Genomic DNA, 230,686 nt, shown 5'->3' with positions numbered 1-230,686 from the left:
CCGCGTGGCATGCTCGACCCGCGTTCCTCCGCTGGCGGTCGCGAAGCTCGCGTCACAACGGGTCGCTGCTGGCGAACTTCGATGAAGGGAAGCGAGCCGTCGTTTCGCGGGGAGGAAAAGACCGCGGGTGGTTCCGAGTTCGCGATCGTGCTGACTTGGGGTTCCGCACCGATCTGCATCCATGCGGGAATACACGCAGGTGTCCATCCCGGCGAAACCACCGAGACAACCGGAATGAGAAGACAACCGACAAATCCCAGCGTCCACCAGCGATGCTGCGCGGCAGCCGAGCGTTTGCGGAGAACAAGGGATCCCAACCAGACGATCGCCAGGAACAGCGACGCTTTCACAAAGACGTCCAGCAACCACGTCGACAAAATCACGTTCTGGTGCACGACTATTTCCCCTGCTTTCGAGCTCGTTTGATGGCCTGTTCCAACCGGTCCAGATCTTCCTCGTTCAATTTCTTTGCCGAATCATCGATCAATGCAGCCAGCGCATCCCCCGGCGAACGCGGAAAAAAGGTGTCGACGACACTGCGGAGCGCCGTCCGGGCAGCCGACCGTTTCGATTCGACGGGCGAATAGTAGTGCTTGACGTCCGAGCGGTCTCGGCGGACGTGGCCCTTGCGTTCGAGTTGCCCGATCATCGTGCGCACGGCGGAATAGCTGGGCGGATCGGCAAGCTTTTCTCGCACCTCGCTGACGGAGGCTCGTCCCAATTGGAACAGGACATCCATGATCTGCTTTTCGCGAGGCGCAAGTGGAGAGCTGATTGTCTTCCTGGGAACCATGGTCGATCGGCCTTTGTGTCAATTTTTTGGCAGGTGTTAGCGTATTGGCACCTCCGGCCCAAGTCAACCGAAATCTCAGAACCTCATCCATCTCGCCCTGAGAATCGCTCCCAAGAACGCTTCAAGCCTGCGGCTCCACCGCCTCCGCCGCTGCAGAACCACTTCGTTGAACGTTGGCCAACCCGGGCATGCCGGCGTGGTCGAAGCATTGGAATCGGGATCCCTTTCCGTGAGCCGCGTGGCGCCAGCCGCGGGCTTCTTTGCGTCCACCGGCGGCTTGCGCCATGCCGCTGTTCACACGGCACTGCGGCCCCAATTCCCCGCCGGAATCTCAAGCATCGGCAACTCAAGTTGTCGAGCGTGCCGTCGTCGAGACCCGGCACGCGGATACCTGAAGTCGCATCGATCCCCGTGCGTAACAGACAAAGGAGCGAGAACTGCCAAAAAGAAAGGCCCGCCAGTTGGTGCTGACGAGCCTGATTGCGTTGGAGGTCCGCTTTGCCTGACGCGGTGCAGTGGGGACAAAATCAATTCGAGCCGCCGTTTTCCTTCAGTTTCTCGACGATGCCGTCAAGATTAAACGAACCTGGCTTCTGGCTCGGTGGGAACTCAATAAACGTCTCCGCGAATTTCGCCGCCATCTGCTGCATGGGCACGATGACGTAAGGACGATCGAGGGCCCAGTCATTGTAAGTGTTCGAATTATGCTGGGCCTTCTCGAAGGGGTCGCGACGTAGATTGAAAAGCAATGGGAGACGCAACTCGGTGAAGGGCTCTCGCCAGAGTTGAAAGGTTCGGCCTCGGTTCGAAAGAAAGACGGACTTCCAGTCGCTTAAGCGAATGGCAACCACTTTGCCGTCGTCGTTGAAGTACCAGAACTCCTTACGTGGCGAAGCCTGGTAGCTTTCGGTGGGGGACTTGTAAGTGTCGGCGTTGGAAAGGTACTCCGTCATGTCGTAGCCATCGAGATGGTTTTTGTAGGTCCGGCCGATGGCTTCGTACCCGTCGAGCAGATCTTCCTTGATGTCGGTCTTGCCAGCGGCGGAGGCGAAGGTAGGCAGCCAATCCTCGTGGGCGACAATGCCGTTGACGGTCACACCTTTGGGAAAGTGACCGGGCCAACGGACATATGCCGGGACTCGGTAGGCACCCTCCCAGTTGGAGTTTTTCTCGGAACGGAAAGGCGTCGTTCCCGCATCCGGCCAAGCGTTGTAGTGTGGACCATTGTCGGTAGAGTACTGGACAATGGTGTTGTCGGCGATGCCAAGGTCGTCCAGAAGTTCTAGCAGTTCGCCGACATGCATGTCGTGTTCCACCATGCCGTCGGCATATTCGTCGGAGTTGGGTCCGGCAAGATTTTTGTGTTCCTCTTTGACGTGAGTCCGGAAGTGCATTCGCGTTCCGTTCCACCAGCAAAAGAACGGTTCGCCAGCTTCGTGTTGACGCTTGATGAAATCCTTTGCGGCGGCGAGCGTCTCCTCGTCGACGGTCTCCATCCGCTTCTTGGTGAGTGGACCGGTGTCTCGGATGTCCTGGGAACCGTCAGCATTGACCTTGGATTTGATGACACCCCGCGGACCATACTGTTCCAGAAAGGTCTTTCCGTTGGGTAAGACATAGTCGCCTGGGTAGTCGCGATTCTCGGGTTCCTCCGAAGCGTTGAGGTGGTAAAGAGGGCCGAAGAATTCGTCGAAGCCGTGGTTCGTGGGAAGGTGCTCGTCGCGATCACCTTGATGGTTTTTACCGAATTGGCCGGTGGCATATCCGAGTGATTTCATGACCGCGGCGACCGTGATGTCTGACTCTTGCCAGCCCTGTTCAGCGCCAGGCAGGCCGACCTTCGTCATTCCTGACCGCACCGGGACCGAGCCTGAAAGAAACGCAGCGCGACCGGCAGTGCACGATTGCTGGCCATAGTAGTCAGTAAACGAAATCCCCTCCTTGGCGATGCGATCAATGTTGGGCGTCCGATATCCCATCATTCCACGGTTATTGTGGCTGATGTTCCAGGTGCCAATATCGTCTCCCCAAATCACAAGGATGTTGGGTTTTTCCGCGAGCGCCGGTTCAAGCCCGTACAAACTGAAAGTCGCGAGCAAACCGAGTAAAAAAATTCTCATCGATGTGTCTCCGTGGTTTCAAAAAGCCAGTAGCGATCAACATGGTAGCAGAAACTCTTTTGATCATTGATCTTCCCGAAATATTCATATGCAACTTGTTTGCTGGCCCCCCAGAAGATGCTCCGGTTTCATTCTCCGGTAGCAGTGACGAGTGACAAATGAGTCCTGGACCACACATGACTACTACCTCGATGACGGCTACCTGGTGTTTGACTGCACCGGCCGCTTTCACCGCGAGCGAAAACTTCGACGTCGGCGTCGATCTGGGGTCAGTCGTTTCTCGAGATTACTCCGAACACCGACCCTTTCGCTTCAACGGAAAGATCCACCAGGTGCGTGTCGCCCTGAAGTAGTGTCGCTTGTGGACGGGGCGACGCTTGGCTGGATCGATTCTGGCCTAGTCGATCTCGCCGCAGCTTCCTGCGGCTTTCAACACGACCGCCACGCGTCAAAGCGACACTACCGCGTTGCTACTGCCGTCCAATCGCCGCACGGATGGCTTCCTTCGGATCGATCAGGTGATTGTCCGGATCGTCGGCAATCGAGAGCCGCACACCCCGAATTTCACCGTTGAAGGCATTACCAACGGGCCCGTAGTCCGGAGAGACCGGGGCGCCCGAATCTTCGCCCACGTCGCACCCGTCATCGGCGGAAAACACGATGGCGAGCGTCGCGTCGACCTTGCCTTCACCGACTTTCTGGCCGTCCACATAGAGCGTTGACGTGCCGCCCTTGCCCATGCCGCCGCCCGCGTAGTCGAACTCCATCCGCACCTGGTGCTGGCCAGAAGGAAGCCGTTGGGCGGATTCCACGAAGAAGTTTTTGAAACCTCCCCAGTTGTAGCAATACTTGAGCCTGCCGTCCTTCGCGTACAGGCTCCAACCGCCGATGTTCGCGCCCTGAGAGATGATGACGCCCTCGGCTCCCTTGTCCGGCACGACAATCTCCGCCGTCACCGAGTGCGACTTGTTCTTGATGCTCAGCACGTTGTTCTCCAACAGCCGCCCCATCCCACTAAAGAGCAGTTGCTCATCGCCGCTGATCAGGATGGGTCTGCCAGCGGTATCCGGGTTCATCTTCTCGGTCAGGCGGTCGTCAAGGGGAAGGACGTTGTACCGCGTGGCCTCGATCAACCACTGCCGCTGAAGCTCGTACAGTTTCTCCGGCATCTCCTTTGCAAGATCGTTTGCCTGTGTCCAGTCCTTGTCGGAATAGAGCTCCCACTTGTCGTCATCCAATGCGGGCATTTTTGCGTCCTGCGGTGCCCAGGGCGTCCGGTGTTTGGTGACGGCCGTCCAGCCGTTGTGATACAGGCCGCGGTTTCCGAACATTTCGAAGTACTGCGTGGTATGCCGTTCCGGGGCGTCCGCATCGTTGAACGAGTAGAGCATGCTTTTCCCTTCAATGGCCTCCTGCTGGAAACCGTTGACGGATTCAGGATGCGGCAGACGGGCCGCCTCGAGAATGGTCGGTGCGACGTCGATGACGTGGGCAAATTGATGGCGAATCTCTCCCTTCGCTCGGATTCCGTTGGGCCAATGAATCACGGTTCCGTTGCGAGTGCCACCCCAGTGCGAAGCGACTTGCTTGGTCCACTGATAGGGAGTGCACATGGCAAGAGCCCAGCCAACGGCGAAGTGGTTGTACGACTGCGGGCCGCCGAATTTTTCGATCCGGGCAGTCAGATACTCGGGCGTCTCAAGGTCCTGAAGACCATTGAAATAACTCATCTCGTTGTAACAGCCGTTGATGCCCCCCTCGGCCGAAGCGCCGTTGTCACCCACGATGTAATAGACAAGCGTGTCGTCAAGGATTTCAAGATTTTCTAACGCGTCGATCAATCGGCCGACATGATGATCGGTGTACTCCAGGAAACCGGCGTAGACTTCCATTTCGCGCGCGAGTACTGGCTTGAAGTCTTCAGGGACTTCTTCCCACCTTGGAACCTCAGCGTTGGGCGCTGTCAATTTCGCATCCGCTGGAATCACCCCAAGCTGCTTTTGCCGTGCGAATGTCTGTTCGCGGAGCTTGTCGTAACCCTGGTCGAACTGGCCCTTGTACTTATCGGCCCACTCTTTCGGCACATGGTGCGGTGCGTGCGTGGCACCGGGCGCGAAATAGACAAAGAATGGCTTTTCCGGCATGAGTGCCTTCTGCTGACCGATCCACTTGATCGTCTTGTCCGTCATGTCGGGCACGAAGTGGTAGCCTTCTTCGGGCGTTCGTTCGATCTCGACCGGCGTGGTCCCCTCATAAAGCGTTGGATACCACTGGTTCGCCTCACCGCCGATGAAACCATAGAAGTACTCAAATCCGTTCCCGCCGGTTGGCCATGCATCAAACGGACCAGCCGGGCTTGTCTGCCACACCGGAACCTCGTGGCACTTTCCAAAATGTGCCGTGGAATAGCCGTTCAGCTTCAGTGTCATTGCCAGAGGCGCTTTCGAGTTCGGCCGCACCGAACTGTATCCCGGAGCGCCGGTGGCGATCTCGGTGATGCCCCCCATCCCGACGGAATGATGGTTGCGGCCGGTCAGCAATGCCTGACGCGTCGGCGAGCAGAGGGCGGTCGTGTGGAAGCGGGTGTAACGCAATCCGCCTTGGGCAAGCCGCTCCAATGCCGGGGTTTGACAGGGTCCGCCGAAAGTGCTGGAGGCGCCAAAGCCTACGTCGTCGATCAGAATGACAAGAACATTGGGCGCGCCCTTGGGAGGCCGAACTCGAGGGATCGGCGGAAACTTGCTGTCGGGATCCTTTGCGTCGTACGTGATCAGATCCGCGCGAATGGTGTTCGCCATCGGCAGGTGCGCGCGCGAAACAGAACCAGCCGCAGGCAATCCTCCCGTTTGACCGATCGATTGAGCGTTCACGCCGGAGAACGCAACCGCTGCGAAACAAAATGTGACGGCCATCACATGGGGTCGAATCTTCATCGTTGGCTCCAAAGGTGGTCGACCTGACACGCAAGACACTGAAATCTGAAAACGCACAGCCGAGTGCCTCAGGATTCAATAGACCTTTGGTCTCAGCTGGCATCCCGACACATTCTCCCCGACTGTTTTCTCAGCCGCAAGCAAAAGTCGCCAAACTATTGAGGGTTTCGGAGTCTGTGATACACCAACGGAAGCACTTCGCTCGTGGCTTGCAGAGAGCAGAAAGACGGGAGAGCGAAATCAGAGAACTGAGGACAAAATGGTCGTAGGAGCAAATCGGTATCGATCAAAGTTCACTTGGGGCACGCACGTCGTTTGATCCGGCTTCCTGTTTTTGCGACAACAACCATGTCGCATCCGATCGAAGCAAGTCGGTCCGTCGCGGTTGAGTGATCGACTGATCGATCATGACATGGCGTCACGATCCCTCCGCCGGTCCTCAATCAAACCCAATGGCGCAAGCAGGATTGCCACCGGCAAACCAAAGCAGGCACCGTACAAGCCGCCTTTCACCATCCACTCGGTACTGCCGGGTGGCAACACCTCCGCGGTGGCTCCAGCGAAAAAGCAGGCGATCATGGCCCCAATTGCGCTGGCAATGATCGAGGCGGGCCAATTGAACCGGAACGTCAGGAGCCGCGCGAAGCATGCGGCCGTGACCAGCCCGATTCCGATCAGCGTTAGCGCAGCCCCGGGTGGCCACCACAGACGACCAACGATCATCGCACAGGTCAGCCCGACAAGCGCAGAAACCGCGGAGCATCCACCGTATTTCAAAATTAACTTCATCCGTCGCTGTACCTCCGTTTGCTAAAGGGGGCCTGTTCGCTTCACTTCGGTGCGCAAAAACGGGAATTCCTTAGGCATCATCTGCTGCCCCTTCAGTCGTCTTCACCATTCGGCGCTTCCGGCGGCTTGTAGGGGTTCGGGGAATCCCTGTCGATTGGACGTCTTTGGCTGGTAGTCGGACCCGCATCGGTAACGGAACCCGGCCACCGACTCGCAAGCGCCATCCGGAATCCGTCTGAGCAATGCCACAACTCGATGACATCATCCGATTGCCGGATACCGAAGCGAGTTCGCTTCCAGGTTACCCAGGCCAAGACGAGCAACCAAAACGGAAAGAATCCCATCGCGGCGAAGCCGAGAATTGCCAGTCCATCCAACGCGTCGAGCCAACCGAGCAAGACGCCGATGCCGTAAATAGCCGCTGAAGCAAACAGGAGAATCAGACAGATTCGAGCTGGCCACTTCAGCCACTCACCCATGGTCTTTTCATCGGATTTGAAATGGTCGGCGCACAAAGGCAGACGAAGCTCATCTCGTGCCCATGAAGTTGCGATCGAACGCCAGAGCGGGTTCAACAAATACGCAATCGGAACGGCGAGAATGAAAAATCAGCCCTCCCGAATCACGGGTAACCGAATGGAGACGACAGAAAAGATGGCCAGGAAGACCACGCCAAGGACCACGGGACGACAAACCAATAAAATCTTGGGTCGGCCGACCATCGTCGCGCTATCCGATACACGATCGATTGATCACGACTTGACAGACACCAGACAGGAACGGATCGAAAGTCACTTGCCGGCTTGTCGCATTCGGCACAACAACCAAGATCATGGATTGGCTGCTTCGCGGGGATCAGGACGTTCGGCAAACCGTGCTCCCGCAAACGATTGGTACGAAACTCGTAGGGATTGAACGGTGACGACAGCGGGGACTGATCCGAGAACCAACCGATCCCGAAAGACTCAACTTCATCGTTTGATTGTAGCGTTCGTCAGCTCCACTGGAGGAAGTCCGCCGTTGTGCTGGCGCGGGCCAAGATTAGGACTGCACGGTTGCCGTCCGTGAAGTAGGGATCGCCCGTCAGGTTGTGTCTTGGTTCGTCTTCGCTGGCCCCTTCGACACCTGACACATACCCGTATTTCGCCACTCGCTGCGCCGAAAGAAGATTGTCGATCACGTAGTCGCGTGCTTCGTCCACGTCAGGATCGATACGATGGGTCGTCAGATTCCAGGTCTTGGCCGTGAAGCGGACCCCGATATCGCGGCTGACCTGGCCGATCCAAACGGGTTGCTGCTCGAACGCTAGCGGCGTTGGCCACAGTCGCAAATGGATTCGTTCGTTGATACTGGCGCGCGCTTTTTGCAGTGCAAGTGTCTGCATCTTCCCGTCCACGAACAGCGAACTGACTGGCGAATACCGGTATCCCGCATCCAGCAGGAAGGCGCGAGCAGTTTTGATGCAAGTCGACAAGGTGATCGCTTCGGACTCGTCCCACCTGCCGCCAAAACACTGCCGAATCGTGATCCGGTCGCCGATGACGACCAGGTTCAGCGGATCCCCTTCGATGGTTCCCAGCTTGTTGGTCGTGCACCTTGCGAAGGAGGCTAACCACGTTTTCAACTCGTCGCCGCTGACTTCACGAAGTTGGCTCGTTTCGGCAGGCTCGTCCGTATCGCGGACAACCAGTCCGGGAACCTGTAACGAAAAACTGAACTGACAGACTTTCCCTGCGGCGTTGAACTCGAGATCCAAGTTCTTCGTGCCTTCGTCCAAATGCGTGAAAACAAATCCCGCACGTTTGGAACCAGGTGCGATTGGACCGATCCGAAAGCTCTCTTGCTTAAAAAGTCGATTGATACGCTTGTTGGCGGCGTGGGCGCTCGCGAGCTTGAAGGGCAACAGCGGCAAGAGAGGCAAGAACAACCACGCCAGCAACCCAAAGCTAAGCAATCGTTCCCCGAGAGAAAAATGACTCACGTAGGCCGCCTCGAGCGGCGTGTAGTACATCGGATCGACACTATAGAGGTCGAGACGGTAGGGATGTTCGGATTGGTTCACGGACTCGATCCAAACAGCTTGCAAACCGCGGTGGGCTAGTTGCACACCGAAGTAACGTTCGCTTTCGCGGTCGCTCAGGACGGCGACCTTGACCTCCAGGTCATCGTTGGCCTGCCGTTGCACACGGTCCAGGAACGACTTGTCTTCGGGGTGCGGTTCATAACCGACGGTGAGTAGTCGCGGTCGCCTGGAAGTTACTTTTGGCATTGTTTTTCATTCTCGTCGGAGACGCCCCGCCAGCTTTGGGTTGGTTCGTTCAATCGTTGGATCGATGGTCCGGCTCACTCCATCCGTCGTCGACAACTCGGTGGGTGAAGCAACTGAGTGGAATCGCCAAAAAAATAATGCGAGCCGCGTTTAGATTGACAAATGAGAGTGCGATTGCGAGCAGGCTGACAAGCGGCGTGTAGAAGATACGTTTCTGCATACTTGCAATCACTTCCTCCGTCACTTGCTCGCCGATCAATCGATGACCACGCGTTGCGTAAGACCAAATCGCCATCAACGAAAGGCCGCACATTGCTTGAGTCAATGCGTAGAGAATCATCGCCAGTTCGTCGTTCCGATAGGTCACCTGCAGACCGGTCGGGAACGAGACGAATGTCACGCACAGGAGGAAAACGCCATTGAGGGCAATGAAGAACTTGTCAACGCGATTGATGTAGTGAAAGATCGCAAAATGCTGCACCCAATACGTTCCGATCAGGAAGAAACTTGTGACGTACCCGTGGATTGGGAGCAAGGACTCATTGAGAAATGCCAGCAGTTCCTTCTCGGGGACTTTCGTCGAGGAAGGAACTTGGATTCCAAGCACAAGAATTGTGATCGAGACGGCGATGACACCATCGCAAAAAGCGCCAACTCGCTCAGGCTTGAACATGACTTTTGCCTTCTTTGCGAAATGCCTGCGACACGATCCACTCTCTTGCTGGACAGCACCACTTTGGGTGAGCCGCCTGGTGCGAACGACGGGTGCTCTCGCATCGACCGGCGGCTAGCGCCTTGCCGCTTATCGCACTGCGACTCACGGTGTTCGTAATTGAAAATGGCGCTGTCCAGCTGGCCACGCAAGAGGGCAGCCAAGTCAAGCTCCCGCCAATTCAGGCTGCTCGGTCAGACGATAGTTGATCGTATTGCAAGCCATTTTGAAAGGAAAGCTTTAAATGGGGACGCGGGTCAATTCAGGAGCAGCGGCGGAGTGGAGGGCAATCGCACGTTCAAACAGCGTGCAATCAAGAGATTGCGTAAGCCATCGGTTTCAGACAGGGCCTCACCGCCACGGGTCACACTCCCTCCACGATCAGCCCTCGGTAGACGGCGCCCCGAAGCCGGTGCTGAGTGGCTTCCTGATACGCCGGACTGTCATACCAAGCACGGGCCTCCTCCAGACTCGGAAACTCGGCGATCACGACTCCCTCCACCTCTGGCCCTTCGAGCGTCACGTGCCGACCGTAAGCGGCCAGCGGCTTGATGGGATGGTCTTCCATCGCGGCAGGGGCTTTCTGCCAGTACGATTCTAGCTCCGACTGGTCGAGCGTCTTCTCACGGATAAATACGATGTATGCTGACATAAATGGACCTTTGTGGTTGCAAGTGAATTCGTCCGCGGCGACTATCGCAGGCCGCCGGACGCCAGGATGATTTCGCCCGTCAGCCAGCCGGCATCGTCGGACGCAACAAAAGCGACCACCTTTGCAATGTCCGATGGCGTCCCGATGCGGCCGAGCGGCGTCATGGCGACAAGCTGGCGTTCGAACTCGCTGCCGGCGCCATACAACCCAGCCGACTTCGTCCCTTCGCTCAACGTCGCCCCAGGATTGACGGAGTTGACGCGGATGCGACGTGAGGCCAACTCTTTCGCGAGACACCTTGTCACGGTATCGAGCGCGCTCTTGCTGGCGGCGTAGATGCAATAGTCAGGCGGACACATTTGCGAGGCTCCGGAACCGATGTTGATGATGCTGCCACTGGAACCAAAGTAGGCGAGCGACTCGCGGATCACGGTCATCGGCCCCAGGACGTTCGTGTTGAATTCCCGCTGAAACTCTTCCTCAGTGAATGCTTCAATACCCATAGGCTGGTAAACGCCCGCGTTGTTCACCAGCACATCCAGCGTGCCGAAAGTCTCCGCGACTTCCGCCAGCAACCGCCGGACGTCGTCCGCCTTCGAGACATCGCCCCGAGCCGTCACGGCACGACCACCCGAGGCGATAATCTCCTGAACGACTGCTTCTGCACCGCGTTGGTCCTCCCGGTAATTCACGGCGACCGCTGCCCCTGCCGCGGCCAGCTCCCTTGCGATCGCTGCACCGATGCCCTTCGATGCCCCCGTTACCAGTGCCACACGCTCTCTTAATTGCGACATCTCAAGTGTCCTCATTGCCAGAAAGAAACTGCCTCTCAATGGCACAGACCCGCCGCCGTGCCCAGTGTGACAAGCACCCGGGCAAGAATCTCAGTTTAGATCGAGTGTTGCGCGAACTTCCGGCAGATCGAGCAGCCGTCGAATCCACCCGGCCTGCTCCGAGGACTCGAGAAACGGATGATCGCGAAAGATGGCCGCGAAGGTTTGATCGGCCACTTCGTCAATTTCACGAATCGTGTCGGCGGCTGCGTCCCGAATCCGCTGGACGTGAGGAGCGACGAAGAGCAGGTGATGCGGGTCGACGTGCCCGGCGTCAATGAATCCCTTGGTCTTCTTCGGACAGCGGCAAGGATTGCTCGCATTCACCAGCCCGCATTGTCGGTTCATGAAGTGATAGAGATCGCGGCGAGCGCGTGCCAAGCATTGGCGAAAGTTGGCCGCCGTCATTTCCATGACTTCGCCGCCGACGGTATCGCACGCACCGATGATTTCCCCGAGCGTGAAGATCAACCGCTGCCGTCGATCCAGGCAAAGCAGCATGCCCGTCGTGCAAGCGACCTTGGTCTCTTCGACCAAAAGTGGAACGTCCACCGGCACGCTCCTGGGGTCGGGCAGGTCCAGGTCGGGGGTTCCGTTGATGGCATCGGCGTAAGTGGAAAAAGTGTGTGGCACCACTTCGCCGCCGCGGCGTTTCATGTTCAGGACGTGATTCGCCGTGATGCGGTACAGCCAAGTACGGAACTTGCTCTCGCCGCGAAACGTGCTGAGTCGGGTGACTGCCTTGATCAGCACTTCCTGGGTCACCTCCTCAGCATCCTGAGGATCGAAGACCATCCGGACGGCAATGTTGTAGATCCAAGCCTGGTGCCGTAAGACGAGTCTTTCGAGCGATTCACGATTGCCACCCTTCGACTGGCGTACCAGTTCGACGTCGTCAGAATCATCGTCCGCGGCTTCTGCAAAAGGATTGGGCATCGGTGTCCTCATGGGGGCATTCAAAGTTAGGTCGTGGTACCCACAGAGACACCTCCCGGAAGGCACTGTGACAGACATGAGACGATTTTGCCGCAAATGGCCCAATTGGTTGCTGTAGCACTCAGCCATGGGCGGGACGAAGCTTTCGATGGTGACGCGGGCCCTTCAGGAAAGCCACCGCCGTCCCTGCCGTGAAGCAATTTGCAGCGATTGGCCGCCGATCGCGATCCGGTGGCTGACCCCGCCCGCGGCTTCGGCTTCATTGCCGGACGCAGGTTGGCCACACACTCAGGAGACTTGTCCCCGCGCTCGGACCAGAATGTCACCAACCTCGACTTCCGGTGGCTGATTGATCATGCTCACGATGAGCGACGCGACTGCAGCCGGAGGCAACAATGCTTGAGCGTCCCGCAACTGTTGTTCGCGATCCGGATTGCGGCGAAGATAATCACCCAGAATAGGTGTATCGACAAAGCCGGGCGAGAATGCCCCGACGCGGACGCGACGACCTGCGGCACGTAATTCCTTGCGTAGCGCCTCTGTGATAGCGCTCACGGCGAATTTGGTCGGTGCGTAAAATCCGCCCGCACTCGGCACACGGTGACCGCTCTGGCTGGAAACGTTGACTATCAAACCGTCTTCTTCCATCAACGGCAGCGCACACTGGCAACACAAAGCGAGCGCATGAACGTTGATTTCCCACATCCGCTGCCAATCATCCGGGTCGCCGTCGGAAATTCGGGAGGAGAGAGCCAGACCAGCGGAATTGAGCAGGCTGGCGATCGATTCCTGGTCGTCGGCAAGTGATTGAAAGAAGTTCTTGATGGCAGAGACATCGCGCAGGTCCAACTGCGCCGGCTCAACCCCTTCAGGCAGCCTTTCGATCGATCTACCAATGCCAACGACCCGCTTCCCCTGTTCGACAAGCAGTTTTGCCGTTGCCTGACCGATACCGGACGTCGCTCCGGTCACCAGATGGATCGGTGTTGGCATGAGAGTTCTCCCTGAATGAATGATCGGATGTACCAGCAGGAAGTTGTAGCTTAGGCCAAACCTTTCGTGTGACTCGGGCCGGTGGGGATTCCTTCCCGGTCGATGAAACCGGAACGCAGAAGTGAACGAGTTTTTCGCGCGGAGGTGAGTCAAATCGATGTGGATCTGGGCCACACCGAACCCACGTCGGTCGAGATAACTGGGGAGATCGCGATGACCTCATCGAAACCGTGCGTGTGCCGTGCGTTCTCGACGAGAGTCCTCAGCGTCCTTTCCAGGAACGCCTCGACCTTTATCGTCAATGTCTGAAGATGAGTCGCCAGTTTCACCACGAGGTTCATCCGAAAACGGTCGGAGTCATGACAGGTATCTGCGCTGCTCTCTACGACTTGGGCCGGCACGACGAACTTGAACGACAAGCACGCGAAGGAGTGATGCATGCGACGACGCTCGGCTATGGAAACGGCATCTCCACGCTTGAGAATTTCCTGATCTTGTCCTTCCTGCAACGTGGGCTTGCTGCCAAACGCATTGCGGGGCTCGAGAAATATTTGAAATCCGAGACACAGATTGATTCAAATGACCAGAACGAACCGGCCGAAACAGGGCTTCTTCGGTTGAGACTCCAGAGTGACCTGGTGGGTGGGCTAGCCGCCTTCGGCGGGACCAACCGCTAGATCGATTCGGACGCTTGATGTGCAGTAGTCGAGACTTTATCTGACACCACTGTCTGCTAATGAAGAAACGTCTTCGGGTGCAACGCAGTGGAAATGGGCGCAGCGCCCGGCTCAAGTTGAAACACGGTCTACTTCATCAACGCGTGGATTCGACTTGGGAAAGTGATCTCACCCATGTTCAAGCACCCATTGGGCGGCGTATCGATTCAGTTCGGCACTGTTAGCGAGATTGAGCTTGATCTTCAGCTTCTCGCGGTAGGTGTCGATCGTGTGTACGCTCAGGTGCAGAAGCGTCGCGATGGCGCCGGTGGTCTGGCCTTGGCCGATCAGTGTCAAAACTTCCAGTTCACGATTGGACAGACTGTCGATTGGGTTTTTGCCGGATTCGACTATCCCGCCCACCCGACTTTTCAAGATGCGCTCGGTCATCTCCGGGCTCACGTAAGTCTTACCCGCAAGGACCGTACGGATCGCGTCAATCAGTGTCTCGCGCGCGGTTTGCTTGCACAGATACCCCATTGCCCCGGCGTGCAGCGATCGTTCCGCGTAGACCGTTTCGTCGTACGTGGAGTTGACCAGCATTTTGGTCTTTGGGTGTTGCGTTCGGATTCGTTTGATCAAGTCAATGCCGTGCCCGGTCTTCAGCGAAATGTCGACGATCACCAGATCCGGACGCAGATCACGCACTTTCTGCATGGCTTCGGCGACATCCTCTGCTTCCCCGCAAACCGAGAGATCCGTTTCGTCGGAGATTCGTGTCGCCAGACCGTCGCGCATCATGGGATGGTCATCAACGATCAGGATCTTGGCGGGATTCGACTTCCTAGCGGTCATCGTCTTGTACCTCCCCGTCCGCAACGGTGCACGAGACCAGCGTGCCCCCCGTCTCAACGGCTTCCACCGTGAGTCCGGCACCAATCAAGCTGGCACGATATTGCATGGTTTTCAATCCCATTCCATCGCTCCGTCGAGCTAAATCAAAACCCTTTCCATCGTCTGCGACACGAAGCACGATCTGTCCGTCTTCGTACTCCAATGCAACGAGGATGTGTTCCGGGCGGGCGTGTTTCAAAGCGTTGGTCAAAGCTTCTTGGGCGATCCGGTACAGGTGCGTCGCCGTCAAGTCGTCGCCGATCTGGATCGGCCGCTCGCATTTGAATGCACACGTGATGCCCGACAGCTGATCGGTCCGGGACGCGAGTTCACGCAAGGCTTCGACCAGTCCCATCTGATCAAGTCTTCCCGGGACCAGTCCCCGAGAAACCGTTTGTACCTCTCGGTGAGCTCGGTCGATTCCCTCAACAATTCGTTGCGCCAAACTACGTTGTTTCGATCTCGACGCGTCCGGTTGATCGCCAGATTCATTCGTGAGATTGTTCAGGAGCGTCTGTGCCAGCATCCCAAGTCCGGCAAGTTCCTGCTGCGTGCCGTCGTGCAGGTCTTGTCCGATACGGCGTTGTTCGTCCTCCGCGATTCCCACAAGGTCTCGAAGTAACATTTTTCGTTCGCTGCTGTCACGGATGATGCCGGTGAACAAATCCAAATGGTCAACTTCGCTGACAGCCAAATCAATCGGGAAGGTGGATCCGTCCTTACGCTTTCCCGCGACCTCCCGGCCGCTGCCAATGATGCGGGCCTCACCGGTCTCACGGTACCGAGCAAGGTAGTCATCATGTTCGTCACAATAGGGGGAAGGCATCAGGATCTTGATGTTCTGGCCGATAAGCTCTTGTTCCGTGTATCCGAACAGCCTTTCGGTGGCGGGGTTCACATCGGTAATAACGCCGTCCCGGTCGATATTGATGATGGCATCGGCTGCGGTATTGAGCACCGCCTGCAGACGCTCTTCCCGTTCTCGCAACGCTTGCTGATCCTGCAACCGCTCGGTGACGTCCTGACCCGTGCAAAGTAAGCCGTTGAACTCACCATCGGCGCTGGTCAACGGTGCATCGTACCACTCAATTCGGAGCTCCCGTCCGTCCTTGGCGACGATCGAATTCACTTCGCCACGTGTCCGTTCACCGCGGAGCGAACGATCGAACAAGCCTCTCGCGCTCCTTCGTTCGCGCTCGGGAACAAAGACCTCAAACCAGTCACGTCCGCGCACCTCGGCGAGCTGCCAACCGGCCAATTCCTCGAGGTAGGGATTGAAGCGTTTGATTCGCCCTTCGGTGTCCAGCAAGACGATGATGTGCTGCGAGGACGCGATGATCCCTTCACTCAACTCGTGCTCACGACGCAATCCCTCTTCGGATTGTTTCCGCTTGGTAATGTCTCGGTGGATCGCGACGAAATTCGTTCGGCGACCGTCTGAATCGAATAGCGGCGTGATGAAGAGTTCGGCATCATAGGGTGTGCCATCTTTGCGATAATTGGCCAGTTCGAAAAGCACCGAACGTCCGGCAGCTAATTCGGATTTGATTCGTTCCAGCGTATCGCGATCGGTGGCATCTCCCTGAAGAATACGCGGCGACTGGCCAATCAACTCCTCAGAGGTGTAGCCGGTGATACGACAAAGCGCATCATTGACGAAAACGATTTGAGGTCCGGGCCAGTCCAAATCGTCATTGGTGATCAAAATCCCTTCGCCTAAATGGGCGACCGCTTCGGTCAAGAGCCGCACGTGCTCGATGCTTCGATTCAGCATCGTCTCGCTGCCGACCAGCGATTGCCCCAGGTTGATGTTCAGACGCTGAAACGCCTCCTTCGCGATTTCCTGTTCAGCAATGTCGATCATCGCCGAACGGCAGCGATTCACGCTGCCGTCCGCATCGGAACAGGCACGACTCTCCAACCGAATCCTCTGCGGCCGGCCATCGGAAGCGCGCAGCGGAAGCTCGACAACCCTGTTTCGACTGTCGGCGAAGACAGTTCGACGATGCAGGTGCCAAGCCTCCTTCGCCTGATCGGGTAGGAAGTCGGTCAGCTTGCGATTGACCAGGCCGTTGCGTTCGACCCCCAACATGGTGGCGGCAGTCAAATTCGCCTCCAAGATTACGCCGTGTCGATCGAGGGTCAGGTATCCGACCGGTGCGAAATCGTATAAATCCGCGAAACGGTCTCGTGAACAGGCCAGTTCGGTCTGGGCTCGGCGTAGCTCTTCGTTTTGAATTTCGAGTTCCATCTGATGCACTTGAAGCTCGTGAACGAGCTTTTGAATGTCTTCTCGTGACATCCCGGAAACGTCGCTCCTTGACATAGCGAGCATTTCTTCGGCACGCGCACGGAGCGTGTTGCGAGGGGTGGAGCGGAGTTCGGATTTACGTTCTGCCATCGCGGTCGCCTTGGGCTAATTTTCCGAGATGTCTTCCATCGCCAGCAGGATCATGCTGGGCATTGAGGTGTGGTGATCCAGACGGCGGGCGTTGAGCACGAATACTTTGTGGCCGATCTTGGGGAATTCGTGCTCCACTTCGTAGTCATCGAATGTCGAATTCCGTGGCAGAATGTCTTCGAGCAACTCGCGTAATTCCGGGATATCCCAGGCTCCATCGCCCAATTCGCAAAGTGGTTTGCCTTGAACCTGTTTCGGACGCATCCGAAAAGTTTGATAAAAGGAGCGGTTGGCGGAGGTAACGCGGTGCTGTTCATCGAGCACAAGCAACGGCTGCCGCACGGTATCAAAGATTGCCTCAAAAAACGTCCGTTGTTCGCTGCTCTTCTCGGCTTCCTTCATTTCTCGAATGCTGACGAACGTCAGCACCAGTCCGTCGATCACTTTGTCGGTGGTGCGGTAGGGCATGATCCGCATCAGGAACCAGCCGCCGTCGGTTGTTTCCACTTCTCGTTTCTTGAACATCAGCGTATCCAGAACGCTCTTGCAGTCCCGCTTCAGGTCGACCTGTTTCAGGTACGACATCAATTCGCCGATCGGCCTTCCAACGTCGGTCGGACGGATCGCGATAATTTTTTCGGCCTGTTCCGTAAAACGCTTGATGTTCAAGTCGTCATCCAAAAAGATCGTGGCAATGTCCGTGGCATTCAGAAGGTTCTGCATGTCGTCATTGGCCTGCGACAGATCTTCGACTTTGGATTGCAATTCGGCATTGACCGTGGTCAGTTCCTCATTGAGCGACTGCATCTCCTCCTTCGACGTTTCCAGTTCTTCGTTGGTGCTTTGCATCTCCTCGTTGGTGGATTGCAGCTCCTCGTTGGTCGACTTGAGTTCTTCGTTCGAAGTCTCCAATTTCTCCAGGGTTGCCTGATGTGACTGCTTCATGTACTGCAGTTCCCGCTGGAGTACCTCGACGCGATCCGGACTGGCCCTGCTGCGGCGGCTTTGCTGTTTTTCCGACACGGTTGGGGGCGGGACGGGACGAAACGTGACGAGCAACAATCCACGGATCGGTTCGGGTTCCAAAATTTTGGCCACCACCAAATCGACGAACACGGAACCACCATTGGATTTGATGCGGACGTTTTCGCGAATCACCTCATCTTCGGTGGCTGCGGCCTGTCGTATGGCTGACGCCAAGTCGTGCGCCAATCCTTCGCGGGCCATGTCCAAGATGTTGGTCCGCAATTGTCCTTCGGCAAGTTCCAAGAATTCGCCGGTGCGTCCATGAACGTGAATGATGTCGCAGCGATCGTTGATAACGACAAATGGGGGACAGAAGCGAGCCATTGCCGATTTTTCCAGCATCGCTGCGATGCTTGTCTCACGAGTCGACTCGGCAAGCTTCGGGAGAGCATTGATGTTCGTCTCCGCCGGCGTCTGCGAAGCCGGCATTTCGGGCATGGAATGAACACTCGTTGCGGTTCCTCTGCGGCGAAAGATTTTCCACTTCTTGTCCACCGCTTCGAACAGTTCACCGAAGGTGCCGATCGTTTCCGATGGACCCAGCATCAGCAAGCCTCCTGGCTTGAGCGCATAGTGGAAGATCGGCAGCAGGCGTTTTTGCAAATCCGAATTTAAGTAGATCAGCAGGTTGCGGCAAAACAACAGGTCAAGTTTCGTGAAGGGGGGATCTTTGATGACGTTTTGCATCGCAAAAATTGCCATTTCGCGTATCTCTTTGCGAATGCGGTAGCCGTTCTCTTCTTTCAGGAAGTAGCGTTCCAGCCGTTTGGGCGAAACATCGACGCCGATCCCGCTCGGGTATTGGCCGACGCGGGCGGCGTCGACTGCGGCGTTGTCGAGGTCGGTGCCAAAGATCTGAACGTCAAAATGCCGCTTGGTCTTGTCCATGCACTCGCGAAGCACAATGGCCAGACTAAAAACCTCTTCGCCGCTGGCGCATCCCGGTACCCACGCGCGCAGCGTGTAGTTCTCAGGGCGCGACTTGAGTAGCTCGGGCAATGCCCGCTTTGCCAGTGCGTCCCAGGACTGCGGGTCTCGAAAGAAACTGGTGACACTGATCAACAGCTCCTTGAAAAGCATATCGATTTCGTGCGGATTTTTTTGCAAGTAGCGGACATACTGGTTCGCCTTGTCGATTTGGTGCACATTCATCCGCCGTTCGATGCGCCGGCGAATGGTGTTGGATTTGTACGCGGAAAAATCGTGCCCCGTGCGATTGCGGAGGAGCACAAAGATCTTTTGCATCGGCTCTGTCGGAACGATTGGCGGTTCGGCGGCGGTTGTCGCACCGGCGAAATACGGGCCGCGCACGTAGGCAACCAACTGTTTCGGCATTGCGGCGGGGGTCAGTACGTAATCGACCAATCCGGTTCCCTGGGCGCTGGCAGGCATCCCGGCATACTTTGCGGTGAGGGGTTCCTGCACCATCGCCATGCCGGATTCGCCCTTGATCGCCCTCAACCCCAGCGTTCCGTCCGTTCCCGTGCCCGAGAGCACAATGCAAATCGCTCTTTCTTTTTGATCTTCGGATAGCGAGCGAAAGAAGTAGTCGATTGGCAATCGTGGCGATTCTTTCGTCTCAATGTCCATTCGATGGAGCGTTCCATTGAGAATTGCCAGGTGGCTACCCGGCGGGCCGACATAAACGTGGTCACGTTCTAACTTCGTGCCGTCATCCGCTTCGACAACTGGCATCTTCGTCACTTTGCCCAACAACTCAGGCAGCAAACTCTTGTGATCCGGATGCTGGTGTGTGACGATCACGAAAGCCATGCCAGGATCGCGAGGCATGTTTTTGAGCAATTCTTCCAGCGCTTCCAGTCCTCCCGCCGAGGCGCCGACGCCCACGATCGGGAAATCAGACGCCGGCGTCTTGGCCTGGATGGACAATCCGGCAACGGGCGTTCGAGTTTCCGAGCGGTTCTCTTGCCCCGCCGTGGTCTTCGGCTGGCTACCGTCTTCAGTCTTGGCGGCGGGCTGACTGGGTTGGGGATCGACCTTCTGTTTCCCGCTCGACTTTACACGGGTGGCTTTCTTCTTTGCCATTGAATCCTGCTTGATAGTTGGCTGACCGAGGCTCGCTGAACATCCCTGTCGCGATTCTAACTTCGCGCGCTCTCATCGGCACCGTGCGGGTGTCGGCGAAGGCATGCACGTGGCGGCATTCGCCCCTTATCAGTGCCACAACAGCAAACACGGTGGTTCAGTGGCCGTCGGGTTTTACCGCCGCGGATTGCGACGCTGCGAGTCGTGACGATCTTATCCGAATTCTGCCAAATCTCTCCCTTTTCATCCACGACTGCTGTTCGTCAAATTCCACGTCCAGCGTCGACGCGAGCGTGGTCGCGGCCAAAGCTTCAGCGTCGTTCCCGGCGTCTTTCACGCATTGCCCCAAACTGTGATGTTCCGACAGGGATCCGTGGGCGCTGCGGTCACCGCAAACGGCAAGCCCCACCGAGGCGGCCAGCATCCGATGGGGCTCGCTGACTTTTTGACCAGCCAAGATGACAACCAGAACCTGACCCGGCGGAAACCGGAAATGGCTGTGCGCTGATCCGTTCAAGCGACTCGCCGCAAACCGATGTGTTCCCCGACAAAGACCGCACGCGCCCGAATCGATCCGCCCGGGCGAGTGCTTCCAGGACGGGTGAGAGCGGTGTCGAGGAATCGGCCCGCCAGATGGTTGTCGAATCATTTTTCCGTCGCAAACTTCCGGTTCTGGCATGACTCAGTACATGTCGTAATCTCCCCCGCGAGCGGACCCGTTGGATTCCTTCTTCGGTTTCTCCGCAATCAGCGCGTCACTGGTCAGGAGCAGGGTGGCGACGCTGGCGGCGTTCTCCAGTTCGGAGCGAACGACCTTGGTCGGGTCGATCACACCGGTCGCAACCAAGTCTTCGTAGGCATCTGTCATCGCGTTGTAACCTTTGTTGCCGGACATCTCCGCAACTTTTTCGCAGATCAGACTGCCGTCCCTGCCGGCGTTTTCCGCGATGCACTTCAGCGGCCAGCGGCAAGCTTTGCGGACGATGTTGAAACCCACCGTCTCATCATCGTTCAAACCGTCTGGTTGGCAGGCCTGGGCAGCTCGCAGCAGCGCCACGCCTCCTCCCGCCAGAATGCCTTCATCCGCGGCGGCTTTGGCTGCGTTGATTGCGTCTTCGTAGAGGAACTTTTTCTCTTTCAATTCGCTTTCGGTGGCGGCGCCGACATTGATCTTCGCGACGCCATTGGTCAATTTGGCCATGCGTTCCTCCAGCTTCTCTCGATCGTAGCTGCTCTCCGATTTATCCAACTCCAGTTTGATCTGGGCGATCCGCGAATCGATTTCGCCGCGTCCGCCTGCCCCCTGGATGATCGTGGTATTGTCTCGGTCGACGACGACCTTTTCCGCCCGTCCCAGATTGTCCAGGGGAAGTGTTTCCAGCTTGATTCCCAGGCTTTCAAAAATCGCCTTTCCGCCGGTCAGCACCGCAATGTCTTCCATCATCGCCTTCCGCCGATCTCCGTATCCGGGTGCCTTCACGGCACAGCATTGGAACGTTCCCCGTAACCGATTGACGACCAAAGTGGCCAACGCCTCTCCTTCGACATCATCGGCAATGATTAACAAGGGTTTGCCAGACTGAACGACCTTTTCCAAGATCGGCACGATGTCTTTGATATTGCTGATTTTCTTTTCGTGCACCAACACATACGGATCATCCAACACACACTCCATCTTGGTCGCATCGGTCACAAAATAGGGAGACAGATACCCTTTGTCGAATTGCATCCCTTCGACCCACTCCATCTCGGTCGTCGTGGACCTTCCTTCATCGAGCGTGACGACACCGTCTTTGCCAACCCGGTCGAGAGCTTCGGCGACATGTCGGCCGATGCTTGGGTCGTTGTTGGCAGCGATCGACGCGACCTTCACCAGGTCTTCCTTCCCATTGATGGGCACAGAGTTCGAATGGAGAGTTCTGACGATCGATTGGACCGCTTTTTCGATCCCTTGTTTTAACGCGATCGGGTTAACGCCCGCGGTGACCGCACGTAGGCCTTCGTCAAAAATCGCTTTGGCCAGAATTGTGGCCGTCGTCGTGCCGTCGCCGGCAACGTCATTGGTTTTCGACGCGACCTCACGGACCATTCGCGCGCCGATATTCTCGAACGGGTCTTCCAAGTCAATCTCTTTGGCCACCGTGACACCGTCTTTGGTCACCAGGGGTGGTCCGTAGCTCTTCTGCAGCAGCACGTTGCGACCACGCGGGCCCAACGTCGTGGTGACGGCACGTGCCAAGGTGCCGACCCCGCGTTTGATTGCTTCGAGGGCATCGTGGTCATAGGCAATGATCTTCGACATCTTCGATGTTCCGGTTAAGGTTACGTTCACTCCACGACCGCGAGGATGTCACCCTCGCGCATCACCAACAGTTTTCTTTGGCCGATCTCCACTTCGCTTCCGGCGTACTGGGAGAAGATCACCCGGTCGCCCCGTTTGACTTGAAGCGGCGTGCGTGTGCCCGTGTCGCTGAGCTGGCCCGGCCCAACGCGAATGATTCGTCCGCGAGCGGCCTGTTCTCGAGCCGTCTCCGGCAGCACAATTCCGCCGCGCGTTGTCGCTTCCGATTCGTCGCGTTCAACAATCACTCGATTGCCTAGCGGTTGCAGCTTGGTCATTCTTTTTGCAGCGGTCGCGGTTCCCATTGATGGTTCGCCTCCGTTGATGAAGTGAGCATCGACCGACCCAAGCACTCCGGCCCTCGAACAGCTGCGGTTGCAGCTTTCGTACCGAATCGATTTGCCGCTCGATTTGAAGTCTCACGACGCCGATGTTGTGCCAGAGAGCACCAAGTTACGGCTGATGGACGAAGACGCCGATGTGCGGTGCAGGACCTGGTGTGCCTATTCGGTGTGCCTGTGCTGTCACTGCCGTTGATCCAGTGGTGGAAACCACCACTTCAAGACGGTCTCAACATTCGATTGCGATCCCACGAGTCGAACGAGACGTTGTTTCCCGGTCCTGGAACGCAACTTGGAAATCGGAGAAATGTGAAATGTACAAAGTCGAGACGTATTGCTCCCACGTATGCCCCACCTGCGGACGTCGCTTACGAATCCCGACGCACCTGTTTGGAAGTGACCTTTGCTGCCCCCACTGCCGAGCGAACGTTGGAACAAGTGTCGACCCGGGGCTGTTGTGCGATCGGCTTTCCGACCGAGCGGAGGAACTGCTTCGCCTGACGTCATGCGAAGGAGTCTGAGACGCCCGAGGGCCAACACCGAGCAAACGGAACTCCTGGTCCGGGTCGGGGGTGATGCGGCGTCCGGTCCGGAGGATGGCGATGTTCCGTATGGTGGATTCCGCCATCCGGAATTACTGGCAGCCGTGATTCAAGGACTTGCTTCCCAGCGACCACAATTCTGCAAACAGTCTGGGAGAAAATCTGGATGAGCAAATTGGTTGACCGAGCAACGGTGTCCATGGAACAACCCAACGACAATGAGCCGTCTTCTCATGGCGATCAGCCGATCGGGCACCGTCCGACGCGTTACAAATCCGGGGCGACACGCTGCGGCACCATTGGATCCGATAGCGACGTTCGTCTCGCGACGATCGCAAAGATTGCCAATGACGGCATCATCACGACGGACGAGCGGGGACTTGTTGATACTTTCAATGCGGGCGCTGAACGGCTCTTTGGCTACCATGCCCACGACGTTATCGGGAAAAACGTTTCGCTGCTGATGCCATCGCTGGAAGATGGCTGGCACGAGGAATGCCACGCCGGGAACCTGTCCGGCGAGGATCGCTCCTTCGATGGAGGTGGTCGCGAGGTGATGGGGCGACGCAGAGATGGATCGACTTTTCCGGTACGTCTATTAGTCGGTGAGATGCGTCTCGGGGGCACACGATGCTTCACCGGAATCGTTCACGATATCAGCGCGCAACAACAGGCTGAAGAGCGGGCCCTGCGGGCGGAACGACTAGCGGCGATCGGCCAAATGATCAGTGCGGTCACCCACGAAAGCCGCAATGTCTTGCAACGGATGTCAACCAATCTGGAGATGGCGGCGATGGAATCCGCAGGTCGCCCGGAAGTACTGGAGTACATCTCACGTGTCCGGTCGGCGCAGAACGATCTCGCCAGGCTTTTTGAAGAGCTCCGTGATTTTGCAGCTCCCATCAAGCTTGACCTGGAACCTTGTTCGTTAGATGAGCTTATCAAAGAAGTGCTTGACGAGTTTTCCGGACAGTCCAATGAACGTCGGATAGAGTGCCGCTCCATTTTCAAGGGGTCCGATTCACGCTGCGAAGTCGATGTGTTTCGAATTGCCCAAGTATTCAGAAACATGATCGAGAACTCACTGGCCGCCTGCGACGACCCGATCTTCATTGAACTGCGAGCTGTGAACGCCGAGTTGAACGGCCAAGCCGCAATCAAATTGAGCTACCGCGACAATGGCCCAGGTTTGAATGAAGAGCAGCGTCGCAGGGTGTTTGAACCGTTCTTTACGACGAAGCCGAAGGGTAGTGGACTGGGCATGCCGATCTCAAAACGCATCGTCGAAGCTCACGGTGGTCGGATGGCGTTGGGAGCCACGCGGGATTCAGGTGCAGAATTCCTGATCACTCTGCCCCGCAGAACACTCGCGCGGAATTGATGATTGACGGACGTTGGCCAGAGCGATGCCCGCAAAGAGTCAATGCTCATCCCGCAACGTTCGAGAAAGCCGCTGTAAGAAGTGACGCGATCGCCCCGCCCGCGTCAGCGTCGCGGGAATATCCGAACTCCCCGCGATTTCGAGGATGATCGTGCCGTGAAAATGAAGCCGCGAAAGCTGGCTGACGAATGTTGGCCAGGCAATCCCGCCTTCGCCCGGCGGCAGGTGGTCATCACGCTGGCCGTGATTATCGCTGGCGTGAACCATCCAAAGATGGCCGGAAAGTTTGTGCGCGACGGTCTGCAAGTCTCCGGAAAGGTAAGCGTGTCCGGTGTCAAGACAAATTCCCACTTCGGTCGTCTCCAGCGCACCGAGGATCCACAGCACATCACGCGTGCGTCCGAAAAACAGGTGGGGAAGCATGTTTTCGAGCACCAAACGGATGCCAAGCTGCTGACAGCGGCGGGACACCTGATTGAGCGCGTTCGCTGCATGCTCGATACGAGCGATTCGCTGTTGGTCAGGAAGATTCGAATTCTCGGGACCCGGGTGAATCACATAGTACCGAACGCCGAGAGACGCTGCGGCCTCCGCAGCCCTGATCATCTCGTCGAGCGAATGGGACCGAACTTGATCATCCAGTGAGGTGATGTCGATGTGCTCCGCAAAGGGTGCGTGGAAAGAATAAGGATCCAGATCGAGTTCGCGAATCAGCTGGCTCGCACGATCGACCGCATTGGCGTCGTGATAGTCAAGGTGTGCCGGAAAGGAACAGACTTCGATGATCGAAAAACCCGCACTTCGGATGTGCGTAAGGCATTCAAAAATGCTGGTCTTGTAAAAACAGCCTGTTGAAAGGCCGATGGGCCACTGGCTCATGAATCAAGTCCTCATTTTCGACATTGTTTAGTTTGACCAGTCCGATCAATAGGTTGTGGTCTCGACTCGAATCCGCACTCGGTCTCGGTACCTCAACAGATTGTCGCTACATACTTCGACAGGGCAGTACTGTTTCTCTTGACATGAGCGGCAATTGAGGTCGACAAGTCCATCCCGTCCGGTGGCGATCAGTCCGGCAAAGGTTCGAACGTAAAAATCGGCGTGTGTCGCGGCATCGTACCGATACCACCGATCGCCCCAACCATAGTCGCGCTCGTATTTGGACCGGATCAGGCCTGCGATGTGTCGCGGGTGCCAATCAAACCCGAGCAGGATCCGCACCAAATGCTGGATCCCAGCGGGCTTGAGCAATCGATCGTTGGGTTGCTCCAGGATGATTCGGGCGCAGGGCGGAAGTGATTGAAGAGGTAGTCTGTCGTAGGTTTTCGGCCATTGATCGCTGGGGTCATGTTCGGCGGAGTAGAACTGGCGATGCCAGAGAGATGTTTGCGAAGTGGCGTATTCTTCCAGCAACCGTTCGGTGCCGCGCGATTGGTCGGGAATCTGTACTGAACCGCGGCGGGCCAGATCCTGAACCTCGTCCATCGCTCGCATCACCTGAATTCCCTGGTGAACCTCCATCTCATGCAGTGGGATCATGAACAATCCCGGTATCTCGTCCGCGATTGCACCGATCCGCCAGCGTTGCTGCTGCGGCTTCAGATAGGCCGAAAACGGAACACGCACACCGCGCGTGTGCAACGGGTCACCGTACTCCGACAAATCGATGGAAACGACTTCTCGACCGTGAGCGTTGGGGCCGGCTTCGACAGCCGTCAACATCACGGGAAGTTCGCAGTCGCCCGCCGCCACGTCCAGGACACGGTGAGCGACATATTCCATCACCATGCCCAGCCCCGCATGTGCGGTCGCTCGAGGTCCATCATGCCTCTGCCCGATCGATGGAAATGATCCCGGACAGCCGCATTGTGATGCCCCTGCAACGCTTCCGATCGCGGTAAGAGAATCGCAAGCGGTGGACCGAAGGTCGATCCGCCACACGAAGTGATGTCCGCGGCCGCTGAGCAGGTGAAGCGGAGCAATCCCATGATTGATCAGAAACTCTTGAATCGCAGCGACAACGGGACGTTGAAGGTCGATACAGCGATTTGGATGGATCCAGGGTTCGGCCGGGAAATCGAAATTGACGATCTCGATGTCCAGATGAGCGATCAGGGCTTCGTGATCCCACAGCGATCGGCCAATCTCTAGACCATCGTCCAAACAGTTCGGCAGTTCGGAGGGTGGGCGCGGATTGTGACAGACGTCCGCCGACGGGCCGTCCGCGGTGATGTACGCGCAGGTCACATTTTGTGGCGAATCACCGCCGAGAAACTCAAATATTCGTGCCCGGATGTGCGGATCGGCATAATACTCTTCAAGCATTTCCCGATTGTGTGCGGTGCGTTACTGAGGTGGTATCGCGTCCGCACTGATATCGGCATGGTGGAATCCACCAGGAGAAAGTCCGGGGTTCAGATCCTGGCACGCGACGCTGTCGCATCATTGAATCCGGTAAACACTCAAGCATCCGAGATCCGTTCGGACGGCAAACTGGTAATAGTCCGAGATTCGGGAAAGACTGCGTCGAAACGATCTGGCAAAGGCGTGTAGACCGATGCGACCGGCCGCGCGATGGATTCGCTTTTCGTGCTTGCGGTGTGTCGCGTCGGTTGCACCACTCGCGTTAATCAAGGTTTGTCCGCCGTGCCTTCGTTAGTCTCTCCGGGTAAAGCCCACAATCGTAAACCACATCATCACAGCAATGTCATCGGGCCTTCACGAACAATGGGACATTGGGAAAGCATGTCGGATCGGCACGGAAATCGCTTCACAGCGGCCGCCAGTTAGGTATCCCTGGCAATTCGCAAATAGTCTGCTAATCGTTGTGCCAGTAGGCACACGTGTACCGTACGGGCGCACAAGGATTGGCAACGAGTGCAACACACTTCTCAAGTCCATGCCAGCTCAGACTGGAATCGTCTGCCAAATCGCCGCCGCGAAATTTGATTCCTAGCAAGCTTCGGGCACTCCGAAGGCAGACGATTATTTAGGTTTGCAGGAAACCAGGGTGAGACTTTTAAAGCTTTCTTTAACGTTCTCAGACCAAGGTTAAAACCACATGTTCAGAATTTACTCACGTCAAGCGTTGGCCCTGACGGTCCTCTCAGCTCTGTTGAGTTGCGTCACCTTCGTGGCCGACTTGCCAGCCCAAGAGGACGGAAAACAGCCCAACATCGTCTTTATCATGGGCGATGACATCGGCATGTGGAATATCGGCGCTTACCACCGCGGCCTGATGGCCGGGCGGACGCCGAACATCGATCAACTTGCACGACAAGGAGCGATCTTCACAGACTACTACGCGGAAGCGAGCTGCACGGCCGGTCGGGCCAATTTTATCACCGGCGAGCTTCCCATTCGAACCGGGTTGACCACGGTCGGACAGGCCGGCGCAGCTATCGGCATGCCAGCCTCGGCCCCCACGATCGCGACCGCCCTCAAAGAATTGGGCTACGCTACGGGGCAATTTGGCAAGAACCACCTTGGCGACAAAAACGAGTTTCTGCCGACGGTCCACGGCTTCGACGAGTTCTTTGGCTACCTTTATCACCTCGATGCGATGGAGGACCCCTGGCACCCGAACTATCCCAAGGACCTGCTCGATAAGGTTGGCCCACGCAACGTCCTTCATTGCTGGGCGACGGACACCGACGACACCACTGTCGACCCTCGTTGGGGCAAGGTCGGCAAGCAGCGAATTGAGGATCAGGGACCGCTTCCTCCCCATCCCACCGAAGGCGTCGAGCTGAACATGGAAACGGTCGATGACGTGATCCTGGAACACACCGTCGACTTCATGGAGAAGGCGAAGAATGATGAAAAGCCGTTCTTCGTTTGGCTCAACCCCACGCGGATGCATGTGTTCACGCACCTCTCACCGAAGTATCAGAAGATGCAGACGCCCGCGAACGAGTGGACCATGCAAGAAGCCGGGATGGCCCAGTTCGACGACATCATTGGTGGAGTCATGAAGAAACTCGACGCGATGGGCGTTGCGGACAACACGATTGTTGTGGTCACGACCGACAACGGCACCGAGGGCTTCAGTTGGCCCGATGGCGGAACCACCCCGTTCAAAGGCTGGAAAGGCATGGGAACTGAGGGCGGTTTCCGCGCCCCCTGCGTCATCCGCTGGCCCGGCAGGGTGAAGCCCAGTCAGGTCATCAACGGTGTGATGTCCGGGATGGACTGGTTCCCCACATTCGCTGCCGCCGCCGGGTACGAGGGAGATGTCAAGGCAGACCTGCTCGAGGGCAAGAAGCTTGACGGGAAGGAGTACAAGGTCCACCTCGACGGGTACGATCAGACCAAAATGCTCACCGAGGGTGGAGAGTCCGCCCGCAACGAGCTCTGGTACTTTACCGAGTCGGAACTCGCAGCTGCCCGCATCGGCAACTACAAGTATGTGTTTCTGGAACAACCGGATGGCTGGTTCGGCCCGAAGGTCAAAATGGATTGGCCCGGCATTTACAACCTGCGGCTGGATCCATTCGAGAAGATGAATCTTGGTGACTCGCTATTCGCCGCAAACTGGTGGGCTTTCGAGTTCTGGCGTTTCGTGTTCGTGCAGCAGGAGGTTGCGAAGTTAGCACAGACGGCCCTCGACTACCCGCCCATGCAGAAAGGCGCGAGCTTCAACCTAACGGCGGTCAAGGAAAAGATCGAGAAAGCGATGGCCAACCGAGCAGGCAACTGACGTCGCGCTCGTTGTTCACTCTGGACGACAACACCGATTTGCGATTGGCACTCGTCGGTTGAGTGTCAACCGCTTTTTTTCTTCATCAACGAAGTGGAATTGGGGATTGACGTCGCCGGCGCCGTCGGAAACGGCAAGAGCTTCAATTTGAACAACGTAGCGTCGTAGACGCCGAAGGAAGAATCGCAAACACCTGCAATTCCGGCGGATACCAACCGCGTTTCGTCGCCAGAGAGAAACCAGTTCTCGATCAGATCCGCGACTGCGAGATGGAGAACCGAGTTTTCCAAGCGACTCCGGTCAGCACCACCGAATGCCCTTAGCAACCATGCCGACTCGCCGGGGTTGGACCAACCACCTTCACGAATCGATCTCCACTCGACGCACCGGTGTCTCGGGCGACCTGACACCGAAGCGAGTCGCAACACCTTCTTCGCTGCACAGGTCGATGCAACCGAAGCAGGTAGGTGGCCGAAAGCAGACATGGTCAGCGGTTATCCTTGCGCCTTTGATAACGTCCGTCACAGAATCGTTCGGGCTGAAGGCCCAGCCGTTTACCTAGCCCAGTCCAACGGACTGGGTCTCAGAATCCAGTGAAAACCTGAGGGCCAAAGGCCCGGCCATTTGCTACTCAGTCCCAAACGTATCGATTGCCCCGGTGCCGTGAGAATCGACTCTCGATGAACGCGGAAGCACACTGACAAACAAAGGGCCGGGCCGTTGGCCCTAACATTTCATTTCTGTTCATTTCCTTCCCAGCCCGCTGGGCTGGGCTGGGCAAATGACCGGGGCTTCGCCCCTACCGCCGGTACGACGCGCGATGGCTTCGCTCATCACGTCGGGGTGGTCGCCCCTGAATTCCGCGCCTCGCTTTAGCGCGTCGGTGTGGGTGACCGAAGCGAATTAGCCGGACTCGTTTCAACGCTCCGCTGGCCGACACCGGAGCAGTTGTTTTGGCGATACAGAAACAACTGGATGGGCACCGCATGCTTCTATTCGCTAGCTAGATTGCTCCGGCGGCCGACAGCTCGACTAAGTAATTCATCTTATCTCACACAATGCCGGGATGTGCTTTTGACGGATGCGCAAATGGCGGTCTGTTTTTAAGTCCTGGAACGAATGGCACGGGCTCAAGCTTAAGCGGCTGTGGCGTAACGGTTTCGGTTCGGATCCCGGGGCCTCTGCATCAGCTTGACTTCTTCGCTCTACGTTTTAATTCTGGGGCTCCCGCCGTCCCGGTCGGTGCCCGACGGCGGTGATCAGGAAGTTCATCCTTGGCGGAACCTTGATTTGGTATCGACCCTGAGCATCCGTCCGAGGCGTTGAAGAGTGGCGTTCGCCATGCTCTCCGGCGAGCGTTACGGTCGCGTCGGGGACCGGGTTCCCTTGTTGATCCATGACACGTCCGGAGAACGGGATGAGCCTTTCGATTTTCAAAGTTGCGTGAATGCCGCCACCGGCCGGGACGGCATTCGGATCAACGGTGACGCGCCGACGTGTCCATCCGGGCTGCCGGGAATTCCAAAAGGTCATCATTCGCGTCTGCCAGTCCGGAATCCAGTCGAACTGGGCCACTCCATCCTCATCGGTCGTCGATGTGAAATCATGGTGCATCAGGGACAGGTTGATCGCGGAAACTCGTTCGGGCGAGTTTAGCAACCAGCGGTAAATAGCGCAGGGCCTTCGCACGTCGATTTCGTTTCGGTCCAAGGGCCAGCGGGAGTGACCGGGGTCAACCTTCATGTCCGACGTTGAGGCTCAACGCAGTGGCTGAATTGTGGGCCGTCGAAATCTTCGTGATAATTCTCGTGAGGCGCTCCGGTCCACAACATCGCTTATCAACAGGAGCCGCAAAGTTACTGGAGAAAGCCGATCATGCACAACAGTTCCAGCCAAGTCGAATCGCTATTTGCTGCTGCCGCAGAATTGTCCGCGGAATCCCGGAAGGCATTCCTCGATCGGGAATGTGCGGGACAGGAGGCGCTTCGTAGGCAGTTGGACGGCCTGCTTCGGGCTCATGACCGGGTGGATCACCCGCTCGACCGTCCCGTTGCCGGGCACAACGAGCTGGAGGCAACTTGCCTTTCTGATGCCCAGTCGGTCGGTACGCTCATCGCTGGTCGTTACAAATTGCTGGAACAAATTGGTGATGGCGGCATGGGAACCGTCTGGATGGCGGAGCAAAAGGAGCCGGTTAGGCGGCTGGTGGCCGTCAAGCTCATCAAAGCTGGAATGGACTCAAAGGCGGTGCTGGCCCGCTTCGAGGCGGAACGGCAAGCCCTCGCGCTGATGGACCACCCGAACATCGCCAAAGTCCACGACGCCGGCACTGACGACGCAGGCCGACCGTTCTTTGTGATGGAACTGGTGAAAGGGCTGCCGCTCACTGAGTATTGCGATGCTCGCAAGCTATTCGTGAACGAGCGTCTTGACCTGTTCGTGCAGATTTGCTCGGCGGTGCAGCATGCACATCAAAAAGCGATCATCCACCGCGACCTGAAGCCCAGCAACGTGCTGGTCACCGAACACGATGGCAGACCTGTGCCAAAAGTGATCGACTTCGGCTTGGCTAAGGCGATCAACTCCTCGCAGATGCTCACCGATCGCACGCTGCACACCGCCTTCGGTACGGTCGTTGGCACGCCGCTCTACATGGCGCCCGAACAAGTCGGAATCAACGCCCTGGATGTCGACACGCGGACTGACATCTATGCCCTCGGCGTAATCCTTTACGAGTTGCTCACCGGCACCACGCCACTGGAGAAGGCACGATTCAAGGTGGCGGCCTGGGAGGAGGTCAAGCGACTGATTCGCGAAGAAGATCCGCCACGGCCGAGCACTCGGTTATCTTCGGACAAGACGCTGCCAAGTTTGGCGGCGTGCCGGCAAGTTGACGCATCGAAGCTGCCGAGCCTTGTTCGCGGTGACCTCGACTGGATCGTGATGAAGGCCCTCGACAAGGACCGTTCAAGGCGTTACGAGACTGCCAACGGGCTGGCGAAAGACGTGCAGCGATATCTGAAAGGAGATGCAGTAGAAGCCTGCCCACCGACGCTGGCGTACCGATTGCAGAAGGCCTGTCGAAAGCATCGCGTAGCGATACTGACGATTGGGGCTTTCGCAGGTGTTCTGCTCATCTCCACGGTACTCAGCCTAACTTTTGGCATTCGAGCGCACCATGCCGAGATGAAGGCCAGGCAAGAAACAGAGGCCGCCAGTTTTCTGCTCGACACGTTTCTGGGGACGAACGATGAGCACGAAGAACTCACGGTAGGAAATGTTCCATTCACAACCGTCGTCGATCGCGCGGTAAAGCAACTCGATCGCGATACAGAGCGTCTGCCGTTGACGGTTGCTCGCATTCGAGCGCGGATCGGGCGCGCTTACGCCATCCTTGGCAAGTACCCGAAAGCCAGGCAACAAATACAGCCGGCACTGGAAGTTTTGATGGACGAGCTTGGCCCCAACAACTTGGAAACGCTGAATTGTCAGGAGAGTCTGGTTTGGGTGCGTGAGTCGTGGGATGAGAAAACAGAGGCGATCCTTCTCGATGTTCTTGAGCGACGTCGCAAGGTTCAGGGACCTGATCACCCCGACACGATCAGGACACTGAGCGCCGTCGCCTGGATGCGTTTCATGAATAATGACATGGTCAAGGCTGATAGTCTCCTTCGAGACGCCTTGCAACTCGCGGTTGCGGGACATGGCGATGACAGCGTGATTGCGATTCGTTGTAAGATGCGCCTGGCAGCATTCATCGCACGGAAGGGGAAGCATGACGAGTGTATGCGACTCGCACAGGAAGCGATGGCCAGCGGGCAGAAGTTGCCCTCGGACGATCCCTATCGGCTTTTTCTCAAGTATGGGGCAAATAAATATGCAAAGCCAGCAACCGGCACATCGGAAGACAACCGACGAGTGGCCGAGCAGGACGTGGCACTGCTACCAGAATTCAAGGACGTTTTTGGTGAAGACGATCCCCGGACACTCGTTCTTTTGGACGACATCACCCTGCACTACGCCCAGGGAAAATGGTTCGACGAAGCAGAACCCTACAGCAAGACACTGCTGGAGAAGCGAACGCAACTTTTTGAACGTGATGATCGTGGCCGGTTGCGCGCCCTGTGGCTTCGCGGACTCACGTTGCTCGGGCTGAAAAAAATCGCCGAGGCCAAAGAGCTCTTCAATGAAGCGATCCCGCTTGCCAGAAGCAAACGGGAACACATTATCCTGGGAACAACTCTCGTCGGGCTGGGGGAGTGCCTTCTGCTTGAAGAGAATTACGCAGAAGCCGAACCGAAACTGGCCAGCGGTTACGAGATGATTCGAAGTTACTTCAAAAACGAAGGATTCAGCGCCCATCGTTTGAATCACGTGCGAGAGGTGCTCGATGACTTGGTCGCAGTTTCGGAAAAGCTGGGCAAGTCAGAGGCTGCTGAACATTGGCGGAAGGAAAAAGAGCGACTGGAGCAGTTCTAAAAATGACCGACGTTACGCAACTTCTCGAAGCCGCCCACCGCGGCGACCAACAGGCCGCCGCAAAGTTGTTGCCACTCGTCTATGAGGAGTTACGCAACCTCGCAGCCGCCCGAATGTCCTCTGAAAAACCGGGGCAGACGCTACAGGCGACAGCGCTGGTGCACGAAGCATATCTGAAACTGTGCGGCGACCGGAGCTTTAATGACCGCCAGCATTTTTTCCGCGTCGCGGCCGAGGCGATGCGACAGATTCTTATCGACCGGGCCCGACGGCGACAGCGCATCCAACATGGTGGCGATCATCAGCGAGTCGGCTTGTCCGAGGTGGCAAGCATTGCCGAAACGACCCCGGACGACATGCTGGCCCTGGATGAAGCCCTGACGCGATTCACCGAGTTTGATCCGCAGAAGGCGGAACTGGTCAAGCTGCGGTACTTTGCTGGACTCCCCGAGCAGGATGCGGCCGATGCGCTGGGCATTTCTAGAGCCACCGCCAGCCGGTACTGGAAGTTTGCCCGTGCCTGGCTGATTCAAGCGATGGAATCCGGTTCGTGATACGCGGCGCGTGATTCCGTCTCCACCACACTCGCTACATGCTCTCAACTCGTCTCCCCAGCTAAATGGTTCGGGTAGGAGAGTGTCCATGAGATTTGAACCCGTCAACTAGTTGTGTAGCAATAGCTTGCGCACGCGGATGGATGGGAACCTTGACATTCGGATATCCGTTTGAACCAGCTGATAGGCGTGCGACAGCACCGTAACTCTTTGTATCTCCAAGAGAAACAGCTCGCTGCAATTCAATGCAACGAGCCGGTTTGAACTCAAGTCGGGGCGACAGGACGCCAATAGAACTTTTTGCTCGCGGCGTACAATCCTTGCCTTCAATGTTAACGTCTGCTGCCAAAGCACTTACAGCGACATCTGCATAAGTGTCGGTCGGAGGCAATTCGCCGAATGGGCGAAAGCGACCGGGGTCATTTTCGAAATGCTTTCCTTTGCCATGGTGCGTAGCACCATTTATCGCTTCGTAGCCTCAATCAGCATTGATCGCCTAAGTCCAGTTCAACGCGGTCGCGCTACTAAAACATGTCGTGAATCAGGCGGCGGCGGTATTCCCCGGGAGTGAGCCCCGTCATTCGCCGAAAGCTTCGAACAAAATTGTTTGTCCCCGAGTAGCCGAGTTCGATCGAAACTTCGCGTATGGTCATTTGTGGAATAGCCAGCATCTCGCATGCAACATCGAAGCGCAGTCGATCGAGAAGTCCGGTGTAGCTTGTGCCTGCTGCCGTAAGTTGTCGTTTCAGTGTTCGTGGGCTCACGTCAACCATCGAACCAACAACGTCTAACGTCGGCAGTTTCCCATACGAAAACTGTGATGCGAGCAAGCGACATAATTTCTCCACCACCGGTTCGCTGTTCTGCGGACCAAACTCCCAATCATGCGATGGAGTCGAGCCAGACATGGTCTCTGGACCAGGCAACCGCCGGCTGAGGAACTCCGTTGGAAATGCTAGGCCGGTCGAGTCCGAGTGGGCGATGGCTTGGCAGTCTGCGAATAATTCCACTCCGCGATGGCGATTGATAATCGAGTCTTTACTTCGGAATTGCCGGGGCCGCCAATTCGTGTCCGCTGTCGCGCGAATCAGTTGACAGTAAACCGCAAGCGTCATGTCGTTGATAAAAGTCTGTCCCGCCGACATAACTGTGGGCTCCCGATAGCAGAACCACGTCGTCTCTCCCTCAATCGTTAGGAAGTACTCGTTACCCTCGTAGGCCGTGCTGCCGAGCCGGGCTCCCACTTCCAGAGCTTCCTTGACGGTCTTGCACAATCGCATTGCGTCAGCAATCGGGCCCAGGTGGTTCATTTGGAATTTGAGATAGGCAGCGAACACCGCGTCCTGGCAACCCAAACCCTGCACCATTTCATACGTAAAGTCGTAGGCCTGCTTCTTGCCGATCCAGCCGCCTGTTTCCACAACCTCGCGCGGAATTCTCGCGCGATCAAGGAATCGCTGACTGCGACTCCCGGCCTCTTCCAGGAAGAGAACGAGCGGAGCAAGCATGCGGGCATCAAAGAGGTGGATGTCCATGTGAGTTCCGAGCGACCGAGCGTGCGAATTGGCCCGAAATGAGCGCGCGGTATTCATTTTAAGGGCAATCGCACTCTGGTACCATCACTAAGTGACTCCGGCATCGATTGCGTTCTGGTCTTCTCAGAGTGAATTCGACATATACCTTTTCTGCCTCTCCGAAGGGATTTCCATGCAATACGACATCACAATAACACGACTTTGCATTGCGTTGGCTCTCATCATCAGCGTCGCATCGCAATCGGTCGCGCAGCAGCATTCTGTGGATCTTGCTGATGCGACGTTGAAAGGCGATCAACTGATAGAAACACCAATTGGGACGATTGAACTCGTTGACAACTACTTCGACGATGACGCGTCTCAGCGTTTGTTCGATGAGATGGACTACCAGCGGGCATGTCAGCTTTACCTGTGGTCGACCCCGCTGGTCAGCATCACCGCGTGGCGCAACGCCCAGGGCGAAGCCTTCGGTGTCACTAAGGACACGGACTTTGTCGTGCTGCGTTCGCTTAAGGAAAAACGCGGAATCGTCACCGGGAACCTGACCACTCCGTACATCTTCAACTTTTCGAATCTGCAGGATGGTCCGATCCAGATCGACTATCCGGCCGGGCAGACCGCGGGCGGTGTGCTCGATTTCTGGATGCGTTCCGTTTTCGACCTTGGCCTTACCGGGCCGGATCAAGGAAAGGGTGCCACCTACATCGTAGTTGGCCCCGAAGACGATCCAGCGAAATACGGTAAGGAAGGCATCAACGTCTTTCAGAGCCCCACCAACAACATTCTGGTAGGCATCCGCATTATCGATCCTAACCCAGCCTATTACGAAACCTACAAGTCGCAGTACAAGATGGGCAAGGTCGGCGAGACGCTTCGGCCAAGCCGTTTCATCGAGGACAAAAACGTCGAGTGGAGCGCCACGGCGCCACGCGGCATGGACTATTGGAAGTTGCTCGCAGGTGTCTTGAGTCAGGAGCCGGTGCGGACAATCGACAAGCCCTGGATGGCGATGCTTGAACCGCTCGGGATCGTTAAAGGCAAGGACTTCTCACCTGACGAGCGTCAGCGACGAATCCTGAGTAAGAGTGCCGCGATGGGTGAACTCATGACCCGCAACATCCAGGTTAATCCTCGCTACACTCAGCCTTATTGGCCGGGCACGCAGTGGTACAAGAGCTTCGACTTTGAGGTGGCAGAGGAGAACGAAACCATCCAGCAAATCGACCAACGGGCCACCTGGTTCTACGAGGCCGTTGGAGCATCCGAAGGGATGGTCAATCCCTCGCCGGGCAAGGGACAGGTTTACATGACGACCAAGCGTGACGCCAACGGTGACATGCTCCGGGCCGACAAGACCTACAAACTCCATGTGCCCGCCGAGGTGCCGGTCGGTCAGTTCTGGTCGGTCACCCTTTACAGCGAGAACACCCGCCGTCCCTACGACAATGGCGGCACCGAACTCAGCGACGTTAGTCTCGGCAGCCGCACCGAGGGCCTTAAGAAAAACAGCGACGGCTCGGCCGATCTCTACATCGGAGCCGATGCTCCCGAGGGCATGGAGAGCAATTACCTCAAGACTGTCGGCGATGATGGTTGGTTCGTCTATTTCCGACTCTACGCGCCGCTGCAGCCATTTTTCGACAAGTCCTTCAAGCTACCCGATTTTGAGGTCGTCGAATGAACATGCACTTGGTCCCCCCTCTGAAACTTCATCCATGCCGCCAGTCAACCTTAGTTCGGACGAGAGCGCAACGGCTCACCCTCGCCTACAAGAAGGGCGTCGACGGGTACCACGAGGTCGTCGCCGATCAGTGAAACATCCAAATACACAATACAACCGGCTCAGGTAAACGATGAAAACACCTATTCAATTTCGCAGCCGCGTGCTCACCTTGATCGCCCTCGTCCTTGTCGCAACTCCACTCTGGGCGCAAGATATCAGTCATTTCGAGCAGCTTGCCGATCTCCCGCTGGAAAACAACCGGGCCACGCCGGAAACTGCGCAGACGCTCAAGGACGAGTTACTTTTCCAGCGCGCCGGCCAGACATACCTGTGGGCGATGCCCTTGCTTAACACGATGGGCATGCGGGACGGTTTCAAAGAGTCGTTCGGCTCTGGATACAACGTCATGGCAATCTGGGAAAAGCGGCTGGACGCCAAGACGCATATCACAACGCCGAATTCTGACCTCATTTACGGGATGGTATTCGCGGACCTGGCGGAGACCGGCCCGCTGGTCTTCGAGGCGCCGCCCAAGCTGCAAGGCATCCTCCTTGACTTTTGGCAGCGCCCCATCCCCGTCGACGGCGGCAAGTTCTTCGGTGACCTCGGGCTGCCTGGCCCAGACGGCGGTGCGGGCGGGAAGTTCCTGCTTTTACCTCCGGGGTACGATGGTGATGTCCCAGGCGGATATTATGTCTATCGCTCAGGCACCAATAATGTCTTCATCTTCCTTCGGTCCTTTTATCAGTCGCTGGACAACATCCAACCTGCTGTCGACGTGCTGAAGCAGTCGGTCTTCTATCCGCTGGGAAAGAAGGACAGCGCCAAGCCGATGGTTTTTCACGATGCCTCTGGTAAGGCGCATGAGATGCTGCCTCGCAACAACGCGTCGGCCTTCGACCAGCTCAAGTGGCTAGTCGACTCCGAAGGAGAGCACCTCGCAGGACCAGACTGGCTGGGCATGCTCGCGGGACTGGGCATCGTTGAGGGGGAGTCGTTCGAGCCCGACGATCGCACCCGCAAAATCTTGGATCAAGCCGCTCGGACCGCCTACAAGACGTCGCGTGTGATCGGCATGGAACGTAATCTGGGTGGCGCCGATTTCCGAGTCTACAAGGACCGCCAATGGCTCAACCCGATTAACAACCTGACGTCCCGTTGGCCGAATTCGTTTGTGGACCTCAGCTTCACCGATCGCGAGCACGGTCTTCGGAACCTGGACGCTCGAGCGTGGTTTTTCACCGACTACTACTCCATCAGCCCTGGCATGGTATCGATGACACCGGGCAAGGGTGCCTTTTACATGATCGCGTTCAAAGACGCCAAGGGTGAATGGCTCAATGGAGAGAACAACTACACACTGGACCTACCTCCAGACATTCCGGCCGCCCTGTTCTGGTCGGTCACGCTCTACGAGGCCGAGAATGCCTCTGGGCTCGACAATGGTCAGCCATTCCCTTCGCTAGGGAAACTGAACGAGCCAGCAAAGAAAGACGATGGCTCAATCACGCTTTACCTGGGTCCGAGAGCTCCTGAGGGCAAGAATGCCAACTGGCTCGCCACCGTCCCCGGTCGAGGCTACTTCGCCATCCTCCGGCTCTATGCACCCACTGAACCGGCGATCAACATGACATGGAAACCTGGCGACATCCAAAAGGCAAATTGATCATGTATCAAACGCAACTCACATTGAAACACGGCCGAAATGATCGTCGGTAGTCGCATGACAGCTCAGATCGAAGTGCATTTCGGGCGGATAAAGTGAGGGTATCGATTTTGGGGGGAAGCGTGCTGGTCAGTCGATTTCTTTCGAAGCGTCCCCGGTTAGTGACACGTTCGACAGCCGGAACAATGCAAGCCATTTCACGGAAGGGGCTTACGACTCCATCAGTGGAAACCAAAATGACCGCGGTCAGTCGGGGTGACAGGATTTGAAACGAGAGATTGTCATCATTGAGTACTCCGCAGCTTGGCAAACAGAGAAATGAGTAGGGGGGGTTAGCTGCAGTAAACATAGCGAGATTGAGACGATCTTGGACGTTTCGGTTGGACCAACCTCCAGCACGAAGCGATTCAGCTTCGGCCCGGAGGTGATGTAGACCGACGCGAGTTTTGGCATGCCGCCAGCACGCTCCGGTGGCCGACACCGGATTTTCGCCCAGGGTGCAGTCGCCGGGACTTTTTATCGTCCGCAGTTCTTTCATCGCAGATCAAGATTTCGTGACGCCGGCGACGCGTTCGCGCAGGCTTGAGCCGCTACCGTCAAGATTCACTTGATGCTCCTGAGGCGACAAAACCTTGCTCGGATAGCGTCCTTCTATCTCTCAGTGAACTCGGTGCACCCGGTGCACTCGGTGGCTGGGCTTCCCTGGTTCGGACCGATGGCGCGACAGCGGTGCCGAACCGGCCGAACGTATCCGCCAAGAATCAATCCTCTGCTTCCGCCGGCGGATTTCTGGACATCAAACGCAGCAACTCCTCCACTTGCTGGAGTGCTTTCTATGTTTCAGGATCCGACAGCTTCAGCGATTCGTTCGTCGACTCAATCGTTGAGGGCCGCGACACGACGGTCCTGATGAAGTCATTGATGATGTGCTTGGAATCCTGATCATGGCGGGTATCTCCAAAGAGGCTGGTTCACGGCTGATGACCGGAAAGTATAGGCGCGTCGGGAATGCCGCAGAAAGTTGGGTTGTCTCGCATCGTTGACCCATACCTATTCGCCGTTAGGGTTTGCTGGCGAGTCGCCGTTATTGGAGGCTGGGACTCGATCTTTCATGTCCACCCGACCACCGTTTGGCTTCCGCAGGTTCCCCGGCACAATCCCTTTGGCAATTTCCTCGAACAAGTCAAGTCGGGGGGGACGAAAGGTCTTGCCCCGTGGCAACCAGGACGGCTTCGCTTCCGATCGGCCATTGACAGAAGGAGACGGCGCATCCGGACGATCACGCGGAACTGGCTCATTCCAGTGCTGAAATGCCGGATCGGTCAGCCAAGGCGAAATATCAATCCACCCGAGGTCGACGATCGATTCCGCTCGCTTCAACGCCATAGCAGCATTATCCGCTTCAGCCGAACAGTTCTCCAGCATCAAGCGGAACTTCCTCAAATGCAATCGAAGCAGCGATAGTTCGGGTCGATCATTAAGAAGTTGGAGATCGAAATCATTCCAAACATCTGCTAACGGTGAATCACGAATTTGCTCCGCTTGCAGATCTGATTCGGAGTCATCAGGTTCGTCAGATCCAGGTGGGATGGAATCAAAGACCTCAGGAGTCCTTAGGAACGGATCCAACAACTCATCGATCTCGAGGCCGGCGTCTGGGACGTCCAAGCCGACGCCGATGACCCCAAGCGTTATGAACGGGAGATTCGCACGCAGGTGTTCGACGGAAAAATTGGTGCTGAACGAATTGATAAGCAGGAAGTACCCGAGGTCGAGGCGATCATCGGTGACCGCAGGTATCGGGTGCGTGTCGATTCTCGGAAGCCAATTCAGAATCGGGGGCGTTCCGACCGCCAATTCAAAGGACGAAAATTGAACTTGTTCAGTCGGCAAAGGCGTGTTAGAGCCGAACAGCAAGATTGATTCGCCATCACCGGTTGCTCCCAACGTGATGGCGGCGTCCCCGGTGCCCACAACGCGAAACGATATCAAAGCAACGCGAAAGGGAGTTCCATCGGCATCCAAAGAAATCGCGTCCGCTGCATCGTAGTAGCTGCTGATGACACCGAAATTCCTGATCACACCCGGTTCTTGGTCGGAGCGAGGTACGCTGGGACGAAAACCATCGCTGATCGTCACGCCTTGCATGACCGGCCGAACCACGTCCGGATTAAAGAACAAGTCGACTTTGGCTTGAAAGACATTGATCTCCGGGATTTGGTTAAGCGAATCCGTCGCAGACGAACGGATCTGCAACTCAACCGAAAAATCATCACCGACTTTCGGCTCGACTTCTGGAGCGACTAGTTCGATGTCGACGCGATTTCCCACCAGATCGGACGCCGGCGACTCCGATCTCTCGGTCCCTCTATCGCCACCGCGACGGTCCTCCCCGTTAGGGTCGCTGACGTTCACCCATTCCTCGAGAAGTTTCCGGATTTCGGCAAGTTCGCTTGAAGCCGGCTGATCTGATGACTTGAGACGAGAATTCAGTCGATCGGCCAATTCATCGAATCTTATTTCGCCAGGAGGTGATGCGGACACGGAGTTGACCGGATCGACGGAGACGGCGGAAATCGGATCGGAGCCGACTGCCAATAGCGTCCGCATCTCGAGATGCTCGACCGTCAGCTTCCTCGATGAACGGCCACTCAGATGTCGGGAGTTCACATGAAGTTTGGAATTGATCATGGTCTTTCGCCTTGGCGTTGCGCGTCGAGCCTAGCGAGTTCGGCTGTCGTAGCACCGAGGAGTTCGGCCCGCGATTGACGGATCGAAGGATTTGATTCCGAGACCGACTGGGAGTCTGACCGTTGAATCAAGAGTGATCGCTGCAGCGCGTCCTTGGCTTCGGCGTACCGCCCCGATGAGCCGAGCGCTCGCCCGAGATTGAGGAGCGTTCCGGCGAGCGACCAACGATAGTGCTCGGCGGTCGAGTCGACACGGGCAAGCGATTCCAACAGGCTGATTGCTTTGACAAACCTTTTCGCGCCTTGATCGGTTTGACCAATCGAGACTAGCAGGCGGCCATGATCGTTCAGCGTCACGGCCCATTGTGCGGCAAACTGCCGGTCGAACGGTTCGATCTCCGAAATCGATTCCAGCCAATGCTCGGCCTGGCGGTAATTCGCCAAGGCATCGCCGGGTCGATGAACCTGAAGGGTGGCCATGTCAGAATGTGCGTTCGCCAGCATTTGAATAACCTCGACACGTTGCAATTCACCGCCGTCTTGGCGAGTCCTGCGCTCAAGATTCGTCAATCGATTGATCGCTTCATTCAATAGCGACTCGGCGCGCCGGGGGGAATCGTCGCGTGCCAGAAAGGCGAGGTTGCTCAGTACCATCGAGCGAACCAATTCGACTTCGCGACTCTCCTCCGCTGCTTCCAAGTCATCGAGGCTTCGTTCCAATTGCTCTGTGGCCTGACCAAATTGTTCTTCCCGAATCATCAGCATTGCAAAATTGCCACGGGTTCGGGCCAGATCCTCCGCAATCGGCTGGGGGTCGAGCGAGCGTTCATGCCAACGTCGCTGCTGCTCGATTGCCGCGTGGAACATCCAATGGGCTCGCTCGCGGCGGTCGGCTTCGGCATCAAGCACGGCGAGATTGTTCAGGCATAGCCCCAACGTACGCTCGGCGAGCGGAGAACGCCGACGCAGGTTCTTTAACAGCTGCATCGATTCCAAGTAAGCATGGACAGCATCCTGATCCGCTCCCATCTCATCGAGGATCTGGGCCGCCTTGAAATGGGTGATTCCGCTCTGCTGAGAAAAACCGGATTGACTCCCGACGCACTCGGCGTGTTCCTGGTAATACGTCAAGGCCGTGCTGAGCAATTCACGGCGAACGTTCTGGGCACCTTCGACATGCCGCAATTGGTCGGCAGCCAGTAAGCCGAATCGATCGAGAATTTCTTCAGACCTGTGCAGATTCTGCTGCGATTGGTTCAAGGCATCCTGCAGCTGATGGTGAGCAATCGCAAGTCGAGCGGCCACCAGCCATGCAATCCCTGTAGCCAACAAGCAAGTGCCCGCCAGGGTGATCGCCAATGTTCGATGCCGGACGAGCAATAGCGAGATTCGTCGGGCGACCGAAGGCGACGTGGCGGTCACCGGACGACCGTCGCGAAACCGGCGCAAGTCGTCCAGGAAATCCGATACGCTCGGGTACCGATCGACGACGTCCGCCATCGTTGCCTTCGCGACAATCTTGCCCAACTCCCGGGGCAGGCGTTTATCGAATTGCCGAAGGGAAAGCTGCGTCGTTCTTTTGCGAAAGCTGTCGACCTCGTCGATGGTTGCGCCTTCGATCGCGCGACGTCCGGTTAGCATTTCATACAGTGTCAAGCCGAGCGAATAGACGTCCGTTCGTTCGTCCACCGGATCACCGGCCGCCTGTTGAGGGCTCATATAAGCCAAAGTGCCCACGCGATCACCCGTCGCCGTCAGCGTTTCTCGGCAGTCAGTGGCATCCGCACGAAATCGAAGCCTCGCCAGCCCGAAGTCGGTCACCATCACGTTTTGGGCCTCGTCGATCAACAAATTCGACGGTTTAATGTCACGGTGGATCACACCACATTGGTGGGCATGGGCGATTGCTTCGGCAACATCGATCATCCACGCCACCGCCCGCATCGGCTCGGGAACTCCTTGTTCAAGCCGCTTTGCCAACGACTGCCCGTTGACCAACTGCATGGCCATGTATCGAAATGCTCCCCAGGAATCTCCTTCGCCGATCTGATAAACCGGCACGATCCTGGGGTGGTTCAGACGCGCCGCGGCTTGAGCTTCGATGATAAAGCGAGCGTGGGCTTTCGTATCGCTGGCGATAACTCCCGGAAAGACCTTCAGCGCAACACGACGGCCAAGCTTTTCCTCGATCGCCTCATAAACGATTCCGTTGCCACCTTGCCCTAGCTTTCCAACACATCTGAATCCCGTGATGTTTGGAAACGGCGAATCACTTTCCTGTTCATAGCAGGCCAACCTCGCCAAGGCATCGATCTGGACGATGGACTCACGCACCTCGTCAATCAGACCCGGAGAGGCGTCTTCGACTTGACGCAGCCATTCCGACCGGGCGAACGGCTCACCACCTTCGATGAGGTTCGTGTATTGCTCCAATAGCTCCTGCAACCGGATCTCCGCCGGGCTGGCCTGTTCGATCGAATCTGCAACCGGCATCGATTCGTCAATTGCCGGATCATCGACTTTGACCAACCGAAGATTCATTTTGTCGTCTCTCGCAATCGTTCTTTCAATTTCCTGATCGCTCGCAACCAGATCATCCGAACCGCGCCGGAAGTACGATCGATTTGTTCGGCGATCTCTTCGAATGTCATGCCTTCGAAGTGCCGAGCGAGGATGACTTGCTGATGAACCGCCGGCAACTCACCGACTGCTCTGGCGATCAACAACGCATCTTCCTGTTTCGCCATGGTCGATGCGGGCGACGCTTGCAGAAGCTCAACGGCCATCGTTTCCAGCCGGGAACTGGACTGGGTCAGCGTCTTGGTGACCGCGTCCATGGACACCTCTCGGCGAACATCCCGCCGCGCTGCACCGAGATGCTTCTCATGAGCATCGGCAATCCGGCTAGCCAGAATGGTTCGAATCCAGACGATGAACTCGCCACGCGATTGGCCGCGAAACTTGTCGAATGCTTCGAATGCCCGCAAGAACGTTTCTTGAACCACGTCAGAAGCGGTCACGCGAGACTGAAGGTGTCGTGACAGGGCCGTGGTCGCCAACATCTTGAGATAACACTGGTAGTCGGAAAACAGTGTTTCCAGCGCACGAGCATTGCCGTTCCGGGCTTCGGAGAGAAGTGCACTGTGCCGTTGATTCGCGGGAACAACCATGCGGCCATCTTATCTGGCGACGATCCCCGACCCATAGCGGGAAGCGACGGTTTTCCGTTTCCGACCGAACCGAATCCTATTTGTCACGGAGAAACTGGGCAATTTTAGCGACTTTTCATTTCACCGGCCGCTCCCTTTGCAGCCTCGTTCGTTGAACCGCTAATTGCGACAGGCGGTTCACTTTTTTGGCCTGGCTGAATCCGGCACGCACCGGCGGGAAACGGTTCAATGGATAGAAAAAACGAAGACACGGCGTGCGCCCGCAGGAACCTTTCCGTCTTCCATAAGAGAACGCCGATCGGATTCCAATGATCCCGCTCAGACGTTTCCTTCAATGGCAACGACTTCCCTGGACTGGCCGAACATGGAACGGTTCGTTCGGAGAATCGATTCTGCCATCCTCCTCAGAAAAGAACTTCTTGATCGAATGCAAAAACGAATGCGAGCCAAACGACATCTTCGAGTGCAAAGCCTGGAACAACGGCGTCTGCTGGCGGTCATGGTGGTCGATCCGCAGCCGGGCGAAACACCCGCAGCGGTATTCGCCAACGCACTCCAGCAAGCCAACAACACTCCGGAGCCCGATACGATCGAGCTCGCTCCTGCTGTCTACGATCTCGGAACCATCGATCAGCAGTCGCTCGAAGTGACGTCGGAGCTTTCGATCGTCGGACAGTCTCCCGCGGACACCACCATTCTTCCGCATGGAACCGCCACATCGATCATCGTGACCGGCGGGGGAAACTTAAAGCTATCGGGCTTGACGATTTATGCCCCCGTCGCGCGCACAAGCACGGCACTGCAAGTCGACGGTCAGGCCGAACTCTTTCAAGTTGCCATGATCGGACTGTCGGGCAGCATCGAAGACCCTCAAGGCTTTTCGCCTCCGACCTCATTGATTGTGAACCAAGGCTTGGTGTCGATCCGCGATTCAATCCTAACAGACAGCCCTGGAACCGCGATTCAAAATAGTGGCAGCCTGATGATGGAAGGAAGTATTGTCTCGGGCAGTCGGGTTTCGGGAATCAATTCGATCAACGGCGACGCCACGGAGATTCGCGATTCGCTGTTCTTCGAGAACGGAACCGGCATCGTCGGGCGATCCACTCTTCAAATCTCCGGATCGACCGTCGCCCAAAATGGACAGCTCATTGGTGTGGCGGGATTTCCAGGAGGAGGCATTCACTGGATTGGCAGCGAAGACGTGAGCGAGATTCAGATCGATCCTGACAACGTGGTTGTCGACAACCAGATCCAGTTTCCCGAACCGAAACCGCTTGACATCCAGGTGCGATGGCCGTCCGAAATTGAAAACTACTCGCTCGGAACGTCGTCGGAAGCAGTGTCGCGGTTGGAAGAACGGTCCATTGAAACCGTTGACGGTGTACTCCAATCCTCGGATCTGTCTCTCGAAGGAGTCAATGTCTCGGTACGACAAGTCGACGGGCAAACCTTGGTCGAATCGAGGGGACTGGGGGTTTCCAGCGTCTTCTGGAACGGCGTGGAACAGCGATTCATGATCGAATCGGTCCGTCGCAGGGTCGACGAGTTGTTCCCGATCTCGGATGAGCTGGTTGATCTCGATGCCGGGCGAGTGATTGGTTCAGGTTCTGCGATCGAATTCAGTACCCGTGACTTGTTGGGTGATCGAGAGGATCTGACGGTCGCGTCGCAGAACACGTGGAGATACCTGGACGTCACGAACGTCACGAGCACCTCGGGGGCAGAGGTTTCTTCCTGGAACCACGGCGGCTTCCTCAACTGGTTTCGATATCGCGCTCGACCTGGATTCGAAGGGCAAGACACTTTGATCGTTACCGGAACCGATCGCAACGGCGTGGAATTAGAGGGAATCATCATTGTCGATGTGGCATCGCAATCAACCGTGACCCTGAATGTCGCCGCGTCCGAGCTGAATGAGTCGATCGACGTGGCGCTCTCCTCGAGCGGAATGGGTCGCCTGAGTTCCTTTGATTTCTCAGTCACCTTCGATCCTGAGGTCGTCGATCTAGATGAGGTCGAATTCGGTCGAGGCTATCCGTTTTTGCAAAGCATCAATACCGATCGACCGGGCAAGGTCAACATCAGCGCATTGAACGGATTCTCCACTGGAAACGACTTGGTGAAATTGAGTTTTCGTCGGATTGCGCCCGGATCAGCACAGATCCAATTGTCGCGTTCCGGTTTCATTGCTCGCTCGGATGGACAGGATCTTTCCTTCGACGCGTTGCCGATGAAGTACTACCACCTGACGCAACACGATACGAATCGAGACGGTTCCGTAACGCCATCGGATGCCTTGATGGTGATCAACGGCCTGGCGCGGCCAAGTGCGTTGGAAACCGGGGGTTCGGAGGTGAGCTATGATCGGGAGATGGACACCAATGGAGACGCCCTGGTAACACCATCGGACGCGCTGTCGGTCATCAATCGACTGGGACAGGAAGCAGCCGTGGGGGAATCGCTAGCCGAACATCCCATCTTTTCTTCGACTGCCTCGGCGTTTCTCGCCGTCGGAGAAGACATCCCCGATTTTGTCGCCCGCCCCCACCTTCCGATCGACGACGGGACGCCCGCCGAGGGTGTCGACTTGACTCCGCCCACTCCGCAAGCGATTTCGTCGGCGGAGCAATTGGTCGTCGGCGACTCGGGGCGATCGCTACCGGGAACCCTAACCGGAATTCACGATTCGCGGCTTTATGCTGTACCTGCGAACGGTCAACGACTCGGATTCGGCTTGACCAATGATAGCGGACGGCACGATGCCCTGACCCTCACCATCTGGTCACACGACGGCTCGCTAATTGACGCGTACCCGACCAAGGTTTCTCAAGGAATCGCGGGCGGGGCCGTCGAAACATCCGCCGGCGACCAATGGGTGTACTTCCGCATCGGCCTGTCGACCGATGTGACGACGGACTTCAGATTCGATCTGGTTACGCTCTAAGCGTATGTGGAGCATTGGCATTGGAAGCGATCCAAACAGGAATGAGAGGTCGTGATCTCGGCCAAGCCAAATCCCGCTCGACCAGACGGTAGCCCACATTGGTTGGACAAGTCGAACGCTCCGGCTGTCACGTAAATCGGCTTTGGTCATTCTCACCGAAGCGGTTTTGGACAGTCTGACACTCCACTCCGGTGGCCGACACCGGAGCGTCATTTCGTTCGGCGATCGACGAGTTATTCCCCGGCTTCGGATGTGATCCGCCCCCGTTCCTCTCTCCACCGAAAACAATGGATCGGGCCGTTGGCCCTCGCGTTCCTTTCTGTTCCGCTTCCCAGCCCGTTGGGCTGGGCTGGTCAACTGATCGGGGCTTCGCCCCTGGCCGTCCGTTGGACGGACGATGATTCGCTGGTCACGTCGGATGGGCTAGAATCTTTGCCTCCGGATCGCTGCCGAACACGCTCGCTGCAGCCAATTCCGCACTGATAAATGCCGCATTCAAAACGATAGGACCCACGATGATTCACCTCCTTGCCTGGACAAAGGCCGGTTGCCGCCGGTCTTTCCCACGTCATCCGCTGCACCGAATGGTGACGCTGGCACTTGCGGCCTTGGCAGCCCTGGCGGTGCAAGCCGTGCCGTCGACCGTCGTCCAGGCGGAGGCGACCGACCGCCCCAACGTGTTGCTGATCATGACCGACGATCAGGGATGGGGTGACCTCGGATCGCACGGCAACGCCATCGTTCAAACGCCGGTGCTGGATTCCCTGGCGGGTGAAAGCGTGGAACTGGACCGCTTCTACGTTTCTCCGGTTTGCGCCCCCACCCGGGCCGCACTTTTGACGGGCCGCTATCCGGAACGAACCGGCGTCGCCGGGGTGACGGGACGCCGCGAGGTGATGCGGGCCGGGGAAACGACGATGGCCGAAGTATTCCGCGATGCGGGCTACGCGACGGGTTGTTTTGGCAAGTGGCACAACGGTGCCCAACCAGCACTGGATCCGATCGGCCAAGGTTTTGAAACCTTTTTCGGCTTTTGTGGTGGGCACACCAACCTTTACCACGACGCCGTCCTGCAACGTGACCGCACGCCGGTCCAAACCCGAGGATACATCACCGATGTGCTGACCAATCAGGCCATCGACTTCCTGCGTCGCGACCGTGATCAGCCGTTCTTCTGCTACGTGCCTTACAACGCGCCCCACGGACCGTTCCAAGTCCCCCAGGAACTGTTTGATCGCTACAACACCGGCGAAATCTCTGAGAAGACCGCGGCGGTGTACGCGATGGTGGAAAACATCGATCAGAACGTCGGTCGACTGCTGGCCGCCTTGGACCAGCAACAGGTCGCCGACGACACGATCGTGATCTTCCTGACCGACAACGGGCCCAACGGAAAACGGTTTAACGGCGGCATGCGTGGCGCCAAGGGCAGCGTTCACGAAGGAGGTTGCCGCGTCCCCTGCCTGATCCGTTGGCCGGCCAAGTTGACGCCCCGGCACATCGCGCAAATCACCGCCCACATCGATCTGCTGCCGACGCTGGCCGAGTGGTGCGGGCTGTCGGTTGAGTCGAAACAGCCGCTTGACGGCCAAAGCCTGGCTCAGCTGATTGCCGAAGGTTCCGATCCCGCGCTGACCGATCGAACGTTGCTGACCTATCGCCCCGACAAATCCGGACTGGAATCCTTCGGTCGAGCCGCGGCGCGGACCAACCGTTTCCGCTTGACGATCGAAAAGGGGAAAACGGCGTTGTTCGATATGCAAGCCGACCCGGGACAAGACCACGACGTCGCCGAGCAGTATCCGGACGTGGCACAGCAGCTTCGCGGCCAGATCGATCGCTACGTTGAAACGGTCACACCCGTCATCACGGCTCCGAGGCCGGCGCCGATTTCCCCCCGCCTTGCCACCTTTCTGCCCGCGGTCGATGCCCAACTTGACGGCGACGTCCAATTTGCCAACGGCAACGGATGGGCCCACGACTGGATCGACCGCTGGCAATCGCCTCAGGATCGTATCGCCTGGACCATCCGCGTCCCGGCGCCCGGACGCTACCACCTGCGTCTTCACTACGTCAGTCCGCAAGGCGATGCCGAAGTGGTCGCAGCTGTCGGAGAAAGCGAGACCACCACACGATTGAAACGATCGGCACCGGATCGTCGCGTGCGTCCCGATTTGGATTCGGAATCTACCCCGCGGCTGATGCAAAGCTTCGGATCCCAGTCACTGGGCACCGTTGACGTCGGTTCCGGAGTCCACGAATTGACTCTGCGGCGGACCGCCGAAGGTGGCGAACCGCTGGAAGTCGGCGGGATCACGGTCACGCGAGCCGAGATCCCCGCGAAAGACAAGTTCCACCTGTTTGTGCTGGCCGGTCAATCGAACATGGCCGGACGCGCCAACGTGCTTCCGGAAGACGAACTTCCTGACCCCCGGATCCTGATGCTGGACGCATCCGGCCAGTGGATCCCGGCGGTCGATCCGGTGCACTTCGACAAGTCGGTCGCGGGCGTCGGACTTGGCCGCGCCTTTGCGAGACAACTGGCGAAAGCCAATCCCGACGTGACGATCGGTCTGATCCCCTGCGCCGTCGGAGGGTCCCCGATTTCCAGTTGGCAACCCGGCGGATTCCATGATCAGACGCGTTCCCATCCGTACGACGACGCCGTCGAACGAATCAAGCTGGCCCAACAGCAGGGAAGCATCCAAGGCATCCTCTGGCACCAGGGAGAATCCGACTCCAATCCCAATCGAGCCGCCCAGTATCACGCGGCCCTGAAAGAGTTGTTCGTTCGGCTGCGAGATCTGGTCGGCCAGGATACTCCGATCGTGATCGGCCAATTGGCGCAGCCCGACGACGGCCAATGGAGCGATGCCAGGCAACGCGTTGACCAGGCGCACCGAGACGTCGCCAAAGAACTGTCCGCCGCGGCGTTCGTTCCGTCCGACGGGCTGACGCTGCGATCGGACGGCGTCCACTTCGATCGCCGGTCCTTGGTGGAATTCGGAAAACGGTATGCCCGCGCGTTCCAGTCGCTGGGCGAGCAGCCGTGAGGGACGAATCGGGCGAGTTCCTAATGGGCTGGCGAGCGCGGCGCGGTTCGAGACCGGCGCGGTCGCCAGAGCGTGGCAATGGGAATGCTTCCGCCGTCTGGCGACGGCGGCTACAGGAGGCTCGCAAGAAAGAGCGTCACACCGGTAGCTCGGCGGCGACTTCCCATCCGGAGCGGTATTGCTTGCGAATCAACGCGTCGGCTTCCGGACAGTTCGTGGCGCGCAATTGCTTGGCGTCCCAACGCAACGGCTTGCCGGCGCGAAACGCGACATTCCCCAACAGCACCGATTCGGTGAGCGCCCCCGAATAGTCAAAGTTGCACGTGGTCTCACCGCCCTCTTTGCAGGCCTGGATCCACTCGCGGTGGTGCCCGATTGAACGGGGAATGGTGGCCGGGGGAGGCTCGTAGCCCTGGAATTTTTCCTCGGGGTACAGCCGGTAACTGCCGTAGTTGGCGAACATCTCGCCCGCATCCCCGACAAACATCACACCGCTACCGGGCACCTCTTTCCCGTTGACCTGACTTGGAACCAGGTTGCCGTCGTACCACGTCAGCTTGACCGGCGGTGCGTCGCCGCGGGCGGGAAATTGGTAATGGACTTTCAGCCCCAACGGGCAGGTCTCCGGATGCACCTCGGGCCCCTCGGCGCGGACGTGGGTCGGATGGCGAAGATCCAGCGCCCAGAACGGCAGGTCCATGTAGTGGCACCCCATGTCGCCCAGGGTGCCTTGCCCGAAGTCCCACCAGCGACGCCAATTGGCCGGATGATAACGGCCTTCGGCGTACGGCCGCTCGGGAGCCGGACCCAGCCAGAGATCCCAGTCCAAGTGCGGTGGCGGAACGTCACCGTGCTCGGGGCGATCGCCGCCGCCCCATCCCTTGCCGACCCACACGTGAACTTCTTGGACATCTCCGATTGCTTTGGATCGGATGATTTCGACCACCCGACGGTAATTGTCGCCCGCGTGGATCTGCGTTCCCATTTGGGTCACCACACCGGCCTGCTTGGCCGCCTCGGCGATCACCCGCGCTTCATGAACGGTGTGGGTCAGCGGCTTTTCGCAATAACAGTGCAGCCCCGAACCGATGGCACGGATCGCCGCGGGGGCGTGGTTGTGGTCCGCCGTGGCAATGACGATCGCGTCCGCCTTGTCCGCTTCGGCATCGATCATTTCGCGATAGTCTCGATAGGTGGCTGCCGAGGCGTACTTGCTTTTGGCCGCCTCCAGGTACCGTCCATCGACATCGCACAGTGCCACAATGTCTTCCTGGTCCACCCCTTCAATATTGGCTCGGGCGCGATTGGCCGTGCCCACGCACAAGAGTTTCAACTTCTGGTTCGCCGAAAGCGAATCCGCGGCAGGCACCTCGCTCCAGACTCCGGAGGACAAAGTCGCGGTGGTGATAGCGGCGGCGGAGTGTTTAAGAAATCGACGTCTGGTCATCATTCGGCGGTGGGTACGGAGGTGAGAAATTCTTGGCGGGATGCTTCGACCGATTGCGAAGCCGGGGCCATTTTAGCCGACCCGACGGCCACCTGCGCCATCGATCGCCAGCATGCGGCGGCCTGGGGAATCCCCCACGCAACGCGCGCCGTTCGTAACCGAAGTCGGCTGGGGGTGTCGGGCGACAGAGGCCAACGCCTGTCATTCAAGAACGACAGGTCCGCTTTGGCACTGGGATCATTCGCCGGCAGGGCGTGCTGCATTTTTGACTTCTGCCCGCAAAACAGCGGGTTGGATCGCAACTTTCACGGAGTGAAAGGCGACGATCAAAAACCGACACGCGGTTGGGCTTTGCGAACCGAACGTGGTTCGGGGCTAGTCCGCCGAGGCCATCTCCGCGAGCTCTTCGTGGTCTTCCAACTGCTGATCGCAATCGGGCGGCTCGCATTCGCTGCTGCCGAGCAACGTAGCGACCGGCTTGGTCGTCTCAAAACAATCGAACACTAGCCGCATCGCGATGACCAACGGCACGGCAATGAAGACGCCGGGAATGCCCCACATGAATCCCCAGAACGCCACCGAGATCAACACGACCACGGGCCCCAGTTCCAAGTTCTTGCCGAGCACCGACGGCGTCACGAATTGGCCTTCGACCGCGGTGATCAACCAAAACACGACGGCGACCCCCGCCGCGTACGTGAACGAATCGAACTCGCCCACCGCGGCGATGAAAACAACTCCGCTGGCTGCGAGCGGCCCGACGTAGGGCACGAAGTTGAACAAGGTGGCGATCGCGCCCCACAACACCGGCGTGGGCATTCCCAACAGCCACATCGCGACGCTGACCACAATCCCGAGGCCGATGTTGATGACGGTGATGTGCATCAAGTAAGACCCGACGGCGTCGTGAATGTTGCTGGCCAACTCGATTGCTTTGTCACGATCCTCATCGGTGGGCAGGATTCGCAATCCGCGGTTGAGGATCTCGTCGCCGGTCGCCAGAAGAAAGAAGGTCGTGACGGCGATCACCGCAATCAACAGAAGCATGTTGCCCGTCCGGGTCAGCACAACGTCAGAGCTGATCAGCTGGGGCTGATCGACCTGGACTTCCAACTCCGCGTCTTCGGAAGCATCAGAATTCAACTCTTCGGTCGCCTTGTCGATCGTCTCCAGCGGTTGACGAATCTGGCGGATCTTTTCCTGGACCCTTCCCACCGTTGCCGGTGCCGTCGTCAGCCATTGCTGTGCCGGCGAGTACAGCAACACGATCGCGGTCCCGCCGATTGCCACCAAAATGATCATGGTCAGCATCGCCGACAGCGTCCGGGGCACGCCCAGCTTGCACATTCGGACCACCAGGTTGCGCAACGTCAGGTATCCCAACAGGGCGATGGTGATGGGCACCAGGAATTCGCTGGCAAAGTAAAGTGCCAAGCATGCGGCGACCGATGTCATGATCCATTGCGTCACCACGCTGCGGCGATTCATGGCGACCCAAAGGTCGCGCAGGTCGCCTTCGTCCGTTCGTCGTATTTCGGACGGTTCTGATTCTTGATGCCGATCTACATCACGGCGTTCCGTCGGTGTCTCGGTCTGCAAAACCGCCCTCTCAATTCAAACGTTCACAAGCGTTTCCCCGGCACGGACCTGTTCGTCTGCAAATCTCGCTCCAATCAGGGTTGAGTTGTCAGTCCGGCGGCAAGCTGGACGGCATCACTTTCAGTGGACAACGCCGTGATTTGCAGGGCAATGAGCGGCGAGGCGCTAGCCGCCGGTGGAGGTGAGAAAACCCGCGGCTAGCGCCACGCGGCTCAAGCAAAGTGGCGTTATCCAGCGAATGAGGATCGCGGCCGAAAACCGTCGGTTGGTCCAAACGCTGCGGATCAATCGGGCAGGTATTGCCACAGAGACCACCGAGGGCACCGAGACAGGCTGCATTTAGAGGGGAGGAAAAGCTGTCAGCAACCAGCGGGGGAAGCCCCAAGCAATTACGTGAAAGAGCCTCAAAGCGTGGAGAAGCTTTCAATCAAAAAACACCGTGATTTGTGGTGCGATGAGCGGCGAGGCGCTAGCCGCCGGTTGAGGTGAGAAAACCCGCGGCTAGCACAACGCGGCTCACGCAAAGTGGCGTGATCCAGCGAATGAGGATCGCGGCCGAACACCGTCGGTTGGTCCAACCGCTGCGGATCAATGGGGCAGGTATTGCCACAGAGACCACCGAGGGCACCGAGACAGGCTGCATTAGAGGGGAGGAAAAGCTGTCAGCAACCAGCGGGGGAAGCCCCAAGCAATTACGTGAAAGAGCCTCAAAGCGTGGAGAAGCTTTCAATCAAAAAACACCGTGATTTGCGGTGCGATGAGCGGCGAGGCGCTAGCCGCCGGTTGCGGTGAGAATACGCGCGGCTAGCACAACGCGGCTCACGCAAAGTGGCGTGATCCAGCGAATGAGGATCGCGGCCGAACACCGTCGGTTGGTCCAACCGCTGCGGATCAATGGGGCAGGTATTGCCACAGAGGCCACCGAGGGCACCGAGACAGGCTGCATTTAGAGGGAGGAAAAGCTGTCAGCAACCAGCGGGGCGAAGCCCCAAGCAATTACGTGAAAGAGCCTCAAAGCGTGGAGAAGCTTTCAATCAAAAAACACCGTGATTTGCCGTGCGATGAGCGGCGAGGCGCTAGCCGCCGGTTGCGGTGAGAAAACCCGCGGCTAGCGCTACGCGGCTCACCCAAAGTGGCGCTGTCCAACCGATTCTCACTGGCGCGGCGCGAGCGTTTGGACGACCTGCACGGCGCCCCGCTCCGGAGCGACGCCACCCCCGAAATTCTTCGCGTACACAAAGGTTGCTTCGGCGCCCAAAAAGAAAATCATGCTGCTGTAGTAGATCCAGACCAACAAGACCGACAACGAGGCCGCGGCGGAACCAAGTTGTGCGCCTGGATCGACGCGCCCCAAGTACCACTGCAAAGCGATCCGTCCGACCAGAAACAACACGGTGGTCAAGAATGCGCCCAACATCACGTCTTTCCAACGCACGACCGCGTCCGGCATGAACTTGAATATCGCGGCGAAGATCACAAACGTCGCCACCGCCTGGACCGAATGGTTGATCAAGTCGGCCGACGAGGCGTCAATTCCGGCCCAAGCCGTCAGTTTTTCCCCGATCTGGGCCAAAACGGTCGAGACGATCAGGGAGACCAGCAGCAGGAACCCCAAGCCCATGATCATGGCCAACGACAGCAGACGCTTGGTCAGAAAGTGGGCGACGCTGGATGATTCGGGGTCCGGAATCACGGACCAGACTCGATTGAGCGAATCCTGGATGGCGGCCACCACACCGGTGGCTCCGACCACGATCCCGAGAAAACTGAACAGAACCTTGTACCACGTACCGCCTGATTCCTGGTCCCTCATCAAGATCCGCGAAACTTCTTCGCTCGCGGCTTCACTGCCGAGCAACTGCCCCGCCTGTCGTTCCAACATTTGCTTGGCACGCGTCTCCGCGTCACCGGCGTCGTAAGCGACGTACAGACCATAGGTCAGTACCGTCAGCAACAGATACAACAACGGTGCCAGGGCAAAGACCGTGTAGTAGGCCAACGCCGCTGACATGGTCGTGCAATGATCGCTTGAAAACTCAGCAAAGACCTCTTTGACAAACTTCATCGCATTCCACCTGAAAGACCACGGCATTTGTGCCACGGTGGTGCGACTTCGTCGACTCGCGCCCCGACGGAAGATCCGTCAGCCGGACGCAACGGGCGCCTTCAGAGTGGTCGGCACCAACCGATCATCGGTTTCAAGTGTAACGCCTGTGTGGGCCCCCAGGGCTTCGATTGCGAAGCCCCCACTTTCAACGGCAAGCATTCCGGCGCCGTCCAGGGCGCTGCGGCCGGAATGCTTTCGTCCGCGAATTCACCTCGGATCCTGACGGATTCCCACCCATCCCTTCGGTGGCTCGTGATCCGTCCGTCACTTACTCATTCTCATCCGGCAACGTCACGTCCAGGTCCGGCGTTTCGATTTGCTTTTCCTTCATTTCCACATCGACATCTGGAACCTCGACGGTGGTCTCTTCCATCTGCGCGTCGACTTCCGGTCCTTCGACGTCGTACTCAGGCATGTTTCCGGGATCGCCGCTGACGTCGACATCGACGTCCGGCAATTCTCCCTGCTCGGTCTGGTCGACGTCGCAACCGAGCGCGCCTACGAGCAAGACACCGGAAAACAGCAAAGCAAGCGATCGAATCTTCATGGGTACTCTCAATCGGGCAACAGGCAGCTCGGCCGACCCTTTGCCTGTTGCGGTAAGGATTGGATGGTCAGCCGACGGAAGCTGTGAAAGCACGCCACGTACCAATGACCGCAAATCCAAGAAACGGCCAAAAAACGGCTGGTCAGAAACCACGTCGACCGACCAGCGATCGATTTTTGCCACGCAAGCCCGGAAAACGGTCGTTGCGCTATCACGGAACCGGCGTCAACATCCGTGCCCACCGGGACAGCCCCCCCGTTCGACCAACCTCACACCCGCCCCCACCTCACACTCGACCGCCCGCTTCCTCCGGAACGCTCTCGGCAGCGGTTTCCGCAAGCGATCCGGCTGCCGGCGTCTGATCATCACCCGGCTTCTGATCGAGACACAGCGCGTGTGCCTCGCGGACGACGCCCCGCAACATGCCTTTGAAGACGAACTGGTGAAGCGGCCACACGGAATACCAGTAAACCAGCCCAAACAGCCCCACCGGGTCGAACTCCGCCGTCTGATGGATTGTCGCACCGCCGCCGGGCTTTGGATTGACTTCGTACTCCAACCAACCACGGCCGGGAAGTTTCATCTCGGCCCGTAACCGCAATCGATGATCCGGTTCGAACACCTCGACACGCCAAAAGTCGACGGCGTCGCCGACGCGCAGTTTCCGTGAATGTCGACGCCCACGGCGAAGCCCGACGCCGCCGACGACCAAGTCCATCCAACCACGAACCCGCCACAACCAGTCGGCGTAATAGTAGCCCGAATCACCGCCCAAACGCACGATGGGGGCAAACGCACATGCCGGCGGTAAAGCAACGTCGACCTGACGTGCATCCAAAAGACGATTGCCAAACGAAACGCCTCCCCACTTGGCAATCCGACCGGAAGACGACAAGGCGTCGGACCATCGCGTTTCCACCATCTCGCGGTTCTCTTTCTCGATCGCTCGAGCAATGGCCTCGCGGACGCCGCAGGGCTTTACCTTGAAATCCCGGTCGGCCGCATCATCGGACACCACCGTCGGATTGACCAAGCCTTCGACCAACTTTCTTCCGATCCGGGCGTACACCGGAGTGACCAGGCCCAACCACAGGCTGCTGATGCGAGGTGAAAGAAACGGAACCCGGATCGTGAACCGACGCAAGCCGCGTTGTCGGGCATACTCCTCCATGATTCCGCCATAGGACACTGCCTCCGGACCGCCAATCTCGTAGATCTTGCTCGGGCCGTCCGGCAATTCAAGTGCTTCGAGCAGATAGGCAAGGACGTCCCGAATCGCGATGGGTGACGCCTTGGTCGATACCCATTTGGGCCAAATCATGACCGGCAACTTGCGAACCAGGGCGCGAACCAATTCAAACGACAAACTGCCCGAACCGATGATGATGGAGGCGCGGAACTCAATCACCTGTGCTCCGGAGTCCCGCTTCAGGATCTGCCCGACCTCGTGCCGGCTGCGCAGGTGGCTGGACAGATCATCCTCGTCGTTTCCCAGACCGCCCAGATAAACGATCCGCCGAACGCCGGCACGCCACGCCGCGTGTGCAAAGTTCTCCGCGGCCCGGCGATCGTCCGCTTCGAACCCTTCTCCCACACCCATCGAGTGAATTAGGTAGTAGGCTGTGTCGATTCCGTCGAACACTCCCTCCAGCGTTTCCGGCGCCAACACGTCTCCCTGAACGACCTGAGTCTTTCCGTCGACGCGCCCGACCAGATTCTCCGGCCGCCGAGCCATGCAGCGTAGATCAACGCCTCGGGATTCGAGCTCGCGGCGCAATCGACCACCGACGTAGCCGGTCGCTCCGGTCAACAACACCCGCCGACGACGGTCCGAATTGCGACGTGATTCTGGCTGCTCAGCCGACGGGTGTGAATCGGTCAGTTCGCTCGGGCTGCTCATGTCCCATTCTATGCACCGGTACACCCCATCGCGTCCTGAAGGTCGGTCGACCTATCGTTCGAATCCGACTGGAAGCGACTGGCGACGGCAGCCAAACTGGCGACAGCGGGCAAAGTCGGACCGCCCGCATTCTCGCGGGCTCACCGCGGCACGAACGCGTCCGAAGCACCGTGCGGCGGATGAAATCGCACATCGATCATGTTGTGGGGCGTCCTGGAACCCGCTTCGATGGCAAGATCCAACGCCATCTGCCACTGCCGCCACGTGTCAACGGTTCCGGACAGGATGGCGACACCATCGACAACCCGCACCTGGATCCTGTCCGCCTTGTCATAAAACGAGTACTTGAGCTTGCGTTGCAGGTCTTGCTTGATTTGTTCGTCGCTCTTGTCTTTCTGCGGCTTCTCGACGGCCAACACGTTGTTGACGTGCACGACGCTCGGGATGCCCCCGGCGATCCACCCGGCAATTTCCTTCTCCAATTGACTTTCGACGGCACCGTAAAGTGTCACGTGGGCCCGGTTGCAGTGCACGCGGAAATCGCGACGGTACAAATAAGGGCTTAGCTCCAATGCCTTTTGAGTCAGGTCGATGATCTCGGCATCCGAATAGGGCGTCTGGTCGTACTGGACCTCCAGTTCATTGACCACGCGATGCACGCCAACAACATCCATCGCCAGCCGTTCCGCGATCTCCTTGACACGCAGTCTGGAAACGGTGCCCTGCAACGTGACGACGCCATCGTGGACTTCCGGCTGGATCTGATCAACCGCGGAAAACGCGATCGGATGGTTCGACAGGGACCGCCGGATGGCCTGGGAGATTTGCTGGTCGCTGACATCGGCGTAACGACGTTTGCGAACGGTCTGGTCGACCGAGTCGGGTTGGACCTCCACTCCTTCCACGTCGACCTTTTGAACACCCCAGATCTCCGCCACCGCTTCCAAACGCTCTTTCTGCGCCGCGGAATGCACCTTGCCCGCCAAAGTCACCACCGCGTCTTTGACGTTGACGTCGATGTTCAAGTCGTCCAGGTAAACGCTTTGAATGATCAGAGCATTGACTTCCTCACGTAGCTCTTGATCGGAGCGGTCCGGGTCCAAACGCACGGTCAGTTGATTGGCAACCGAAGTGACGCCGCGAACCCCCGCGGCCGCCCTTTCGGCAACGCGTTTTTCGGCCAACGAGTCGACTTTGCCGGTTAACGCCACCTCACCGCCGTTGACCGCCGCGACGATTTCCAGCTTTTCCAGGCTGTCGTTGGTTTTCATCCGCGAAACGACATCTTCGCGGATATCCGCGTCGGACCGCGAAGTGGGCTGGACGATGATTTCATTCAGAACGGCCTGAACGCCACGCACACGTTTGGCGACGTCAGCGGCTCGCCGCTTATCCATCAAGCTCGCCACGGTGCCCGAAAGCGTGACCAAGCCGTCTTCACTGCCGACGGTGATTTCATCGACGCTCAGCGATTCGGCATCGTCGATGTCCGCCCGGATGACCTCCGCAAGGTCGTCCTTCGCGGTGTCGTCCTTCGCGGTGTCGTCCTTCGCGGTGCGCTTCTCACTGGCGGCCACCGTGGTGTCTTCCGCGGTCGCAAAGTTTCCTCCGGCTGCGGGCAGCATTCCGATCGTTGCCAGCGTGAGGACACCGCAACCGATGCTTCGCCGCGCCCTGGAAGTCCCGGACGAACGGGTGGGAAAAATGAAATGGGGAAGGGTTCGATATCGCATGTCGGAACTCTCGATTTTCATTCGTGGGGGAATCGGGTCAATGATGAATGAACCCGGCCGGGCTGCTGGCATGCAAAGCTCTCGATTGCAACGCACTCTCCTGCAATCCTCTCGACTGGCGATCGCAAGGAACCGCAACCACTTTCGACCGGTTCATGACAGGGTGGACATCTCGAATCGTCCGACTGGGATCAGCAGCGAACCAAGACGTCATCACCGGGGAGGTGGGAATCAGGTTTTCAAGTAGGTCTCGCGGTAGCCGCTGGAAGCCAACGGGGCAGCGACCTCGAATCCGCCATCGACGGGCCAACAGGTCCCGGTGACAAATCCGCTTCGAGGGCTGGCCAGGAAATCGATCACCCAGGCGACTTCGTCAGGGTGCCCGGGTCGTCGAACGGGAATGGCTGGCCGGGGTTGATCATCAAAATCCTCCGCCTGCATGTCATTCATTGGCGTTGCAATTTCACCGGGAGCAACGGAGTTGACCGTCACGTTCTTCGGTGACAGGTCCAAAGCCAGACATTTCACCATCCCGCCGAGTGCATGTTTGGTCATCGTGTACAACGTATCGGTGGGGTTGGCGATCGTCTCATGCACACTGGTGACAACGATGATTCGTCCGGCGGTGTCGCGTGGCGGGCCGTCCATGCCTTCCGGCAGCAGATGTTTGATCGCTCGTTGGATCACCATCATGGCACCGAAGGCGTTGACGTTGAAAATCCGATTCGCGGTTTCCAGATCAACCGAGGGCACTTTCTGCGAGACCATCATGCCGGCGTTGCTGACCAATACGTCCAGCCCGCCCAGATCTTTCGCCATCGCATCGACGCAGTCGGACGCCGTGGTTGGTTCGGACAGATCCAAGCGATACACGAAACACTTCGCCCCCGCCTGTTCCACTCGGCGAGCGGTCTCTGATGCTTCATCCTCGCTCGATGCGTAGGTGATCGCGACGTCGTGGCCTGATTTCGCCAAGGCGACCGCTGTTGCACGACCGATACCGGTACTACCGCCTGTGACGATTGCTTTACGATGGGTCATCGGCCTGCTGTACTCCGGGGCTGGAACGGGGTCGAAAGAGAACGATCATTGCTTGGCACGCAGTGCGTCGATCAGTTGTTGCTTGTTCATATCGCTGCGTCCTTCAATCTGCATCTCGCTCGCCAGCGAGTGCAATTCTTCCACCGTTCGGTCTTCGTACGGTGTGTTCGGGTTTCCGGTGCCCTGGGTGGTCTGCTGTGGGGTGCGCCCTTCTTCTCGCCGCTGTTTATTCACGGTCCGGCTGGCGATTTCCTCCGCACGCTCGGTCGACCGACCACGCGATTCCGCACTGGATTTGATGTGCTCGTATTGACGCTTGTCTTTGTCGCTCCACTCTGGCATAGCCAAGTCCTCCACCATCGGGTGATTGATGATTGATCTCTGCGGGCTCCTTCCATCACGGCGGCTGTTTAGCCACCGCCAGATGACCGGCAGAGACAAGAGCACAGATTGACTGCGATCACACGCAGTGATGACAAGAGGTAGCAACAATCACGCCGATTCCACTTGTGCGGTGCAGCAGAGAGAGAATTCCGATCCACGCGGTCTCCAATCGTCAAAGTCGGATCGATTTCCTGAGAAGGCCGGCCGCGGCAGTTCACCGCAATGGCGTGCGAGCGGACGACCTGGGCGAAGAACGACCAAGGCCGACATCAAGCCGATAGGACAAGGAACGATCGCCTGTGGGCGGGGGCACCGGGGAAAACGGGAGCGAACGGCTGTCGCGGCACGGCGTTTGCCAACCTCCGCTGGAACTTTGAGGGTTTCGTGTTCCGAGTCGACCGTAATGGTGCCGCGTCAGCCGGAGGCGAAATGTTTGGTTCATGGCGAAGTCGACGTCGCGACGATCGCCTGAGAGTGGCGGCGCTGCCAATCCCACGTTCCGAAAAGTGCGGCGACTGTGAACAACGTGTTGTCTTTTACAAGCCCAACTGCCATGAAACGAATTTGGAATACCGCCAGCGTCATCCTGATCGCGGTCGTGCTAATCTTGGCGATCGAGCACGTGTTCTCCGAAGCCTTGGCCGAGGCACAGAATCGGCCGCTCGTCGCCGAACCTGTTCATGACGCCGAAGATCGACCGCGGAAGCAAAGCGGCGATGGCGTCGTCGCTCCATCAGCAGTCAGCTCAGCCTCGGTCAGCTCGGCCTCAGTCAACCTGGCTCAGGAGGCCGAGGGTTCACGTCCTTCCGAGGACGCACCGCCCGCGGCGACTGGGAGCGGCGCGTCCGGGTGAACCTGTGACTCTTCACCGGTGATCTGCCACGTCTTGGGTACGATCAGGCGAGCCCCTCGGGCAAACGTCACGTAAGACCAGGCCCAGGAAAAGAAGACGAACATCCGGTTTCGAAAACCGTTCAGGTAGACAATGTGCACGAACAGCCATCCCAACCAGGCCAGCGTGCCCTTCATGGTCATGCCGCCGCTTTGCAGCACCGCCCGGCGGCGGCCGATCGTCGCCATCTGGCCTTTGTCGCGGTACTCAAACGGTTTTTGTGTGTGACTTGAATCACCCGAGGCCTTCTGCCGGATCAGCTTTCCGACATAGCTTCCCTCCTGCATCGCAACCGGCGCCAAACCTGGCAACGGATTGCCCTGCGAATCCTTGGCGGCGGCCAAGTCCCCAATGACGAACACCTCGGGATGGCCGGGGATCGACAAATCACTTTCCACGACCACTCGACCGGCACGATCGGTTTCGGTTCCCAGCGTTTTTCCAATCGGATTCGCCTTGACTCCCGCAGCCCAAATCACCGTGTAGGCTTCGATCCGCTCGTCCCCCAGCCAGACCCCCTGGGCATCGACGTGGGTGACGCGATCGCCCAACCGCACCTCGACGCCCAGACTTTCCAACGCCCCCTTGGCGTACTCGGAGAGAGGTTCGGGGAATTGATTCAGGATGCGGTCTCCGCTCTGCACCACAATCACTCTTGCCAGACTGGCATCGATCGTTTTGAAGTCGCGTTTCAACGTGTTCTTCGCCATTTCCGCGATCGCCCCGGCCAGCTCAACCCCGGTGGGTCCGCCGCCAACGAGCACGAACGTCAACCAACAATCTTGCTGCCGCTTGTCGTTGGTTCGCTCGGCCGATTCGAACGCCATCAAGACACGTCGGCGAATCTCCGTCGCTTGCGGGATGTTCTTCAGCCCGGGCGCGAACGCTTCCCATTCATCGTGACCGAAATAGTGATGCATCGCGCCACAAGCGACGACCAGATAGTCGTAAGGCAGTTCTCCCACGTCGCTGTGCACGATCTGCTTATCGGTGTCGATTCGAGTGACTTCACCGAGTAGGGTGGAGATGTTGCTGTAGCGATTCAACATCGAACGAATTGGCGAGGCGATATCGGACGGATCCAAACCGGCCATCGCGACTTGATACAGCAACGGCTGAAACAGGTGGTGATTGCGGCGGTCGATGATGATCACATCGCAATCGCGCGATTTCCCCAGCTGTTTCGCCGCGTGCATCCCAGCAAACCCCCCACCGACGACGACAACTTTCTTTTTCTGGGTCATGAGTCCACGTCACGAAGGAAAACGGGATGCAGGTGGAAAACGAACGGCGATCGGGCGGCATGGCTGCTTCGCTGGCCCGCGTCGACCGCCCATGCAAGTCAACCCATCGTAGCGACTCAACCCATCGTAGCGACGTTGCCAACACCTGCGAGACGGGGGTGCCGGCCCGGCATCTCAAAGGTCGCGGCAATCCGCCGCGGACGCCCTGCCGCTCCGTGAATCGGACATTCGTGTGTGAAAGGCGGCCGTGTGTGAACGGCAACCGTGCGTGGGCCAGGCGACTGGTCGACGGGAACCACCTCGCCCTGGACGTTCCGAATGGGGTAGCATCCGACTTGAGCGACCGCCGGCGTCGACGTCGCCACTGCCCAGTTGACCAGTCGACCAGTCGACCAGTCGCGCACCGTGATCCCCTCGAAAGACGCCACGGCGGTGTTTTTCCATGGGACAACGGCCGATGGGACAACGGCCGACGTCCCAGTTCCGATGCGATCGGCAAGACCGCCGCACCGACCGATGGGCGGCAAAATACACTGTCACTGAAAGTGAACACCCAAGACGCGGTCGTTCGCTCCCCCGATTCCGAATGCAAGATTGCCACCATGTACACCGAAACCGCCGGATCCCGCAAGACGCTGGGCGACGTCGACGTCATCTATCACGACGGGATCTACCATCTGTTTCACTTGGTCCTCCCCAACCATGACTTCGTCGCTCACGCGGTCAGCAACAACTGCTTCGACTGGCGGCGGGTGGAGAATGCGTTGTTCCTGGGGGATCCCGGCAGTTGGGATGATTCCATGCTGTGGACGGTGCACGTCACACCGCATCCCCATCGCACCGGCGCCTGGCGAATGTTCTACACCGGCCTTTCGCGACGCGACCACGGGCTGAAGCAACGCATCGGGATGGCCGAAAGCGACGACCTGTATCGTTGGCGGAAAGCCCCCGTATCCTGGCAAGATCGCCGCACGACGCTGCCCTACCAACTTCCGGGGCGTCCTCCCCAACCGCCATTCGACTACGATCCGGAAAGCTGTTTCCCGCTCAGTCCGGACCGCAAGTACTACGAAGCCGAAGCGGACGAAGGCCGGCACCTGGTCTCTTGGCGAGACCCGTTCTTCTACAACGAGAACGGGAAAGGGTGGTTGCTCGCCGCGGGGCGCGTCAACACCGGGCCGATCGTTCGAAGGGGATGCGTCGGCGTCATGGAGGAAACCAAGCCGAACCACTTCGAAGTCCGCCCCCCGCTGCACCATCCGGGACTGTATGACGACGTCGAAGTCCCCAACCTGATCAAACTGGATGGTGACTACTACCTGATCGGTAGCATGCGCGAAGACGCAAAGATTCGCTACTGGCATACCGAGACGCTCGAGAAGCCTTGGCGGACCTACGCAGACAATGTGCTGTTGGCCGGCGGCAATTACGCAGGCCGTGTCTGCCAGGATGACCAGGGGTTGCTGTTGTGGAGCTTCTTCACACCGAGCGGACTGGATCGCATGACCCACAATCTGATGCCGCCACCGAAACGGTTGTTCCGATCCGAAGCGGGACAACTGCGAGTCAAATCTTTCGAAGGCTTCGAAGCCCAAATCAAGGGTCCTGCCGATGTGAGCCACTTGTCCTGCCTGAAGGACTTGCTGCCGGGCAACTATCAGCGGATCAACGAAAACGCCATGCATTTGGAGTGCGAATCCGGCTTCCAAGCGTTTGCATTTGACAGCGACTTCGAGTCGTTTCGCATGCGAGCATCCCTGGAAATGCTCAATGAGGGAAAATGCGGGCTGGTGTTCCGCGTCGATCGCGAATCACACGACGGCTACTACGTTTCGCTGGACCTTTTCAAAGGCGTCGCGCAACTCCGTGCCTGGGGCAGCGGCCCCGCCGGAAGCGGTGAAGAGATGATGCAATTTCGAACCCTGCAAGCCGGCTACTGGGAACCGGAATCCCGAGGCAAAGTTGACCTGCAGTTGCTGGTGTATGGCAGCTACATCGAGTTGTCGCTGGGGCATCGCGTGCTGTTGTCGCTGGCCGACCAGACGTTCCACCGGGGCGCACTCGGCTTCTGCGTTGAGAGCGCGCAATTGCGGGTGACCGATCTACGCGTTTGCCATTTCAGCCCGCCGTTGCAGACGGATCAGCATTTGGCTAACGGTTAAAGCCACAATGCGATCGGATCAGGTGGCTCTGCGTGGCATTCCTGGCCTGGAATCCCTGGCCTGGAATACCTGGGCCCGACACTCCGCGTCCGCCTTCGGCTGACACCATGCGGAACTTTGACCGACGGTCTGAATCGTATTGACTGTTGGGTGGACGAAATCAACAGTCAGGCACAGCCTGACCTACTCAATCGACATTTCGAGAGACCCGGATCCCGCGGCTGATGCCGTCGGCTCGAATGCGTGCCCACCGCCGGGTGACGGTGGCTACCCGCGACTCAGCCGCCCTCTTCAAACACCAAGGATTGGGGGTCCGCTCCCAAGTCCGCCAACTGGCGACGCAGTGACTTCACCATGCCGGGCGGACCACACAGGTAGAAGGGCTGAGCAAAGTCGTCAATGCGGTTTCGCAACCACTCCGCGTCGATGCGGCCGTGTTCGTAATCCCGGTGTCGTTCTTGCGTCAGCGTGCACACGACCTGCGTGCCCAACATCCGAAAGAGCTCGCCCTGCAGAATGACATCCTCAGCCCGACGGTTGCTGAAAAAAAGCCGATTGCCGGCCAATTCTTTGCGTTGCTCCAATTGGCGGAGGATGGCGATGAACGGCGTGATGCCGGCGCCACCGGCGATGAAGGTTCCCGGACCGTTGTATTCAATCGCACCCCAGGCATCGCTGAAGATCAATCGATCACCGACGACGATGTCGCGGCCCAGATGTTCGGTGACGCCGTCGTGCTCCGGATTCTCATCGGTCGGATAAGTCTTCACGATGAATTCCAGCCGGGGATTGGACGGCAAACTGGTCAAGGTGAACGGTCGCTTCCGTTCCCGCCAACCCTGTTCGTCGATCGCAAGCTCCACGGCTTGCCCGGGGCGAAAATCAAACCCCTCGGGCTTTTCGACGATGTACAGGTTGACGTGGTGCGCGACCCGTTCGCGATGAAGCACACGACCCCGATGTTCGCCGTAACGCTGCCAGTCGCCGGTTCCGCTGGCCGGCCGCGGGGGGGTTTGGGAAGTGGTCGATCCCATGTTCCAATTTGCTCCGAAAGAAAAGGTGCGAGTGTTGGTATGGCTTGCCGCTTGAATCGCGACGACGATTGCGAAGCTTCGTGACAGACGTTCCAGTTGTGAGCGCGACAGCGTTACTTTCCATGAACTGCGTGACGCCAGCCACTGTCTCAAAACTCGCTAACCGCGTGGCTGCCGTCGCGATCGCGGGGGAAAGCCACGCTCTGGCGAGCGTAGCTACTCGTTTTCAGTCGAAGGCTAGGCGTGGATTTTCTCGCCTCAACCGGCGGCTAACGCCTTGCCGCTCATGGCACTGCAAATCACCGTGTCGATGATTCGGAACGAGCTTGTCGGACCGCCTTGACCAGGTCCGCCTTGAGCAGTTTGCTGCGGCCCTTGATGCCGCGGTGCTTCGCTTCTTCGTACAACTGGTCCCGGGTCATTGACTCCGGATCGTCCTGAAACTTGTCGTGAAGGTTCTCGGCAAGCTGGTCTTTGTTCATCGTAGAGCGATGGTCAAGATCCTCTTCACGAGCGACCTTTTGCAATTCGTCACGATTGAGTCGCTTGAGCTGACCCTCGTTCAAGTGGCTTGCATCGCCGTGTTCCGCGTAAGCACGCGCGCCCTCCGCCGCCGGTGTGTTCTGGACGTACTGATTCCCGTCCCGATCTCCTTCCTGTTTCGTTTCGTTAGCGCGACGTTTCTCTTCGTCGCTCATCAAGTCCCAGGCTTTTTCCGGCAAGTAGCGTTTCATCTGAGACCCCTGGTCGGCTCTTGCGGAACCTTCATTCGTTTGCCAGTCCTGCCGAGTCCAAGACTGCAAGTTTTTGGCGTCTTCGTCTTTCTGATCTTGCTTGTATCCCCCCCCGCGTCTTTCATACTCCTGGACCAGCAGTTGGGACTTCCGAGCGGACCATTCGCCCGAGCGGCCACCTTTGTCACTTCGCATCAGGTCGTTCTTGATCTGGTTTCGCAATTCGGGCTTGGTGTATTTCTGTTGGGCTTCTTCTTGCATGGCGGGACTCCAAATCTCTGGCGGGGCGAAAGCTTCTCCTCTCAATGATTAAGAAATTGATGCAGTCAACATCGCTGCGGACAATCTGCGCATCGGAACATGGCGATGCACGACCGCATTTCTGAATCTCCTGGGCTCGGTCCGCTGGCGACAGGAGCCACTGACGAATTGATCGATGCAACGATCGCCACGGCGGTGAGCCAGTCGTTTGGGTTGCAAGTCCGGGGCCGCGAACGCACGGCAGTCCGCCGAAAACCGTTTTCGTTTCCGCCCCGTGATTCGCCGACTCATGTCGGCCACCAGCCCGAACCAGCCGGCCGAGGGGAACCGCCAGACTGACCGCCGATCGCCCACGCTGGTCGGCGACCAATCAAGCTCTGGGGGGTGTGGCTACCTCAAAGTAGCCAGCGACGGATGCACCGTTAGTTACACATCGCCACTTTGTGTGAGCCGCGTTGCGCTAGCAGCGGGCATTCTCGCATCAACCGGCGGCTAGCGCCTCGCCGCTCATTGCACTGCGAATCACGGTGTTTTTGATTGCGGGCGAAAACGACCTAGTTGACCAGCCGGTCGACGAGTTCTAACAGCTTTCCGGCATCGATCGGCTTGCTGAGGTAGTCGTTGCAGCCGCTATCGATGCATCGATTCGAATCGCCATCCATGGCTTCGGCCGTCAACGCGATGATCGGTCCGTCGAAGCCCATTTCGCGGAGCTTGACCGCGGTGCGATAACCGTCCAGCCGAGGCATCTGCATGTCCAGCAAGATGCCGTCGAAAGGTTCGCCTTGCCGGATCGCCGCTTCCAGTTTTTCGATGGCATCGATCCCATCAACGGCTTGGGTCACCGTAGCACCCGCCTTCTTTAGCAAACGTTCGCTGAGAAAGCGGATATCGCGGCGGTCGTCCACGACCAGCATGTGGCAATCCAGCTTGATCTTGGTCCCGGCGGTCGACGGTGGCTGGATGCTGGAAGGCGGCTTGGGGTCAATCAATGAAACGTCATCCACGTCGCCCGCATCGATCAAACAAATGAACCGACTTCCGTGGCCGCGACGACTTTTGCAACGGATGGTCCCGCCGAGCGCCTTGGCCAATCGCTGGCTGATCGCCAGGCCCAGCCCGGTGCCTCCGAAATCGCGATCGATCCTGGCATCTCCTTGAGAAAAAGGATTGAAAAGCCTTCGCTTCTGATCCTCGCTGATTCCGATTCCGGTATCAATCACGTCGATCTGAATGACCGGACCGGTGCACTTCAGTGCGTTTGGCCCATGATTCGATTCCATCTCGGACAGATCGATGGACTCTCCCTCCGGATGATATTGCACCACGATTTCGACGTGGCCCTCCTTGGTGAACTTGATGGCATTGCCCACCAGGTTGACCAGGATCTGTTTCAATCGCTTCGGATCACTCTCGATGCGTTGAGGCAGTTTTCCGTCGTAGCGGACATTCAGCTGCAGGTCCTTTTCCTGGGCGCGAACGTTCATGATCGACTGCACGTCGGCGACCAGCTTGGTCGGTTCGAAACTTTCCCGTGTGACTTCCAACTTACCCGCTTCGATCTTGGACAGATCGAGAATGTCGTTGATGATATCCAGCAGGAAGGTTCCGTTGCGGCGGATCGTCTGCAAGTTGTCGATGACCTCACGATCGTGCACCTGGTCCAACACCAAGTCGGTGTAGCCCAGGATCGACGTCATCGGGGTCCGAATCTCGTGGCTCATGTTGGCCAGGAAAGCGCTTTTGGAAGCGTTGGCGTTTTCAGCCTGCCGCCGCGCCGTTTCCAATTTCAATTCCGACGTCTTGCGGTCGGTGATGTCCAGTTCCACGCCGATCATCTGGACCGGTGAATCTTCATCTTCGACGCTGACGTGTGCCATTGCCAGAACCCAACGGTACTCGCCCTTCCGCTTGATTCGATATTCGGTGCGATACGGCTTGTGGCTATCCAGGCAGTCACGCAGGCGATGCTCCACGCGGTCCCGGTCATCCGGGTGCACCGCCCGCAAGTAGTCCGCCAGAGAGCCGGCCGATTCCATCGATGTCACGTCATCGGGCAATTCGCCGGACCAATACCAGCGGTCCTCTTGAATGTTCCACTGCCACAACTCCAACGCTGCAGCGCCGAGCGCCAGCCGGAGGCGCGCCTCGCCGGCACGGATTCGGCGTTCCTGCTCTTTGGATTCGGTGATGTCCCAGTTCAATCCCGAGAGCCGGGTTTGGCCGTCGCTGCAAACGCGTTGCCCGCGCCCGCAGATCCACCGAACCTGGCCATCGGGACGGCGGATGCGGAAATCACACCGGTATTCCGTGCCGTTGTCCAGGGTTTCTTCCAACGCCCGTTCAACGGCTGGCAGGTCTTCGGGCAAGATCAGGTCGATCACGCTTTGCCCGGCGATCGAAGGCGAGGACTCATCGGCATCGATCGACGGCAATCCCATCATCCGTAAAAAGTTGCCATCGACCAGCACTTGATCGGTTTCCGGTGTCCATTCGAATGCCGCCATATCCGCTGATGACATCGCCATCTCCAGACGCCGACGATTTTCCTCCAACTCACGCGTGTGGTTTTTTTCGCTGGTGATGTCGCGTGCCGCGATCAACCCGCGGACCGGCATGGCGCCCGAGTTTCCGACCTCAAAGAAGATCTGCTTGCGCACATCCAGCCAACGGACATGCCCATCGGGCAAGACGATCCGGTGGACGCACGCAATGCGATCACCGCGTCGATCGCCTTGCACCAGCGCGTCGATTTCGTCTTCAACGTGATGGCGATCATCAGGGTGAAACCGCTCGTGCACCTGTTCGCGGCTGACGGTGATCTCCTGCTCGCCAAAGCCATACATCCGGGCGGCCGCCGGCGACAGGTGAATCTGGTTCCTCGTGTAGTCAATCCGTCCCAACGCCACGTCGGCGACATCGATCCCCAACTGCAAGCGGGCTTCGGATTCACGAAGTTCCAAACGGGCACGGTGCCGCTCGGTGACGTCGGCCCCGGTCGCCACGATGAATAGCAGCCGTCCATCGTCGTCCAGGCCCGGCGTGTAGATGAAGTCGCAGATCCGCTCGCTGCCGTCGGTTCCCCGGAATGGCAACTCTTCTCGATACTGGCCTCCGGCGAGTACCTGCTGGAAACCGGCTTGCAACCGCTCGGCGACGCCCGGGACCTCCCGCCACCACGGCATGTCCCAAAAAAATTGTCCGACGGTCTGCTCCCGCGCGACGCCAAAGGTTTTCAAGGCGATCTCGTTGACGTCGGTCAACACGCCCTCGAGATCCAGGATGCCTTTCCAGTAGTAGCTCTGGTCAAACAACACCCGCAGGCGGTGTCGTGCCGACTGCACGGCCTCCATCGCTTCGACCAGTTTGCTCCGTTCGGCTTTCAAATCCGCTTCCCGCGCGGCGACCGCATCTTCGGCACGTTTGCGGTCGGTGATGTCGATGAACGTCACCACCAGGCCGTTGGTTTCATCATCGCCGGACTGGTAGGGAAGCACGCGTCGCAGCATCCATTTGCCCGAGTGCAATTGCACCGTGTCCTCCTGCGGGCGCTTCGCGCTGACCGAATTGATGGGTGGAAGCGGCGGCATGGCGTCCGCTTTGGGCACAAAAATGGAAAGCGGTCGTCCGATGTCGGTTGGAATGATGTCGTAGACCTCGGCCGCCGCCGGCGTGAAGCTGCGGATGGTCCAATCGTTGTCGACAAAGATCGTGGCAACCTGCGTGCTGCGCAACAAGTTGACCAGATTGGTATTCGCCTCCGAAAGCGCATCGGTTCCCGAACGAATCTCCTCGTTGGCCGACTGCAGCTCCTCGTTCATCGACAGCAATTCTTCGTTCGATGACTTCAACTCTTCATTGGCTGATTCCATCTCACGCATCGATTGGTTCAGCTCCATCCGGGTCGAAGCCAACTCCAGCTCCAACTTTTCCACCAAATCCTCGGCGTCCAACGAGGTGGAGCCGTCCTGGGAAGTTGTGCCCGATGCGTCCAGCCGCTCTGGGGTGCCGACGTCCTGAAAGACGATCAGGAACAGAGGACTTTCTTCGCCCAGCCGGGGCATCGGTTGAGCGGTGATCATGACTTGCTGGACACCCTCCTGGAGGTGCACACGAAGATTCTCCTGGACCGCGCGTCGCGACGTCCTGGCAGCCTCGCGCAGCGTGCTCCGCAGCCCCGTCCTCAACCCGCGGGGCGCCATCTTGATCACATTGTTTTCGAACGATCCGCTGGCGACGGTCAGGTACTTGTTCATACCGGCCGACGCGCACAGGATCTGCCCCGCTTCATCCACCACTGCCGTCTTGGGGGCAAATTCATCCAGGTTGATCCGCTGCATCACTTCGACCAGGTCGTCATCCTGGCCGCTGATGACTTGCTGGACCGGTTCCGGCAGGGACGCTCCGCCGGACCGCGTCTTCTCCGACCGTATCCCCACCGACCGTCGCTGCGAAATGCGATGCTTGCGGTTGATCGGCCGAAACAGTTCGGGATGTGACGTCAGAGTTTCGCTGGGACCGAGAAACAGAAACCCTTTCGGACGGAGCGCGTAGTGGAAAACGGAGATCAACTTCTTCTGCAGGTGCGGTCCCAAGTAGATCAGCAGGTTCCGACAGGAAATCAAATCCTGACGACACAGCGGTGGGTCGCTGATCAAATTGTGCGGCGAAAACAGAACCTTCTCGCGAATCTCCGGAACGACGTGAAACCGGTTGCCCCGGGCCAAGAAGAATCGATCCAACCTTGCTGGCGAAAGCTGGTCCCGGATGCCAGCGGGATACTGTCCCTGACGGGCGATGCGCAGCGCCTTTTCGTCGATGTCGGTGGCAAAGATCTGGACCTGTGGCGCGGCCGACAGGCCCTCGGTGACCTCACTGCACAACATCGCAATGCTGTAGGCTTCCTCGCCGGTCGCACAGCCCGGGACCCAGATCCGCACGGTCTCCTCAGCCCGCCGTCGAGTGAACAGCGGCTGGAGCACCTCTTTGGCGAGCGCATCGAATGCCTGGGGGTCACGAAAGAACGCCGTCACTCCGATCAACAGGTCCCGGAACAATTGCCCCGCCTCTTCCGGGTCGTCGTAGACCCGACCGACGTAGTCGGAAACCTGTTCGGTTTTGGAAACCTGCATCCGCCGCTGAATCCGGCGTACGAGCGTCCCCGGGTTGTAATGTTCGAACCGGTGTTCCGAATGCTGGGTCAGCGCGTCGGCGATCGCCGGAATCGCATCGCGAATCTGTCGCTGCAAGGACTCGTCGGATTGTTCGTCGTGGAGACGTTCCAGGTAGTCGATGTAGCGGGTCAGTTCGCCGGCAATCTGCTCCGGAGCCAGCACGTGATCGGCCACGCCCAACGTCGCCGCGCTGCGGGGCATGCTGTCGAACCTGGCGGACTCGGAGTCCTGCGCGAACGTCATCCCGCCGGCGTCGCTGATCGCTTTCAGCCCAATCGTGCCGTCGGTGCCTGAGCCGGACAGGATGATCCCGATCGTTTCCAAATCGGTCTGGGCGGCCAACGACTGGAACAAAAAGTCGATCGGCTGAATCGCCAAGCCATCGTCGGGCTCCGCGATGCGAACCGCCGATCCAAAAACTTCCAGACATGTTTCCCGAGGCGCCAAATAGACGTGACCGGCAGCCAGCTTTGTGGTCCCCGAAACGACTTCGACGGGAAGCCGGGTGGATTCCCGCAAACGCTGCACGTCCAATTCGCCGCCTTCCGCTCCGCCGGGTTGGGCGATGATCAAGGCAGCATGCGGGTTGCCGGAAAGTGCCTTCAGCAATCGGCACAGCGATTCCGACCCGTCCCCGCTGGCACCCACGCCGACGATCAAACAGGGGGCAGGATCTTCCCGATCCGGTGAACAGGACGAGTGCTTCGTCATTCGACCGCCGTGATGTGACTTACTGACAACGCGCAACCGGATCGGGCCGCCGCTCGCCTGCCAAACGGTGCCAGTTTCGGCCCCGGGATTTCTCACCACTCAGACTCGGGCGAGTCTCTGGAAATCTGACCTGGCGGATTCCGCAGAGCCGTGGCATGCAGAGCCACGGCCTGCTGGGCAATTGACCGGGCAGCCGAATTCGACAGCCCGGTCGGTGATCCGTTGGTGGCGAGACTCGCAATGCGACGGAACTGGAAACCCGGCCCCCAATTCCAGACGGATCAGGTCCCAGAGGAATTCCGGCCCTGGAGGGATTCAGGTCGCGTTCACCTGGCCCAAGGCCGCGATCTCTTCCAGCAGTGATTCTATCGCAGGAGAAATGTCATTCCAGATGGCCTTTGCTTCCGCCCGGCGGCCCCCCCGACAAGCCTCGATCAGCCGTTGCAGATGCGACGTCGGTTCACCGGCCTCAAACCCGCTGAGCAATCCCTTCAGGGCGTGAGCCGTCTTGGCGGCCTCGACACAGCTCTCCGCTTTCACCTGTTCGTCCAGGCGAGCGAGCATTTCCGGTCCGTCCTCGGAGGCAATCTCTGCCAACATGATCAGCATTTCTTCGTCCCCCGCGACTCGCTGCAGAGCCTCAGAGAAGCGAATTCGTTGTGATTCGTTCAATCGACTTTCCCTCTTCGTCATAGCCAATCCGCGATGGTTGCTAATCGCCCGATCAGTGGTCAGCGATCAACCACAACGGACGATTGTTTCCAACGGGCGTCTGAGAAGCGTCAAAACTTCCCGGCCATTCCCGCCGCTGCCGACGAACGCAAGGTCCGTGCCAAGCGAGATTCGGGATCGATGCTCCGGCTCCGTCCTGACTCAAATCCTCCTGTTCGAGCCCCTCGAATCGCCCCACGTGGCCGGCGATTCTGCCCCAGAGCATAACGAATTTCCCGCCAGCGTGGCGGAGGGTGCCCGGCCGATCTATGGTGTGCGGGGGAAGGATCGACTCTGGCAATCAGCCGCCGTCGCGGCGAAGTCGGTTTCCCGCCCCCAATGCCCCCAAACCGGCGGAGCAGGAATGGCCAACCGGCCACCAAGCACCTTTCGAACCCTTGGTCATTTTGATTACCCCGGCATGCCCGCTGAAGCGGGGCTGCGACGCTGGACGACCAAGCTGATCCAGAGGGTTCGGGGGAAGGAAGAAAACCCCTTCGTCGCCCGCGACAAACTCCGCTTGGCAAGCAGCGACCGCCTGGATCGACTGGTCCCACCGCCCGCTTGCGGACCGCTGCTCCGCGAGATGCAGGAGACGTTCGCCGACTGGATCGAAGAACCCGAACCTTCCAATTGGATGCAATTGGTCGTTCTGCCGCCCTGCGACCGCAACAACCTGGTCCAGCAATGGGCCGAACAGCAACAGTTCGAGGTCGTCGCCGCACCGCAGCGCGATCGGATCCTGACCGCTGGAGACGCTTCTGAATTGCCAGCCGTCGAGTTGCCAGCCGTCGAATCGGCAGCAGCCCAGGGAGAACACGTGCTGGTCATCCCGCGGCTGGAACAGTGGTTCCTTCGGCACCGACGTGGACTGGACCTGGTCCGCTGCCTGCTGGACCGGCTGGCGTTGCTCCGCCGGCACTGCGTGGTCGGTTGCAATAGCTGGGCCTGGGGATTCTTGTCCCGGGCCGTCGGTGCCGACCTGGCGTTGCCCCATCCGGTGACCTTCGAATCATTCACGACCGACCGCCTGCAGGGCTGGTTCGGCGAATTGGCCGAGAACGGCGAAACGGAAGCTCGCACCTTCCGGCGTTCGCTGGACGGCAAAGACATCTTCGCGACCAACGAAGACGGCGCACCGCAATCGGACTACCTGGCCACGCTGGCGGCCCAAAGCTTCGGCATCCCCTGGATCGCCTGGCACCTGTGGCGAAGCAGTCTGCGTCTGGGGCCAAAACCGGAGGACGGCGGTGAAGAGAAGTTCCCCGACGAGCAAACGTTGTGGGTCACCGAGCCCGAGGAGTTTGATCTGCCTGCATCGCACCGGGGTTCCGCCTTGCTGACCCTGCACGCGTTGCTGCTGCATGACACACTGACGGCCGAGCAGGTCCACACCGTGCTTCCCAGCATCGACGAGTCAAATCTGTTGACGGCTTTGATCAACAACGGCTTCGTGGAGCAGGAGAACGATCATTTCCGCTGTCGCGCCGTGGCCTACCCGACCATTCGACGCGCCTTGAACGATGCGGGATTCCCGATGGATCGGCTTTGACGCCGGTTTGCTTCCCCGCCCTCCGACACACGCCTCGACCCGACACACGCCTCGAATTCATGCTTGCCGCCGCCGACAGCCTCGTTCCCGATACCGATCAAGCCGTCAAGCTGATCAATGACTGGAAAGACATCAGCCTGGTGCAGATTGCGGCCATCGCCGGCGGCGCCTGGCTGATCATCACCGTCGTCCGCCACGTCCTGCCGTGGCTGGCCCAGCAGGTCCCCAATCAGCTTCGGCTGTACCTGTTGGGAGCCGTGCCGATCATTCGCCTGGTGGTGATGGTCGCGGCCATCCTGTGGATCTTTCCGATCATCTTCAATGTCACCTTCCAGAATTTCCTGGTCATCGCGGGGGGTGCCAGCGTCGCCATCGGGTTCGCGTTCAAGGATTACGTGAGCAGTCTGATCGCCGGGACCGTCGCCGTTTTTGAACGGCCGTATCGGCCGGGTGACTGGGTGAAGATCGGAGGCAACTACGGAGAAGTTCAGGCGGTCGGCTTGCGGGCATTGACGCTGCGAACCGAGGACGACGATGTGATCACCGTGCCCCACCTGCGAATCTGGCAAGACAACATCTGCAACAGCAACGATGGCGAGCGCAGCCTGATGTGCGTCGCCGATTTCTTCATCGAACCCGATCACGACGCCGCGGAATTGCGGGCCGCCTTTCGCGATGTCGCGCTGACCAGCGCCTACCTGGAGTACGACAAACCGGTGCTGGTCATGCTGAGCGAAAAGCCGTGGGGAACGCAGTACCGCGTCAAAGCGTACCCGTTCGACATGCGCGACCAATTCGCATTCATCAGCGACTTGACCGTTCGCGGCAAACTGGCACTCGCCGAATGCGGTGCCCAGGAAGTCTCTGCCACATTTGCAGGAGAGTTTTCGGGCGAACAGCCACCCAATTCCGCCACGCAGTCTTCAGGAAAAACGGACTCGATCACTTGATCGTCCTCTCCGGTGCAATCCCCAAAGCACCCCAGCGTGCCTGCCGTGAAACTGGCTGCGCCGAAAACGGTGCACGTCGGATTTGAAATCGGGCCGCGCGGCACGAACCTTGCACCGCTTGCAGGCATCACCTTACTTTGCCAAGCAACTTTTTTAGGAATGCTATCATGCGTCAAGTTCACGCCCCCATCGAAACCAATCATGGTGTCTCTTACCCGGTCGTCGGCGTGGGTCGATTCCGGCAAGACCGTTTGGGCAACGCTGACGCGTCCGAACCGCTGATTGAGGATGATGAAGTGCCAATCACCGCGACGACGTCCACCCCGCCCACCCTTACCACCGAATCGAACACTTCTCAAAAGAGCTGACGCCTTCGCTCTTTCGCTCCTCTGTCTTGAAGCTTGGTTCTGCCCCGCCTTCAACCCAAAAACCGCGAAATGCAAAACAATGAGCGGCAAGGCGCCAGCCGCCGGTTGAGGCGAAAAAACCCGCGTCTAGCGCCACGCGGTTCACCCAAGGTGGCGCTGTTCAGCGAACGAACCAGCTGAAATCCAAGCTGAAATCAACGACGCCGGGCGTGATCCGTTGAAATCTTTTCAGCCGCGTTGAAACTTTTTCAACGGCGGCCGAGTTGGCGTCAGGAGCCGCCATCGGCTTGCGCAACTTGGTTCGACCCCTCTCTCATCAGCCGGTCAACCATTTTGACTAACCGCCGCCCATCAACAGGTTTGGCGATGTAGTCGGTGCAGCCGAAATCGATGCACGCTTCTCGTTCGCCGTCCATCGCGTCGGCCGTCAGTGCAATGATCGGGACATCGAAGCCGTCCTGGCGGAGCTTGATCACGGCTTCCTTCCCGGTCATGACGGGCATTTGCATGTCCATCAGGATCAGCTTGAACGGGTGACCCTCTTCGCGGGCGGCACGCGCGGCATCGACCGCTTGCCTTCCATCTTCGGTCACCACCACTTCGGCGCCGCATTTTTCCATGAAGTACTTCACCACCCTCCAGATATCACGACGGTCGTCGGCCAACAGGACTCGAGCGTGAATCTGGGGGAACCGAAACGTCGATTCGCGTTGGGTTCGCTCTGGACGTTCGGGTGAAGGCCGAACCAGCTGAGATAGTTGTTCCGCCGTGACGGGCAACCGCAAGGTGAAGACGCTACCGTTCCCTTTCCGGCTTTCGACTTGGATATCGCCGCCCATGGCATCGACCAGTCGCTTGCTGATGCTCAACCCCAATCCCGTGCCGCCATACTTTCGCTTCGCCCGATGGCTGCCCTGGGTGAAGGGTTGAAACAGATCCTGAAGCTGCTCGTCGGACATTCCGATGCCGGTATCAGCCACGCGGACAACCAGATCGGCCGCCCCGCTGCCGTTCGATTCGGCATCAGAATTTCGCTCCAGCGCGATCGTCACCCGGACCTCGCCCTCGTCGGTGAACTTGAGGGCATTGCCGATCAAGTTGACCAGGATTTGTCGCACCCGAACTCGATCGGCGGTGACCTCGCGGGGCACTTCGGATTGGAATTCGACGATCAGCGGAATGCCTTCCTGACGGGCCCGAACGTGCATCAGGTCGGCCACATCTTCGATGACCTGCGCCACGTTGACAGATTCATTGTCGATATCCAGCTTTCCGGCTTCGATCTTCGACAGATCCAGAATGTCGTTCAACAATGACAGCAGGTACTTGCCGTTGCGGGTGATCGTATCGATCTTCTCGATCGCATTGGAATCGTCCGTCTCGGCGCGAAGCATGTCCGCGAAGCCCAACACCGCGGTCATCGGTGTCCTCAATTCGTGACTCATGTTCGCCAGGAATTCACTTTTCGTTTCACTGGCGGCCAACGCCCGTTGCTGCGACGCGCGGAGTGCCGCTTGTTTGTTTGCCAGCGTTTCGTTGGCACGTTTGAGTTTCTCTTGCGCCTCGCGTTGGGCAGTCACGTCGTGCTGGACGCCGACAAAATGCGTCAGGGTACCGTCACCTTCATGAACCGGCGTCAATTGCAACTCGTTCCAGAAAGGGGACCCATCCTTGCGATAATTCAACAGTGTGACGACGCATCGTTTGCCTTCGTGAATCGATTCGCGAAGTTCGGCAACTTTCTGACGGTCCGTTCGCTCACCTTGCAGGAACCGGCAATTCTTGCCCAACGTTTCTTCGGGGCTGTAACCGGTCATTTCATAGAAACCGGGATTGGCATAGATGATCGGGCAATCATGTTGGCGAACGTCGCAGATCAGAATCCCGTTGACGGCGGATTCAATCGCCTTGTATTGCAAACGCAACTGTTGTTCGTCCCGCCGACGGGCGGTGAGATCCCGCATCGTGGCGAACAGAAACTGTTGGCTCCCGAATGAAACCGAGCTGACCGAGATCTCGACGAAAATCTCCTCGTCGTCCTGGCGTCGCAAACGACTTTCAAACGGCGCGATTCCCGTGGATTCGCACTGGGATAGCATTTGCGAGACACGGGAGTTGTTCATCGACTGGTCGATCACCGCCAGCGACTGCCCGACCAGGTCGTCGCTTTGGTAACCCAGCAAGGTTGTCACAACCGGGTTGACGTACAGCATCTTGCCCCGAGCGTCCGCCAGAACAAACAGGTCCATCGCCGACTCGGCCATGTAGCGAAACTTTTCCAGCTCGCGTCTGGCATCGACCAGGCTTTGAACATCGATCAGCGTTAGCACCACGCCCTCGACTTCGTCACCCGATCGGTAGGGCAACATTCGCAGCAGGAACGCCGTGCCCTGGCGGTCGTAAATATTGACCTCCTTTTCTTCCCGCGATTCGAAAACCTCTTCCAGGTCTTCCAGCAGCCGACCGTAATTCAAGTTGTGGACGAAACCTTTGATCGAGCGTCCGACGTCCTGCGGGACCAGATGGAACACGCGAGCGACTTCCGGGGTGAACCGCCGGATGCAGAATTCCGAATCCAGAAAGATGACGCCGACGCGGGTGGTCGCCAGCAGGTTGTCCATGTCATTGTTGGCCTGCGTCAGCTCCTCCACCCGCCGTTGGTGTTCCGCGTTGACCGTGTACAGCTCCTCGTTGACGCTGTGCAATTCCTCATTGGTGCTTTGCAGTTCTTCGTTGGATGCCGTCAGCTCCTCATTGGTCGCTTGCAACTCCTCGTTGGAAGTTTCCATCTCTTCGATGGTCGCCTGCAGGTTCTCCTGGGCGTAGCGCAGATCCGTCTCCAGGTGGTCGATGCGGTCTTGCGAAAGCTTGCCAACGTCGACGGCCGTCTCGGAGACGGGGTTTTCGTTTCGGGCGGCTACCGCATGGATTTCGACCAGCAGATTGTCGATGCCTTTGGCGGGATTCTGGATCGGCTCGACCGTTAACTGCAGGTTTTCGACACCGGCGTCCGTAGAAATCTGCAGCCCGGTGTAGCGGGCCAACTCCCCTTTGCGTTTGGCGTGCTGCAGTGCTCCTGTCAGCGGCGTTTTGAGCGAGGGCAGAATCGAATCGAGCAAGTTGTTGCTGGGCCGACCGCTGGTGTACTGCAGGTAGCGTTGCGCGCCGCCGAAGACGTGCAGAATCTCGTGGGTCTCATCCACCAGGATGCTCGGCGGCATCTTGCGATCGAGCAGCACATCGTAAGTGGCCAGCAGAGCGCTCTCCACGCCGCCGCGATGCACGGCGACGGCACCGCGCTGCCGCGTGTCGGTGGGCATGTTCATTTTCAGCGATGGCTCCAGCGGCAGCCGCACGTCACGACGTTTGGAGTAAATCCGCCAGCGTTTGTCCAATTCGCCGAACTCGTCCGACAACTCGCCGGTGGTCTCGCTCGGCCCCAGGAACAGCGTCCCCCCGGACTTCAGGGCAAAGTGGAACAGAGACAGCGCCTTTTTCTGGGCCGGAGCCTGAAGGTAGATCAGCAGGTTGCGACACGTCACCAGGTCCATCTGCGTGAACGGCGCATCTTCCAGCAGATTGTGCGGCGCGAAGATCACGTTCCGGCGTAACTCAGACCGAACGTGGTAGCCGTCGCGCTTTTGCAGAAAATAACGCTGCTTGCGATCGGCCGACATCTCGGACATCGAATCCGGCGGGTACACGCCCCTGGCACCAATGCTCAGCGATCCATGATGGGCGTCGGTGGCAAAGATCTTGACCTCCAGGTTCTGCCCCCGTCGCCGCATTTCCTCGTCGATCAAAATGGCGATCGAGTACGCTTCCTCGCCTGAGGCGCACCCGGCCACCCAGACCCGAATCGTGTCCTGCCTGTCTTTTCCTGAAAACAGCTTGGGAATCACTTGGGACTCAAGCGTCTCGAACGCCGCCCGATCACGAAAGAATTTCGTCACGCCAATCAACAGATCCTTGTACAGGTCATTGATCTCCCCGGGATTGTTCTCAATCTGAGCGATGTACTGCTCGATGGACTTGGACCGCGAGAGTTCCAATCGGCGTTGAATCCGCCGCCCAACCGTGCTGGATTTGTAAAAGGAAAAATCCAGACCGTGTTGCTGCTGCAGCAATTCAAAGATCCGGTCGATTCCCTCGGATCGGCCAGCCATCAGTGTGCTGGCGGCAATCCGCTCGGCGTTCCAACCGTCCCGCGTGTAACGCAGCAAGGCCTCCGCGATCGCCGCGGGCTCCGCCACCACGTCGACACACCCGGTCGCCGCCGCACTCAACGGCATCCCGTCAAACCGAGCCGAGTTGGCATCCTGGGCCAAGACGAAACCGCCGGCCTCATGGATGTGCTGGATGCCGCGGGATCCGTCACTGCCGGTTCCGGACAACACCACCCCGATGGCCTTCTTTTGGACATCACTTGCCAGCGATCGGAAAAACTGGTCGATCGGGTGGGAAAGCGAGCCATCGGTCGCTTTCTCCGTTAGCAGCAACTTGCCGCTGGAAATCACCATCTCCTTTCGCGGCGGGATCAGGTACACGGCGTTTGAATCGACCCGCATCCCGTTTTCCACGCGATGCACCGGCATCTTCGTCTTGCGGCCAAGCAATTGCTGCATGTGGCTCTTGAAGTCCGGTGACAGGTGTTGGATGACGACAAACGCCATCCCACTGTCTGTGGGCAATACCGAAAACAACTCCTCCAGCGCTTCCAATCCGCCCGCGGATGCTCCCACGCCAACGACATGAATCCCCGGGCGGTCACGTTCGACGGCCGGTTGTTCTGACTGGTGCCCCTCGGATTGCAGCTTGGAAAGCTGCTGTTCAGCTGATTGCAGCGGTTCGCTCGCCATAGTCTCGTTTCATGATGTCCCTATTCAACCTTCGGTCGCTTGTAATCGATGCCACCGCGAAACGAAAGCTGCCCCACTCTATTCTATGCCGTCGCAGCGATTGCCCAACGGGGAGCGCAAGCCGGCTCCAACCCCGCATCACCATTTTGCGGTGCACGAAAACCGACCAGGCCGAACGGGGATCGCGCAGCTGCGATGAACGATTCGCCACCGTTGGTTGGTCATCGCTCGGCACGGCAGTCCGGTCACGCCGCAACAGCTTTGCCAAATTCTCCGGAAAGGCTTACCGGTCTCCCGGAAACTCGCAGCGAAGGCCTGGCTGTCGACGCATTTCCGCGTGCCCTCGCGGGCAGTTTCCGCCGGTGGCATGCAACTGGCGGACCACCAAGTTCGATCCAGCTTCCGCTGTGACAGTCTGACCGCTGGGAGTGGCTTGAGTCTGGCCCCAGGAAAGAGCCGCCGACGGAGATCTCCCGGGCGCTCCGGCACCATCGCCCGCGGAGGTTTCAACGGAGCAACGGGAACGAAAGACGCGAGGCGGTGGACGTTGCGACACGGCATAGCGATTGCATCGCTGCGCTCGCGATCACGGCGGAAAGCCACGCTCTGGCGAGCGTCGTGACTCGCTTTCAGACAAAGCCGAGCTGAACAGCGTCACCCCCCGGGCCGGCGAAAGAAGAACGTCAGCGAAACAATAGAATCGGTCACGTCATTCGACCGGCAATCAATGAAAATAGCGGATCGGCTGAACGTCGTCCCTATGGGACACGGCAAACGTCGGCGACCTCCGGCGACTCGATTCCAACAACCAACCCCGGCTCCCCCAACGTTCACTGGCCTTTTTCACACTGGCCCTTTCCAGGGAAACCGCCCATGGAACCTCAACGCACCCCCAAAGCCTCCGATGGCCCCGTGGCCGACAAGGTCCACAAACTGGTCCGCGCCAATGTGGATTCCGCCCATGGATTCCGCGAGGCGGCCAAACTGGTCAAAGATTCCGATCTGACGTCGTGGTTCAGCTCTCTGGCCGACCAGCGTTCGGCCTCCGCCCAAGAGCTTCGGCAATGGCTTGGCGATCGCACGGACGCGGACGACCGTGGCAGCGTCGCGGCGACCACGCATCGGCTGTGGATGGACCTGCGAGCGCGACTCAGCGGCGGTGACGCCTATCCGATCCTGGTCGAGATCCAACGGGGAGAGGGTTTCATCAAGGAAGCTTACGAATTGGTGCTTCGGCTGATCAACGACGAACCGCTGAAGACCCAACTGCAGCGGCAATATGAAGAAATCTCTGTGACCGACGACAAACTCTTCCAGTTGGTGCAAACGCACGCCTCACAGGGCTGAGCACGGCGTTGACGACGGATCCGGCCGGGCAGTGCCAGACAGCGGAGATCGACAGGGCAGTCGGTCACCGAGGGCACTACGGCGCACCCGTTTCCGCAACCGCCTTTTTGTGGTCCCGGGCACGCCATCGCCCCGATGGCGCGGCGGAAAGCCGGTATGGATCCGGCTGCCGGCCCGCCCTCATGGCCGCCGGCGTGAGCCTCACGCCGGCGGCCACCGTGCATGCCATCCGGTCGGCAGTCGCGACCTGTTTTTGCCGCGGGCGCCGTAAAATTGACGTCGGATATTCGACATCCGGCTGACATTCCGTATATTGATGGATCGTGCGGAATCTCCTATGGCAGCAGGCATCGCAACTCGTTTCCCGTCACTACAGAACAAAATACGTTCAACGCCCGTCGCTTGAGTGGTCCGTATGCCTAAACTACTTGTCATTGATGATGACCGAACCGTTCTGGCTTTTGCCGAACGGTTGCTATCGAACATTGCCGAAATCGAAACCGCCGCGACGGGTGCGGACGGACTGGCAAAGCTCCGGCGGGGGTCCTTTGACGCGGTTTTGCTGGACATCCAGTTACCGGACCAGAACGGGCTGGCCGTCTATTGCGAGATCAAGGACTTCGACCGCCGCATTCCCGTGATCTTCATGACCGTCGAAGCGGCCAGCGGCACGGCTATCGAAGCGATGCAATTGGGCGCCTACGACTACGTTGCCAAACCGCTGGCGGTGGAACCGTTGCGAGACCTGGTCGAGAAAGCCATTGAGCAACGGCAGATCAGCAGCGTCCCCGTCGCCATCAGCGCCAACGACCAACACGACGATGATTCGGCCGAGTTGTTCATTGGACGTTCGTCCGCGATGCTGGACGTGTTCAAGGCAATCGGGAAAGTCAGCAAGCAAGACGTTCCCGTTTTGGTTCGCGGTGAAAGCGGAACCGGGAAGGAGTTGGTTGCACGAGCGCTCTATCAATACAGCCACCGCGGCGACGAACCGTTCCTGGCAGTGAACTGTGCCGCGCTCCCGGACAACCTCCTGGAGAGCGAACTGTTTGGGCATGAGAAGGGCTCCTTCACGGGCGCCGAGTCTCGCCGTATTGGAAAGTTCGAACAGTGCAACGGCGGCACCCTGTTCCTGGACGAAATCGGGGACATGGCCCCAGCGGTTCAGGCGAAAGTGCTGCGCGTGCTGCAGGAACAACGATTCGAGCGGGTCGGCGGCAATAAGGAACTGACCACCGACGTCCGGATCATCGCGGCAACAAACCGACCGTTGGAACAGATGGTCACCGATGGCGAGTACCGCGAAGACCTGCTGTACCGCCTGAACGGCGTGACCATCGAACTGCCACCGCTGCGAGAACGTCTGAGCGATGTGCCCGCGCTCATCCAGTTCTTTCTGGCCCAAGCGAAGGCCGAGTTCAAGAAACCTGACCTGGAAGGACTTTCGCCGGAGGCCGTCGATATGCTGACGAACTATCACTGGCCAGGAAACGTCCGCCAGTTGCGAGCCGTCATTCGCCGCAGCGTCTTGGACTCGGTCATGCCGGTGATCACGCCTGACGTGCTGCCCGCCGAGATCGTCCGATCGACGACCGGTGCGGTCGACTCCCAGCAACGCCCTGCCGCCAACGGCAGCCCGGCGGCATCCATTCCCGGATCGGGACTTCCGCAACTGGTTCGCAAACTGCTCTCGGAGAAATCGTCCAACGTGTACGCGGAAGCCACCGAGTACATGGAACGTTACGTGATCACCGAGGTGCTCAAGGCGACCGATGGCAATCAGAGCCAGGCGGCTGAGATTCTCGGGATCACCCGCGGAAAACTTCGCGACCGCATTACGACGTACAAGATTTCGCTGAAGAGCAACGTCGAAATTGAGCCGGTCGCCTGATTGTTGATCTGTGTCGCGGCTTCCGTCGGCCTACGCCGACGGCAGGGAACTGTCGGCGCTTCGCGACTGGAGTCAATGAAGGGTCAGCGTCTGGAAACGGGCTGCTCTACGAGTGAAATCGACGGTAGGCGTGCGAGGATGCACGACGCGACGCGATTCGGGCAATTCCGATCAAGGCCCCAGAAACGGCGCCCCACAGCAGCGCCTCTCGCCATTGAACCTCATGCGAGGCGGGATTCTTTGGCGGCACTTCATCAAACGTCTGCTTCCAACCGGCTTGCAAAGCATTTCTAGCTAGAAAGGTCGCTCCCATCGCCGCGACGAACGCCAGTGCATTTTCTGCCGGAGCGATACCCGCGTTCGCATCGTCTTCGGGTTGAAACTCGCGATCGGTCGCGTTCGATTTCAGTTCGTCAAGCTTTTCTTGGATTTGCTCAAGCATCATTCAAGGTTTTGGAAATGTGGCAGCAGCCATCATCGGCTGCGCGGTCAATGAACCAAAGGTTGCCAGGGGTGACCTCACGGCGTCCTGGCATTGGCGAACCAGTGGCGGATAACGGGCGACCACCGGCTGGGACTGGCCCTGTCCGGTGGCCCTGTCTGGCGAAGGCGTTCGGCCCATTCAGACATCAGGACTTCAAGCGAGTCAAAACTCAACGGGTCAGGGCTTCAGCTTCCAGCCCAGCAGGAAACCCAGACCAAATGCCCAGCACGCCGCCACGTCCGGGTTGTCCTTGGCGTATTCCTTGGCCAGTCCGAACAGGTCTTTTGCCGGTTCCTTGACATAGTGCTGCGCAGCTTCCTGGCCGACTTCGACGGCCGAGTGAGCGAAGTGCTGGGCCTGCTCTCGAGCCTGTTCGGACAGCTTTGCGTGTTCGTGCGATGCGGCAGTCTCATTTTCCATCGAAATCACCTGTTGGGCGAAGGGTAAGCGGAAGGTCGGTCACCGGCCGAACCGTTCGGCCGATCGACACTGTCTTCATAAGTTTGGTAGCGGGGAAAGGATTCGTCCCGCAATTGGTTCCGTGCAGACGTTTCGGGCGAGATCAAGGTTGCTTTCAGCCACCGCAGATTCTCAGCAAATTCCGACTTGGTTTCCGACATTGCGGCGGCAGCCGCGTTGAGGGACGAAATGGCAACGAACAACATGATCGCGACAACGACAAAGACGGCGCCGCTGACGATCAACATCGAAACTCCCACGGTCAATTCCGTTAGCTCGTGCAGCAGGTACCCGCCTCCGAAAACGGCGGCAGTCAGCGCCGATCCGGCGAGCACCGCAGCGGTCGCTCCACAGGCCACCGCTCGGGTCAGTTTTCGTTGTGCCGACTGGGCATCCACCGACAGCAGCTGCATCTGCAACTCACACAAGTCGATGACGTCGCCCATCACGCGTCGAACACTCGATGGTGATTCCATGGTTTGGCCTGTTCTCTGTCTGAATCATTTCAAGTGACGTTTCACGAACCAACCGAGGGAGACCCCGATGGCCGTGGCCGTCACGAGAGCGACGACCGGGTAATTGCCGATCGCGCGTGAGACGAAATCTTTCTGCGCGACGGATCTTTCAAGATCTCGCTCGACGGCGGACACGCGTCGATAGCCGACGTCAGATGTGGTCGGCTTGTGAGCGGTTGGAGCAATCATGTGAAAGTTCTTTGTTTGGTGCGATGACGTTTCCGAAGATCAACCCGTGTCGATCTATCCGTCGTGATGTGGACGCTCCGGCCGGAGCATGTCCGAGACGTAACCCGCTGCCATGGTGGTCGCCTGTTTCATCGCAATCGTCGCAATTGCTCCCACGATCCCGCTAAGAAGCCCCTTCTTAGCAGGCTCCGAGGCGATACCGTCGCCGGACTCGCGATGCACAACCACTTTCTGGGGAGATGCCTTCTCCGGCACCAGCAAGTACCCCAGCACGACCGCTCCGGCAACAATGGGAAGCGGGTGTTGCTTCATGTGATACTTCCAGTCGGTCAGTCTTTTGACGCGTTCGTTAACTTCGTCACGCGCGTAGTCAACGCGGTAAGGCAGGTCGGTGCGGATCTCTTGCATCCGCTGCTTGATCGCCGCGGCCTGCTTTTCAGTTGCCAATGTACTAACCATGAATTCTGATCTTGTCGTGCTTCAAGGAGTGCCGAATTTCGGAGCGTTGGATGCCACGGTTCGAAGGTAAACGACGCCCGATGTGCGACCCCATGCCATTGAATCACGCGCGGTTTTGACCACGCGATTAACCTTCTGCGCCTCGCTGGTGGACGGGAGAGCCTTGCTCCGGTCGGCGGGACCTCGCCAACGCTGCTCCCGTGGTCAGGTGGAACCCCAACCACGTTACGCAACTTCTGCCGGTCCGGACTTGAATTACGTTTCGGTCCTAGCGGCGCTTGCCGCCGAGAAACAGCAACGCCCCCGCAGCGATTCCCAGGCCGAACGCGATGGCCATCGATTCGCCGGGTCGGGCCCGGACGCTTTCGGCCAACTGCTCGGTGTAATTCCCCGTCTGCGAAGCAACGCGGCGATAGCGGTCGCGGGCGTACTCGGCAGCCTCGGAAGCCAGCTGCTGCGCCGCTTCGGAGTACTGCTGTGCCGTTTCACCCAGCTGATCGGTCACACTCTCACCGAACATGTTATCCAGAAACCGTTCGACTTCGCTCCGTGTGGCACCCGTTTTTTCCTGAACGACACCGACTAGGCGGTCGGTCGAGCCCTTGGCCTGCTGCAACTCGTCATCGGTCAGCTGGCCCCAGTGCTCTTTCAGACGGCCCTTCACTTCGTTCCATCGACCCTGAATTTCTTCTCGTTTCACCATGATTCAGACTCCTTGACTGACTATCGGTAGGGAGCCGGCGGAATGGAAGTCATGCCGCCGGCCGTGAAAATGTGTTGGATGGTGCTTTGTCGCGCAGGCCAATGGTGCACGTGCCGTGCCGAAACGACGCACTTTATTACGCACTGCTTTGCAGCTGGTTTTCGGCCTTCGACCCTGCCGGACAAACATGCGTGCTGGACGCGAATCGACCGCAGATATCCGGGCCAGAGATCCACTCTGCCGCAACGATCGCCCGTCAAATTCGTTTCAGTTGGCGAAATCGCTATCAGCGACACGACGGCGCCGACGAACCTGCGGCGACGACACCGCGATCGAAGCTGACGTTGACCGAAGGTGGACCTGCTCAGCTTGGCCGACACCAGCTGTTTCGTTGGCATGGCGCTTGCCCCGCGCGCTAAATGTCAACGTGCTCGTTCCCATTGCTGCCTGCTTCCAACCCCGGACGATCTGATGACTGAAAACTCTTCGTCACCTCTCAATCACGTGCGTTGTCCCGGATGCGGATACGAAGTCGACGATCGCGCCGTGGCCTGTCCGCGTTGCGGCGAGAAGATCTACGTGGAACACCCCGGCGACATCACACCGACGCGTCACCCGCCGGTGTCCTACCCTGGGCGATCCGATGCGTCGCCGAAAGGACAAGCTCCCACGAATCAGCGGCCCAAGGACCAGCACTGATCGTGCTGTAAGTCGTGTTGCCCGGATCGGCACTCGATTGCTCCTCGCCAGCGGATACGGTCCGGGGCAAAATGCCCCGGCGGGGCAATTCGCGACGGGGCAACTCTTCGAAAACCCACTCAAAACACGGTGTTTTCCGCTGTTTTTCGGTTTGGTACGGCGCCTGCAAATAGCGGGAACCGTCCCCACGTGTCGGCATTCCCGGACGACGATCCACGTCCACGGCACGGGTTCATTCGATCCAGATCAACGACGAAAGCGTCGTTGCTTACCAACCGAAACGAGAGATCCAACAGTCCATGCACGCAACACGAAAACCCAATCGCCATCGAAAGCTGACCGCATTGGCCGCCACACTGGCCCTGGTGGGCGCCGGCGGTGTTTATGCCGGTACGGAGTTCCAAGATCAGAAGCCATCGACGCAGCAATCGATCGCCAAAATGGCGCCGGAAGTCAAAGATGCCGTCTCGGCAGCGAATGACCTCTCGACAGCCTTCCGAGCGGTCTCCCAGGCGGTTCTGCCGGCCGTGGTGGCCATCGAAACGCGTCCTGACGTCGCCTGGCAACAAGCCTCCGAGGGCCAAGCCCAACCGTCGGCGGATCCGTTCGGCGGACGCAACCCTTTCCAGGGCACGCCACTGGAGGACATGTTCGAAGACGGTCAATTCCGGATGCAGCCTTTCCGCGGCCAACCCTTCGCGCAACCGGGCCCTCAAGGTCGGTCCCCGCGACAGCCGATGCCCCGTGGCGGCATCGGTTCCGGCGTGATCATCGACCCGTCGGGGATCATCCTGACCAACAATCACGTGGTCGCCGGGGGCGGTCGAGTCACCGTCAAGATCCATGACGGCCGCGAATTCGAAGCATCCAACGTTTGGACCGACCCCAGCACCGACATCGCGGTGGTCCAGATCGAAGATGCCAGCGGGCTGGTCGCGGCACCGCTGGGTGACAGCGACAACGTCGCGATCGGCGATTGGGTGCTTGCCCTGGGGCAACCCTTCGGATTGGAAAGCACGGTCACGGCGGGAATCATCAGTGCCATGCACCGCGGAATCGGGATCACCGATCGGGAAAACTTCCTGCAAACCGATGCGGCAATCAATCCCGGAAACAGCGGCGGACCGCTGGTCAATCTCCGCGGTGAAATCGTCGGCATCAACACCGCCATCCATTCGCGTGGCGGCGGGAATGATGGAATCGGCTTTGCCGTTCCCTCCAACATGGCTCGCTGGGTCAGCGATCAACTTCGCGACGGCGGCAAAGTGCGACGGGCCTACCTGGGTGTCGGAATTCAACCGGTGACACAGGAGTTGGCCAAGGAGATGCGCGTCCAACCGCGAAGCGGTGTGGTGGTCACCGATGTCTACCCGGACACCCCGGCGGCCAAATCCGGTCTGCAATCCGGCGACGTGATCGTCAAATTCGGCGGCAAGCCGGTGACGACGCCGCAGGAATTGCAGCTGCTGGTGGAGCGTTCCAAGTTCGGTGAAACGGTGACGATTGACATCAATCGCGACGGAGAATCGGTCGAACTGAGATACGAGCCGACCGAACGACCGGGGGACTTTGGAAAATTGGCCAGCAACTCATCCGGTTCGCAAGACGGAGCCCGGCTGAACGATCTGGGAATGGCCGTCGCCACGCTGACCGACGATGTGGCGAAGAAACTGGGCGTGAAAGCCGATTCCGGTGTGGTCATCACGATGGTCAAGGACGGCGGCGCCGCGGCGCAGGCCGGACTGGAACCCGGAATGGTGGTCACCGCCGTCAATCGCAAATCGGTTTCCACGATTGATGAGTTCAAAGAATTGGTCAAGGAATCTGATGACGACGTGCTGATGCTGGTGCGCACCGATGCCGGATCGCGATTCGTCGTCGTCAAACGATAAGGCTTGCGACAGCCGGGGATCGATCGAACCTGTCTGCCCCGGAAATCCTGGAAAGCAGTTCGGCCGGTGCCGCGACCCCGATCGCGGCGCCGGCCGTTCGTTTTAAAATGGAACCCGTTGGTTTTTCTGTTCGGGTGGCTCGGTGCATGTCGGCGCGGGCTCGACGCCGTCCTGAATTCGTTCCCGCTTGACGCGATGACACGATGCGATTGGCCGCGAAACTGATTCTGTTGTTCCTGGTCGGTTTGATCTTGATCGTGACCGTGTTCGCCGTGTTGACGTGGCGCAACGATCGCCGACTGGCGATCGTCGAACACGAGAAACGGGCCGCGGAACTGGTCGCGATGTTGCGTCCCAATCTGGAAGACGCATGGCGACGAGGCGATGCCGGCCAAGTCCGCCGTGTGCTTCGTGAGACGACGCGACGGATTCAACGCTACGACCTGCAGCTGATCACGGCCGACGGAAATGCGTTTCCGGAGCACCTTCCGGTGGACGTGATCACGACCCGCCACTTGATCACCACGGTGGTCGAACCCGACGCCAGCGGCCGCCGGCGGCTGGCGACCTACGTTCCACTCGGCGACGACAACGCTGCGATCGAGATCTCCTCTCCGGACGAACAGACACAAGACCGGCTGCGGGATTCCTTGATCCATTCCGGGATCGCGTTGCTAAGCGTCACCTTGCTATCGGCGGTCGTGGTCGGCGTCGGGGGAATCTACATGGTCGGCCAACCGTTGGAACAGCTGATCGATAAGGTGCATCGCATCGGTAAAGGTGATTTCGATCGACCGCTTCAACTCAACCGCTCCGACGAACTGGGCAACCTAGGCACCGCGATCGACCAGATGTGCGAACAGTTGCAACACCAACGGACCATGATCGAAAAAGAAACGCGATCAAGGATTGCCACCGAGCAACAACTGCGGCACGCCGACCGGCTGAGCACGCTGGGAACGTTGGCAGCGGGGATGGCCCACGAAATCGGCACACCGCTGGGCGTCATCTCGGGACGCGCCCAACTGATCGCCTCGGGCGACCTGCCCGCCGACCAGGCTCGCAACAGCGCCCGCGTCATCAAGGAAGAGAGTGACAGGATCAGCCGGATCGTCCGGGGATTGCTGGATTTCGCCCGCCGCGGATCCTTGCGCCGAACGTCGGTCAATCTACGTGACCTGACGCGCCAAACGATCGAGCTACTGGAACCGTTGACCAGCAAATCGAAGGTGATCATTGATCTCCAGGCAACAGACCCGACCCTGATGTCGGAAATTGACGCCAACCAGATGCAGCAGGTGCTTACGAATCTGCTGATGAACGCCACCGAAGCGATGCCATCGGGCGGCACCGTCGACGTGATTCTCGATCGCGAGTCGCGAGTGCCGCAACAATCGCCGGACTCCCGGCCCGAGATGTTTCATCGCATCGACGTCATCGATCGGGGTGCTGGTATCGCCGAGGAAGATTTGGAACACTTGTTCGAACCGTTCTTCACCACCAAAAGTATTGGCAAGGGAACCGGGCTGGGACTTTCAATCGCCTACGGAATTGTCCACGACCATGGCGGATGGATCGAGGTCGACAGTGAACCGGGACGCGGCAGTCGGTTTTCGGTTTTTCTTCCCGTCGCCAGTCAACAGGAAAGCGGGACATGAACCAGGATTCGGGGACGTCCGGCGGGCAGGTATTGGTCGTCGACGACGACCAGGCCATGTGTGAAATGGTGCAAACGGCACTCACCCTCCGCGGGCACACCGTCACGTGGGTCCGATCGGCGGATGAAGCGATGGAGCAATTGGGGCGAACTGACTTCGATGCCATCGTCACCGATGTCAAAATGCCCGGCACCAGCGGCCTGCAGTTGTGCAGCCAACTTGGGGAATTGCGTCCCGACCTGCCGGTCGTAGTGATGACGGGATTCGGCAGCATGGACATGGCGGTCACCGCGATCCGTGCCGGCGCCTACGATTTCATTACCAAACCGTTCGACATTGATCTGCTGAACATCACGGTTGACCGTGCCATCGAACACGGCCGATTGAAAACGCAACTGCGGCGTCTGGAGGACGGCCGTGAGGGTCCTTCGGGGTTTGGCGAGATGATCGGCGAAAGTCAGTCAATGCGGAACCTGTACGATCAGCTCAGCCGAATCTCTCAGTCGGATGCTTCGATTCTGATCACCGGGGAGAGCGGCACGGGCAAGGAAGTGGTCGCCCGCGCGATCCACCAGCACAGCGCGCGTCGCGACAAGCCGTTCATCGCCGTGAACTGCGCGGCCCTCAGCGAAACGCTGCTCGAAAGTGAACTTTTCGGTCATGCCCAGGGCGCGTTCACTGACGCCAGAACCCAACGCCGCGGACTGCTGATGCAGGCCAACGGTGGAACGCTGCTGCTGGACGAAATGGGCGACATGCCGATGGCCCTGCAAGTGAAGTTGTTGCGGGCACTGGAGGAACGCAAGCTGCGACCGGTCGGCAGCGATCAGGAACTTGAGTTCGACGTCCGCATCCTGTCCGCGACCCACCGCGACTTGGAAACGGCTGTGGAGGAGCATCAATTCCGAGAAGACCTGTACTACCGGATCAACGTGATCCAGATTCACCTGCCCCCGCTGCGGGCACGCGGGATGGACATCCTGTTGCTGGCACAACACTTCGTCCAGCAATTCGCCCAGCGGAGCGGAAAATCGGTTCAGGGCATCGCCGAACCGGCCGCCGAAAAGTTGCTCAATTATTCCTGGCCGGGGAACATCCGCGAACTGAGAAATGTCATCGAACGCGCCGTTGCCTTGACCGTGTTCGACCGGGTCGGGGTGGAAGACTTACCGGACAAGATCCGCGAACACCGCGGAAAGACGGTGTTCATCGGTGGGGACGATCCCAACGAATTGATGTCGCTGGAAGAGATCCAACGCCGCTACATCAATCACGTGCTGGAGTCGGTCGATCACAACAAGACACTTGCGGCACAGATCCTGGGTGTCGATCGAAAAACTCTCTACCGCAAGCTGAAAGCGGAAAACGAGTGAAGCCGAAGCGCGGTCACGCCTGATCCGACGGGTACCGAGAGTTCACCGATTCGACATACGCGTCGACATCGATTTTCCGATCCAATCCGCCGGCGGACATGTACCGGACCTTGCCGAAGACGTCGCGTTCCTGGTGAGCCCGATCGTGCAATCCGAACAGCCACAGGACGTTGGCATAGGAATTCGCATCGCGGCCGTCATAGAAATACTTGTTGTTCAACTCCAACGCCGTCCGGTAGGCGTGATCGGTGGTATTCGTCCACTCGATGATTTTCTTGCCCCAATACATTCGCAGGTGATTGTGCAGGTAGCCGCGGCATCGCATCTCGGTCATGCACGCGTTCCAGGCCACGTCTTCGGTCTTTGCCTGTTCCAACTCCCGTGCGGTGAAGTGGTGGGGACGTTCGTCCGCCTCGTGCTGTTGCAATGTTTCGGCGGCCCAATCCGGGAGGCATTTCAGACTGTCGTAGTCTTTCTCGTAGTACACAAAGTTGATGGCCAGTTCTCGTCGCACCAGCAACTCTTCGATGAATTCATCCTTGGCATCGCGGGGGCCCTTCCAGGAGTTCACCTCCAGAGCGACTTTCACCGGTGAGATCTGCCCCAGGTGCAGGTAGGGACTGAGCAACGAAGCGTTCGAATCAACCACCGCCGTGCGGTCGCCATACTCGCATATTTTCTCATCGATGAACGACTGCAACCGGCTCCTGGCTTGGGCGGTCCCCCCGGACCACTCAGCGACCGGTTTGACGCTCTGGTCGATCTGCATTCGATCGAGCAGTCGTTCAAAGCTGGAGGGATCTTCCCCGGACACGGACAACGCGGAGCTGTCTTTATCAAGCGATGTCGGGGTCAAGTCGACCAGGTACTCGTCGGCGGCATCTTGAAGCTTCGAACGGATCGTCCTGGCGGCATACTCGCGTTTGTCCGATGCCTTCTCGACCGGAACGATCGCATCCGTCTCAACCTGCCATACGCGACAGGGGGCGTGCTTTGCCAACGTTTCACGCCAGCGTCGGTGGTGCCGCAGGTAACCGCGATCGCAGATCACTTCTCCGGCCCGCTTGGATAGCTCGACTGCAACCTCGTCGGGATTCCCCAACCGCAAACAAAACGCAATCTTCCTCCGACTCAGCGCCGCGGCGGTTTCCCGCAACCCCTGCAGCATGAAATGGTAATGCCGCAGGTTGGCATCTGGATAATTCTCCGTCAGCCCAAAAGCGACCAGTAATCGCTGCCCGTTATCGTTTGCTCGCTGGATCGCGAACTCGAGCGCGTGGTTGAACTCCGCACGCTGCGAATGCTGCATCCAGTACAGCGTGTACTCGCCGTCGCAGACGTCACGATCATTCAACGTCTGGATTCGGTCCGGATGAATCTTCTTGCTGCTCAACTTGTTGTCACTCTCCCGGCGTTCGAATCGACACCGCAGGGATCATTCGATCAGATTCTCTTTTCCGGCAACGGTCTGATCGTCTTCGGTCACCTTCATCACTTCAGCCTGCTCGTTCGAAAGATCCCCTTCGCCCTCGCTGACACTCTCTTCTCGCGGGAAGCTGCTCGGCCGAGGCGGCTGCGGCACAGGCTTCGTCTCCGTGGACGCCTCGAGCATTCTTACCGGCACTCCATCGGGGAATACCAGCTCCCGCGCCTCGTCAGGCATGCTGACGCCCGAAGCCATCAGGACCTGCTTGACCGTTCGAATCACGCTGCTGCCCACCTTCAGTGGAGAGTGTTGCGACCGATCAAACCAAAAGTAGCAAACCAGATTCACCGTCGCGGACCCCAACGAGTCCACCAGGACCAATGGTGCGGGATCCTCCGTCACCGCCACGTGTTTGCGGAACACGTCCATGATCAATTCTTGCACGTCGGCAACCGAGTCTTCGTAACCGATTCCCACTTTGAAGCTCAATCGCATCAGCGGGGTCGCGGTGTAGTTAAGCACCTTGTTTTTGTAGACGGTGCTATTGGGGATCTGGATCTGATTGCCCTCCAACGTATTGAGAATCGTGCCGCGCGTGGTCACTTTTCGCACGAACCCTTGCGATCCATCGACCTCGATCAGGTCGCCGACACGAAACGGCTGGTTCAAAGAAATCAGGATGCTGGCCAGGTAATTTTCAGCAATGTCCCGAAATGCGAAGCCCAGCGCCAGACCGACTAACCCGGTACCTCCTAACAATGTCACCGCCAACCGCGTGAGACCGGACACACGCAAAGCGATGTATGCGCCCACAATGAAGATCAGGACGCCGACGACGTTCCCGGTGACCTGCCGCAACAGTTTGTTGTCGACGCGCCGATTCGCGAGCGAACGAGTGGCCCGCGCGGCCAGACGTGCAACGAAATAGGACAGGACCACGATCACCATTCCGACCAAGACCAACGGCAGAATTCGAATGGTCTCGGCGCGGAGCTGACGCATCGACTCCAAAGCGGGCGCAAAGTTCCAAAGCGGCTGTTCGGCGACACGAATCTTGTTCACCGCGGCCACCACGTCGGTGGTTTTCATCGCCGTCGCTTCTGCCCACTCGCGGTGCGCAGCGGTGTCGGCCACGCCCTCCAGAAAGACCACACCGCGATCCACATGGATATCCAAATCGTCGTACCACCCGGTCGCCTGAAAGATTTCGCTCAAGCGGTTGGCAATTTGGGGATCGCTGGTGTTCGGATTGATTTCGACTTTCTGCGCCACGTTGGGCGCTGCTTCCGTGTCGGACTCGGCCGCCGAAGGAGGCTCAACGAGAGCTCCCTTCTCCTGAGCCGACACGGTCGTCGGGCGAACGAGTGATGCGGTGCCAATCGAGAGGGCCAAACCGAATGCCAAGCAGACCCATCGACTGGACAAAATCGTCATCCGACTCTCGCTTACAATTGCTTTAACGACCGGCGTAGCTGGCGGCCCGACGGACGCTCAACGGCGCCCCAGAATGCTCAACGAGCACCGCGGCGGTATCAACCTCCCGGTGGATTCTACATCGAAACCCGCGCGTTGATCGATTCGTCCGTCGATGCTCTCTCGCCCTGCAAGTAAGCTTTGCCGGCTTCGATCAAATACTTGACCGCCTGCACGCCTGAGTTGTCCCAGTACTCGCCGCGTTTCGGCTCGACCTTCAACAGCGCGATCGAATTGCTCGCCTTGCCTTGGGGAAACCAGACCTTCCAAGCTTCCTGCCAAAGCTCCTCAAGTTTCGCTCGGTCGTCTACCAGGTGGGCTGTGGCGGTCAGTGTCACAAACTTCCGTGAGCTCTGCATCGTCACAGCAACTTCGTGGTCCAGCATCAGGTCCGCGACCTTACCGGAATTTCGATCCGTCACGAACCACAGATCGCCATCCGGTTCCAGCTCAGCGACCGCCATTGGACGGGCATCCAATTCACCTTCGCTGGTGCGAGTCACCAGCATCGCGTTGTCAAAGTCTCCAATCAGGTCGACCAGTTTTTCAAACTTATCCATGATCACTACTCCCTAAAAAAAGAATGAGCAGACCGGCGGGTGCCGGTCTGCGGTTGTCGGACATTGCCGACGGTTTACTTCGTGGTATCGCGTCCCCCAACCGCTCCAGCGACCGGTACGGTCATCAGTAGGCCGAAACACGACCGGCCTTCATTCCGATCAAGAGCACGATGACCGCTCCAACGATCGAGCCGATCCAGCCCGATGCCTGAAATGCATCGCCGCCGAATACCAGGTACCCGACGAATCCGCCCACGAACGAGCCGATGATTCCGAGCAGCATCGTTTTTAACCAGCCCATCCGTTGCGAACCCGGCACCACAAACCGTGCGATGGCACCGATGATCAACCCGAACAACATCCAACCAAGAATCGGAATCAACATTTCATATCTCCAGAATCGAATTGATTTTGTTTTTCGTCTCACCCGCGATGGGACGCAGTGCAATCGGATGCAGAGCGACGCGGTACTCGTCATCAGTGCAAGCGACGTGCCAATCACGGAGCGTCAGGGACTCTCACAGCCTGGGCAGACAATGAGACTGTTGGCATTTGGAAGGCAGTGAAGTTTTCCAAGCCCGCCGGTTCCGTCGGCTTGCGCCGACGGCAGGGGGTTGTCGTCGCGTCGCGACTCGAATCTGCCGGTTCTCAGTTGAACTCGGGCAACATCAACAGATCCGACGCGTACTTTTCCACCAGCGCCGTCAGTGCGTCTTGCTGTTCGGCGAGCCCCGTTTCCGCCGAACGTTGGACCTCACGATCGGCGGTCCCGGTAAACAAGCGGGGCACCCGCACGGTGATCACCATTTGCACCGACAAACTCACGCGCGTGCCGTCAGCATCCGGCACCGCTTCCAGAGTGGTTTCGTAGCGCTGGATGCTGCCCTGGGGATCGGTCGATCGCGTTTCCACGCGAACCCGATCCTGATCGATATCGGCATGCTGACGCAAAACCAGATCGGTGGATTCAATCTGAGGATTGTTGACGTGCACCGTCAGCGTCTTGGTGGCATCCACCTCCGTCCGCGACTGCCCACGAATCGCATTCAACAGCGGCTGATCATCCTGCGATGTGTCAACATTCAGCCCTTCGATCGATTCCGAGATCAGCTCCATTCCACCGTGAGCGACAATCGCTTTGGTGGGATTCTTGCGAACCAGGATCTGACGGAACCGGGCAAAGTCACATTGCACCTGGAATTCCCGCTGATCAGACCCCTCCGCCGAATGCTCGACCGGCCAAAAGGCCCAAGCCGCGATCGCAGCCATGATCAACAGCAACACGGGTAGAATGATCCAAACTCTTTTCATCGCAAACAAGTCATCACCATCGGGACACAAGACGGAAGGATTCACGAACGATTCGCCGAATCGGCGCCGGGATGCTCGCCGAGAGCGAGAGTCAATCCTCCGGGGCGTTGGACGGCGGCGGATCGCCCGGGTCTAACTTGACCTGCGAGTAATACGTTGCCAATGCTTCGATCTGATCATTCGATAACTTGTCCGCAATCGGGTGCATCAGGTTCGCGTGCTCGCTGCCTCCGCGGGACCGCGATTGAAACAGCTCCAACTGCCGGCGAATGTAATCCGCGGACAGGCCGACCAGCATCGGATAGTCCTGGTGACCCGCGGGCGGCTGCAACGCGTGGCAATCGATGCAGGACGGAATCTTCTTATTCTGATCACCGTTTCGAGCCAAGTTTTTCCCGACCTGGAATTGCGAATCCTCTCTGCCCGCATCCCCACGCAAAGTTTCGCTACCCGGATTTTCCGAGCGAGGCTGCGCGGCAAAATACTCCGCCAACCCCGCGATCTTTTCATCATCCAAGTCGGCCGCGACCGGCTGCATGATCCCGCTGAATCGTTTGCCATCGCGATAGGCGCGTAGCGCGGCCGACAAATAATCGACGTGTTGCCCGGCCAGATCCGGCACCCGGGAACCTGCCCGCCCGCCGCCGCTGAGCCCGTGACACGCCGCACACCGCTGTGCAGCCAAAACCGCACGTTCGCTGGTGTCCGACGGATCGACCTGCACCACGTCGCGATAGTCCTGCTCGGTCCAGCTTGGCATGTCCCGCAGGAACGCGACGACCGGCCAGACTTCATCGTCCCGTTGACCGGTCGCCCACGCGGGCATGCCGGCAAACTTGATTCCGTGTTTGACGATGTAGAACAGCTCGGCTTCCTCCCACTGCTGAACCGCTTCGCTCAACCGTGGCGGTCGCGGTGTCATCCCCGCGGCCACGGGCGGTTGCGCGATTCCGGGAGCACCGTGGCACCAGCGACAGTTGTTGTCGAACGTGGCAGCGCCTAGGTCCGCGATCGACGGCTGGTCCAATTTCGGCACCTGGATACCACGGCTGTGAAACGAGACCGAGCGGCTGCTGGCAAAATCCAGAACCCAACGCGTGATCGCCCAATGCCCGCTGCTGGCCTTGATTGGAACGACCCCCGAGACCAGCACCACCGCACCCAACAATGCCAGGCAGACGATCAGAATCGACAGTTCTTTCAATCGGCGTTTCATCGCATCTCCAAGTCTTTCATTTTGTCGGCAGCTCGTTCCCTGGTGGCGGGGAAACGGCGGGACTCGCGTTCCAACGGACGACCAGATCCCGCGACAGCCAGAGTCCTCCGCTGAGGTAAGTGATCCCGCCGACGATCAGCATCACGGCGCCACCGACATGCTGGTCCTGCAACGGATCCATCAACGCGCCGGCCGCATGGTGCTTGAAAAGCAAGCGAGGCGACATCGCCAACAAAGCGCCCAGCAGGGTCATGTGCATTGAGGTCAACAGCAGTCCCAAGACGCCGGCGGCGCTGCGTCCTTGCTGACGCGGTTGGGGGCCGCCGAAGGCAGAGAGCCAAACCCACAAACCCGCCAACAGAAACATCGACTGCTCGATCACGAACCCCGGCAACTGGTGGCGAGCCCAGTGATGCAAGCCGGGGGCATGCCAAGCCCAGACGATCACCAACTCTGCCACTGACGCCGGCACGGGGGCAAACCAGGCCGGCGCCTTGCAAACGGGATCCCATTGCCGTCCGGCCATCCCGATCGCCAGCAAGGGCGCCGCGACGGCGACCACTGCCATGTGAAGCGTCATGTGGGCGGTGAACGATGTCTGCGCCCAGCTTGGCAGCGGGCCCAGCCACGCCGCCGCCAGCAGCAACCAGCCGAGATTCCACAGCCACTTTTGTCGGGCAGCTTGGCGCATCAGTGACAGCTCCCGACAAACACCACGACCAAGGCAGTGAATACCGTGGCAACGAAGCTCAGAATCGCCAGCAACGTCGTCGCGAACCCCAAGAACCGGTGCTGGTCGGCTCGGCTGTCAAAGTCATGCGGAAGCGTCGCCTCCCCCGTGCGGTGCTTGCGAAAGGCGATCCATCCGAACACCGCAATCAGCGTCAGCGCCACGACCGTGTAGGCGGCAATGGCCACCCGCACCGGATCGGCATCGCCCGCTTGCGGCCCCGCCTTCGCACACCAGATTGCCGCCGTCAGGTAGCTGGCCAGGAAGTGCACCGCCCAGACCAACGGCGGGAAGGTCAGCGACCACAAGCGATCGGGCTTTTCGGGAACAAATTCGTCGTCTGCATCGGTCATGAATCGCTCCTAGGAGACCAACGGAAAGAGCGAAATGACCAGGCTGGTGATCAACGAGGTCACGGCCATGAAATGCCAATACAGCGTGACGTTGACGATGTCCGCGTCGTAGCGTGACGTCATCCGCGACGCGGCACGGCGTGCCAGGCAATACAGATGCATGGTGACGCCAACCGCCAAATGCACCACCGTCCAGAGCACCAGGGCGCACACGATGGCCGGATAAACGTGCCGAGTCGGATCCATTTGATGGAAGTAGCATGCACCGACCAGCGCAAGCGCGCCAACAACCGCCGCCGTCGCCCCGGCGGCAATCGACCCGTAGAATCGCGGCGCGGAATCCTGTCGGTTGAACCGCTTGGCCAGCAGGGTCGCGGCCCAGGCGAACAGCACGCACGCCATCGACACCAGGGGCCAAAGGATCCCCGGCCCCCGGGCATCTTGCGGCGGAAAGTCTTCGTGAATCGTCCAGTAGAAGAAGTATCCGAACACCAGGGAAACAAAAGCCGTCATGTCACCCAGCATGGTGATGAACATCGCCCACCAGCCCACGGCACGTGGGCCAGAGACATACGTGGGAAGCTCCAGCCCCAAGCCAACGTCTTTGCGATCCTTCTCCGGTATCAACGCGGTTCCGGTCCACAGCCAAGTCAAGATGGTCACCAATGAAAGGACGCCGCTGACGCCGGCCGCCCACCACCAGTGGTACGTCGAGAAGATGAAAACACCGCCGGTGAACAGTGCCGCGAACATCGTCAAGAAAGTGGGGCCGGGTACACGCAAACATTGGATCGGTGTGGCATCCACGGTCGTCGTGACCAGAGTTTCGCGGAGCGTCTCTTCGGCGTCCGACAAGTAGAAGTTGCCCTCGTCCACATCACGGACGAAGTTCTCCTGGTCCCACAACGGATAGCGAGATTTCACGATCGGGATGCTGCGCACGCCCCAGGGCTTGTCCGGAACCTCTGCCAACCACTCCAGCGTCCCCGCGTTCCAAACGTTCCTCGGCGCCAAATCCTGTTTGGACTTCGGACGCAACACATCCCACAAAAAGACGACGAATCCCGCCGCCAGAATGAACGCGCCGATGGAAGACACCAAGTTCAACGTCTCGAAGCCCATGCCGGCCGGATACGTGTAGATCCGCCGAGGCATGCCGATCAAGCCCGTCAGATGCATCGGGAAAAAGCTGACGTTGAAACCGATCAGCATCAACCAGAACGCGATCGTCCCCAACCGCTCCGACAGCTGTTTCCCGCGGACCAGGGGGTAAAAGTAGTAGAACCCGGCAACAATCGGGAAGATCGTTCCACCGACCAGCACGTAGTGCAGGTGACCGACGATGAAATAAGTGTCGTGTGCCTGGTAGTCAAATGGTGCCAGGGCAACCATCACGCCGGTCAGTCCGCCGATGATGAACGTTGCCAATCCCGCCAGCACGAACAATAAGCAGACGGATCGGGTCACGCGACCGACCAGCAGCGTCGCGATGAAACAAAAGATCTGGACACCGGTTGGAATTGCCACCGCCTCGGACGCCGCGGAAAAGATCCCGATCGTGATCCCCGGCAATCCCGTGGTGAACATGTGATGCACCCACAGCCCGAAGCTTAAGAATCCGGTGCCGACGGCCGCCAAGACGATCCATCCGTATCCGACCATTGGCGTTCGGGCAAACGTCGGGACGATCATCGCCACCAAGGCGATCGATGGCAGAAAAACGATGTACACCTCCGGATGACCGAAGATCCAGAACAGGTGCTGCCAAAGCAACGGATCGCCGCCCCGCGAGGCATCAAAGAACGGCCAGTCCAAGGCCCGCTCCAGCTCCATCAGCATGTCACCGGCAATCAGCGGAGGAAATGCGAACAGAATCATCACCGCGACCACCAGGATGTACCAGGCATACAGCGGAATCAGATTCAGCCGCATCCCCGGCGGCCGGCATTTTAACACTCCTACGATCAGCTCCACCGCCGCGGCAATCGATGCGACCTCGATGAACGACAAACCCAACAGCCAGATGTCCACGCCGACGCCCGATTGGTATTCCGTTGTCATGGGCGGATACATGAACCATCCGCCCTGGGGCCCGACCCCAAAGAACAGCGACCCGCAGACGAACACGCCTCCGATGACGAAACACCAGAATCCGTACGCCGATAAACGGGGAAAAGGTAGGTCGCGGGCACCCATCATTTCCGGAAGCAACATGATCGAAATGGCTTCCAGGATCGGAACGGCGAACAGAAACATCATCACGCTGCCGTGCATCGTGAAGATCTGGTTGTACTGGTCCGCCGTCAGAAAATCGTTTTCCGGAAATGCCAGTTGGATTCGCATCACCAGTGCCAGCACGCCGCCGAACAGAAAGAAGGTGAACGCGGCAATCGTGTACCACAAGCCGACCTCGGAGTTGTTGACGGCGGACCAGTACCGCCAACCGCGCGGGGTTTCCCAAGCCTTCAATAATCTTCGGGCGCGGTCGTCCAGCGGCGGGTCTTGCCGAATCTCCGGAGCACTCATTTCAATTGCTCCAAATATGCGACCAACGCCGTCAACTCATCCTCCGGCAACGCCTCAAAAGCCGGCATTTCGACCTTGGGTTTGACCTGATGGGTCTGGGTGATCCAACGGCGAAGGTTCTGCCGCGTGTTGTCCAGCAGGCTCGCACCCAATCGCAATCGGCTGCCCAGGTGCGTCAGGTCGGGCCCCACAAGCCCATCGGCCGCGGTTCCTCGGATCGCATGACATGCACCGCAGCCGCGCTGCGAGAACACGGCTTTGCCGGCTACGGCCAAGTCGGTTTCCGGTTCGCTGGCGGGCGCACTCTGGTCTGCCAACCAACGTTCAAACGTCGCCGCGTCACTGACCACGACGTCAAAGTTCATCTGCGCGTGGGCTCCACCGCAGTATTCGGCGCAAACGCCGCGAAACTGTCCCACACGGGTCGGATGCAATTTCAACCGCGTTGTCCGCCCCGGAATCATGTCGACCTTGCCTCCCAGCGACGGGATCCAAAACGAGTGAATCACGTCCTCGGAGAACAGTTTGAATTCGATCGGCTGATCGACGGGCAACCGTATTTCGTTGGCGGTAGCGATCGGCTGGCCACTCGGGCCCAAATACTCAACACGCCACCACCAGCGGACGCCGTGAACATGCACGGTCAAGCTGCCTTCGGGCGCGGGCCGCTGCAGTTCCGGCATCATCGAAAGACCGTAGCTCAACAGACAGGTTAAGACCACGGTCGGAACCACCGCGCCACCGCCGATGACCAACAGACGCGTCAACCGGTAGTGATGCGCCTGGGGCCGGCGGATGGCATAAACGGCCAATCCGATCACCAAGCACCAGATGAGCGCTGCCCCTCCGCTCATCCAGTAGAACAGCTGAGCAATCGATTCGGCGCCCTGGCCGGCCGGATCGAGTGCTGACTGCGTGGGAAAGGAATTCATTGGGCGGACGATTTCCGGTCAAGCTGGGGCGAAAACGCGCAATTCGCAGGCCCGCCAACTTCTGCAAACGCGTTTATCAGGCGTCGGTGGCGGAGCTGATGTTGGCCGCCTTAGACGGCGTTCCCCGCTGAGGTTGCTCCGAGTCTCGCTGAGCGAGATCGTCAAATTGCTTCTGCAACTTGTCAGTCAGCGAAGTCAGCGCTCCGCCGCGGTGAATCGCACGCTCCTGACAACGGTCCTTCACGCGAGACTCAATTTCTGAACGCAGATCCCGACCTTGCTTCCTGGCGAACCCGCTCATCAGCAGCGATTTCAAGAGCGCATCGCTTCGCTCGGCAAGCATCGGTTCGCCGCCTGTCAGTGTGTCACAGCACAATTCGGCCAGCGTATCGAGTTGCTGTTCGATTTCCGGATTGGAATCAGTTTGTGAATTTGTCATCGATCTTCCTTTCTCTTGTGTTATCGGCAATCAGCCGGAAACAACTCGTCTATCGGCTGGCAGCCTGCTGACCCGGAACGCCTGGCGGAGGGCACGCCTTCGTTCTGCACGTCAACCGGTTGGCCGACGGCAAAACGATTCGCACCGGATTTGGCGGTCGTCATGGCTGCGGTTTGCCAGGCGGCGAGCCAACTTCGGCGCCGGAAATCACGGGCAAACACGTTCATCGCGTTCCAGCGGCCGGCAGCTTGAACAACTGAAGCAAATGGTATGCCGCAAGTCTCGACCGCCCGAGCCGGGCCCGTCTCGGCCCCTCGGGCTGCGGAATCCAGGCCTCCGAAAATCGGTTGACTTTCAGCGCAGCGGACGGCGGGAATGGCGAACCGGCACAACGATTGCAAAACCGGAAACGGTCATGCTTGAATTCACCGATCGGTCACTCTTCGTCAACGCCGCGATCTTTACCCTCGGTGCGCTCGGCGTCTGGTTGGCGGGAACCAAGCTCAGCCGATACGTGGACTTGTTCGCCGAGCGGACCGGTCTGGGGCAGGCATTCGCCGGAGCGCTGATTTTGGGCGGGGCCACCAGCCTGCCGGAGCTGGCAACGACCCTGACCGCTTCTTACTCCGGCGCGGCGAAACTGGCGGGGACGAACTTGCTTGGCGGCGTCGCCATGCAGATTGCGGTCCTGGGTTTGATTGACGCCTTCGTCCTTCGCGGCAAACCGCTGACCCTGTTTTCACCTCAACCATCCTTGTTGATGGTGGGCGTCATGTTGATCGTCATGGTTGCTTTCGCGTCGGCAGCCGTCGCCAGCGGTGAAATCTTCTCAATCGGATCGGTCGGCTTTTGGCCACTGTTTCTGCTGGTCGCCTACGTTTCGTCGCTCGCCGTGATTTACCGTTACGAAGGCAACCCGCGTTGGGAACCCAAGGGTGACGTTGCCCAGCCACCAGAGTCCGCTCGCGATTTGAAAGATGCCCACCAGGCGAATTTCTCGCAAACTTCGACAACGCGAATCGTCACCTACTTTCTGCTCGCCTCCACGGTGGTCCTGATTGGAGGGTTTTTCGTGGCCCGAACCGGAGAAGCGATCGCTGAGCAAACGGGGACTGGGCAGAACTTTGTGGGGGCAACCCTCGTTGCCTTGGCGACCAGCTTGCCCGAATTGAGCACGACGTACTCGGCCGTCCGTTTTGGTGCCTACAGCATGGCAGCGGCCAATATTCTGGGCACGAACAGTCTGGAGATTGCGTTATTCCTCCCGGCGGAGTTGGCTTACCGCGAAGGTCCAATCTTTGATGCGTTGGATCCGTCAGCCAGCTTCCTGGCTTCGCTGGGAATCATTCTGACCAGCCTGTACCTGTGGGGAATCCTGGAACGCCGGGACCGAACCGTTGCCGGAATGGGCGTCGATTCTTTCGCCGTGCTGTTCATCTACGTCGCGGGTCTGGCGATCTATTACACACTCTGAGCTGTGACGGCGCTGTCCGACAGGTCGACGGCGACATGGTCGCGTCTTTCCATTGAGGCCGTTGTTGGCAAAGTCGACAAACTTCGCCGATGCCGGCAATCGCAGCCGAAAGCCATGCACTGGAGAACCGAGCTTCACGTTTCAGGCAGAATCAAGCTGGGCGCCTTCGGCGGCCCAACGCCATAGATGTTGGCATAAGACTTGCGTTGATCGATGTGACTCACGAATCGTGATTCAGCCGACGTTTTCATGTGACACGGCCGACCCGACGCACTCGGACGCGTTCGCTTGAATGATGCTCCCTGGCCTTCACGTCGTATTGGTTCTCGTTTTACCGCGCTATGCATCTGCACCATGACCGAACAACGCCCTGCCGTGATCGTGACCGGAAGTTCCGGGTTGATTGGACGTCCTGTCTGCCTGGCGCTCGCTGAGCACGGATACGATGTCTACGGATTTGACCGAGTCGGCTTGCCGGAACCGCCGAAAGAGCACGAACACGTGACCGACGTGGAGTGCGACGTCACCAGCTATTCCTCCGTCCGCGGTGCCGCGCAACGTGTTCGCGAGTTGACCGGCGGTAAACTTGCCAGCGTGGTTCACATGGCCGCGTACTACGATTTTTCGGGCGAACCCAGTGATCTGTATGAAAAGGTCACCGTCAACGGCACCGATCGGCTGCTCAACGCGCTGGAACCGTTCGAGCTGGAGCAGTTCATTTTCACCAGCACCATGTTGGTGCACGAGCCATGCGAGGTCGGCCAACACATTCAGGAGGAAGACAGCCTGCAGGCGAAGTGGCCGTACCCGCAAAGCAAGATCGACACCGAACGACTGATCCGCGAAGGCCATCCGAACGTGCATTCGGTTTTCCTGCGGATCTCGGGGATCTACACCGACTTTGGCCGTCAGCCGACGCTGGTCCAGCAAATCAAACGGATTTACGAGAAAGACTTCCAAGGACACTTTTTCCCCGGGGATCCACGCAGCGGTCAGTCCGCCGTGTACCTGGATGATGTCGTTGACGCGATCGTGCGCACGGTCGAACGGCGTCACAACATTCACAGCAAGACGGCGATCCTGATTGGCGAACCCGATCCGCCGTCCTACGAGTCACTGCAAGAAGAAATCGGTCGACAACTTCACGGGAAGGAGTGGGCGACGCTACACATTCCCAAGCCGGTGGCAAAAGTCGGCGCTGCCGTGACGGACAAACTGTCTGGCGGCGAGGCATTCATCAAACCATTCATGGTGGCGATGTCCGACGACCACTACGCTTTGGACATCTCCCGCGCGAAAGAATTGCTGGGTTGGCAACCAGAGCACGAGCTGATGTCCATGTTGCCGAAAATCCTGCAGGGCTTGAAAGAGAATCCCGACCAGTGGTATCAGCAAAACGGGCTCAAGCGATGACAAGCGAGTTGGATCGCAATGTCCCTCCGTACAATCACAATCCCTCCGCGTGGAGCCAGCGGATTCCGATCTGCGTGCTGGCCTTCGTCGCCGCAGCCATTTCTGCGCACCTGTCCCTGTTCCAATGGGGCTTCATCGAAAGTGCCTGGGACCCGGTGTTTGGCGATGGCAGCAATCGCGTGTTGAAGTCGTCAACCGCCGAGCGGATGTTTGGAATCATCGGAATTCACGATGCCGCGTTGGGCGTCTTGGCCTACCTCGGTGACGCCATCCTGGGTTTCGCCGGCTCGACGCGGCGGTGGCAGTATCGTCCCTGGCTGGTAATCCTGTTCGGAATCGACGTGATTCCGCTTGGCATCGTCAGCGTGGTGTTGGTGTTCTGCCAAGCGGTGGTGGTCGGTGAATGGTGCTTTCTGTGTTTGGTTTCAGCGATGATTTCCCTGATTCTCGTGTACTGGGCATGGGATGAAGTCCGTGCTTCACTCAGCTACCTGCGTCTGGTCTGGAAGCAGAATTCCAGTGTCGGTCTGCTTTGGAGAGCCTTTTGGGGATACCGCAGCGAAGCGATGGAGCGTGCTGCGGAAACGTTATTGTCCAGAGAGGTGAGGTGATGTGGGGACGAGTCATCGAGATCATGACTGCGGTCTGGTTGGCCGCCAGCCCGTTCATCTTCCGGGCCTCCGACAACAGTACGTTCGTGTGGGCTGATTCATTGATCGCGCTATTGGTCTGCGTCTTGGCCGGACTTTCCTACTGGCAACCGACCCGACACGCTCACCTGCTGATCCTGGTTGTTGGCACGGGCTTGGCCTTGTGGGGCCGATTCGCAATTTCGCCCCCACCACCCATTCACCAAAACCACATCGTCGTGGGCTTGTTCCTGTTGATGATCGCGTTGATTCCCAATCACGCCTCACTGCCGCCCCAGACCTGGCAAGATGACGTGGCTTGAGCACAGAGGAACGATGCGATTCGATCGGCCCCCGATTCGGAATTCCATGGGGTGTCCGTCGCCCGACGCTGGCTCAGCCGAGAAGACCTCGTTCGGCACGCATCGATGCTTCAGGGCGATGGCTTCGAGATCCTCGAACGCTCAACCGGCCAAAGCGACGTCCAGGACCATCATCACGACGAATCCCAGCATCAAACACAAAGTGGCCAGATCATCGTTGCCTTCTTGCTGCGTTTCCGGAATCAGTTCTTCGACGACAACGTAAACCATCGCACCGGCCGCAAAACTGAGGGCAAAGGGCAAAACGGGGGCGGCGTACACCACCACGGCGGCGCCCAACACGGCGGCAACCGGTTCGACCACGGCCGAGGCTTGACCGAACATCCAGGACTTCAGTCGGCTCAGCCCCTCGCCGCGGAGTGGCAGCGCCACCGCCACACCCTCGGGGAAGTTTTGGATCCCGATCCCCAATGCCAGCGCCACCGCGCTGCCCAAGCTGGCGACCGCCGTCTCGCCGCCGGCGCCGCCGAACGCAACTCCCACGGCAAGGCCCTCGGGAATATTGTGCAACGTGATCGCGGTCACCAGCAACACCGAACGGCGCCACGTCGTTTTCGGTCCTTCAGCCTTTTCCTCCGGCAATCCCAAATGCAAGTGCGGCAGGGCCCGGTCGAGTCCGTAGAGAAACCCGCCGCCGAGCAGGAAGCCGACAGCCGGAGGCAGCCAACTCGGCCAGCCCTGTTCCGCTGACACGTCAATCGATGGCGCCAACAAGCTCCAATAGCTGGCCGCCAACATGACGCCACCGGCAAATCCCAGCATCGCGTCCAACAGCTTGCGATGAACATTGAGTAAGCCAAAAACAACGGCGGCACCGATCGCCGTCACGCCCCAAGTGAACATGCCGGCGAGAAAGGCCTGAAACACGGGGCTTTGAGATTGAAACCAATTAACCATGCCGACACCGCCCGCAGCTTTCGTGCCCGGCCATCACCTTCGTCTGAAGAACGTTCGAATGATCACATCGCATTCGTGAAAGTCTGGTCGACGACGGCTTCGCTGAAAAGCAGCCTTCTTCGCCGCAAATCTGCGGAAACCGACTCGATTTCGACGAAGCCGGAGCTCTGCCGGCGAGAATACTCTCCAGGCGGCACTCGATCCATTCCACCCTCGCGTTCCTATTCACGGAGCCCTTGAAGTGATTGATAGACCTTACGACGCGTGCCTGATCGACATCGCCGGCGTGATTCACACGGGAGGACGGGCGATTGCGGGATCGGTCCAGGCGATTGGTCGCCTGCAAGCTTCCGGGATGCCGTTTCGATTGCTTACCAACACGACATCCAAATCGTCGGGCATGGTCCTCGCAATGCTGACCGAGCTCGGGGTTGACGTTTCCGCGGAGGATCTTCTGACCGCCCCCAAAGCGACCATTGAGTACCTGAAACAGAATGATCTCCGCCCGCACCTGCTGATCGCCGACGCGTTGGAGGAAGATTTCCAGACTTCGGGGCTGGAGCTGCAATCTCCGAACTGCGTGGTACTGGGCGACGCGGGTGAAAAGTTCACCTACCCATCGTTAAACCAAGCATTCCGGCTTCTGCAATCGGACGATCAGCGACCTTTGATTGCGATGGGCGGAAATCGATACTTTCGAGAAGCAGACGGAGACTTGTCGTTAGACATCTTTCCATTCGCAGCCCTGCTGAGTGAAGCCGCCAGCCGCGAGGTGGTCATCACAGGGAAACCATCCGCGGAGTTCTTCGCTGCCGCCGTGGGGTCACTCGGGACCGAGCGCGAGCGGACCGTGATGATCGGCGATGACCTGGAAAGCGACGTTGGCGGTGCATTGAACGCCGGAATCGATGGCATCTTGGTTCGCACCGGCAAATTTGATCCAGCCGAATTTGACCGGTCCGCAATTCAACCCACGGCCGTCCACGAGGATCTTGCCTCCGCCGTCGATGAAATCTTGCCGTAATCAACGATGTTCGGTTCGGCCCGAATCGATGACGAGATTCTTTCTTACGCGCCGGATTTCGCGCGAGTCCGTTTCGCGCGTTGAGTGACCAAACGGTACAACCACCAGCCAAAGAGCCCGAGCACGACGGCAGTGCTGACGTAGCTGAGGGGCTTGGCGAGGCTTCCGTAGTTGTCAGCCAACCACCACCCCAACCCGGCCAACAGGGCCGTCCAGGCGATGGTCCCGATCGCCGTGTACAACGAAAATTTCCCGGTCGGCATCTCGGCGAATCCGGCGGGAACGCTGATCAATGTCCGAACACCGGGGATCAACCGGCAAACCAGCACGGCAAGGGATCCCCAACTTTCAAACCAGTCTTCGGTCCGCCGAATATCCCCCTCCGACAGCGTCATCCACCATCCGTGACGCCGGACCCAATATTTCAGCCGCTCTTGACCGATCCATCTGGCAAGCAGGTACCAGAACATCGCGCCGGCGAAGGATCCGACACTACCCGCACCAACTGCGGCCCAAAAAGACATGTTGCCTTGAGACACGGAGTAGCCCGCCCACGGCATCACCACCTCCGACGGAATCGGAGGAAAGATGTTTTCAAGCAGCATCAGCGCACCCACACCGGCGGCGCCGAACTGTTCCAGAAACTCTTGAATCCATGAAGTCATGGTCCGGTGAGGGGTGCAATCGGTGTTCCAGATCGCACACCGACTTCCCCCAATACGTCGAACCGCGGAAGCAATCGACAAGCGTGGAAGTTCGAAGCAGCGAAATTCGGGGATCTGATCAGCCGGGACGCCGAAGTCGGCGGGGCGGGAAGAACGGCACGCCGGTTGCACCAAGGGGATCGCGCGGAGGGTTTGGCTGAATCGTTGGCGAACCCGTTGCCACCCTCCGCGTTTTCGGCCCGGTGATTTTTCACCGATCGGCGTACCGCCACTCCCTCGGAGCGGACTTCGTCGCGGTCGAACTTTTCACCCTTTCCACCCGGACGTCCCACACGGAGCACCACCCCGATGTCTCAACGCATGAAGATCAACGATCAAATCACCGTCGGCCCCCAACCCGACGAAACGGAGATCGCCACCCTGGTGGACGATGGCTTCAAGTCGGTGGTGAACTTCCGCACGGATGGCGAAGACGAACAGCCGATTTCACCGGACACGGAACAACGTCTGGTCGAGGCAGCCGGGCTCCGCTACCTGCACTTGCCGGTATCGATGAAATCGATGGATCCGAAACTGGTCGACGAGTTCCGAAGCCAGCTGGAGGCTCTTCCCAAGCCGGTGTTCGCGCATTGCAAGAGTGGCAAGCGGGCTGGTGCGATGACCATGATGCACGTCGCCGCGGAGCAGGGAATGAGCGGCGAGCAAACCTTGCAGAAGGCCCAACAAATGGGGTTCGAGTGTGATCAGCCCGAACTGAAAGAATTCGTGAAGAGCTACGTCGATCAACACGCGCAAAGTGGTGCCTGATGACGGCTCCCGGCCGCACCCGACCTCCTTCCCAAGAAACTGTTCCTCTAGCGGGATTCTCACCTACCGATGCTGATTCAGTCGTTCTTCGTTCCGGGCCTTGCCATCGCTTCGTACCTGATCGGTGACGAAAAGAGTGGCACTGCGGCGGTCGTCGACCCGACGCGCGATGTGGACAAATTTATCGACTTTGCTTCCGCTCATGGTTTGCACATTCGTCACATTTTGGAGACGCACGTCCACGCCGACTTCGTCTGCGGATCGCGTGAACTGAAGTCACGTCTGAAGGACAAGCCGGTGATTCATTGCAGCGGCTGCAACGGTGACGAATGGACACAACCGTTTGCCGACGACCATGTTCGCGAAGGCGACTCAATTGACCTGGGTGATCTCCGCCTGGAGTTCTTGCACGTTCCCGGACACACCCCCGAGCACATTGCGATTCAAGTCTTTGATCGCACGCGGAGCGACCAGCTTCCCTGGTTGATGTTCACGGGGGATTTCCTGTTCGTCGGCGACGTCGGACGTCCGGACCTGCTGGGCGAAGAGGCTCAGCAAGAGCTCGCGCATGAGCTCTATCAAAGCTTGTTCGAAAAAACCGCGGCATTGCCGGATTTCACCGAGATTTTTCCAGCTCACGGTGCCGGATCGCTGTGTGGAAAGGCGATCGGATCCCGGCAATCGTCTACCCTCGGCTTCGAGCGTCGATTCAACAAGTCGCTCCAGCAGCAAAACGAATCGACTTGGGTCCGCTCGTTGTTGGATCAGATGCCGCTCGCGCCGGCTTATTTCAAACGGCTGAAGCGGATCAATCGAAACGGGGCCGACTTGATCGGTCCCCAGTTGCCCGGCCAACGTCGCTGGAGCGCCAAGCAAATCCGCGACCGGATTTGCGAAGAATGCTTGGTCGTGGACGTCCGGCCAAAAGAAGCCTTTGCGGCGGCACACATCCCCGACTCAATCAACATCCCGCTGGGGGAAAACCTACCGACCTGGGCCGGATGGGTGTTGCCGTATGATCGCCCCACGCTGCTGGTCGTCGACGACCCGGACGATGCGGCGAAGGTCACCACCCATCTGTTGCGGGTGGGCTTTGACGACGTGCGAGGCTATCTGGATGGCGGCATCGAATCCTGGGAAACCTCCGGCTACGAACTGGCATCACTGAACACGGTGTCGGTCCACCAACTGGACCAGTTGATGCGAAACAGGTCAAACCTGACCATCTTGGATGTCAGGACGGAGAAGGAGTGGGATGGCGGACACATCGACGGAGCCATTCACATCCATGGCGGGATTCTCCAAGATCACTTGGATGACGTTCCCAAGGACCGGCCCGTGTCGGTCATCTGCGGTTCGGGCTATCGAGCTTCCATCGCAGCATCGTTCCTGAAACGATCCGGCTTCGACGACGTGACCAACGTTGTCGGCGGAATGACCGCGTGGCAGGCCGCGAAGCTGCCTACGGTGTGAGTCATCCGCACCGGCTTTTCCAACGTCTTCCGCCCCGCGGCCTGTCGCCTTTGAACTACCATCGATCCCACCCGCTCTGGTCGCGGCAGGCCGACAGGGACACGCCATCAGGAATCTGAACGCGGCCCCTTCCATTCGCGAATCACCCGTTTCGCCTGGAGCAACTCGGCAACGCCCCACGCTTGCGCAAAACAACCCTTGGGATGATGCGGCGGATCACCGTCAAAGATTTCGCTTACCTGACCGATGCAGGCGTCATCCAAATGCCGTTCCAGGCCGTTCAGAAAGGTTTCTGCTTGATCGGCCCGATCGGGAAAAGCCCTGCACCAGGCGCGAACGAACGGTCCGATCAGCCAAGACCAGACGGTCCCTTGATGGTAGGCCCCATCCCGTTGCCACACATCGCCGCGGTACACACCGTGGTATTCGGGATCATTCGGCGACAATGACCGCAGGCCCACCGGCGTCACCAGATCCCGCGCGACGGTCTGCACCATGTCCGCCCAATGCTCTCGGTCCAGTACCGGGTGTTCCAAGGAAACCGCGAATAACTGATTGGGACGCAACGCCGCGTCATCGCCGTCGTCCCCGTCGACAACATCCAGAAGGTACCCCAGGTGGTCACTCCAGAAACGTCGGTTAAAGGACACGCGTGCCATCTCAATCCAGTCATCGACCGGGGGCGAATCGTTTGAATCACCGCAACGCCGATCCCAGCCACGGAACAATTCCAGTGCGTTGTACCACAGGGCATTGATTTCGACCGCCTTTCCGCTTCGCGGCGTCACCACCCAATCTCCGGCCTTGGCATCCATCCAGGTCAGTTGCACATCCGGTTGCCCCTGGATCAGCAATCCGTCCTGCGGGTCCACGCCGATCCCGAATCGCGTTCCGGACAGATGGCAACGGATGATCGACTGCAGCTTGGGCATCAGTTGCCGAACAAGATCCAGATCTCCGGTCGCGGCTTCGTATTCGTGGATTGCCTGAAAGAACCACAGCGTCGCGTCGGCCGTGTGGTACATCCCTTCCTGCCCTCCTTCCGGAAACAGATTGGGGATCAGCCCGTCACGGACATAATTGGCGAACGTGATCAAGATGGCGCGTGCGTCGTCGTATCGCCCGCAAGCCAGCGTCAACCCGGGCAGGCTGATCATGGTGTCACGCCCCCAATCGGTGAACCACGGGTAGCCGGCAATCACGCTTCTGCGACTTTCGGTGACCACATCCGAAGCTTGATCCGGGAGATCGGCAAGCCGCCGAGGGGGCTCGATGATGAACTGATCCGCCGCAAACACCAGTTCCTTGAAACCGACGTCCGCCGACTGAACGGACAACCGAGCCAGGAGCTCTTCCCGCCGACGGTTCTCCGCTTCGAAGGCCGCTGCGGGATCCCAAGGTTCGCTCGCGAATTCATCATCGGTGAACGCAATCACCGTGAACGGCTGGTCTGGCTTGATCACCCATTCGAAGAAACCCGGACTGGCCAGCGCCCCCACGTGATCGTAGCCTCGCGCTTCTTCGATCGCGTAAAGGCAATTCGAATCGACCAGGGGCGCATCCGACCACGTCACTTGTCCGCCTGCCATTTGAAGCTGCAATTTCCGACCGCTGGATCCATCTGAGAACTCGAAACGATCGGCCGCTCGTTGAGTGCATTGGCTGAAGGAACGGGAGTCAACCGAATCATTGTGCCCACGAAATTGAATCATCGGTCGGACACGAAACCGAAGATCTTCATCGACCCCCGATGGCAGGTATCGAACGCAAACCGCGTTGCGCCGATGTGGCATGATCATCGATTTGACAATCTGGCCTTGGCCCACACGAAATGTCCAGGATGGAAGCCCGTCACGCAACTGAAACCGCTTGAACGCCGGTTGGCAATGGATTTCCGGCAATGACCCGGCATGCTGAACGCCCCAAAACGATCCAACGGTGTCCCCCTTTGAATCCAGAACGTCTTCCCGCAGCTGGCTGAGCGATAACACACGTCCTTCGGGGTGATTGGAAATGAGCAATCCATGGTGACGCCGCGTCGGCACAAAACCGAGGGTGCCGGAGGCGTAGCCACCATTGCCGGCGGTGACAAGCCATTCTCGCTGATAGAGTTGACGGAGCTGTTCCGGAGTGCTGCCAGACCACGTCGGCTCTCGAACGAAGGTGGGCATACCGTGACGAAGGGAAAAAGGGGCGATGGAAGAAAACGCAAGTGGTCGTGCGACGCGCGATTCGGGTTTGGGAGCAGATAGCACGACTTGCGGGAAAGGCCACTAATGAACAGGCCACTAAGGTTCCAGGCGAAACCAGCGATAGCCATAGCCGGCGACCTGGATTGGCAGGGTGATCCGTTTCGGAGTGTCATACCGGTCGTCGGTCAGCAGCTCGGTGACTTTGGCGTTCTTTCGCTCTGCCAAGTCGAGGGTGACCTCAAGATCCTGATCGCTCAGATTGTGCACGGCGACGACGCTGTGGCCGTCCCAAGTCGATTGATGGGCGATCACGTGGGAATCTTGAGTCTCAACCAGAGAGTGCTCACCACATCCGAATGCCGGATTCTCTTTCCGCACGCGGATCATGTGTTCGGTCACGTTCAACAACGACTCGGCGTCCCGCTGCTGATCGGTCACGTTGACCTTCTGATAGGAAAAGGGACCTTTCGAGACCACCGGACGAATCAATTCCGCCGCATCGGCATTGGAAAAACCCGCGCCTTTTGAGTCGGACCACTGCATGGGCGTTCGAATACTCGAGCGTTCCTTCAACGACAAATCCTCTCCCATCCCAATTTCCTCGCCGTAGCGCAGCACGGGCGTTCCCGGCATCGTCATCAGCAGGCTGTGCGAGAGTTTCAGGCGTTTCATGTCGCCGCCCAACATGGGTGGCAAGCGACGGCGGATCCCGCGGTCATAGATCCGCATCGATTCTTTCGGAGCCCAGGCCCGGTAGATTTCTTCTTGCTGCGACTGACTGAGCCGCCCCACGGCGAACTCGTCATGGTTGCGAAGAAAGTTGGCCCACTGGCAAGTATCCGGGATTCTAGGCGGCTTGTAGATCCCTTCGCGAATCGCCGTGGCATCGCCGCGAACCAGCGCCAGCATCACGTGCTGATTCAACACGAAATTGAACATCATGTGCAGCTTGTTTCCGTCCCCGAAGTAGTCGGGAACTTCGTCCATCGCCACGTTTGCCTCGGCCAACAGAATCGCGTCGCCCTTCAGCCAGGACAGGTAGTCGCGAAACTCACTCAAATACTCATACGGTTCATCGACCTGCACTCCGTCCAACGATTTCAGTTCGATCAGGAAAGGTGCTGCGTCGACGCGAAACCCCGACACACCCAACTTCAGCCAGAACGCCATCACCTTGCGGATCTGCTGGCGAACCTTCTCATTGGCAATGTTCAACTCCGCCTGGTGCTTGTAGAAACGGTGAAAGTAATATGCCTTGGCCTTGCGGTCGTAGGTCCAGGTCGTCTTTTGGTAACCGGGGAACACCAGAAATTCTTCCGCGTCGTCCGGCTTGTGGTCCTTCCAAACGTAAAAGTCTCGATAGGGCGAATCCTCCGAAGACCTGGCCGATTGAAACCAGGGATGTTCAATGGAGGTGTGATTCACGACCAGATCGATGATCACGCGGATCCCCCGTTCGTCCGCCGCGGCAATGAAGTCAACGAAATCGCCGAGGTGTCCGAGGCGGGGATCGACGTTGAAGTAGTCCATCACGTCGTATCCGTTGTCCCGGTTGGGCGTCGGATAAAAGGGCATCAACCACAGGCAGGTAACTCCCAGCCCAGCCAGATAATCCAACCGTCGTGTCAGCCCGATCAGATCCCCAATTCCATCGCCGTTGGAATCCTGAAAGGTTTCAACGTCCAGGCAATAGATGACGGCGTTTTTGTACCACAGCGTTTGCAAAACCGGCTCCGAGATCGATGAGGAAAACCGCCTCGCGAACCGGCAGGCCACGGCAACGGCGAAAAGTCTTGACGAGAGATCTTGTCAGGCCACCGCGCAAAGACAACCGTGCAACGACACACGAATGTGCAATGATTCACAATCGCGTCGCGGACAAGAACGTGTCGTCGCAATGCAATCACCGTGCCACATCGTGTCACTGCGCAGCGCCACCGCTCAGTGGCAGTGTGCGATTTCATGCCGGTCGCGTCTGTGAGCAGGCCACGAACGAAGCGGAAGCGCACGCCCCGCCGCGACGCACTGCCCAGATGCTCGCGCGATCCGTCGGCGCGGCCACCGGGCTGCGGAACGCCGCGCTCGAATGAGCGTCGCTACCGGTTGCAGAGGAAGCCAGACGGACCGATGGCGCGTCACGGCCGTTCGATCAGTGCGCCTTAGAAAGCTGATAAGACGGCTCGGTCCAGCATTTCGGAAATGATTCACCCGAGGGGAAGATCAAATCCTCTTTCCGGTACTCGTCCCGATCCTGCTCTTCCTCGCCTGCTTGCCGGCGTCCGCTGACGGTTTCCGCCAGCGGGTCGGCCAGAACCAAGACGTCGACAGGGTCGATACGAATGAGGTCGCCAGAGCTCTTTTCTTTGACAAACATCGGGTAGATCCTTGTTTCTCGGTACGAATTCAGTTTCTCGGTACGAATTCACACGACCACTCACCGACCGGGCTGATCGACCCCAGCGGAATCGAGGCCCCCAGGAGGCTCGGTAGTCGTTCAGTTTTGGCAAAAGCGATGCAATGCCTGTTCCTTCCGCGAAGAACACCCGCACTTCCTGGGTCTTCGAATCGATCGCCGCCTCTGGCACGCTGGCGCAATTCTTGCGTCGATTCGACGTGTTGCGATCGGGGAACGTCCAGTCGTCCACCACCGGAGACGTTCGGGGCTGGTCTTCCATAACCCGCCCTCGACATTGTCCGATCCGCGACCAGATTGATCGTCCACACGCAAGGAATGATGAAATGAACATGCAAGCGACTTCCATCGACCGTGACACGCTGGATCAGTTGGCTCGACAGATTCGCCGTGCGATTCTGCGTTCGACGACTCAGGCCGGTTCCGGCCACCCGACTTCATCTCTGTCCGCTGTCGAATTGATGACCGCGTTGTTTTTTCAGGGGCATTTTCGCTTCGATGCGGATCATCCCGAACACCCCAACAATGACCGACTGATCTTTTCCAAGGGACACGCATCCCCGTTGTTTTACTCGCTATGGGCCGCCGCCGGCCAAGTCAGTTCGGCTGACTTGATGACGTACCGTCAGTTTGGAAGCCCGATTGAAGGGCACCCCACCTCGCGATTCGAGTTGACCGAAGCCGCAACCGGTTCGTTAGGGCAGGGGCTGTCGATCGGCCTGGGGATGGCGCTCAACGGCCAGTACCTCGACCGACTTCCGTATCGCACCTTTGTCTTGCTCGGTGACAGCGAGATGGCCGAAGGCAGCCAGTGGGAAGCAATGGAGTTGGCGTCCCATTATCAACTGAACAATCTAATCGGAATCCTTGACGTGAATCGGCTTGGCCAGCGAGGCGAGACGATGCAGGGACACGACCTGACGGCGCACCAACGTCGAATCGAGGCTTTCGGCTGGGAAACCATCCTGATCGAAGACGGCCATGACCTGGCGGAAGTGGATGCTGCCTACCGAAAAGCCTTCGCATCTGATTCGAAACGCCCCAAAATGCTGATCGCCCACACGATCAAGGGAAAGGGCGTCAGCTTCCTGGAAGACCAGCCGGGTTGGCACGGCAAACCCCTTGATGAAGATCAACTGCAGCAGGCTCTGGCCGAGCTGCCGGCCGAAGGCGAACCGATCACCGGCAACCTTGCCAGCCCGGAGAACGCGCAGCCTGAAAAATCTTCCCCGCAAGCTTCCCAACCCTTCGACTACAAGATTGGTGACAAGGTTGCGACCCGGAACGCCTTCGGAAATGCGATCCAGCGTTTAGGTCCGCAATGGCCCAACCTGGTTTCGCTTGACGGAGAAGTCAGCAACTCGACGCGGGCCAAGTTCTTCGCGGAGGAGTTTCCCGACCGGTTCTTTGAAATGTTCGTGGCCGAGCAGAACATGGCCGGGGCAGCAATTGGCTTGGCCAGACGGGGTAAGATCCCGTTCGTCTCATCATTCGCCGCGTTTCTCACCCGAGCCTTCGATCAGATTCGAATGGCACGCTACAGTGACGTCAACGTGAAATTTGTGGGTTCGCATTGCGGCGTCTCAATCGGGCAAGATGGTCCCTCGCAAATGGGGCTGGAAGACATTGCCATGTTCCGCACCATCCAAGAAAGCGTTGTCCTGTATCCGTGCGACGCCGTTTCCGCCGAACGGCTGGTAGAAGCAATGATGCAACATCACGGCATTTCCTATTTGCGGACGACCCGCGGGAAGACTCCCGTGCTGTACGACGATCAAACCCGATTCTCGATCGGCGGGTGCAACGTGTTGCGCCGCTCGTCGAACGATCAAGCGACGTTGGTCGCGGCGGGAGTCACTGTGCATGAAGCGTTGCGGGCCCAAGAAACGTTGCAACAGGACGGCATTCAGGTTCGCGTCATCGATCTGTATTCGATCAAGCCTTTGGATCGGGAAACGCTGCGACAAGCCGCAGCAGAAACCGAGGTGCTGATCACCATCGAAGACCACTTCCCGGAAGGCGGCTTGGGCGAAGCGGTTCGCAGTGCGGTTGCCGAATCGACAGCGTCCATTCGATCGCTGGCGGTTCGTAAACGGGCCATGAGTGGCACGCCGGAAGAGCTCCGTGAGGACCAAGGGATCTCCGCGGACGGAATCGTGAAGGAAGTGCGTTCATGCGTCGGCCAGAGAGTGGGCTGAAATCAGCCGAACCTGTTTAGCTTCACTTTGCGTGAGCCGCGTGGCGCTAGCCGCGGGTTCTCTCGCATCGACCGGCGGCTAGCGACCTGCCGTTCATCGCACTGCAAATCACGGTTTTTTGCCTGAAAGTGACGTTGTCCCGCTAACCGCTGTCCTTGCCGATCCGACGCTCGCGAGTCACGAGACGGTGCCTCGCGAGCGTCAAAATCGATTCGCATTGCGGTTGATGCTTATCGGTAGTAGCTGTCTCTCAACCGCTGCCATGTCGTCGGTTCCGGCTCCCGCCGAGAGCTCATGAACAGGGCCGTCACGGCTGCGCCGACCACGATTCCGGCGACGAAGCTGGTCAGCACGGATTCGCCCGGCCGCTCAGCAATCACCTCGCTGGTCTGCTGGTAGGCCGCTCGCAACGACTCTCCGGCATGCTCGGCCTGCCTGCGGGCACGTTCAGAAAGTGAATCCGCGTCCGCGGGTGCAAATTCTCGAACGACGGCCTCGACTTCGTCTCGCTTAGCTGAGACCCGCTGTGAAACGTGGTCAACCAAATCGCTGACATTGTTTTCACAGCGCAGCAATTCTCCGCGTTGGATCTGCGGCCAACGGTGAAGGATTGCCTCGTGAACTTGATCCCACGCCGCTTCACTTTTGGTGGTGGTTGTCGTACTCATTTTCTATTCTCCGATGAAGAGTGTCAAAATTGGATCAACGTTTAATGGATTGCATCACTTGTTCGGCCGACTGGCGGTGTTGCATGGTCGTCGCGAGTGCCTGATCCAACGTGCTTTTCAGGTCGCCGTCAGCGTGATCACGCAGCACCTCCAAAACAGCCTGCTCCTTCAAATGTGCCGCCACGAGGACACCGACAAATGCGGCATCGAATTCATACCCGTCGCGGTTTTCCAGGTCATTACGGACCGCTTGCGACCACCGCTGGCTGATGTCGCGATGAATGGCCAGCCATCCAGCGGCTGCCGCGCCGCCCGGACGTCTACGGACGTCGGCGACATTGCGTTCGACGGCATCACGAGTCTCTTCCACGACACGTTCGGCGCGATTGGCCAACCGATCCACGCCGCTTTCAATCCGGTCGGCGATCCCTTCCAACGCGTCGCGACCTTCGCGGCCGTCCGCCTCGCCACGGTTTCGAAGCAGATTCCGCCGCCGATCCCGGCGCTGGTCGGATTCATCGGCTGCCTGGTCGTCGTTGCGATCGCCCGCGTTGACCTGCCTCAATTGCTTACTGAAGTCCTGATGATCCTGAATCACGGTCTCCGCGAGCTGCCGCACCTCAGGCGACTTACTGCGGTCCAACCCGTACTTGGCCAGGTCCACGATTTGACGCTGATCGACCAGTAGCCAGTTGGCCAGCTGGCGATTCGAGAGCGAAGCGTTCATCGCGCGGGCGCGATCGGTGCCGCGACGCCGATCGGACTGCACCCGCACCTCCACGTCTTCGCCACCAAGCCCCTCGTCTTCGACCTCGACCTGCCCACGCGGCGTCGCAACATCGACGTCCTGGCCCGAGGCGGAAGGGGAAAGCCCGCACGTCATGGCAATGGCCAGCGTCAAACCGCCAACCTTGACCGTCATTGGTTCGAAAATAGATTTCACGGTGGAACTCCCGTTTTACTCTTGTTTGAAAAGCTGACGTCACCAAATGCATCGGACGCACGCCCGCGATGACGCGATCCTGCCAGCGGATGCAAGTGACGTACCGAGATGCCCGAGAGTGGGGCGTGCGGGAGACGATTCTTGATGTCTTGCCATCACTTCGCCCGCCAACCCGACGCCGCGGTGCCCAGAGTCAGTGGCCGTGTGGCGCCCGTGGCCGTTGTGGCCGTGCTTAGCGTCCGTGGCGGGCTCAGGCGTCCGTCGCTGAACTGATGTTCGCTGCCTTCGGCTTCGAGGTCGTGTCCGGCGATTTAGATTCCCACCGAGCCAGTTCGCGAAACTTCTCCTCCAACTTTTCCGACATCGACGAAAGTTCTCCACCACGATGCATGGCGTGATGCCCGCATCGAGACTTCACGCGCGCTTCCAAGTCGGCCTGGAAGGATCCCTTGTGCTTCCAGACGTATCCGCTCATCAGCAGGGACTTCAGCAATAAATCCGAACGCTCATCGGCGGGCAGTTCCCCCGACAGACGCTGACAGCAGAGATGAGCCAGCTCGTCCATTTGAGCTTCAATTTCAGGATTGGTCTCAGACATCTCCATTCTCCCTCATTCAAGTTGCGCTAGCTTCATCAATGGCATACCGCTACAGAGTGACGCTGTCCAGCTTGGCCCCGCGTGAAAACCCGCCTGAAAACGCGTTTGACTGGAACAGATGAGCCAAAGGCACTCGCCTCGGGTCTCAAGATTCCGAAGTGTCACCATGCTTCGGCCTGGCGCTGGTGCCTACGGCTTCGGGCCTCCAGACCGACGCTAGGTTGGTGCAGATTCCATGCCGTCGGCGGCAGCCGAGCGTTGAATCGACGAAGATTTCGCTTCGTCCTGATCGGAATCTTTATGCGGCAAGACGTGAGACTCTTCTGCGCCCAGAATCAGCGCAATCGGATGCAATCCCTCGTATCCCTCGCAGATCATGCGGGTCGCGATCAGAATCGGTACCGACAGGAAGACCCCCATCATTCCCCACATCCAGCCCCAGAACACGATGAAGATGAACACCAACACGGGGCTGATCCGCATCGACCTTCCTAGAATGGCGGGGGTGATCACTTGGCCCTCCAACGAGGTGAGCCCGATGTAGCCGAGTGTCACAACCGAGGCATACCAGGCGGTGTCGAAGTTGACGATGGCGACAAAGAAAATGATGATCGCCCCGCAAATCGCCCCCACGATGGGAATGAAGTTGAAGGCGAATGCCATCGTGCCCCATACGAATGGCGAGGGCATCCCGAACAGCCACATCGCGACGGTCACTGAGATTCCCAACCCCGCGTTGATCAGCGAAACCTGGGCAAGATAACTTCCCAGACCCTCCTGGACGTTCTGCAAAACTTCGATCATTCGCCGGCGGGAAGTAAAATCGGGCAACGATCGCATCACGTTGCGAAGCAAGTCATCGCCGGCCGCCAGTAGGAAGAACAGCAGCACCCCGGCGACGGTCACGAATGAAACAAAATTCCCGGTTCCGTTCACCAGGGTGACATTGCTGCTCCAGGCAGGCTGTTCGATCTCAACCGGCACAGGTTCGTCTTCCCCCGCGGCTTCCTCGCTGCCGTCGGTCGCCTGCGACATTTCTTCGGTCGCCTGATCGACCTCCTCCATCTTGTCGAACACGAACGCCAATCGCTCCTTTGCCGTCGCGATGTGACGCGGCGCATCAGCCAGCGTCTGTTTGGCGGGGGTAAAGACCAAGTACGTTGCCGATGCGAGCAATATCACCAACCCGGCCATGATCGCGATTGCGGTGACAGTTGACGGAATCCGGATGGCCCTGCCGCGACGAACGATCGGCCGCAACGTCAAGTACAAGACGATCGCCGTGACCACTGGAACGAACAAGGACCGCGCGTAGTAAAGCGCGTACAGCACCAACATCGTCGCACAGATGCGAACCGCAAGCGTTGACACCAGCGAGGTGGCGGGTTCGGTCGGTTCGTTGTCGGTGCGTTCGTTCATGGGCGGGAGACGTTCCAGATGGGTTCAGCGGTGGATCATTGATTGCGTCGACGTGGAGGCGTCGCAACGAACCTCCGACGATCGCGCCGCCGCCCAACCGGCAGAAACTTTCAACCTCCATTTCCGCTCCAGGGAGACCTCTCGGCCAGGCCCCGCGCCGGCTGGAAATCACCCTTGCGACGGCGTTATTCCTCCAGAAACCAACGCTTCCGGGCCCCGGAGCTGGTCGCGACGAAGACGCAGTCCCCGCCTCGTCTGAGCAAACTTCATGCCGACCTGACCTCTCCGACATTCTACGAAAGCTTGCCCGCACATCCACGCCGGTGCATTCTCCGTCTCGCTGTGCTGCAGTGGCGCACTTGGCCGACAACTGACGACCAACGCGATGCCAGAACAAACTCCGCGGGAATGGCATCTGATTTGCGACCTGTTGGTGGACGGAATTCTTGACGATTTGAAACGCCATGCGCGATGAGGCAAATGAGATGAGCACAGCAACCGTTCTGGACCTGAGAAACCTCCGACGCGGCGACTTGAATGAGTTGGCCGCAATCACGTCGCATCCCTGCGTTTCGATCTACCTGCCCACCTCTCCCAGCGGTCCCGAGACGCGCCAGGGAGCCATTCGACTGCGAAACCTGCTCGACCGAGCCTGTGACCAACTTTCCGAAGCGGGATATGATCCTGCCTTCCTTCAACCGTTGCGAGCGAAACAAGAAGACCACTCCTTTTGGCAGCACCAATCGTACGGACTGTGCATTCTGGCGACCGCGGAAGAAATCAGACTGCTGCGGTTGCCGCACGAAGTGGAGGAACGCGTGGAGATTGATGAAGTCCCGTTCCTCAAACCGATGCTGCCGACGCAAGCGTCCGGAGGGGACTGCTTCGTGCTGACGCTCACCTGGGAGAAGGCCAACCTGTATCGGCTTTCCGAGGGCGCCCTGGAACCGGCGGACGCCTCCGGATTCCCGGCCAGCTTTGACGACCTGATCGTACCACGCGACCCGGAGGAGCAGCTGCAATACTCTAGCCACCGGACCTCCGGTGACGGCAGTGGAACTTCCACCGCGATGTATCACGGTCAAGGCGAAGGCGAACAGAAGATTGAGGCCGATCGCAACCATTATTTGGTGCGGATCGCCCAACTGCTCCAGCCGGCTATCTACAACACCGGAACGCCGCTGGCCGTGTTCGCCACCGACGAAGTCGCCGGTCATTTTGACGCCGCCAGCGAATCCCACTTGGATTTTCGGATCGCGGGAAGTCCGGCGAACTTGACCGCCGAGCAGGTAAAAAAGAAGGTGATTGAGACCATCAGTCACGCCCGGTCGGAGCAGGAAGTTAGCTCCGAGGATTTCTCCGAACGGTTCGGAACCGCATTGGCGAAAGCGCAGGCAACGACCGACATCGAACAAGTCGTTTCCGCGGCCCTGCAAGGTCGCGTGCGCAGCCTGCTGGTCGCTGCGGATGCAGAGATCTACGGAACCATCGATGAATCGGACCAGACCGCCAGGACCAGCGGCGATCCCAACCGGGGTGTCGAACTGGGCAACCGAGCAGCCATCGCAGCGTTGCGAAGTGGAGCTGAAGTTCGCCGCTGCGTCGCCGGGGAACTTCCCAGCAACGGGCGGGCTGCCGCGGCAATCTTCCGGTTCTAGTCGACGATCCTTGCCCTCGCGACGCTCGCCCTTCTAGGAAGAGCGGGTAATACACGTCGCACGTACTCGAGTCGCGAAGTGACGGCAGCCCCCTGCCGTCGGCGCAAGCCGACGGATACGACTGCCCAAAACACCACCAGCCGCGAAGCGGCGACAGCAATCCGCTTCAACGAGGGGCGAGGCGATACTTCGCTGGGTATCTCTCCACGCTCTGGCGAGCGTGGCTACAGGCGAGCGTGGCTACAGGCGAGCGTGGCTACGTGCGGGCGCTCGTCATCGCTGCCGACTATTTCCGCAGCGTCTCCACCACGCGCACGGCATTTTTCTCCGGTCGAATCCCACCCCCATACTCGGCGGCGTACGCTTGCGTGGCTTCTGCGCCCAGGAAGAAGATCATGCTGCTGTAGTACACCCAAATCAGAATCACCGCCAAGGATGCAGCAGCAGATCCGAGTCGCGCTGTCGGGTCGGCGGTGCTCAAGTACCACTGCAAGACGTACCGCCCCAACAGAAACAACAGGGTGGTCAGCAGTGCACCGAGCAGCACGTCGGCCCAACGAATTTCCGCGTCCGGCATCAATTTGAATAACGCCCCGAAGATCACGAACGTGACCGCGCCCTGAACGGTAAAGTTGACCCACTGAGCAATCACGTCATCAATTCCGATGACAGCCCCCACGCGCTCGCCGACCATGGACATGATGGTGGATACCACCAGGGAAACCAACAACAGAAATCCCAACCCCAAAATCATCGCCAACGATAGCAACCGTTTTAACAACAGGTGCGTGATGCCCCAGGACTGCGGGTCGGGTTTCACCGACCAGACCCGATTGAGGGAGTCCTGAATGGCCGCCACAACGCCGGTCGCGCTAACCAGGATGCCGACAAAACTGATCAACGTCTTCCAGCCACTTCCCCCCGACCGTCGGTTGGACTCCAGCATGTTGGAGATCTCATCCCGGGCAGCCTGATTCCCAAGCATCTGTTCGGCATGACGCTCCAACAGGAGACGCGCCTTTTCCTCAGCGATATCGCCTTCGTAGGTCACGGACAGCCCCGCCGTCAGCACCGTCAGTAGAAGAAACAGCAGGGGCGGCAGAGCGAAGATGGTGTAGTAGGCCAATGCCGCTGACATGTTGATGCAGCGGTGCTCCATAAAATCATTGAAAGTTCGCGTCAGGAGTTTCATGCTGGCTCGGAATCTTCCGCCACGTAGTCGATCACCCCGTTCATAAAATCTGGATGGATCCGCCGGTGCGACTCGTCGGCTCGCAAGACCGACACGTCACCGGTGGTTTCGAACACCACCGCCAGGACCTGATCGTAGTCTAACGCATTGGCCTCGCGCAGCTTCCCGTAAAGATCTCCCCGCGTGACATTCGCACGCTGGAGATTCTGGTCGTAGATCTGGCTGCCGCGCATCAGCAGCAATGGTTCATTGTCCACCCATTTGCCGAATCGTCGGGAGTGCCGTCGCAGGTAGGCGATGCTCCACTGGCCGGCATACAACGAAGCGATCGCCACCAACCCTAGAAACAGTGTCGGTGTCGGCGAGGAAATCGTTGCCCCAAATAATGAGCCCACCGCAACCGTCATGGCAAAGTCAGCGGCAGTCATCTTTGACAAGCTTCGCAGTCCAACCCATCGGGTGTAAACGATGATCGCAAAGTACGTGACGACTGCGGACAGGATCACCATTGGAAATTGATTCGCGTTCTCCGTGATCCATTTCTCAATCATCACTGGTTACCAACAACGTTGGATGGCTGCGTTGTCCGCCCCGCACAGGGTTCTCCGCACTGGGTTCCCCGCACAGGCTTCATCGAAAGTTGGCGGAATAGAAGTCACCACAAGCGGTGCGTGGAATCCTCGAGGAACGTCTGCGACCGGTTGCGCGGGTCCGGTTGCATGGAGCTGCGTCGAAATTGTCATTGCGTGCCACTGCCCGCCGTCTGGCGACGGCAGCTACAACAATGTCTGGCGACGGCAGCTACAACATTGTCTGGCGACGGCAGCTACGACGACTCACAACTTCCATTGAAGCGGACGTGCTGGAGCAGGCACTCGGGTTATCCGATCAAAGCACCACGATCAGCGCGTGGATGATCCCAACGACCCAAAAGCCCAGCAGCGTCAATACGATGTTCAAGAAAAACTGGACGCCTACACCACGATCCATGAAGACCGCCAGCGGCGGCAGCAGAATCGAAAGAATGACCTTCAGCAGCGTATTTTCATTGGTCCTGGCAACAGACATCAGATTTCTCCTTCGTCGGGATGGCACGTCACGAGCAACGTCACTCGTCCGACGACTGGGTGATGCAACGTCCATGCCAATGTCACCATGCTTTCATGCCTTCTGCAGCGATTCCCGCTCAATCAAATCGTCGGCCAATTCTTCATCCGAGGAACTCGCCTCCAACGATTCCTGCTCATCCGCCTTCGACTCATTCAGTTGCAGTTCGATCAGAATCGGAAAATGGTCCGACCCGACCGGCGGCAAGCGACGCAGTTCCCGAAGCGTGAAGTGCTCGGAATGAAAGACATGGTCCAGGGGGAACCGCAGGTACCAGTGTTTGGCATGAAAGGAGTTCAGCAGCGCCCGGCCTCGACGGGGATCCAACAGGTCACTGACCCGCAGAAATAGACGCGTCGTGCGTGACCAGGCCACGTCGTTCAAATCGCCGCCCAATACGACCGGCGTGTGGACCTCCGAAAGCCGTTTTCCCCACAGCATCAGCTCGGCATCCCTCGGCGCCGAATCCATGTCGCGAATCGGTTCCGGCGGCCGCGGATGCACCGCAATGACACGCACGGTATCCTCCGAATGCAGCTTGATCTTGGCTTCGATCGAGGGAATGTCATCTTCGACCAGGTACCGCACTTCCGACTCCAGGATTGGGAACCGCGACACCATCAGCATTCCGTAACAATTCTCCTGTGGGCAGGTCACCTCATGGGCGTAAAGCTTGCGCCATTCGGCGATTTCATCCAACCAACGCTGGTTGGTTTCCAAAGCGATCACCACGTCGGGGCGCTCCTTCTGGATCGTCGCAATCCAGAGCCCGTACGACTCGTTGTACATCTCGACGTTCGATATCACCAATCGAAGGGTCCGCTGAGAATCGATGATGGGAGATTTCTCAGTTTGCTTTGCCCACAGCGGCGTATAGGGCAAGACTCGATAGAGATGCCACGCGATAATGAAAGTGGTCAGCCCCACCACGGCCCAGGCCATGGGAGTCATTTGAGGCCAGCCTTCGATGGCTTCGGCAAGGAAGTACACGGCCGCGATCAACAGACTGATCGCGATGATCTGAATGCGCGGGAAATCCCAGCCCCGAATGAACCAATGTGATCTGACGCTCAAGTTCAGCAACGAACCGAGTGCAAGAGCAAGCAGCAATAGCAGACAGGCTGTCTGGAGAATGGTTTCCAACATGGAAAAACTCGCGATCACGGGCAAATGATGCGACCGGGCAGGAGTCGTCATTCGCACCCTGGGCACACTCGTCGATTTCTTGGCACACAGCCCGCATTTTAGAGCAATTGGCATGCCCGGTCCGGCGAAGGCCCGATCCCCCGAACCTCGTCTCCAGGGTTGTCCAGGTGGCCCGTCAAACTCCCGAGGCCGCCGCACCGGAAAGTCTTGCCGCGTCGATTCTTTTTGCCCAAAAGTTCCCTGAACGCTCCTGGGGCGCAAGGCTGAGGCCCATTCCCGGTCGAGAATGGGCCTCAGTTCATCAGAAATGAATGTTCAACCCGCCGCGAGCCGCAGAGGACAATCCCCCGCGGCGCGGCGAATAGCGGGACGCCCTAGTTCTGGGCCTGACGGCTAAACAACCGCGTTGGCTCCTCAGCGGCCACTGCCTTGTTGAGTGACTTGCTGGTCAGCTTCGCTTCCAGCAGCACATTCCCTTTTCCCTTGCTTTTCGTCGTCACCTTAAAGTCCTCGCGATCCCCCGGCCCCATCGAATCGACCGGCTCGAACGTCACGGTTGATCCGTCCTGGCTGTGCTCCGTCGGACCTTCGGCGCTGACGAACGTCAGGCCGTCGGGGATATTGACATTCAGCTTCACGTTTTGGTCCTTGGCGTCACCCTCATTCCACACGCGGACCGTGTAGACTACCTGTTCGCCGTCTGCCGCGGGATCTTCGTCGTCAATCACGACCAGCTGCATCGCGGGCAATCGCACCACGCTGGCTTTCGCCATTGCCATCGAGGTGGTTCGACGCTTCGCATCGGCCTGATCGCTCGCTGCATCGACGGTGCAGACGTAACGAACGTCTACCTTGGTCGGGATCTCATCTGCCTCGCCCGATCGAATGGCGTACTCAAATTGTGCCGTTTGACCCGGCTTCAATTCATCGATCGTGACCACGCGTTCGCTCATCGACTGACCCGATTGTTGCGAATCGCTCGACTCTGAATCGCTTGAAGATTGCGAACCGTCGTTGGACTGATCTGCCGATTGGTCCTTGCTGGAACCTCCATCGGATGACTCCGCAACCGTCGGTGTGCCTTTTTGGTTGGACTTGTTGGAAGAATCCGAATTCGACTTCTTCTTCATCGTGATCTCACCCAGGTCGGCAAGGTTCGTATTACTGGGCCACATGACGCGGGCGCGGACATTCTTGGCCGGCGCGTTTCCGGTATTTGTGACCATCGCAGTGAACGTCGCCAACTGATTGCCATACAAGCGGCTGGGCCCATCCAGTTGCACATCCAGATCGGCGGCAATGATCTTGGTAGAAGTCTTCTTACTGCGAGACTTCAGGTCGCTGTTCGTCGCCTTCGCGACGGCGCGGCTGGAGTAGTCGCCCGGTTTCGCTGCATACACCTGGGCAACAAATCGACGCGTTTCGCCCGACTTTAGTTGGTCGATATCAAACTTCAGTTGATTGTCGCCTTCGATGGTCGCCAGCCCGTCACCGAGTTGGTCGGTGATTTGGATGGCGCCCACGTCACCGCTTCCGCCGTTCTTGAGCGTGTACTCCAACTCCACCACATCACAGCGATCCGCCTTCTTCGGTGCAGTTTTAGTCAACTCGAGTTCCGGTTTCACCACCTGTGACATCAGGCACAACGCCGGGGTGTAGCTCACGATTTCCAGGCAACTCTTCAGTTGGCCCTCTTCATCGGCGGCCGCTTGGACATGAATCATCTTGCTTTGACCAGGCTCCAGCTTGGCGATGGTCATGACCGAGTCGTTACCGGATTGCTGCGAGCCGTTGGAAGCTTGTTGATTGCCACGCTTTCCTGATGACTGCTTGTCCTTCGACTGGTCGTCGGAACCATTCGACTGGTTGCCAGACCCGTTCGAATTCTTTTTTGAGTTCTCCGATGCGTTACCGGAATTTTTCGATTGATTGCCGGACTTCTTGTTGTTGCCGGAATCCTTCGGCTTCGATTGATTCTTCGACTTCTGATTCTTCGATTTTTTTTCCGACTTGGCTTGCTTGGACCCGTTGGAGCTTTGCTGCCCCTGGGAACCGCTCTGTCGACCCTGGTCGCCGGAGGTGCTGACCGACTCCACGGTAAATCCTTTGGCTTTCCGCTGTTTCAATTTGATATCGTGGAGCGTGACGTTGTCACTGCTGTTGGTCACGCGAATCTGATACTTGAAGGACTGACCGACTTCAGTCTGTTCAGGCATCTCAGCATCGAGTTGCAGCAAACCGTCTCCGGTTTGAACCGATTGCTGCGCGTGCAGCGTGCCAGACAAACAGACAAGCAGGCCCAGCAACGGGCCGGCCGTGCATAGATGCGAAAATAATTTCATGGAACAACTCTTCATCACTTGGGGAAAGAAAGTCGACTCGCCTTCGAATCGACATCGGGTGGACAAACACCCGGCCGCAGAGCTGATGCCAAACCGCGAGTGAATGAAAAGATTGGCGCGAGCCGGACGCCGCCCCAACCCGCAAGCGACGCGTGATAGCCGCACGAATTCCGCGTGCATTCGATGAGGGAAAAACGAGATGTTTTTCTTATTCAGAATCGACCAGGCGGATACCATCGCCGTGCCATAAGACACGCATGTCATCGATCGACCACCTTTCCAGCCCTGTCGATGGATCAGCAACCACAAACGTCGCGTCGTCCAACCCGCTGTGACCGTCATCAAATCCCGCGATGACGACCGAGTGCCCCATCCCGGGAATCCAACCCCACTGTTCCACGTAACGAGGATCGCTGACGCCGTAAGGTAACTTCACGGCGATCAACACCGGCCACCGGTTTTGTTCAATCAATTCCTGCAACGAACGTTCAACAACCCGAACGTCCATCGATTGACGGTTGGCAATCAATTTGACACCCCGGTAGAGCCCCAACGTCGGTGTTCCCGCTGAATCGGTCAAACACAGCGGAATCATTTCGCGTTCACTGACCGGAATACCTTCACCGCGAAGCAAGGTGGCCGCCGCCGCGGGACTGCATGTCGCCCAGGATGTTTGCAACGCGACAGGTCCGTCCCAGTGGTCGGCGCCTTCTGGCGGTGGACGGAGCAAGATTGAAAGTAGTGGCCAAAAGAGCGCCACCACTGCGGTCAACGAAAGAGCCAATGCCAACCCCGCGCGACGGCCTCTGGGAATGCCGGGCACACGCGTCGCCCACCCCGCGGAAGCACCGATCAAGACTGGAGCGACGTTGCTGTAGATGATCGCCGCCGAGGATGGCATCACCGTCGCCCAAAACAACTGCCCAGCACCGTAGAACTGAAAAATGACGGCAGAGAAAATCGCCACGGCCATCAGCAAGATGACCCGTTGCCCTTTGTCAGACCAAGCCCACGTCCCAGTGCACAGCCCCGCGACTGCGGAAGCCACGGCCATCACCAACACGGCGAGGTAAAGATCTTGCATCGTTTAACTGCGACTTGTTGGCCACGGCCTGGCAGACTGATGGTCTCCTCTCGTCGGCTTTCGCTCCGCGGAAGCCAGTTGCCTGGCGACTTTTTGCGCAGGACAACTCCGTCGGACTTCTAACCCTTGTTCACGTTGAATCGGCGGTACACGCCCATCAAGATCATGTGGACTGCGTACGCCATCAATCCGAACCCGGTGATGCCGATCAGAATCTTACCATAAGGCTGCGATGCAATGGTTGCCAGTGCGTCGCCCATCCCGCCGATCTCACCGCCCCGAGTCCCGCTCCAGGCAGCACTCAGGAAAAAGCCGCCGATAATGATCACGGCAACTCCCCTCGTGATCAGCCCGGTTCGACCGGCGTGGAACGCCAACTGGCGGAACCGGTTGCTCATTTCAGCGAGGTTGTACTTCTCCATGAACTTCGCCTTGTACCCCTTGATGATGAAATAGATCCCCGTACCGATGACGATCGCGGCAATGATCCCCAGCAGAACACGGCCGCCGGTCGAGTCCATCAAAAAGGAAGGACCATTGCCCCCGCTTTGGCCTCCGCCTCCCATGCCCAATGCCAACGAACCGGCAAAACATCCCAGCAACAAGTAACTGCCGCCGCTGATGGCGTAGCCGGTGCGTTTGACCAAGCCTTTGGCGTCGGTCCCGACCCCTTCAGTGTCCTTGCCGGCTTGGACCCAACGCCAAGCGGTGTAGCCGAGCAGACCAATTGCGGTCAGGCCCAACAAAACACGACCGTACGGCTGTTGCCCGATTTCTCGGATGGCGTCTCTTGCCCCAGCCGTTTCGCCACCGGCACCAATCGCCAACTTGAACGCCAAGAAGCCCATGATGAAGTACACGACTCCCTTCGCGATGTGGCCGAAACGACCCAGCGTTTCAACCCATGACGGAACCTGTGGGAGCGAAGCCGGACTGTAGCCGTGCCAGGAAAATTTCGTGGGCATGCTAGCGGGCGCATTGGTGGACATTGGGAATCTCGTTGATTGGAGTCGAAAGTACTCCTCGTGACGGCGGGAGTGATCACTGCATCGAGGTAGCAATCGATGTGCCCAATGGCCCGCGTCCTGGCCGCGATTGACCACGTGCCGGTGACAATCGGTCCCGTACGACGTTCGCCGAGCAATCCGATCGATCGGGACCCAAACCGCGTTCCACCTCCATCAGATACATGGATATCGTGCCCTAAAGCGGTGGATCCGTCCGGTTGGCGGACCTCCATTCGACGCCGGAAGCCGGCAATGGCCTGTCAATGCTGCACTGTCGCCAGCCGGTCGACATGCCGCACTCTTCGCACTCTTCGCGATCGGGCCCGCGCAGGCACCGTGAGACCGGCCTTTTGGTCGAAAAAGAACCGATGTGCGCGACTCGGCGGCAGCCTTAGTTCCGACTCACTCAACCGCTCGTGCGGCCATCGACAAGAATCTCGGCGCGTCGCATTCCATGAGGGAGGTTCGTGCGAAAACCCACTTAGCCCCTGATCGCGTTTCGCACCCAATTTGATCTGAACACCTGTTTTCGATCCGTCGCAAAATCCGGCTCCGGGAACGCTCTCGCCAGGAACGGTAATTGCCTCTCCGTTCCGGCGATTCAGCAGAAACTTGATTGAATGCCTTCCGACGCATCGAACCGAAACCCCAGCGAGCCGCTCTTGTGTCACAATCGGAACCGACGCCAGGCAACCACGTTCTCCCAACCTTCTCCCATCAAACGGTGATGCCCTCCAGCCCAGCCCTCCGGGTAAAAGCGTACGCGGTCCACCTGTTGACCGCCTCCGGCATCGTGCCGGCGGCGCTGGCGATGAACGAAGTCGCGAGGCCGGACGGGGATCCGCGGATGGTTTTTTTGTGGCTGCTGGTCTGCACCATCATCGACGCCGTCGACGGCCCTTTGGCCCGACGCTACCACGTCAAGACCAACGCTCCCGCGGTCGACGGACGAACGATCGATGACCTGCTGGACTACCTGACGTTCGCCTTCATCCCGTTGATGCTGGTCTGGCGAATGGGTTGGTTACCTCACGGGACGGGATGGACGGTTAGCCTGGCGATGGCGGCCAGCTTGTTCGGCTTTTCCCATACCCAGGCCAAGGACGAAAGCGGCGGCTTTTTCCGAGGTTTTCCGTCCTACTGGAACATCTTCGCTTTCTATGCGGGGCTGATCAGCACGCTGGCCAGCCCATGGGCGTCGGCGGTTTTGATGTGGATCTTGACCATCCTGACGGTCACGCCGGTGAAATTCTTGTATCCAAACCTGACGCCGCGGCGATGGAAGCCCTGGATCCTCTACGGGTCGGTTCTGTGGGTCGTCGTGATGTTGTGGATGTTGCCCCGGTATCCGAATGTGTCTCCGGTGACATTCGTCGTGTCGCTGATCTATCCGGCCTTCTACACGATCGTGTCTTTCAAGCTTGCGTCACGCGGGAAGACTACTGACGACGGCGGATGAAATCCACGACCCGCTCGGGATTGGGGATGTCATTGATCACGACTTCCATGTCGTCTTGGCCCGCGCTGGAAACCGCGATGTCGCCAAAACGCAGAATCCGTTCGGCAAGGTTTTGGCTGAGCTTCAAGTTGCGGACGTCCTCGTGGCGGAGTTCACTGGATCCACGGTGCAGCAGTCCATACTGGTAGATCAGCCGCTCATTGGTCAGCGTCAATGATTGCATCCGGCTGAGGATCAGCCAGCGAAGCAGAAAGAACAGGGCGACGACGATCAACACGCCCGACGAAATCAGCAACGCCGAACCGGAGAGGTTCAGCACCGTCCGATCCGCCAGGCCCATCACCAAGCCGGCCAAACCGGCGAGCACCAAAAGGATGCAAATCACCGTGCCCAGAAAATGCCGGCGAAAAACGACGGGGTGGACGACCAACTGAGGCACGTCCGCGGACGGTTGATTGGGTTGATCGCGAACGTCCGCTGCCGCTTCGGTCGGGCCAGGATCATGAACCGGATAGGCCTTGGGCGCCTCCACTTGGAAAGGACGACCACACCGGGGACATTCGGTCGTGCCCCCAAGGAACCGCCGTTCGACTTGCACATTGGATTGACAGTGCGGACAGCCATAAAGCATGGTGTCCGCCCCTGAAGTGTCGTTTTCGTTTCCGGAAGACATAAGATTTGAAGCAAAACCAAGTGAAGCAAGGGCAAGCCGACCGAAGGCAATACCGACCAACGCAGTGCCGGTCGGTGATGAAATTCTAGCGTGTTCTCCGAAACACAGAATGCGTGGCACGATCGCACCGACGGGATTGCAGTTGCCAAGCTGCATAAAAACACCCCGATAGCCGAATTTCGGCAACCGGGGTCATGGCTTGATCAATCGAGCGATTGGAACTGGATCGGTTCGGGCATCCGGACGGCGGACGACCGAGCCGTACCCGGAATTCACTCGACTTCCTTGACAGCGTCATTCTCGACGCCAGTGGCGGATGGGTCAGGCGTCGCCAGCTCGGGATTGTCCTCGATCTGGTCGGCTTTCTCTTCGCCCTGCTCCTCAACCTGGTCGGCTTTGGCTTCGGCGTTTTCCTCGATCTGGTCCGCCTTTTCTTCGGCTTGCTCTTCAACGGACGGCTTGGCCGCTTCGTAGCGCTGTTCCATCTGATCGGCGGCTTGTTCGCCCCGGTCACGGATGGCTTCAGCTTCGGCTTGCGAGTTGTCGCGGACGTCGGCGGCTACATCTTCCGCCTGGTTTTCGTAGGCACTGTCACAACCGACGAAGGCTGCAGCAGCGACAGTGAATGCAAGACTGGAGAATTTGAAAATGTTCATTGGTGGATTCCTTAAGGGAAGGTCGTCGTCACAAAAGCAGGGCCGGCACAGAAAACGTCCGGCCGATCGTGTGATAGGGGGTCGTAGAGGCAATTCCTGCGCCAGACTTCACCCATTCGGCGTCCATCAGAAGAAATTCCACCGGTGCCCACACTCCCCGGGGTCGGCCCCGCACGGATGACCTGCACGGATGACGGTCGCCCACCCCGATCGGAGATCATGGTTGTCCCCAAACCGGCCGGAATGCCCCGCCGGGACTCAGGTCGCTTGACGATCAAGTCGCTCCATCGCCAGATCGAATCGGCGATCAAACTCGGAGAACAGCGCCCGGGATTCGGGCAAATCCAAGAGCGCAGAGATGCCGTCGGCACTCCGTTCCACTTCCGGAGACGATTCGATTTCCTCCTCGGGCTGTTCGCGGCTCTCCATCCGCCGCGCCAAGTCGATCGCAGCGTCTTTCCAGCCGGACACGCCGCGCAGCACATCTTTCATTGCCGCCTGCAGGGCGTGAAAGTCCATCCTTGCGAACGCCTCCTCGAACGCCGCCCGCATCCGACGAATCCGGGGAACGTCCCATTCGCTCTCACGGCTCAAACATCGATCCAGAGTCCTCCCCAGCAAGACCATTCGCGTGATTTCCAATGGCACACCGCGAACCGATGTCACGACACGCACGAGCTTGCGAATCGGAAACAACACCAATTTCAGCGGCGCCCTGGCCGCCCAGGCCAAACACCCACCCGCACATCCGGTATCCGAGCCAAAAAACGTGCGATATCGTTCCAAATCCTGACCCCGGTCATGCGCCTTCAATGTTCGCTCGACCGTGAATCGTCGACACCGATCTTGAAGCAAGTCATCAACAAAGGGGACCGGAACGAAACGCGAAGCGGCCGAGACGATTCCGGCAACGATCCATTGGTGCACCAACCAGGATGAAGAAGGCGTCTCTGCTGACGATTGGCTATCCATCAAGGGTCAAGACCGGAGAGTGTTTCGGCTATCGGGTGTTTGAACGCGGACTGACGACTCGCTGCGGAATCATTGTGGCAAAGCGGGAAAACTGCCAACAGGTCACGCGATATGCGAACCGCGGGCCATCACCGCAGGTTCCCCAGCAGAAAGCGGTGACTTGAACGCTCTTGCCCCCGCAGCTGCCGTCACGATTGCGGCAAAAGAGCCAGCCTCTGGCGGTCGTCGCGACACGGGGTCCGACAAAGCTTCGCGCTGCGGCAAAGCCTCTCGTTCCCGGAAACCGCGTGCTCACGAGAAAGCGGCGTGGACCTCGGCGGATGGACTCCGCTTGTAGGCTTGGAACGGCCCCCGATGGGGCGCGGCAGTTGCATCCATCCGATCCACTCTCCAACCTCTCACTGCATCCACCCAATCATGATCTCCACGCGAATGACGAAACCTTGCTGCATTGCCGTACTCGCCGTCACCTTCTGCGTACCCGCCGCCCTGCTCGCGGATACTCCAAGCCGATCGCTTGTTGACCAGGTCGAAGACAGGATCGTCCAACGGACCAACGAATTTAGAAAGCAGCACGACCTGCCGGCCGTGTCAGAGAACGACCACCTGCAGAAAGCGGCGGAGCAATTTGCCGGTTGGATGGCCGCCAACGACAAATATGGGCACCATGCGGACGGGCGAACGCCGGCCGAACGCGTCACGTCGTCCGGCTATGAGTATTGCGTGGTTCGGGAAAACATCGCCTATCGCACGAACCCAGGAGAAGTCACCGTGGAAAGTCTGGCGGAGGTCTTTGCGGGAGGCTGGATCGACTCGCCTCCCCACCGGGAAAACATGCTTGCGGACTACGTCGAAGAGACCGGCGTCGCAGTTGCCACGGAAGATGAAGAAACCTATTACGCCGTGCAGTTGTTCGGCCGACCGAAATCTGCGGCCATCGAGATCCGTATCACCAATCGTTCCGCCCGACGGGAAACTTTGGCCATTGAGGCCAACGACAGCCGAGACGAATTCGAGATTCCGCCGGCAACCGTGATGAAACTGCGTCGTTGCTTTCCCAGCAAACTCCAATTGGTCGATTCGGAAGATTCCGTTTCGGTCGCCGAATCCATCGAGCTGACAATCGGAGAAGAAGGCTTGCAGCGGAAACCATCGGAACCGACTGTCGAGGCCGAATCAGAAGGACAGGCTGAATCGACGAATTGAACAATCTCGGTCGTCAGATCTCTTCGTCCACGAAGATGATGTGGCGGAAGTAGTGCTGCGACTCGAAACTGGCACCAAGCGAACCGATCAATAAACCCAGCGATGCGCTGAACATCGCCATTTGGGGACGATCCATCCAACTGAGCTGCCGCACGTCGGTGAAGGTCGACGAGGCCCAGGCGACCACCAACTGGCCCGGAAACAACAGGTGGGTCAACGTCAATCCGACCGCAAACAGCGTCATCCAGGTTGCCAACATTCCCGCAAAGACGATCGCCAACGCTGACACCGAGGTGACCACGGATTGCTCGCTGCGGCGTTTGCCACGTCGCACAAGCAACTGTTGCCGCAGGACCACGTAGATGGTCGTTGCGAACAAGGCGCAAACCATCAGCAGGGAAATACGCGGCCCGCCTTGGGCCAGAGCCAGATCCCACGACTCCGCCGTCATCAACAAAATCGCCAAAGTCGAGAAGGATGCAATCGTCAACCGGCTCAGACGCTTCGGAAACTCCCACGGGTGCGCGGCGCGGACTGCCCGGTAAATCTCCCAACGGTTGATCCAGGCCGCCCGCAGCGCGAACGCCGGGTATGCCAGGACGCGGCCTTCGCCTTCTTCCAATCGTGGATCGGCGATCTCCAACAAGGCCTCGCGTTGACGTTCCAAATCCTCGGCGTCCAGCGCGGCCATGTGGTCCAACGCCATCGCATCGGGCGGATGAAACAGCAGGTCATTGGGATGATCGCTCTTGGGCAGCCCGGTCAAATGGCCCAGCCCATGCAGAATCAATCGGCTCAACCGCCGCGCGATCCGCTGGATCCGTTCGTCATGATTGACCTCCACGCCCAGGGCCTGCGGATCGATCAATGACATCGAAATCACGGCCGCATCCAGGGGCCGGCTGAGGGCGGCGAAACAATACGACGAGTAGTTTCCGACCAGCTCGGATGCGGTCAGCACGAAAGCGAAGTCCCAATGCTTTGCGTCGCGTTCCTCCAACGCCTGACGCAAGAGCAAGCTGGGTTCCACCCGGCCACCGGTTTCACCGAGCATCTCCGGGCGACGAATTTCAAAAAAATCGAACTTGAACTCGGGAAACATTTCCGACAGACGTTGGTCGGCCTGTTCCACGGCCAGCTTCGCCGCTTTGGAATCGACAAAGTCCAGCGGCCCGGCGACGATCACGCCGATTTCGATAAGGTGAAGCGGTTGGTCGATGAGATTGCAAAGCGGTTGCGGGGGCGTCGGATTGAATCTGGCAACAGAATACTTGGCCGGGTTCGATACGATAAGGCAGGCCGGTCGGTCCGCACGTTCCGTGGCAAATCGCGGACGAGCTCCGGTTGCGCGGCTTCCGGCGGGCGGTTGACGTGTCAGGGCCCCCCGACAATCTCGGCATGCCGCCGTCCGGAGAATCGTCCGAGCAGTTGCAACAGGGCGGCCCGGTCGATGGGCTTGGAGATGAATGCGGTGCATCCAGCGGCCAAACACTCGTCCTGGTCACCCTGCATGGCATTTGCCGTCAGGGCGACCACCGGAACGTCAATTCCCTGTGAACGAAGCTCGCGGGTCGCCGCGTAGCCATCCAGCACGGGCATCTGCATGTCCATCAGGATGACGTTCAACGGCCTTCCCTGATCGATCATCGATCGCGCCAGCTCCACACCTTCCCGGCCGTTGCTGGCGGTCGCAACCTTTCCGCCTGCCTGCTCCACAATGTGTTGCGCGAGAAACCGAATGTCGCGACGATCGTCAACGATCAGGTATTCGCCTGCCAACCGGATCGCCGTGAGCGTGGCCGGGGATGAGGTGGTGTTCAAACTGGGACGCTGCCAGTTCACCGAATCGATCGATCCGGCATCGATGGTCACTTCGAACATGCTGCCTTCCCCGGCAACACTCTCGACCGAGATGTCACCGCCCAGGATCTGTGCCAGGCGTCTGCTGATCGCCAGCCCCAGCCCCGTCCCGCCGAACGCTCGGGTGACCGAACTGTCGGCTTGCGTGAACGGTTGAAACAGTTGATCCACTTTCTCCGGTTCAATGCCGATCCCCGTGTCTTCGACGACCAGCGAAAACATCCCCGTTTCACGATCACACCGCGCGATCAGTTTTACCTTTCCTTCATCCGTAAACTTGATCGCGTTGCCGATCAGATTCAGCAGGATTTGGCGAAGACGTTTTCCATCCGTTTCGATCAGTTCGGGCAGTGGACCATCAAAGTCGACTTCAAGATCGATCTCTTTTTCCTCCGCGCGAACATTCATCAGCGACACGATGTCGGCGATGACGCGTTCCGGTGCTAAACGTTCCCGCTCGATTTCGAACTTCCCGGCATCGATCTTCGAAAGGTCCAGAATATCGTCAATGATATCCAGCAGGAATCGCCCGTTGCGACGAATGGTTTCCACGCACTGCAAGTTGTCCGGATCATCCAGGTAGTGGGACAACATGTCGGCATAACCCAGAATCGCAGTCATCGGCGTGCGGATCTCATGGCTCATGTTCGCCAGAAATTCGCCGCGGGAGCGGTTCGCCGCCTCGGCAGCGTCTTTTGCCCGCTGCAGCGACTCTTCACGCGTGTGCTGTTCGGTGACGTCAATCAGCGTTCCCAAAACTTGTGCGACCAGGGGCCGTCCGGCATATTCCCCCATCAGTTTTTGCCCCTGCACGCGAACCCATCGCACCTCCCCGTCGGGCCGCACGACGCGATGCTGGTATTCCAGGTGCGGTTGTCCGTCGGGCTTGGCCAGTCGCGCGAAGTAGTTGGCGACCGAAGTTTGATCATCCGGATGCACGAAGCGAGGCACTCCATCGGCATCGATCTCGATCGCTTCGTCTTCCTTGTAGCCCAACAAGGATTTGGCCTCGGCGGAGTACGTGATGCGGTACGAATCGGACAAATCAATGCCGAACGTGCCGAATCCCGCCGCACGGGCCGCCAACCGGATACGTTGCTCGTTCGCTTTGGATTCAATCTCCCGCTCCTTGGTTTCGGTCACGTCAATCGAGACGCCCGTCAGCGAGAGCGGATTGCCGGCGGTGTCCCGCTGCACGATTCCTCGCGTGTCCAACCAAACCACGCGTTTATCGCTGTCCCGGATGATCCGACACTGGATCGAATACTCGTTGTCCCCGTCACCACGATTCTGCAGACTCCGCTCGATCGACTCCGAGACGCGAGGGCGATCGTCGGGGTGCACACGATTGATGAAGCTGTCTTCCCGAGACCGACTTTCGGCGGCGTTGACCCCGAAGATTTGATACATCTGATCGGACCATTCCACGTCACCGGAAACCAGATTCCAGTGCCAGGTCCCCATGCGTCCGGCCGACAGGGCCAGTGCCAGTCGGTTTCGGCTGTCGGTCAACTTCGCCTCATAGCGTCGCTGTTCGGTCACGTCTTGGACGACCGAATTGACGCCCAGGATTTCGCCGCCTGAATCACGAACCGGGACAAAGCTCACACGCCACAATCGATCGTCGTTGGTCCCATGTGTTTTTCCCTCGATTTCCGCTTCCCAAACGGGCTGGCCGGTCTGGATCACTTGGCGATACGTCGCCATCACTTCGTCGCCCAATGTTTCGGGCAAGATTTCCGACATGTGCCGACCGAGGTGGTCTTCGACCGGCAGTCCGTTGATCCGCGCAAGGTTTTCGTTGATGCTGACATACCGCAGATCCGACGTGATGAACGAAAGCCCGACCGGCGCCGACCGATAGATCGTTTCCAGAAGTGCCAAATTACGGGACGCCTCTTCCTGAGCTTCGCAGAGCGCTGTCACGTCGGAAAACGTGACCACAACTCCCTGAATCCGCTGGTCTTCCGTTCGGTAGGGGAGAATCCGGCGGGTAAAGAAGCGACCATCCTGACTCTGAACCTGCTGTTCGCGAACGGCCAAATCCGCCAACACCTGCTTTGCCTGTTCGATCAACTGTCCGTCATCAAGGATGGTGCTGATGTCGGAAAGCGGTCGACCCACGTCGGTCGGGATGAAGTTGAACAGCTCCTGGCATGACGGCGTGTACCGGCGAATCCGCAAATCCGTGTCCAGGAACAACGTGGGCACACTGGCACCGGTCAACAGGTTGTTCAGATCGTCCGTCGTCTGCTTCAACTCGTTCAGTTTCAACTCCAACTGGTGGTTGAGCGTCGTCAACTCTTCGTTCAGCGATTGCAGCTCTTCCTTCGAGGTTTCTAACTCCTCATTGCCTGACTGCAACTGCTCGTTCATCGTCATGGCCTCCTCATTGGAAGCCTTCAACTCCTCGTTTGCTGACTCCAGCTGTGCAATCGTGGTGCTCAATTGCTCGCGCGTCGTCAGCAGTTCATGCCGAAGCGCTTGGGCATCCAACTCCGAATGGTCACCCAACTTGTCAGCCAAGTTGTTGCCAGCGCGTGATGCCGATGAGCCGCCCGCAACGGCGGAGGCGGACGAAGAAGCGATGGGTTGGAATGTCACCAAAACGGTATCGCCGTCGCCAACCGGACGATCCAACAGGCGAGCGTGAATCCGGCAACGGTGGTAGCGGTCGTCACGCAGAACGTGACACTCCTCGATCACCGGTGCTCGATGACGACGCACCTGCCGAAGCACTGACCGCAGTTTGGATTTCAGCCCCTCCCTCGCCAGTGACAGAAGATCCAGCAATTCATCCCCGAATTCGCCCAATCGCAATTGCAGGAACAAGTCGGCACGTCCCTCCAATGCCAACACCCGGTTCTCCCCATTGACCAGTGCCACACCCTGGTCCCATTCTCGCATCAGTTGCCGTTGCATGGCGACGATCATTCGCGACGAATCCTTCGGCGAAATACCCGTGGCCGGGGGCGAGTGTCGTTGAAATTTCACCACCTCGCTGCTGTCGGCGTTATCTCGCTCGATCGGCGCCGAGACTTCCAGACCTGTCCGTTGGAACAACCTCTTTTCCTTGTCCACAGGATCGAACAAGTCGGTCGCACGCTCCACCGATTCGCTGCTGCCCAGGAATAGGTAGCCTCCGGGATTGAGGGCGAATTGAAACACTGACAAGACGCGCTGCTGGGCGGCCCGGCGCAGGTAGATCAGCAGGTTGCGACAGAGGACCAGATCCAATCGCGAGAACGGCGGCTGGGAAAGCACGTTCTGATTGGCAAACACAACGGATTCGCGAAGCGGTTTGCAGATCCGGTACGTTCCCTGTTCTTTTTTGAAGTAGCGGTTCAATCGGGCCACAGGCACGTCCGCCGCAACGGCATCGCTGTATTCCCCGGCACGAGCCTGCTCCAGCGCATCTTCCACGACGTCGGTCGCAAAGATTTGGAATTGGCAAGTCGCATTCAGCTGCGTCCGGCATTCGTCAGCAAGCATCGCCAATGAGTAAGCTTCTTCTCCGGTCGCGCACCCCGCACACCACATGCGAATCGGTCGGTCGGATTTGGCTGTTCGGATCAGCGGCTTGATCGCCCGTTCGGCAAGAACCTCCCAGGCTTGCGGATTGCGGAAGAAGCGGGTGACCCCAATCAGCAGGTCACGTCGCAAGGCATCCAATTCCTCGCGGCTCTCGTCAAGCAGTTGGCGGTAATCGCCGATCTGCCCCAACTGGTGCAGGCCCATCCGCCGTTGAATCCGTCGCAGCAACGTGTTCTTTCGGTAGCTACGGAAGTCATGGCGCGTTTCCTGACGCAGCAGCTCCATCACGGACGACAAGTCGGGATCTGGCTGGTTCGAATCGTTGGACGATAGCGGTCCATGTTCGGAGGCATGCTGAACATAGCTGATCAGCCTGGGAACAATTTCCTCGACGGGCAGGACAAAGTCGACCGCAACACTGTCAATCGCGCTTTGTGGCATTCCACGGTGCGAAGCTTCGTCGGGGTCTTGAACCAGAGTCAGCCCTCCGTGGTGCTTGATCTCTTGCAGGCCCGCCGACCCGTCCGTTCCTGTACCCGACAGGATCACACCGATCGCCTGTTCTCCGGCATCATCAGCGAGCGATCGCAAAAAATAGTCCACAGCCATCCGCAGGCCGCGCGGATCCTTCGGCTCACACAGACGCAACACCCCGTCTTGGATTCCCAAATATTTCCCGGGCGGGATGACGTAGACCTGATCCGTTTCCACACGCTGATCCCCCTCCAGTTGCCGAATCGGCATTTGAATGCGTCTGGAGAGAATTTCCGCCAGTGCACTTTCGTGCGTTGGGGAAAGGTGTTGGATCACAACGAAGCTCATTCCCGGTGAAGGAGGAACTTCGGCCAACAACCTGGCCAGCGCTTCCAGGCCGCCGGCGGAGGCCCCAATCCCGACGACGATTGGCCGCCGCTGACCCTGCGTCCCATCGCCGTCGATATCTTCGTCAAGGTTTGGTTCAGTCGCCTCGGGCATCAGATGCTCACAGTTGGGGACAGACTTAGAACCGGGAATTGCCTGGGGATGTTACTCTCAGAAAGGATTTCGAAATGAAAGAGTGCAACTCCGGCGAGTCCGCTGACTCGCACATCGCTGCAATCACCCCCCAGCACCCGGGTCGCGATCAGTTGGCCGGCCGACCATTGCTCGCCTACCTGTCACCCAATTTGCGACAGAAAGCGAACGCACGAGCCAGGAAAGCGTTTCCGCGAGTCAAGTCGGCCTCCAAACCCGATGAGCGATGATTTGCTACTGGGGACACACTACCAGGGCAACCAAGTGCACTGATGACCGCCCGATCCGCCTGAAGGCTGAATCAGACAGGTCTCTCCGAGAGTAGCGCGTTATGATCACCGCCTGACGTGATCGTTCGGCCGTCGGTACCCGATTGGCTTCAACGCACGAACACCGATCTGAATGCGCGGCGACTTTCCCAATCCACCCATCGCGTCGGACGTCCCGGCTTGAAGCGGGGCGAATTTCGCTAACGGCCCCTTCCAGGTATCCCGGCTCCGGCAGGACTTTTCGGCAGGATTTCGGTCGGACCCATCTGTCGATCGGGCCCGACGAAAGAACTCGAGTTTCCGGCTCGAGCGTACAAATTCATCCTGGTCCAGTCGACGCACTTGGTCGGCTGAACACTCACTCCTCGCCCGCATCGGATCTCACATTGGTACGAGAGATACGCGAGAACAGACCGCATGTGCGAACGTGACCATGCGGAGGGGGCGGGTCAGCCGACGCGACCGCGACGACCAAAGATCAAGCTCAGCACGAACAAGATCAAAAACACCACGAATAGGACCTGAGCGATCCACGCGGCACCGCCCGCAATCCCGCCGAAACCAAAGATGGCGGCCAGGATCGCGATAACTAAGAAAACTGCTGCCCAGTAAAGCATGACTTGCTCCTGTTGTGAGGTGTGCGGTGGAGCGATCGTCCACCGATGACCTGCCGAAAAGCAAGCGACGTGCCAACCAATGGCCTGAGAGCATTTCTAGGCTTTTTTATTGCCGGAGCTGCCTGAAGATCGATCGCGCTGGTCGACAAGCAGGCGATATCGGCTGCCGCGGGTGATCCGTCGCAGCAAGACATCCAACTTAGCGACATCGATCGGCTTGGGCAGGAAGTGATCAACCAACTCAGTCCCCGTCCGTTGACGTAACTCGGAACACCGGACGGAGCTGACCATGATGACCGGTAAATGGCGGAGACGCCGTCGCGAGGCGTCCCGAATGGCGTTGACTAATTTTCCGCCGTCCCAGCCCGGCATTTCGTAGTCGGTGATCAAGAGGTCAAACGAATCCGCCTGGACGCGACGCCATGCAGAGAAGCCATCCACCGCCTCAGCGGTCTGCGCTCCCAGGGCATGCAGAAACCGTCGGATCAAGACGCGACTGGCTCGCGAATCGTCGACGACCAGGATGCGACCGGGGTAGTCCCGCTTCACGGCGTGCATCTTTCGGCTGGTTGCTCGGCGAATCATAAAAGGGCAGGGTGGAGAGAGGGAAGAATCGACTCCTGTGGGTCACTCTTTAGATCGGATCGGGAGAAGGATTCCTCCAACCGGAACGTCGCCTTCGCGGTGACTCTTACGACGAAGCCGCTCTGCGAAAAGTGGGCAAATATGATGCCAGGACCTGGTCGTTTGCGTCCCGCTGACGCGTCCGAGGAAGGGGCTGGACAATCCCGAAGGGTCGCGTACCGCAAGCCGAAGCTTGGGCAAAGCAATCGCCGCAACTATCCGGCCGCATGGCCGCGGCATAGCAATTGCACCTCCATCTTCCATCTTCAACTCCCAATAAGAGTTCACTGGATTGATAAGCAGAATCGTCCATCATCCGTTTCTCTCCCCCTTAAAACCCCCTCAGGCTTGCCATGGAAACGAAGACGAAATTGAACGAAGAGACAGTCGACAAGCTTCAAAAGTTGATTCGCGCGAACATCGATTCCTACGACGGGTTCAAGGAGTCGGCCGAGGAAGTTTCCGACGGCTCGCTGAAGGCATTGTTCAAGCAGGCGGCGGAAGAACGTTCGGCGATGGCCACGGAATTGCAAAACTACGTCCAGCTCAACGGCAAAGAAGCCGAAGACGAGGGCAGCGTTGCGGCCAAGACGCACCGGGTTTGGATGAATATCCGGTCGAAGCTGAGCGGCGGATCACCCCACCAGGTCCTGGTTGAAGCCGAGCGGGGCGAAGACCACATCAAAGCGGCGTACGAAGAGGTCTTGAAAGAGACGGCGGGTAGCGCGATGAATGATGTGCTGCAGGCCCAATATCGGAAGGTGAAGGAGATCCATGACAAGATCCGCGACCTTCGCGACGCCTCCGCTTAGACCTGTATGCGGCCGGCCTGAAACGCGACGCCACGCTCTCCCGGGTGTGGCGTCCCAGCGTCTGGCGATGCCAGCGGAGGCACGGATCTCCGTGTTTAAAGCACGGATCTTCCTGTGGCGGCGAGTCCGTTTGCCTGTTGTGAATGGCGCACAGTGAAACCAGCCCCCCCAAGATGCCCGGCACGGGAGTTGCTCCCTGTGGTTTGTCATCTTGATCTTGGCCGGGAATTGAACGGCCGGACGGTGGACTTGCCGTCGCGTCTTCCCGAGCCGTTCCGAAGACTTGAAGACGTGGAGCATGAGTATGGCAGTCGCCGAAGCACCCGACACGAGCCCCCAGCCAAAATCCAAGTGGTCGGTGCCCGCTCCAAACATCTTGGCCGTCGACGATGATCCGACCATCTTGGCGTTCGTGGAACGCTCGCTCGCGAGCATTTCCGATGTCGCGACGGCGAAGACAGCGGGCGAGGGATTGGAAAAACTTCGCCGCGGATCGTTCGACGCAATCCTGCTGGATATTCAGCTGCCCGATCAGAACGGCTTGGCTGCGTACTGCGAGATCAAAGAATTTGACCGTCGGATTCCCGTGATCTTCATGACGGTCGAAGCCGCCAGCGGTACCGCGATCGAAGCGATGCAGTTGGGCGCATTCGACTACATTGCCAAGCCGCTTTCGGTTGAACCGCTGCGTGACCTGGTCGAAAAGGCAATCGAACAGCGACAGATCAGCAGTGTCCCGGTGGCGATCAGCGCCGATGACGGCGACTCGCATGACTCCGGCGAACTTTTCATTGGTCGATCCCCGGCCATGCTTGACGTTTTCAAGGCGATCGGCAAAGTCAGTAAGCAAGATGTTCCAATCCTGATCCGGGGCGAAAGCGGTACTGGAAAAGAGCTGGTCGCCCGGGCGCTTTATCAATACAGCCACCGCCGGGATCACGATTTCCTGGCCGTCAACTGCGCCGCGCTGCCGGACAATCTGCTTGAGAGCGAACTCTTCGGACACGAAAAAGGTGCCTTCACCGGAGCGGAATCCCGTCGCATCGGAAAATTTGAACAGTGCAACGGAGGCACCCTGTTTTTGGACGAAATCGGCGACATGGCGCCGGGAGTTCAGGCCAAAGTGCTGCGGGTCTTGCAGGAGCAGCGATTCGAACGAGTTGGCGGTAACCGTGAACTGACCACCGACGTGCGAATCATCGCCGCCACCAACCGGCCCTTGGAGGACATGGTGGCTGCGGGGGACTACCGCGAAGACCTGCTCTATCGATTGAACGGTGTCACGATCGAGTTGCCGCCGTTGCATCAACGGCTGAGCGACGTTCCTGCCCTCATTCGGTTCTTCCTGGCTCAAGCCAAACAGGAGTTCAGCAAGCCCGATCTGGAGGGGTTGTCGCCGGAAGCATTGGATCTGCTGTCATCCTACCACTGGCCGGGAAATGTCCGCCAATTGCGCGCCGTCATCCGACGCAGCGTGCTGGATTGTACGATGCCGGTCATCACCTCCGACATCTTGCCGGTGGAGATCACCCGAAGCCAGCGAGGCGAAGAAAGTGCGGTCGACGGCGCAGCACCTCGCCCTGGACGCTCACCACTTCCCGGCGCCGGACTGCCTCAACTGGTAAAGAAACTGCTGAACGAAAAGTCGAACAATGTGTACGCGCTCGCGACCGAATACATGGAGCGGTACGTGATCACCGAAGTGCTGAAAGCGACCGAGGGGAACCAAAGCCAAGCCGCTGAAATCTTAGGGATCACACGCGGTAAGCTTCGAGACCGAATCACCAGCTACCACATTTCGCTCAAGAGCAATGTTGAAATTGAGCCGGACAACTGACACCATTCCCCATTTGGCGGACGGAGGTGTTGAGACAGTCAGATCGTATCATGGATGATGAGACTACAAACAGCAAAGCGGCTGGGCACCCTCTGTTGCACCAACCGCTTCGAAAGTTCTTCAGCGTCAAGGACCGATCAAGGTTTTAGACGCCAGCCGATCAAAAAGCCGATCCCGAACGCCCACACGGCGGCGACATCGGGATGCTGACGGGCATACGACTGGAAACGGCCGGCCAGATCACGGCAGGGCTCCGTTGCAAATCGGCCCGTCAGGCTTTCACAAAGCTCGCCTGCTTCCGCCGCAACGTCATGGGATTGTTGACCGGCGTTTGATTTTTGCTTTCGCGGTCGGTTGGCAACATTACTGCTCATTGTATGGATACTCCAAAGACAGGATTTGACTCAATCGGAAACCCGAGGATCGCTACCTGCGTCCACGGAACAAGAAGATTGCACCGGCGGCGATCCCAAGCCCGAAGGCGACCGCTAGCGATTCGGCCGGCCGTTCACGCACACTCTCGGCCAGCCGCGTCGCGTAGTCGCCCGACCGGGAGGCCACGCGACGATAGTTTCTGCGAGCATAGTCAGACGCCTCATCCGCAAATTGCTGCATCGCGGCTGAGTATTGCTGGCCCGCTCGCGACACCCGACCACCCAACACGTCATGCAGGAAATGTTCGATCTCGTGACGAGCTTCGCCGGTCTTGGCCTGGATCACACCCACCAAATGCTCGGCGGAACCCTTGGCCCGTTGCAGATCGTCGTCGGTCAACTGACCCCAACGGGAGCGAAGCTGACCTTTCACTTCATCCCAATGTCCCTGGATTCGATCTTGGCTAATCATTTCTGTTCTCCTCGTTGATCGGATTGAAAGTCGATCCAGCCCTTTGGCGGTGCCCCAATGGATCATTTGCTGGCTGGACGATACGACACCCGGAGCATTGAAGCCGGGATAGGTAGTTGCACCAATCAGAAGTGCACGCCTTGTGCCGAATCACGGTATCGCCGCTGGATTTCAAGACAATCTGCGAGCCCAGGTGAGCTAAACATGCACCACCAGACAACTCCGAAGTTAGCCAGCTTGGCACATCAATTGCGTTATTCCTGACCGGTTTGATGGCCTGCTGAATGCTGCCGAGGGTGAATGCCCAGGGCGATCGCGCAGGCCGAGATTTAAAGTCGCTTCTTCATCGCAAGACGCTTTTTGCGATGGGAACCTGCCGCACCGATGTGGATTCCGCGGTGCCCTTCCTCCCTCACGACGGAAACAGATCCATGAGCCACCCGCACCAACAATGTCTGATTGCCGAATTTGCGACGCAGGAAAAGTTGCAGCTCGCAATGGAGGTTCTCGATAAAACCAAGCTTTCGGCCGATGAGATCTCGGTGGTCACCGATGGACAGGACGAGGGATTGCGCGAACTGATGGGGGTCAAAGACACGGCCCCAGGTGAGGCATCGTCTGAGCAGGCTGCTGCCGCGACGACGCTGGCGGGCGGCGCGCTCGGTGCCGCCATCGGAACCGCGACCATGGTTGGCCCCTTTCTGATCGCCGGCCCGTTGGCGGGGATGGCCGTCGGGGCAGTCAGCGGCGGGCTACTCGGCGGCGTTGAACGCTGGGGCGTCAACCATGAAGTTGCCGACGGTTACGAATCCAAGGTCCGCGAAGGCTCCAAATTGATCATCATCGCCGCCGAGGCGACACGATTGAATCACGCCGAGCGAGCGTTGAAAACGATCAACCCAAAATCCCTGGAACGGTTTGAGCTTGAAGAAGATTGACCGATGGGCGGATGCCGATTCCACGCATCATTGCTATTCACACTCGTCTTCTAGCGTCGGCTTTACTCAGTGGAGATCGAATTCGTAACGCGGCGACTCTTGTGAAGTAAAGCCGACAATGTCGAAGGCTTAAAATGGATGAGAGCCAGCAGAGACTGGCCCACCGAATTAACTTTCGCCGGTTCAAGGAACCTGCCTCTGCCGCCGGAAGGGACGCACCTACGAAAGCCTACTGTTGGAGGTTCGTCCACATCCCCTCGCCTCCACGACGCACGCCGGACGGCGACAGGGATAATTGTGCAAAACCTACGTCAAGTAGATCAGTAACGCGATCGCGATGGCTGCGATGGCGAGGACCGCCATGTACCCGAGCCCAACGAGTGCGAATGGAGCCGCCGGCGCCTTTTCGCCGAGCGGCTCGTCCTGTGCCGGATCTTCGCTTGCTGGATGCTTGTTTGAAACCGTTTTATTGGGAACGGCTTGCTGTTGTTCCGTCATCATCTGATCCTCTATTTGGGTGAAAGCAGCTGGGACTGGCGTGCCCCGATCAAAAGTTGGCTGCAAGCTTGCTGCCGACCAGCTTCTAAATGAACCAAAGAAGACTTCGTCCAGTCATCAAGAGGCCGACTTTGCTGCGCTCTGGCCAGTCACGCTGCGGGTTGCCAAATCATTACGTGGCTTCAATGTGCTGCATGTGCCATGCCGAAGGCCGCCGTGACGGGAAAAATGCCACATCACCGCAAAAACCCTTCACGACGGTTAACCGCGAGCCAAGCTGTGCGATCACCGTGCAAATGGAATTCGACGTGACGTTTATCGTGAGGCTTTAGCTGAAGACGTTTGGCGGCGGTCAGGACGTGCCCGCCGGCCGCCTGGTGACGGCAGCGACGGGGTGAAAAACGTCCTCAGATGGCCCTCCCCGAGCAGGGCCTGGCTGCACCGCATCACACGGTCTGTTTGGCGTGTTTTCCCTCGGCGAACTCTTCAATCGCCTTGGCACAAAATGCGTCCAAGTCGCCCGGATTGCGACTGGTTACCAATCCGGAATCGCAGACACACTCCTTGTCCACCCACTTGGCGCCCGCATTGATCAGATCGGTCTTCACACTCGGCCAGGAAGTCACCTGCCGGCCTTCGACAACACCTGCTTCGATCAACGTCCATGGGCCGTGACAGATTGCTGCAACCGGTTTGTGTTGTTTGAAAAAGTCCCGAACGAATTGCACCGCGTCTTCGTTCGTCCGCAAAGTATCCGGGTTGGCGACGCCACCGGGTAGCACCAATCCTTGAAACGACTCTGCTGAAACATCGTCCACGGTTTCGTCGACCGCGAACCTGTCGGCCTTCTCGTCGTGGTTCATGCCCTGGATCTCCCCTTTTTTGAGAGAAACCAGGACGACTTCCGCCCCGGCCTTTCTGATCGCTTCCCAGGGAGCCGTCAGCTCCACTTGCTCAAAGCCGTCGGTTGCCAAGAATGCGATGCGTTTTCCACTTAGATCATGTTTCGCCATGTCAAACTCCGTCGTGTTTATCGTTTCATTCAAAAGAATACTTCAGTATTGATGACGCTAAATCCGCGCCGTCTATTGGATGCCAGAACCTTCGGCATCAGCGGCCTGGTCGCGAGACTGAAACCTTGCCGGTGGGCTGGTGGCCTCGACCGCCACGATGTCCTCAATCACGCGGTACTGGTGATTCGCACCGGCCGGTACCAGCCAGGAGTCTCCCGGATTGACGATCGCGGATTCGCCATCCAACTGAACTTCCAATTTCCCGCTGACCAGGTAGCCAACGGTTTCGTAAGCGCGAGGTGGTGAATCGCAGTTTTGCCCGCTCGATTCCCGCCACCGGCGAAGCGAAACCGACTTACCGGTTGCCAACAGCTGTTGACCCATCTCGCCTCGCTTGGCGTCATCAGGGCCGACGATTTGTGGGATATCCATCTGCAATGCCTCTTCGGGAATGCGTGTGTCAAAGAAGACGCTTCAGATCAAGAGCGCCCGGTCGTCGGCAATCGTCAAAGCGTGATCAATCCGCCTGGTTGACCAGAACGATCTTGCCGCGGTCCACACCGTTTTCGATGCGACGGTGCGCTTCCACTGCATCTTGCATTCCGTACCGGTGGTCCAAAGTCACCTTTAGCTGACCGGATTCGTACAGGCTGATGAGAAACCGTTGATCGTCCCCGCACGGCTTGACCAGGATGACCTTCGCCTGGCGGGCCTGCGGCCAGGTCAACACCGATGTGACGATCCCCTTCAAATCAGGCTCGGTTGAAACGTATCGACCACGGGGCGTCAGCACCTTCCGCACGCGTCGAAAGCTCGCTTTTCCGGCAGCGTCAAAAACCAAGTCCCACGTTCGACCGGATTCGGTAAAGTCCTGCCGCTGGTAGTCAATGAATCGATCGGCCCCAAGCGACAAACAGAAGGCTTCGTTGTCGCCGCTGGCGACTGCGTCGACGTGGCATCCTGCGGCCTTGGCAATCTGCACGGCGAACATCCCCACACCGCCACTGGCCCCGTTGATCAAGAGATGCTGCCCGGCCTTCATTCGACCGTGGTCGCGAAGCGCCTGCAGTGCGGTGGACCCCGCCAGCGGGATGGCAGCCGCCACGTCAAAGGGCATCGAATCGGGAATTCGCGCTGCCGACGCGATCGCGCAGGTGGCAAAGTCGGCGCAGGCGCCACCGCGAATCCGATCCAAATGCGCCATCACGCGATCGCCAACCCGAAAGGGCGTGTCAGCGGAACTATCGGCGACGGTCCCGGCGACATCGTATCCGGGAATGCGCGGAAACCCACCCGGCAGAAGGTACTTCATCTCACCCCGCCGCAACCGATAGTCGATGGGATTGACGCTCGCAGCCGCGACTCGAATGAGGATCTGCCCGGGCAGGCGCTGCGGAATCGGCCGTGTCGCGCGGTGCAGGACATCCGGCGATCCGTAGTCGTCGTAGACGATGGCATTCATCGTGCCCTGGGGCACAGCATTCGTCGCGCTGGTGCGCGGGTCGTCGTGGCTGATCGCGGTACTGGGGCTCATAAGATCGTCCACTGTGCGTGTTGGAAGCGACAACTAATCAAAGCCGCAACCGCCGTTCCATTGCCGGTGTATTTGCGGTCCAGCCAGCAGCTTCCTCCGACAGCCGGACCAATTTACTGGGATGGGGCCAGTCCGAGATGGCGTCTCGCGAGCCACCGGCTGGTGCGAAGAGGCCGGCTGCTACCGCCACGCGGCTCACCCAAAGTTGCGCTGTCGATCTAAAAAATGCAAAATCAACTTTCGACGACGGTTCGCGGCAGTTCTGGCGACCAGGGGGTCGTTGACGACTTGGTCCAGCTGTACACCCGCAGGGGAGGCACATTGAACCAGACCCGGCGAGACAGACTGCGGCCGAAGAATGGCCTCGCAAATTCGCAAACGCGATCCCTGAGCTGATACGCGATGAACTTGCCGCCGACGGGCAGCAGTTGATGAATCCCGCGCATCAACTCGATCGCGATCGGCGCCGAGAGACGGGAAAAGGGAATCCCGGAAACGATCACGTCGGGAAACCGAATGCCGTGCTCAGCAGCGATTTGCGGAAGGTGCACGGCGTCGCCATGCCAAACGTCCAGCCGCGGATCAGAAATATCGTGCAGCGTATCGATGAAGTACTCGGTTTTCTCGACGGCCAGCAATCGACTGTGTGCCGGCATGGAGTCCAGCAACGCCGACGTTGTCTCGCCCGTGCCTGGTCCCAATTCGATCACGCAACCGGCCGACCGGATGCAATCCCGGTGGCTTAACTGCCGTCGCAACCGCTCCGAACTGGGATAGATCGACGCGACGTCTTGCGGCCGGCGCATCCAAGCCTTCAGGAACGTCCAACGATCTCGGACGGCGTCTCCGGAAGACTCCGAGGGGCGACCTGACGGTTGCCGCGATGGCATGGTCATCTGCTCGTCGTTCCTTTGACGAGGCTCTTTGAAGCCAGAGGGCAACATGTCAATCATCAGCGAAATCGCTCCTAAAGGGAACGGCTCCACCAGGGAGCCGGAATATACGGTGAACGAGTGTCTGGCTAACGCGTCGGGCCGCATCGATGATTTCACCGATCCATCGCTCCGCTGGTCACACCGCATGAGGTGGTCGTGCCGATGCAACTGCCCTCGATATTAGCTGGACGGCCCCACTTTCGGTGAGCCGCGAGGCGCTAGCCGCGGGTTCTCTCGCCTCAACCGGCGGCTAGCGCCTTGCCGCTCATGTCGCCGCAATTCACGGTGTTTTTGATTAAAAGTCGCGCCGTCCAGTTAGGCTCTGTCTGAAAACCAGCTGCGATGGCCGCTTCTTCACGTCCAACGCTTTCACGCACTGCTCAGCACGCTGTGTGCCATCGACAGGATTTGCACGTCGAATTCGCTGCCACCGCGATTCGCGCCAAGCATGGTGGGCCGCCGCCACGCTAACTTTCGCGCGGCATTTCGGGCCAGCCACCGCGGGAAGTCCAGCACACGATGCGAATGAAAGTATCTTCATGTCGGCGTGGAAGCGGTCGCGGACGCGTCCTCTTCAATGGCACGAAGTTGCACGATTTGCCTGGCAAAGTTTGCAGCCCTCCAATCTGCCACCGCCGCGGGGGAATTCATTCATCGCTGGGACCGCTTGTGGCGCGAGATTCGCTCCATCCAGATTTGACCGGCGTTCTCCCCGGGCTTGACGCAGTCAACCCATTCCGACCCGTCAATTCTTCCGGAGGATGTCCGCTTACAGGATGCCCGACGATGGCCGTCAAGGCTGCAGCGTGAGCGATGAAAAGCCACAGGTGACCGGAAAGGGTCAGCTGCGGGCGAAGCTCTCGCGGCAAGTCGGGATCATCAGACAAACACCCCTACCGAGTCGTCTCATGCCCAAGAACAGAATTGTCACCTGCGTCACGCTGTATTTCATCTTATGCGTCGCCTTTATTGCGGTCGTCCACGGCGAGGGACCGCCCGATGCCAATCCCCTTGCCACGGCCGCCCAACTGGATCAGGCCAAAGTCCAGCAAGCCGAGAACGAGCAGGCTCGGATCGATCGCAAGGAACAAACCGAACAGCGAAACGCACAAGCCGACACCAATCAACCGAACGCCGTTCAACCAGTCATCACCGACGGCGATCAAGCTCAACCGAAACCTGAAGCCCCACTGCGGTCCGAAACCACGCTGGCTGATAGCGGAACGGGGGAAGAGTCGGTCGCTGGTGCCAACTTGCCAAACGGGCAGCCCTCACAAATCAGCGACTGGGCGCTCTCAGGAGTTTTGTGGAGCGACGCCAGCCTCGTGAAGAAACTGGCCATCCAGGCTGCACGTGAGACCGAACAAGAAAGCACCCGGAAATCTCTCCGCGAGCTGGCTGATACTTCGGACGACCTGATTGATGCGATGGAAAAGTTCGGCTGGCACCAGGTGCAACGCCAAACCGATGCCCAGCCGGCACGAAGCGAGACAACGGAGACGTCCCGCGGGTCGAGCGCGGATGATGAGCAGGCCCTGCCGTCGCCGGAAGCAGTCGGAAATGAACTTGCCAAGAAACTGGGACCCAAACGCGACGGGCCTTCTGCGGCGTCGTCGTCACAGCCACCCGCGGGTGAGGCCCGTGAACGCGCCGCCGACTCGCGAATGCGTCGGTCGGCTGCCGGCGGATTGAGCCGGCTTGATACTCAAACCCCAGCCGGCGTGGATGACCCGGGCATCGATGACGAACTGACCCGCGAGCGAAGCGAGTTGGACATCGAGCAGTACCGCGTCGACGACGTTGTCGACGAACGACCGGCCGAAGCGAGAAACCTGGCCGACGCCGTCGAGGATGGGACGGAGAAGGCCATTGCGGCCGCCGCCAGCCGACGTGGGTTGAATCGCCCCGCGGGTGCCCGAATTAGCAGGCGGGAGGTCCAGACACGTTCGGCAACTCTCCCTTATTCCATCGATTCGATTTACGACTCCGATGACTACGATCCCGACGCCGACTACGACATTGACAACCCGCTGGGAACCCGAAGCGTGAATCCCGAGAGCGCCGAGTTCGGTGACGGAGATGACGACGTCAACACGCGAAATCCCGCCCGCATCATCGACGGCGAAGATGAATTGACCGCCGACATCGCTCGGGCAAATGACGCCGCGACGACCCGCCCCAGCACCGGATCAGCTCGCGCCGAATCAGCCCCTGCCCGATCTGGACGTTCGATGTCGCAGCAAACACCAACCAACCGTTTGCGCAACACCACCGCGATCGACCGGTTCACAACGGAAGACGAAACGCTCGCACGCGATGCCAACTGGGTTCAGTTTCATCTGGACGCGAATCAGTTGCGATGGCAGTTGATTCGGCAAAATGGCGTCAATGCGGACGCGCTCACCGACGCCATCGAGCGCTTGCGCATCCATGCGCAATTGGTTCGGCTGTCGACGACCAGTGACCAGCTGCAAAACATCGCAACCAAGATCCCGGCGGAGTTCCAATTCTAAGGTTGGATCACGACTGATAGATTCTTGTCCCCACTCATGCGTTGCTGTTTGCGATGGGCACCGCGTGAGTGGGACATCGAACCGTTGGCTTGGCTGATCGAAAGGGATCGGCCAAGCCATTCTTATTGATTCACGTTGGGTTGGTGTGCTGAATCCAATCCAGCAGCGTCTGATAAACCTGGTCCCGCTCTTCCTCTAACAACAGATTATGGCGAAGTCCGGCGAAAACTTGACGTCGACAGGTTTCTCCGGCCGCATCGGCGAATTGCTGATTGGAAGCGGCGTGACAAAGTTCGTCTTCTTCACCGATCAACATCAAAACGCGGGTTCGTAAACGGTCTGCGTTTTCTAATAACCAGTGTCCCGACGACACCAGTGGTCCGGCAATTCCGAGCGCCAGCTGGTTGTGCACCAGCGGGTCATCGGCAAGATCTTGCAACACATCCGTGTCTTGAGTCAGTTCGGTCGGCTCGATCGACGCGGAAAGACGAAAATGCGGGATCAACTTTCCCGTCAGCCATGCGGCAAAGGCCTGGGGCTTAGTCGGGGGATCCGGCGGCAAGATCATCGGGTTGGTCACGACAGCGCAGTCGACTTGCGAATCATCACGCTCGATCAAGTTCCGGAGCAGCAAGTTCGCCCCCATGCTGTGCCCCAGAGCCGCCAGCCGCGACCGCTTCCAACGCTGTCTCGCCACATCGAATGCCACGCTGATATCGTCCACCAAGGTCTGAAACGACGGCGCATCACCTCGTCGGCCCGGACTTTTCCCGTGACCATGTTGGTCGTAGGCAAATGTCGCATAACCGTGCTCCGCCATCCGGGCTCCGAAGTCCGCGTAGTAACCGCTGTGCTCCCCCAGCCCGTGAACCACCACAAACACACGGTCACTGTCGGAATCACCCCAGGTTCGGCAGTGCAAACCGCGTCCGTCGGGAGTTTCGATCACGTCATTTGGAAGCACTTTCATTCCTCAGATACCGCGGAGTTTCATCGCATGACTTTCAGGGGCGGGGGCTGCAACCCAACCGAGAATTGCCGTTACCCGCCGCGTTCCGATCCCTGCCTTATCTCAAGAGCCAGCCAAGCTTGACTGAACCATCAAAGGCAACTGACCAGGGATCAAACGTCCAGAGAATCGTACGCTTGTCGTACAGCCGCTTGACCGAATTCTCGCTCCAACCGCCGGATCGTGAAGTGGGCTCGGGCCAAGTCCTGGTAGTGATCGATGAAGTAGCTGTTGATCAGGGCCCCGCCAAAGGCACCGATCACGGGGACGGCTTGGGCCGTCAGCTTTTGACTGACCACCACGCCAAATCGTTTCCCAATCTCGCCGATCAGTCGAATCAATGGCGGCGCTGTGGCATCGACCACGCCGTTTTTCACCACGTACTTTGAAGCCGCGGAGATCTGCTTCGCCATGGCGGCACGCACGGCGAAGTATCCGATTTCGGTATCGTCATGAATCTCCCCGGGCGTCTCCCCGCCGTCACCGCCGTCGCTCGACTCTGCACTTCTCCCGGGGTCGAACGCAAAGACCTCCAGACATGCCAATCGGGACTCCAGCTCCCGCAGATCTTCACCCTGGCTGCGAGCAATGTCAGCCACGCTGCGAAGGATCAACACGGTGGAAACAGGCAACTCGGCCGCCACGCTGGCACCGCCGAAGGCTCCGCCGGCCGCTCCGCTGAGCCCCGCCAGAACCTTGTGACGCAACAGCTTGGGAGTCCCCGCGCCACCGGGATCGTCCCGCAACGTTTTCAAAGCGACTTCCAGGGCCACCTCCAACGATTTGTCGATCACGCGATACAGTGCCGATTCCGCGACTCCGGGCAGCAGCTTGATGGAAGCCGTGATCGGTGCCCCCACCAACTCCGTCAAGCGGTCGGCAATTCCCTGGGTTTCCAATGTTGCCTTGGCTTCACGCAATTCTTCAACGGCCTCAGCGGGCAGGGAGTCGTCAATCAGGGAACCATGATGATTGGTCGTCATACGATTTCTTGCGGGGGCAACGGGGAAGCAGGTTTCAGGCGAAAACTGAGACGTGGTGCGTGGCGTCGTTCATTCGATTCACGCCAGAGCAACAGGTGTACCACATCGGCGCGAGGGGTGGTCTTCATCGGCGGCGGGCGTTTAGGTGGCGGCACAAAAAAACGGCTCGGGCAAACCGAGCCGTTCATGAAAATCCTGTTTCGCGGCAGCCTTCGACTACCGCAAATGAAGAATCAGCGTTCGATCTGGGTCTTGTTCTCACCCTTGGTGACTTGGCGGGCCATCAGGACGACTCGGTCCTTGACCTTCGCGGGAACGCCTTGAACAGTCAGATTCTGACCTTCCTTGACCTTCAGCTTGGACTGATCCGCGGGACCCAAGTCCACCATCATCGTCTTGCCATTCTTTGTGTTGACCTTGGCAAGTTGATGTTCATCGCCGTGGATGCTGACCGTCTTCAGTTTCTCGACCTTCCCCTTGAACTTCTGTCCGTTGCGATCGATTTCCAAACTTCCGTCCGCCATCTTTGCGTCGGTCGCGATAAACAGATCCTTATCGCCGACTTTGACCGTGTGACCATTGACGGTCAGCTGATCGCCCTGAGCAAGCTTCTTGACACCTTTCTTCGGTCCCAAATCGACCGTGGTCATCGCTCCATCCTTTCCCTTGACCATTGCGACCAAGTGCTGGCGATCACGCACGGAGACGGTCTTGGTCTTTTCCACCGTACCGACAACTTCCGTCGGCTTGGACTTCATCTGCTTCTGGCGGTTCTGCGCCTTCGACTTTTCCTGCTGCTGGTTACCAGCGTCCGTGTTCAACGTGTAGTAATCGAATTCTTCATACACGCCGTCGCCGTCGGTGTCACTGTAGTACGCGTAGCTGTCATACAACCCGTCATCATCCGTGTCGTTGTAGATGCTGTAGTAATTGCGCTGGTTGACGTCTGAAGTCCCCCAGTTGTGATACCCGTCGTCATAGTAGTCGTAAAACCAGTCGTCGTTGGTGTTGTTCTGGTTCTGAGCGTACCCGTAGTCGCCCCTGCTGCCGGCATCATTATCCCGGTCGGTGCTGGTCGCGTTCTCGGAGAATTCGAAGGTCTCATTGTCCCAGCGACCGATGGCTTCATCGGTCGGGTTGTAGTCGTTTCCGTCGAACCACTCGCTGATGTCATACCAGGCGTCGTCTTCGTAGTAGGGCGTGTTTTCGCCGAATTCATCGGCGGCGCTCGCGATCGCGCCAGACATCCCAAAAGCGGCGGCCAGCGTCGCGGCCAATGCCATTCGCTTTTTCACAGTTTGCTTGATTGCCATCTTCATTGAACATCTCCTTTGCTTGGGGAAAGAGCGACGCATTCCGATGGGTGGATGCAAGACGCGTCGCCACATCACACCACTGAAGGGTTGCAATCGACATACCAGTCCGCCAGAAGGGCGTCGCAAGTCATTTCCTGCCCACTACTTGCGCGGTCATCCGCCAACTTGTGGTGATGACGCACAACGCCGATATCAAACAGAGATGCCAGTCTTCCGGGATGCTACCCCTGAGATGCCTTGGGCTTTCGCAACGTTTCGACCACGCGCACGGCGTCCGCTTCCGGCTCCACTCCACCACCGTATTGGATTGCGTACACCTGGGTCGCCTCCGCCCCGAGCAAGACGATGATCGCGGTGTAGTAGACCCACACCAGCAACACGGCAAACGACGCGGCGGCGGCACCCAACTGGGCACCAGGTTCCGAATAGGCGAAGTACTTTTGCATCGCGAATCGCCCAACCAGAAACAACACGGTCGTGATCAATGCGCCCACGGTGACGTCTGACCACCGGACTTTCGCATCGGGCATGAAGCGGAAGATGGCGGCGAAAATGACGAAGACCACCAGAGCCTGAACCAGATAATTGACGACGGAAGCCGTGGACCCGCTGAATCCGACCAGACCCTCCAGCTGTGACCCGACCGACGCCAACACGGAAGAAACCACCAAAGACACGAGCAGCAAGAATCCCAAGGCGAGAATCATGGCAAACGACAGTAACCGCTTGGTGATCAGATTGAGAATCCCGCTCTGCTCCGGGTCCGGTTTCACATTCCAAACTCGATTGAGTGACGCCTGCAGTGCGGCGACGACCCCCGTGGCACCGGCAACGATCCCGGCCAAGCTGATGAGCGTTTTCCACCACCTCCCCTGTTGCTGCTGGTGGTTCTCCAGAATGGTTGCTATCTGTTCACTGGCCGATGAGTTCCCGATCATTTCCGCCGCATGATTCTGGAGCACTGACTGAGCCCTCTGCTGAGCCTGGTCGGAGTCGTAGAACACCGACAAACCAAACGTCAGTATCGTCAACAGCAGGTACAGCAGGGGTGGCAACGCAAAGGCCGTGTAGTAGGCCAAAGCCGCCGCGAGCGTTGTGCACTCGTCGCTGGAAAACTCGGAAAACAGTCGCTTGAGAAACTTCATGATTTCGAAGGGTGAGGTGATGAACGAGTTCTGAAAAGTTCGACGGATCTCACTCCGCCCCATCTCGAAGGCACGCTGGTCGAGGATACGCTGGCCGGCGAACATGATCCCTGCGAACCGACAATTTGCGATGCAAAGGGTGCAATGTTCGATGCAAAAGGTGCAATGTGCGATGCAAGCGGAACAGCCATCCCAGCACACAAGGGCATCGGTTCATTTATTCCGATGATAATTCTCGGGCGGGTAATTCTCGGGGCGACGCAAATGGTGTACCGCAACCCAAGCGTCGATCGGGCCGCTCGCTCCGCTTTCTCACCGCGCACGCGCGAGCGAGCAACGATCGGCGATTGACCCACCGGACCGCCGATCGCCCAGCAGCGTCGGCCGGCACACGGGTCCATGGATCAGCATGCAAGTTCATCGCGGATCGCCCTCACCTCACCCTTGCTGCCCCTCTGCGCTGATTCAGCATGCGGTATTCGCACGCGTCGCAAATTCGTATCAGCGCACTTGAACGTGATGATGGCGTGGCATCGGCCGAGAGGCATCAATTTGGCGCGCGAGATGCAACCACCACGGATCCAACTCTGCGGCCGAATCAGAACCGGGTATTCGGTGGATTTGGCTGCTAAAAACTCCTCCCCCCGAAGAGACACAGGTAAGCAAATGAAGACCACGACCCCACTTCGCAGAATCTGTTGCGGCATCTCTGGCACGTCAGCAGCAGTGCTGTTGGCGATGACCGTTTCAACCGCCGCCGCTCAGGATTCCGTTCGCGATCGGCTCAGCCCCGGAAACGGATCAGACTACCTGGGTAATGAAAGCCAAAACGCTGATGGGACGATTTTCAACGAGACCATCACGCCGCCGGCAGCAGACCAGGCTTGGTATCGCAACAGCGACGGACGGTTCTATTATCAGGACGGCCAAGGCAATTCGATCTACGAAGATCAGATTTATGGTCCGCGCCAAACTGGGCAGAATGCGGGCCAAGGACAACGGTTGCGTCTGGGAGTTGCTCTGCAAGACGCACAAGATGGGATTCGCATTCGCGGTATCCGCCGCGGTAGTGCCGCCGAACGTGCCGGCTTGCAAGCTGGTGACGTGATCACGGCAATGCGTGGCCAACGTGTTTCGTCGGCGTCGCAATTCACTCGTTCGGTACTGGCAGAACAGCCGGGAACTGAACTGCCATTGACCATCATGCGTGATGGGCAGTCGCAAGAGATCCAGGCCACGCTCGGTGGCGGTTCGGATCGCGTGAGCGTTTCCAGACCGGCGATGAACGATGATGCGTCCGCCGAAAGCGGCTTGCGTCAGCAGGTCGAACAACTGCAACAGCAGGTAAACCAGATGCAGCAAGATCTGCGGGAGCTGCAAGGCAATCGAAGTGGATCGGAAAGTGAGTCCGCCAATGGTCCCGAATCGGCCGACCGGTCCGCAGATGGGAACGCCAGCGAGACATCCGCACAGCAGAATGAAGCCCGTGCGAGCGAGCGAGCCGCGGCAAATGCGAACGATGCCGCAGAAAACGCATCGGAAGCTGCCGAGGACACTGTAGAAGAGGCGTCAGACGAGGTGAACCGCAATGCTTCGTCAGCTGCATCGGAGGCCCGTGAAGCAGCGAGCGACGCAGCAGACTCGGCTGCTGACGCCGCAAATGACGCTGCCGAAGCCGTCTCTGATCAACAGTAGCCACATCCGGTGATCCAATGTCACTCATCGCGTGGTCAGTCAGCTGACCACGCGATTTTTATGCGCGTCGCTGCCATGTTGACGTGCCTTAATTGAAGCATGCTATTGCCTGCGGCACGACAAATGCACCACCAAAAACGTTGACCCCGATCCTTCTGAATCAAGGCTTCCCGTCCGAAAGAATCTCAGGAGCCATCCGATGAGCTACCTCATGTCCGCGACCTCCGTCGCGACGTTCGCCATGTCGTCTCTGTCCGTTTTCACCCGGAGTGGAGAAAGGTACAGGTCGGAAAAAGAGGATCGCAGTCCGCGGCCCCTTCGAGCACTGTTGCGTCAGGAATCTGCCACCGTCGAAATCCGAGGCCGGATCACGGTCAGGCCGGCGAAGTGGTTCGGTGGCCCATCCGAAGCAACCATCTCGGCCAACGGGTTGACATTTCGTCTAGATTCTCGCGGCGATCGTCCGCTCGCGCGTCGACTGGCTTCGATCAACGGAATGGAGGCCGTCGTTCAAGGGCAGTTGTTTGCCGACGATTCGTCCAGATCAAACGCGTCGCTGGTGATTCGGGTCAATCGGGCGCGACCGACTGTGGGATCGTGCCACTCACCTGAGCAGGAGTCCGGACCGATGAACAAGCCTCCCCTGGATGCAACCGACTTTCAGATCAAGGATTTGAAGTGGAAGCGCCGACCGTTACTCATCTTCGCTCCCCGAGAGGATTCTCGTCCCCTAGGAGCCCAAACAGGCAGCCTCGCAAACCAGGCCGACAGCGTGCGGGAACGCGACATGACCGTCATCCGCGTGATTGGTGGCGACGCAGCATGGTTGGGCGAGACCAAACTCTCTGAGACCACCGCAAAGTCTCTGCGATCACTCTATGACGTGCCCACCGGTCCATTTCAAGTGATCCTGGTCGGCAAAGACGGCACCGTCAAATTGCGCTCCGACGAGCCGGTGTGTCCCGATCGTCTGTTCGAATTCATTGACGCCATGCCGATGCGCCAGCGCGAAATGATGCGTCAGAAGCAATTCTCGCTTCCGGACGCGGCGGCTCAACAACAATCTCAACAGTGACTCCCCGGCGATGCCGCCGCGATTTCTCAGAGCGGCCGCCCCGACTTCCATTCGCAGCTGTCACGGTTCACGCCAGTATTCCGCGTCCGGCCCGGAGTGCGTATCGTCCCGGACCCAGGAGAGCGACGGCCACAGCCCCCATCAGATAAAGCATCTGCAGTTCGATCGCCCACTCGCCATGCTCGCCCAGCGTGAACATCTCCCCGGCGTGCCCCAACAGGATTGCGACGACCATATTGAAGGCAAAAATCAACGCAGAGATCCGCGTCAGGACGCCTGCGATCATGAACAGTGGGGCAATGACTTCACCAACGTACACGCCCCAAGCGAACACCGATGGCAAGCCGGCCTGATCTAACATGGATTCGATGCCGCCGATTCCGCCGGTCACCTTGGAATATCCGTGAAACAACATCAGGCCGGCAAGGGTCACTCTTAAGATCAGCTTTCCCGCATCATCGCCGATGCCAGGTTTGGAGACGGTGAATCCATCGGGGGCGGTATCGGTCATCGGTCCAGGTTTCTTCGTGGTGGATACTTTTCAGCTCACACAGACTGCAGGTCCGACGCCGACTTGGCGGGGCTGACGCCGACGCAGCGGGCTGAGATTTTGTCGACAGCATAGGGATGCGTGAAGCCCGCTTCTGTCCGCCACCGGACGGGGCGAAGCGGCCCTCGATCCTCTCGAATCGAGATTCCGCGGCGGAGCACAAAACTGGCAACTCCCGTGGTATCTTGCCTGAAACCAATGATACGTCCCGATGGTTCCAGATTGTGCGGGTCCTTGCGGCCAGACATGATCTGAACGGCTAGCTGGACAGCGCCGCTTTCAATCCAAAAACACCGTGATTTGCAGTGCAATGAGCGGCAAGGCGCTGGCCGCCGGTTGAGGCGAGATTACCCGCGGCTAGCGACAAGCGGCTCACCCAAAGTCGCGCTGCCGAACTAGTCGACTGGTAAAGATACGAAATGATGATCCGAGGGCATTCGCTTCGGATCCCGATCCGCCGACGCGTCGACCAGACGCTCGCGCGGACGGATGAGGGTTTTAGACACGACCCGGCACGCTTGACTTTCTCAATCTCACTCCACCTCACGAGTATTCCGACGATGAAAATCCATGTCGTTTTTTACAGTTTGTATGGTCATGTCCATCAACTCGCCGAAGCCGTCGCCGAGGGAGCCCGTGGGGTTGAGGGTGCCCAGGTAAACGTGTTCCAAGTGCCAGAAACCCTCCCGGACGACATCATCGCAAAGATGGGAGCGACCGAATCGAAGAAAAGCTTCGCCGACGTTCCGATTATCGAAACGAAGCAGCTGGCCGAGGCTGACGCCATCCTGTTTGGAACGCCAACGCGTTTTGGCAACATGGCCGCTCAGATGCGAGCCTTCTTGGATGCCACCGGTGGAATCTGGAAGTCTGGAGGGTTGGTGGGAAAGATTGGCAGTGTCTTTGCGTCGACGGGCACCCAGCACGGCGGGCAGGAAACGACGATCACGAGTTTTCACACAACCTTGCTGCACCATGGGATGGTGATCGTCGGTGTCCCTTACACTTGTGAAGGGTTGACGAAAATGGACCAAATCACCGGCGGTACTCCCTATGGCGCCACCACGCTGGCCGATGCAGATGGCTCCCGGGCCGTCAGCGAAAACGAACTAGATATTGCCCGATTCCAAGGTCGGCACGTGGCCCAATTAACAAAGAAGCTGGTCGGATAGGTAGCCGTTCCGCAGGCGGACACGGCCCGGTTCCGCCGGCCCGGTTTCGCCGATCCCGTTCCAGCTGGGACGCGTGGACGGCGTGACAGCGTTTCCTCCTGCGAAATCGCAGCCAACTGCCTGACCCATTGAAGCCGGTGGAGTCCTCTCATGGCATTTCGAATCAAGCGTGGTGAATCCTCCCAGGACGCCCTGCGACGGATTGCCTGCGAACAAATCGACAAAGGAATCGCGGAAGTCGACGATGATGAATTGAACGTTCACGATACCGTGCACCAGGTTCGGAAACGTTGCAAAAAGCTACGTGGACTGCTTCGATTGTTTCGCCCCAGCCTTGGGAAAATCTACGACCAGGAAAACGTGACGTTCCGTGACGCCGCAAGGTCTCTGTCGGCGATCCGGGACGCTGCTTCGGTCTTGGGCACCTACGATGGGCTGCTGGATCATTACGCTTCTCAAGTCCACCGGCCGGCGTTCGCGTCGATTCGCAGGACGCTGACATCGCAACTGCGTGAGCTGGATGAACAGGAAACGGAACAACGGCTCAAGGCATTCCGCGCCATCTTTGTTGAAACACGCCAGCGCGCCGCGAGCTGGAAGCTGGACGACCACGGATTCCAGGCGATCCGTGGCGGATTGAAAAAAACGTACGGACGAGCCCGCGACCGGTTGGATGACGTCCGCGATGATCCGACGGTCGAGCAGTTGCATCAGCTTCGAAAACGATGCAAGTACCACTGGTATCACATCCGACTTCTCAAGCCCGTTTGGCCCGCGATGCTGTCGCGTCACGCTTCGCAGCTGAGCGACTTGGCGGATCTGCTGGGGGACGACCACGACTTGGCTATCTTTCGCGGCATGGTGTCCAGCGATCCGGAGACCTTCGGGTCCGCCGAAGATATCCAAGCGTTGAACGGGCTGATCGATCAACGCCGCAAGCGTTTGCAGCGTCAAGCGATTCCGCTTGCCGGGCGATTACTCGCCGAAACCCCCGAACAGCTCGCCGACCGGCTGGCGACCTACTGGAAGATCAGCCGGAAATGAAACGTTGCGGAACCCCGAATCGTTGCGGGCTCCGGCCGGAATGAACCATCCGCCAGCATCCAGTGAGCCCCAGCAGCATCCAGTGAGCCCCAGCAGCATCCAGTGAGCCCAGTTTCAGTGCACGCGATCGCTGAACTGATCGCTAAACCAATGGCTGGTTCTACCGGTCGCCTTCGGGCTGATCCCAGAAGTAAGTCGGCCACAACAGGGAGCGGACGGCTCCCGACATGGTCGCCAATGCGAGGGAAGAAACCAGCGAGAACGTGACGACGGCCAAAGTCATCGAGCAATTGAGCAGCGAGACGGCCGTCGCGGAGAAGTCCAAAAGTGCAAATCCGAAGCCTACCAGTCGAGACATCGCAACACTCCTTTTAACGGGCCCAGCGAGAGCAAAAGAACGCACGGCGGGGTTGCAAATGATGTACCAGCCAACGCATGTTCGACACGAACGCGTGTTGGACCGCCAACCTCGCAACAGACCGCCTGGCAAGTCGTCCGCTGACCGGCCACCCCGTTGCGGCCGGTTGATCTCGCCGCAATCTCCATGCTATCGCACGCATGCCGCAGCGGCCAGAAAATTATCCGGTGCGGCGGCCCGCCTGGCGACAGCCGGCGGACATCCGCACCGCCAACAGTCGTGTGGTTTCCGACGGCGAGGGAATGATTTCAAACTTCTGAACCGAATCATCGCCATTGCTTGAATGCCCCAAAAGGAGGCATTGGTGACCGATGACGCACAGGATGCTCGCAATCGTGCTCGGCGGCACGCCCATTGAATGAACGTGGCACGATGCAGTGAGGCATCTCGGCCGCCCCCAACCGCACGCATCGGTCAGCGGCCGATCGAAACCCGGCCCAGGACGTCTTTGATCCTTTGAAGCTGCGTCTGCTGGTCGACCGTTGTATCGATTTCGATGCACTCGAGCTCGGATGGCACCAGTTCAATCAGCTCACGCTGCTGATGGAAAACTTCGACGTTCGCATCCGACGGGGACGTCCCCTCGTTGGCTCGCGCTTCGATTCGCTCGATCGCAACTTCTCCTGGGCAAACACAGTTGACGACGACCACGCGGCCGCCCTCGCGATGCAACCGTTCGGCGGCCTGGTGCAGGGGACTGGCCTGCAAATGTGTCCCGTCGAGCACGACGGATTCTCCATCGCCCAGACGTTCGACACCTTGGTCGTACATGCTCTCATACACCTTCCGACGGGCGGTCTGATCATAGGACGGGTCCTTGCCAACCGCTTGACCGCCCTTGCGAATCTGATCGGTCGAAAGATGTGTGGCGCCAATTTGGTCGGCAAGTGCCGAGGCGAACGTCGTCTTCCCTGTGCCGCTGAGTCCGCGGACGATGATGGCCAAGGGCGATGCGAACTGGCGTGCATAGCCGTCGGCGAGATGGAGGTACTTCCCCGCCCGGTCGATCGCTTGTTGCCGATCAGATCCCTCAGCCTGGTCAATTCGCAACACCTCCACCTTCGCCCGGACGCACGCGCGATACGCTCGGTAGAAATCCAACAGCGCGTCTTCGGGAACGTCGTGCAGTCCCGCGCAGCAACCTTCCAAAACCTGTTGGCCGATCTCGGGCGCCCCCAGCATTTCGCAGGTGATCGCAAAAAAGCACAACTCATCTGCGATGTCGATCAAACGCAATTCACGGCTGAATTCAATGCCATCAATCACCACCGGGGGTTTGGTCAGATACAAGTGCTCGGCCCGCAGGTCACCATGTCCCTCGACAATCCGGCCCTGGGTGACACGTCGGTCCAGCAGATCGCCGTGAAGGAAAAGGAACTGTCGTTGCGCCGCGTGCACCCGTCGAACCAACGGAGAATGGAAGCGGTGCCCCGGCGATTCCAATTCACTTTGATTGTCCAAGACGTGCTGCAGGACGCGAGAGTGATAGGAATCCACGTGGACCGGTTCGAGCGACGCATAAAAATTGGTCAGCAGTGCGACGGTGGCATCGACATCGTTTTGATTCCAGGAACGCTGCCGAATCATGTTCGATAAACAGCGGTCGTCGGGCAACCGTTTCATCTTCACCATCCATTCCAGCGGCGGCACGTTGGAATCAATCTGCCAACGCCCCTGGTCGTCGTGCCCGACCGCGACCACGCCCTGGTAGACATCCGGGGCGAGCCGTCGATTCAATGCCACTTCGGCTTGGCAAGCCTGCAATCGTTTTTGGAGCGTGGAATAATCGAGGAAGCCGAAGTCGACGGGCTTCTTCAGTTTGTAGACCACGTCGTCGCTCAGAAAGAGCGTCGAGATATGGGTTTCGATCACTTCCGGCGGCTGCCGCTGGGGGTACAGGTCCGCCGAACGCATCGCTCGGACAGCCTGTTCGCTCCATTCCTGTTGGCTCCGATTCTCGGACGGCTGCCCGGGTGCGAGGTTTGGCGAGCTGGCTGCTGAATGTGCTGACATGACGCTCTCCGTTATGCGGGTGATACCATTGCATGATACGCAACCGGCCGGGGCAGAAGAAAGCTTCCCCCGCGATCAAAAGTGATGCGGAAAGCTGGACGGCGACACCCTTCGTTTTCTCGCCGGCTCGGATCCGTTTGCGCCGCTCGCCTGGCCGTGCGGAACACGTTGGGAGACGAAAGAATTCAAGCACCTTAAAAGATCTGGCATGAACGTTGCGTTAATTCCGAAATCCAATCGGAGCTCCAACGCATGTGCCAACAAGTCCCCTCGCCGCAACATTCTTCGCTGAAGGTACTGGTCGTTGATGATACACGCCTGCTTCGTTGGTCGATGACGCGTCTGCTGGAACAGCTGGGGCACCGATGCTGGACGGCGACAAACGGTTACGAAGGTTGGCAAGTCGCAAAATCATGTCGGCCGGACTTGGTGGTAACCGATCTCGAAATGCCCATCTGGAACGGGTTCAAGTTGATTCGAGCGTTGAGAAACGGTTCGCCCGGTGATTTGGGACGCGTTCCGGTGATTGTTTGCAGTTCACGCCGAGACAACTTGCACCTGTTGCACGCAATGGAATTGGGCGCCGACGCCTTCGTCACCAAGCCGCTCCGCGTGTTTGAATTGAAGCTCGCGATCGAGAACTCACGACCTTCGACAGGTTGACCGCTGGAGACGCGTCCCGTTGGCAGGGATTCGGGGCGGTCGGGACGCTTCCGCTCAAGAGCCGCCTCACCCCGCGTGCGCCCCCGGTGGCCCGCGTGCGCCCCCGGTGGAACGGGTCGCCCAATTCGATACAACAGATCTGACGTCGGGGTTCGCCGGCATCACCCTCTCCCTCTCCGCGTCGAATCTGAACATGACCGGCAACGGTACCCGCGAGGATCGCATCGGACGGATCATCCTGGTGCCCGGCCTGTTCGAGCCGCGGGTGGCGTTTGCTCCGCTTCGACACCGGCTGCGAAGAAACTGCCGGCGGGTCGAATACTTCCCGGACCGCGTCGCTTTTCGCTCCTTGGAGCAGAGTGTGCAGCGGATGATCAATCTGATCCGGCCGACCGACGACGACGATGCCATTGGGATCGTCACGCACAGCTTTGGCGATTGGGTGACTCGGCAGGCGCTGGCAAGATCCGAGGACCATGCGGTCACCCGGCTGGTGTCCGTCGCGCCGGTGATGCGTTCCGGTTTGATTCCGATTGCTCTGCACGCTTGTTCCGGAAACTTGATCCCGGAGATTCGCGTGATGATGGACTCAAGCCAGGCCGCGGCAAATCTTGATTGCGGCCGGACCGCTGGCGGGGGCGACCGTGTGAAGCGACTTGTCATCTGGGCCAAAGCCGACGAGAGCGTCCGGCCGGTGTCTCTGGAGCACTTGTCCGGAATCCGTGTCGAACGCGTCGCTGCGACTCACCTGACCGTCATCATCCAACCGAACGTTCTCAAAATGATTGAACGATTCTTGTTTCCAGACGGCATTCCAGACCGCCGGCAGCTTCAAGACGGAGAGAATCCTTCCCATTAGCTGGACGGCATTACGTTCGGTCAAAAACACCGTGATTTGCAGTGCCATGAGCGGCAAGGCGCTAGCCGCCGGTTGAGGCGAGAAAACCCGCGGCTAGCGCCACGCGGCTCACCCAAGGTAACGCTGTCCGGATGTGCAGAGACGAAACTCGATTTTCGTTTACTGCGTGCTAGAATGTTCAGACGCCGGAGTACCCCGGCCCCCGCCGCTTCAGCAACCGGTTGGCCGTTCCGCCCGCAGAGATGCGTTCGGCATCCAAGCATCGGAACCGATCGCGTGGAAGTTGAGCGTCGGTCGTCACCATCCCGGGGCAGATCCCCATGGAGACGGATGGACGTCGCCGAACCAGCGTGAGCCATCTGCGGCCAACCCCTCTTGCCTGAAAGGAACAATCCGAAGCAGGTGAGATTCCGCGGATGGGCGTTCGGTACCCGGGGAACACCAAAACAAGACCTTTGTTCGTGATTGGCACGCGGACTGCGTACCAGTGCGAAATTCGAGTTCGCAACATGACTTTCGCACGCTGGTTTCGGAGCCTTTTCATGTCCACCGCCGACTTTCATCGCCCCACCGCCGGGGCCACTGCTCGACCGCATTCCGGTCTGGGTTCCGGTGATGCCGTCCGCCAGGGGAGTTCAAGCCTGGGTGGTGTATCGTCCAAGGCCTGGTGGATCATGCTGATCTGCAGCACGCTGGCGTTGGCAAGCAGTTGCTATCTCGCGTGGGCTTCGTTCACGTCGTCCTCGGTGGCCGGATGTGGTCAGGTCAGCGTCTTCGACTGCGATCACGTGCTGCACAGCCGTTGGGCGTCGGTGCTTTCCGTTCCGGTCAGTGTGCCTGCAATCGCGATGCACGCGCTGGTGATCGTGATGCTGCTGTCTCGGCCGGCCAATCCGCAATTGGAGCGTTGGCGATGGTCCGCAGTCGGATTCGCCGCGTTTGCTGCCGGTTCGGCCGCCCTGTGGTTTGTCGGTTTGCAGGTGTTCTGGCTCCAGCACCTGTGCCCGTATTGCTTGGTCGCCCACACCGGCGGACTGATCCTGGCGATCGTCTTTCTGTCGCAGCGTCCGCTGACGCGGGGACGGATTTCGATGGTCGCCCTGGTCGCGATCGCATCCACCCTCGGATTGATCACGACGCAAGTCATGGCCACGCCCCCACCGACGTACGAAGTGATCCAACACTCTGCGATGCCAGCGACCACGGGTGACGACACCTTTGACTTTGCGGCGCCGGGACACGGCAGCATTGATGCATCGTCCGGCAGTCAGACGCCCGCCGGTTCCGATATCTTTGAGGCCCCGGGGACGTTCGAGGCGCCTGCTGAGGAAACTCCCAGCGTGGAAGCTTCCGGAGAGCCGACGGGCGAACGAGAGGCTCCGGTCTTTGAAGCCCCGGTTACCGAACCCGCACCTGTTCCGAATACCGCCGCCGATCTGTCCGCCATGTTGAATGGACTGGAGAGCGCGATCTCATCAGGCGGCCGACTGGTGGCTGCGACCATGCACCCGGCACTGTTGCTCTCCGGTGAAGTCGAAGCCGGTGAAGTCGAAGCGGGCGAATCGGCCCCGCAGCGGCGAATGGTGCGGGTGCTGAACCAGATCCAGTTGGCGACGTCCGACTGGCCCCTGGTGGGGAATCCGGATGCCGAAATGGTTTTTGTCGAACTGTTCGATTACACCTGCCCGCATTGCCAACGGACCCACAAGTCCTTGGAAGGGGCTCGCCGCACGTTTGGGGACCGGTTGGCCATCATGACGCTTCCGTTGCCGCTGGATGCCCAGTGCAATCCAACCGTCCGTTCGACGGCGGCCAAGCACCGGGAAGCATGCGAGATTGCAAAATTGGCGATCGCGGTTTGGCGGGTGGACCGAAGCCAATTTGAACCGTTCCACAATTACCTGTTCGACAGCAAAGCCGGCTACGCCCAAGCGCGCCGCCACGCGGCGACACTGGTTGACGAGGCGAAACTGGTGGAAACGCTGAACAGCAGCTTGCCTGGCGAGTACATCAGCAAGCACGTCACGCTGTATCAAAAAGCGGGCTCCGGAACGATCCCCAAGCTGATGTTCCCGAAGACCACCACCGTCGGTGCCGTGGAATCCACCGACGCGATGGTCCGGCTGATCAATCAGAACTTGACGCCCTGATTGATCTCACCTGATTGATCTCACGTCACCGATCCTGCCGGCCTCTGCCGGCATTGGTCGCTGACGCAGTTTCAGCGATTGATACCGATCGAGAACACGGGACCGGAGAGCGAGACGTCGCCCAAGGTTTCTGGATCGATCGCGAAGGGAAAGTATGTATCGGTCCCGTAGACCTGGTGTTCCCACGTCACGTTGGCAAAGCAGTTGCCAAAACGTGTCGGTCGCGCGTACTCGACGCCCAGCTTGAATTCGCTGATATCGACGTAGGTATCTTCCAGGGTGCTCGTTGCGATCGGAGCGAAATCGGTCTCGCCGTACAACACGCTGTAGCGGAATCCTGCCAGCAGTCCCAGGTTGCCCAGCAATTGACGACGCACTTCGCCGCCCAACGTCATGCCGGCACCGTCGAAGTTCATGGGGTTGGGTTCGCCGAAGTCACTGCCGTCCAGTTCGATGGAGCCCCACCGCACGCCACCGAAGCCGGTCAGGTCCCAGGAGTGGATGCACGTGTCGACGGTCGCTTCGATGTCATAGATCTCAAAGTCCTGTTCCCGCGTCCGTCCCAGATAGCGCTGCGACTGTTCCCACTGAAAAATCCGGGCACGCAGCCCCACACCGTTGGCGGCTTCGTAGCCAAACCAGAACCGTCCGGACCCGTTCATTCCCAAATCGGGAAAGTAGTCATCGAAGTTTCCGGCGTCAGAATCGCCCCCCGCGCCCTGTTGGGCATGCAACCGAAAGAGCGTCAGTTCAGCCCCGCCAACGAAGCCGGCGGAACCGTCCTGTGCGTGGACCGGGGCGACCGCTCCCAGCACCAACATCGTTGCCAACATTTGCGATGCAATCCATCTCATGCCACTTCCTCCTTGAAAGGGCGTCCGTGGCTTGCCCCCACCACGCTGCGACCCGCCTGAACCCTGCCCGTTCTTCCACAATGGAATTTCAATCGAGCGTTTTCATGCTCTTCGGATCGCCGCCGGATATTTCAGCAGCATGTTGATGGACGTTCGACGTGTAGCGATTGTGCGGGTTCAGGATTTGCCATCCGAATCGGGTTGAAAGCGTCTCCATCCGCTTCCAGGCCCCCACCACTCCGGCGCCTGTTGAGGGGATAGCCGGAGCGGAGACGTCAGACGGAACCGAGTCGCCGCGACGCAACGGTCAGTTCGCGTCGCTCAATTCGACTTCGGTCCGGTAGCGTTTGCCGTCCCGATAGATGATCATCGGAACGCGCGACCCGATCGGGGTCAGTCCCACCTGGGCAACCAAGTGGTCATCGTTGTCAACGTCGTTGCCGTTGAACTGCACAATGATATCGCCACGTTGCAGATTGGCGAGTGCCGCCGGCGAACCCCGGCGCACCCCTTTGACCAATGCTCCGCCTTGCGCTTCGGTCCGGATCGCCCCCAGGTCGGCCGGACCGAAATCCGGATCCAGCGTGACGCCCAGATACCCGCGCCGAAGTCGCCCGTGGCGAATCAATTCGTCCGCAACTCGGATAGCCATATTGATCGGGATGGCGAACCCGATCCCTTCACTGCCTCCACTGCTGCTGGCGATCGCGGTATTCAACCCAATCACTTCCCCTCGCAGGTTCAACAGCGGACCGCCGCTGTTGCCAGGGTTGATCGCCGCATCGGTTTGGAAAAAGTCCTGCAGGTCGATCTTCTGGTCTCCCAGTGACAGATCCCGGCGGCCTTTGGCGCTCAAGATGCCAAACGTCACGGAATGGCTCAGACCAAAGGGGCTGCCAATGGCGATCGTGAAGTCCCCGATGTTCACCAAGTCGCTATTGCCGGTACGTGCCGGAGGAACGTGCAGTTGAGGCACATCCATGACGGCAACGTCGGTGCTGGGATCGGCCAGGATCCGCGTGGGGTGAAACTCACGTCCATCTGCGGTGCGGAGCAGGATTTCAGCCGGTTGCGATCCGTTGATCACGTGGCGATTGGTCATCACCCACAATCCGTCTTCGGTTTGCACCACGACCCCGCTGCCGGCCTCGTCGTACGATTCAAAGCTGCCACCCTTGGTTTCCGACTTGTGGGCCTCAATGTGGATCACGCTGGGTTTGACCAACTGGGAAACCTTGCGAACCAGGCTGCCCAGCCGATCGAACGCGGCAAATTCGTCCGCCAATTCTCGGAACAGCTCGTCCCGTCGCTGATCGATCGCCTGAGCGCTCGGGATCGACAGGCGACTCCCTTGCGGCGGTGACAAAGAAGGGCGTTGGACGCTGATCCGCTGCTGCTCCAAACGGCTCACGTCACCGACCGCGGGCGGCATCGGATAACGAATCTCGGGATTCGATTCCCGGACCGTTGGGGGAACCGTCTTCGTCGTCGAATCTTCTCCAGAAGAGGGTCGCCGCGGCAGCGTCTGCGCCGTCGCGGATCCACCGAGTACCATGCTGGTGCAGGCCGCGAACGTTAGGAGTGGTTTGCAGTGGCGCATGCGTGATCGCATGCGCCCGAAGTATCGGGAGAATTGTGCCATCGAAAGAGCTTCAACCATGGGGGAGGGAGGTTCGACGGGGAGGCGTCGCATTGTATGCATCGTCCGTCGCTCTGATGAACTTTTCGCCGGATGGATCGGCTATCCCTCGCCCAACGAGAAGGCAGAATCGTTACCGCTGGCGCATCAAAAAACGGCCGAACGATTCGACACCTGTCTGAACCATTGGGCCATTAAAGTTTCACGCGACGCATCCAAACCGAACCCTGATGGGTCGGTTCGATGAATCAGCCTTTCAAGTCGATCAAACGCGGTCCGCTTGATAAGAAGGGAACACACGGTTCATCGATGCCGCCGGATGCGACTTGCGTTTTTCCGTCAGCCGATGGCAGGCGATGCATTCGGTCGCGTAAGGAACGGCCCGTAACCGGGTCAGTGGAATCATCTTGCCGCAGCCTTCGCAGTCACCGTAACACTCTTGATCAATTCGATCGATCGCGTCGTCAATCGCCTTTAACTCGCGGCTCTCGACCTCCAGCAGCTGACTGTTCAGTTCCGCCTGCACCGTTTCGGCAACGGCATCGAGCACGTCGCCGGTTTTCTGCTGGCGACGCTGCAACAAATCCAGATCCCCGATTGCCGCGCGGATTAACGCTGCCCGACGTTTTTGAAGCGTGACTCGAAGTTTCTTGATCGCGTCTTTTCTGGCCATCACGTCACCTTTCTCAGTGAGAGGGACGTTCTCGGATCCGACTTGGAGAACGTTGATTTGTACGGCTACGGAGTTGCTACGCAGCACCGGCACCGTCGGTTTTATCTTTCTAGCGCCGACATCGCTGCCCACGCCGAAGGGCCTCAGGCAGCGATTCCGGTGCCAAATAGTAGGAGCGGAGGAAAGAAAGTCACCCCAGAAAGATAATGAATTCACCCTTATTTAGCCAACAAGGGCCGTTGAACCGCCTTTTTCTGGGATTTTCGCCACTTTGCGGCCGTTGCAATTCATTGGGCACGCCGGACAGTTTGACCAACGGGCCCGAAGGTGGGGTGTGCTCTCCTGACCGCTGAGATTCCATTCGGACCGAAAATCGGACCTCCCCCCCGGTTTTGCTTCACCGGCGCCACAGCGACGTCCGACACTGGAGAAGCGGTGTTGTCGGACCGAAACACCGAAAAAACTGAAATTATTTGCAAGCAAAAAAGCAAGGAAATCGTGGTGAGCAACGATCACAACGAAGGCCAATCCTCCAGCAAGCAATCGGAATTGGTGATCGCCCCACCGTGGATCGTCTCGGGCTCGAAGGGAATGGACGCGGATGCGATCGGGGGCCCGGTCCCGGCATCCCTGGCGGACCCGATCGACGCCCCTCGCCGATCGGTCGCTTCACCCCAGCGTGCTGAACCGCCGACGTCGGCCGGCAAACTGGAAGGCGCCTTGGAATTCCGAGTGGTCCGTCCCGGCGCGCCCGTCCGCCGCCTGCGACTGACCGGACACCGCTACACCTTCGGAAGCGGGCAGGGCTGTTCCATCCGCCTGGAGGATGCTTCGCTCCGGCCCATGCACGCGGTCCTGCTGCGTGACGCTCACCAGATTCTGGTCCGCGCCTACTCAGTGCCCTTGGAGCACAACGGCAACCGGGTTGCCGAATCGACGCTTCGCATTGGCGACATCATTCGCATGGGGGTGTACCAATTCGAGCTGCTCGCCGCTCCCCTTCGCCCGAACGATGAATCGGGGTCGGCCCCGCAGCAAGATCCGACCTGGGTCCAGTCGCGATCGCAACTCGCGTCCAGGTTGACGGCGGCGTCCACAGCCGACGCGCAGCTTCCAGATCAATTGGCCGAGTTGACCCGGCAGTGGCGCCAACGGCAAGCAGAATGCGAATCACGTGAAAGCCGATGTGATGATCGCGAATTCGAATTGCACGGGCGAGAAACGGAGCTGTGGAACCGCGCCGAACGGCTGCAACAGCGCGAGAATGCGCTTCGGGCCCAGGAAGCCGCGGCGTTGGAGATCCAGCAGTTGCACGCTTCCACGCAACAGGAACTGGAAGCCTTGTTGGAACGTGAAGCGGAAGCCCAGCAAACGCTTCAAGACCGCGAGGCCGAACTGGCCAAACGGACCGCGGAGCTGAAGGAGAAACAGGAAGAGCTGCACCGATATCAGAACGAGTGGGAGCACCGGGAAGAAGAGTTTGCCCAGCGCGCCGCCGAAGCGTCCCGGCAATTGGAGCAGACGCGCGACCAGGCACGTTCGGCCAATACAACCGTCGAATCGATCCGTCGTGAATTCGCCGAGCTCAGTGAACAGCTGAACGATCTTCGTCAACGTCACCAGGAACTGCAGCAGCGTGAAAAGCAGTCGGCCGAAACCATGGCACAACTGTCCGTCGAGGCTCGCACGCAGCAAGAAGAGCTGGCTGGAGAGAACGATGCGGCAGCGGCAGCAGCCGCCCAAAGCCGTCTGACCGAAATCGAAGACGAACTGCGGCAGGTGACGGAGGAACTGGAATCGACACGAGCTGAAATGGCCCAGCTGCGCGAAGATAGCCTGGCCAAACAGCGGGAACTGCAGGACAAGCTGTCCGAAAGCGGAAACGCACTGCGGGCCGCACGTGAAGAAGCGGAACAAACCCGCCGCATCGCCGATGCCGAACAGGAATCCGCCAGCTTCCGCGTCGCCGAACTGGAAGAACAGCTCGCCGAGGCACAACAACAACATGATCGCGCCGTCGCCGAGGCGGAAACCGAATTGCATCGGCTTCGCGAAGAAAAGGCGACCGTCCAGGCGGAGAACAACAATGCTCAGCAAGTTGCCAGCGAGCTCCGCGACCACATCCAGGAACTGCAAGAAAGCATCGACCGCGCCAACCAGGAAACGTCGCAACTGCGAGGCGATTACGAAGGTGCCACCGCGTCAATTCGTCAGCTGGAACTGCTGATCGACCAGATGAAGAGTGGGCAGGCTTCTCAGCAGGAATCGTGGACGAACGACTCCGAACAGCTGCGACAATCGGTCGAGGACCTTTCCGTGCAACTGGCCCAGGCCCACGCGGAATTGGCGGAGCTGCGCAGCGCCAACGAGGCGCTCACCGCCGAACTTGCCTCCGCGGCGGATTCCTCGGCTAGCCAAGATGCTCCCCAATCGGAGATCACGGGCGAGCAGTGGCAAACCGTCCAGCAGGAGCTGGAAGGGGCGAGGAACGAATTGGAGCGGTTGCAGGTCGACCATCAGCGAACGATCCAGCGACTGGAAGACGAGCATCGAGAAAGCGAATCCGAGCTGCGCCGAGAGATCGAGCAACTCCGTCAATCGATCTCCCAATCTTCTTCGGCTGCCGATTGGGTCGACAACCAAACCGCTGAAGGCACTCCCGCCGGGGAGAACACGAGCGACGCAGCAGCCGCTGCCCCCAACCAGGAAGTTGACACGCCGCACGTCAGTGCGACTGACGCGTCAGAGCCGGCGTCAACCTGGAACGCAGACACCTCCCAACGTGACAGCGATCGGGGCGATCAGGAGCAGCGATCCGAGGCGGTTGTCGAATCGGACGGCGCGATCTGGCGAATGGAAGCCGAGCAAGAAGTCGAGTCGGGTGCGCACGTGGAAGGTTGGGCCGATGTGGGATCTGGCCAGCGAGACACAACGGTCGATTCACGTCCCTGGGGCTCCGCCTGGGATCAATCCGAGGTGAATGACACGCAGCAGAACACCTCCGAAGCGACAAGCTCCTGGTACCAAAGCGACGACGCGCACTCGGAGCCGACCGATGACGTCAGCTGGCACGACGAATCCCCGGAAGATTCGGTGGACAGCGCCATCGACCACATCCAACAGGGCGTCCAACAGGCAATCGATCCTGTCGACGAGCGGGATGAAGCGTGGCACGCCGATTCCGAATGGAGTTCGCCATCGTCCAGCCAGGACTCCCAAGGCGTTGCGGATCTGGAAGATCATGAAACCATCGCGCGGCTGACCAATGAGTACCAGGACGAGACACCCGACAGCCTGGACTGGTCCCTCTTCATGCCCGGCGGCAACGTCGATGGCCAACAGGAGGATGACGAACACCTGAATGAAACCGACGCCGACTCGTTGCCGGTCAATTCCGATGCCGGCGAAGGCCTGGCGGCCCAGCTGATCGAACAGATTGACGCGGAAGACCAACACGACGCCCAGGATCTGTCGACCGATACCCAGTCGCATGCGGAAGTCGAGCCGACGTACGTGATGGACCAGCAAATCGAGTTCGACGACCAGAACTTCCAGGACGAAAACTCCCCGGAGGAAGTATCCCAATCCGAGAGTGCCTTGAGCGAAGCGGTCGCCCGCGATCCGTCGTTTGAGTCGACATCGAGCGATGCCGAGATCTCTGGCGAAGAGGACCACGCCGACGCGTGGGACGAACCGACCGGCGCGGCCGACGCGGGCGACGCGGCCGAGGGCGTCGCAGATCCGATTGATGCCGGCGGCAACGATGCGGAACTGGACGATGAGGAGCCTCGCGAAGACGATTCGATCGAAGCCTACATGAGCCGGTTGCTGAAACGGGTTCAGGGTGACGATTCGCAAAGCCCTGTCACCGAGAGCAAAGCTCCCGTGGCGGAGAAAAAGGCTCCAGGGGTCGAAGCCCATCCGGCCGAAACGCCGCAATCGGAGCCGGGATCGAACCTCAATGCCGCCGCGGAATCCGACGTCCCGGAAGGATCCTCGGCCGCATCGGCCTCGGCTGAAACGGCCGACCGCCAAGTCCCCGACATGGAGTTGCCGCCTTCGGTTTCCGATGCCATCCAGAATGACGCGGGACCCGACGCGTTGGTGCCGCGCTCTGAGGCGCCCGAGCGCAAACGGAACCTGTCAGCGATGCGCGAGTTGGCGAACGACTCGGCCCGCAACGCGGTCGCACGCAGCATCCGTGTCCAAGCGCGCGACACCCAGATGAAAGCCATCTTCCGAGCCGTCCTGGCGTCCGCCTGGCTGGTGATGGCCACCGGTGTCTACGCGTTCGTGCAGTGGTCGTCCGCCATCAAGTTGGCAATGATCGGTGCCTTCGTTGTGCTGTTCGCCGTCTTCCTTCAGGAGGCGTACGTGCTGTGGCGCGATGCTCGCCGCCGATTGATGCTGGCCGAAGAGACCACCAGCGGGTCACCGGAAGCCGTCGCACAAGCGGTGTCGGCACTCGGTGAAGACGACCTGGCATTGACCGCCGATGAGCAGGAATCCGCAGAACCGGCCGAGAAAGCTTGAGCCGTCTCTTAAATGATGCCACGCCGCTTCCGCAAACAGTAGAAGCGGGGCGACGCTCCGTTCGCTGACACGGTGGCGGAAGCACAACGGCATGATCTCCCGTCGCAACGCGACGAAAGCTCCCGGCCGTCGGCGCGGGCCAACGGAAACGGCGGCCCACAACAGCACCAGCCGCGGAGCGGCGACAGCAACACCGAAGCGACCCTCGCCGGACGGTTGCCGTTGGCGAACGAAAAAACGGCAGCGTCCCACCGGGATGCTGCCGTCTTGATTGAACGCGACGCGACCCGCGTCGGCTGCCAGAAAACGATCAAGCCTCGAAGTCGATCTCGATGTTGTTCTCGTTGGCAGCGGTTCGCAACTTGGCCAGGGCACGAGCTTCCAGTTGGCGAACGCGTTCCTTGGTGACACCCATTTCCGCCCCGACTTCTTTCAGCGTCAGCGGCTCGCTGCCTCGTTCCAGACCAAATCGGGCGGCGATGATCTTCTGTTCGCGTTCATCCAACCGATTCAGAATCTTCGAAAGCTCCCGCTTCCGGCTGCGGTGGACCGACTCTTCCACGTAGGGATTCAGTCGCTCGTCCTTCCTGGCCAGGAACAACTCTTCGGTCGTCGTCCGGAAACGATCGCGGTGTTTGAATTCGTTCGGAATGGTGCGGGCAAAATTCTTCATGATCGCCCACGACGCGTAGGTGCTGAACTTGTTGCCGCGCGAGTAGTCAAACTTTTCAACCGCGCGAATCAGCGACATGTTGCCGTCACTGACCAGGGAGAAAAAGTCATCGGCGCCGGCGATGTGTCGCTTGGCGATCGAGACGACCAGACGCAAGTTGGCCTGGACGATTCGGTTCTTGACCTTCACCGCGCGCTCGTAGAGCGATTCGATTTCGTTCATCACCGCCGACTTGCCGCCCGCGTCATCACCGACCGTCTCACGGAGCCGGCTGGCTTTGTGCTTCAGATAATTCATTTTCCGGAACAGGTGGTATTCCTGTTCGCGGGTCAGCAGGGGAACGTCGTACAAGGAGGCCAGATAACTGGGCAAATCGCCGGGGACGCGGACCTTTCTCGGGGCGCTGGCCGGTTCCGGTTCGTCACCGAGGTACTCGGCTTCGCGAGCGATATCCTCGAAGTCTTCGTTGTAGATGTAATCCAACGGCAACTCCATGATCCGCTGTCGCCGCATGTCGATCAGGATCCGTTGGATGCTGGTCCGCGTCCGCTTGAAACGCCGGCACAGCTGGGGCACCGACACGCCCCCCAAATACTGGTTAAAAATGGACCGCTTGTCGTCGTCGGTCAGCACACCGCGATGATTGGGGAAGATCGCGATTGCAGAATTGTCGGCATCAAAATTCTTCAGCGTGTAGCGGATGGTTTCCGCACTTCGCCCCATTTGCTCGGACAGCATGCGAGTGACATCGGCCAACGCCGCACCGCCTTCGACCAACTGCCGCGCCCGCTCGATGATTTCACTTTTCTCATCGTCGGTCAGCTGGCTGAAACGTTCGCCGCGCTGGATCTTGGCTTTGTTGTTGGCGATAAAGTTTTCGACGCTGCTGTTGAGAAAGCCGACACGTTTACGACCGCCGAACAGCAGGCGGCGGCTGACCAGACCGGATTCGCGCCAACGGCTGATGGTTTTGGTGGAGACGTTGAACTGTCGACTCAGATCCTGGACGGTGTGCACCTGTTCGGCGATTTCCTCCACCGAGAGATCTGCCAATTCACTCAGGTCCTCGATCAGCAGCCGCAGGTCGTGCGTCAGATCGGCAGCGGCAATGTTGTGCCGGCTCGGTCGGTCCGAGCGGTAATTCGTGATTCGGAAGCAAAGGAAATCGAACGCGTAGTCGCGATCGTCCTCGATCTCGCCCAACAATGTTTCCGCGGCAGCGGCCTGCTGAATCAGCTTGCCCTTTTGGTTGAAACGCAATTGGTCCCGCAAATCCTTGATTTTCGTGTCGCGATAATTGTCGTGCATCAAATAGGTCTCCCAGCGCAAATGGCGTTGACTGGCCAAACGTCCTTGCGATCCCGGCGGATCGCCCAGTCAGATTGCCTTGGTGGCCCGGGTTCACCTGTGTCCTCCAGGTGATGGGGTCGCTTGGCCAAGGGGAACATCGCAGTGGCGACGACACCTTTGGTCCAGCGGTTTTGGCCGACTCCCTGTCGACCGGCGTGGCGCGACAAAAGCAACCGCCTCTGTCGTGCCAATGCGTATAGGACGAGAGCCCCCGCCACTCGGTTCACTTCGCAGCATTTCTTTCTCGTTGCCCGGCCGTCAGTCGGTTAACAACGGCGGATCGTGCGGAAAAACACAGGGTGAATGCTTGCAAGATGAAAATGGCAGCGGTTGCCTTCATCGCCTTGGAGTCATAGGAAATTTGGGGCCAAAACCAAGCAATTTCGGGGCGGATTTACGAAAAATACGCGTAACCCCTTTATTTCCAAGCTGTTAGCCCTCTGAAAAAACCCCACGACCCGGCGGGTGGTTCGACCAAAAGTCCTGTTCGCGCGTAAATTTTTCAGGCGACTTGCACAATCGACAGTCTGACTACGTGATCGAAGGCACTTCTTCAACTTTGCGGACCAGGGAAGCCCTGCCATCCCGTGGGGCTCCCCAGCCCGCCCGAATCGCCCGGTCACGCCAATTCTGCTGAATCCCGCCAGGGGCAAACGTCGATCATGGCGATGACCGGTCGACGCGCCCGGGGCCGCGCCCCTTCCGATCGCGGCGGCCGGATGCCGGGCGCAGTGGCCAACGGATGGCACCGGCCAACTGAGCCGAGCGAATCGTTTCCGTCAATCAAGGATGCATTGTGACCGTTCCATTCCGACGCCCCTCGTCCCGACGCGAGCCTTGCTCAAACCGCCGTTCGTTCCTGTCTCGGTCGCTCGGTGGGGCTGCCGTGTTGCTCGGATCGGTTCACTGGCAGGGCACCGCGGATGCAGCTCCGACGCACGCCGACGCCACAGCAAAGCCCCAGTCACTGGTTCGCGTGCGTCTTGAAATCGACGTCAAAGGAAACGTCAACGTGCCGGAGAACCCGCTGGCATCTCAAACCAGCCGAGACACGTTTCCGGTGACCTCGGAAGCGGTCTTGGACTACGAAGAGCGATTGTTGCGGCCGGACGCGGCCCGCGACGATTCGGAGGTGGTCGCCGCCGAGCGTTACTATCACCAGGCGACCAGCTCCAGCGTCGTCAACAAGACCGCCACCGAACAGACGCTTCGCGACGCCATGCGACACACGATCGTTCGTCGTGAATCGCTTCCGGAAACCATTTACGCCCCCGAGGGTTACTTCACCCACGGCGAGTTGTCACTGCTGAAATCCCCGGTTTCCAGCGTCGCCGTCGACCGCATGCTACCCGGATCGTTTGTGGCCGTGGGCGACCGCTACGAAGTCACCCCCGATGTGCTGTGCTCGGTGATGAATCTGACATCGCTGGACAGCGGCAAGGTCGAATCGGAAGTCGTCGAAATCACCGAAAAAGCGGTGCGTTTCAAACTGCAGGGAGAATTCGACGCGTCGGTCGACGGCGTCAGCACGCGACTGCGAATGGTTGCGAAGATGACGTTCGATCGCCAGGCGGCAACCGTCACCTGGTTTGCCCTGGCGATTCACGAGACGCGTGACATCAGCAAGGCCGAGCCGGGCTTTGATGTGACGGCGACGATCCGGATGGTCCGCCAGCCGATGGCAAACCCCGCGGCGCTGCCGTCCAAGTCCACCGCGGTGCGTTTCGACGCCCCGATCCCCGCGGAGCGGCTGTTCGTCGAACTTCAAAGCCGCGAGCGAATGGCCGGCGCCATGATGGATCGGCGGTGGCGGATGATCCAGGATACCCCCGCAACCGCGGTGCTGCGGATGATCGACCACGACACCAGCATCGCCCAGTGCAACCTGCGTTCGCTGGTCAAGTTGCCCGAAGGCAAGCAGTGGACCCTGGACGCGTTTCTCTCCGATGTCCGCCGAACCTTGGGCGACCAACTCGTCCAGATCGCCGGACGCGACGAACGGGTCTCGTCCCAGGGGCTACGCGTTTTGAGAGTCGTTGCGGACGGGAAAACGCAAGGTGTGCCCGTCCGTTGGATTATGATGCACTTCTCCGACGACCAGGGACGCCGCTTGCACGCCACGTTCACCATGTCGGCCGATCAGGTCGACGCGTTTGCCGGCAACGACGCTCAACTTGCCGAATCATTGCGATTTTTGGAACCCGGCGACATCCACGATGGCGCCCGGCCGGATACCGGTCGGCCCCTGGCCGGCCCGGAGTCGTCCGCGGCCCGTGTGGGCGATCGGGCGGAAGCCCCCAGTGCCAGTGACCTGAAATAGTGCCAGTGACCTGAAATCGTGTTGGTTCCGTAACACCACACGTGCCCGCCAAGTTTCGATGCCGATTCCTGCTCGAACCCTACTGAATAGATCGACCGAGTTGTCCCCATGATCACCACTCGAATTGGATTCCACGCCGCGATTCGAACCGGCTCTCTGGTCGGTCTGCTGCTGGCAACGGCTTCGTTTCCGGCCGCGGCGCAAGAACCCGCGGCAGATCCGGCGGCCGCCAAGGACCCGAGCACGCAGCAACAAACCGAATTCGCGCCCGGGGTGGTCACGGTGATTCCCGGCGATGCGGATCCGGAAGAGACCTTCGATGGTCCGTTGACCCTGCAAGGTTTCCTGGATGCCCACCCCGAATTGGAATGGAACGCGGACACCTTTCCTGACGGATCTCCGCACTACGATCCCCGCAGCCGGACCCTGGTCGAGATGGCCAAACAGGTGGTCTTGCGTCGGGAGATCTACTGCCTGGAGTTCTCCTTCAAGCCGCTCCGACAGATGTACGTCGACGTGCCGGTCGGGAACGGCCAGACCCAGCGCAAACTGGTCTGGTACATGGTGTACCGCGTCCGCTATCGCGGCGGCGATCTACGCCCGGCAGCCGACGAAATCGGCGGGTCGAAACTTTACCAGCGGCTCGAATCGGTCTCTTACGACTCGCGTCGTTTCTTCCCCCTGGCCACTTTGAAGGACCAGGTCAGCGGCCAGGAGTACCTGGATCGAATCCTTCCCAACGCCAAAGAAAAAATCGCGGTCCGAGAACAGATCAGCGCGCCGCTATTCAACAGCGTCGAAATCTCGCGACAACGGATTCCACGATCGACCGACGACAACGCCCCCGGAGTTTGGGGCGTGTTGACGTGGATGGACGTTGATCCCAACATCGACTACCTGTCGGTGTATGTGTCGGGACTGACGAACGCGTTCGAGCAGGACGGTGAAGGCCCGGACGCACCCTACCGCCGTAAAGCACTGCAACTGAATTTTTATCGGCCGGGCGACGCAATGGCACAGACCGAAGACCTGATCCGGTTTGGCATTCCCGCTTTCGAAGACCAGCAGGAACAGGACTACGTTCTGGATCAATACAACCTGGAAGAGCGTTTGGATTACCTCTGGGTATTCCGTCCGCTCAAATGAGCCAGCTTGCCTTCGAGCGTCTGATCCAACGTGCGCAGCGTCTCGGCGTATTCGGAGTCCTGCGCCAAGTTCCGGGTCTCCTGTGGATCGGCACGCATGTCGTAAAGCTCCCGAGTCTGGTTTTGGTAGCGGATGTAGTGCCAGCGGTCGGTCCGGAGCGAATGACCGTTGTGAAATGACAGTGCTTCGGATTTGACCTTGGCGTCGCTGTCTCGCAAGATCGGAAGCAGGCTCACCCCCTGGGTCTCTTTCGGGGTCGGGGTCCCCGTCAGATCACAAATCGTCGGATACAAATCCACCAGTTCGGCGATCGATTCGGTCCTGCCGGCTTGCATCCCCGGCGCGCTGATGACCAACGGGACGCGAATGACCTCTTCGTGCAAATTGCTCTTCTGCCAATAGCCATGCTCCCCCAAGTGATATCCGTGGTCGCTGGTAAAGATCACCGACGTATTGTTTGCATGCGGCGAAGCTTCCAAGGCGGCGAGAATCCTGCCGACCTGCTGGTCCATGAATGAGACGCTGGCGTAGTACGCTGACCACATCCGCCGTTGGTTTTCGGGGTACTTGCCGATCGGATTGTTATTGTTTCGGGTCCCGGCCCAACCGGCCCTGGGAATGTCATCCCCCGCGTCGTCCGCGTTGCGCGGCATCTCAATTTGATCAACCGGGTAGCGATCGAAGAATGCCTCCGGTGCCACCATCGGGTAGTGCGGGCGGACGAGCCCGACTGCCAGAAAGAACGGTCCTTCACGCGGCGCCTGGAGCAGCTCGATCGCCTTGCTGGCCGCCTTGAAATCTGGTTGACGACTTCCGTCGCCATCGGATTTGACCGCGACGAACATGCGATGTGGCATTCGAGTGGACTGGCGGTCGACCAGCGACCGAGTGACCACGTTCAGATTCAGGCACGAATACTCGCCAGGCGTGTGTGCTTCCAGTCCGGGCGCATTGAATCGCTCGGTCCAGCATTCGGGGTGATCCGGTCCATCGGTTCCGGCAATGATGTCCCCGGGAACCCGCATGTGAAAGATCTTTCCCACCCGGGCCGTGTACAGTCCGTGGGTTTGCAGGTGCTCGCCCAGCGTCCGATTGCCCTGATCGCGATAGCGGCCGAACATGAAGGAGATTCGCGACGGCCGACACCAGGTGCCCTGACAATAGGCTCGTTGAAACACGGTGCCGCGGCGAGCCAACGCGTCGATGTTGGGCGTGCGGCAGATGGGATCGCCATAGCATCCCAGCACACAGGCCTTCAGATCGTCCGCCACGATCATCAGCACATTTTTGGCCGCGGCCGCGGATGGCTGATCATCGGACCTGGACGAATCGCCGGCCGCCGCCGCGACGACGGCTCCGGCAACGAACACGTTCATCAGCAGACAAAACAGCCACAGCCGGGCCAAGCGAATCGTCATCACAAATTCCAGAATCCGGGGCGAGGGAACTTGCTGCGAGGGAAAGCAGCAACCAGATCGCCCAGTCTAACCGCTAGGTTGACGTGGGCGTGAACCAGAGACCAACCTTTCCACACCGTAGAATTCCAGCCGGCCAACTCCTCGTGGCCACAGCCCAGCGATCGTCTGGCCAACCCGACTTCACGGCTCCAGATCGATCACGTTTCCCAGAGAAGCGTTTGGATAGACATCGGGAAGCACCGCAAGTTTCCGCAACGTGCGAATCCCCGCGCTCTGCGTCGGTTCGATCAGCAGCTTCCGCAGGCGGTGGATATCCAACGGGGGTGCGAAGAAATACCCTTGCCCCATGTCACAGCCCCACTGCTGCAACAGCTTCAGTTGCTCGGGCGATTCAACGCCCTGGCAAACGATGTTGGTCATCAAGTGATGAGCCAGTTGAACGATGGCCTGGGCGATGACCGCATGACTGTGGTCATTCGCGATTGATGCGGTGAACGTGCGATCGATCTTCACCGTTTCAAAGGGGGAAGCTTGAAAACAGGTCAGCGATGAATTCCCCTTGCCGAAGTCATCGATGTGGATTCCGATCCCACTTTGATGCAGGTCCAGCATCGTCTTCAGCGAACGTTCGTTGTGCCTGGAATCGGAATGCTCGGCCATTTCCAGTTTAAGCGACCAACGAAACTTGGTCCGTTCGACAATGGCCCGCAACCGATCCGCAAAGAAGGGATCGCCGAGCTGACGGCGGGAGATGTTCACACCCAGGTAGGCATGCGGGCGTTGCACGTCGTCCAGCGATGACATCATCGCGTTGAACTCGCGCATCGAACGTTCCAACACCCATTCGGTGAAGTGATTGATCAGTCCGATCTCTTCGGCCAGCGGCACGAATTCGTCCGGCGGGATGTATTGCCCATCGTCGCCTCGCCAGCGGGTCAGGACTTCGACACCGATGATCGTTCCGGCTTGAAGGTTGACGATCGGCTGATACCGCAGTTCGAACTTTTCCGCTTTGAGCGCGCTGCGTAATTGAGCCTCCAATTCGTGCCGCGCCACGACGGCATCGTGCATGGTTTGGTCAAACACCGCGATCTGCCCCTTCCCGGTGTTTTTCGCTTGGTACATCGCGGTATCGGCGTTTCGAAGCGCGTCGTGCGCATCGCGGATGGAATCATCGATGAATGCGATCCCGATGCTGGTCCCTACCGTGACCATCCGGTCGCCCAAGTGAAAGGGTTCACTGACACGCTCGACGATCCGCCTGGCAACGGTCACCGCGTCATCGGGCCGATCCAAACGTTGCAACAAAACGACGAACTCGTCGCCTCCAAGCCGAACGGTTTTGCCATGGGACTCCGCGGGGAGCTGCGGTTGCTGGCAGCGCGTGGCGGTGTCTTTCTCCCGCACGCATTCTTTCAGGCGTTCGGCCACCTGATTGAGCAGTTCGTCACCGGCGTCGTGCCCGAGGCTGTCATTGATGATCTTGAAATTATCCAGATCCAAAAACAGAATCGCATCGTGACTCTGCCGCTGTTGACCTTGACCGGCAAGCAGCCGTTCAAGCCGCTGCAGCAAGAACGGACGGTTGGGAAGCGATGTGAGCGCATCCCGGTGCGCCATGTCGCGCAACTCCGTCTCCGCCTTGCGTCGACGATCGACCTCGCTCTTCAGCAAACTGACTTTTTCCCGTTGTCGGGCCGCCAACCGGCTCTTCTCCGTCAACGCCAGCGCCATCTGCCGGGCTTCATCCTGGGAGAAAGGTTTCCGCAACAGCAACAGCCTGTCGTTGTAGCCCAGTCTTCCCAAGACGGTGTCCCAGGTGTGATCGCTGAAGGCCGTGCAAATCACCACGTGCAGGTTGGGATCAACTTTCCACAGCCTTTCGACCGTTTCCAAACCGTCCATGCCTTTGGGCATCCTCATGTCCACGAAGGCGAGTGCGAAGGGAGCTTCCTCGGCCATCGCGGTTTCAACCCGATGCACGCCTTCTTCGCCGCTGTAGACATGCGTCAGCAAGAATCGCGGTTCGGCCTGCAACTTGACGTCCGGCTGACGCGGGTCGTCCAGCAGAAACCTGGCTTCAAAAGCGTCCAGATCCGATCGGTTCCGCTGGTCGGCTTGAAAAATGCGAGAGAACGTTTCGTGAATCTGGGGCTGATCATCGACGATCAGGACACGGCGTTCGGAATCAAACTCAAGCATGGATTTTTTCCTTCGAGCTGTCCGAAGCGACTCTGCCCGACAAGTCACCCTCCGGCAACGCCACGTGCGAAGTCGAAAGGGGCAATTCGACCGAAAACACCGCCCCCTTGCCGGGCCCTTCGCTGCAGGCGCGGATGCAGCCCCCCAACTGCTTCACCGCGATCGCGCAGAAATGCAAACCCAAACCGCTTCCCTTCTGGTGGGTCGTGAAATGTGCATCAAATGCCATCGACAGCGTTCTGGAGTCCATCCCGCAGCCGTTGTCCCGGAACCGAAACTCGATGGAATCACCCAACCGCTCGGCTTGGATGACCAGCGTCGGCTGGCGACCTTTGACCTCCGCCAAGGCGTGCTGAGCATTGCCGATGATGTTGATAAAGACCTGCACCAAGAGGGACCGATCCGTTTGAAACCTCAGATCCGTTGGCACCGCAAGCTCCACGCGAATCTCGTCGCGATCGAGCTTCGCCTGGCAATAGCTCACCCCTTCTTCGATCACGTCGATTGCGGCGACATCACTGACGTCGACCGAACGACGGGCGTGACGTCGCTGCTCACGAATGACCTCGTGAATGTGTTGGACATTCTCAGACAGCGTGTGCAGCAGCCGCGCGAGTTCATCCTTGTCGTCTTCCAACGTTTCACTCAGCCGCCGCAGATAATCCGGTGTGGCCATCTGGAGATCCGCGTCGTCGGCGTTTCGCCGCAGTCGTTCGGCAAGCCGGTTCAACGGTTCAATTCGCAATTGATCCACTTGCTCGGTCACCGTCTCCACCAGACTGTTCACGTTCGTCAAAACGTTGCCGACGTTGTGAATCACCGTGTTGGCCACCAAACTCATTCCCGCCGCGTGCGACGCGTCACTCAGTCGCCGCTGTGTCTCTCCCAGTCGTCGTCGCATCCTTTCAAACGCTTGGGCCAATTGTCCGATCTCGTCCTGACCGGTGACGCGCAACGCTCCCGACGTCGCCCGAGGATCAATGACGCCCGCCTGACCAATGCTTTCGGCAGCTTCGCGAATGGTTTCCACACGTCCGATCACGATCCGCTGCAGCAACAACAACAGAATCAACAAGGAGGCGCATGCCCCGCACAGCGACAGGTAACGGGCAAACGCCTTGGCGCGTTCGCTGCTCAACATCATGTCGCGTGGAAGCACGATGGAAAGTCGTGCCAACGGCTCGCCGGCCGCGTTGCGCAGCGGCGACTGAACGCGCAACCGTGTTTCGGATTCGGCATCGACGCAAATGCCTTCCAACGACCCTGCCGATGCGTCCAACGGATCGATGGTGAACTCGACGCTGGTCCGATGCTCGAGCTCCTGAATCACTTGCTGATCCAGGCGGCGGACCGCGACGAAGAACTCCGTTGCCGGCGGAAGCGATCCGGCGGCGCGTTGCGCATCGGCCTTCGGCGACGTTTCAAGTTCCAACGGCAATGCACAATACAGGTACAGCTGTTGATCGCTGCCTCGCGTCAATCCCCGCAGCGGATTCGCGGAGAGGGCGTCGGGTGTTGGTCCGAGCTCGGATGTTTGATGCTCAGCCGCGGTGGCGAACAGGCTCGCGGACAGGCTGGGGAACTGAAGGCCATCAACCGCGCGGGGGCTTTCACTCTCATCCGATTGCGGTGCGGGCGCGGTCACCTCCGGGGTATTCGGAAGCCAGCTCCAACGTCCGTCGGTGCCGACATGGGCGGACCAGAGAGGTCGAATGTCCATCCGGCCCGCAGTAGATGACGCAGGAGGCCCGGGACGCGCCGATTGCGAGGACGGATTCACCGCGTTCGAATCCGTGGTGGTCTCCCATTGATGCAGGTCTAGCGCGGCCGCACCGGCCAGAAAGTCCAATTCTGCATTGAGCGCCGAACGGACCCGGTGCGTCTCCTTCATCGCAGCGATGCGTTCCAGCTTCGCGAATTCCGGCGAGATGACCTGCTGTCGAACAAATTCGTCGACCCCGACGACAACCGCGAAGATCCCCGCCAGAGCCAGTACGAGCTTGCTTCGCAGCGAGCGTGCGTGGTCGGTTTTCTGTCCCAAGCCGCCGTCGGCAGCATCGTTCTCCGCGGGGACGGTGGACGGCGCGTCGATTCCTGTTGGGGAGTGCGGCAGACCGTTGAGATCGGTCGAAGGAAAAGCGGTCGCGTTGTCGTCAGTCCATTCATCAACGCTCGCGCCCGACGATTCGCCGGCGACGTCCCAGGGACCCTGGGGGTGGTGATTGTCGTGATCCGCAGAGTGATCTCCGGGACCCTGATTTCCCCCATCCCAACTTGATGGGGGCCGCTGTGACGGCATTCCAATGCTCCTTCTGACCTTTGCCCAAAGGAACCATAGGTTTCGTCGTCCCGGTCGAGCGTTTGGCGTGCATCCGAACAACGAGGACAATCCGTCTTTCTCTATCGATCATGACGGTTGTTCGGATTTCAACGGCGGCGGCGCCGACGTGAAGAAACACCGCGCCAAGGTGCGAACATTTCACCGGTCGCGATCAGGAGGAAGGATCGTCGGTCGAGGCAAAGTAGCGTCGGGCTTCCGGATGAAAATCCAGCCCCTGCCACTCGGCGGCGTGGTCCCTGGGAATCAACCGGGGAAAGATCTGCGGTGGGCGATACAGTTCTTCCAGCGAGGCCCGAACCAACGCCGCGGGTGCATCGCGTCGGGCCGCAAGAAATGCCGTCGTGCCAACGGTTTGCACGCCTGTCGCGGGAATCTCCGCGGCCAAATAATCGCCGCGATCGATCGTGATCGGCCTGAGCGTGGGGTGTTGCAGCGAGATCGAAATGCTCTCGGGAATGGGCACCAGGACCCACCCCGAACGCAGCAGTCCCTCCACTAGCGAGCTGCCACGGCCCACGCAAATCAGCGCCACGGTCGGTGACTCCGGCTTTCCCAAGTCCCGCCACTCGATCACCCGCCGTGGCGAGATATCTGGAGATAATTCCAACGAATCCAGAATCATTTCGGCCGTTGTCCGGGACCCGCTGCCGACCGGCCCCACCGCAATCACCTTGCCGGCCAGCTGGCCCGAGGCAGCTTCCAGGTCATCGGCGCGGACCAGCAGGTGTGCCGCTTCGTAAAACAGCGGGGCGACGACACACAGTTCGCCGCCACGAATGGCCGCCGATTGCATCGGTGCAAGGTCCACTTCGCCGGCCAGCAGCCGCGAACGATTGTCCAACGAACCGCTGGTCGAAACGACGCGAGATTCGACGCCATGAGATTGCTGCAATCGATCCGCCAGCGCCGCCGATACCGTGTTGTAGACACCGCCATCCAAACCGCCGGCCAGGGTCAACTGTTCCGGCATCGACTGGGAGTGATGGTTCCACCAGACGGCAGCCCCGACCAGGAAGAACGGCAGCATCGCAAACAACAGCAACATGGCGGCCTGAAATCGGCGATGCCCCGCGGTGGTGCCCACCACCTTCCGTCCGATCAACGCTCCGACAAGTGGCACGCCGGCGACCCAATGCCAAGTCTTGATCACCCGGTTTCGCGGCCGCGCGTTGATCGGCCGCCCTTCCAGAAACGCGTCCAAGTCATCGGCCAAATCCTGGGCCGACTGATAACGTTTCTTCGGCTGCTTTTCCAAGCACTTGCCGACGATGGTTTCCAAATCCGCAGGGACGCCGCTGCGCAACGACCGCATCAAGGGTGGCGGTTGGTGAACCACCTGCATCAGGGTTTCAACGACCGAGTCACCTACTAGCGGTGGCCGTCCGGTGACGCACGCGAACAGGATCGCGCCGAGCGAATAAACATCGCTTTGCCGGGTCGCCCGATCGCTGTGCCCGCCGGCTTGCTCCGGGGCCATGTAATTGGGCGTTCCGACGGCGGCGCCGCTGCCGGTCACGCTGCTGTCGGCTCCCAAGTGTTTGGCCAACCCGAAGTCGGTGATGTGCACCTGGTCGGCGCGGTCGATCAAGATGTTGGCCGGTTTAAGATCCCGGTGCAGGACATCGTTCTGGTGTGCGTGCTCGATTGCCTCGGCAACGTCGCGGACGTACCGCGCCGCGTCGGCAATGGCCATCTCCTCGGTGTTGATCTTTCGCTGCAGATCAGTTCCCTGGATCATCGCCATCGAGAAGAAATGATGTCCGGCCCGCTGACCGAACTGATACACCGGTACGATGCCGGGATGATGAAGCCCGGCCGCAGCCTGTGCCTCGGTGTAAAAACGCCGAACGTCGTTCTCGCAGGCCAACATGCCGCCCCGGATCATTTTGACCGCAACGGTTCGATCAAGCATCCGTTGGGTCGCCCGGTACACCACCCCCATCCCGCCGCGTCCGATCACCTCCAACAGCTCGTAGTCGCCCAAATCGAAGGGCAGCGTCGGTCCCTGGTCGCCGCTGGGGCGATCGGCTTCGGGCAAGGTTGCCGCCGGATCGTCACCGGATTCTGCCGGATCAAAGAACTCCGCGTCGATCGTCTCGGCGCCGGCATCGGCAACATCGCTCTCCTGTGGCGCGATGCTTGCTCCGGTGAATCGATCGATCGCGTCAGCCGCCTCCATCAGCTGCCGCAATTCATCCGCCATGTCGGGGAACTGGGAAAGAAACTGCTCCCGAGATCCGACGGCACCTTCATCGCAGGATCGCAGGTAGGCTGCGAACGCTTCGTCGATGGGGTCTTCAGCTTCAGGCGAAGTCGGCATGGAGCGAAGCGGTGTTGACCGCCACTGGGTAGCGAGTGTGTCTGGGGCAGAGAAGAAGCTGCATGATAAGCGACGGAGTCGCCAAACAGCCGACGGGCGTTCAGGGAATGTATTTTCTTCGACAGGTCATCGGCAATCAACGTTCGGGTTGCCCGCGCCGCCGCAATATCTGCGGACCGCCGCAATAAGTCCGGGCCGCCGCAGTAAGTCCGGGCCGAAACGGCGCGGCGGTCGGGGCGCGCCCGCCGGGGCGTCTTTTCGCCGTCGCGAACTGGATCTTGGCTACCGCGGCAGTCAAAGACCGCAATGGCGTTCTTGCGTCACAGCCAGGGATTGTTTTCTGAATCGATCAGCGTCCGCAGCTTTTGCAATCCGCGTTTGAGCAGTCCGGCCACCGCGGTATCGGACTTTCCCATCCGTTCGACGATTTGAGCCAGGGGCAGCCCTTCCATGTAACGCAACCGAATCGCTTCGGCTTGGGTTTCCGGCAACTGGTGCAACGCCTCGAGCAACGCCATCGCGGCTTCGGATTTGATGGCAACACCCGACGGGCTGGTCGTGCTGCCGGGCAACTGGGTGATCCACGGCGACCCGGCCGAATCGTCGGCCGCTTTTCCATCCGCGTTGACCTCTTTTCGCATCGACCGCTTCTGCGTCATCACGTGCCGCGTGACCGCGGTCGCGACATTGTTCTTCAGCATGTTTCGCAGCCAGGCTGCAAATTCACCGGGTGATTCGCCCCGAAACATGTGCAAATCACGCTTGGCTTCCAAAAACGTGACCTGAACAATGTCCACCGGATCGACCCGCCGCCGCAATCGCTCCGACAGGTTGCGATGGGCAAGCATCAGCAAGTACCCGCGATACTGCTCCAGCAATTGCCCCAGCGCGGCGTTATCGCCCTGCTTCGAAGCCACCACCAACTCGGTCGTTGAAAGGTCCCCGTCGCTCATCAACGAAGTCTGCTATCTGCTTCTAAAAAGTGTCTAAGAAAAGAAATTCGCTCTGCGTCACTCACCGCGGTATGGCACCGGCGAAGTAGGGGGCGGCGAAATCGACGCTTTCCCCATTTACCGGTACAATCGCATCCGGTTCGAACGGGTCCTGCACCCAGTCTATCTGAAATCCCGTGACTCGATCGAATCGAAGGTGCTCGCCCATCGGTTTTCCGTTCGATCCGGCACCGATCGGAGATCAATTCGATCGCTTCCCACACCCCCTAACGGCAGGCCCGCCAAGATGACGTTCCCGTTTCCCCGCATTCGTTCTCTGCACGGTCCCTCGGTCGTGGCGTTCACCATCGCGGCCCTCGCAATCACCGGCTGTGGTGGATCCGCCGACACTGATCAAGTGCCTCCAGAGACCGGTTCCCGGGTGGAGCCGAGTTCCGAGCCGGGCGGCGCGGCCGCTGCGCCGGCCCCGTCGTCCAGTCCCGTGACCGAGAACGACAATCAACCCACGTCGACTTCGCCCTCCGGTGGCTTGCAGCTTCCGGAAACCGAACTGCCCGCTGATGCCCCGGAAGATCCATCCGGCGGTGGCCCCGCGAAAGCCGGCGGCGGAGGCATCGAAATGCCTGACGTCGCCCCGCCCCAGTCCCAGTCAAACGCTCCGCCAGCGACGGACTCGGGCTCCGGCGAGACCGGCGGCCAGGATGTCAGGGCCCAATTCGCTTCCTGGAAGGAGATCGAACAACGTGTCCAGGGGACCGGAAAAATCACCGTGGTCGATTTGTGGTCCACCGTGTGTGAACCCTGCATCAAGGAGTTCCCCCACTTGGTCGAACTTCACCGTGACATGCCCGAACGGATCGTTTGCATCGGCGTGGATGTCGACTACGACGGGCGGAAGAGCCGGCCCCCGGAAACCTATGCCGACAAAGTCAACGCCTTCCTGACGGCGGTCGATGCCGACTTCCAAAACTTCATCTGCCAGACGGCCAGCGAAGACGTGTTCGCGGAATTGGACCTACCGTCGATTCCGGCGGTCCTGATTTACGATGCCCAGGGCACGCTGGTCAAACGGTTCATCGATAGCGGCGAGACGCTGGGATTCACCTACGAGAAAGACGTGATCCCGTTCCTGAAATCATTGGACGTTTGACGATACGGGACGTTTGACGATACGGGACGTCTGACGATACGGGACGGCGGCCGGCAACGCTTGACCGCGGGTCCGGATCATTTCACCGCGACGATGTAGCAGATCCAACTGGGATCGCTGTCGGCGGCCCCGCAGCGGCTCCAGGTTCCGTCCAGGTCCGGGTCGTCTTCGTTCTCGATTTCCCAATACACGTGGCTTTCTCGGAATCCGGCTTCTTCCAGCATCTCGCGGACTTCCGGAATGGTCCAAAACCGCCAGTGGTACTCGAAAGCCCGTTTCAGCTTGCTGCCGTCGGGGAACTTGAAGGAGATTGCAAAGCTGGCGTCGGCGGTGATAGGGTTGAACGATTCCTGTGTCCAGTGATACGCAAATCCCTTGCGACCCTTCTTGATGGTCCGTTTGTCGGTGTGCTCCTCGGCATAGCATTCGCCGCCGCCCATCATGTCCATGATCATCACACCCTGGGTGTTCAGATTGGACCTGGCCACGCGAAAGTACTCGACGACTTCCGCCCGCGTTTTGAAAATCCAAAAAGAGAAATTCTGCGCGGCCAGGATGTCAACCGGCTCTCCTTTGGCGCGAACATCCTGCTCAAGTAGCTCGACGCGTTGCTGCTGCTTGGGTTTCAGCTTTGACAGGTTGTGGTCGCGCCCCCATTGCAGCGTTTCATCACACAGGTCGACTCCGATGGCCGTCCGACGCGGGCTGGATGCCACCCAGTGGCAACAGACGGCGAAGGTGCCGCAGAAGTCTTCGCGAAGGGAATAGGGCTTTCGTTTGTAAGCTTCGCGGAAAGCCTGTTCGAAGAATTCGACCTCATGCTCCGGCGTCTGAACGGATTGCTGGTACAGATCGAACTTGTCAGCGCGCGAGGCCATGCTCGGCGTTTTGGACTTGGATTTTCGCTTTGCCATGATGCGAGTCTTGCTTGCGTCCGACCTGGCCGCTAACGCCGGGCCATGCGCCGGGCGATCGCTTCGGTCGGCAACGGCATGATCTCCGCCGGCCCGCCGGGATTGAACAGGGCATCGTCGCGCGACTGTTCGTCTTCGGGTTGCTCATAGGTGACCAGGTAGGCCCCGATGATGTCTCCGCTTTTTTCATAGACCGGCGGCCAGAATTCTTCGCCACGCAGCGCCAACGTCTTGGCGAGCAGACGCGTGGCCCGGCCGGAGAATCCGCTGAGCACCATGTCCAATCGGCCGAGCGCTTCGCGGTAGATGTAGAACACCAGCGCGGTGTCCTTTTTGGTTCCGCCGGCGAACTCCCAAGTCCCGTCGTTCTTCTCGTAGTAGAACCCGGGCTGGGGCGCGTCTTCATTCTTGCTCAGCCGCGTTCCGGCCGAAGCACTGCCGGGTTTCGGATCGGTGTCGCGGTAACGCAAAAAGAACGGACAGGAGCGTGCCGAGACGTCGTCCACGTCGTCTTCGGTCACGAACGGAGTGCAACCGAAGACATCGGAGAACAGCAGTTCGACAACGGGATTGCTTTTCACGCTGCCGATGCAAATCAACCCGCGGTCACCGGTGGCGTCCACGAATCCTTCAAACACCTCGTCGGCACGTGCCCGGACATCTTTGGGATCCACCTGGCCCGGGCTCCAAACCAGGGTCTGCTGGAACCGGTCAGGCATCGGCACTTCCCGAGTCGTCTCGTCCCCGTTTTCCTGGTCCTTGTGTTTGGCAACACCACCCAGGGTGGAAACGCCGCTGAGAACTTCACCGACCAGCACGGAGTCGCTGGCGACAACGGATGCCCCTTCCGGGGTGGCATTGGCATCGGTGGCTCGCACGCCGATCACGATCTCGATCTCACTCCGCCGGGCGATCAGTTCCCAAAAGTTCTCCGGGTTGACCGCGAACAGCGCCCCAGGCAATTGGTCGGCCGTCGCGTGCCCCTGATCGATCAGGTAATCGCACAGACGCGAGAGGGCATCCAGGGGGATGTACTTGGCTTCGTTTTTCAACAGCGAAGCGACCTGGTGACGATCCAAGCCGGTGTGTTCCACGATCGATTTGATCGTTCCGGGACGTTTCCGACGATCCGGAGTGTGACCCAATAGTTCGGCCAGACGAAATGCGTATCTCATGCGCGATTCTGTTGCTTGAAAGCCTGATTAAAGGACGAGCTGTCGAGACAAGTCGTGATGACACTCAAGAGACAATCCCCGCGACGCTCACCCACACCAAGGAAACGGCGCCACCTGTCGCTGGGCGTCAGTTTCTCCGATCGCGCGCATCCCGGCTACCCCACAAGAAAATGTGCCGATCCGACAAGATTTCATGCCACCCGAGAGTGCCAATAATACACCACCACGCCCAGCAATAACGTCGCCAACCCCACCCCGGCCTGGACCGGAGCCCGAATGGCCGTCAGCGCCGCGATCACCAGCGTTCCGAATACATAAATCACAGGCACGATCGGGTAGAAACGGACCCGCACGTCGTACCGCGTGTTGCCGCGAAGAAAGAATACCAGACTTCCGCACAACGCCGCGCACACCGACAGGGTAAAACCCAGATAGTCCAGCTGTTGACGGAGCGTGGAGACGCACACAACCAGGATCGCCAATCCGGCCTGGATCAGGATCGCGCGGCGGGCGTGCCCGGGGCCGCCGGACAGCCAACGCGGCAGAAAGCCGTCCTCGGCCATCTTCTGATACACCCGCGGACCGGTTTGCATCAGCGCCGAAACCGATGTCACCAGTCCCACCACGATTGCAATCCGCACCAGTGTCCCGACCGGGTTGCTTCCGCCGGCCGATTCCCATCCCAGTTGCCGGCCGATCGCGTCAGCCGCAGCGCTGGCCACGTCCGGCCGGCCGGCGACTTCGTCCGCCTTCGGGGCGTACACAAACACGGTGTTCAACATCAGGTACAACACGGTCACCGCAGCCGTTGCCAGCCACATCGCCCGTGGGACCGAGACTGCCGGTCGCCGCACCTCCCCGGCCAAATAGACGGCCGCGTTGAATCCGCTGTAGCTGAGCGAAATCCAAGTCAGCGCGTTGGCGAAGGCCAGGACAAACGGCCAGCCACCGCCGACGCTGCCCTCTTCGGCGGCCTGTCTCGCCACCCCGCCGCCCTGCCAATGGCCGATCGCGGCAAAGGCGATGACCAGAAAGGCCGTGATCAGAATCAACTTGACCACCACGACGGCGTTCTGAATCTGTGATCCGCGGCGGAGTCCCGCACCGTGGACGAGCGCGGCGACGACGATCACGCCGATCGCAATCACATTCTGGGGAACCCCGGTAATCCAGCCGACCTCAAATCCCCGCGCGTAGGCCTCCAGCGTCGTCGCGGCAAAGGCGATCGCACCGGTAAAGCCCGCCAGCAGCGAAACCCATCCGGCCATCATTCCGGCGGCCGGATGAACGGCTCGGGCCAGGAACAGGTACTCACCGCCCGATTCCGTGAGCTGCTGGGCCAACGCGCCGTAACACAGCGCGCCACAGATCGCGATCACGCCGCCAACACCCCACGCCAGCACGACCCATCCGGGTGTGCCCAGGTCCGCCAACGTGAATCCGCTGGTCGTGTAGACTCCGGCGCCGATCATGCTGGCCACGACGACCGCTGCCGCGGACGGGACGCCCATCTTCCCCGCCGCTTCGTCAGCCGACGAAGTTTCCTGCACGACATCGCGGTCGCCTGCTCCGCGTCCGGCCGCATACGGGTTCGATTCCCGATTCAAGTCGCTCACCGACGCATCCCTGCAACGCAACCGGGGGCCGGCAGGAAGCACCGGCGACAACGTCGCGCAGGATTCACGACAACAGCTCTTTGACGACTCGACCGCCTTCCACGCCGGTCAACCGCTGGTCCAATCCTTTGAACGGATACGTGAATCGGTCACTATCGATTCCCATCGTGTGCAGGATCGTTGCGTTCAGATCTCGGATGTGCACCGGGTCTTTGGTGATGTTGTAGCTGAACTCATCGGTTTCGCCGTGAACGACGCCACCGCGCACTCCGGCACCGGCAAGCCAGACGGTGAAGCATTTCGGATGATGGTCGCGGCCATAGGTCGTGTTGGTCAATTTGCCCTGGCAATAGATCGTGCGTCCAAATTCGCCACCCCAAACCACCAACGTGTCGTCAAGCATGCCGCGCTGGCGAAGGTCATCCAGCAGCGCCGAACTTGGCTGGTCCACGTCACGGCATTGATTGGGCAAATCTTTGGGAAGGTTGCCGTGTTGATCCCAGCCGCGGTGAAAAATCTGCGTGAACCGCACGCCCCGTTCAGCCATCCGCCGAGCCATCAGGCAACAATTGGCAAACGTCCCGGGCGTGGTCACGTCGGGACCATACATATCCAGGATGTACTGCGGTTCGTCGCTGATGTCGGCCAGGTTGGGAACACTGGTTTGCATCCGAAAGGCCATCTCGTACTGCGCGATCCGGTCGTTGGTTTCCGGATCGCCCACGGACTGCGCGGTGACGCGGTTCAACTTGGCGAGGGAATTCAGCATCTTTCGCCGCACGGTCGCATCCAGGCCGTCCGGGTTGGACAGGTACAACACCGGATCGCCGCTGCTACGCAACGCCACGCCCTGATACTTGCTGGGCAGGAATCCGCTGCCCCACAGACGGTTGTACAACGCTTGTGCCTCCTTGCGTCCGGTCCACGAAGCGGTCATGACCAGAAACGCCGGAAGGTTCTCGTTCTCGGTACCCAACCCGTAGCTCAACCAGGAACCCAAACTGGCTTTGCCCGGCAGCTGGTTTCCGGTGCAGATGTAGGTGATGGCGGGATCATGGTTGATCGCCTCGGTGTGCATCGACTTGACCAGCGCGATGTCATCAACCTGGCGGGCCATGTGCGGCAGCAGTTCGCTGACCATCGTGCCGTTTTCTCCATGTGGAGCAAACTTGTAGATGCTCGGGGCGATCGGGAAACGCGCCTGGCCACTGGTCATCGTGGTCAAGCGTTGCCCTTGGCGAATGGAATCGGGAAGGTCCTTGTCAAACCAGTCCGCCATCGCGGGTTTGTGATCCCACATGTCCATCTGGCTGGGTGCCCCGGACATGAACAGATAAATCGCGCGCCGCGCCTGGGGCGGATGGTGGGGCAAACCGGGCAGGCCGGCGCCGGACGTGTTCGACGAACCGGCGATGGATGGGCCGGTATTCGATGCGGAAGCATTGGCTGCGGTTGCGGCGCCCGCGCGCGACTCCAGCGAAGCCAACGCCGCGGCGCCCAACCCGGCCGCCGAACGCGAAAACAGTGACCGGCGCGTCAGCGCGTTGGCCAGAGAATTCGATAACGATGTTTCCTGGGGAGATTGATTCATCGGTGGTTCCTAGTTATTGATCACTTCGTCCAGGTTCAAAAGCGTGCTGGCCACAACCATCCAGGCCGCCTGCTGGGCCGGCGTCGCCCCATCAATCCGCGCCGGATCAACCGCCAACAGCGCCTCGGCGGCAGCCTCCTGCTGGTCGTAGTGATCCAGCAGATCGCGCAGCAACTGCGACAACTCTTCCAACTCGGTTTCGTTGGGCAGCCGCGCCGTGACGGTCTGGAACAGCCAAGCGACCCGTTCGGACAACTCCGACGAAGGACATTCGGTCAACGCACGTCCGGCCAAATGCTTGGCCGCTTGAAGGTATTGCGTCTCATTCATCAGCACCAATGCTTGCAGGGGCGTGTTGGTCCGCTCGCGACGCGCCGTGCACGATTCCCGGCTGGGCGCGTCGAAAGTCGACATCTGCGGCGGGGCGCTGGTGCGTTTCCAGAAGATGTACACGCTGCGTCGATACACCTTTGAGGGATCGGTATCGGCCTGGAAGTTCGCCGTATTGCTTCGCGTGTATCCCACCGCGTACCAAAGCCCCTTAGGTTGCGGCGGTTTCACGCTGGGGCCGCCGGCCGCGTCACTGAGCAATCCGGAGAGAGCCAGCGCCTGGTTGCGCAACACCTCCGCGTCCAACCGGTGACGCGGTCCGCGGGCGTAAAAGCGATTGCCAGGATCAAGCGTGATTGCCGATTGCGACACCGCCGCATCGCGGCGATAGGCTCGGCTGGTAACCATTTGGCGGACCAAGCGTTTGACATCCCATCCGTGTTCGCGGAAGTCCACGGCCAGATAATCCAGCAGTTCCGGATGGCTGGGGGCCGCGCCCTGGTTCCCAAAATCTTCGCTGGATTTGACCAACCCCGTGCCGAACACGATTTGCCAGAATCGGTTCACCGCCACCCGCGCGGTCAGCGGATTGGCGGGATCGACCAGCCAGCGGGCCAAGCCCAACCGGTCACTCGGTGCGTCCTCCGGCATCGGTGGCAAGAACTCCGGCGTCGCCCGGGGGACGGTTTCTCCCGGCTGGTCGTACTGGCCACGGATCAAGATCTTCGCCTCACGCGGTTCGTCCAACTCTTTCCAGACCAACGTCGTGGGCAGCGAATCCTGCAAGTCAGACTTTGCTTTCTCGGTTCCGCGCATCGCATCCTTCAAGGCCAACCAGTCCGGGTGCACACACTGCACCTCGCGGAAGTACTTGCGCAGCGATTCTTCCTGGGCGGTTGAACGCTCCTCGCGCGACGTGCGTGCCAACCGCACGACCGCGTCTGGAAGTTCAATCGCCGGGGATCGGAAAGCGTACGTCAACTGGTCGCCGCGCCGGTCGCCCACTGCCTTCAGGTACAAGTCGTTGTGGCCTTTCTTCAGTTCCAACTTGTAGACCGACTGCAACGGTTGAAGTTGGTCGATCTGCCGGGACTCGCCGATGCGTTTTGAATTCAAGAACACGACGTGGCCGCCGCTGGTTCCCACCAATAGATCGATCGTCACCGGTTGGGGTGCTTCCAGTCCTTGGTGCAGCAGGTTGACCGAGACGTGATCGCCATCGGTCGGAAGCTCGATGACGTCGACGGGCCCCCAGTCGGGACGTGGTTCCCACCGATACGATTGACCGCGATAGGGGAATTCCTGGTCGGCGTCGAACGGATCTTGTTGCGAAGCAAAGCTGCGCCCAAACCCCGGGTTCACGCTCTCCACCGGGAACGGCCCGACCGAATGCAGCGTGCCCAATGCGACGCGGTTCTCAGCGGAAACGGCCGGCGGCAACTCAGAAACACTCAACCGGACCGCACGAAACTGATGCTTGGCATACTTTGATCGGTAATCCAATCGAACGCGGATCTGGTCGTCACCGGCTTCAATCCGCTCGGCCAAATCCGGGATTTGGAACCAGGCCTTGCGACCACCCTTGGGCCCTTGCCCGTTGACCGCCCAGCCGGAGGCGTCGTCGCGCTTCTGGTCGATGGCGTAGGAGACCGCAAAGGGACCGCCTTCCTGTTCGATGTCGGCCACGGCGAACCGAATGGGCAGCGGCATCCAACCCCCATCGGGGTCGGCCTCGGAGCCTGTCGCGTGCGTTTCGACCGTGATTTCTGTCAGCACCACGTTGCCGTTCTCCGAGACGCCGACGCGGCCGGTCGCTTCGTCCGGGAATGCTTCCAGCTTCAGTGTTTGCCACCGTCCGCCGGCGAGCGTGTTGCCCAAGGGGGCGACGAGGGTGTGCGTATCGGTCGCCGCAATCTCACCGCCCAACCGCACGGTGCCGTCCTGTTCGATCGACAGGTCCGCGCCGGCCTTGGATTTCGCACTCCGTGGCATCAGCGGCTCGACGCGGTCGTGTCGTTCACCTTCCCCCGCGGACTGAATCGATTGCTCCCACGCCCGCTGCGCCGCGTCAACGGACGCAATGTCGCCGGCCATCTCCTCCCGCAGCGAGGCCAACTCGCGATCGAATTCGGCCAACCGCTGGCGCTGTTCATCGCTGGGTACCGTCACCACCGGAGGCGGGTCTTCACGGTTGTCGTCGAGCGCGCGGCCATCCAGGCTGTTAAAGAAAGCGGACAGCGAGTAGTAGTCTTTTTGCGTGATCGGATCGAACTTGTGATCGTGGCAAACGGCACACTGCGTGGTTAGCCCTAGAAAAATCGTCCCAAAGGCATCGGTCCGGTCGATCACATTGCGTGCGAACACCTCTTCGTAGATCGACCCGCCTTCACTGGTCGTGACGTTCAACCGGTTGAACCCGCTGGCCACTTGCTGAGCGAGCGTCGCGTCCGGCAACAGATCACCCGCCAATTGTTCGGTGACGAATTGGTCAAACGGCATGTTGTCGTTGATCGCATCGATGACCCAATCGCGGTAGGGCCACATTTCGCGATAGTTGTCCAAATGCAATCCGTGCGTATCGGCATACCGCACCAGATCCAACCAGTAGCGACCGAAATGCTTGCCGAATTCCGGTGACTGCAACAGTTCGTCCACCAAAGCCTCATACTTCAACTGCCCGCTTTGGACACGCTCGATCTGGTCGCGGTTGGGAGGAAGTCCGGTGAGGTCCAAGCAGACCCGGCGTAGCAACGCGGAATCGCCCGCCGGACCATTCGGCTGCAGCCCCTTGTCTTCGATCGCTCGGTCGATGAAGTGGTCGATCGGATGGTCGGCCGAATCGGGCACCTCCACCTTTTCGGGAGGGACGAAGGCCCAATGTCGCTGGAAGTGCCCCCCCGACGCCGCCCAGGATGCCAGGATCTGCTGTTGCTGGGCCGACAACGGCTTGTTGAACTCCGGCGGCGGCATCACCTCGTAAGCGTCGTCGCTTCGGACGCGGCGGATCAGCTCGCTGTCCTCGCCGGAATCGGTGACCGAAGCGATGCCTTCGGCCGTGTCCAGCCGCAAGCCGGCCTGGCGGTCTTTTTCGTCCGGGCCGTGGCAGGCGTAACAATGATCCGACAGGATCGGACGGACGTCCTGCGCAAAATCAACCGCTTCCGAAGCACGTTCGCTCGGTTCGCCCTCGGGCTCGGTCGTGGAATCGGCGGAAAACGCGGGGACACCTGGAAACAGCCAGACGGCGACGAAACAGGACCAGGCAATTCGGGATAGCATCACGGACCAGCAATGGTGGGGACGGTAGCCAGGGCGGGACGGCTCGATCGGTGTCGGTGGTTGCGACGACGGCGTCGCGGAAGTGCGACGTGGGCTGTCGTCGATTGGGGGCAACGGTGCCGATCGAATCGCGGAACGGGAAGGGGCTTCCCAATCGTATTTTAGAGAACAAACAGCAGCGGTAGCAAAAAAGGGACCGCGTTCTGAAGATCAACGCGTTATTTTTCGGGCGCCCCCCAACCTCCCCCGCCTGGAGTCTCAACCCGCAGCCGGTCTCCCGCGTCCGCCTGAAAGGTCGTCGCGAACCCCACTTCCGTCGGTTGGCCGTCGGCCCGGATCCACAGATTGCGTCCCGCACGGCCCGGCTGGCCGCCGGCGGCACCATAAGGCCGCGTCGTGCGACGCCCCGTGATCAAGGAAACGGTCAACGGCCGCAGAAACTGGAACTCGCGAACAATCCCGTCTCCTCCGGGATGCTTTCCGGCGCCGCCACTTCCCCGGCGGACGGCGAACTGGATGACCCGCATCGGCAACCGGGTTTCCACCACTTCGGGGTCGGTGATTCGCGTGTTGGTCATGTGCGTGTGAACGGCAGTGGCTCCGGGGCCAAGCGCGGTCGCCCCGGCCCCCCCGCCGATCGTTTCGTAATAACCGAATGTTTCATCGCCCACCAGCACGTTATTCATTGTGCCCTGGCTGGCGGCCACCGCGCGCCAGCCGGGACGTTCACCCCCGGTCGATGCGCCGAGCGCCCCGAGCAGCACGTCGACCACCCGCTGGCTCGTTTCGACGTTCCCCGCTACCACGGCCGGACACCGGCTGGGATCGTCGTTGCCGGCCGGAGACAACAGCCCCGACGGGATTCGCAAGTCGATCGGCTGCATCGCGCCGTCGCAGAGCGGCAAGTTGGAGTCACAAAAGCATCGCATCACATACAACACGGCCGAAGTGACAATCGACGGCGTCGCGTTGAAACCTTGCGGATGCACCCCATCGGTTCCGGCAAAGTCGATGACCAGTCCGTCGTCCTGCCGCCACAATGCGACCTGGATCTTCGTGCCGTCGTCCAACCGATCTTCAAAAGACAGCCGTTGGTGGGGTAACGTCTTGATCCACCTGGAGACGGATTCCGCGGCGACCTGCATCAGACGATCGATCATCGCAACAATCACCGGAAGGGTCAGCTGATCGGCCATCGCCCTCAACGATCGGGCCCCTTCGCGGCCTGCGGCAATCTGGGCCCGCAGGTCGGCCAGATTTTCCTGGACCGCGCGGGACGGGTAACGCGCATGGGACAGCAGGTTGCGGATTTCTTCTTCGTGCGATTGGCCATCCTTCACCAGGGCAAAATCGCGAATCAACACACCCTCTTCGGCCAGCGAATGCGCAAGCGGCGGCATCGAGCCCGGGGTCTTTCCGCCGATTTCCGCGTGATGGGCGCGGCTGGCAACAAACAGATCCGGCTGATCTTGCCGACGCCCCTCGGGCTGGCAAAACACGGGCGTCACCACCGTGATGTCCGGAAGATGGGAACCACCGGCATAGGGATCATTGGAAACGTAACAATCGCCGTCCGACATTTGTGGATACGTCTGAATCAAATGCCGAACCGTCTTTCCCATCGCCCCCAGATGAACCGGGACGTGGGGGGCGTTGGCGATCAAGGCACCGTCGCGGCGGAACACGGCGCAACTGAAATCCAACCGCTCCTTGATGTTCACGCTGACCGCGGTTCGCCTCAGCACCTCACCCATGGAGTCCGCGATACTTTGCAAACGCCGCGCGACGACTTCCAACAGAACGGCGTCCCCGGCAGACGAATCGGCGACGGTGGCTTCCGGCCCCAAGGTTGCCTTGCCGTCGGAACGGGGCTGCAGCTCGATCGTCCCGCCTGGAAAGACTTTGCCGGACCAATTCGGTTCAACAACCAGGGTCGATTGATCGCTGATGACCAGGCTGCCCCCGGGTACCTCGGAGCCCTCACCCAGGGAGTCTCGCTCGATCGACGTGAACTCGTGCCAGCCCCCGCGGTGCCAGACTCGGACGACGGAGGTTTGATTGGGCCGCTGCGTTGGCAGTCGCAATGATAGCAGACCCTGTTCACGCTGGTCGCCTCCCTCGGTCGCTTCGCACCGCACGCTCACCAGTTCGATGGGCTGATCATCGCGCCGGTATCCGAACCGCCTTTGATGTTCCTGGTGAAAGACGTCCCCGACCTGTTCCAGTGGCACGGCGTCAACCGAAATCGCCGCATCCGTTCCGACGTAACGACAATCGAACTCGAATCGATACTCGGCCGACTCGGCCTGATCGGTCTGCTCGCACAATGATCCAAAGACCTCCGATCTCAAGTCCTGAATCACTTGATCGATGGTCGCCTGATCCAATCGATCCAGCGGCTTGTAAACACCGCAGGTTTGAATCACTCCGGTGGGAGCGACGCCGATGCCGACGGCGCTCAGTACACTGGCACGCGGGTGGTCCAGAATCCGACCGATACCCAAAGCGTCGGCGATTCGGCACACGTGCTGCGCCGCGGCGCCGCCGAACCCAACCAAGGTGTGATCCCGAACGTCGATCCCGCGTGCCGTCGTGATCGCGCGCACCGCCTCGGCCATGTGGGTCACCGCGATATCCAAAAAACCTTCCGCCAGCGATTCGTTCTGGTCCGGCGGATCGGGCATTTTCGATGCCACGTGTTGCAACCGGCCGACGGCGGCGTTCCGATCCAACGGCAAAGGAAAGCGTTCGGCGGGCAACCTTCCAAGCAACAGATTCACGTCGGTCACACTCAGGGGTCCGCCCCGTCCGTAACAGGCCGGTCCCGGCATCGCTCCGGCGCTTTCCGGTCCCACCACCAGTCGGCCGCTGCGGTAATCGCAAATGGACCCGCCGCCGGCGGCGACCGTGTGGATATCGATCATCGGCGTCATCACGCGAATCCCGCCGATGCGGCTTTCGTAGCGGCGGGTCACGCGGCCGTCGAACCGGCTGACGTCCGTGCTGGTGCCTCCCATGTCCAACCCGATCGCAAGCGAGACGTTGCGCTGTTGGGCAACCCGCTGCAGGCCGACCACGCCACCGGCCGGTCCCGACAGGACACTGTCGCGACCGCGAAACGCATCCGCGGCGACCAAGTTGCCGCCGCTGGTCATCATCCGCAGGTCACAACGTCGTCCGCCAAACTGACGCCGAACCCGGCGCACGTATTCCGCCAGGATCGGATTCAGGTAGGCATCCAAGGTGGTTGTTTCGGCGCGCGAGACCAGTTTGATCAGCGGAGCGACCTCGCTGGATCGGCTAATGTTCGAATACCCGATCTGTCTTGCAATCTGCTCCAGCTGCAATTCGTGCGACGGATTGACGTGCGCATGCATCAGGCAAATTGCCAGCGTCTGAATCCCCGTGGCCCTCAAGCGTCCGAGTTCTCCGCGAACGGCCACCGCATCGATCGACGCCAATTCGTTGCCGCGATGGTCCATGCGGGCGTCCACTTCCACCACCTGTTCAGCCAACGGAACGGGCTTGCGGATCGAGAGGTCGAACAATTCGGGCCGATCCTGTTCGCCGATTTCCAACACGTCCCCGAAGCCCTTGGTAACCACCAGGGCGGTGCGGGCCCCCGTGCGTGTCAACAACGCATTGGTCCCACGCGTCGTCCCCAAACGCACCGACACCTCGGGCAACGGTTGTTCCAAGGGAATTCCCAGCAACAGCCGGGTCGCCAACACCGGCGACTCCAAACCGCAATCGATTTCGACCACCGAGTCGATCGCGATATCACCGTTCGATTCCCCCCTCCGTTCGATCGGGTCGAAGGTGACCAGCGACTGTTCGGGATCATAGGCCCGGATCACTCCCAAAGGTTTTCGCGTGCCTTCGGTCAAGCGAGACAACTCCGCCGAGCGGAAAAAATCATCCGGCAGCTGCCCGCCCACGCACTCGCGGACCAGCTCACGCGGGATTTCGATGCGGAGACGCCGTTGAAAATCCACGGCGACGACGCGGCACCGAATGATGCCCGAAGACAAGACTTTCAGGCAACCGACTCGCGCCACCTGGTTGCCGTCGACCCACTGGACCAGACAATCCGTAAACGTTCCGCCGACATCCGCGCTGACCAACACTCGGCGATTGGCGGGCGGGTTGAACGTCATAGCCGGCTGGATCGATTGAACAACGCCAGACACTCCTCCATGTAGTTCAAATCCATCAAGGCCACGACGACGTCTCCCACTTTCAGCTGATCGTTGGCAGTCGGTACACGGATGAAGCTGTCTCGCTGAACCGCCGTGATCAGGCAGCGTCCGCCCAGCGGCAGTTCAGCCAAGGTCGCATCGGCCACCCGAGCCCCCTCGACAATCTCCAGCTCGAAAACGCCGATCTTGCCGTTGGGCAGGATACTGCGACTGATCACGGCACCCTGGTTGAGGAAACCCAGGATCTGCCGCGCCCCGACGTCGCGTTCACTGACGACATGGTCGATCCCCAATTTCCCGACCACGTTGGCGTAGTCGGGACGTCCCACCACCGCCATCACGCGGCGGGCACCCAATTCCCTGGCTTCGACACAGGCCATGATGTTGCTTTCGTCGCTGCCGGTGCAGGCGACAAAGTAGTCCACCGCGCCGCCGCCTTCGTCCTCCAAAACACTTCGTCGGTTGGCATTGGCGTGCACGACGGTCGCGTCAGGCAACAGTTTTGCCAAATGGGTACACCGTTCGGCATCATTTTCCAGCAACGTGATCCGATAATCCGACTCCGGCAGCGCGCGAGCGATGTGGAATCCGATTTCGCCGCCGCCGGCAATCATCACGCTCTCTCGCTTCGGACGATGGGTCGGACCGGTGAAGAGTGTTCGGCTGCGGTTCACTTCCGCCGGAATCCCGATCAGGCTGACGCGGTCCCCGACATGCACCTCGTCTTCGGCGCTGGCCAGCCACATTTCGCCGTCACGGGCGATCGACCCGATCCGAACGGTTCCGGGCAACTTCAAATCGCGCAGTTTCTGATCGGCACCCTGGGCGTTGGGCTCCACGTCGATTTCGTACACCTCCAGGTGCCCGCGGGCAAAGTGCTCCAGCGGAATCGCATCCGGATTGCGGATCGCGCGGACCAACTCAAACGCGCTCAACTGCTCCAGGCTCAGCAGAGCATCGATCCCGAAATGGTTCTGGTAGTCGAACGTGCTGGAATCGCGGAACGCCGGTGCGTACACCCGCGCGATGCTGCGACGTGCACCGAGGGCTTTGGCCATGCTGGCCGCCACGACGTTGGCCTCGTCATCGCCGGTAACGGCCAGGCAGATGTCGGCGCTGCAAACGTCCGCCTGAAACAATACCGTGCTCTGCGACGCGTTGCCCTCGATCGCCCGCACATCCAATTCACTGTTGATTTGACGGACCCGATCCGAATTGATGTCGACCACGACCACGTCATGCCTGCGGCGGCACAACATGTCCGCAATCCAGTGACCAACGGTGCCGGCACCCAATGTCAGAACGCGCACTAGATCAACCAGTTGAAAACCACGAGGACCGCAAAAATGATCAGCATGAAACCGGTGATCCACCGCGCGGTGTAGAAGGCGTGCTTGAGTATCAGCTGCGTATTCTCATGGCGTGTCGCACCGAAAACCAACGAGATCGAAATGATCAGCGGCACGTAGTACATCAGGTAGGTGGGTGATATCGAAATCATCAGCGGTCTCGTGGAACATGGGAACACTTGCCCCGCACAAGCGATTGCCCGACGACGTTGCCGCCGGCTTGCCAGGACGGACGCCGGCTGGGCAGGACGTCTGACGGCATCACAACGGGAAGCATCACGTCTGGGCGGCTGAACCGACCGCCTCCGCTTCGCCCGGCGGGTCCGACCCGCCCCCCCCGCTTTCCGAGGCACTTCTTCCCGAGCCACCGTTTCCCGGTGATTCCTCCGCGTCTTTCTTCTTGCGACCGCTGATTGGCACCGCGAGCGGTCCGGCATAAGCGTCGTAGATGACCAGGATATTCAACAGCCCGGCGATCATGGTGTACCAGGTTCCCATTTCATAACCGGCGCCGTAAGTCGCGTACCAAGCCGATACCTCATCGGTGCGGTCCTCGATCACGGGCCGGTTGGGCGGGGCCATGAACCCGCCCCACATCGGTTCATAACCCGGGGACGTGACCCCGTCGACCGTCATCCGACGCATCTGGTTGCCCTGCAGCAATGCCGGCAGCGCCGCAGCCCCCACGCCGGCCTGTAGAAAATAATGCCAGCGTTTGTCACCGGGCTGCCACGAGGCGTACACCACGTGGCCACCGCCCAAGGCAAATCCGATGATCCAGGTGGTCAGAATGCACACCAAGTACAAACTGCCCTTGGTATAGCGCCCCTGGTAGAAATGTCCGGCGCCGGGCAGCAGCCAAGCCAGCAGCGCGGCCAGCGGTCGATTCTTTAAATCGATCCGCTCCGAGTCAACTTCGATCACGTTTGCACTGGCAGCCATCGCACATTCGACATTGCAGGGAGAAATCGCGGGCAGGTCCCGGGAGGATCAGACGAAACGTCCAACGGTATTTTGCGGCAATCAGGCCTTCAGCGATAGCCGAGTCCACCAGGACGTCGGCGGCAATTTCCCCGCCGCCGACCGTCCGCCGAACGCAACCGATTCGTTTTCAACGTTGACGACGATCCGCAGGGTTTGGTACGGCCCCCTTTGGCACTCGGCGCGTTGCTCGTGCGCTGACGGATCGGACACTCTGACGCCCCCGGTGGCCAGCCCCCGATCTTCAACACGCGAGGCCGCAATGCGGACAGCGGCACCCGGCGAGCGCCCTCGGCCAACCCGGGCTGCCACCCACGGCCCGACAATCCAAACGACTCCAGTCATCCAGCACCCAGCGATGAACGATCTCCCTCTCATGAACCCCAACCGTCCGGCAGGCGGCGTCCGCGGCGGATCCGCCCCACCATCGGTGTCGGCCCGACGCATCGGCAACCAGCCACCGCTCGCCAATCGGTTCGCTAGCCGGTTCGCTAAACTTGTGTTTGCCGAACCCCTGTTCGTTGCCAAACGCCTGGTCTTGGTCCTCGCGACGACAATCCTGCTGAGCGGTTGCGGAGGCGACTCCGCAGACACATCCCGCACCGCGACGATCGGCGAACAAGCCTCGGGTAACGACAGCGACACGTTGGCCCCCGCGGAGATCGTCAGTCAGTTTCTGGATCGGGTGCGACGCGGTGGCAAGGATGCTTCGGCGAACGATCTGTTGACCAAGCTCGCTCAACAGGAAATGACGCGGATCGGACGTCCCTTGCAGTTCCCCGGATCGCCGGACACGCGGTTTGAAGTCCTGCAGGCTTATCCCGTTCCCAACCAGGAAGACGCCGTTTGGGTCCACACCTTCCTGTCTGAACCGGTCGAGCCCGGGGATCTGGTTCGCTATGAAGTCGTCTGGACTCTGCGACGCGAGACCGAAGGCTGGCGGATCAGCGGATTCACCATCGACCAGGGACAGGATCAACCTCCGATGGAGATCGATTTCGAAGACGGAAATCAGATGGAAACCAAGCTGACCGAAGCGTTGGAGGACACGGATTCCAAGAGTCGCTAACCCGCCAAACCCTCCTTTTCCTCCAATGCGACGCAAATCTGGAAAAATAGGCAATCTTTTCCAGCGACCAAAAACCACCCGTCCGGGTGAACCGGGTGTGGCAAACCGCCACGTTTGGCGGGTACGTCGTCCGGTCACTGGTCGTCGTCAAAGCTCTCTAAGTCGGCATTTCACCCGTGTTTGGCGGGTATCTGGTCGATTTGCGGTCACCGTCCGTCGATTCGGCCGACCAGAGATCAACGCGATTTGGGCGCCACAAAATCTGTCGGACAGGCCCGCTGCGTACGATTGACACCGCAAGCGCGAAAGTTACTTTATCCACGAATTCACGTGGGCCGCAAATATTCCGTAAAACGCCTATCTTGCGTGTTCGGAACTGTCGGTGATGGTCACCGACTTCGGATCCTGCGGGGGAGCCTGGAGATGGCTTCTGGATTTGTCAAGCGTGCGGACAGGATCGCACCAAAACTCCGAAACACTTGGGAGAAAACAATGAATCGGACTGTGGTCAGCGGGATCGCCGCGTTCGCACTTTTGGTGGGTGCGGCTCTCGCCATGAATGACACGCCGGCATACGCTGGCAACTGTGGTGGTGGATTTTTCGCGAAGCATCATGCCAAGAAGATGGCTCACATTCGCGGATTGTTCGGTCACCTTAAAGCGAAGCACAGCTGCGCTGCACCGGAACCGGCGTGCTGTGAGCCCGCTCCCGAGCCGGTCTGCTGCGAGCCCGCTCCGGCTCCGGCACCTTGCTGCGAGCCCGCTCCGGCACCGGCACCTTGCTGCGAACCGGCCCCGACCTGTGGCGGACACAGCCGACCGAAGTTGTTCGGTCACCTGTTCGCCAAGCTGAAGGCACGTCGCAGCTGCTGCGCTCCCGAGCCGACCTGCTGCGAACCCGCTCCGGAACCCTGCTGTGGCACTCCGGAACCGGCACCGTGCTGTGGCGCTCCGGAACCGGCACCGTGCTGTGGCGAAGCACCCGCTCCCGCCCCGGCACCTTGCTGTGGTGGAGCCGCTCCGGCAATGGCTGCTCCGGCTGCCAGCAGTGAAGGCTTCGACTTGGCGCCGGGCGAAACCCTGGTGCCGGGCAGCGTTCAAACCATGGCTGCACCGGCTGCTGCCGGCGCTGCTGCTGGTGCCGCTGCTGCTTCGGGCGACGACAGCGGTGAAGAAGCTTCTGAGCCGGTCGAAAGCGCCAGCGACGCAGCTCCCGAAGGCGACGCGCCGCCGGCTCCCAAGCCCGACGCGGACACCAACATCTGATTCCGGTTTCCACCGAATCGATCGAACAGAAGCCCGATGCCGCCCATTTGCGGCATCGGGTTTTTTCGTGGCCCCGGCGATGCGAATCGTGACGGGAATGAGTTCGGAATCGGACTCCGCCATGCGAATCGTCGCCATGAATCTGGGCCACGAATCTGCCGCCCACGTGAAAGCGCGACGTTGGCTATCATACGCTCCCTTCGTGCGGCCCTTCCCGCGCGACACTTTCCCACCCACTTTCTCCTTCCCGCCTTTGCTACCGGAGACCCATCATGAGAAAGGCCTGCTTGGCACTTCTGCTGTCTGCCCTTGCCTGGACACCCGCACTTGCCGAAATCCGAATGAGCTCCGTGTTCGGAGACGCGATGGTGTTGCAACGCCAAAAGCCGATCCATATTTGGGGCTGGACCGCTCCCGACAGTGAGGTCAAGGTTTCGATCGGAGATGCCACCGAGTCGGCGACCACCGATACCGACGGACGATTTGATGTCCAACTTCCGGCGATGGAAGCGGGCGGCCCCCATGAGTTGTCGATCGTCTCGGGAAGCGATCAACGCACGATCAAAGACGTTTTGATTGGCGAGGTCTGGATTTGCAGCGGCCAGTCCAACATGCAGTGGGCCGTGTCGCAGTCCAACGACGCTGACCTGGAGTCGCTGGCGGCGGACTTTCCCGAACTGCGGTTGATCACGGTGCCCCGGATCGGAACACAGGAGCCGCAACCAAGCTTTGAAGGACAATGGCAACCGGCGACGCCGGAGTCGGTACGTGACTTTTCGGCCGTCGGCTACTTTTTCGGTCGCCAGCTTCACCAGACGCTCGGCGTTCCCGTGGGGTTGATCGATAACGCCTGGGGCGGATCCTCGGCCGAGGCCTGGGTGCGGCGTGACGTGTTGCAAAACGCCGGGACGTTTGACGAACTGCTGGCGAAGTGGCGCGACGTCGAAGCGACGTACGATCACGAAGCGGCAATGGACCAGTACCGCGAAAAGCTGAAGCAGTGGCAGGCGGATCGCAAAGGTGGACGCCCGCGAGCCCCCAGCAACCCGCTGGTCAATCAACACCGACCGGCCAACCTGTACAACGGCGTGCTGTACCCCGTGCTGGGTTACACCATCCGCGGCGTCATCTGGTACCAGGGTGAAAGCAATGCGGGACGCGCGTATCAGTACCGCGAACTGTTCCCGCTGATGATTCAGAACTGGCGAGACGACTGGGGACAGGACGACTTCCCATTCTACTGGGTCCAATTGGCAGATTTCCGCGACGAGGCGGATTCTCCCGGCGGCAGCAGTTGGGCCGAATTGCGGGAAGCGCAGACGATGACGATGTCGAAACTGGACAACACCGGCGAAGCGGTCATCGTGAACCTGGGCGAAGCGTCGGACATCCACCCCAAGAACAAGCAGGACGTCGGCAAACGCCTGGCCCGTTGGGCACTCGCCCGAGACTACGGATACGACATCCCGTATCGCAGCCCGACCTACGAATCCATGGAGGTGAAAGACAACAAGGTGGTGCTGCACTTCGATCACGTCGGTGGCGGACTGGACACTTTCGACGTCAACCAACCGATCGGCTTCACGATCGCAGGTGCGGACCAGACGTTTGTCGAAGCCGACGCCAAGATCACCGGGAAAGACACGGTCGAGGTTTGGAGCGACCAGATTCAAGAGCCGGCTGCCGTTCGCTACGCCTGGGCGGACAACCCTGTGTGCAACGTCCAGAGCGCTGAGGGATTGCCGCTGACCCCGTTCCGCACCGACGACTGGAAAGGCATCACGGCAGACGCCAAGCAGTGACCCGCGCGTTCAGCCGCTTCGATCCGATCGCTGCCGCGACTTTAGCGGTGCGATCGCCGATCAGGGGCTGCACGCCGTGACGCCGCCCCACGGCTAAATGTCGCGTTTTCGGGTTGGCCGGCACACTCACTCGCCGACCGACGTGGTCACGTCAAATCCCAGATCGCGGATCATTTGATAATCTTCCTCGGGGGCCTGTCCCTTGGTGGTCAGATAGTCCCCGACGAAGACGCTGTTGGCGACGTACAGGCCCAGTGGTTGCAACGACCGCAGATGAATTTCGCGGCCTCCACTGATCCTCAACTCACGACTGGGATTGACGAAACGGAACATCGCCAGGGCCCGTAAGCAGTCCTGCGGCGACAGATCCTGCTTGCCTTGCAGCGGCGTGCCGTCGATGGAGTTCAGGAAGTTCAATGGGATCGACTGCACGCCCAACTCTTTCAGATCGAATGCCATCGAAACGATGTCGTCGTGCGATTCGCCCATGCCGATGATGCCACCGCTGCACATCTCCATTCCGGCATCACGGACGTGTCGCAACGTTTGCACGCGGTCGGCGTAGCTGTGCGTCGAACAGATCTGGCCGTAATAGTCTTCACCGGTGTTCAAGTTGTGGTTGACCCGGTCCACACCGCAAGCTTTCAATCGATCGGCCTGCTCGCGTGACAGCAGCCCCAGGCAGGCGCAAATGTCCAGATCGTATTTCGACTTGATTTCCGGAACGATCTGCTCCACCGCGTTCATCTCGCGTTCGTTGGGTCCGCGGGCGGAGATCACCAGGCAATAGGTTTTCGCTCCCCGCTCGGAGGCCAATCGGGCAGCATCCAGCAACGCGTCGCGTTTGAGGATGTTGTACTTGGGCACCGGCGCCGTGGAGATTTTGGACTGGCTGCAGTAGTGACAGTCCTCCGGACACAGACCGCTCTTGGCATTCATCAGAAAGTACAACTGCACCGTTTTGCCAAAGTACTTTTCGCGCAGCCGGAAGCCCGCCGCAAGCAGGGCCAGAAGGTCGCGATCGGAGCTGGCTAGGATTTGGCGGGCTTCCTCCCGCGTCAGTTCGCCGCCGCGCAGAATCCGATCAGCCCAGTCATCGAAAGGAAGGGTTTCGGTGGGCCGGGGGGCGGCGGGTTGGGGGGCGGTCAAATCAGTCGCCATGTCGCGAGCCTAGCGGGAATCGGTGTTCGGGGGACGTCGGTGCGTCCGCGGGTGTCCAGAGGGGCAATTTGCCAGAGAGTGACAAATCGTTCAACATGGTCGTCTGCCCCGCCGCCAACGGCAAGCCGGGACGTCGCCATCGGCATGCCGGGAAAACGGCTGTCCCCCCACCTCGGGATCTTGCGTGAAGCACTATTTCCTCCGCATCGGTTCGCTCGGCGAGATCCGGCTGGGCTCAGCCCTGGCACCCCTGGAACGGGGTCGTCGTGTCGTGGTGCGTTCGCCCCGGGGAGTCGAAATCGCGGAAGTCGCTTCGGAATGTCGCCGCACCGGTCCGTCTTTGTCGCCGCCGGGCGGGGATGCTCTCGGCCCCCGCTACCGAATCCTGCGCCCCACCACGGTGTCCGACGAGCTGCTGGTCCGACGACTGGAACGGTATAAACGCGATGCGATCGAGTCCTGCCGACGACGTCTTCAAGAGGCCAACTGCGGTGCCACCTTGCTGGATGTCGACCAGCTGTTCGACGGTGGCACGCTGGTGCTGCACTTTGTCGGCCATCTGGACCCGGTTGCCCAGGAGATCGCCGACCGGGTGGCCGCCGAATACGAATCGATCGTGCGGACCAACCATTTGGCCGAACTGATCTCCGCCGGTTGCGGGCCGGCGTGTGGTACCGACCAGAGCGGCTGTGGGACCGGTGAAGGAGCCTGCGCGGGTTGCAGCGGCTGCTAGGAATTGTCTGGAAATCTGTTGCGACGCTGGCCAGAGCGTCGTTGTCCGCCGTCTGGCGACGCCTCTCCGCTGTCTGGCGACGCCTCTCCGCCGTCTGGCGACGGCGGCTACAGGGCGACGGCGGCTACAGGGCGACGGCCGCCACCAGCGAAACGCGACGTCGTCGAGCGCAACAGGAAGGCCAGGCGCAAGAAAAAAGGCACGGAGAGATGCTCCCCGTGCCTTGCGGTTTTGCTGAGGCCAATGCCTTGCGGTTTTTCCTGAGGATCGAACGCGAGCGATCAGATGATGTCCAGCAGTTCGACTTCAAACACCAGGACTTCGTTCGGTCCGATCGCTCCCGGGCTGCCACGATCACCGTAGGCCAGCTCCGGTGGAATGAACAACATCCACTTGTCGCCGACGTTCATTTCCTGAAGCGCCATCTGCCAGCCCTTGATCACCTGACCGACGACAAACTCCGTCGGCTCACCGCGTTCCACACTGCTGTCGAACACGTCACCGTTGATCAACCGGCCGGTGTAATGCACCCTGACCGTGTCCGACTGAGAGGGCTTGGGACCGTCGCCGCTCTTGAGCTCCTTGTACTGCAGCCCACCGGCCAATTCCTTGACCCCTTCCTTCTTCTTGTTCTGCTCCAGCCACAAGGCGCCCTTTTCCTTGTTTTCTTTGGCCTTCTTTTGAATCTCGGCGGCCATCTCCTCGTGCCGACCGGTCAGCATCTTTTGGAGTTGCACCTGGGCCGCTTGCAGCTGTTCGTTGGACAGGGCCAGCTTGTTTCGTTTCAGCGCGTCGGCAACGCCGGCTGCCATCGCCGCGGTGTCAAAGTCTTCCGCTTTCAATCCTTGCTGGAGCAACTGCTGCCCCATGGAGACGCCGAGGAAGTAGCCGATCGGGTTTTCTTGAGCGATGTCATCACCAGGTTTTTGTGGTTCCGAATTCTCTTGTGCGTAGGTCATCAGCGACATCGAAAAGACGGCGGTGATCACCAGCAAGCAACGATGCATTTCAGGGGTCCTTTGGGGAGTGGTTGGTCGGATCAAACTCTTCTGATCGACCGACTCGCTTGGAAGCAGGTGCCGTTCATCATCAGGGAAGAACGGATTCGCGGCCGACAGTCTGCGCGGCCGCACGCGCGTCATCATAGCACTGGACGGGCGAAATCGAAATTGGGCCCACCCGAGGCGCCGTGCAGCCGACGAACGAGGGTCAAGGCTGCAAATCACGTTCCTTCGACGGATCCCGTCCCGCCCCGCAGCGGCCATTGGCAGCGGGACGCTTGTCAATCGCCGGATCGGGGTATCGCGGGATCAGGATAGATCGCTGGATCGGGGGCAGCCGCCCCCGGTGGATGACCGGGCGCTCGGTTCCACGCCGATTTGGCCCCAAAGGTTTGAAAGCGGGTCGACGAGGCATCTTCCCAGATGATGGGCCAGATGATGGGAGCGTGCGGCCGCGGAGCGAGGTATCATGCATGGTCCCGCCAGCGGCCGTGCGAGCACGGATCACTTGATCCGTTCGTCCCACCACGCCCGCCCCGCAATGTCCGGTTGCCCATCCCGCCCGCTTCGAATCGTGCGCGCAACGCCTTCGCCGATTCGTCATGAGATCCCCGTATGAAGATGCGTCCAACGGTACCGCTGTTCCAACGCTGCCAGACAGCGGCGGTTCTCTCAATTGCGATTCTCACCGCAACGTTGTTTGACCCTTCGCCTGTGGTGGGCCAGGACGACGCGGCACCGGTCACAGCCAAACCGGTCCGATACGCTTCGGCCGGAGCGTCTTCGCAGTTTCTGGGCACCGTGATCCCCATCCGCAAGACGACCATCGGCTGCGCCGTCGCCGGCCGAGTGGACTCCCTGCTGGCCAGGCGTGGGCAACGGGTTTCACAAGGCGACCGAATCGCGGAGTTGCAATCCAAAGTCGTCCGGGTGGAACTGAATGCTGCCAAAGCTGAATTCCGCTTGGCGGAGCAACAACTTGCGGAATTGGAAGCCGGTTCGCGGGCCGAAGACATCGCCGAGGCCAAGGCAAAAATGCAGGCGGCAGCGGCAATCGCCCGCCGCGCATCCAACCAGCTCAACCGCGCCCGCCAACTGCTCAATTCCAACGCCGCGTCTCAGGAAGAGATCGACGTGGCCACGGCGGAAGCCGAGTCGAGCGAACAACTTTTCCAGGCCGCCGAGATCGCTTACCAACGACTTGTTGCCGGACCGCGGGTCGAGCAGGTCGCACAAGCCCAGGCGCGGCTGGATCTGCAACGAGAACAGGTGCGGTTGCTCCGCGACCGCCTTTCGAAACACACGCTCCGGGCACCGTTTGACGGGTACATCACGGCCGAACACACGCAAGACGGCGCCTGGCTCAGTTCGGGTGATCCGGTGGTGGAGCTGATCGAACTCGATCGGGTCCAAGTGGAAGTCGCGGTACCGGCGGAACAGGTTGCCGCGTTGGTCGTCGGCCAGGAGGTGCGCATCAAGTGCAGCCAGCATCCCGCCGAATTATTGATCGGCGTCCTGAATCAGGTGGTCCCCGCGGCGGACACCCGCGCGCGTACGTTTCCAGTTCTGTTGCAGGTCGATCGCAATCCCATCCGTGACGGCATCCCGATCCTGCTCTCCGGCATGATCGTCCGGGCATACCTGCCGGTCGGGCCGGAAGCCCCGGCATTGTTCGTCCCCACCGACGCGTTGGTACTGGATCAAACACGTCAAACCGTGTTTGTGATCGATACGGCGGCGGGCAGCAATGCGGCCGCGGGTGATGGCCAACCGCAAGGCACCGTCGCCGGCACGGTTCGAGAAGTGCCGGTGACGATCGGCGTAGCCAACGAAGGCTGGATTGCCGTCACCGGCGACCTGCGTGAAGGCGATTTGGTTGTCACGCGAGGCAATGAAGGTTTGACCCCCGGGCAAAACGTGGAGGCGTCCGTCAGCGACGGATGAAACGCGTGTTCGATCTGCTGATTCGAAACCCGGTCAAAGTCTACGTCGGCGCCATCCTGGCGGCCCTGTTCGGCACGCTTTCGCTGGGACTGATCCCCAAACAGTTGGTCCCCGAGGTTCAAAACCCGGTGCTGACGATCGAAACCAGCTGGCCCGGCGCCAGCCCGCAGGAGATCGAGCGGGAAATCGTGTTGGAGCAGGAGGAACAGCTGCAGGGGGTCGAAGGGCTGGTCAAGTTGTCTTCTAACTGCCGAGTTTCCGCAGCCGAACTGACGCTGGAATTCGAGATCGGGACGAACATCGATGACGCGTTGGCTCGCGTGAACACGCGATTGCAGCAGGTTCGCGAATACCCGCTGGACGCGGGCGAGCCGGTGATCGAAGCGTCCGATGTGGGTGACCGACCGATCGCCCGATTTGCGCTCACCCCACGCCCGCCAACCGAGCAAGCGATCGCAGAGTTCCAGACCGCCCATCCGGCGATCGCCGAACTGTTGGAACCGGCACGCCGAGCCAGCAATTCGGCGCTGCGGGTCTTTCGCCTGCAAAACTGCCTGGACGAGCATCTCGCCGCGCATCCCGAATTGGAATCGTTGCGGCCACCCCCGATCGATCTGGAGAAGCTTCGAAAGTTTTCCGAGAACTTTGTGGAGCCGCGGCTGGAACGTGTCCCAGGTGTTGCGGATGCGGAAACGCGCGGCGGCCGCGAAGAAGAACTGCAGGTGATCGTCGACCCGGAAAAGTTGGCATCGCGCCAGATCACCATCGCCCAAGTTCGCGAAGCCCTCAATCGGCAAAACAGCGACACGACCGCCGGCGACGTTTTCCAGGGGAAACGCAGCTGGGTGATCCGCACGCTGGGGCAATTCCGGAGTCCGGAACAGGTCGCCCGCCAGCTACTCGTGTCCGAGGGGAACACCCGCGTCTACGTGGGCGATGTTGCCGAAATCAAATTGGGGTTCAAGGACCGCGACAGCATCTCACGCCGTTACGGAACCGAGAGCATCGGCATCAGCGTGGCCCGGGTGACCGGGGCGAACGTGTTGCAAGTCATGGACGGATTGCGAAAAGCCGAGCAGGAACTCAACGAAGGCTTTCTGAAACGCGAAGGCTTGGAGCTGTTCCAGTACTACGACGAAACCGAGTACATCGAATCGGCCATCGACCTGGTCGTTCAAAACATGCTGATCGGCAGCGCAGCGACGATCATCGTCTTGATGCTGTTCCTGCACCTTGGACCGCCCACGATCTTGAGCAGCATCGCGATTGCCGCGACCGCCATCGCGTCGGTCTACGTGTCCCCCTGGTTTTACGCCGCGACGCTGGCGCTGATTCTCCTGGCAGGTTTTCGCTATGCCCGCGGTGCGTTGGTGGCCGCCGTCGCCATCCCGATCAGCATCACCGGGGCATTTCTGTGCATGACATTGCTGGGGCGATCGCTGAACGTGATTTCGCTGGCCGGAATGGCCTTCGCCGTTGGGATGCTGGTCGACAACGCGGTCGTGGTTCTGGAGAACATCACCCGCCGAAAACAGCTGGGCGAGAACACCTGGGCGGCCTCTTCACGGGGCGTCGCCGAGGTCGCCGGAGCGATTGTCGCTTCGACGCTGACCACCATCGCCGTCTTCCTGCCCGTGATTTTCGTCCAGGCCACCGCCGGACAATTGTTCCGGGACATTGCCCTGGCAATCAGTTGCGGGATCGCGTTTTCGCTGCTGGTTTCGTTCACCGTCATCCCGACGGCGGCGTCCCGCCTGTTCGCCGGTCGCGGTTGGTCCGGCGGCGCCGGACCGATCGAAACCGAAAGCCGCGTCCGCCCACCGCTGACCACCGCGTTGACGCGGTGGATCCAGCACATCGCGTCGGCATTGGTGCAAGCGATCGTCGGGTTCAACCAGTGGATCCTGCGTTCCCGAATCCGCTCGATCGCGGTGGCGCTGGTGATGACCGGGCTGTCACTGGGAATCAGCTACCTGCTGTGGCCCAAGGTGGAATACCTGCCGACCGGCAACCGCAACTTTGTGTTTGCCAGGTTTTCGCTGCCACCGGGTTACAACCTGGATGAGCTTTCCGAGATCGGCGGAATTGTCGAGGATCGTTTGCGTCCCTACTGGGACGTCGACGCGGATAGTGGCCCGACCAACGGCACCGACGGGCCGGTCATCGACTATTACTTTTGCTCGATCCGCCAACGCGACCTGTTCATGGGATTTCGCGCGCGTGATGAAGCTCGCGCGGCGGAATTGATCCCGCTGGTCCGCGACGCCGGGAAGGGATTGCCGGGAGTTCGGGTGATCGCCGCACAGTCCAGCCTGTTCGGCCGCGGATTGACCAGCGGCCGCACCATCGACATTGAAATCTCCGGCCCCGACCTGGAACGCATGTCCCAGATCGCCGCCCGCGTGCTCCGCGACGTGGAAACGTGGATGCCAGGAGCACAGGCGTCGGCGCAGCCGAGCTTGGAACTGGACAGCCCCGAGATCCACCTGACGCCCAAACTGTTGGCCGCCTCGGAAATGGGAATCGACACGACGCAGTTGGGCTATGTGGTCGACGCGCTGGTCGACGGCGCCTACGCGGGCGACTACTACGTCGGCGGAGAAAAAATCGACATCACCATCAAGGCCACCCACGCCGCGGATGAAGGTTCAGCCGTCGGTTCCCGGGAAACCTCCTCCAAAACCGCCGTCGCCGATCCGGAGGCTCTGATGTCGCTTCCCTTGGCCACTCGAGACGGAGAACTGATTCCGCTGATGGCGGTGGCAGACATGCGTTACAGCAGCGGCCCGGAGCAGATCCAGCGTCGCGAGCGACTGCGTGCCATCACAATCGAGGTCAGCCCGCCGGCCGAGATGCCGCTGGAAGCCGCGATGGACCTGGTCAATCAAAAGATCGTCGATCCCCTGATCCAGGAAGGCGTGGTCGGCAGTGAGTACTTCATCGCGCTCTCGGGAACCGCCGACAAGCTGCGTCAAGCTTGGGAAGCGTTGCGGTTCAATTTCCTGCTTGCCTTGCTGATCACCTACCTGCTGATGGCGGCATTGTTCGAATCCTGGCTGTACCCGCTGGTGGTGATCTTCAGCGTCCCGTTGGGTGCGGTGGGCGGCATCATCGGGCTGTGGCTGCTGAACTTCTTTGTGCCGCAGTCGCTGGATGTGCTCACGATGCTCGGTTTCATCATCCTGATCGGGACCGTTGTGAACAACGCGATCTTGATCGTGCACCAATCTCTGATTCACATGCGGGAAGAGAATTGGTCACCAACGCGGGCGGTTCCGGAAAGCGTTCGGACTCGCATCCGTCCGATCTGCATCACCACCCTGACCACGGTTCTGGGGCTGCTTCCCTTGGTCTTGTTCCCCGGAGCCGGCAGCGAATTGTATCGCGGCTTGGGGGTCGTTTTTCTGGGCGGGATGATCGTTTCCACCTGCTTCACGCTGGTCCTGGTACCGGTGATGTTCGTGCTGCTGATGGACCTGAAAGCGGCCTTGGGGATGTCCCACGAGCGACCGAGCGCAGGCTTGGAACTGGTGGGCGAGGACTTCGGCGCCCGCGCGAAGGAAGCAGACCCCGATCATCCGAGCTCGGCGGTCATCGAACCATCACGACCGGTCGCTGAAGGGGCAATGACCGGTGAAGACGATTCCAACTTGGATCGGTTGGAAGCACTCGCCGATCGCGAATGAAGCTTCCGCGATCGCGGGCGTTGATTGGGCGAGTCGTCGCCTCAACGGCCGGGCCATTGAGACCAGTTCAATCGCCACCGGAGAGCAACTGTCGGGTTGCGGCCGTGATGTCGTCTTGACGCATCAGCGATTCGCCGACCAGCACCGCTTTGACACCGCCGGCGGCCAGACGTTGCAGATCGGCCGGTTCGCGGATGCCACTTTCACCGACAATCAATCGGTCTTCGGGGATCAGCGGACACAGGTCCAACGTGTGCTGCAACGTGGTTTGAAAGGTGCGGAGATCGCGATTGTTGACACCAACCAATTTGGTACCCGTTGCCAACACCGCGGGCAGGTTTTCCGGTTCGTACAGCTCGATCAACGTTTGCAGTCCCAAGTCGGCCGCTTGATCGTGCAGGCGCAACAGTTCCCCGGCGGGCAAGCACTCGGCGATCAGCAACACGCAATCTGCGCCTGCGTCGCGGGCCTGCAGCAGTTGGTAGCGATCGACGATAAAGTCCTTGCGCAACAGCGGAACATCCACCTGCCCGCGGACCTCACGAAGGTACTGCAACGATCCCTGAAAGAACGGAGCATCGGTCAACACGCTCAGGCAGGCTGCACCGCCCTGGACGTACGCGCGGGCAATCCGCACCGGATCGAAGTCTTCGCGGATCAACCCGGCCGACGGGCTGGCCCGTTTGACTTCCGCGATCAATTGGACCGAGTCGCCAGCGGCGAGCGCGGCGTGAAAGTCTTTGCACGGCGGCAGGTCGGCAATCTTCGCTTCAAGTTCCTCGGCGGCGATCGTCGCACGTTCGCGGGCGATCGTCTCCCGAGTCTTGACCAGGATCTCGTCAAGGATGGTCATCAGTGTTTGAAGTGTCGGCGACCGGTCAGCACCATTGGCAAATCGTGCTGATCGCACGCTTCGATGACTTCTTCATCCCGCCGCGAACCGCCGGGCTGGATCACGGCCACGATGCCCGCGTCGGCGGCAGCCTCGATCGAATCGGGAAACGGGAAAAACGCGTCCGACGCCAGGATCGCCCCCTTGGCCCGTTCGCCGGCTTTTTCAATCGCAATCTCCACGCTGTCGACCCGGCTCATCTGGCCGGCACCCACGCCGATCAGTGACGTGTCCTTGGCCAGCACGATGGCATTGCTTTTGACGTGCCGAACCATCTCCCATCCGAAGGCCAGATCGTCCCACAGTTCATCGGAGACTTCGGTATCGGTTGCCGTCTTCCATTGGATCCGCGGGCTGGTCATCCGATCGGCATCCTGCACCAACATCCCACCGCTGATGAATCGGCGCTGAATCGACGGTGGCGGATCATCCAGGATCCCGACCTGCATCAAGCGAACGTTCTCGCGCCACCGCGGCCGCGTGGTCAGCAGGCCGACCGCACCGGCTTCGAAATCCGGCGCGACGATCGCTTCGATGAACAGCCCCGGCTCGCAGAGCAGTTCGGCGGTTTCGATGTCCACGGTTTTGTTGAACCCCAGCACCGATCCGAAAGCGCTCAGCGGGTCACCGGCAAGTGCCTTGCGGCAGGCGCGCGAGAGCTTCGCATCGATCGCGGCACCACAGGGATTGTTGTGCTTGATGACCGACACGGCCGGCGAGGAGAACCCGCGTACGATTTCCAACGCGGAATCCAGATCCAACAGGTTGTTGTAGGACAGCTCCTTGCCGCTCAGCTGACGCGCCGAAACCAGGTTGGCGGCGCGAACGGTGGGATCCGCGTACAACGCGGCGCGCTGGTGCGGGTTCTCGCCATAGCGAAGCTGGCTCTTGCGGCGAAAGGAGAGGTGCAGCGACGATGCGAACTCGCCAGCGATTGAATCGCCTCGCATGTAGTCGGCGATTGCCCGGTCGTAGGCGGCCGTGTGGTCGAATGCATCCGCGGCAAGCTGTTTGCGGAACTCCAGCGTGGTTCCGCCGTTGGAATCCAACTGTTCCAGCAATTCGCCATATTGCTCCGGCATGGTCGCTACGGCGACGTCTTCATGGTTCTTGGCGGCGGCACGCACCAGGCTCGGTCCGCCGATGTCAATCTGTTCGACACACGCCTCAAACGTCGCCCCCGGCCGCGACGCCGTGGCCGCGAACGGATACAGGTTCACCACCACCAGGTCGAAGGGCACGATCTGATGGTCTTCGATTGCGTCCATGTGATCCTGGCGATCACGTCGGGCCAGGATCCCGCCGAACACCTTCGGGTGCAACGTCTTCACTCGGCCGTCCAACATCTCCGGGAAACCGGTGTACTCGGCCACGTCCAGGACTTCGACCCCGGACTGCTCCAGGTGGCGTCGGGTGCCTCCGGTGCTGTAAATCGTCACCCCGGCGCGCTGCAAACCGGCCGCCAGATCGGCGAGACCAAGTTTGTCACTGACACTGATGAGGGCGTTACGAACCTTGGCGACTTGAGACACGTCGGGGCCTGGGAAAGGGTAGGGCGGTGGGTTTGGGAAAACAGCCGGATTGGCCGTCAACCGCAGTCCCAGATTAAATTCGCGGTGATCCGAACGGTCAACCGGGAGCGGTCCTGGGACCGTCTTGGAGCCCTGGGTGTCGAAGCCAGCCGCCGCACCCGCCTGGCGGGGGCAAAAACATGCCCACTCGATCCGTTCGCCAGAGCGCGACGCTGATTTGCGTCGTCTTGCCCGTGTACGGCCCCTCAGCGGGCTTCGAAGCCGGCCGCCGGTGGCCTATAACCTAGCGGGACAGTGCCACTTTCAATCAAAAACACCGTGAGTTGCAGTGCAATGAGCGGCTAGGCTCGCGCCGCCGGTTGAAGCGAGAAAACCCGCGGCCTGCGCCACGCGGCTCACGCAATGTAACGCTGTCCCGCTAGGCGCCCGTTGCCCTTCATCCCCTTGCGACCGAGTGCGATGCTTGCAGCCCGTGTGATTCCCTGCCTTGACGTCCACGGCGGACGCGTGGTCAAGGGCACCAATTTTGTCAACTTGCGCGACGCCGGTGATCCGGTCCAAGTGGCCAGCCGCTACGAGGCCGAAGGGGCCGACGAACTGGTGTTCCTGGATATCACCGCCAGTCACGAAGAACGCGACATCATCCTGGACGTCGTGCGGCGTACCGCCGACTGTGTGTTCATGCCGCTGACGGTCGGTGGCGGGGTCCGCACGATCGAAGACGTGCGTGATTTGCTGAACGCCGGCTGCGACAAGGTCTCGATCAACTCGGCCGCCTGCAAGGACCCGGAATTCATTCGCCGCGCTGCCGACCGATTCGGCAGCCAATGCATCGTGGTCAACATCGACCCCAAACGCGTGCAAAAGGACGGCCAAGAGTTTTGGGAAGTGCACATCCACGGCGGGCGGACTCCCACCGGTCGCCAGGCGGTCCAGTGGGCCCGGGAAGTGGAAGCGTTGGGTGCCGGCGAAATCGTGCTGACCAGCATGGATGCCGATGGAACTTGCGACGGGTTCGATCTGCCGATTACCGCCGCCGTCAGCCAAGCCGTTTCGATCCCGGTGGTGGCCAGCGGCGGAGCCGGGAATCCGCAACACCTGGCTGATGCAATCTTGAAGGGTCACGCCAGCGCGGCGTTGGCGGCCAGCATCTTTCACTTCGGCCAATACTCGATCGCCGAAACCAAACGCGTGATGCGCCAGGCGGGGATCCCCGTGCGGTTGTGAACGGCATGCGGGCGCCGGGCCCGGCCGATCGGCACGCCGGTATCCGGATCAGGCCGCTTGCTTGATCGACGCGACGGCCTGCTTGGCATCGTCGACCAACAGCGATCGTCGTTTGCGAAACGGGTCCAGCCAGCGGGACGATCGGTCCCGCAGCACGTGACGGACCCAACCGGCATTGACGCTGCCCTGGCAAAACAGGTGCAGATCGCCAACGGAAATCAAGGTGCGCCCGTAGTGACAGGCGATCGCCTGCAGGGCCCGCCCCGACCAGAGGCTGACGTGCTGGCCACCTTCAAGATGATAGTACCACCACCGGCCCGGCGGCGGCGCCGGATCCGGAACGACTTCGGTCGACACCAACCAGTGCTCGGCCAGCCGATCAAGCCGTTGGATTTCCTGGTGCGGGTCGGGCAAGTGTTCGAAGACTTCCAACGCGCACAACAGGTCAAAACCTCCATCGGCCAATTCCGCTTCGAAGCCACGGGCAAACAGGTTTTGGCAATGGGCGTCAAAATGAAAGCAGTGGTGACCGCGGTCGCGCATCATTCGCGTGAACATTCCGTAGCCGCCGCGATAGTCGACGCTGCACGCCGCGGTCGGAAAGGCAAACCGCAACAGGCGATCGGTGATCCGGGCAACTCGCTCGTGACGGGCGATCAAGCCGACGTCGGTCGCCGCGATGGTTTCGCGGTAGGCCGCGTCCAACCAGTACGGCGTCTCCGTTTGAATGAAGTGACAGTCGCGGCAGCGAAAGTACTCGACGTCATATCGACCCAGCACGGTGGCGTGGCCGAACGAGTCCGAATTGCTCCGGCAGATCAGACAATCCGTTGCCATGAATCCAGCAAGCGATGAAGTGGGGAAGTCGCGTCGGGACGAGAGTCTCCGGTCTACCAAACGCTCCGTCGGCGCTGATAGGCCGATCGACAAATTTGGTGTTCTTCGGAAGTCTGCACGTCAGGGAACGACAAGCCGCCGCGAGACCTTCCGCGGCGAGGCGGCTATCGCAGTAACCGTCCGATTCCGATTTCCGGCGCGCGGGCTCGGCGATGCAAGCGTGACCAATACCATCCCATCGCAAAATCGGGAGGCAACATCATCAAAGCACCGATGACGCACTTGCCCACCAGCGGGGCCTGTGGAAAGGTGACGGCCAAACCGAATAGCAGCACCGCGCTGACGCCCCGCAACAGGCGTTGCGGCAGCGAAGCGCTCAACTTCAACCGCCGGCAACATTTTTTGCAGCGTCCAAAGGGCGACGTCAAGTATTGCCGAAGGTAACTCTGGGTCGCCCCGCAATACTGGCAATCGAACCGGCCGTGCCAGGATTCGGCGGACGCACTCCGGTCCCGCAACTCCGTCCTGGGCGGCTGGTAGGGGTTCACAGACATGGAGACGACGTCAATGGGGGCTGGCAGGACTCCCCCACTCTAGAGCATTTCCGAGGTTCACGCGGGATCCGGAAAAGGGGACGGGGGTCAATAGCCGGAACGGCCCTCCGCTCCGGGTGCTTC

The 230,686-nt window shown here is 59.4% G+C and carries 171 protein-coding genes (1 of these 171 cut by a window edge); 56 read left to right on the top strand and 115 right to left on the bottom strand.

Annotated elements, in window-relative coordinates; all coding sequences use genetic code 11:
* The 3 genes from FYK55_RS14280 to FYK55_RS14270 form a co-directional block, all read right to left on the bottom strand.
* Window positions 1–395, bottom strand: the 5' portion of a protein-coding gene (locus FYK55_RS14280; protein ID WP_150077106.1) for a M56 family metallopeptidase. It extends 3,694 nt beyond the left edge of the window; 395 of the gene's 4,089 nt are visible here — the first part of the coding sequence; the start codon lies at window positions 393–395; the stop codon falls past the left edge of the window.
* Between the two features lie 2 nt (window positions 396–397).
* Window positions 398–793 (bottom strand): BlaI/MecI/CopY family transcriptional regulator, encoded by a 396-nt coding sequence (locus FYK55_RS14275; protein ID WP_150077105.1) that lies wholly within the window; start codon window positions 791–793, stop codon window positions 398–400.
* Between the two features lie 527 nt (window positions 794–1,320).
* Window positions 1,321–2,913, bottom strand: coding sequence for an arylsulfatase (locus FYK55_RS14270; protein WP_150077104.1), 1,593 nt, complete (start codon window positions 2,911–2,913; stop codon window positions 1,321–1,323).
* A 176-nt stretch (window positions 2,914–3,089) separates the two neighbouring features.
* On the opposite strand from FYK55_RS14270, the gene FYK55_RS29115 reads away from it, so the two are divergent.
* On the top strand, window positions 3,090–3,266 hold the full coding sequence (locus FYK55_RS29115) for a hypothetical protein (protein ID WP_161604503.1): 177 nt from the start codon (window positions 3,090–3,092) through the stop codon (window positions 3,264–3,266).
* Window positions 3,267–3,383: 117 nt separating this feature from the next.
* On the opposite strand, the gene FYK55_RS14265 is transcribed toward FYK55_RS29115, so the two are convergent.
* Together FYK55_RS14265 and FYK55_RS29740 are read right to left on the bottom strand one after the other, a co-directional pair.
* Window positions 3,384–5,846: an arylsulfatase gene (locus FYK55_RS14265; protein ID WP_315854044.1), complete on the bottom strand. Its 2,463-nt coding sequence runs from the start codon at window positions 5,844–5,846 to the stop codon at window positions 3,384–3,386.
* A 405-nt stretch (window positions 5,847–6,251) separates the two neighbouring features.
* A complete protein-coding gene (locus tag FYK55_RS29740; protein ID WP_150077103.1) occupies window positions 6,252–6,635 on the bottom strand; it encodes a hypothetical protein in 384 nt (127 codons plus the stop codon).
* Window positions 6,636–6,877: 242 nt separating this feature from the next.
* On the opposite strand from FYK55_RS29740, the gene FYK55_RS14255 reads away from it, so the two are divergent.
* Window positions 6,878–7,060, top strand: coding sequence for a hypothetical protein (locus tag FYK55_RS14255; protein WP_150077102.1), 183 nt, complete (start codon window positions 6,878–6,880; stop codon window positions 7,058–7,060).
* Window positions 7,061–7,629: 569 nt separating this feature from the next.
* Here the strand turns inward: FYK55_RS14255 and FYK55_RS14250 are convergent.
* From FYK55_RS14250 to FYK55_RS14225, 6 genes are all read right to left on the bottom strand, one after another.
* On the bottom strand, window positions 7,630–8,904 hold the full coding sequence (locus tag FYK55_RS14250) for an LssY C-terminal domain-containing protein (protein WP_150077101.1): 1,275 nt from the start codon (window positions 8,902–8,904) through the stop codon (window positions 7,630–7,632).
* Between the two features lie 49 nt (window positions 8,905–8,953).
* Window positions 8,954–9,577: a TMEM175 family protein gene (locus FYK55_RS14245; protein WP_150077100.1), complete on the bottom strand. Its 624-nt coding sequence runs from the start codon at window positions 9,575–9,577 to the stop codon at window positions 8,954–8,956.
* Between the two features lie 403 nt (window positions 9,578–9,980).
* On the bottom strand, window positions 9,981–10,268 hold the full coding sequence (locus FYK55_RS14240) for a DUF1330 domain-containing protein (RefSeq protein ID WP_150077099.1): 288 nt from the start codon (window positions 10,266–10,268) through the stop codon (window positions 9,981–9,983).
* Between the two features lie 41 nt (window positions 10,269–10,309).
* The gene (locus FYK55_RS14235) at window positions 10,310–11,062 is read right to left on the bottom strand and encodes an SDR family NAD(P)-dependent oxidoreductase (protein ID WP_150077098.1); all 753 of its coding nucleotides are present in this window, start codon (window positions 11,060–11,062) and stop codon (window positions 10,310–10,312) included.
* 90 nt (window positions 11,063–11,152) lie between these two features.
* Entirely contained in the window at window positions 11,153–12,037 is an 885-nt protein-coding gene (locus FYK55_RS14230) for an RNA polymerase sigma factor (protein WP_150077097.1), read from the bottom strand.
* 288 nt (window positions 12,038–12,325) lie between these two features.
* Window positions 12,326–13,030, bottom strand: a complete 705-nt coding sequence (locus tag FYK55_RS14225) for an SDR family oxidoreductase (RefSeq protein WP_150077096.1) — start codon at window positions 13,028–13,030, stop codon at window positions 12,326–12,328.
* Window positions 13,031–13,341: 311 nt separating this feature from the next.
* Between FYK55_RS14225 and FYK55_RS14220 the strand changes: the two genes are divergently transcribed.
* A complete protein-coding gene (locus tag FYK55_RS14220; RefSeq protein WP_150077095.1) occupies window positions 13,342–13,707 on the top strand; it encodes a hypothetical protein in 366 nt (121 codons plus the stop codon).
* Between the two features lie 168 nt (window positions 13,708–13,875).
* On the opposite strand, the gene FYK55_RS14215 is transcribed toward FYK55_RS14220, so the two are convergent.
* From FYK55_RS14215 to FYK55_RS14190, 6 genes are all read right to left on the bottom strand, one after another.
* Window positions 13,876–14,541, bottom strand: a complete 666-nt coding sequence (locus FYK55_RS14215; protein WP_150077094.1) for a response regulator transcription factor — start codon at window positions 14,539–14,541, stop codon at window positions 13,876–13,878.
* On the bottom strand, window positions 14,531–16,882 hold the full coding sequence (locus tag FYK55_RS14210; RefSeq protein WP_161604501.1) for a PAS domain S-box protein: 2,352 nt from the start codon (window positions 16,880–16,882) through the stop codon (window positions 14,531–14,533). Before FYK55_RS14210 ends, FYK55_RS14215 begins: the two co-directional genes overlap by 11 nt.
* A 114-nt stretch (window positions 16,883–16,996) precedes the next feature.
* Window positions 16,997–20,053: a chemotaxis protein CheB gene (locus tag FYK55_RS14205; protein WP_150077092.1), complete on the bottom strand. Its 3,057-nt coding sequence runs from the start codon at window positions 20,051–20,053 to the stop codon at window positions 16,997–16,999.
* Window positions 20,054–20,210: 157 nt separating this feature from the next.
* Window positions 20,211–20,702, bottom strand: a complete 492-nt coding sequence (locus FYK55_RS30105; protein WP_390621728.1) for a pyruvoyl-dependent arginine decarboxylase — start codon at window positions 20,700–20,702, stop codon at window positions 20,211–20,213.
* 33 nt (window positions 20,703–20,735) lie between these two features.
* Complete coding sequence (gene groL / locus FYK55_RS14195) at window positions 20,736–22,355, bottom strand: chaperonin GroEL (protein ID WP_150077090.1); 1,620 nt, start codon at window positions 22,353–22,355, stop codon at window positions 20,736–20,738.
* Between the two features lie 26 nt (window positions 22,356–22,381).
* Window positions 22,382–22,672, bottom strand: coding sequence for a co-chaperone GroES (locus FYK55_RS14190; protein WP_235908688.1), 291 nt, complete (start codon window positions 22,670–22,672; stop codon window positions 22,382–22,384).
* 771 nt (window positions 22,673–23,443) lie between these two features.
* On the opposite strand from FYK55_RS14190, the gene FYK55_RS14185 reads away from it, so the two are divergent.
* Window positions 23,444–24,658: a sensor histidine kinase gene (locus tag FYK55_RS14185; RefSeq protein WP_150077088.1), complete on the top strand. Its 1,215-nt coding sequence runs from the start codon at window positions 23,444–23,446 to the stop codon at window positions 24,656–24,658.
* A gap of 39 nt (window positions 24,659–24,697) precedes the next feature.
* On the opposite strand, the gene FYK55_RS14180 is transcribed toward FYK55_RS14185, so the two are convergent.
* A complete protein-coding gene (locus FYK55_RS14180; RefSeq protein ID WP_150077087.1) occupies window positions 24,698–25,537 on the bottom strand; it encodes a sugar phosphate isomerase/epimerase family protein in 840 nt (279 codons plus the stop codon).
* Between the two features lie 45 nt (window positions 25,538–25,582).
* Window positions 25,583–26,983: a hypothetical protein gene (locus FYK55_RS14175; RefSeq protein WP_150077086.1), complete on the bottom strand. Its 1,401-nt coding sequence runs from the start codon at window positions 26,981–26,983 to the stop codon at window positions 25,583–25,585.
* 736 nt (window positions 26,984–27,719) lie between these two features.
* Here FYK55_RS14175 and FYK55_RS14170 point away from each other — a divergent pair.
* Window positions 27,720–29,357 (top strand): arylsulfatase, encoded by a 1,638-nt coding sequence (locus FYK55_RS14170; protein WP_150077085.1) that lies wholly within the window; start codon window positions 27,720–27,722, stop codon window positions 29,355–29,357.
* A 1,212-nt stretch (window positions 29,358–30,569) separates the two neighbouring features.
* On the opposite strand, the gene FYK55_RS14165 is transcribed toward FYK55_RS14170, so the two are convergent.
* Window positions 30,570–31,046 carry a carboxypeptidase-like regulatory domain-containing protein gene (locus FYK55_RS14165; RefSeq protein WP_161604499.1) on the bottom strand — a complete coding sequence of 159 codons (477 nt, stop codon included), beginning with the start codon at window positions 31,044–31,046 and terminating at the stop codon, window positions 30,570–30,572.
* A 186-nt stretch (window positions 31,047–31,232) separates the two neighbouring features.
* Between FYK55_RS14165 and FYK55_RS14160 the strand changes: the two genes are divergently transcribed.
* Both FYK55_RS14160 and FYK55_RS14155 read left to right on the top strand, forming a co-directional pair.
* Window positions 31,233–33,836 (top strand): serine/threonine-protein kinase, encoded by a 2,604-nt coding sequence (locus FYK55_RS14160; RefSeq protein WP_150077083.1) that lies wholly within the window; start codon window positions 31,233–31,235, stop codon window positions 33,834–33,836.
* 2 nt (window positions 33,837–33,838) lie between these two features.
* On the top strand, window positions 33,839–34,390 hold the full coding sequence (locus tag FYK55_RS14155; RefSeq protein ID WP_150077082.1) for a sigma-70 family RNA polymerase sigma factor: 552 nt from the start codon (window positions 33,839–33,841) through the stop codon (window positions 34,388–34,390).
* Between the two features lie 524 nt (window positions 34,391–34,914).
* Here FYK55_RS14155 and FYK55_RS14150 read toward each other — a convergent pair.
* On the bottom strand, window positions 34,915–35,925 hold the full coding sequence (locus FYK55_RS14150; protein ID WP_161604498.1) for an AraC family transcriptional regulator: 1,011 nt from the start codon (window positions 35,923–35,925) through the stop codon (window positions 34,915–34,917).
* Between the two features lie 172 nt (window positions 35,926–36,097).
* Here FYK55_RS14150 and FYK55_RS14145 point away from each other — a divergent pair, with 172 nt between their 5' ends.
* From FYK55_RS14145 to FYK55_RS29735, 3 genes are all read left to right on the top strand, one after another.
* Entirely contained in the window at window positions 36,098–37,606 is a 1,509-nt protein-coding gene (locus FYK55_RS14145) for a DUF1254 domain-containing protein (RefSeq protein WP_150077080.1), read from the top strand.
* A gap of 172 nt (window positions 37,607–37,778) precedes the next feature.
* Entirely contained in the window at window positions 37,779–39,314 is a 1,536-nt protein-coding gene (locus FYK55_RS14140; RefSeq protein ID WP_150077079.1) for a DUF1254 domain-containing protein, read from the top strand.
* 729 nt (window positions 39,315–40,043) lie between these two features.
* A complete protein-coding gene (locus FYK55_RS29735; protein ID WP_150077078.1) occupies window positions 40,044–40,256 on the top strand; it encodes a hypothetical protein in 213 nt (70 codons plus the stop codon).
* 108 nt (window positions 40,257–40,364) lie between these two features.
* On the opposite strand, the gene FYK55_RS14130 is transcribed toward FYK55_RS29735, so the two are convergent.
* From FYK55_RS14130 to FYK55_RS14120, 3 genes are all read right to left on the bottom strand, one after another.
* Window positions 40,365–41,645: a cohesin domain-containing protein gene (locus FYK55_RS14130; protein ID WP_235908687.1), complete on the bottom strand. Its 1,281-nt coding sequence runs from the start codon at window positions 41,643–41,645 to the stop codon at window positions 40,365–40,367.
* Between the two features lie 356 nt (window positions 41,646–42,001).
* On the bottom strand, window positions 42,002–44,545 hold the full coding sequence (locus FYK55_RS14125; RefSeq protein ID WP_150077076.1) for a serine/threonine-protein kinase: 2,544 nt from the start codon (window positions 44,543–44,545) through the stop codon (window positions 42,002–42,004).
* Window positions 44,542–45,174 (bottom strand): sigma-70 family RNA polymerase sigma factor, encoded by a 633-nt coding sequence (locus FYK55_RS14120; protein ID WP_150077075.1) that lies wholly within the window; start codon window positions 45,172–45,174, stop codon window positions 44,542–44,544. The genes FYK55_RS14125 and FYK55_RS14120 overlap by 4 nt, the downstream gene beginning before the upstream one ends.
* A 439-nt stretch (window positions 45,175–45,613) precedes the next feature.
* Between FYK55_RS14120 and FYK55_RS14115 the strand changes: the two genes are divergently transcribed.
* Together FYK55_RS14115 and FYK55_RS14110 are read left to right on the top strand one after the other, a co-directional pair.
* On the top strand, window positions 45,614–48,121 hold the full coding sequence (locus FYK55_RS14115) for a dockerin type I domain-containing protein (RefSeq protein ID WP_161604497.1): 2,508 nt from the start codon (window positions 45,614–45,616) through the stop codon (window positions 48,119–48,121).
* Window positions 48,122–48,636: 515 nt separating this feature from the next.
* Entirely contained in the window at window positions 48,637–51,174 is a 2,538-nt protein-coding gene (locus FYK55_RS14110) for a sulfatase-like hydrolase/transferase (RefSeq protein WP_150077073.1), read from the top strand.
* A gap of 136 nt (window positions 51,175–51,310) precedes the next feature.
* On the opposite strand, the gene FYK55_RS14105 is transcribed toward FYK55_RS14110, so the two are convergent.
* The 9 genes from FYK55_RS14105 to FYK55_RS14065 all read right to left on the bottom strand — a co-directional run bounded on the left by FYK55_RS14105 (window position 51,311) and on the right by FYK55_RS14065 (window position 64,068).
* The gene (locus FYK55_RS14105; protein WP_150077072.1) at window positions 51,311–52,624 is read right to left on the bottom strand and encodes a Gfo/Idh/MocA family protein; all 1,314 of its coding nucleotides are present in this window, start codon (window positions 52,622–52,624) and stop codon (window positions 51,311–51,313) included.
* A gap of 372 nt (window positions 52,625–52,996) precedes the next feature.
* Complete coding sequence (locus FYK55_RS14100; protein WP_150077071.1) at window positions 52,997–54,109, bottom strand: AI-2E family transporter; 1,113 nt, start codon at window positions 54,107–54,109, stop codon at window positions 52,997–52,999.
* A gap of 1,264 nt (window positions 54,110–55,373) precedes the next feature.
* Window positions 55,374–56,285: a YihY/virulence factor BrkB family protein gene (locus FYK55_RS14095; RefSeq protein ID WP_150077070.1), complete on the bottom strand. Its 912-nt coding sequence runs from the start codon at window positions 56,283–56,285 to the stop codon at window positions 55,374–55,376.
* A gap of 310 nt (window positions 56,286–56,595) precedes the next feature.
* Complete coding sequence (locus FYK55_RS14090; protein ID WP_150077069.1) at window positions 56,596–56,874, bottom strand: hypothetical protein; 279 nt, start codon at window positions 56,872–56,874, stop codon at window positions 56,596–56,598.
* A gap of 286 nt (window positions 56,875–57,160) precedes the next feature.
* Window positions 57,161–58,774: an SDR family oxidoreductase gene (locus tag FYK55_RS14085; RefSeq protein ID WP_150077068.1), complete on the bottom strand. Its 1,614-nt coding sequence runs from the start codon at window positions 58,772–58,774 to the stop codon at window positions 57,161–57,163.
* A gap of 140 nt (window positions 58,775–58,914) precedes the next feature.
* Window positions 58,915–60,507, bottom strand: coding sequence for a BON domain-containing protein (locus FYK55_RS14080; protein ID WP_161604496.1), 1,593 nt, complete (start codon window positions 60,505–60,507; stop codon window positions 58,915–58,917).
* Between the two features lie 231 nt (window positions 60,508–60,738).
* The gene (locus FYK55_RS14075) at window positions 60,739–61,548 is read right to left on the bottom strand and encodes an SDR family oxidoreductase (protein ID WP_150077066.1); all 810 of its coding nucleotides are present in this window, start codon (window positions 61,546–61,548) and stop codon (window positions 60,739–60,741) included.
* A gap of 45 nt (window positions 61,549–61,593) precedes the next feature.
* The gene (locus FYK55_RS14070) at window positions 61,594–61,890 is read right to left on the bottom strand and encodes a Rho termination factor N-terminal domain-containing protein (protein WP_150077065.1); all 297 of its coding nucleotides are present in this window, start codon (window positions 61,888–61,890) and stop codon (window positions 61,594–61,596) included.
* Between the two features lie 822 nt (window positions 61,891–62,712).
* Window positions 62,713–64,068, bottom strand: a complete 1,356-nt coding sequence (locus FYK55_RS14065) for an NAD(P)/FAD-dependent oxidoreductase (protein ID WP_150077064.1) — start codon at window positions 64,066–64,068, stop codon at window positions 62,713–62,715.
* 602 nt (window positions 64,069–64,670) lie between these two features.
* On the opposite strand from FYK55_RS14065, the gene FYK55_RS14060 reads away from it, so the two are divergent.
* Window positions 64,671–66,230 carry a glycosyl hydrolase gene (locus tag FYK55_RS14060; protein ID WP_150077063.1) on the top strand — a complete coding sequence of 520 codons (1,560 nt, stop codon included), beginning with the start codon at window positions 64,671–64,673 and terminating at the stop codon, window positions 66,228–66,230.
* Window positions 66,231–66,508: 278 nt separating this feature from the next.
* Here FYK55_RS14060 and FYK55_RS14055 read toward each other — a convergent pair whose 3' ends face one another.
* From FYK55_RS14055 to FYK55_RS14040, 4 genes are all read right to left on the bottom strand, one after another.
* On the bottom strand, window positions 66,509–67,264 hold the full coding sequence (locus FYK55_RS14055; RefSeq protein ID WP_150077062.1) for a flavodoxin reductase: 756 nt from the start codon (window positions 67,262–67,264) through the stop codon (window positions 66,509–66,511).
* A gap of 299 nt (window positions 67,265–67,563) precedes the next feature.
* Window positions 67,564–68,259 (bottom strand): Rho termination factor N-terminal domain-containing protein, encoded by a 696-nt coding sequence (locus FYK55_RS29495; protein ID WP_201743715.1) that lies wholly within the window; start codon window positions 68,257–68,259, stop codon window positions 67,564–67,566.
* Window positions 68,260–68,813: 554 nt separating this feature from the next.
* Window positions 68,814–74,144, bottom strand: a complete 5,331-nt coding sequence (locus tag FYK55_RS14045) for a CheR family methyltransferase (RefSeq protein ID WP_150077061.1) — start codon at window positions 74,142–74,144, stop codon at window positions 68,814–68,816.
* A 315-nt stretch (window positions 74,145–74,459) separates the two neighbouring features.
* Window positions 74,460–74,816 (bottom strand): hypothetical protein, encoded by a 357-nt coding sequence (locus tag FYK55_RS14040; protein ID WP_150077060.1) that lies wholly within the window; start codon window positions 74,814–74,816, stop codon window positions 74,460–74,462.
* Window positions 74,817–75,276: 460 nt separating this feature from the next.
* On the opposite strand from FYK55_RS14040, the gene FYK55_RS14035 reads away from it, so the two are divergent.
* The 3 genes from FYK55_RS14035 (at window position 75,277) to FYK55_RS14025 (ending at window position 77,725) form a co-directional block, all read left to right on the top strand.
* Entirely contained in the window at window positions 75,277–76,407 is a 1,131-nt protein-coding gene (locus FYK55_RS14035; RefSeq protein ID WP_235908686.1) for a hypothetical protein, read from the top strand.
* 59 nt (window positions 76,408–76,466) lie between these two features.
* Complete coding sequence (locus FYK55_RS14030) at window positions 76,467–77,357, top strand: mechanosensitive ion channel family protein (RefSeq protein ID WP_150077058.1); 891 nt, start codon at window positions 76,467–76,469, stop codon at window positions 77,355–77,357.
* A gap of 167 nt (window positions 77,358–77,524) precedes the next feature.
* Complete coding sequence (locus tag FYK55_RS14025; protein WP_150077057.1) at window positions 77,525–77,725, top strand: hypothetical protein; 201 nt, start codon at window positions 77,525–77,527, stop codon at window positions 77,723–77,725.
* Window positions 77,726–77,994: 269 nt separating this feature from the next.
* Here the strand turns inward: FYK55_RS14025 and FYK55_RS14020 are convergent, their stop codons facing one another.
* Window positions 77,995–82,584: a chemotaxis protein CheB gene (locus tag FYK55_RS14020; protein ID WP_150077056.1), complete on the bottom strand. Its 4,590-nt coding sequence runs from the start codon at window positions 82,582–82,584 to the stop codon at window positions 77,995–77,997.
* Window positions 82,585–83,457: 873 nt separating this feature from the next.
* Here FYK55_RS14020 and FYK55_RS14015 point away from each other — a divergent pair.
* On the top strand, window positions 83,458–83,931 hold the full coding sequence (locus tag FYK55_RS14015; protein WP_150077055.1) for a PA2169 family four-helix-bundle protein: 474 nt from the start codon (window positions 83,458–83,460) through the stop codon (window positions 83,929–83,931).
* Window positions 83,932–84,346: 415 nt separating this feature from the next.
* A complete protein-coding gene (locus tag FYK55_RS14010; protein ID WP_150077054.1) occupies window positions 84,347–85,822 on the top strand; it encodes a sigma-54-dependent transcriptional regulator in 1,476 nt (491 codons plus the stop codon).
* Window positions 85,823–85,928: 106 nt separating this feature from the next.
* On the opposite strand, the gene FYK55_RS14005 is transcribed toward FYK55_RS14010, so the two are convergent.
* The 6 genes from FYK55_RS14005 to FYK55_RS13980 all read right to left on the bottom strand — a co-directional run bounded on the left by FYK55_RS14005 (window position 85,929) and on the right by FYK55_RS13980 (window position 88,631).
* Window positions 85,929–86,267 (bottom strand): DUF4235 domain-containing protein, encoded by a 339-nt coding sequence (locus FYK55_RS14005; protein ID WP_235908685.1) that lies wholly within the window; start codon window positions 86,265–86,267, stop codon window positions 85,929–85,931.
* Between the two features lie 216 nt (window positions 86,268–86,483).
* Window positions 86,484–86,726: a hypothetical protein gene (locus tag FYK55_RS14000; protein ID WP_150077053.1), complete on the bottom strand. Its 243-nt coding sequence runs from the start codon at window positions 86,724–86,726 to the stop codon at window positions 86,484–86,486.
* Window positions 86,727–86,731: 5 nt separating this feature from the next.
* A complete protein-coding gene (locus tag FYK55_RS13995; RefSeq protein WP_150077052.1) occupies window positions 86,732–87,241 on the bottom strand; it encodes a phage holin family protein in 510 nt (169 codons plus the stop codon).
* Window positions 87,242–87,265: 24 nt separating this feature from the next.
* Window positions 87,266–87,469 (bottom strand): hypothetical protein, encoded by a 204-nt coding sequence (locus FYK55_RS13990; protein WP_150077051.1) that lies wholly within the window; start codon window positions 87,467–87,469, stop codon window positions 87,266–87,268.
* 54 nt (window positions 87,470–87,523) lie between these two features.
* A complete protein-coding gene (locus tag FYK55_RS13985) occupies window positions 87,524–87,928 on the bottom strand; it encodes a hypothetical protein (RefSeq protein WP_150077050.1) in 405 nt (134 codons plus the stop codon).
* A 268-nt stretch (window positions 87,929–88,196) separates the two neighbouring features.
* Window positions 88,197–88,631, bottom strand: coding sequence for a CsbD family protein (locus FYK55_RS13980; protein ID WP_150077049.1), 435 nt, complete (start codon window positions 88,629–88,631; stop codon window positions 88,197–88,199).
* Between the two features lie 471 nt (window positions 88,632–89,102).
* On the opposite strand from FYK55_RS13980, the gene FYK55_RS13975 reads away from it, so the two are divergent.
* From FYK55_RS13975 to FYK55_RS13960, 4 genes are all read left to right on the top strand, one after another.
* Complete coding sequence (locus FYK55_RS13975; RefSeq protein WP_150077048.1) at window positions 89,103–89,330, top strand: zinc ribbon domain-containing protein; 228 nt, start codon at window positions 89,103–89,105, stop codon at window positions 89,328–89,330.
* 299 nt (window positions 89,331–89,629) lie between these two features.
* A complete protein-coding gene (locus FYK55_RS13970) occupies window positions 89,630–91,222 on the top strand; it encodes a Do family serine endopeptidase (protein WP_150077047.1) in 1,593 nt (530 codons plus the stop codon).
* A gap of 203 nt (window positions 91,223–91,425) precedes the next feature.
* Window positions 91,426–92,880 carry a sensor histidine kinase gene (locus FYK55_RS13965; protein ID WP_150077046.1) on the top strand — a complete coding sequence of 485 codons (1,455 nt, stop codon included), beginning with the start codon at window positions 91,426–91,428 and terminating at the stop codon, window positions 92,878–92,880.
* On the top strand, window positions 92,877–94,253 hold the full coding sequence (locus FYK55_RS13960) for a sigma-54-dependent transcriptional regulator (protein WP_150077045.1): 1,377 nt from the start codon (window positions 92,877–92,879) through the stop codon (window positions 94,251–94,253). Before FYK55_RS13965 ends, FYK55_RS13960 begins: the two co-directional genes overlap by 4 nt.
* Window positions 94,254–94,266: 13 nt before the next feature.
* Here the strand turns inward: FYK55_RS13960 and FYK55_RS13955 are convergent, their stop codons facing one another.
* From FYK55_RS13955 to FYK55_RS13905, 11 genes are all read right to left on the bottom strand, one after another.
* Window positions 94,267–95,646 carry a deoxyribodipyrimidine photo-lyase gene (locus tag FYK55_RS13955; RefSeq protein ID WP_150077044.1) on the bottom strand — a complete coding sequence of 460 codons (1,380 nt, stop codon included), beginning with the start codon at window positions 95,644–95,646 and terminating at the stop codon, window positions 94,267–94,269.
* A gap of 42 nt (window positions 95,647–95,688) precedes the next feature.
* The gene (locus FYK55_RS13950) at window positions 95,689–97,113 is read right to left on the bottom strand and encodes a mechanosensitive ion channel family protein (RefSeq protein ID WP_150077043.1); all 1,425 of its coding nucleotides are present in this window, start codon (window positions 97,111–97,113) and stop codon (window positions 95,689–95,691) included.
* Between the two features lie 116 nt (window positions 97,114–97,229).
* Window positions 97,230–97,712, bottom strand: a complete 483-nt coding sequence (locus FYK55_RS13945; RefSeq protein ID WP_150077042.1) for a pyridoxamine 5'-phosphate oxidase family protein — start codon at window positions 97,710–97,712, stop codon at window positions 97,230–97,232.
* A gap of 124 nt (window positions 97,713–97,836) precedes the next feature.
* A complete protein-coding gene (locus FYK55_RS13940) occupies window positions 97,837–98,097 on the bottom strand; it encodes a GlsB/YeaQ/YmgE family stress response membrane protein (protein ID WP_150077041.1) in 261 nt (86 codons plus the stop codon).
* 263 nt (window positions 98,098–98,360) lie between these two features.
* Window positions 98,361–99,068 (bottom strand): hypothetical protein, encoded by a 708-nt coding sequence (locus tag FYK55_RS13935; RefSeq protein ID WP_235908684.1) that lies wholly within the window; start codon window positions 99,066–99,068, stop codon window positions 98,361–98,363.
* 46 nt (window positions 99,069–99,114) lie between these two features.
* Window positions 99,115–100,239 carry a c-type cytochrome gene (locus FYK55_RS13930; RefSeq protein WP_150077040.1) on the bottom strand — a complete coding sequence of 375 codons (1,125 nt, stop codon included), beginning with the start codon at window positions 100,237–100,239 and terminating at the stop codon, window positions 99,115–99,117.
* Between the two features lie 16 nt (window positions 100,240–100,255).
* Window positions 100,256–100,930, bottom strand: coding sequence for a cytochrome c oxidase assembly protein (locus tag FYK55_RS13925; RefSeq protein ID WP_150077039.1), 675 nt, complete (start codon window positions 100,928–100,930; stop codon window positions 100,256–100,258).
* Window positions 100,930–101,322 (bottom strand): hypothetical protein, encoded by a 393-nt coding sequence (locus tag FYK55_RS13920; protein ID WP_150077038.1) that lies wholly within the window; start codon window positions 101,320–101,322, stop codon window positions 100,930–100,932. Before FYK55_RS13920 ends, FYK55_RS13925 begins: the two co-directional genes overlap by 1 nt.
* Window positions 101,323–101,331: 9 nt before the next feature.
* On the bottom strand, window positions 101,332–103,848 hold the full coding sequence (ctaD, locus tag FYK55_RS13915; protein WP_150077037.1) for a cytochrome c oxidase subunit I: 2,517 nt from the start codon (window positions 103,846–103,848) through the stop codon (window positions 101,332–101,334).
* Window positions 103,845–104,780 (bottom strand): cytochrome c oxidase subunit II, encoded by a 936-nt coding sequence (gene coxB / locus FYK55_RS13910; RefSeq protein WP_150077036.1) that lies wholly within the window; start codon window positions 104,778–104,780, stop codon window positions 103,845–103,847. The genes ctaD and coxB overlap by 4 nt, the downstream gene beginning before the upstream one ends.
* 76 nt (window positions 104,781–104,856) lie before the next feature.
* The gene (locus FYK55_RS13905; protein WP_150077035.1) at window positions 104,857–105,219 is read right to left on the bottom strand and encodes a hypothetical protein; all 363 of its coding nucleotides are present in this window, start codon (window positions 105,217–105,219) and stop codon (window positions 104,857–104,859) included.
* Between the two features lie 415 nt (window positions 105,220–105,634).
* On the opposite strand from FYK55_RS13905, the gene FYK55_RS13900 reads away from it, so the two are divergent.
* From FYK55_RS13900 to FYK55_RS13885, 4 genes are all read left to right on the top strand, one after another.
* Window positions 105,635–106,693: a sodium:calcium antiporter gene (locus FYK55_RS13900; protein WP_150077034.1), complete on the top strand. Its 1,059-nt coding sequence runs from the start codon at window positions 105,635–105,637 to the stop codon at window positions 106,691–106,693.
* Between the two features lie 354 nt (window positions 106,694–107,047).
* Entirely contained in the window at window positions 107,048–108,106 is a 1,059-nt protein-coding gene (locus FYK55_RS13895) for an NAD-dependent epimerase/dehydratase family protein (RefSeq protein ID WP_150077033.1), read from the top strand.
* The gene (locus tag FYK55_RS13890; protein ID WP_150077032.1) at window positions 108,103–108,717 is read left to right on the top strand and encodes a vitamin K epoxide reductase family protein; all 615 of its coding nucleotides are present in this window, start codon (window positions 108,103–108,105) and stop codon (window positions 108,715–108,717) included. Before FYK55_RS13895 ends, FYK55_RS13890 begins: the two co-directional genes overlap by 4 nt.
* On the top strand, window positions 108,717–109,058 hold the full coding sequence (locus FYK55_RS13885; RefSeq protein WP_150077031.1) for an SPW repeat domain-containing protein: 342 nt from the start codon (window positions 108,717–108,719) through the stop codon (window positions 109,056–109,058). The genes FYK55_RS13890 and FYK55_RS13885 overlap by 1 nt, the downstream gene beginning before the upstream one ends.
* A gap of 141 nt (window positions 109,059–109,199) precedes the next feature.
* Here the strand turns inward: FYK55_RS13885 and FYK55_RS13880 are convergent, their stop codons facing one another.
* On the bottom strand, window positions 109,200–110,015 hold the full coding sequence (locus FYK55_RS13880; RefSeq protein WP_150077030.1) for a ZIP family metal transporter: 816 nt from the start codon (window positions 110,013–110,015) through the stop codon (window positions 109,200–109,202).
* Between the two features lie 241 nt (window positions 110,016–110,256).
* On the opposite strand from FYK55_RS13880, the gene FYK55_RS13875 reads away from it, so the two are divergent.
* A complete protein-coding gene (locus FYK55_RS13875; RefSeq protein WP_161604495.1) occupies window positions 110,257–111,039 on the top strand; it encodes a TIGR01458 family HAD-type hydrolase in 783 nt (260 codons plus the stop codon).
* A 44-nt stretch (window positions 111,040–111,083) separates the two neighbouring features.
* Here FYK55_RS13875 and FYK55_RS13870 read toward each other — a convergent pair whose 3' ends face one another.
* The gene (locus tag FYK55_RS13870; protein ID WP_150077028.1) at window positions 111,084–111,704 is read right to left on the bottom strand and encodes a DedA family protein; all 621 of its coding nucleotides are present in this window, start codon (window positions 111,702–111,704) and stop codon (window positions 111,084–111,086) included.
* Window positions 111,705–112,052: 348 nt separating this feature from the next.
* Between FYK55_RS13870 and FYK55_RS13865 the strand changes: the two genes are divergently transcribed.
* Both FYK55_RS13865 and FYK55_RS13860 read left to right on the top strand, forming a co-directional pair.
* Window positions 112,053–112,511, top strand: coding sequence for a beta-lactamase hydrolase domain-containing protein (locus tag FYK55_RS13865; RefSeq protein ID WP_150077027.1), 459 nt, complete (start codon window positions 112,053–112,055; stop codon window positions 112,509–112,511).
* 69 nt (window positions 112,512–112,580) lie between these two features.
* Window positions 112,581–113,984, top strand: coding sequence for an MBL fold metallo-hydrolase (locus FYK55_RS13860; RefSeq protein WP_150077026.1), 1,404 nt, complete (start codon window positions 112,581–112,583; stop codon window positions 113,982–113,984).
* Between the two features lie 107 nt (window positions 113,985–114,091).
* Here FYK55_RS13860 and FYK55_RS13855 read toward each other — a convergent pair whose 3' ends face one another.
* The 3 genes from FYK55_RS13855 to FYK55_RS13845 all read right to left on the bottom strand — a co-directional run bounded on the left by FYK55_RS13855 (window position 114,092) and on the right by FYK55_RS13845 (window position 118,550).
* Entirely contained in the window at window positions 114,092–116,155 is a 2,064-nt protein-coding gene (locus FYK55_RS13855) for an amylo-alpha-1,6-glucosidase (RefSeq protein WP_150077025.1), read from the bottom strand.
* Between the two features lie 117 nt (window positions 116,156–116,272).
* Window positions 116,273–117,901, bottom strand: coding sequence for an alpha-amylase family protein (locus FYK55_RS13850; protein WP_150077024.1), 1,629 nt, complete (start codon window positions 117,899–117,901; stop codon window positions 116,273–116,275).
* 424 nt (window positions 117,902–118,325) lie between these two features.
* Window positions 118,326–118,550 (bottom strand): acetyltransferase, encoded by a 225-nt coding sequence (locus FYK55_RS13845; protein WP_150077023.1) that lies wholly within the window; start codon window positions 118,548–118,550, stop codon window positions 118,326–118,328.
* Window positions 118,551–118,693: 143 nt separating this feature from the next.
* Here FYK55_RS13845 and FYK55_RS13840 point away from each other — a divergent pair, with 143 nt between their 5' ends.
* A complete protein-coding gene (locus FYK55_RS13840; protein WP_235908682.1) occupies window positions 118,694–120,787 on the top strand; it encodes a transketolase in 2,094 nt (697 codons plus the stop codon).
* 230 nt (window positions 120,788–121,017) lie between these two features.
* Here FYK55_RS13840 and FYK55_RS13835 read toward each other — a convergent pair whose 3' ends face one another.
* From FYK55_RS13835 to FYK55_RS13820, 4 genes are all read right to left on the bottom strand, one after another.
* On the bottom strand, window positions 121,018–121,455 hold the full coding sequence (locus FYK55_RS13835; protein WP_150077022.1) for a hypothetical protein: 438 nt from the start codon (window positions 121,453–121,455) through the stop codon (window positions 121,018–121,020).
* Window positions 121,456–121,489: 34 nt separating this feature from the next.
* Entirely contained in the window at window positions 121,490–122,398 is a 909-nt protein-coding gene (locus FYK55_RS13830) for a DUF4142 domain-containing protein (RefSeq protein WP_150077021.1), read from the bottom strand.
* 250 nt (window positions 122,399–122,648) lie between these two features.
* The gene (locus FYK55_RS13825) at window positions 122,649–122,996 is read right to left on the bottom strand and encodes a hypothetical protein (RefSeq protein WP_150077020.1); all 348 of its coding nucleotides are present in this window, start codon (window positions 122,994–122,996) and stop codon (window positions 122,649–122,651) included.
* Window positions 122,997–123,212: 216 nt separating this feature from the next.
* On the bottom strand, window positions 123,213–124,415 hold the full coding sequence (locus FYK55_RS13820) for an AI-2E family transporter (RefSeq protein WP_150077019.1): 1,203 nt from the start codon (window positions 124,413–124,415) through the stop codon (window positions 123,213–123,215).
* Between the two features lie 485 nt (window positions 124,416–124,900).
* Between FYK55_RS13820 and FYK55_RS13815 the strand changes: the two genes are divergently transcribed.
* Window positions 124,901–126,073 carry a baeRF3 domain-containing protein gene (locus FYK55_RS13815; RefSeq protein WP_150077018.1) on the top strand — a complete coding sequence of 391 codons (1,173 nt, stop codon included), beginning with the start codon at window positions 124,901–124,903 and terminating at the stop codon, window positions 126,071–126,073.
* A gap of 286 nt (window positions 126,074–126,359) precedes the next feature.
* On the opposite strand, the gene FYK55_RS13810 is transcribed toward FYK55_RS13815, so the two are convergent.
* The 7 genes from FYK55_RS13810 to FYK55_RS13780 form a co-directional block, all read right to left on the bottom strand.
* On the bottom strand, window positions 126,360–127,265 hold the full coding sequence (locus tag FYK55_RS13810; RefSeq protein WP_150077017.1) for a YihY/virulence factor BrkB family protein: 906 nt from the start codon (window positions 127,263–127,265) through the stop codon (window positions 126,360–126,362).
* Window positions 127,262–127,816, bottom strand: a complete 555-nt coding sequence (locus FYK55_RS13805) for a DUF421 domain-containing protein (RefSeq protein WP_150077016.1) — start codon at window positions 127,814–127,816, stop codon at window positions 127,262–127,264. Before FYK55_RS13805 ends, FYK55_RS13810 begins: the two co-directional genes overlap by 4 nt.
* Window positions 127,817–128,153: 337 nt before the next feature.
* Complete coding sequence (locus tag FYK55_RS13800; RefSeq protein WP_150077015.1) at window positions 128,154–128,333, bottom strand: YqaE/Pmp3 family membrane protein; 180 nt, start codon at window positions 128,331–128,333, stop codon at window positions 128,154–128,156.
* 93 nt (window positions 128,334–128,426) lie between these two features.
* Window positions 128,427–129,518, bottom strand: a complete 1,092-nt coding sequence (locus tag FYK55_RS13795) for an endonuclease/exonuclease/phosphatase family protein (RefSeq protein ID WP_150077014.1) — start codon at window positions 129,516–129,518, stop codon at window positions 128,427–128,429.
* 374 nt (window positions 129,519–129,892) lie between these two features.
* Complete coding sequence (locus FYK55_RS13790; RefSeq protein WP_161604494.1) at window positions 129,893–131,860, bottom strand: DUF11 domain-containing protein; 1,968 nt, start codon at window positions 131,858–131,860, stop codon at window positions 129,893–129,895.
* A gap of 208 nt (window positions 131,861–132,068) precedes the next feature.
* Window positions 132,069–132,944 (bottom strand): C39 family peptidase, encoded by an 876-nt coding sequence (locus FYK55_RS13785; RefSeq protein ID WP_150077012.1) that lies wholly within the window; start codon window positions 132,942–132,944, stop codon window positions 132,069–132,071.
* A 119-nt stretch (window positions 132,945–133,063) separates the two neighbouring features.
* On the bottom strand, window positions 133,064–133,909 hold the full coding sequence (locus tag FYK55_RS13780; protein ID WP_150077011.1) for a DUF1206 domain-containing protein: 846 nt from the start codon (window positions 133,907–133,909) through the stop codon (window positions 133,064–133,066).
* Window positions 133,910–134,678: 769 nt separating this feature from the next.
* On the opposite strand from FYK55_RS13780, the gene FYK55_RS13775 reads away from it, so the two are divergent.
* A complete protein-coding gene (locus FYK55_RS13775) occupies window positions 134,679–135,410 on the top strand; it encodes a CDP-alcohol phosphatidyltransferase family protein (protein ID WP_150077010.1) in 732 nt (243 codons plus the stop codon).
* Here FYK55_RS13775 and FYK55_RS13770 read toward each other — a convergent pair.
* The 3 genes from FYK55_RS13770 to FYK55_RS13760 form a co-directional block, all read right to left on the bottom strand.
* Window positions 135,391–136,083 carry a PH domain-containing protein gene (locus tag FYK55_RS13770; RefSeq protein WP_161604493.1) on the bottom strand — a complete coding sequence of 231 codons (693 nt, stop codon included), beginning with the start codon at window positions 136,081–136,083 and terminating at the stop codon, window positions 135,391–135,393. The two genes, FYK55_RS13775 and FYK55_RS13770, sit on opposite strands and share 20 nt — an antisense overlap.
* Before the next feature lie 272 nt (window positions 136,084–136,355).
* Window positions 136,356–136,739: a hypothetical protein gene (locus tag FYK55_RS13765; protein WP_201743714.1), complete on the bottom strand. Its 384-nt coding sequence runs from the start codon at window positions 136,737–136,739 to the stop codon at window positions 136,356–136,358.
* A 258-nt stretch (window positions 136,740–136,997) separates the two neighbouring features.
* A complete protein-coding gene (locus FYK55_RS13760; RefSeq protein ID WP_150077008.1) occupies window positions 136,998–137,711 on the bottom strand; it encodes a hypothetical protein in 714 nt (237 codons plus the stop codon).
* 432 nt (window positions 137,712–138,143) lie between these two features.
* On the opposite strand from FYK55_RS13760, the gene FYK55_RS13755 reads away from it, so the two are divergent.
* The gene (locus FYK55_RS13755) at window positions 138,144–138,917 is read left to right on the top strand and encodes a CAP domain-containing protein (protein ID WP_150077007.1); all 774 of its coding nucleotides are present in this window, start codon (window positions 138,144–138,146) and stop codon (window positions 138,915–138,917) included.
* 13 nt (window positions 138,918–138,930) lie between these two features.
* On the opposite strand, the gene FYK55_RS13750 is transcribed toward FYK55_RS13755, so the two are convergent.
* From FYK55_RS13750 to FYK55_RS13735, 4 genes are all read right to left on the bottom strand, one after another.
* Window positions 138,931–140,103, bottom strand: a complete 1,173-nt coding sequence (locus tag FYK55_RS13750; RefSeq protein WP_235908681.1) for a hypothetical protein — start codon at window positions 140,101–140,103, stop codon at window positions 138,931–138,933.
* A 188-nt stretch (window positions 140,104–140,291) separates the two neighbouring features.
* Complete coding sequence (locus tag FYK55_RS13745; RefSeq protein ID WP_150077006.1) at window positions 140,292–145,286, bottom strand: CheR family methyltransferase; 4,995 nt, start codon at window positions 145,284–145,286, stop codon at window positions 140,292–140,294.
* A gap of 757 nt (window positions 145,287–146,043) precedes the next feature.
* Window positions 146,044–146,211, bottom strand: coding sequence for a DUF1328 domain-containing protein (locus tag FYK55_RS13740; RefSeq protein ID WP_150077005.1), 168 nt, complete (start codon window positions 146,209–146,211; stop codon window positions 146,044–146,046).
* A 96-nt stretch (window positions 146,212–146,307) separates the two neighbouring features.
* Window positions 146,308–146,760, bottom strand: a complete 453-nt coding sequence (locus tag FYK55_RS13735; RefSeq protein WP_235908680.1) for a response regulator — start codon at window positions 146,758–146,760, stop codon at window positions 146,308–146,310.
* A 446-nt stretch (window positions 146,761–147,206) separates the two neighbouring features.
* Between FYK55_RS13735 and FYK55_RS13730 the strand changes: the two genes are divergently transcribed.
* Both FYK55_RS13730 and FYK55_RS13725 read left to right on the top strand, forming a co-directional pair.
* Window positions 147,207–147,647: a PA2169 family four-helix-bundle protein gene (locus tag FYK55_RS13730; RefSeq protein ID WP_235908679.1), complete on the top strand. Its 441-nt coding sequence runs from the start codon at window positions 147,207–147,209 to the stop codon at window positions 147,645–147,647.
* Between the two features lie 298 nt (window positions 147,648–147,945).
* The gene (locus FYK55_RS13725) at window positions 147,946–149,484 is read left to right on the top strand and encodes a sigma-54-dependent transcriptional regulator (protein ID WP_150077002.1); all 1,539 of its coding nucleotides are present in this window, start codon (window positions 147,946–147,948) and stop codon (window positions 149,482–149,484) included.
* A gap of 426 nt (window positions 149,485–149,910) precedes the next feature.
* Here FYK55_RS13725 and FYK55_RS13715 read toward each other — a convergent pair whose 3' ends face one another.
* Window positions 149,911–150,330, bottom strand: a complete 420-nt coding sequence (locus FYK55_RS13715; protein ID WP_150077000.1) for a CsbD family protein — start codon at window positions 150,328–150,330, stop codon at window positions 149,911–149,913.
* A 431-nt stretch (window positions 150,331–150,761) separates the two neighbouring features.
* Between FYK55_RS13715 and FYK55_RS13710 the strand changes: the two genes are divergently transcribed.
* A complete protein-coding gene (locus tag FYK55_RS13710; protein WP_161604491.1) occupies window positions 150,762–151,268 on the top strand; it encodes a DUF1269 domain-containing protein in 507 nt (168 codons plus the stop codon).
* A 306-nt stretch (window positions 151,269–151,574) separates the two neighbouring features.
* Here FYK55_RS13710 and FYK55_RS13705 read toward each other — a convergent pair whose 3' ends face one another.
* The 5 genes from FYK55_RS13705 to FYK55_RS13685 all read right to left on the bottom strand — a co-directional run bounded on the left by FYK55_RS13705 (window position 151,575) and on the right by FYK55_RS13685 (window position 155,209).
* A complete protein-coding gene (locus FYK55_RS13705) occupies window positions 151,575–151,769 on the bottom strand; it encodes a hypothetical protein (RefSeq protein ID WP_150076998.1) in 195 nt (64 codons plus the stop codon).
* Between the two features lie 443 nt (window positions 151,770–152,212).
* Window positions 152,213–152,779, bottom strand: coding sequence for a type 1 glutamine amidotransferase domain-containing protein (locus FYK55_RS13700; RefSeq protein ID WP_150076997.1), 567 nt, complete (start codon window positions 152,777–152,779; stop codon window positions 152,213–152,215).
* A gap of 72 nt (window positions 152,780–152,851) precedes the next feature.
* The gene (locus tag FYK55_RS13695; RefSeq protein WP_150076996.1) at window positions 152,852–153,211 is read right to left on the bottom strand and encodes a cupin domain-containing protein; all 360 of its coding nucleotides are present in this window, start codon (window positions 153,209–153,211) and stop codon (window positions 152,852–152,854) included.
* A gap of 85 nt (window positions 153,212–153,296) precedes the next feature.
* Entirely contained in the window at window positions 153,297–154,313 is a 1,017-nt protein-coding gene (locus FYK55_RS13690; RefSeq protein ID WP_235908678.1) for an NAD(P)-dependent alcohol dehydrogenase, read from the bottom strand.
* 233 nt (window positions 154,314–154,546) lie between these two features.
* The gene (locus FYK55_RS13685) at window positions 154,547–155,209 is read right to left on the bottom strand and encodes a class I SAM-dependent methyltransferase (protein ID WP_161604490.1); all 663 of its coding nucleotides are present in this window, start codon (window positions 155,207–155,209) and stop codon (window positions 154,547–154,549) included.
* A 947-nt stretch (window positions 155,210–156,156) separates the two neighbouring features.
* On the opposite strand from FYK55_RS13685, the gene FYK55_RS13680 reads away from it, so the two are divergent.
* Window positions 156,157–157,761, top strand: coding sequence for a hypothetical protein (locus tag FYK55_RS13680; protein WP_150076994.1), 1,605 nt, complete (start codon window positions 156,157–156,159; stop codon window positions 157,759–157,761).
* A gap of 130 nt (window positions 157,762–157,891) precedes the next feature.
* On the opposite strand, the gene FYK55_RS13675 is transcribed toward FYK55_RS13680, so the two are convergent.
* The 4 genes from FYK55_RS13675 to FYK55_RS13660 form a co-directional block, all read right to left on the bottom strand.
* Window positions 157,892–158,731 carry an alpha/beta hydrolase gene (locus tag FYK55_RS13675; protein WP_150076993.1) on the bottom strand — a complete coding sequence of 280 codons (840 nt, stop codon included), beginning with the start codon at window positions 158,729–158,731 and terminating at the stop codon, window positions 157,892–157,894.
* A gap of 152 nt (window positions 158,732–158,883) precedes the next feature.
* Window positions 158,884–159,753: an EcsC family protein gene (locus tag FYK55_RS13670; RefSeq protein WP_150076992.1), complete on the bottom strand. Its 870-nt coding sequence runs from the start codon at window positions 159,751–159,753 to the stop codon at window positions 158,884–158,886.
* A 233-nt stretch (window positions 159,754–159,986) separates the two neighbouring features.
* On the bottom strand, window positions 159,987–161,072 hold the full coding sequence (locus FYK55_RS13665) for a hypothetical protein (RefSeq protein WP_150076991.1): 1,086 nt from the start codon (window positions 161,070–161,072) through the stop codon (window positions 159,987–159,989).
* Window positions 161,073–161,290: 218 nt separating this feature from the next.
* A complete protein-coding gene (locus FYK55_RS13660; RefSeq protein WP_150076990.1) occupies window positions 161,291–162,214 on the bottom strand; it encodes a YihY/virulence factor BrkB family protein in 924 nt (307 codons plus the stop codon).
* Window positions 162,215–162,358: 144 nt separating this feature from the next.
* Here FYK55_RS13660 and FYK55_RS13655 point away from each other — a divergent pair, with 144 nt between their 5' ends.
* The 3 genes from FYK55_RS13655 to FYK55_RS29100 all read left to right on the top strand — a co-directional run bounded on the left by FYK55_RS13655 (window position 162,359) and on the right by FYK55_RS29100 (window position 164,984).
* Window positions 162,359–162,565: a hypothetical protein gene (locus tag FYK55_RS13655; protein WP_150076989.1), complete on the top strand. Its 207-nt coding sequence runs from the start codon at window positions 162,359–162,361 to the stop codon at window positions 162,563–162,565.
* 315 nt (window positions 162,566–162,880) lie between these two features.
* Window positions 162,881–163,909 (top strand): PDZ domain-containing protein, encoded by a 1,029-nt coding sequence (locus tag FYK55_RS13650; RefSeq protein ID WP_161604489.1) that lies wholly within the window; start codon window positions 162,881–162,883, stop codon window positions 163,907–163,909.
* A 628-nt stretch (window positions 163,910–164,537) separates the two neighbouring features.
* Window positions 164,538–164,984 carry a DUF4174 domain-containing protein gene (locus FYK55_RS29100; protein WP_161604488.1) on the top strand — a complete coding sequence of 149 codons (447 nt, stop codon included), beginning with the start codon at window positions 164,538–164,540 and terminating at the stop codon, window positions 164,982–164,984.
* Between the two features lie 67 nt (window positions 164,985–165,051).
* Here FYK55_RS29100 and FYK55_RS13640 read toward each other — a convergent pair whose 3' ends face one another.
* A complete protein-coding gene (locus tag FYK55_RS13640; RefSeq protein ID WP_150076986.1) occupies window positions 165,052–165,495 on the bottom strand; it encodes a DoxX family protein in 444 nt (147 codons plus the stop codon).
* A 599-nt stretch (window positions 165,496–166,094) separates the two neighbouring features.
* Here FYK55_RS13640 and wrbA point away from each other — a divergent pair.
* Entirely contained in the window at window positions 166,095–166,706 is a 612-nt protein-coding gene (wrbA, locus tag FYK55_RS13635) for an NAD(P)H:quinone oxidoreductase (RefSeq protein WP_150076985.1), read from the top strand.
* Window positions 166,707–166,856: 150 nt separating this feature from the next.
* A complete protein-coding gene (locus FYK55_RS13630) occupies window positions 166,857–167,750 on the top strand; it encodes a CHAD domain-containing protein (RefSeq protein ID WP_150076984.1) in 894 nt (297 codons plus the stop codon).
* A gap of 160 nt (window positions 167,751–167,910) precedes the next feature.
* Here the strand turns inward: FYK55_RS13630 and FYK55_RS13625 are convergent, their stop codons facing one another.
* Both FYK55_RS13625 and FYK55_RS13620 read right to left on the bottom strand, forming a co-directional pair.
* Entirely contained in the window at window positions 167,911–168,108 is a 198-nt protein-coding gene (locus FYK55_RS13625; RefSeq protein ID WP_150076983.1) for a hypothetical protein, read from the bottom strand.
* A gap of 474 nt (window positions 168,109–168,582) precedes the next feature.
* The gene (locus FYK55_RS13620) at window positions 168,583–170,181 is read right to left on the bottom strand and encodes a bifunctional aminoglycoside phosphotransferase/ATP-binding protein (protein ID WP_150076982.1); all 1,599 of its coding nucleotides are present in this window, start codon (window positions 170,179–170,181) and stop codon (window positions 168,583–168,585) included.
* A 252-nt stretch (window positions 170,182–170,433) separates the two neighbouring features.
* On the opposite strand from FYK55_RS13620, the gene FYK55_RS13615 reads away from it, so the two are divergent.
* From FYK55_RS13615 to FYK55_RS13605, 3 genes are all read left to right on the top strand, one after another.
* The gene (locus tag FYK55_RS13615; protein WP_150076981.1) at window positions 170,434–170,844 is read left to right on the top strand and encodes a response regulator; all 411 of its coding nucleotides are present in this window, start codon (window positions 170,434–170,436) and stop codon (window positions 170,842–170,844) included.
* A 193-nt stretch (window positions 170,845–171,037) separates the two neighbouring features.
* Complete coding sequence (locus FYK55_RS13610) at window positions 171,038–171,703, top strand: hypothetical protein (protein ID WP_150076980.1); 666 nt, start codon at window positions 171,038–171,040, stop codon at window positions 171,701–171,703.
* 542 nt (window positions 171,704–172,245) lie between these two features.
* Window positions 172,246–173,853 (top strand): vitamin K epoxide reductase family protein, encoded by a 1,608-nt coding sequence (locus tag FYK55_RS13605; protein WP_235908677.1) that lies wholly within the window; start codon window positions 172,246–172,248, stop codon window positions 173,851–173,853.
* Window positions 173,854–173,924: 71 nt separating this feature from the next.
* Here FYK55_RS13605 and FYK55_RS13600 read toward each other — a convergent pair whose 3' ends face one another.
* From FYK55_RS13600 to FYK55_RS13590, 3 genes are all read right to left on the bottom strand, one after another.
* Window positions 173,925–174,707, bottom strand: a complete 783-nt coding sequence (locus FYK55_RS13600) for a hypothetical protein (RefSeq protein WP_150076979.1) — start codon at window positions 174,705–174,707, stop codon at window positions 173,925–173,927.
* Between the two features lie 307 nt (window positions 174,708–175,014).
* Entirely contained in the window at window positions 175,015–176,319 is a 1,305-nt protein-coding gene (locus FYK55_RS13595; RefSeq protein WP_390621727.1) for a S1C family serine protease, read from the bottom strand.
* 292 nt (window positions 176,320–176,611) lie between these two features.
* Window positions 176,612–177,235 carry a TraR/DksA family transcriptional regulator gene (locus FYK55_RS13590; protein ID WP_235908676.1) on the bottom strand — a complete coding sequence of 208 codons (624 nt, stop codon included), beginning with the start codon at window positions 177,233–177,235 and terminating at the stop codon, window positions 176,612–176,614.
* A 285-nt stretch (window positions 177,236–177,520) separates the two neighbouring features.
* On the opposite strand from FYK55_RS13590, the gene FYK55_RS13585 reads away from it, so the two are divergent.
* Window positions 177,521–181,552 (top strand): FHA domain-containing protein, encoded by a 4,032-nt coding sequence (locus tag FYK55_RS13585; protein WP_150076978.1) that lies wholly within the window; start codon window positions 177,521–177,523, stop codon window positions 181,550–181,552.
* Between the two features lie 310 nt (window positions 181,553–181,862).
* Here FYK55_RS13585 and FYK55_RS13580 read toward each other — a convergent pair whose 3' ends face one another.
* Complete coding sequence (locus FYK55_RS13580; protein ID WP_150076977.1) at window positions 181,863–183,533, bottom strand: sigma-70 family RNA polymerase sigma factor; 1,671 nt, start codon at window positions 183,531–183,533, stop codon at window positions 181,863–181,865.
* Window positions 183,534–184,551: 1,018 nt separating this feature from the next.
* On the opposite strand from FYK55_RS13580, the gene FYK55_RS13575 reads away from it, so the two are divergent.
* Entirely contained in the window at window positions 184,552–185,895 is a 1,344-nt protein-coding gene (locus FYK55_RS13575; protein WP_150076976.1) for a hypothetical protein, read from the top strand.
* Window positions 185,896–186,003: 108 nt separating this feature from the next.
* On the top strand, window positions 186,004–187,041 hold the full coding sequence (locus tag FYK55_RS13570; RefSeq protein WP_150076975.1) for a hypothetical protein: 1,038 nt from the start codon (window positions 186,004–186,006) through the stop codon (window positions 187,039–187,041).
* Here FYK55_RS13570 and FYK55_RS13565 read toward each other — a convergent pair.
* From FYK55_RS13565 to FYK55_RS13545, 5 genes are all read right to left on the bottom strand, one after another.
* The gene (locus tag FYK55_RS13565; RefSeq protein ID WP_150076974.1) at window positions 187,011–188,459 is read right to left on the bottom strand and encodes a sulfatase; all 1,449 of its coding nucleotides are present in this window, start codon (window positions 188,457–188,459) and stop codon (window positions 187,011–187,013) included. The genes FYK55_RS13570 and FYK55_RS13565 overlap by 31 nt on opposite strands.
* A gap of 180 nt (window positions 188,460–188,639) precedes the next feature.
* Window positions 188,640–190,661: a putative bifunctional diguanylate cyclase/phosphodiesterase gene (locus FYK55_RS13560; protein ID WP_150076973.1), complete on the bottom strand. Its 2,022-nt coding sequence runs from the start codon at window positions 190,659–190,661 to the stop codon at window positions 188,640–188,642.
* A complete protein-coding gene (locus tag FYK55_RS13555; RefSeq protein ID WP_150076972.1) occupies window positions 190,654–192,960 on the bottom strand; it encodes a sensor histidine kinase in 2,307 nt (768 codons plus the stop codon). The genes FYK55_RS13560 and FYK55_RS13555 overlap by 8 nt, the downstream gene beginning before the upstream one ends.
* 193 nt (window positions 192,961–193,153) lie before the next feature.
* Window positions 193,154–195,322, bottom strand: coding sequence for a serine/threonine-protein kinase (locus FYK55_RS13550; protein WP_150076971.1), 2,169 nt, complete (start codon window positions 195,320–195,322; stop codon window positions 193,154–193,156).
* Window positions 195,323–195,642: 320 nt separating this feature from the next.
* Complete coding sequence (locus tag FYK55_RS13545; RefSeq protein ID WP_150076970.1) at window positions 195,643–196,275, bottom strand: sigma-70 family RNA polymerase sigma factor; 633 nt, start codon at window positions 196,273–196,275, stop codon at window positions 195,643–195,645.
* A gap of 286 nt (window positions 196,276–196,561) precedes the next feature.
* On the opposite strand from FYK55_RS13545, the gene FYK55_RS13540 reads away from it, so the two are divergent.
* On the top strand, window positions 196,562–197,425 hold the full coding sequence (locus FYK55_RS13540; protein WP_150076969.1) for a TlpA family protein disulfide reductase: 864 nt from the start codon (window positions 196,562–196,564) through the stop codon (window positions 197,423–197,425).
* A 77-nt stretch (window positions 197,426–197,502) separates the two neighbouring features.
* Here FYK55_RS13540 and FYK55_RS13535 read toward each other — a convergent pair whose 3' ends face one another.
* The 9 genes from FYK55_RS13535 to FYK55_RS13495 form a co-directional block, all read right to left on the bottom strand.
* On the bottom strand, window positions 197,503–198,339 hold the full coding sequence (locus FYK55_RS13535; RefSeq protein ID WP_150076968.1) for a class I SAM-dependent methyltransferase: 837 nt from the start codon (window positions 198,337–198,339) through the stop codon (window positions 197,503–197,505).
* A 32-nt stretch (window positions 198,340–198,371) separates the two neighbouring features.
* A complete protein-coding gene (locus FYK55_RS13530) occupies window positions 198,372–199,514 on the bottom strand; it encodes a helix-turn-helix domain-containing protein (RefSeq protein ID WP_150076967.1) in 1,143 nt (380 codons plus the stop codon).
* 191 nt (window positions 199,515–199,705) lie between these two features.
* A complete protein-coding gene (locus FYK55_RS13525; protein ID WP_150076966.1) occupies window positions 199,706–201,130 on the bottom strand; it encodes an APC family permease in 1,425 nt (474 codons plus the stop codon).
* A gap of 64 nt (window positions 201,131–201,194) precedes the next feature.
* Window positions 201,195–202,721: a DUF1501 domain-containing protein gene (locus tag FYK55_RS13520; protein WP_150076965.1), complete on the bottom strand. Its 1,527-nt coding sequence runs from the start codon at window positions 202,719–202,721 to the stop codon at window positions 201,195–201,197.
* Between the two features lie 9 nt (window positions 202,722–202,730).
* A complete protein-coding gene (locus FYK55_RS13515; protein WP_150076964.1) occupies window positions 202,731–206,330 on the bottom strand; it encodes a PSD1 and planctomycete cytochrome C domain-containing protein in 3,600 nt (1,199 codons plus the stop codon).
* A gap of 218 nt (window positions 206,331–206,548) precedes the next feature.
* Complete coding sequence (locus FYK55_RS13510) at window positions 206,549–210,487, bottom strand: hydantoinase B/oxoprolinase family protein (protein WP_150076963.1); 3,939 nt, start codon at window positions 210,485–210,487, stop codon at window positions 206,549–206,551.
* Window positions 210,484–211,839: a Trk system potassium transporter TrkA gene (trkA, locus tag FYK55_RS13505; RefSeq protein WP_150076962.1), complete on the bottom strand. Its 1,356-nt coding sequence runs from the start codon at window positions 211,837–211,839 to the stop codon at window positions 210,484–210,486. The genes FYK55_RS13510 and trkA overlap by 4 nt, the downstream gene beginning before the upstream one ends.
* Window positions 211,839–212,030 carry a hypothetical protein gene (locus FYK55_RS13500; protein WP_150076961.1) on the bottom strand — a complete coding sequence of 64 codons (192 nt, stop codon included), beginning with the start codon at window positions 212,028–212,030 and terminating at the stop codon, window positions 211,839–211,841. The genes trkA and FYK55_RS13500 overlap by 1 nt, the downstream gene beginning before the upstream one ends.
* Window positions 212,031–212,154: 124 nt before the next feature.
* Window positions 212,155–212,820 carry a DUF6677 family protein gene (locus FYK55_RS13495; protein WP_235908674.1) on the bottom strand — a complete coding sequence of 222 codons (666 nt, stop codon included), beginning with the start codon at window positions 212,818–212,820 and terminating at the stop codon, window positions 212,155–212,157.
* A gap of 415 nt (window positions 212,821–213,235) precedes the next feature.
* Between FYK55_RS13495 and FYK55_RS13490 the strand changes: the two genes are divergently transcribed.
* From FYK55_RS13490 to FYK55_RS13480, 3 genes are all read left to right on the top strand, one after another.
* On the top strand, window positions 213,236–213,928 hold the full coding sequence (locus FYK55_RS13490; protein ID WP_150076960.1) for a hypothetical protein: 693 nt from the start codon (window positions 213,236–213,238) through the stop codon (window positions 213,926–213,928).
* Window positions 213,929–214,954: 1,026 nt separating this feature from the next.
* On the top strand, window positions 214,955–215,194 hold the full coding sequence (locus tag FYK55_RS13485; RefSeq protein ID WP_150076959.1) for a hypothetical protein: 240 nt from the start codon (window positions 214,955–214,957) through the stop codon (window positions 215,192–215,194).
* A gap of 341 nt (window positions 215,195–215,535) precedes the next feature.
* The gene (locus tag FYK55_RS13480) at window positions 215,536–216,996 is read left to right on the top strand and encodes a sialate O-acetylesterase (protein WP_235908672.1); all 1,461 of its coding nucleotides are present in this window, start codon (window positions 215,536–215,538) and stop codon (window positions 216,994–216,996) included.
* Window positions 216,997–217,122: 126 nt separating this feature from the next.
* On the opposite strand, the gene bioB is transcribed toward FYK55_RS13480, so the two are convergent.
* Window positions 217,123–218,157, bottom strand: coding sequence for a biotin synthase BioB (gene bioB, locus FYK55_RS13475; protein ID WP_150076957.1), 1,035 nt, complete (start codon window positions 218,155–218,157; stop codon window positions 217,123–217,125).
* Between the two features lie 184 nt (window positions 218,158–218,341).
* Between bioB and FYK55_RS13470 the strand changes: the two genes are divergently transcribed.
* Entirely contained in the window at window positions 218,342–218,890 is a 549-nt protein-coding gene (locus FYK55_RS13470; protein WP_150076956.1) for a hypothetical protein, read from the top strand.
* Between the two features lie 281 nt (window positions 218,891–219,171).
* Here FYK55_RS13470 and FYK55_RS13465 read toward each other — a convergent pair whose 3' ends face one another.
* Complete coding sequence (locus FYK55_RS13465) at window positions 219,172–219,897, bottom strand: FKBP-type peptidyl-prolyl cis-trans isomerase (RefSeq protein WP_235908671.1); 726 nt, start codon at window positions 219,895–219,897, stop codon at window positions 219,172–219,174.
* Window positions 219,898–220,506: 609 nt separating this feature from the next.
* Here FYK55_RS13465 and FYK55_RS13460 point away from each other — a divergent pair.
* Together FYK55_RS13460 and FYK55_RS13455 are read left to right on the top strand one after the other, a co-directional pair.
* Complete coding sequence (locus FYK55_RS13460; RefSeq protein WP_150076955.1) at window positions 220,507–221,835, top strand: efflux RND transporter periplasmic adaptor subunit; 1,329 nt, start codon at window positions 220,507–220,509, stop codon at window positions 221,833–221,835.
* A gap of 5 nt (window positions 221,836–221,840) precedes the next feature.
* Window positions 221,841–225,521, top strand: a complete 3,681-nt coding sequence (locus FYK55_RS13455; RefSeq protein WP_201743713.1) for an efflux RND transporter permease subunit — start codon at window positions 221,841–221,843, stop codon at window positions 225,519–225,521.
* A 67-nt stretch (window positions 225,522–225,588) separates the two neighbouring features.
* Here the strand turns inward: FYK55_RS13455 and trpC are convergent, their stop codons facing one another.
* Window positions 225,589–226,374, bottom strand: coding sequence for an indole-3-glycerol phosphate synthase TrpC (trpC, locus tag FYK55_RS13450; protein WP_150076953.1), 786 nt, complete (start codon window positions 226,372–226,374; stop codon window positions 225,589–225,591).
* A complete protein-coding gene (gene purH / locus FYK55_RS13445; protein WP_150076952.1) occupies window positions 226,374–227,945 on the bottom strand; it encodes a bifunctional phosphoribosylaminoimidazolecarboxamide formyltransferase/IMP cyclohydrolase in 1,572 nt (523 codons plus the stop codon). Before purH ends, trpC begins: the two co-directional genes overlap by 1 nt.
* Before the next feature lie 459 nt (window positions 227,946–228,404).
* On the opposite strand from purH, the gene hisF reads away from it, so the two are divergent.
* Window positions 228,405–229,172, top strand: coding sequence for an imidazole glycerol phosphate synthase subunit HisF (gene hisF / locus FYK55_RS13440; protein WP_150076951.1), 768 nt, complete (start codon window positions 228,405–228,407; stop codon window positions 229,170–229,172).
* A 48-nt stretch (window positions 229,173–229,220) separates the two neighbouring features.
* Here hisF and FYK55_RS13435 read toward each other — a convergent pair whose 3' ends face one another.
* Together FYK55_RS13435 and FYK55_RS13430 are read right to left on the bottom strand one after the other, a co-directional pair.
* A complete protein-coding gene (locus FYK55_RS13435) occupies window positions 229,221–230,009 on the bottom strand; it encodes a class I SAM-dependent methyltransferase (protein ID WP_150076950.1) in 789 nt (262 codons plus the stop codon).
* Between the two features lie 164 nt (window positions 230,010–230,173).
* On the bottom strand, window positions 230,174–230,563 hold the full coding sequence (locus FYK55_RS13430; protein ID WP_150076949.1) for a hypothetical protein: 390 nt from the start codon (window positions 230,561–230,563) through the stop codon (window positions 230,174–230,176).
* Window positions 230,564–230,686 lie beyond the last annotated feature (123 nt).

It is taken from the genome of Roseiconus nitratireducens (genome assembly GCF_008629675.1).
Taxonomy (GTDB): Bacteria; Planctomycetota; Planctomycetia; order Pirellulales; family Pirellulaceae; genus Stieleria; species Stieleria nitratireducens.
Note: the sequence above shows the minus strand (reverse complement) of the source record. Positions and strands in the feature narration are given on the sequence as shown.

Bases quoted from the DNA above. Each gene is read 5' to 3' on its own strand.
- FYK55_RS13885 (WP_150077031.1), top strand. From the start codon at position 108,717: ATGTGGGGACGAGTCATCGAGATCATGACTGCGGTCTGGTTGGCCGCC.
- FYK55_RS14185 (WP_150077088.1), top strand. From the start codon at position 23,444: ATGAGCAAATTGGTTGACCGAGCAACGGTGTCCATGGAACAACCCAAC.
- FYK55_RS13565 (WP_150076974.1), bottom strand. From the start codon at position 188,459: ATGACGATTCGCTTGGCCCGGCTGTGGCTGTTTTGTCTGCTGATGAAC.
- FYK55_RS14170 (WP_150077085.1), top strand. From the start codon at position 27,720: ATGTTCAGAATTTACTCACGTCAAGCGTTGGCCCTGACGGTCCTCTCA.
- FYK55_RS14145 (WP_150077080.1), top strand. From the start codon at position 36,098: ATGCAATACGACATCACAATAACACGACTTTGCATTGCGTTGGCTCTC.
- FYK55_RS14225 (WP_150077096.1), bottom strand. From the start codon at position 13,030: ATGCCAACACCGATCCATCTGGTGACCGGAGCGACGTCCGGTATCGGT.
- FYK55_RS13945 (WP_150077042.1), bottom strand. From the start codon at position 97,712: ATGGATAAGTTTGAAAAACTGGTCGACCTGATTGGAGACTTTGACAAC.
- FYK55_RS13550 (WP_150076971.1), bottom strand. From the start codon at position 195,322: ATGCCGACTTCGCCTGAAGCTGAAGACCCCATCGACGAAGCGTTCGCA.
- FYK55_RS13655 (WP_150076989.1), top strand. From the start codon at position 162,359: ATGTTCGATGCAAAAGGTGCAATGTGCGATGCAAGCGGAACAGCCATC.
- FYK55_RS13460 (WP_150076955.1), top strand. From the start codon at position 220,507: ATGAAGATGCGTCCAACGGTACCGCTGTTCCAACGCTGCCAGACAGCG.
- FYK55_RS14160 (WP_150077083.1), top strand. From the start codon at position 31,233: ATGCACAACAGTTCCAGCCAAGTCGAATCGCTATTTGCTGCTGCCGCA.
- FYK55_RS13620 (WP_150076982.1), bottom strand. From the start codon at position 170,181: ATGTCAGCACATTCAGCAGCCAGCTCGCCAAACCTCGCACCCGGGCAG.
- FYK55_RS13715 (WP_150077000.1), bottom strand. From the start codon at position 150,330: ATGATTAGCCAAGATCGAATCCAGGGACATTGGGATGAAGTGAAAGGT.
- FYK55_RS14125 (WP_150077076.1), bottom strand. From the start codon at position 44,545: ATGAATCTTCGGTTGGTCAAAGTCGATGATCCGGCAATTGACGAATCG.
- FYK55_RS13950 (WP_150077043.1), bottom strand. From the start codon at position 97,113: ATGACGATTTTGTCCAGTCGATGGGTCTGCTTGGCATTCGGTTTGGCC.
- FYK55_RS13595 (WP_390621727.1), bottom strand. From the start codon at position 176,319: ATGCGATCACGCATGCGCCACTGCAAACCACTCCTAACGTTCGCGGCC.
- FYK55_RS13825 (WP_150077020.1), bottom strand. From the start codon at position 122,996: ATGTCTGAGACCAATCCTGAAATTGAAGCTCAAATGGACGAGCTGGCT.
- FYK55_RS14100 (WP_150077071.1), bottom strand. From the start codon at position 54,109: ATGAATCGCCGCAGCGTGGTGACGCAATGGATCATGACATCGGTCGCC.
- FYK55_RS13965 (WP_150077046.1), top strand. From the start codon at position 91,426: ATGCGATTGGCCGCGAAACTGATTCTGTTGTTCCTGGTCGGTTTGATC.
- FYK55_RS13430 (WP_150076949.1), bottom strand. From the start codon at position 230,563: ATGTCTGTGAACCCCTACCAGCCGCCCAGGACGGAGTTGCGGGACCGG.
- FYK55_RS13560 (WP_150076973.1), bottom strand. From the start codon at position 190,661: ATGCTTGAGTTTGATTCCGAACGCCGTGTCCTGATCGTCGATGATCAG.
- FYK55_RS13890 (WP_150077032.1), top strand. From the start codon at position 108,103: ATGACAAGCGAGTTGGATCGCAATGTCCCTCCGTACAATCACAATCCC.
- FYK55_RS13665 (WP_150076991.1), bottom strand. From the start codon at position 161,072: ATGAAGATGGCAATCAAGCAAACTGTGAAAAAGCGAATGGCATTGGCC.
- FYK55_RS14000 (WP_150077053.1), bottom strand. From the start codon at position 86,726: ATGGAAAATGAGACTGCCGCATCGCACGAACACGCAAAGCTGTCCGAA.
- FYK55_RS13815 (WP_150077018.1), top strand. From the start codon at position 124,901: ATGAGCACAGCAACCGTTCTGGACCTGAGAAACCTCCGACGCGGCGAC.
- FYK55_RS14245 (WP_150077100.1), bottom strand. From the start codon at position 9,577: ATGTTCAAGCCTGAGCGAGTTGGCGCTTTTTGCGATGGTGTCATCGCC.
- FYK55_RS13755 (WP_150077007.1), top strand. From the start codon at position 138,144: ATGACGAAACCTTGCTGCATTGCCGTACTCGCCGTCACCTTCTGCGTA.
- FYK55_RS13660 (WP_150076990.1), bottom strand. From the start codon at position 162,214: ATGAAGTTTCTCAAGCGACTGTTTTCCGAGTTTTCCAGCGACGAGTGC.
- FYK55_RS13925 (WP_150077039.1), bottom strand. From the start codon at position 100,930: ATGCGCCAAGCTGCCCGACAAAAGTGGCTGTGGAATCTCGGCTGGTTG.
- FYK55_RS13630 (WP_150076984.1), top strand. From the start codon at position 166,857: ATGGCATTTCGAATCAAGCGTGGTGAATCCTCCCAGGACGCCCTGCGA.
- FYK55_RS13775 (WP_150077010.1), top strand. From the start codon at position 134,679: ATGCCCTCCAGCCCAGCCCTCCGGGTAAAAGCGTACGCGGTCCACCTG.
- FYK55_RS14065 (WP_150077064.1), bottom strand. From the start codon at position 64,068: ATGACCCAGAAAAAGAAAGTTGTCGTCGTCGGTGGGGGGTTTGCTGGG.
- FYK55_RS13840 (WP_235908682.1), top strand. From the start codon at position 118,694: ATGCCTGTTCCTTCCGCGAAGAACACCCGCACTTCCTGGGTCTTCGAA.
- FYK55_RS13485 (WP_150076959.1), top strand. From the start codon at position 214,955: ATGGCTGCTCCGGCTGCCAGCAGTGAAGGCTTCGACTTGGCGCCGGGC.
- ctaD (WP_150077037.1), bottom strand. From the start codon at position 103,848: ATGAGTGCTCCGGAGATTCGGCAAGACCCGCCGCTGGACGACCGCGCC.
- FYK55_RS14155 (WP_150077082.1), top strand. From the start codon at position 33,839: ATGACCGACGTTACGCAACTTCTCGAAGCCGCCCACCGCGGCGACCAA.
- FYK55_RS13820 (WP_150077019.1), bottom strand. From the start codon at position 124,415: ATGAACGAACGCACCGACAACGAACCGACCGAACCCGCCACCTCGCTG.
- FYK55_RS14265 (WP_315854044.1), bottom strand. From the start codon at position 5,846: ATGAAGATTCGACCCCATGTGATGGCCGTCACATTTTGTTTCGCAGCG.
- FYK55_RS14140 (WP_150077079.1), top strand. From the start codon at position 37,779: ATGAAAACACCTATTCAATTTCGCAGCCGCGTGCTCACCTTGATCGCC.
- FYK55_RS14035 (WP_235908686.1), top strand. From the start codon at position 75,277: ATGCCCGCTGAAGCGGGGCTGCGACGCTGGACGACCAAGCTGATCCAG.
- FYK55_RS13535 (WP_150076968.1), bottom strand. From the start codon at position 198,339: ATGGCAAAGCGAAAATCCAAGTCCAAAACGCCGAGCATGGCCTCGCGC.
- FYK55_RS13530 (WP_150076967.1), bottom strand. From the start codon at position 199,514: ATGAGATACGCATTTCGTCTGGCCGAACTATTGGGTCACACTCCGGAT.
- FYK55_RS13970 (WP_150077047.1), top strand. From the start codon at position 89,630: ATGCACGCAACACGAAAACCCAATCGCCATCGAAAGCTGACCGCATTG.
- FYK55_RS13615 (WP_150076981.1), top strand. From the start codon at position 170,434: ATGTGCCAACAAGTCCCCTCGCCGCAACATTCTTCGCTGAAGGTACTG.
- FYK55_RS13860 (WP_150077026.1), top strand. From the start codon at position 112,581: ATGCTGATTCAGTCGTTCTTCGTTCCGGGCCTTGCCATCGCTTCGTAC.
- FYK55_RS13770 (WP_161604493.1), bottom strand. From the start codon at position 136,083: ATGTCTTCCGGAAACGAAAACGACACTTCAGGGGCGGACACCATGCTT.
- FYK55_RS14025 (WP_150077057.1), top strand. From the start codon at position 77,525: ATGCGTCAAGTTCACGCCCCCATCGAAACCAATCATGGTGTCTCTTAC.
- FYK55_RS14095 (WP_150077070.1), bottom strand. From the start codon at position 56,285: ATGAAGTTTGTCAAAGAGGTCTTTGCTGAGTTTTCAAGCGATCATTGC.
- FYK55_RS13610 (WP_150076980.1), top strand. From the start codon at position 171,038: ATGACCGGCAACGGTACCCGCGAGGATCGCATCGGACGGATCATCCTG.
- FYK55_RS14080 (WP_161604496.1), bottom strand. From the start codon at position 60,507: ATGCGATATCGAACCCTTCCCCATTTCATTTTTCCCACCCGTTCGTCC.
- FYK55_RS14150 (WP_161604498.1), bottom strand. From the start codon at position 35,925: ATGGACATCCACCTCTTTGATGCCCGCATGCTTGCTCCGCTCGTTCTC.
- FYK55_RS13570 (WP_150076975.1), top strand. From the start codon at position 186,004: ATGATCACCACTCGAATTGGATTCCACGCCGCGATTCGAACCGGCTCT.
- FYK55_RS29740 (WP_150077103.1), bottom strand. From the start codon at position 6,635: ATGAAGTTAATTTTGAAATACGGTGGATGCTCCGCGGTTTCTGCGCTT.
- FYK55_RS13880 (WP_150077030.1), bottom strand. From the start codon at position 110,015: ATGGTTAATTGGTTTCAATCTCAAAGCCCCGTGTTTCAGGCCTTTCTC.
- FYK55_RS13500 (WP_150076961.1), bottom strand. From the start codon at position 212,030: ATGATTTCGATATCACCCACCTACCTGATGTACTACGTGCCGCTGATC.
- FYK55_RS14240 (WP_150077099.1), bottom strand. From the start codon at position 10,268: ATGTCAGCATACATCGTATTTATCCGTGAGAAGACGCTCGACCAGTCG.
- FYK55_RS30105 (WP_390621728.1), bottom strand. From the start codon at position 20,702: ATGATTCGACAACCATCTGGCGGGCCGATTCCTCGACACCGCTCTCAC.
- FYK55_RS13930 (WP_150077040.1), bottom strand. From the start codon at position 100,239: ATGAAACGCCGATTGAAAGAACTGTCGATTCTGATCGTCTGCCTGGCA.
- FYK55_RS13870 (WP_150077028.1), bottom strand. From the start codon at position 111,704: ATGACTTCATGGATTCAAGAGTTTCTGGAACAGTTCGGCGCCGCCGGT.
- FYK55_RS14060 (WP_150077063.1), top strand. From the start codon at position 64,671: ATGTACACCGAAACCGCCGGATCCCGCAAGACGCTGGGCGACGTCGAC.
- FYK55_RS13600 (WP_150076979.1), bottom strand. From the start codon at position 174,707: ATGAGATGGATTGCATCGCAAATGTTGGCAACGATGTTGGTGCTGGGA.
- FYK55_RS14215 (WP_150077094.1), bottom strand. From the start codon at position 14,541: ATGACCGCTAGGAAGTCGAATCCCGCCAAGATCCTGATCGTTGATGAC.
- FYK55_RS14190 (WP_235908688.1), bottom strand. From the start codon at position 22,672: ATGACCAAGCTGCAACCGCTAGGCAATCGAGTGATTGTTGAACGCGAC.
- FYK55_RS13675 (WP_150076993.1), bottom strand. From the start codon at position 158,731: ATGAAAGTGCTTCCAAATGACGTGATCGAAACTCCCGACGGACGCGGT.
- FYK55_RS14030 (WP_150077058.1), top strand. From the start codon at position 76,467: ATGCTTGCCGCCGCCGACAGCCTCGTTCCCGATACCGATCAAGCCGTC.
- FYK55_RS13490 (WP_150076960.1), top strand. From the start codon at position 213,236: ATGAACCCCAACCGTCCGGCAGGCGGCGTCCGCGGCGGATCCGCCCCA.
- FYK55_RS13700 (WP_150076997.1), bottom strand. From the start codon at position 152,779: ATGGCGAAACATGATCTAAGTGGAAAACGCATCGCATTCTTGGCAACC.
- FYK55_RS13920 (WP_150077038.1), bottom strand. From the start codon at position 101,322: ATGACCGATGCAGACGACGAATTTGTTCCCGAAAAGCCCGATCGCTTG.
- FYK55_RS14115 (WP_161604497.1), top strand. From the start codon at position 45,614: ATGCGAGCCAAACGACATCTTCGAGTGCAAAGCCTGGAACAACGGCGT.
- FYK55_RS14105 (WP_150077072.1), bottom strand. From the start codon at position 52,624: ATGATGACCAGACGTCGATTTCTTAAACACTCCGCCGCCGCTATCACC.
- FYK55_RS14230 (WP_150077097.1), bottom strand. From the start codon at position 12,037: ATGCCCAATCCTTTTGCAGAAGCCGCGGACGATGATTCTGACGACGTC.
- FYK55_RS14255 (WP_150077102.1), top strand. From the start codon at position 6,878: ATGCCACAACTCGATGACATCATCCGATTGCCGGATACCGAAGCGAGT.
- trpC (WP_150076953.1), bottom strand. From the start codon at position 226,374: ATGACCATCCTTGACGAGATCCTGGTCAAGACTCGGGAGACGATCGCC.
- FYK55_RS13510 (WP_150076963.1), bottom strand. From the start codon at position 210,487: ATGACGTTCAACCCGCCCGCCAATCGCCGAGTGTTGGTCAGCGCGGAT.
- FYK55_RS13680 (WP_150076994.1), top strand. From the start codon at position 156,157: ATGCCCAAGAACAGAATTGTCACCTGCGTCACGCTGTATTTCATCTTA.
- FYK55_RS14250 (WP_150077101.1), bottom strand. From the start codon at position 8,904: ATGCCAAAAGTAACTTCCAGGCGACCGCGACTACTCACCGTCGGTTAT.
- FYK55_RS13895 (WP_150077033.1), top strand. From the start codon at position 107,048: ATGACCGAACAACGCCCTGCCGTGATCGTGACCGGAAGTTCCGGGTTG.
- FYK55_RS13960 (WP_150077045.1), top strand. From the start codon at position 92,877: ATGAACCAGGATTCGGGGACGTCCGGCGGGCAGGTATTGGTCGTCGAC.
- FYK55_RS13765 (WP_201743714.1), bottom strand. From the start codon at position 136,739: ATGAACATTTTCAAATTCTCCAGTCTTGCATTCACTGTCGCTGCTGCA.
- FYK55_RS29495 (WP_201743715.1), bottom strand. From the start codon at position 68,259: ATGCAAGAAGAAGCCCAACAGAAATACACCAAGCCCGAATTGCGAAAC.
- FYK55_RS14110 (WP_150077073.1), top strand. From the start codon at position 48,637: ATGATTCACCTCCTTGCCTGGACAAAGGCCGGTTGCCGCCGGTCTTTC.
- FYK55_RS13980 (WP_150077049.1), bottom strand. From the start codon at position 88,631: ATGGTGAAACGAGAAGAAATTCAGGGTCGATGGAACGAAGTGAAGGGC.
- FYK55_RS14045 (WP_150077061.1), bottom strand. From the start codon at position 74,144: ATGACGAAGCACTCGTCCTGTTCACCGGATCGGGAAGATCCTGCCCCC.
- FYK55_RS14075 (WP_150077066.1), bottom strand. From the start codon at position 61,548: ATGACCCATCGTAAAGCAATCGTCACAGGCGGTAGTACCGGTATCGGT.
- FYK55_RS13670 (WP_150076992.1), bottom strand. From the start codon at position 159,753: ATGACGACCAATCATCATGGTTCCCTGATTGACGACTCCCTGCCCGCT.
- FYK55_RS13435 (WP_150076950.1), bottom strand. From the start codon at position 230,009: ATGGCAACGGATTGTCTGATCTGCCGGAGCAATTCGGACTCGTTCGGC.
- FYK55_RS13725 (WP_150077002.1), top strand. From the start codon at position 147,946: ATGAGTATGGCAGTCGCCGAAGCACCCGACACGAGCCCCCAGCCAAAA.
- FYK55_RS13640 (WP_150076986.1), bottom strand. From the start codon at position 165,495: ATGACCGATACCGCCCCCGATGGATTCACCGTCTCCAAACCTGGCATC.
- FYK55_RS13580 (WP_150076977.1), bottom strand. From the start codon at position 183,533: ATGCACGACAATTATCGCGACACGAAAATCAAGGATTTGCGGGACCAA.
- FYK55_RS13710 (WP_161604491.1), top strand. From the start codon at position 150,762: ATGAGCCACCCGCACCAACAATGTCTGATTGCCGAATTTGCGACGCAG.
- FYK55_RS13740 (WP_150077005.1), bottom strand. From the start codon at position 146,211: ATGCTTTACTGGGCAGCAGTTTTCTTAGTTATCGCGATCCTGGCCGCC.
- FYK55_RS13605 (WP_235908677.1), top strand. From the start codon at position 172,246: ATGTCCACCGCCGACTTTCATCGCCCCACCGCCGGGGCCACTGCTCGA.
- FYK55_RS29115 (WP_161604503.1), top strand. From the start codon at position 3,090: ATGACTACTACCTCGATGACGGCTACCTGGTGTTTGACTGCACCGGCC.
- FYK55_RS13985 (WP_150077050.1), bottom strand. From the start codon at position 87,928: ATGGTTAGTACATTGGCAACTGAAAAGCAGGCCGCGGCGATCAAGCAG.
- FYK55_RS14180 (WP_150077087.1), bottom strand. From the start codon at position 25,537: ATGAGCCAGTGGCCCATCGGCCTTTCAACAGGCTGTTTTTACAAGACC.
- FYK55_RS13835 (WP_150077022.1), bottom strand. From the start codon at position 121,455: ATGAGTACGACAACCACCACCAAAAGTGAAGCGGCGTGGGATCAAGTT.
- FYK55_RS13900 (WP_150077034.1), top strand. From the start codon at position 105,635: ATGCTTGAATTCACCGATCGGTCACTCTTCGTCAACGCCGCGATCTTT.
- FYK55_RS13810 (WP_150077017.1), bottom strand. From the start codon at position 127,265: ATGAAACTCCTGACGCGAACTTTCAATGATTTTATGGAGCACCGCTGC.
- FYK55_RS13805 (WP_150077016.1), bottom strand. From the start codon at position 127,816: ATGATTGAGAAATGGATCACGGAGAACGCGAATCAATTTCCAATGGTG.
- FYK55_RS13800 (WP_150077015.1), bottom strand. From the start codon at position 128,333: ATGTCTGTTGCCAGGACCAATGAAAATACGCTGCTGAAGGTCATTCTT.
- FYK55_RS14270 (WP_150077104.1), bottom strand. From the start codon at position 2,913: ATGAGAATTTTTTTACTCGGTTTGCTCGCGACTTTCAGTTTGTACGGG.
- FYK55_RS14010 (WP_150077054.1), top strand. From the start codon at position 84,347: ATGCCTAAACTACTTGTCATTGATGATGACCGAACCGTTCTGGCTTTT.
- FYK55_RS13515 (WP_150076964.1), bottom strand. From the start codon at position 206,330: ATGCTATCCCGAATTGCCTGGTCCTGTTTCGTCGCCGTCTGGCTGTTT.
- FYK55_RS13845 (WP_150077023.1), bottom strand. From the start codon at position 118,550: ATGTTTGTCAAAGAAAAGAGCTCTGGCGACCTCATTCGTATCGACCCT.
- FYK55_RS14020 (WP_150077056.1), bottom strand. From the start codon at position 82,584: ATGGCGAGCGAACCGCTGCAATCAGCTGAACAGCAGCTTTCCAAGCTG.
- FYK55_RS13760 (WP_150077008.1), bottom strand. From the start codon at position 137,711: ATGGATAGCCAATCGTCAGCAGAGACGCCTTCTTCATCCTGGTTGGTG.
- FYK55_RS29100 (WP_161604488.1), top strand. From the start codon at position 164,538: ATGAACAAGCCTCCCCTGGATGCAACCGACTTTCAGATCAAGGATTTG.
- FYK55_RS13975 (WP_150077048.1), top strand. From the start codon at position 89,103: ATGACTGAAAACTCTTCGTCACCTCTCAATCACGTGCGTTGTCCCGGA.
- FYK55_RS13780 (WP_150077011.1), bottom strand. From the start codon at position 133,909: ATGCCCACGAAATTTTCCTGGCACGGCTACAGTCCGGCTTCGCTCCCA.
- FYK55_RS13695 (WP_150076996.1), bottom strand. From the start codon at position 153,211: ATGGATATCCCACAAATCGTCGGCCCTGATGACGCCAAGCGAGGCGAG.
- FYK55_RS14070 (WP_150077065.1), bottom strand. From the start codon at position 61,890: ATGCCAGAGTGGAGCGACAAAGACAAGCGTCAATACGAGCACATCAAA.
- coxB (WP_150077036.1), bottom strand. From the start codon at position 104,780: ATGAATTCCTTTCCCACGCAGTCAGCACTCGATCCGGCCGGCCAGGGC.
- FYK55_RS13495 (WP_235908674.1), bottom strand. From the start codon at position 212,820: ATGGCTGCCAGTGCAAACGTGATCGAAGTTGACTCGGAGCGGATCGAT.
- FYK55_RS13855 (WP_150077025.1), bottom strand. From the start codon at position 116,155: ATGCCCACCTTCGTTCGAGAGCCGACGTGGTCTGGCAGCACTCCGGAA.
- FYK55_RS14220 (WP_150077095.1), top strand. From the start codon at position 13,342: ATGAGTCGCCAGTTTCACCACGAGGTTCATCCGAAAACGGTCGGAGTC.
- wrbA (WP_150076985.1), top strand. From the start codon at position 166,095: ATGAAAATCCATGTCGTTTTTTACAGTTTGTATGGTCATGTCCATCAA.
- FYK55_RS13790 (WP_161604494.1), bottom strand. From the start codon at position 131,860: ATGAAATTATTTTCGCATCTATGCACGGCCGGCCCGTTGCTGGGCCTG.
- FYK55_RS13540 (WP_150076969.1), top strand. From the start codon at position 196,562: ATGACGTTCCCGTTTCCCCGCATTCGTTCTCTGCACGGTCCCTCGGTC.
- FYK55_RS14120 (WP_150077075.1), bottom strand. From the start codon at position 45,174: ATGGTTGTTCCCGCGAATCAACGGCACAGTGCACTTCTCTCCGAAGCC.
- groL (WP_150077090.1), bottom strand. From the start codon at position 22,355: ATGTCGAAGATCATTGCCTATGACCACGATGCCCTCGAAGCAATCAAA.
- FYK55_RS13940 (WP_150077041.1), bottom strand. From the start codon at position 98,097: ATGTTGATTCCGATTCTTGGTTGGATGTTGTTCGGGTTGATCATCGGT.
- FYK55_RS14015 (WP_150077055.1), top strand. From the start codon at position 83,458: ATGGAACCTCAACGCACCCCCAAAGCCTCCGATGGCCCCGTGGCCGAC.
- FYK55_RS13795 (WP_150077014.1), bottom strand. From the start codon at position 129,518: ATGTTGGAAACCATTCTCCAGACAGCCTGTCTGCTATTGCTGCTTGCT.
- FYK55_RS14235 (WP_150077098.1), bottom strand. From the start codon at position 11,062: ATGTCGCAATTAAGAGAGCGTGTGGCACTGGTAACGGGGGCATCGAAG.
- FYK55_RS14085 (WP_150077068.1), bottom strand. From the start codon at position 58,774: ATGAGCAGCCCGAGCGAACTGACCGATTCACACCCGTCGGCTGAGCAG.
- bioB (WP_150076957.1), bottom strand. From the start codon at position 218,157: ATGGCGACTGATTTGACCGCCCCCCAACCCGCCGCCCCCCGGCCCACC.
- hisF (WP_150076951.1), top strand. From the start codon at position 228,405: ATGCTTGCAGCCCGTGTGATTCCCTGCCTTGACGTCCACGGCGGACGC.
- FYK55_RS13705 (WP_150076998.1), bottom strand. From the start codon at position 151,769: ATGATGACGGAACAACAGCAAGCCGTTCCCAATAAAACGGTTTCAAAC.
- FYK55_RS13905 (WP_150077035.1), bottom strand. From the start codon at position 105,219: ATGACAAATTCACAAACTGATTCCAATCCGGAAATCGAACAGCAACTC.
- FYK55_RS14210 (WP_161604501.1), bottom strand. From the start codon at position 16,882: ATGTCACGAGAAGACATTCAAAAGCTCGTTCACGAGCTTCAAGTGCAT.
- FYK55_RS14055 (WP_150077062.1), bottom strand. From the start codon at position 67,264: ATGGGATCGACCACTTCCCAAACCCCCCCGCGGCCGGCCAGCGGAACC.
- FYK55_RS14005 (WP_235908685.1), bottom strand. From the start codon at position 86,267: ATGATGCTTGAGCAAATCCAAGAAAAGCTTGACGAACTGAAATCGAAC.
- FYK55_RS13465 (WP_235908671.1), bottom strand. From the start codon at position 219,897: ATGCATCGTTGCTTGCTGGTGATCACCGCCGTCTTTTCGATGTCGCTG.
- FYK55_RS13785 (WP_150077012.1), bottom strand. From the start codon at position 132,944: ATGCAAGATCTTTACCTCGCCGTGTTGGTGATGGCCGTGGCTTCCGCA.
- FYK55_RS14205 (WP_150077092.1), bottom strand. From the start codon at position 20,053: ATGGCAAAGAAGAAAGCCACCCGTGTAAAGTCGAGCGGGAAACAGAAG.
- FYK55_RS13625 (WP_150076983.1), bottom strand. From the start codon at position 168,108: ATGTCTCGACTGGTAGGCTTCGGATTTGCACTTTTGGACTTCTCCGCG.
- FYK55_RS13990 (WP_150077051.1), bottom strand. From the start codon at position 87,469: ATGATTGCTCCAACCGCTCACAAGCCGACCACATCTGACGTCGGCTAT.
- FYK55_RS13480 (WP_235908672.1), top strand. From the start codon at position 215,536: ATGAGCTCCGTGTTCGGAGACGCGATGGTGTTGCAACGCCAAAAGCCG.
- FYK55_RS13690 (WP_235908678.1), bottom strand. From the start codon at position 154,313: ATGAGCCCCAGTACCGCGATCAGCCACGACGACCCGCGCACCAGCGCG.
- FYK55_RS13685 (WP_161604490.1), bottom strand. From the start codon at position 155,209: ATGACCATGCCATCGCGGCAACCGTCAGGTCGCCCCTCGGAGTCTTCC.
- FYK55_RS13520 (WP_150076965.1), bottom strand. From the start codon at position 202,721: ATGAATCAATCTCCCCAGGAAACATCGTTATCGAATTCTCTGGCCAAC.
- FYK55_RS13555 (WP_150076972.1), bottom strand. From the start codon at position 192,960: ATGCCGTCACAGCGGCCCCCATCAAGTTGGGATGGGGGAAATCAGGGT.
- FYK55_RS13650 (WP_161604489.1), top strand. From the start codon at position 162,881: ATGAAGACCACGACCCCACTTCGCAGAATCTGTTGCGGCATCTCTGGC.
- FYK55_RS13745 (WP_150077006.1), bottom strand. From the start codon at position 145,286: ATGCCCGAGGCGACTGAACCAAACCTTGACGAAGATATCGACGGCGAT.
- FYK55_RS14175 (WP_150077086.1), bottom strand. From the start codon at position 26,983: ATGCTTGAAGAGTATTATGCCGATCCGCACATCCGGGCACGAATATTT.
- FYK55_RS13865 (WP_150077027.1), top strand. From the start codon at position 112,053: ATGTCTCAACGCATGAAGATCAACGATCAAATCACCGTCGGCCCCCAA.
- FYK55_RS13995 (WP_150077052.1), bottom strand. From the start codon at position 87,241: ATGGAATCACCATCGAGTGTTCGACGCGTGATGGGCGACGTCATCGAC.
- FYK55_RS14090 (WP_150077069.1), bottom strand. From the start codon at position 56,874: ATGAAGATTCGATCGCTTGCTTTGCTGTTTTCCGGTGTCTTGCTCGTA.
- FYK55_RS13545 (WP_150076970.1), bottom strand. From the start codon at position 196,275: ATGAGCGACGGGGACCTTTCAACGACCGAGTTGGTGGTGGCTTCGAAG.
- FYK55_RS14275 (WP_150077105.1), bottom strand. From the start codon at position 793: ATGGTTCCCAGGAAGACAATCAGCTCTCCACTTGCGCCTCGCGAAAAG.